Here is a 230,686-nt window from a genome sequence, read left to right as displayed (position 1 = left end):
ATGGAGTATATGATATTTATCTTGATAATAATAAGAGAGTCTGGGTTTGTACATATAGTGGAGGAGTCTCTTTTTTTGATCAGGAGAACACTTCGTTAACTAAGTTTAATCATGTAACAAATAATACTAATTCTCTGGTTAATGATGATGTGAACAGTATATTGGAAGATAAGCAAGGAAACTTGTGGTTTGCAACGAATAACGGAGTGAGTTTATTGGATAAGAAAAATAATAAATGGTATTCGTTTTTTCATAATAAACAGGAGCAATCTCAAGTCTTTCTTTCTTTATGTGAGGATAATAAAGGACGCATTTGGGCTGGGACTTATTCTTCAGGCTTATATCTAATAGATTCAAAATCAAAAAAAGTATTAGACAAGAAATGTTTTGAAGAAACAGATAGTGTTTTCTCAAATAAATTTATCTACAATATACTAAAGGATAGAAATGGTGATATTTGGTTTGGAGGTATTAGAGGAGATCTGGTTTGTTACAAAGTAAACGAGAATCGTTTTAAAAGTTATTCTGATGCGATATGCTATTTAATGGTTGAGTATGATGAGAAGTACTTACTGCTTGGAAAAACATATGGTTTATTTCTATTTAATAAAGAAACAGGAGAACAAGAAAATTTGATTAATGGTCATGTGGTTTATGATATTTACCCAAATAATAATATTATTTGGGTAGCTACATGTGGTGATGGTTTAATTAAATATGATTTAAAATCCAAGAAGAAAATATACTTTACCAAGGATTCAGGATTACCTTCTAATTTTGTAAATAGTATTGAACATTCAGGAGAATTTCTATGGATTGGAACAGAACAAGGGATGTGCAGATTAAATGTAACGACAAATGCAATCGTATCCTTCAGTTCAAAAATTGAACTAAATAATACTTCGTTTAATCAGAACTCTCATTATGCATTACAAGATGGAAGATTGATTTGGGGAACAAATAAAGGTGTTATCGTTTTTGATCCCCAACTATTAGAAGAAGAGGAAGATAATGGGAAGATTTTTTTGCAGGATATAACAATCTCAGGGAGTTCAGTAAGAGATTTGGATGATCTGAATATTACTAAATCAATTGATAGTCTGGATGAAATTACCCTAAAATATTTTCAAAACACAATTAGTGTCGAAATGATCCCTATTGTAATGAATTCTACCGGATGTAAGTTTTCATGGAAACTTGAAGGTTTAAACGAGGATTGGAGTACGCCAGGAAAAAACAATATTATATCCTATTCGAATCTTCCAAGTAATATCTATAATCTTAGGATTAGAATGTTTGATAATGCATTGTCAAATTTAATTCAGGAAAGAAGTTTAAAAATTACAATAGTTCCTCCTTATTATAGAATGTGGTGGTTTAATGTGTTGGTATTAAGTGTTATTGGGGGATTAGGTATATTTTTATTTAAATATTATATCCATAATCTAAAAAAGATACATTCCGAAGAAAAAATACGGTTTTTCGCAAATACGGCTCATGATATCAGAACTTCTCTTACATTAATAAATGGTCCTATTGAAGAGTTAAATAAAGAGGAAGGATTATCAAATAAGGCATTGAATTATCTTCATCTCGCTACAGATCAAACACATCGATTGCTTAAGGTTGTAAACCATTTAATGGATTTTCAAAAAGTTGATATAGGGAAAGAATACCTTTTATTAAAAATGCATGATGTAGTTAAGATTCTTAATAATAGAGTGATAATGTTTGAGTCATATGCGAAATCCAGGAATATAAAATTGTTTTTTAATTCAAATGTGGATGAATATATTACGGCAATTGATGAAGTTATGATTGAAAAAGTAATTGATAATTTAATTTCAAATGCAATAAAGTATTCAGAAAGTGAAAATAGTATTAGAATTAATTTTGTAGGAACGAAGTTAAAATGGCAATTGGAAGTTATTGATAATGGAATTGGAATTGATAAAAATGCACAAAAGCTTTTATTTAAAGAATACTATAGAGCTGAAAATGCCGTAAATAGTAAAATTGTAGGCTCAGGAATAGGATTGCTTTTGGTTAAAAATTATATCAGCTTACATAAGGGGAAAATAAGTTATGAAAGTCAACCGGATTCTGGATCTATATTTAGAATTGAAGTTCCTTATGTTGAGGTGGAGAACAAAGAATTGGAGGGGCAGCATGATAATAAAACACATAGTTATATTTCTAATTATAAAAAAATAGAAGAAGAAATTGATCAGACGAGTGATTTGAAAATGAAAGTTCTTGTGGTAGAGGATAATGAGTATTTGCAAGAATTTTTAGCTTCTGCAATGATAGAGGAATATGAGATACTCATAGCTAATGATGGTATGGTTGCATGGGAAATAATAATTAAAGAAATGCCAGATTTAATTGTGTCTGATATTATGATGCCAAATATGGATGGTTTTGACCTTTGTACAAAGCTTAAATCAACTTACGAAACTTCACATATTCCGATTGTTTTATTGACGGCTTTGGCTGATAAAGCACAAGAGTTAAAAGGATTAGGATTAGGCGCAGATGATTATCTTACAAAGCCATTTGATATTACTATTCTTCAACATAGAATAAAAACTATAATCCAAAATCGACAAATATCTAGAGATAAGGCGTTAAAAATTATAAAAATAAATGATGACGAAAAGCCTATATTAGAGAATAAAATAAATGATAAGTTTATTAAGCAAATGGTGAAAATTGTAAGAGAAAACATAAGTAATTCCAATTTTTCTAAAAATGATTTTGCTGCAGAGATGAATGTTAGTTCTTCATTATTATATAAAAAGGTAAAGGCTTTAACGAATCAGTCTCCAACTGATTTTATTAAGTCTATTAGACTCGATTATTCTTTAGAGTTATTGCAAACAAAAGAATATACAATTACTGAAATAAGTGAAATGTGCGGTTTTTCAAGTGTAGGTTATTTTAGTACTGTTTTTAGAAAACATTTTAATAAGTCGCCTTCTCAATTATTATAGTAATATATAAGTTGTGAATACAACAAGAGGTTTCCATATTAGGGAAACCTCTTGTTGTTTGTACATATGTTAAGCTTCATAAAATCATAGAAATCTTCCTTTAATGATCCAAAATTGGAATATCAAGATATGAAAGATTAAAAATATTTAATTAATAATTGTCTAAAATCTGAATATTGACATTGGGTAAATAAAAGATATATAGGTGATTATGGGTGTTTTATTTTTAAATATCTCAAATTGTAAATCATATATTTATATTTAAAAGTCAGAAAAGTTAAGTGAATATAAATTTGTTTAAAAATTATAAATCCAGACATGATATAGAACTGGATTTTAAATGATGTATGAAATTATTTATTCACTTAAAAAAAAAGTAAAATGAAGAAAAGTATCTCCATTTGTTCCATTTGTGGAGTTGTTCTTTTATTAAGTTTATTTGTTCCTTTTGTCTCGTGTATTAAGCAAAATGGCAAAAATAATCCAGATTTTAAATCTGATAGTTTAGTTGCCCATTTTGATTATTTTAATTACAAAGGTGATGATGACTTTTATAAATTAAATCCACTTCCTGATAAGGATTATTATTACAACCCTATTCTACCAGGATGGTATTCTGATCCAAGTCTATGTTCAAATGGAAAAGATTTTTTTCTGGTAACATCAACTTTTTCTTTTTTTCCGGGAGTTCCAATTTTTCATAGTACAGATCTGGTTAATTGGAAACAAATTGGACATGTATTAAATAGACCGGGTCAATTACCTCTTGACGGACAAAGAGTAAGTGAAGGAATTTTTGCACCTGCTATTAGTTATAATCCACATAATAAAACTTATTATATGGTTACAACTAATATTAGAAAAGGAAATTTTTTTGTTAAAACAACTGATCCATTTGGAGAATGGTCAGATCCAATTAGTTTACCAAATGTTAAAGGAATTGATCCTTCTTTCTTTTTCGATGAAGATGGGAAAGCATATATAGTTAACAATGATGTGCCAGATGGTGGTTCTCAATACGAAGGACACCGTGCTATTCGAGTTCTACAATTTGATGTAGAAAAGGAAGAAACATTTGGTCCAAGCATAATGTTGGTAAATGGAGGTGTTAATCTTGATGAGAAGCCAATCTGGATAGAAGGACCTCATATGTATAAAATCAACGGAAATTATTATTTAATGTGTGCTGAAGGTGGAACTTCAGTAAATCATAGAGAAGTGATTTTCAAAGGGGATAATCCTATAGGAAGTTTTAAACCATGGGCAAAGAATCCGATGCTAACTCAACGTCATTTAGAGCCAGATAGGGATTTACCAATTACATGTGCAGGTCATGCAGACTTGATTAAAAAAGAAAATGGAGAATGGTGGTCGGTATTTTTAGCTTGTCGACCAATTGAAAATAAATTTGAAAATCTGGGTAGAGAAACCTACTTAATGCCAGTAAAATGGAGCGAAGATGGATTTCCTTATATGACAGAAGGAGATGAACTTGTTCCTAGAATAGTTGAAATGAAAGGATTGGAAAGAGATTCAATGACAACTTTCGGAAATTTTGAAAAGTATGATGACTTCAATGCTCCTGTTTTAGGTATGGAGTGGATGACCTTGAGAGGAGATGCGTCTGATCTATATTCCTTAACAACAGATTCAGGATTTCTTACTTTAAATTGTGCAGATGTAGAATCATCAGAATTGAAAACGCCTGCATTTGTAAGTCGAAGACTACAACATCATAAATTTGAGTGTAAAACTTGTATGTATTTCAAACCTCAATCAGAAGATGAATCTGCTGGTATACTATTATTTAAAGATGAAACGCATCAGTATTTATTTTCTGTAGGTAAAAAAGGAGCTCAAAATACTATTAGCATAAAAAAGATTAAAGAGAATGGGGCTGATGTAATTGACTCAATGAATGTTGAAATTACAGATGGTCCAATAGAGATGAAAGTTATTTCAGATGGTAAGAATTTTAGCTTTTATTATGCTATTGGGCAATCGGATTGGACTTTGTTGTCAAATAGTGTAGATGCATATTACTTATCTACTGCTCAATCATATGGTTTTACAGGAACCAATATTGGTTTATATGCATCCAAAAAATCTTATTAGAAAAATATAAAAGTTGATGATTTATTTTAAATCACATTAAGTATTAATAATTTATAAATCTATGAAATTATGATTAAAAAGAAATGTAAAGATTTAAGATCTTTTAGTGAATCCTTTGATATTGATTTTAGAGGACAAGTGTGTTTGAATTTAGATAATGCAAGAAGACAAAAAAAATTTGTACAAGCTATTGAAATTAGATTACAATTGTCAATTTAAGTCTAAAATATAATGAAAGGTTTAAAAGATTTATTATTTCCAAAACTTTCCATACTTAATAAGTTAGGAAATGTCATCATAAAGAGTTTTGTTTTTATGATGGTTATATTATTATCTGCTTCTGCATATGGGCAGAATACAAAACAGATAGCTGGGATTGTACTTGATGATCAGGGGGAGCCGGTTGTTGGAGCAACTGTTGTTGTTAAAAATACAACTATTGGTATGATAACTGATTATAAAGGTGAATTTGTATTTGATGTTCCAAATGATGCAAAAACTCTTGTTATTTCGTTTATTGGAATGCAAACCCAAGAATTTGATATTACTACTGAATTTAAGGTTAATATTACATTGAAGTCAGAAACGGAATTGCTTGAAGATGTTGTTATTGTAGGATATGGACAGCAGAAAAAAGAAAGTATTGTTGGAGCCATTACCCAAACCACAGGTAAAGTACTTGAGCGTGCCGGAGGTGTTACAAATGTAGGAGCTGCACTTACCGGGCAATTACCGGGTGTTATAACGTACACATCATCTGGCCAGCCAGGAGAAGAAGATCCTAAAATTATTATTCGTTCCCAAACATCTTGGAATAGTAGTTCTCCTCTTATTCTTGTTGATGGAATAGAACGTTCTATGAGCGATGTAGATATTTCATCAGTAGAAAGAATCTCTGTGTTAAAAGATGCTTCTGCTACTGCGGTATATGGTGTTCGTGGTGCTAATGGAGTAATATTGATTACAACAAAACGTGGTAAGGAAGGAAAGGCAAATATTCAGGTACGTGCTAATGCTACTATGAAAATTCCATCAAAACTTCCTGAAAAGTATGACTCTTATAATACTTTAATGTTACGTAATCAGTCTATAGAAAATCAACTGGATATTTATAGTGATAATTGGGAGAGTTATATTCCTGTAGATATTATTAATAAATATCGTAATCCGGCAAATATTGAAGAAGCAGAAAGATATCCAAATATCGATTGGGAAGATGCATTATTAAAGAAGAATGCAAAGTCTTACAATGCAAGTGTAAATGTTGCCGGAGGAACAAAGTATGTTAAATATTTTGCTGCAGTTGATTTCCTGAATGAAGGTGATATTTTTAAAACTGTAGACAATGGGGGAGGTTATGATGCCGGGTTTGCCTACAATCGAATAAATGTTCGTAGTAACCTGGATTTCCAATTGACCAAAACAACTAAATTTAGTTCAAATCTTTTTGGTACTAATGGTACAAAAAAAACACCTTGGGATTTTGAAGGTAGTTTCCCTTGGGCAGCTATATACAGAACAGCACCCAATAGTATGTATCCTGTTTATTCTGATGGAATATGGGGGTTTTATTTTCCCAAAGATGCGGATCAACCAAATTCGGTTTATCAATTAGCAAACAGCGGAAGCGAAGAGCAAACGACTACTAAAATTACTACAGATTTTAGTCTTAAACAAGATCTTAAATTTATCACAAAAGGTTTGTCGTTTGAAGGAACATATTCGTATGATAATACCTTTGTTGAGGTAGATAGGGGGATTAATAACAAATATAAAAATCAACAGCAAAAGTGGATAAATCCAGATACTGGTGAGGTTTTATATAGATATCCGCTAGATTCTTCCACACAATTTGACTATACGAATAAAATTGAATGGACAGCACAAGCAGGAAATATACAAAAATGGTCAACATTTAGAAGACAGTATTACTCTATGCGATTAAATTTTGCTCGTGATTTTGGCAAACATACAGTTACCGGTTTGGGATTGTTCAGTCGCGAAAAGAGTGCTAGTGGTGATAGTTTTGCGCGTTTTCGTGAGGACTGGGTTTTACGTGCTACATACAGCTATGATAGTAAATACTTATTCGAGGTTAACGGAGCATATAATGGTTCTGAAAAGTTTGGTCCTGATTATCGTTTTGATTTCTTTCCTTCTGTATCTGCTGGATGGGTTATATCAGAAGAAAACTTTATGAGTTCATTATCTTTTATAGATATGTTTAAATTACGTGGATCATGGGGTATAATTGGAGATGATTCAGCCGGAGGCAGGTGGCTATATGCTGATCGATGGGAATATGATGGAGTTACAAATTTAGGAACAACGAGTGGAAATAAATCTCCTTACACTTATTACCGACAAACACAAACTGGTAATCCAAATATAGCTTGGGAGACGGTAGAAAAGAGAAATATTGGTGTAGATTACTCATTTTTAGATGGATTAGTTGCAGGATCTTTTGATTATTTTAATGATCATAGAACAGATATTATTGTCAGCGAAAATGACCGTGCAGTAGCTTCATTTTTAGGGGGATCTGTTCCTACAGCCAATTTAGGAGAGGTGAAAAGTCATGGTTATGAGTTTGAAATCAGATTAGGTAAATCAATTAATCAAGACTTTAGAGTTTGGGCAAATATCAATATGACTCATGCAACAAATGAGGTTGTGTTTGCTGATGATCCTGAATTATTGCCAGATTATCAAAAGGATGAAGGATACTCGATTGGGCAAACCAGATCCTACATAGATCATGGCTATTTATCAACTTGGGATGATGTAATTGGAAGTACTCAACGTGTATCGGATAATAATCATAAGAATATTGGAGACTATAACATTATTGATTTTAATGGAGATGGTGTTGTTGATAAATATGACAAAGTTCCTTACAAGTATTCTGGTACTCCTCAAAATACTTATAGTACTACGGTTGGTGTTGATTGGAAAGGAATTAACTTTTCAATGCAATTTTATGGAGTTTCAAATGTGACCAGGGAGGTAAACTTTCCAACTTTTGTAAAGGGTACTGATAATGCATACGTAGAAGGTACTTATTGGACTGTTAAAAATGGAGGCGATGTTCCAATGCCAAGATATAATGTTTCCCAAGGTGATGAGGTTGGTGGAACCAGATATTGGTATGATGGTTCATATCTTCGTTTAAAAACCGCCGAACTAGGTTATACATTCAGAAAAGGATGGACTGAACATTTAGGAATTAAGTCTTGTAAGTTTTATGTAAGCGGCAATAATTTATATGTTTGGACAGATATGCCCGATGACCGTGAAAGTAACTTTAGTGGTAATTCTTCAATGGGTGCATATCCTACATTTAAGCGTGTAACTTTTGGTGTTGATATAACTTTCTAATTATGTTATTATGAATTTGAAAATAAAATATTTTAAAATACCTTTTTCACTTATTCTAATTGCAGGATTTTTAGGATTAGTATCCTGTGAAGATTATTTGGATAAATCACCAGAAAGTGATATAAGTGAAACTGAACCGTTTGAGAATTTTGAGAATTTTCAAGGTTTTACTGAAGAATTGTATAATTGTATTCCTTGTTTTACTGCATCGGCATATCATAACTCATGGAATCTTGGGGATGATGAAATTTGGTGTATTTCTGGTGGTCAGTCTCAGCTAGGAGGATATATTGATCAAGGTGATTATTGGAAATGGGATTCTTATGGTTCTCCATTTTGCTCAGGTACAAAAAATTGGGATGGTAGATCGTTTACAAAATCAGATAATTCCAAAGAGCTAGGACACTTATGGGGTTTTTCCTGGTATGGTATTCGAAAAGCAAATATTGGAATTGCAAATTTAGATGGTTTAACAGATGCTACTCAGGAAGAGAAAAATTTAATTGAAGGACAGCTATATTTCTTTAGAGCATGGTTTCATTTTCAGATTATGAAATATTGGGGAGGAATACCCTATATAAATAGAGTAGTGCCTGCAAATGAGGTATTTAAGGATGGAAGATTGTCTTATCAGGAAGCAGCAGATCTTGCGGCTAGTGATTTTAGAAGAGCTGCGGAGTTATTACCTGTGGATTGGGATGATACAGCAGTCGGTAAAACTACTCTCGGCAATAATATGCAGAGGGCAAATAAAATTATGGCTTTAGCATATCTTGGTAAAAATTTGTTGTATGCAGGTAGTCCTTTAATGAATGAAGTTTCCGGAGGAAGTACAGAATACAATCCAGATTACTGTCAGCAAGCAGCAGAAGCTTTAGGCGAAGCCTTAGCTTTATCTGAATCTACAGGAAGGTATAAATTGGCAGATTTTAGCGAATATTCACAATTATTTTATGTGCAAAATAGTGATAATATTCCAGGTAAAGAAGAGACTATTTTTTGGGAGAACATCGCAGGAGGTAGAGCTAGATTTAGATGGAATCAAATTAATGACTATATAGCTGACGGTAATAGTTTTGGAGGATTTTTACTTGCACCTACGGCTAATTATGTTTTCCAGAATTATGGAATGGCCAATGGATTACCAATTAATAAGGAAGGCAATGTATCTGAAGCGGATGCAGAGTCTGGTTATGATCCTGAATATCCTTGGAGAGATAGAGACCCAAGGTTTTATAAAGATATATTAGTTGATGGAGAAAGAAGTAGTGTGAAGGAAGATAAGCCTGATTATATTGAGTTTGCCTCTCTTTATACAGGTGGTTTTTTTAGAACAACACCTTCCGAAAATAAAAAAAACCGTACTGGATTAATGGAAACAAAGTGGAAACCACGCCTGGCTGAATATGCTAATGAAAGTACAACAATGCAAAATATGACAGTATTAAGTTTAATGCGTTTGGCAGATGTATATTTAATGTATGCAGAAGCTACAGCTGCAGGTTACGGGTTAAATAAAACGGCCACATCATATTCTTTAAATCCAGCGGAGGCTATAAATGTTGTGAGAGACAGAGCTGGAGTGGGACATGTTGCTAATAAATTTTTGACTTCAGTAGATGTTTTTATGAGTGAGTTACAACGTGAACGGGCAGTAGAACTCTCTTTTGAAGGTCATCGTTTTTGCGATTTGCGTCGATGGAAATTATTAGATAAAAAGCCCTATACATTAAAGTGTTCTCTTGAATTTGAAAGAGATCCGAATGGTTTGACAGGTGCTGCCTTGGCTGAGGATTACAAAAATTCCAGAGTATTAAATCTGAGAATGGAAACTCTATTAGAGAGAAAATTCTTAGAAAAGCACTATTGGTTTCCTTTCTTAATCGAAGATGTTAATATTTATCCTGAATTTAAACAAAATCCGGGCTGGTAATATGATAATGATAATAAAAATTTTATTGAGTTATCAAAAATTTAATGTGCAATAAAATGAAGAAATTATTTATAAATATCTGCCTTGTTCTATTTACCATCTCATATTTTAATGGGGTAAATGTTCATGCGCAAGAAAAAACGGATAGTATTGCTAATGTTGCAATTGATTCTCAAGCAAAGGAGGTTATTAATGTAGCATTTGGAACTCAAAATAAGGAAGATGTACTTGGAGCAGTATCAACTGTTAATATGTCCGATTTGTTAAAGAAAAATTATCAAACCTTTCCTCTTGATGGAATTAGGAGTTTTGTGGCAGGATATAATGGAAACATTTGGGGACAAGGATTTTTAGTCCTAGTTGACGGAGTTCCCAGAAATGTTATGGATCTTAATGCTACAGAAATTGAGTCTGTTACAGTCTTAAAAGGAGCTAATGCGGTTGTTCTATACGGTAGCAAGGCTGCCAAAGGTGCTATACTTATAACTACAAAACGTGGTGAAGTTCATCCAATGACTATTGAAGCACGTGTTAACACCGGTATGTATGTCCCTAAAAGTTATCCGAAGTATTTGGGTGCAGCATCATATATGAATTTGTACAATGAAGCATGTGATAATGATGATAAAGAACATTTGTACAAAGACGAGACTATATATAATACTGCAACTGGAGTTAATCCATATAAATATCCTGATATTGACTTTTTCTCTTCTGATTATTTAAGAAAAGCATATAACAAAACAGATGCTACTGTTGAGATTGCTGGAGGAGATGAGAAAACACAGTATTATACCAACTTTGGAATGAGCTATAACAATGACCTTGTTAATTATGGCGAGCAAAGTAAAAATCACGACTTAAATTTTAATATGCGTGGTAATGTAGATATGCAACTCACCGAATGGCTATCTGCAAAAACAAACGCTCATGTTATTTATAATAATAACTATATAGGAAGAGGTAATTTCTGGGGGAGTAGTGCAACATTGCGTCCAAATTGGTTTAATCCATTGATTCCTATTGATATGATAGATCCTAATAACACAAATTTGCAAACTACTATTGCAAATAGTAATAATGTTATTGATGGAAAGTATCTATTGGGTGGTAAGAATGATTTACAAACCAATGCCTTTGCTGATATGTTAGCTGCCGGTTATATTCGTTATAAAGATCGTGTTTTTCAGTTCGACGTAAGCGCTACAGCCGATTTAAGCGGTATTACACAAGGACTGTCCTTTACTAATTCATTTAGCATTGATTATAATAGTTTCTATTCGGAAGCTTATAAACAAAGCTATAGAACATATGCACCAGTCTGGTCTAATATGAATGGCGAAGATATGATTATAGATCTTGCTAAATATGGTGATGATGGTAGTGCAACAAATGAAATGATAGGTGATTCAAGATATATGCAAACTATCACTTTTTATTCTCAACTAAATTATGCCAGAACATTTAACAACACACATAATGTAACTGGTAATATAATTGGCTGGGGCTTCCAGTATCGTAATTCTGTAGATGCAGATCATGAAGGTAGTGATTATCATAGTTTTTGTAATGCAAATTTAGGTATGCAACTGGCATATAACTATAATCACAAATATTATATTGACTTTTCTGGAGCATTTATTCATTCGGCACAATTTGCAGAAGGTAATAGAGAAGCTTTTTCTCCTACAGTAACTCTAGGTTGGAGATTAAGTGATGAAGAATTCCTGAATGATGTATCATTTATTGATAATCTTAAATTAACGGCATCTTATGCTAAGTTAAATCAGGATATTGATATTCAGGATGGTGATGATTCCTATTATTTGTATCAAGGCTACTATAGTGATAATAGTTACTTTAACTGGCGTGATGGTACTATGGGTGGAGCTATTGGTGTATTATCAAAAAGAGGTTCTAACCCGGGTTTAGATTTTGTTTCTCGTGAGGAAATTAGAGTTGGGCTTGAAGGTGCTTTACTTGAAAATAAAGTTTTATTTGATATAAACTATTTTAATCAGGTTACAGATGGTTTGTTGACTCAGGGAGCAAGTACTCTTTATCCTTCTTATTTTGAACGATGGGATTATTCTTTCCTTCCTTACGTAAATTATAACAAGGATAAAAGAACTGGTTTGGATTTTTCTGTTTCATACAATAATAATTTGGGAGACTTAAAATATCAGATTGGTTTTGTAGGAATGTTATATGATTCAGAGGCTATTAAAAGAGATGAGGTTTATGATGAAGATTATTTATACAGAGAAGGTAAACCTTTAGATGCGTCATTCGGTTATATCTGTGAAGGATTTTTTACTGATGATATGGACGTTGCCAATCATGCTACTCAGACTTTTGGAGGAGGTGATGTTAAAGCTGGTGACTTGAAGTATAAAGATGTTAATAATGATAATACTATTGACTATCGTGATCAGGTTGAACTTGGAAAATATGGATCTCCATTTACTTATGGTATCAACTTAACTTTACAGTATAAAAACTGGACACTTTTTGCAATGGGACATGGACAATCTGGTGCAATAGGTTACAAAAACTCGAATTATTATTGGGTTTATGGAAATCGAAAATATTCAGAAGAAGTTTTGGGGCGTTGGACACCTGAAACTGCATCAACAGCAACTTATCCACGATTAACAACTATGTCGAATACGAATAACTTTCAAAATTCAACATTCTGGAAATATAAAAATAATCGTTTTGATTTAGCAAAAATTCAAGTTACATATGACTTACCTAAAAAGATGTTTAATGAAAACTCATTGTTAAGTCAGTTAAGCGTATACTTTAGTGGACAAAACCTTTTGACGATTTCAAAAGAAAGAAAGTTGATGGAAATGAATGTTGGAAGTGCTCCACAATGTAGGTTCTATAACATAGGTATAAAAGCTGCTTTTTAATCTAATTTTTAAAATTTAAAAAGATGAAAAGAAATATATTATTCCTTTTAATTAGTTTGTTGGTTCTATCAAGCTGTGAAGACTTGTTTGAACCTGCAATAGAGAATATGAAGGATATTGATTTAATGTATTCAAATCCACAGTATGCTCAAGGGGTCTTGGTATCAGGTTACCGTTTTTTACCTGATGCATACGGAAATACAGAATATGCCACAGACGATGCAGTAACAAATGAAATCAATAATTCATATTTAAAGATGGCCACAGGTTCATGGACTGCTTCGAATAATCCTGTCAGTGCATGGAATAATAGTTATGGTGCTATTCAATATGTAAATACCTTCTTAGAAAATTGTGATAAAGTAGAATGGGATGAAGATGAGGAGGCTGCTGAGCTTTTTAATATGCGTTTAAAAGGTGAAGCTTATGGACTGAGAGGTTTGTATATGTATAACTTGCTAAAAAATCATGCTGGTTTTTCTTCGAATGGAGAGTTATTAGGTATTCCAATTGTAACATCTCCCCAGAATGTTAATTCAGATTTTAATCAGGAACGTGCAACCTTTCAGGCTTGTGTTGACCAAATAATTACAGATTTAAATTATGCTATTGATTATTTACCTGAAGAATATGTAAGTGTCTATTCGTTAGATGAAGTTCCTGAAAAATATAAAAGCATGGTTACTTCATATGGTACTTATAACAGAACAATGGGTGACTATTTCAGACAATTGATCGATGGACAAATAGCAAAGGCATTTCGCTCAAGAGTTGCTTTACTGGCAGCAAGCCCTGCTTTTCAGGATGGATCAAATACTACAACATGGGAGGACGCAGCAAAGTATTCTGCTGATGTATTGAATTACATAGGTGGTATTTCTGGATTAGATCCTCAAGGAGTTACCTTTTTTAATAATCAGACAGAACTAAACAATGTTAATGAAGGAATTAATCCAGATGAAATATTGTGGAGAACAAGTAAAAGTGAAACATCAGATGAGGAAGAGGATAATTATCCTCCATCCTTATTTGGTAAGGGAAAAATGAATCCTTCTCAAAACTTAGTAGATGCATTCCCTGATAAAGATGGATATCCTATTACGCACGGATCAAGTGCTTATGTTGATACAGATCCTTATGCTAACAGAGATCCACGTTTGTCTTACTATATTATTTATAATTCTAATATTGAAGGTGTCAGTGATGCAGCAATATTCACAGGCAGTGATTCAGGGACAGATGATGGTATTAATGTTTTAGAAACATCTACACGTACCGGATACTATATGAAAAAGCGTATGAGGATGGATGTGAACTATAATAATTCAAATGGTTCATGGCAGAAAAAGACCAGTTATACTCCAAGAATCAGATATACCGAAATGTTTCTTAATTATGCTGAAGCAGCAAACGAGGCTTATGGTCCAATGGGTATAGCTCCTAATGCCAGTTATTCATCTGTGGATGTCATAAGAGCTATAAGAAAAAGGGCACTAGATATATCAAGTGATCCTTATCTTGACGAATGTGCTGGTGATAAGGATAAAATGCGAGAGTTAATTCAGAATGAAAGAAGACTTGAGTTATGTTTTGAAGGTTTTCGTTTTTGGGATTTGCGTAGGTGGAAAGAGGATTTAGCGACGACAGTTAAAGGATTTGATGTAAGTACTGGCGAAGAGTTTGATGTGGAGTCGCGTTCATACAGTGATTATATGAATTATGGACCAATTCCATTTAGTGAATGTTTAAAGTATGATAAACTAGTGCAGAATAAAGGTTGGGAATAAAAATAAATAAAAACATGAAATTAAAGATAATATTATTGATCGTTTTTGTAGCAGGGGTTTTTTGCTCCTGCGAAAATAGTGATATCTCTTATCCTGATTTTGATTATACAACAGTATATTTTGCAGATCAGTACCCTTTGAGAACGTTGGAACTTGGTAAAGATCTATATGCAGATAATTCACTTGACAATGAGCATAAAGTTAGGATTAATGCTACTACAGGTGGAGGATACTCTAATACTAAGGATATAACTATTGATATCCAAGTAGATGAATCACTATGTGATGGCGTGTCGTTTGTTGATGGCTCAGATTTAGTTCCTATGCCAAGTAGTTATTATAATCTTGGAAGTAATAAGATTGTTATTGAAGCAGGTAAAATTCTTGGTGGAGTTGACGTGGAATTAACAAATGCTTTTTTTGAAGATCCTCTAACAATTGGTAATAGATATGTTATACCCCTTATAATGACAGATGTAGTAAATGCTGATAGTATATTGTCAGGTAAGGCGGCGGAAGTAGAAAATCCTAATTTACTTAATAGTAGTGATTGGTCAAAACTTCCTAAAAACTATATATTATATGCAATTAAGTATGTAAATCCTTGGCATGCAACATACTTAAGGAGAGGTGAAGATCAGATTTCGGATGGTGTTAGTACAATAACAGATGTCCGTAGTGAGGAGTATGTTGCTAATGATGAATTAGTTAATGTTTCTACTTTAGCCTATAAAGAATGTTCTTTGCCTATTACAATCTATGAAGATGATAATGAGACTACACGTGCTGAAATAGAATTAATTTTAACCTTTGATGACAACAACAATTGCACTATAGCAAGTAATTCATCTTCCTATACAGTAAGTGGTACAGGTAAATTTGTAACTGAAGGAGAAAAAAACAGTTGGGGAGGCCTAGATCGCGATGGTTTATATCTCGATTATACTGTTGAGCTCACTGATTTGGGTTATACTTATGCTACAAAAGATACTTTAGTTTGTAGAAATAGAGGAGTGTCTGTGGATTCTTATAGTATTAAGGTTGAGTAGTTTATATATTCAAATTGTTCAAGTTAACTCTTTTGATCTTAGGATTCTAAAGGGTTGATTTGAACTAAAATCAATAATTTATGAAAGTATTTGATATAAAATATTTAGTCATATTATCATCAGCACTATTTATGTTTTCTTGTGCAAAGCTTGATGAAGAAGTTGAATCAGGGATTGAAAATGAGAAACCAATTGGTGTTATTGTTGACGAAACTCTATGTAATTATGATGTGCTTAAATCATATTCGGGAGATCTTTTGATTGGAACAAATGTATCTTTAGATGATCTGTCAGGTTCAAATGCAAATGCAACCTTGTTAAAGACAAATTTTGAACAAATTACGCCAATCTCAGCGCTTAATTCTGACGTAATTATGTCCGATGAAGGTGTTTTAGATTTTACAGATATTGATTCATATATAAGCAGAGCTGAAGAGTTAGGCGTATCAGTTTATGGAGATGCTATAGTTTCAAATTTTAATCAGAACGATACTTACCTGAATACAATTGCTGCTTCACTTACATTCCAGACTCCACTTTTTCCAAATTTTGTGAAATCAGGTGTTTTTACTGATGGAACTTTTGATGGATGGACAGTAAATGGAGATGTATCTGTTGTCGATTATATGGAACAACCGTCGGTTAAAATGGTTAATGATGGATCTGTAAGTTCTAGTGATGCTACTTCACTGCAATCACCTATTTATACAGTTGAAGATGGAGCTAAATTTGAATTGACTTTCTATGTGCTTTCAACTCAAGAAGGTGAAGGAAGAGTGACTTTTACTGGTTTAAATACAAACGATCCAGAAATGGATTGGATGGGAACAGGAACCCCTAGTGCTACTTTTACTACTAAAATAGGCTGGAATAAGATTCAGATTCAAACTTCAGATTTTGATGGAAGTGGATCGTTTTCTTTTAAAATGGAGTTAGGGTATACATCTAATGTTACCTATTACATAAATATTCAGGGGATTTCTCTTATTAACTTAAATGGTTCAGTAGAAGATCCTGATCAAATATTTTTGGAGTGTGAAGATGCACAACAAATTGGTAAGTGGATGATTCCTGTTGATGACGATAATGTATCTGGTGGGGTATATTTAAATGGCATTATTGATGGTGATTCAGGAAATAGCCATACAGGAACAGGAACCCCATCTGATCTTGATAATCAAGATTATCAATTTACTTATACTTTTAATGTACATACATCTGGTACATATTATTTGTGGATACGACAAAGAGCTGAATATCCTTGGGGTGGTGATGATTCTTTCTTTATGAGTGTAGATGGTGCTGAGTATTTTTGTCCTGGATGGCCAGCTTGGGGTGCAGAAACTAATACGGATACCTGGACCTGGTTTAAATTATATAGTAGTACACAAAGTGAATTCGTTTTAGATGCTGGTGAACATACCGTTTCAATTAAAATTCGAGAAGGAGGGCATTGGTTTGATAAAATTTATCTTACGATGCTTACAAGTGCACCAACTGGTTTGGGAAGTGCCGTTATGGAACAAAAAGATGTAACCTTAGATGTTTCAGATGATGTGAAAAAGACTGCAGTAGAAAAAGTACTAAATGGTTATGTTGAAGATGTGTTGACAAATGAGGGTGAAAAAATTAATGCTTGGACTGTGGTATCTAATCCATTTGCAGAAGATGGAAGTGTGGCAGTAAGTAGTGGTTCTTCTGTTGAAGGTTCATTCTATTGGGCTGATTACATCGGTAGCGATTATATTGCCCAGGCATTTAGTACCGCAAGAGCAAATGCTGCTTCTGGAAGTAAGTTATTTATTAGTGAGAATGGTTTAAATACAAACTCTGATAAACTAAACACCATAGTTAACACAGTTAATAGTAATAATGATATTGATGGTGTAGCTGTTAGCCTTGATTTAAATCTTGAGTCTGATTTAGATGTCGTGTCGGATATGTTTGATGTTTTAGCGTCAACAGGGAAACTCATATTTATTAAAGACTTTAGAGTTTCTTCTGAAGAAACGGAAGAAGCATATGCACTTCAGTCTGAAATTTATAAAACTGTTGTAGATTTATATAAAACAAAAATCCCTGTTTCACAACAATATGGAATTTCATTGGCAAACCCAGTTAGCAATAGTTTTGGATTATGGGATTCCGGTTATAACAGAAAACAAGGATATGCTGGTTTTGTTGTTGGTTTAGGTGCGCAAGAATAAAAGATTGATTATGAAGAATATTATAACATACATTTTAATAGCATTATTGTCAGTATTTTCCTGGTCATGCTCTAAATCTGAGGATGGACCTAAGACAGTAGAGGGTGGAGGATATGCAAAGTTCTCAAAAACAGAGATAACTGTATCTGATAAAGGTGGGCAATCTAGTGCAACCATAGTGTGGGATAATGTTGAGTGGGAGATAAATACAGCAGTAGAGGAAAGCTTTATTACCAATGTTTCACCATCTTCGGGTGGTGAAATTGGTAAAAGTGGGTTAACAACTGTTTCCTTCACTGTGTCTGAAAATAATTCAACATCTAAGCGTTCTCAGAAAATTTATGTTGTTAATAAAGAAACAGGAGAACAGGACGAAGTTGTTATAGTTCAGGAAACATTGCCTTTTACTACATTAAATCCAAATACAAAGCATCAGAAGGTTGTTGGTTTTGGAGGTATGTATAATCCTGTTATTTGGACAGGAAGTAATTTGATTAATTCAGATGAAATGACCACTATGTATGATCCTGATGGTAAATTGCAGTATTCTATTTTGCGTTTAATGGTTTATCCTGATAAATCAACGTGGAATGCTGATGTTGCTGGAGCATTGCAAGCACAAAATTACGGAGCTGTAATATTTGCTTGTCCTTGGGATTGTACTGATGAACTGGCTGAATATATTGATAAAGATGGTAAATCGATTAAACATTTGCCTGCATCTAACTATGATGCATATGCCGACCATTTGATTGAATATGTTAATTATATGAAATCAAAAGGGGTAAATATCTATGCTATCTCTATCCAAAATGAACCGGATATGGATTTTACTTACTGGACACCGGAAGAGGCTGCGACATTTACAGCAAATTACGGCGCAAAAATAAGAGCAGCAGGAGTAAAATTAATGTCACCTGAAGCTTGTGGATTTTTACCAGAATACACAGATGCAGTTTTAAATTCGAATGAAGCATTTTCTAATACAGATATTCTTGTAGGGCATTTATATCAAGGCTTTACCGATTTGGCAAATAGTTATGTAAAAGCCAGACATGATTACATCTGTAATTTGTATCCAAGTTATTTGGCTCCTGCAGGTAAAACCTGGTGGATGACAGAAAAACTCTTTAATGAAGGAGAAAAAGAAGAAGATCTGGATAAACATTTATTTAGGAAGTGGTCTTATAACCTGGAGCAGCTTGGTTTAGAAATCCATATGTGTATGGAGGGATATTGCAGTGCGTATGTATATTGGTATCTTAAAAGATTTTACGGTATGATTGGAGATAATGATTCCAGAAGTACTGTTACTGAGGGAGAAGTAATGAAAAACGGATATATTTTGGGGCATTATTCTGCTTATGCAACAGGTATGACAAGGATAGGTATAGAAGTGTCTGATGAAGATGTACTTGCTACTGCCTACGTGAATGAAACCGGTGATGTTATTACGGTTGTAGCACTGAATATGGGTGAACAATCCTACGAAACTTTCATAGAAACTCCAGGTGAAATATCAGCTCATAGCGCAATTGAAACAACAGAGGATTATAATATGAAAGATGTTGGTACTAGCTTGAGTGATGATTTAAAGCATCTTGATATAATTATATCACCTAGAAGTATTTATTCTCTTAGAATTGAGTTATAAATAAATCATTTATAAGTATTAATAGGGAGGCTTTATAGGTCTCCCTTTCTTTAATGTTCTAGATTTTATAGCGGAAAGGATGAGTGATCTATCGTTAGTATAGGATGCGCCAAAATAGGATGTTAGTTGCAATGAATGTAATCAAATATATTTTGATGGAATAAATAGTTATAGGTATGATTTAATAAGAATATCAAAATGTAATTCTTTAATTAATAATTATTAGATCATATATTGACTAGTTATATATGTATAAAAAAAATCACATGAAAAGAAAATCCTTTAAAGTTGAGATAAGATTATTGTTTGTCATTCAACTCATATTAATAGGGAAAATTAGTCTATTTGCACAAAATCAAAATACTTATTTAAGTTTCGAAAATAAAGAAGGTGATTTTGTCATTAGCTCTGAAAATGAAATTACCCCAATTGTTATAGATGAACAGGATTATGAGGGTGTGGAAATAGTGTCAGAATGGTTGGTTAATGATATACAAAAAGTAACAGGAAAAACAACACAGATTTATCAAAAGGAGCTGCCTCAATCAAAAAACGTAATTTTAATTGGAACCCTTGGAAAAAATAGATGGATAGATCAATTAATCAAGAATAAAAAATTAGAGATTAAAGACATTCAGGGACAATGGGAAATGAGTTGTTTGCAAGTTGTTGAAAATCCCTTTCCAGATGTCGATAAGGCATTGGTTTTAATGGGATCTGATAAACGAGGTACTATTTATTCAATGTTAAATTTGTCTAGAGAAATGGGTGTTTCACCTTGGTATTGGTGGGCAGATGTTCCAGTTGATAAACACGAAAGTGTTTTTGTAAAAAGGGGGCGTTATGTTACACAAAGTCCAAAAGTTAAATATCGTGGAATTTTTTTAAACGATGAAGAACCTGCATTAGGTGGTTGGGTTCGCGAAAACTTTGGAGGATTTAATGCAAAGTTTTACAATCACGTATTTGAATTAATACTTCGGTTGAAAGGAAATTTTCTTTGGCCTGCCATGTGGGGAAAAGCGTTTTTTGATGATGATCCTGAAAATGGAAAGTTAGCTGATAAATTAGGAATTGTAATGAGTACCTCGCATCATGAGCCAATGGGTCGTGCACAAGCCGAATGGCATCGTTATGGTTCAGGGCCGTGGGATTATAAACAGAATGCAGAAGTACTTTCTGATTTTTGGAAAAAAGGTATGGAGCGCAATAGAGATTACGAAACGGTTGTAACAGTTGGTATGCGTGGTGATGGCGATGAAGCGATGGAGGAAGGTACAAATATCTCTTTATTGGAAAAGATTGTAAAAGATCAACGTAAAATTATAAGTGAAGTTACTCATAAGCCGGCTAAAGAAACTCCTCAGGTATGGGCTTTATATAAAGAAGTTCAAGATTATTACGATAAAGGAATGCGTGTGCCTGATGATGTAACATTATTGTTATGTGATGATAATTGGGGTGATGTTCGTAAATTACCTGAAGTAAATGCTCCGGCACGCTCAGGGGGCTATGGAATGTATTATCATGTTGATTATGTAGGGGGACCGCGTTGTTATAAATGGTTGAACGTAAGTCAAATTCAGAGAATATGGGAACAGATGAATCTGACTTATAGTCATGGAGTGGATCAAATATGGATCTTGAACGTAGGTGATTTAAAGCCAATGGAATTTCCAATCAGTTTTTTCCTTGATATGGCATGGGATCCTTCATCTTTTAATTCGCAAAATTTGTATCAATATACAATTGATTGGTGTGCAGAACAATTTGGCGAAAAATATGCAAATGAGGCAGCACGTATAATTAATTTATATACAAAGTATAACCATAGAGTAACTCCGGAATTGCTTAGCCAAGAAACTTTTAGTCTCGAAAACTATAATGAGTTTGAGAAGGTTCGTGACGAATACAGGGATCTGACATTGGATGCATTGCGTCTCTATAATTTTATTCCAAATGAATATAAGGATGCATTTGATCAGCTTGTGCTTTTCCCAACCAATGCTAGTTGTAATTTGTACGAAATGTATTATGCTGCTGCAAAAAATAATCAGCTGGCAAAAAGTAATGATCCCAAAGCAAATTATTGGGCAGATGTAATAAAAGCTTGTTTTGATCGTGATTCATTATTTACAATTCATTACAATACACAAATTGCAGGTGGTAAATGGAATCACCAAATGGATCAAATACGTATAGGATATAAATCCTGGGCAGAACCCAAACACAGAATAATGCCAAAGGTTGTTAGAGTTTTAGATAATTATGATAATTCAAATTTGGTATTTGAAGAAGCGGATGGCTATGTTTCTATAGAAGCTGCAAATTATCAGTTTGCCAAAGGTAATGATAAAATACATTGGGAAGTTATTCCTGATTTAGGCAAGACCAATTCTTCAATTACAACTTTCCCTCAAAATGAATATCCTACCAGTAAGGACTCGGTTTATCTTGAATATGCTATTGATTTTAAATCAACAGGACTGTTTGATGTGAGTGTTTTGGTTTCGCCCACTCTTAATTTTAATGCAAATAAGGGATTGAGGTATGCCATTTCTGTTGATGGTAAGAAAGAACAAATAATCAATATTAATAAAGATTATAAACCTTGGGATATGGATAGATGGCAGGCCAATAGGATCAATATTACAAAAAGTAAATTATTAATTGATACAGTAGGGTTGCATCGATTAAGGATCAGAGTTTTAGAGCCAGGAATTGTTTTGCAAAAAATTATGGTAGATACAGGAGGATTAAAGCCTAGTTTTATCGGTGCTCCTCAAAGTAAACAAATAAAATTAGTGACTAATGAAAAGAAATAAAATAGCAATAAAATTTTCATTATTATACCTTTTTATCCTTTTAACTCTGCATGTTAAAGGAGAGGTTAAGTTACCAAGATTAATAGGTAATGGAATGGTACTGCAACGAGATGTACCTCTAAATATATGGGGATGGGCAAATCCTTCCGAAAAAGTAAGGGTGAAATTTATAGGCAAATCTTATGTTACCAGGGCAGATGATAAAGGTAATTGGCAAATAAATTTACCAGCTATGGTCTCTGGCGGTCCATATGATATGGAGATAAACCAAATTAGGATTGAGAATATTTTAATTGGTGACGTTTGGCTATCTTCCGGACAATCTAATATGGAACTTCCATTACATAGAGTAATGGATTTGTATTCAGCAGAGATAAAACAAATAGATAATGATCAGATACGATTTTTTCGTTCATCGTCACGTAAAGATTTTAAAAATACACAAGTCGATTTCCCAGATGGCAATTGGAAAGCAGCTACCCAGGAGAATGTTATGGAATTCTCTGCCGTAGCTTATTTCTTTGCCAATAAACTGTACCGAAGATACCAAGTTCCAATTGGTATCATCAGTACAGCTATTGGAGGATCACCAATTGAATCATGGATTAGTACTGACAATGTAAAAGGTTATTTAGAAGAATGGAACAATAAACAAGCACATAATGATTCTGTTAGAGCTAAAATACATCAAGAATCTCCAGATAAGTTAAAATACAATTGGATTAAAGAAATAAATTCAAATGATCCTGGCGTTTCCGTGTGGTCAAAGGAAGATGTAGATGTTTCAAATTGGCCAGAAATATCTGTTCCTGGATATTGGGGTGATAAGGGCGTGGATTTAAGGCAAGGTTCTATTTGGTTTTGTAAAGAATTTGAAGTAACAGATTCTTTAGTTAATCAAGATGCAGTTCTTCGATTGGGAAGAATAATCGATAGTGACTCAGCTTTTATTAATGGCACTTTTGTAGGAACTGTTTCTTATCAATATCCTCCACGTATATATAATGTTCCAAAGGGAATACTAAAACCAGGTAAGAATAAATTAATGGTAAGAATCATCAGTAATGGATGGAAAGGTGGATTTGTTGAGGAAAAACCTTACGAATTGCGTTTTGCCAGCCAAAAAATTGATTTGACAGGAGACTGGAAATATCATGTTGGTGCAAAAGTTAGTCCTGAGCATATTCCGGGTAATCTTCAGTTTATGCCAGGTGGTTTATTTAATGGTTTAATTCATCCAATTGTTGGATTTAAACTTAAAGGGGCTATTTGGTATCAGGGCGAATCTAATACTGGCAGAGGTAAAGAATATGAAGAACTTTCAAAGAAATTAGTAACAGATTGGCGTAAGAATTTGAATCAACCAGAACTTCCATTCTTGTATGTTCAATTGGCTAATTTGGGACTACCATCAAAAGTACCGGTGGAAAGTGGTTGGGCTGAAGTAAGGGATGCTCAAAGACGTACTCTGGAGTTACCAAATACAGGTATGGCTGTTGCTTTTGATTTAGGAGAGTGGAATGATATTCATCCATTAAATAAAAAAGAAATTGGTCGTCGGCTAGCTTTGGAGGCAGCTCGGGTTGCTTATAGTAATGATACGTTAGTTAGTTCCGGGCCGTTATATGATTCTATGCAAATAGAATCCGGATACGTTATCCTGACCTTTAAATCCGTAGGAGCAGGTTTATATGCCAATAGTTTGTTAAAAGGATTTCAAATTTGTGGTGAAGATGGGCATTTTGAGTGGGCAAATGCCGTTGTTTTAACAAAGAATACAGTTAAAGTTTGGAATCATAAAATATCTAATCCTAAAACGGTGCGATATGGATGGGAGGATAATCCTGTTGAATCAAATTTAAAAAATAAGGATGGTTTGCCTGCATCACCTTTTACAACAGTAAATAAATAAGTATCAATTTTATGAAAACAAATTCTCAAAAAATTTCTGTCATAGAAAAAATAGGTTATAGTCTTGGAGACCTGGCAGCCAACCTTGTATTCCAAACTTTAATCACCTATCTGGCTTATTTTTATACCGACATTTATGGTTTAAAAAACAACCATGCATCCTTAATTATGCTCTCTGTCGGTCTTTTTGCTGCATTTTTGTTTAATCCAATTATAGGAGCCATAGCCGATAGAACACGCTCTAAATGGGGGAAATTTCGTCCATGGATTCTATATACATCCATACCGTTGGGCGTTATGGCTCTACTTGCCTTTACAACCCCTGATTTTGCTTATAAAGGAAAAGTAATTTACGCTGCATGTACATACACTTTATTGTTAATGTTATATGCAGCCAACAATTTACCTTATTCAGCGCTCAGCGGTGTAATAACTGGCGATATGGGTGAACGAAACAGTATTTCATCCTATCGTTTTGTAGCAGTTATGTTTGCGCAGTTTTTTGTCCAGGTTTTTATGTTACCTATTATTGAATTTGCAGGTGGAGGTGATAAAGCGGTTGGCATTGAAACCGTAATGACCTGGCTGGCCATTATAGGTACAGTCATGTTACTCATTACTTTTTTCACAACAAAAGAACGTATTGTACCCTCTGTTGATCAAGAGTCCGACCTAAAAGATGACTTAAAGGATTTAGTAAAAAACAGACCCTGGGTTATTGTTCTATCTGTAACCATCCTTGTATTTGTAACGCTTGCTTTAAAAGGAGGATCCTATGTTTACTATTTCAATAATTATGTAGACGAAGCTACATTAGCTACTGCCATTAGTCCAATTACAGATTTTCTTTCTTCAATTGGCATGAATTTTTTCGGTTCAGATCCAGCTTCGGCAGGTTTTGGATTATTTAATGCCGGAGGTATCATTTTTATGATGGTGGGTATTGCTTTATCTAAAAAACTAGCTGACAAATATGGTAAAAGGGATGTGTATTTATATGGTTTACTAATATCAACTTTATTTATACTAATTTTTTATTTCTTCTCTCCTAAAAATGTAACACTCATGTTTGTGTCTCAAATCCTGCATGGCTTCTTTTATGGGATTACAATTCCTCTTCTTTGGGCAATGATAGCTGATGTAGCTGATTATTCTGAATGGAAAAACAATCGTCGGGCCACAGCAATTATCTTTTCGGCTATGATGGTTGGGTTAAAATCAGGTCTTTCTGTTGGAGGGGCGTTGGTTACTTGGATATTAGGACTTTATGGTTATATAAATAAAGACGCTGTTGACGTAGGACAAAAAATAATTCAACCGGAAACTGTAGCACAAGGGGCTAAAATGTTGATTAGTATTTACGCATCAATTCCTTTTTTAATTGCAGTAGCCTTGCTGATCTTTTATGAAATTAACAAAAGTCTGGAAGTCAAGATTGAACACGATTTAAAAGAAAGAAGAAACAATATATAATTGTAAAACTAAAACTTTCATTATGAAGATAGTATCATTACAAAAAGGCCTCGTGTTTTTATTAGTAGGTTTAAATACATTAGCATGTAAAGCCCCATCAACTTACGATGTAAGTTTATCAGATGCTTTTGAAGGTAAATTTTATATTGGAACGGCATTAAGTGAAAAACAGCTATTAAATGATTCTTCGGATTTAAACGTTGTGAAGAAAAATTTCAACGCCATTGTTGCTGAGAATTGCATGAAAAGTGAAGAAATACAACCTTTGGAAGGAATATTTGATTTTGCTGCTGCTGATAAATTTGTAGAGTTTGGAAAGCAAAACAACATGTTTATAACCGGGCACACCTTAATTTGGCACTCGCAAGCACCTGATTGGTTTTTTACCGATAGCCTTGGAAACGATGTCTCACGGGAGGTTATGATTGATCGCATGCGAAAACACATTCACACGGTTGTTGGCAGATATAAAAGAATTATAAAAGGATGGGATGTGGTGAATGAAGCCATATTGGATGATGGAACCTACCGTAACAGTAAATTCTTCCAAATAATAGGAGAAGATTTTATTAAACTAGCATTTCAGTTTGCACACGAAGCAGATCCGGATGCAGAACTATATTATAATGATTACTCCATGGCTGAATCAGGTAAACGAAAAGGGGTTGTTAACATGGTAAAAAATCTTCAATCACAAGGAATCCGAATAGATGGTATTGGTATGCAATCTCATATAGGTTTGGATTTTCCAAAGGTTAGCGAATTTGAAGCAAGTATTAAAGCCTTCGAATCACTCGGGGTAAAAGTTATGATTACAGAACTGGATTTAACCGTAATTCCAACACCAGATTGGAATGCTGGTGCAGAAATATCTACCAGATTTGAATATAAAGATCAGCTAAATCCATACATAGAAGAATTGCCGGATTCAGTGCGTTTGGCTTTCGAAAATCGTTACATGGAATTCTTCCGGTTATTTTTAAAATATCAGCAATGTATATCAAGAGTTACCTTGTGGGGTGTTAATGACAATCAAACCTGGAGAAATAATTGGCCTATCCCGGGCAGAACTGATTATCCATTACTTTTTGATAGAAAAAACCAAGCCAAGCCGGTGGTCAACAAACTAATTGAACTAGCAAAAGAGAACTAATCAAAAATAATTTCAATATAATGTCAAAACCAAGATATTTAATAGATCATTTATATACGGCTGACCCGGCTGTTCATGTCTTTAACGGTAAACTTTATATTTACCCATCGCACGATGTAGAATCAGGAATTCCTGAAAACGATAACGGCGACCATTTTGACATGCGCGATTATCACATCTTCTCCATGGAAGATATAGATGGAGAAGTAACAGATCATGGAGTAGGTCTTGATGTAAAAGATATTCCATGGGCAGGCAGACAACTATGGGATTGTGACTGTGCATACAATGATGGTAAGTACTATTTATATTTTCCCTTAAAAGATAAAAACGATATATTCAGAATTGGTGTTGCCATAAGTGATAAACCAGAAGGTCCATTTATTCCTCAGGAAGATCCAATAAAAGGAAGTTATTCAATTGATCCTTGCGTCTTTTGCGATGAAGATGGACAGCAATACATGTACTTTGGAGGCCTATGGGGTGGACAATTACAACGGTACCGAGATAATAAAGCCATTGAGTGCGGACATGAACCCAAAGATGATGAAGATGCACTTCCCTCAAGAATCGTAAAACTGGATGAATCAATGCTCTCTTTTGCCGAAGAACCCAAAGCAATTGTTATTCTTGATGAAAACGGTGAAACTATTAAAGCAGGTGATCATGACAGACGGTTTTTCGAAGCTTCATGGATGCACAAGTACAATGGTAAATACTACTTTTCATATTCAACGGGCGATACGCATAAATTATGCTATGCAATAGGGGATTCTCCGTATGGCCCTTTTACTTACCAAGGGATAATTTTAACTCCTGTTGTTGGTTGGACAACACACCATTGTATAGTGGAATTTAAAGATAAGTGGTATTTGTTTTTCCATGATTGCGTCCCATCAGGAGGAAGAACCTGGCTTAGGAGTTTAAAGGTTCAAGAGTTAGAGTATACTGAAGATGGCCGCATTAATACAATGGAAGGGGTAGAATAGAAAAGTAGACTTATGTACGTGCCTTCATTTTGCATTGTTTTAGTATCAAAAACCAATGATTTTTTGTATTTTTACATACAATCAATAGACATCAAATCAATGCATTCAGAACTAATAGGTATGTGTAAGTTAAGTGTAACCTAGTAAGTTTTGATTTTGTAATTGATTGTAAATGTATAGTTTACAAGAAAAAGATTTGTTCCTGTCTGGATCACTTTTAAAGAAATAAAAGCATACAAAAGCTTGTAAATCGTATGATTTACAAGCTTTTTTGTTTTTTATCAAATCAGAATAAACTAATGTAAATCAAATTGGATGCATATTGGTTTATAAAACCATTGTTTTCTTTATTATCCTAAATAATTATTACCACACAAGTAACATACACGATATGTAGGTATCATATGTTATAATCCTTTAAAATATAGGTCTTCATGTACTATTGTTGATAGGAATTGTATCATAGTTGCAACATGAATTTTGTTTCTCATTTTACATTTGTTAAGAGTTTTTAATACTCAAAAACAATAAGGTGTAATTCTTTAAAAGTGAGAAATGAAAAATAACAGGTATTTATATTGGATAACATTTATTGCTGTATTAAGCGGATTGATCTTTGGCTTAAATATGGCTGGAATCTCAGGTGCGGTTTCTTTTATACAAGATTATTTCGTTTTAAGTGATGTTAGTTTAGGTGCTGCTGTTGGATCAATAATGATAGGATGCTTGATTGGAGCTTTAGCCATTGGTTCATTGAGTGATAAGTATGGTAGAAAGCCTATGATGATTCTTGCTGCGGTTCTTTTTATTCTATCCTCATTAGGATGTTCACTTGCTGATTCAATAGAGCTTTTTATTGCAAGTAGGTTTGTTGCTGGTTTAGGTGTTGGTGCTGTTTCTGTTTTAGCTCCTACATATATTTCTGAAATTGCACCTGCTAATATGCGGGGTATGTTAGTTGCTAATAATCAATTTGCAATTGTAATCGGAATTTTACTGGCATATGTTATTGACTTTGGTTTTGTTGATGTTGCTAATGGCTGGCGATATATGATGGCAGTTCCGGTGGTGTTTGGATTGATTTTTCTTGTATTATTGCTGACTTCTTTCCCTGAAAGTCCCCGTTGGTTAGCTAAAGAAGGAAGACCTGCAGAAGCATTGAATATATTAACCCGATTGGTGGGGAAGGAAAATGCTCAAATAGAGTTTGATAATATTAGCAGTGCTCTGAAAAAAACAGGAAATAACAATAAGGTAAAATTTAAAGAGCTATTTAAAGGAAAAGTTGCCAAAGTTGTTTTACTGGGAAGTCTGCTTGCTGCCTTTCAGCAAATAACAGGAATTAATGCTGTGATTAGTTATGCACCCACCATTTTTAGTCAGGCCAATGTAGGTAGCGACCAAGCATTATTGCAATCCGTTTTGGTAGGAGTAGTCAATTTGGTTGCTACTATTGTGGCTCTTTGGTTAGTTGATAGAAAGGGGCGAAAAGTATTGTTGTTATGGGGAACTGTTGGAATGACCATCTCATTGATGTATATGGTTTATTCATTCACTTTTGAAACAGCCGGTAGTTTTGGTATTTTGATGTCGTTGTTAGGTTATATTGCATTTTTTGCAGCTTCGTTAGCGCCTGTAATGTGGGTGGTTACTTCAGAAATTTACCCAAATAGAATCAGAGGACTTGCCATGTCTTTTTCAACAGGAATTAGCTGGGTATGCACATTTTTAACCGTGCAGTTTTTCCCTTGGATGCTGAATAACTTAGGAGGTGCCTACACCTTTGGCTTCTTTGGTCTATTCAGTCTTATCGCCTTTATTTTTATCCTCATATACATACCGGAAACAAAGGGTAAAACACTGGAGCAGCTGGAGGTGGACCTGGCCTTAAACTAATCTAATTGAAAAATTAAAATACAATAAAATGGATAAGAAATTTTATGTAATTGGAATGGGTGAGCTTTTGTGGGATATGTTACCCGATGGAAAGCAATTGGGAGGAGCACCTGCAAATTTTGCTTATCATGCGCAACAAATGGGCGCTAGAGGAGGCATTTTAAGTGCTGTAGGTAATGATTCTTTAGGAGATGAGATATGCGATAATATTGAAAAACTAAATATTGATTCTTTAATATCCAGAGTGGATTTTCCTACAGGAACTGTTGCTGTTACATTAAAAGATAATGGTATTCCTACTTATGATATTGTTGAAAATGTTGCCTGGGATATGATTGAACTTTATGATACAGCTAAAAAGGAATTGAACCTGGTTGATGCTGTTTGCTTTGGATCGTTAGCGCAACGTCATGAAGTATCGAGGAATACTATTGAACAGGCAATCAATTATACCTCTAAAGAATGTCTTAAAGTATTTGATATCAACTTAAGACAGGATTTCTATAACAAGGAGGTAATAGAAAAATCATTAGAACTTTGTAATGTGCTTAAAATTAACGATGAGGAACTGGTGATTCTTTCTGCAATGTTTGGTTGGAAAGGATCTGATGTTGAAAAATGTCAATTTCTTATTGGGCATTACCAGCTTGAGATGTTAGCACTTACTTGTGGTGAAAATGGCAGTTACTTATTTACAGCTGACGAACAATCATTTTTAGAAACACCTAAGGTAAAAGTGGCTGATACCGTTGGTGCCGGCGATTCTTTTACTGGTGTAATGATCATAGGAAAGTTGCAAAATAAACCATTATCTGAAATACATCAAATGGCTGTAAGTGTGTCAGCATTTGTGTGCACAAAAAAGGGAGCTACTCCCTCTTATAATTTGAATCAAATCTGTGATAAAATCAATTGTTAACTATAAAAAAGCATTTTGTATTCTGATAAGAGTTTGTTTGTGAAAGTTTCCATAACTTACTAATAGATGAATGATTAGGGAGGCAAGTGCGACTAAATGAAGAAAAATGAAAAAATCTGATGGTTTAATTAATTGGCTTAAGAAACTTTTTGCGGTGTTTCTAATAGCTTTTATTTCTACTCTTGCCATGGCGCAAGAGAAAAATATAACAGGAAGCGTGACTGAAGCCGGGACAAATATTGCAATTCCAGGGGTTACTGTTGTGGAAATTGGAACAACAAATGGAACAATTACTGATATTAACGGAAATTTCACTTTACAGGTGAAACCAAGTGCCCAACTCGAATTTTCATTTATTGGAATGGTTACCCAAACCATTACTGTTGGTAATGAATTAATTATCAATGTTGATATGAAAAGTGATTTAGTAGGTTTGGATGAAGTTGTTGTTACTGGATATACCTCTGAAAAAATTGCTGATTTAACAGGAGCTGTCTCAATTGTTGAGGTTGACGAAATTATGAAGCAGGGAGAGAACAACCCGATTAAAGCCATGCAAGGTAGAATCCCTGGTGTTAATATTAGTGGCGATGGCAATCCTAGTGGATCATCAACTGTTAGAATCAGGGGTATCGGTACATTAAATAATAATGATCCCTTGTATGTAATTGATGGAGTGCCTACAAAAGGTGGAATGCATGAACTGAATCCTTCTGATATTAAAAGCATACAGGTGCTTAGAGATGCTTCTGCTGCCAGTATTTATGGTTCAAGAGCCGGAAATGGTGTGATTATCATTACAACTAAACAAGGAAAAGAAGGAAAAACCAAAGTTAATTTTGACATGTTTCAAACCTTTTCTCAGTATGGAGAGATTATAGATATGCTGAATACCAAACAGTTTGGACAGGCTCAATGGCAGGCCATGATAAACAGTGGTGTTGATCCTAATAATAACCAGATTGGATATGTGTATGATTATGAGTACGATAATAGTGGTAATGCTATTTTAAATGGAATGAAGTTACCTAAGTATATTGATGCAAGAGACGGAACGAATACCATGTTGACATCTGATACAGATTGGTTTAATGAAATTACCCGTCCTGGATTTGCACAATCATACAACTTGTCGATCAGTAATGGAACTGATAAATCAAATAATTTCTTTTCATTAGGATATTACGATAATAAAGGTACCGTTAATGAGACTTACTTTAAACGTTTTTCTTCTCGTATTAATACTAGTAGAAAAATTTTAGGAGATTTAATTACCATTGGAGAAAACCTGACTATCAACAATACATCAGAGTTGCAAACTCCAGGAGGAGTACTTGATTTGGCAATATTATCACTTCCTGTGATGCCTGTAAAAACTGTTGATGGAGATTGGGGAAGTGTAACATCAGGTATGAGAGACAGGGACAATCCTGCCAGAATATTGGATGCGAATAAAGATAATCCGTATAGCTACTGGCGATTATTTGGTAATGCATACATTGATATCCAGCCGATTAAAAACCTTCATATTAAAAGTAGTTTTGGTCTTGATTATTCTAATTATTATCAACGTGTTCTTACCTATAGTTTTACCGGAAGGTTAGGATCAGACCTTACTTCTTCAAAAATGATACAAAGTCATTCAATGAAATGGAACTGGACCAATACTGTAAATTATGTAGTACAACTTAACAACAGTCGATTCTCGTTTTTACTGGGTACAGAAATGATTGATAATTCTGACATCAACTTTTCTGCAGAAAGAAGAACCTACGAAGTTGAAGATCCTGATTATATGTGGCCTGATGCTGGAGTTGGCGAAATGTATGCTACAGGTGGTTCAACAGGATATACTTTAAACTCATTTTTTGGAAAGATTGATTACGGTTTTGCTGATAAATATCTGGCTTCAGTAACCATGCGTCGTGATGGTTCTTCAAGGTTTGGTAAAGATAACCGATATGCAACTTTTCCTGCTTTTTCTGCCGGATGGCGTATTGATCAGGAAGGTTTTATGGCTGGGACACAAGGAATTATTTCAAACCTGAAACTTAGAGTGGGTTGGGGACAAACTGGTAATCAGGAAATAGATAACTATGCCAACAGAACATTGATTTATGCGAATTATATTGGCGAAACCGGAGCTGGTATTAATACAGGTACTGCTTACGATATCACTGGTTCTAACTCAGGAATATTGCCTTCAGGATATTCGCTGACTCAAAGAGCCAACGACGAAATCAAGTGGGAAACAACAACTCAAACTAACATTGGTCTTGATTTTGGATTCTATAATCAGGCTATTTACGGAAGTATTGAAGCGTATTTAAAAAACACAGAAGACATTCTTGTAAAACCTCCGTACTTAGGCGCAATTGGTGAAGGTGGTGACCATTGGGTGAATGGTGCTTCAATGGAGAATAAAGGTTTGGAACTGGCTATTGGATACAGAAGTGAAACATCGTTTGGTTTGTCATATGATATCAATGCAAACTTTTCGGGCTATAGAAATAAAATTACAAAGCTGCCGGAAAGTGTAGTGAATAGCTATGGAGGAAATGGAACTACTGATAATATCTTGGGACGACCTTTGAATTCTTTCTATGGATATGTAGCTGATGGATTATTTCAATCGCAAGATGAGGTGGATAATTATGTGACTCAAACAGGAAAAGGACTTGGCCGAATCAGATATAAAAACATGAATGACGATGAGGTTATTGATGAAAATGACAGAGCCTGGATCGGAAATCCACATCCTGATTTTGAATATGGTTTGAATATCGCATTGGGTTGGAAAGGCTTTGATATGACTGCATTTTTGCAGGGAGTTTATGGTATTGATGTTTATAATTCGGTAAAGCGTTTTACAGATTTTTGGGCTGTGGATGAATTAGGTTCAAATAAGGGAACCAGAGTATTAGACGCATGGAGTCCTACAAACACAGGTTCAGATATACCGGCACTATCGTACAGTGATTTAAATAATGAAAAGCGAACTTTTTCATATTATGTTGAGAACGGTTCTTACTTGAAATTGAGACTTATTCAGCTGGGTTATTCGTTACCTAAAGATTTATTGTCGAAAATGAAATTATCGAAAGCCAGATTGTATGTCAGCGGACAAAACTTGATGACTATTAAGAGTAAAGATTTTACCGGATTGGATCCTGAAAACCCTGCTTTGGCTTACCCAATCTCCACATCTTTTACAGTTGGTATGAACATCTCATTTTAAGAACTAAATCAAAAATCAAAAATCATGAAACGAACATATAAATTAATATTCATTTCACTAATTGCTTTAAATCTGGTGTCGTGTGATGACTTTTTAGAAGTACCATCTTACGGAACACTGACAGAAGACAACCTGACCGGTGCAGAGCAAATTGAAAATGAGGTAATATCTGCCTATGCAGCAATAGGAAATGATGAAATCAACCGTCCATTAAGTTTATGGAACTATGGTAATGTCAGATCTGATGATGCTTATAAGGGTGGTAACGATCAAAATGACGGTGACTTTTTGCACTTCCTTGAAATCAGCTCGCCTTCAATTGGTAATGAAACCTGGTATACAGATGTATTCTGGTACAGAAATTATGTGGCTATTTCAAGAGCTAATTTTGCCCTAAGTCTGCTCAATAAAATCAGTGAAGATGATATGTCTAAGAAGAAAGTCAGAACAGCAGAAATGCGTTTTCTACGTGGGCATATGCATTTTATTCAGAAGATCATATTTAAAATGGTTCCTTTTGTAGAAGAAACTATGTCAGCTGAAGATATTTCAAGCCTTTCAAATGTTGCTTATACAAATGATGAATTATGGCAAAAAATAGCTGATGACTTTGAATATGCCTACAATAATCTACCTGAAGAACAGGATGAAGTAGGCCGTGCTAACAAATATGCAGCTGCAGCATACCTTGCTAAAGTTTATCTATACAAAGCTTACAGACAGGATGAGATGCATAATGTGGTTTCAATAGATCAGGATGATTTACAAAAGGTATTGGATTTAACTGCCTTTGTGATGACTTCTCCTTATAAACTGGAAAATGATTTCGCCTACAACTTTTTACCAGGAGAATATGAAAATGGTGCTGAATCTTTATTTGCAGTTCAATATTCGCAAGATGACGGAACAACTTATGGAAGATTAAATATGGGTAATGCCCTTACCACACCTACACCTGGTGGTGATTTTAATAAGCCAAGTCAGAATTTGGTAAACGCTTTTAAGACATCAAACGGTTTACCAATGTTTAATACATTCAATGATGCAAATTACAGTGAGAGTACAGATAAAGTGGATCCAAGACTTTTCCATACTGTAGCTATTGCCGGAAAACCATATAAATATACTAATATCAATTACGAAGAAAACCAATCTCGTAATCCTAACATGTATGGTTATTTCTCTTCGTTAAAAGAAAATGTAGATCCGGCAAGTGACTATTATGTTAAAACAGGAGCATGGTATGCCAACTCTAAAAATAACATTATCATTCGTTATGCAGATGTGTTATTGATGAGGGCCGAAGCGTTGATTGAAATGGGGAATTTTGCAGATGCACTGCCTTTAATAAATCAGGTTAGAACAAGAGCAAAAGTAAGTACTTCATTAATCAGTTTTGCAACAAATATTGACATTCAAACTTATCAGGATGGAGTGAATTGTGTATGGACTGAGGATTATGCCCGTCATGCGTTGAGGTGGGAGCGTCGTCTTGAACTTGCCATGGAAGGCAGTAGATTCTTTGATCTGGTTCGTTGGGGTATCGCTGATGGAGTAATGAATGCTTACTATTTAGGAGAAGCTACTGACCATACTTATTATCAGGGAGCTGAATTTGAAAAGAATAAGAATGAGTATGTGCCTGTTCCTATTCAGCAAATAAACTACAGTAAAGGAAGTTATAAGCAAAATTATGGATTTTAATTACGAAGATTATTATGAAAACCAATATTTATAAATTTATCATTATCCTGTTATCAGTAGCTTTATTTTCTTGTGAAGAAGATGCCAAAGATAGCCTTGATTTTTCAGGAGATACAAGTATTCATTCCTTTGTTGTGAATGGAGTAGAGGGTACAATAAATGAAGAGAACTCAACAATTTCTGTAATTCTTCCTTCAGGTTCTGATCTGACAGGTTTATCTCCGGATATAACTATTGCAAGTAGTGCAGAAATAACACCAGGTAGCGGTGAAAGTATTGATTTTGCTGATGCAAATGGAAATTTATTTGATATAACATATACTGTAACAAATTCAGATTTATATCAAAAATATACGGTAAACGTTGATGTTGCCAGGGCTAAGATCTCAAGTTTTAAAATAGGATCAGTAGAGGCCACAATCGATGAGCAAAATAAAACCATTGTGATCTATTTACCAGAAGGTACTGATGTTACTTCATTAATTCCAATTGTAGAATATACAGATGGTGCGACCTTAGCCCCTGAAGCTGGTGCCTCAGTTGATTTTACCAATCCTGTAACGTATTCATTGGATTATCTTAGTTCTGTATTTAATTATGAAGTTACCGTCATTCTCGGAGATGAACCTACGCCTATTCTTGTACTTTACAATGGTGAAGATGTATCTCCAACATGGGAATCTATTGCCAGTTCAGTTAACAATGGAACCGTAAATCCTGTAACAGATGGTATTAATTCAACATCGACCTGTGTATCGCTTCTTCGAACAAACGATGGAACTGATGCAGGTGGACGACCATGGACAAGTGGTGTGCTATGGAATGCCAATCAGGTAAATGTTGATCCAGCCATTTATGGAAGTATAACAGTTATGATATTGAAAGATGTTGCTGGAGATGTACAGCTTGAAATACAAGAAGCAGGTGAACTTAACAAGGATTGGTTGCATGCCGACTATTCAGCTGATCATGTTGGTGAATGGCAAGAGCTAACCTTTGTAATTCCAGAGAACCGTACTGCTGTGATTAATAATATTCTTGTTATGCCTCATACTCCTGAAACAGGTTTTGAAACACAGACAATGTATTGGGATGAATTGAAAGCTCATCCAATAGAGTAATAATTGAAATATGCGGACGGGATTTCCCCGTTCGCTAAAAAAACAGAAATTATGAAGATTCTACCACTATTATTAATGCAGTTCATTCTATTCTTAAACACAAGTTGTTCAAAGGATGAGAAAGATGATACAGAGGAGATTCCTATAGTTGTAGACACAACAACAACATGTAGGTCAGTTGTTGAGAGTGGTGCTTATTCTACCTTTTACAAACCTCAAAGTGGGTATGTTGGAGATCCAATGCCATATTTTAATTCGGATGACAACCAATATTACTTGTTTTATTTGCAGGATTGGAGAAACGGTGCAACTACTGAACACCCAATCTATAATACTACAACAAGTGATTATAGCTCATTTACTGGTTTTGCAGAGTCAATACCTACAGAAACAGCTGATTCGCAGGAAGCGTATTTAGGAACCGGAAGTTTTATAAAAAATGCAGCGGGTAAGCTTTACGGTTTTTATACGGGGCACAATGGAAGTTTATATCCAGCAGAGAAGGTAATGCTGGCCACTTCAATTGATATGAAGACATTCACTAAAGTTCCTTCATTTACCTTTGAAGCTCCGGATGGATATGATAAAAATAATTTCCGTGATCCATGTGTGTATTACGATCCAACCAGATCGGCGTATGTAATGTTGGTTACTTCTATAAAGGATGGAAAGGGAGTGTTGATTCGATATTCATCCTCGGATCTTGAAAACTGGGATTTAATTTCTCCTTTAACTGATTTCAATTCGGATGCTGAGATTTTGGAATGCCCGGATGTTTTTAAGATGGGTGATAAATGGTATTTGGTATTTTCCAGAATTAACAGGGATGAACATCGAAAAACATTTTACAGAGTATCAGATAGTCCTGATGGTCCTTGGGTGCGTTGTGAAGATGCAAGTGGTCACCATGAAACTATTGACGGGTTGTATTTCTATGCCGGGAAAACGGCTTCAAATGGTACTGATCGTTATATCTCGGGATGGTGTTCAACAGGACAAACTGTAAATGGCAATAATGAACTGGATTGGGCCGGAAGTTTAATTACCCATAAACTGGTTCAACAACCAAGCGGAAAGTTATATCCAGTGATACCTGAGGCAGTGGATCATAAATTTAACACGCCTACTCAATACTCAATGATAAAGTCTCAGGGAGATGTAACAGGTGATGAAGGATCGTATGTTCTCAATTACCAGAATGAAAGATCGTACGCTTTATTTAATAGAAATACAGTTCCCGTGAAGATTGAATTAACCATTGATGCATCACAATCTTCAGGGTTTGGTTTTTCTTTTGGCGCCTGTGATGATTTGTCTGAAGTATATTCTGTGGCTTTCGATTTGACATCCACTAACAGGTGGTCAATGCCCTGTCTGTTTATGAATAAGGAGGCAAATTACTCAACAGGTTCATATACAACAGAATTAAATTTTACTCCCCTTATTGTTCCGGATGATAAGGTTTTCGATATAAAGATTGTCATTGAAAAGTCTATTTGTGTGGTTTATGTTAATGACAACGTTGCCTTTACCAACCGTATTTACAAAATGGATAAGAATCCATGGACCATTTTTGTAGATAATGGAACAATCGACGTTTCAAATCTCTCTGTATACGAAATTGGAGATTAGTTATAAATACATCAAAACAAATTAGCTAGCTAACATCAATATCTATGTTTAATTTTTAAAAAGTAAAAAATGAAAAATCTAATATTTACCCTTGCATTTATTGTTTTAAGTCTTGTTGTCAATGCACAACCCTATAACGTAACCATTTCAATTGATATGACATCCTACGCAGGTTCTGATTACGATGCCGTAGTTATGGGAGGTGGCATAAACGGATGGAGTGGAGCACTTACTTTAACAAATGAGTCTGGAACAAATATCTGGTCAACAACAGTACAAAAGGAAGGCTGGATTGATTACCGTTTTGAAGTAACCGGAGGAGTAGTAGGATGGAATTGCGAATTTCGCGATGAATCTACTGGAACTGAAGGAACAGGTACCGGATCGTGTTTTACAAATCCATGGGACGGTACTCAAACAAATGTGCATTGGTACGAAGTTACAAGTGATGTAGTGCTACCAACTATTAGCTGGGAATCCTGTGAATGTATCAGTTGTACACCAACAAGTGCTAAATCTATGGAGATAGATAATGTTGAGGTCTTTGTTAATCCATCAAATGTATTAATGGTAAAAGGATTGGAGACTGGAGATGTGACAGTGAGCATCTATGATATCCAGGGTAACCTGAAATTCATTAAAACTATTGAGAGTGTAGGAAGTGAATTCACAATGGATGACTTTCAATCCTTATGTAGCGGATTATATATTATTAAAGTTGAAACTGAAGATAGTAACATCGTTAAGAAAATAATGATACACTAAAAGAGGTATGATGCCCTAATGTTTTCTATTATGGAAGTTTTAGTTTTTTGATACAAGTCCCTTTAAATCTATTTTATAACCTGAATTCATATTACTGTTTTGAATTCAGGTTATATGAATAGTGTTGTTTTAAATAGTTCGTTAAACTTTAATAATGTATTGATTGGTTGATAAAAGATGAAATTATTTTGATTGCCTGTTAAGCTGTATTTAGCACCATATAAATCAGTCTATAATCTATAATCTAATGCATTGAGTTTAAGTAAAAGATAAAATTGTGATAAAATGATAAAGAGAAATAAAATAGCATATGTAATAGCTGTCTTCTTAATTGGTTTTTTACAAATGAGTTGTAAGAAAACTGAAACTTCCAATGAGACTATAGAAACGGAAAAGTTTCGCCCCCAATTTCATTTTACGCCTGAGGCTAATTGGATGAATGATCCTAACGGAATGGTTTATTATGAAGGAGAATATCATTTGTTTTATCAGCATAATCCCGATAGTGCGGTTTGGGGTCCGATGCATTGGGGGCATGCAGTAAGTAATGATTTGCTGCATTGGGAGCATCTTCCAATAGCATTATGTCCTGATTCACTTGGATATATTTTTTCAGGGAGTGCTGTAATTGACTGGGAAAATACAACCGGATTTGGATCAAAAGATAATCCTGCCATGGTGGCTATCTATACATATCATAATATAGATGGAGAAAGAGCAGGGAAAAATAATTATCAATATCAGGCACTTGCTTATAGTTTAGATAAAGGAAGAACTTGGAAGAAGTATAAAAACAATCCGGTTTTACCAAATCCTGGTATCAGAGATTTTCGGGATCCTAAAGTAATCTGGCATGAGGAATCAAAGCAATGGGTAATGATATTGGCTGCCGGGGATATAGCAAAAATATATTCCTCTAAGGATCTGAAAACATGGTCTTTTGAAAGTGACTTTGGAATGGGAATAGGAGCTCATGGAGGTGTTTGGGAATGTCCGGATTTGTTTCCACTTCAGGTTGAGGGTGCTAATGATATTAAATGGGTGATGTTGATGAGTATAAATCCTGGTGGTCCTAATGGAGGTTCTGCAACGCAGTATTTTATAGGGGAATTTGATGGCAAGACTTTTGTTCCGGAAAAGAATGAGAGCGATTGGCTGGATTATGGTAAAGATAATTATGCAGGAGTAACATGGTCTGATGTTCCTAAAGAAGATGGTCGCAGGTTGTTTATTGGATGGATGAGTAACTGGATTTATGCACAAACCGTTCCAACAGAAAAATGGAGAAGTGCCATGACATTACCCCGCGAAATAAAACTTATAAAAGATAAAAATCAATATCAACTGACAACCTTTCCTATTAAGGAATTTGAAGAATCGAAAATATTGAAAATGCAGATTAATAAGATGTTATTTTCCGGGATGTCGGATATTAATAATATTGACCTGGATTTAGGTTCCTGTGAATTAAATTTTGTTTTTAAACCGCAGAAAGGATCATTAAATGGTCATACAACAGCTTTTGGTTTGCTATTAAAAAATGATGCAGACGAGGAGTTTAAGATTGGCTATAATATGTTGTCAAAACAGGTATTTATAGACAGAACAAAAATTAATACACAATTTACAGATTCTAATTATTTAAGTGAAGATGTAGCTCCATATACGATTGGTGATGAAATTAAAATGAAAATCATTATTGATGCTTCTTCGGTAGAAGTATTTGTAGATGAAGGAAAACTAGCCATGACAAATGTTTTGTTTCCCGATTCATCTTTTAATAAGTTGTCGCTTTTTTCAAGTTTAGGATCAGTAGAGTTGGAGTCAGCTACGTTTTTTAATGTGGAGTAGAGGTCGGATATGGCGTAGGGCATAGAGCAAAGAGCTTAGAGAGTAGTGCAAAGGGTGTAGGGTGATGAGGTGTTTTAATAGGAAAAAGGAGGAGGGAACAAGGAGAAGGGAGTGTATTTTAATTTTTGTATAGGTCTACAACTACCTCCCGGTTCGTACCTCACCGTACTCCTCCTTGAAAAAAGGAGGAGAAATGTTTCCGTTGGTTGAGAAGTAGTTTAAATTGAAATAGATATAATAAACCACGCGTGGGGACACGCGCGGCAGCCATAGCATCGTTGAGAAAATATATTGCATAATTCAAAAAAGACTTGTTTCAATTAAAACATATCTCCTCTTGCAACTGGGAACCCCGGCATCAGCTGGTGAGCCAAAAAACAAGATGCTGAAGTCGATAAAAGCGGTGCTGTTTGAAGCCTTGAGGCACGAAAGGCAAGTTCAGCGCTTTCGACGTAAGCATCGTAGCTTTTTTGAGCGAGTCAGGTGCAGCCGGCGGACTTTTTGTTTACTTTTTTGACTGTAGAAAAAAGTAAAAGCCCTTGCGGCTTGAGCAAGAGTGGAATGAAACAAGCAGAAGGGATTATGGAACAAGAAAAAAGAGCATAGAGCAAAGGGCATTGTTTTGGGTTGAAAGAGATGTCATCTTACAACGAGGAGTTGTGGCTTTATTTCTACTCCTTCCGAAGGAGGAGAAATGTTTCCGTTGGTTGAGAAGTAGTTTAAATTGAAATAGATATAATAAACCACGCGTGGGGACACGCGCGGCAGCCATAGCAGCGTTGAGAAAACATGTTGCATAATTCAAAAAAGACTTGTTTTAATTAAAACATATCTCCTTTTGCAACTGGAAACCCCGGCATCAGCTGGTGAGCCAAAAAACAAGATGTTGAAGTCGATAAAAGCGGTGCTGTTTGAAGCCTTGAGGTACGAAAGGCAAGTTCAGCGCTTTCGACGTAAGCATGGTAGTTTTTTTGAGCGAGGCAGGTGCAGCCGCGGCATCTTTTGTTTACTTTTCTCTGCTGTAGGAGAAAAGTAAAAGCCCTTGCGGCTTGAGCAAAAAAGGAAAAGAGCTTAGGGTATAGAGCGTAGAGCAAAGGGCAAAGGGCATTGTTTTGAATTTAAATAATGTTTTCTTGCGAGTGTTAGTTGTGGTATTAGTTCCTTACAAAGGAGAAGATCTGATTTCCATGATGCAGAGTTCTATAAATAAAAGCAATGCTTCTTTTTGAGAATATTGTTATGAAAACAGCTTAAAAACCTAATGAACTCTTTATATCCAATGCAGTAAGTGTTTTTCTTGCTGCATTTAATTATATTTATAACATAATCTATAAATAGCTTTCTATGTGGAAAAAGTCTATCCTAGTTTTAGTGGTGATATTAATTTCATTAACGTCATTTGCTCAAAAACCACATAGAATTGGTTTTTCTCAATGTTCGGGTGGTGACTGGCGACAACAAATGGAGAAGGAGATGTATCAGGAGTTGATGTTTCATCCTGATTTAGCCTTGACAATCAAGTATGCAGGAGATAATACTTCGCTCCAAATTAAGCAAATTAAGGAGTTGCTAAATGAAGGGATTGATTTATTAATTATTGCACCCATAGAAATTGCAGCAGTTCAACCCGTTGTAGAAGATTTATATAAAAAAGGAATACCTGTTGTTCTAATTGATAGAAAGATTGAGTCGGATCAATATACTGCGTATGTTGGAGGTGATAACTTTCTGATAGGATATACCGCAGGAATGTATATTGCCGATATTTTGAATAAACATGGTGATGTCATAGAGATATTAGGTGCATTAAGTTCTTCTCCGGCAAAGGAAAGAATGAATGGTTTTGAAGATGCCTTATCTCAGCATTCAGGAATATCTATTGTTGATAGAATCCATTCAAATTGGAATAATCAAACAGTACTGGATAGTTTATCTTATTTTTTACATTCAAATCCTGATGTAGATGCGATTTTTGCACATGCTGATTTTTTAGCTGCTGCAGCAAGTGAAGTTATTAGCAAAGACTTTTCTGATCGGAAGATTAAAATTATTGGTGTGGATGGTTCTCCTAGTGCAGGCGGAGGTGTTGAATTGGTTGAAAACAGTATTATTGATGCTACATTAATTTACCCTACGGGAGGAAAGGAGGCCATAGTCATCGCATCTAAAATATTGTCAGATAGTCCGTTTAAGAAAATAAATTTGTTGCCCACAACCCTAATCAACGATCTGAATGTTAAGATAACCCGGTTGCAATACAATAACATTGAAAACCTGCAGAATGATATTGCCCGATCTAAAGGGATGCTGGATCTGCTTGGAGGAAGATTTAAAAAGCAGCAGATATTACTATTTATTACCTTATTTTCTTTAGCATTAGTCGTTATTCTGATATTTCTACTTTTTATAGCCTTCAAGAATAAAAAAATTGCAAATAAAAGTCTTGAAGACCAAAAGGAAGCCATATCCATTCAAAATAACGAACTCAAACGAATGTCTGAGCAACTTCAGGAAGCTACTCAGGCCAGAATGCAGTTCTATACGAATATTTCACATGAATTCAGAACTCCGTTAACCTTAATTGTTGGTCCTCTCGAAAATATAATCAAGACAAATAACACAGATAAAGTTTTAAAAAAAGAATTAAGTACTATCTATAGCAACTCTTTGCGCTTATTACGATTAGTAGACCAAATAATGGATTTTAGAAAAATTGAAACAGCCAAAATGAAATTAAAGGTTGGCCATTATAATTTGGATGAGTTTATGCATAGTATAAAAGAAGCATTTCTCAATTTATCTACAGAAAAACAAATTGATGTAGAGGTTGTCAATAAAAATGCAAAACTATCGCTTTGGTTTGATTGGGATAAAATGGATAAAGTGATGTTTAATTTAATGTCAAATGCTTTTAAGTATACAGCAAAAGGAGGCAGGATTGAAATTGTTTTAGACTGCCTGTGTAAAGATGAAAATGAGGAGTATGCAAAAATTGAGGTGAAAGATAATGGCGAAGGAATACCTCAGCATGAAGTAGAAAAAGTATTTGATCGTTTTTATCAGGCAGATTCCACTGTTTCTTATAAAGGAACAGGAATTGGTTTGTCCTTAACAAAAGAGCTTGTTTTATTGCATAAGGGAAAAATTACAGTTGAAAGTAAACTAGGAGAAGGAACCTGCTTTAAGATATTATTACCGTTAGGTAAAAATCATTTTACTCAAGATGATATACTGCCGGATGGTAAAATGACAGAGCATCCTGTAATGCTTGATTCTGCTGAGTTTGAGAAAATAGATGAGCCCTGGGAAGATATATCAATAGAATTAGAAACAGGTATTTCGGAGAGTGACAAACCCTTACTACTTATTGTGGAAGATGAACCTGATATCAGAAAATATATCAGATCATGTTTTTCGCCATCATTATATTCCATTTTGGAGGCCAAAAATGGAAGTGAAGGATTGAAATTAGTGGAAACAGAAGGTCCTGATATAATCATTTCTGATGTTATGATGCCTGTAATGGATGGGTTAGAACTTACCAGAAAGGTTAAGAGCGACCTCAGATATTGTCATATACCAATGATTCTGTTAACAGCAAAATCTTCATTGGAGCATTTATTGGAAGGTTTGGAAGAAGGAGCAGATAGTTATATTGCTAAACCTTTTAATAAAGAGCATCTGCAGTTAAGAGTAAAAAAACTGTTAGAGGCTCAGGCTAAAATGAGGGAAAAATATCAGGATCCTATAAAAATAGCCAAAGAGGAGAAAGGAATGAGTAGAATGGATAAAAATTTCCTTTCAAGAATAAGCAATATCATTATCGACAATAAATTTGATTCTAAAGTTAATGTTGAAGAATTAAGTAATCTTGTTGGTCTGTCAAGGGTTCATTTATACAGAAAGATAAAAAAAATAACAGGCTTATCTGTAAGCGAATTTGTTACTCAAACTAAATTGAAACAATCACTTACATTGCTTAAAAATACAGATAGCACTATTGCTGAGATTGCTTATAAAGTTGGATTTTCAACACCTTCATATTTTACCAAGTGTTTTAAAGATCATTTTGAAATATCACCAAGTGACTACAGGGAATCGATTTAGGATGGTTTTTTATTAAAACGTTTTACCTAAAGTACCATAAAGATATGATAACGTTAAATAGAATGTTTGAAAGAATTACAACTCCCTTCCTGATTTGAGTGTTTTACTACGCCTAAATAATTATATAATGTGCGATATTTACCCTTTTAGTATATTGAGGCATATAGCAATAAAATTACTGTACGTTAAATTGCTGTAATGTACATTGCGATAAAATAAATGTACGATAAATTTTATTAGTTTAGAAAATTGGGTTTCTTCATTGTAGTCCGATAAACCGGAAAATTATTAATCTTTCACAGTTAATATGCTGATATTCAATTTTAGCATCAATACTTTTCAAAAGTAAGCACCCTAAATATTGGGGAATAGCAAGTTTTTGTATTTGTTCTGTTTTATATGTAGCAGGGCGAAAACTTATGGAAAGGATGATAATTATATTGTTTAATAGTTTGAATTCAGAATGTCATATATGTAAATATAGATTTAAAAATATTTAAAGAAAAGTAAATAATCACTAACTTAAAATGTTACCTGCATGTAACATATGTCATAGTTAACACAAAACGCGTTATATGAGGTAACTAAATTAATATAACCTGTAACCTTCTTACTAGTGCAGGACTGTTTCCGACCATAAATTTGTATTAACGATTGTTAAAAAGAAATCGTTACATGAAATTTAATGATGAAACTAATTTAAGTATTCTAAATCGAAGTGTTATGAAGAAAAACAGTTTTGAAAGCAGAATTCTCAGGAATATAATTCTGTCTTTATTTATGCTTTCTTTTATTCCAATAACTGCACAAGTTAAGGAAGATGTAAGCATATCAGGTACAATAATGGATCAAACGGGAAATCCTCTCCCAGGGGTTTCAGTGGTTATTGAAGGAACAAATACAGGAACTATTAGTGATGTCAATGGTCTTTTTAGTATAAAAGCTCCTACTGGGTCAACATTAACTCTTTCTTTTATAGGAATGGAATCTGTTACCTATAATGTAACATCTCCTGTTAACGACCTTTCTATTACTATGGTTGATCAACTGACAAATTTAGATGTTATTGTTGTAACAGGTTATCAGTCACAGAAAAAAGCAGATTTAACTGGGGCTGTTGGTGTTGTCGATATGGGAGCGGTAAAAGAAACTCCAACAGGAAATGCAGTAAAAGCTCTTCAAGGACGTGTGGCAGGAGTCACAGTAACAACTGATGGTAACCCAGGAGCGTATGCTACTGTTCGAATTAGAGGGGGTAGTACAATGGGAGGAGGAAGCAATGATCCTCTTTATGTAATTGATGGAATGCCTACTACTGGAGGTATAGAACAGCTAAATCCAAATGATATTGAAACAATGCAGGTTTTGAAAGATGCATCAGCTGCAAGTATCTATGGTTCCAGGGCAAGTAACGGAGTAATTCTAATTACTACTAAGAAAGGTAAAGAAGGACAACTTAAAATTGAGTTTAATACATATGCAACAGTTCAAAAGTTCAGCACAAAACTTGATGTTTTAAATACATACGAACGAGGACTTGTAAATTGGCAGGCATCTATTAACGACGGTCTGACACCAACATCGAGTATTTATAAATACGACTGGCACACGGATGGTGATAATGCTGTGCTTGATAGAATTTTACTACCTGAGTATATTGATCCGGCACGTACCATGCGCCCGGCTGATACAAAATGGTATGATGAAGTTTCACAGAATTCATTGATCCAATCGTATAATTTAACTATTTCCAATGGAAATAAGAAAGGAAATTCGTTGATATCCTTGAATTATTATGATCATAACGGTATAATTAAAGAAACCAACTCAAACAAAATAACTGCGAGAATAAACACAGATTATAATTTCTTTGATGGGAAACTGAAAGTTGGAGAAAATTTCACTATTTCTCGTGTCGATAATGTTGATATTCCGGTTGATGATGTAATGTATCTTGCCTTAGTGCAACAACCTGTTGTGCCAGTTTATTCGGTTGATGGTGGTTGGGGAGGACCAGCGCCTGGTATGACAGACCGTCATAATCCTGTTCGTTTGATAGAACAGAATAAACAAAATCATTCAAAAACAGCAAGAGTTTTTGGAAATATTTTTGCGGATTTAGAAATTATCAAGGATCTACATTTCAGAACAAATTACGGTATTGATTATACTGAAAATTATTACCGAAAAATGGATTATAGTTATATGTCAGGTTTTCTAATCAGTGATATTAACAGAGTAGCAACTTCTCAAATGCACAATTTGTCATACACTTGGACAAATACGCTAAATTATAAATTTGAATTTGGTAAGCATGTTGCAGATATTGTTGCTGGTACTGAGGCTGTTAAAGCGGAGTATGAATCGTTTTATGGTAGTAGAGAAGGTTATATTATTGAGGATGCTGATTATATGTTCCTTGATGCTGGAACAGAAAAAATTCTGAATGGTGGTGGTGGCGCAGGAAATTCCCTGTTTTCTTATTTCGCAAAGATTAACTACGTTTTTGATTCAAAATATTTGTTCTCCGGTACTGTACGTCGTGATGGATCTTCACGTTTTGGTAAAGATAATTTGTACGGAGTTTTTCCTGCTTTCTCTGTGGGATGGAGAATGAGCGAAGAAAGTTTTATTAAGGATAACTTTGATGCAATATCTAATCTAAAGTTAAGGGCTGGATGGGGAATCACAGGAAATCAGGAAATCAGTAATGAAGCTATTTATTCTATTTATCGAACAGATTATGGCATTGATCCAACTTGGGATTTTGATTCTGGAACGGCATACGATATTACTGGATCAGATACCGGTACTTTACCTTCAGGATTTAGAAAAATACGCGAAGGAAACCCTATGCTAAAGTGGGAAGAAGCAAATCAAACGAATTTTGGAATTGACTTTGGATTTTTTAATCAAGCACTTTATGGAAGTATGGATTACTTCTTTAAGGAAACAAATGATATTTTAATTGAACCACCTTATTTAGCTGTAAAAGGAGAAGGTGGAAATCAGTGGCAAAATGGAGCAACGCTTGAAAATAAGGGATGGGAATTTGTGATAGGTTATAATAAAGCATTCTCAAATGGTATTAAGATGGATCTTTCGGCAAATATTTCGTCTTACAAAAGAGAGGTTACCTTTTTGCCAGATGAAGTATTAACAGGTTATCCAGGAGATCCTGCAACAGGTAAAACGGTACTCGGTCATTCAGATGTAGTTCACTTTGGATATATAGCTGATGGTCTTTTCCAGAATCAAGAAGAGGTAAATAACCATGCTGAACAAACAGGAAAAGGAATTGGAAGAATACGATATAAAGATATTGGAGGATTAGATGCCGATGGAAATTGGGTTAACCAGCCTGATGGTGTTGTTGATGCACTTGATCGAACTTGGATTGGAGACCCAACGCCTGAATTTGAATATGGTTTTAATGCTAGTTTTTCCTATAAAAATTTCGATTTAAATTTATTTTTTCAAGGTATTTATGGGGCAGATGTATATAATGAATATAAACATCTTACCGACTTTACTTCAATATGGCAAGGAACCAACTTTGGGAGCAGAACTTTGGATGCCTGGTCGCCTACAAATTCTGGTTCTACTATTCCAATGCTAACTTTAACAGATACTAATAATGAGAATCGCACTTCGACATATTTTATTGAAAACGGATCGTATCTGAAATTAAGAAACCTCCAAGTTGGATATACTATTCCAGAACAGTTGGCTCAGAAAATTGGACTAACTTCTGCCAGAATCTACCTTCAAGGGCAGAATCTTTTTACAATCAAAGATAATAAAGGGAAGGATAAATTTACAGGTGTTGACCCTGAATCTCCTGGATTTGCATATCCGATTCCAGCTAGTTATACAATCGGAGTTAATTTAAACTTTTAGAAAATGAAAATCATGAAGAAATTAACGATAAAAATATTGACAATTGCATTAGCAGGGTTTTTGTTCTCCTGTTCTGATTCCTTTCTTGATATGGCGCCCAAAAGTATTATCAGTGGAGATCAATTACTTACTCCAGAGAATGCAGAAGGAATGGTAATTGCTGCTTACTCCGAGTTAGGTAATGATCATTATACTGCTCCTAACTCATTGTGGCCTTACGCTGATATTACAAGTGGTGATTCTTATAAAGGTGGTGGTGGCACCGGTGATATTTGGGAGTTTAATTTTTTGGAACTGTTTGCCTTTAACACTGCCGATAATCCTCTTATTGATCAAAAATGGTATAGACTTTATGTTGGAATTGGCAGAGCTAACGAGGCGCTTAAAGTTATTAATAAACTTTCTGTAGATGAGTATGCGGAGAAGGTTAAACGCCAGGCCGAAATGCGTTTTTTAAGAGCACATTACTACTTCGTTTTGAAAACCATGTTTAAATATATTCCTTGGATAGATGAAACGATAGAAGGAAATGCTTATAGTGACGTGTCTAACCGACAATTCACCGACAGTGAGCTATGGGATAAAATTGCTACAGAGTTTGAATTTGCTGCAAACAATCTTTCGGAAACACAAAGTGATAAGGGAAGACCAAATAAATATACAGCCAAAACTTATTTGGCAAAAACAAAACTATATCAGGCTTACGAGCAAGGAGATGATAATTCTGTTACAAGTATAAATACTTCAAAACTAGAAGAAGTAGTTTCTCTTGTAGATGAAGTTATTAGCTCAGGACAGTATGGGTTATTTGCCGATTTTGGGTATAACTTTCTTTGGAGTCATGATGAAGGTAGTAGTGAGTCGGTTTTTGCGATTCAGCGTTCGGTTGATGATGGTACACCGAAAGGACGTTTGGATTGGGGAAATATGTTAAACTATCCAATGAATCCGGAGTACGGATGTTGCTGGTTTCATATTCCAAGTCAGAACCTTGTAAATTCATTTAAAACAGATGTAAATGGGTTGCCAGAATTTGACACATTTAATAATTCAGATGTTTCGGAGGGGGATGATTTTCAAAACAATTCTTTTGATGTTCGTTTAGACCATACCGTTGCAATACCTGGACATCCTTGGAAATATGATCCGAATTTTATTTATCAGAAAGACTGGGCCAGGGCAACTCAAATTTATGGACATTTTTCATCCTTAAAAGAAAATCAATCACCGGATTGCGATTGTTTTCAAAAAGTCCCTCCATTTATGGCGAGCTCGAAAAATACTGATATCATTCGTTATGCCGATGTTTTATTATGGAAAGCTGAGGCACTAATTGAATTAGGGCGTCAATATGAAGCGCTGCCAATTATTAATGAGATTCGGCAACGTGCAATCAATAGTACTGCCATGTTGAAAATGAACAATGGCAATCCAAGTTCAAACTACAACATGGACATATATAAATCAGGTATAAACTGTGACTGGACACAGGAATTTGCCCGTCAGGCTTTGCGCTGGGAAAGAAGGCTTGAATTGGCAATGGAAGGAATCCGTTTCTTCGATCTGGTACGTTGGGGAATAGCTGGAAATTATATCAATAGCTATTTTGTTGAAGAGCAAACCAAAAGGGAATACCTGAAAGATGGTCGATTTACAACAGGGAAGCATGAGTACTTTCCTATTCCTCAGAATCAGATTGATTTTAGTAAAGGTTTGTACAAGCAAAATTATGGGTGGTAACATTATTGGGAAATTTTTAAATATATAAAAATGAAAAAATATTTTATTTACATAACATTCATCTTGCTTTCAGGACTGGTATTTAATTCCTGCGAGGAAGAATATACTTCAAACCTTGAATTGAATACGGATGTTACAATATCTCAATTTTCAGTTAATGGAGTTGAAGGTGTTATTGATGAAGCAAAAAAAACAATTGTGGTTACGATGCCAGATGGAACTGACGTTTCGAATATAAGTCCTGAAATCCAGCTGACAGAAGGTGCTGTAATCACTCCGGCGATCACTTCAGGCATGGATTTTACGAATCCGATTGATTTTACCATCGTGAATGGTGATGTTTACAGCGAATACACAATTTCTGTTACAGAACAATTTTTTATTGGTTTCCTTGGAACTGCTGCTAATGTTGCCGGAATAACGGAAGACGATCAACAAGCTGCTGCACAATGGTTTTTTGCTAATTATGACAATGGTAAATATATCAGCTTCGATGCCATAAAGAATGGAGAGGTTGATTTAAATGATTTCAGGGTTCTTTGGTGGTATAATGATTCAGAACGCGATTTACCTGCAATTGCACATGATGCAACTGTTTTAAATAAAATGAAAGAATATTATCAAAACGGCGGAAATCTTTTATTTAACGGATATGCTTGTGGTTATTTCTGGACAATGGGCCGACTAACGAATACCTACAACATGGTTATTGGCGATGGTCTTGGTTTTGAGAATAGTGATGTGTGGAGCATTGGTGCCAGTATTGGTGCGCATGATATGACTGCGCATCCGATATATAAGGGTATTTCCTTTAGCACAGATGGCGACGGTTACAAATGGGTGCCAATAATAGGAGCAGGCTATAGAGAAGACCATAATTACGTAATGGTGGACCTTGCTCAATATCATGGATATGGTAACGCTGATGAAGATGCTTATACTGCATTTACAACATCCAACAAGGTTAATTACATTGGTGTTTGGGGTGGAATACGAGATTACTATATGGCTGGTGTACTCGAACTTTTACCTACTGATTTCTTCAGTGGAAAGGCTATTTATCAAGGTATTGGTGGATTTGAATTTAATCAGAATAGCGAAGGAGATATTAATCCTGATGGAGTGAATGCCTATCAAAATAATATTAATTTGATTACGAAGAATTCATTAAACTATTTATCTCAAAAAAACTAATTAAATAAAGGCAGGGATAGAATCCCTGCCTTTAAATATCATTATCTGCAATGAAATTATCTTACATTATATATTCCCTGGTCTTATTTTCCTTTATTTCTTGTTCAAAAGACGATACCGCTGATGTGGTATCAAATCCGGTTTTAAAACATCGCAATCTCAGGCCATTGTTTCATTATTCACCACAAGAAAATTGGATGAATGATCCTAACGGTATGGTATATTATGATGGAGTCTATCATCTTTTTTATCAATATTATCCCGATGGTACAAATTGGGGCCCAATGCATTGGGCGCATACCGTAAGTACCGATTTATTTCATTGGGAAGATAAGGGAATTGCGCTTTATCCCGATGATATGGGTTATATTTTTTCGGGAAGTGCAGTCGTGGATAAAAATAACACAGCAGGATTTAAATCAAACGATAATGATCCGTTGGTAGCAATTTTTACGCATCATAAAAGTAATAATGGTTTACAAACCCAGAGTCTTGCATATAGCACTGACAAGGGGGAAACGTGGACTAAATACGAAGGAAATCCTGTTTTAGAGAATCCAGGAATTGTTGACTTTCGTGATCCTAAGGTGATTTGGCATGAACCAACGCAGAAATGGATTATGACGTTGGCTGTTCTTGATCATGTAAGCTTCTATTCGTCACCTAATTTAATAGATTGGCATCTTGAAAGTGAATTTGGTGCAGGAAGAGGTGCACAGGGCGGTGTATGGGAATGTCCTGATTTATTTCCCTTACAAGTTGAAGGAAGTGATGAAATTAAGTGGGTACTCTTGGTGAGTATAAATCCAGGTGGGCCAAATGGAGGAAGTGCCACGCAGTATTTTATTGGTAGTTTCGATGGAACTACTTTCACTTCTGAAAATAATGAGATCAAATGGGTAGACAATGGTATTGATAACTACGCAGGAGTTACCTGGAGTAATATTTCTGAAAAAGATGGTAGAAGGATTTTTCTGGGATGGATGAGTAACTGGATTTATGCTGGAGCTACTCCAACAGAAGGATGGCGTGGTGAAATGACCATACCCCTTGAACTTAAATTAATTCAGAAGAATGATCAATACTTATTAGCTTTTGAAGCGGTAGCAGAATTGAATAATTTAATGAGTGATGATGATGTCCTCATTATTGATACACCGCAAAAAAGTATCGAACTGGAAAATAATTCCATTGTAGAATATGGAAGTTATTGGGCCGAAATTGAAATGGAAACAGAAAATATAAATGATTTTGAAATAAAAACCGGAAATGGACTTGAATCAATATTTATAAGGTTTGATAAAGTAAACTCAACCTTGAGTATTGATAGAAGTGAATGTGGCATTTCGGATTTCGATCAGTTATTTAAAAAGGAGATAAAATGCGATATACAACCATCGGAAGGGAAAATTGTATTGGATTTAATTGTCGATCAATCCTCGTTAGAAATATTAATTAACGGTGGTGAAAAAGTAATGACAGTTCTGTTTTTTAGTGAATACAAGTATAATTCTTTCTCTATTAGTGGAAGTTCTAATAATTCATTTATTAAGTATTTTAAAATCAATTCTATTCAAAAATCAGTAAATCATTGATTGGAATTAAATATTAAGTATTAATCAACAAAATCAATAATTCAGATGAAAAATATAATTACTGTATTTTTAATAATATTAAGTTTTGTATCATGTGTTAAAAAGCACGATCAGAAGAAGTATACTGAGCAATATCGTCCTCAGATCCATTTTTCGCTTCAATCAGGTTGGGCAAATGATCCAAATGGAATGGTCTATTATGATGGAGAATATCATTTATTTTTTCAATATAATCCTGATACAACAATTTGGGGACCAATGCACTGGGGGCATGCCATCAGCAAAGACCTTATACACTGGGAGGAGCTGCCGATAGCCCTGTATCCAGATAGCTTGGGATGGATTTTTTCAGGAAGTGCTGTTATCGACTGGGAAAATACATCGGGTTTGGGTAAAAATGGCATTCCGCCCATGGTAGCTATTTTTACCTATCATAACCGCGAGTTGGAGAGTGCCGGAACTGATAAGTTTCAGTACCAGGGAATTGCATACAGCCTTGATAAAGGACGTACCTGGACGAAATATAAAAATAATCCGGTTTTGCCTAATCCTGGAATCCGCGATTTTCGCGACCCGAAAGTGAGTTGGCACCCAGAAAGCGGGAAATGGATTATGACCCTTGCTGTACTCGACCATATCAATTTCTATTCTTCGCCTAATTTAATCGACTGGACCCTGGAAAGTGAATTCGGAGTAGGAATCGGAGCACATGGCGGCGTGTGGGAATGCCCCGATTTGTTTCCTTTGCAGATTGAAGGAACAGACGAAACAAAATGGGTATTACTGGTTAGCATCAATCCAGGAGGGCCAAACGGAGGATCTGCGACACAATACTTTATTGGTGACTTTGACGGACATGTTTTTGAACCGCATGGAGAAAAAACCAAATGGCTCGATTATGGCAAAGATAATTACGCAGGTGTGACCTGGTCGGATATCCCGGATGAGGATGGCAGAAGGATCTTAATTGGCTGGATGAATAACTGGCAATATGCAAATGAGATTCCGACATCGGGCTGGAGGGGGGTATTTACCCTTCCAAGAACTCTGGAATTGACAGAAATCTATAACGACTATCTAATGATTTCGTCGCCGGTAAAAGAATTTGAAAAACTAAAATCAGGTTCAAAAAATATCTCAGGTTCAACAATCTCAGGAATGCAGGAGATTAATATGAAACCACAATTCCCGATGGAAATAGACTTGAACTTCAATACCGAAAACAATACAGCAATGAATTTTGGTGAACGTTTTGGGATTATTTTATCAAATAAAAAAAATGAGTCGCTAAAAATTGGTTACGATAACTTAAATAAACTTTTTTTTATTGACAGGAGTAACTGTGGCTGGGACAGTCCGAACCAGGAATTTGCAGGTATTCATAACGCACCTTATATTGTGAGTTCCCCGTCGCTGGATTTAAAACTCATCATAGATGAATCCTCAGTTGAATTATTTGCTGTTGATGGTTTAGTTAGCATGACAGAACAGTTATTTACAGCAGATAAATTTACTTCGGTATGCTTATTTTCGCAAAAGGGAGAAGTTGAATTAATTGGTGGGTCAATCAGTAATCTGTCTTCAATCTGGTAAATTTTATATAGCAAATTTTTAGTATTGAATCAGGAATTATAAATATAATGACAGTGAGATAAAATCAAAAATTATCTTTTGATACTCAGTGTTAGTAATTCAAAAAGTATGAAAACAAAGAAGGGTTTATATTGGGCAATATTTATAGCAGCTTTAGGAAGTGTGTTGTTTGGAGTAAACATGGCAGCTATATCAGGTGCTGTATCATTTATTAAAGATGTGTTTATATTAAATGATACAGAGTTGGGATTAGTAGTAAGTTCTATGATTGCAGGATGTTTAATCGGAGCTTTTACAATAGGATCAATTAGTGATAAAATAGGAAGAAGAAAAGCACTGATTATTGCTGCTGTTCTTTTTACCATCTCAGCGTTAGGTAGTGGTGCTGCTCAGAGTAGTATTCATTTAATGATAGCTCGCCTAATTGGTGGTATTGCAGTTGGTGCGGTATCAGTTGTTGTTCCTACTTATATTAGTGAGTTAACCCCCCCTGCTATTCGTGGTACAATGGGAACTATGAATCAGTTAGGTATTGTGGTTGGAATTTTGATAGCCTATGTAATTGACTTTTGTGTTGTAGAAATGCATGAAGGATGGCGTTTAATGTTGTATAGCCCAATTATTTTTGCAGTGCCATTTCTATTACTGACCATTATTAGTTTTCCTGAATCACCTCGTTGGTCTGTAATGAAGGGAGATCTCATTTCAGCTAGAAAAGTTTTAAACAGGATTGTTGATATTGAAGAAGCAGAAAGTGAATTGGAAGAAATACAAAATAGTTTAAAAGTGTCAGCTACAAATACAACACGAGTTAGCTTAAGTGATCTGTTTAAGGGAAATATGGGGAAAGTATTAGTTATTGGTATTCTTTTAGCAGTATTTCAACAAATTACAGGTATTAACGCAATTATTGCCTATGCGCCAACTATTTTTGAAAAAACAGGTGTAGGTGGAGGTACTGCTTTATTACAATCGATACTGGTTGGTATTATTAATTTTATTTTTACCCTTGTTGCAGTTTGGTTAATTGATAAAGTAGGAAGAAAACAACTATTATTATGGGGAGCTGCAGGCATGATCTTGTTCTTGTCTTATATAACATTCTCTTTTTATATAGGAAATGTTGATGGCTTGGGTGTATTTATCTCTATCCTTGGTTTTATAGCTTTTTTTGCAGCCTCATTTGCTCCTGTTATGTGGGTTGTAACATCCGAAATATACCCAAATAAAATACGTGGTCTTGCTATGTCCGTATCCACTGCAATTAGTTGGGTTTGTACTTTATTAGTAGTGCAGTTCTTTCCTATTATGCTTGGAGGAATGGGCGGTGCTTTTACTTTTGGGTTCTTCCTTGTATTTAGTGTTCTTGCATTCTTATTCACCTTGATTCGAATCCCGGAAACAAAAGGTAAATCCTTAGAACAAATTCAGGAGGAGCTTGGGCTAGTAGATTAGTCTGTTATTTTAGTCAGAAATGGGGGTGTTTTAACAATGCAGAGAGGTGTCTTTATATAGTCTCTCTTCATTAAAATAAAAAAATATTATCATAAGATATGGAGGTGTAAATCAATACTCTATGCCTTTAGTTAATAAAAAATATAAAGTCATGTATACAGTAATAGGAATAGGTGAAATACTTTGGGATTTATTACCAGAAGGAAAAATATTAGGTGGTGCTCCAGCCAACTTTGCATATCACGCAATGCAATTAGGTGCTGAAGGTGTAGTTATTAGTGCAATTGGAGATGATGATCTTGGGAAAGAAATTACCAGGATTATTGAACAAGAAAATGTTGTGAATGGGCTATATGTAACTAAGAAACCGACAGGTACAGTTGGTGTACAATTAAATAACGGTATTCCAAATTATACAATTTATGAAGATGTGGCCTGGGATAATATTGAATTAACTGAAATTGCAAAAGAAAAGCTCGCAAAAGCAGATGCTATTTGTTACGGTTCTTTGGCTCAACGCAATGAGGTTTCTTGTAAAACTATTTGGAAAGCATTAGAAATGGTTCCCGAAACATGTTTAAAGGTTTTTGATATTAATTTACGACAACATTTTTATTCGAAAGATATTATTGGTAAATCTCTTCAGTTTGCTAATGTGTTTAAAATCAATGAAGAGGAAATAGTTGTTTTTAAGGATATGTTTGGAATGGAAGGAACAGAAGAGGAAATCTGTCAACAAATAGTGCATAATTATGATTTAACCCTATTAACATTAACGAAAGGCTCAGAGGGTAGTTTATTAATCACAAAGAACGAACAATCATTTATTGTTACACCCAAAGTTGAAGTTGCCGATACAATTGGTGCCGGAGATTCATTTACTGCAACCATGATAATGGGAATACTTAATAAGCAACCGTTAAAAGTATTGCATCAAAAAGCTGTAGATGTATCTGCTTTTGTTTGTACCAATAGTGGTGCTACTCCGATATTGCCTGATGAATTTAAATATCAATAGGGTTATATAGTGTGTTTTGAATAAGGTTGGACAAGGGGCATTTTATAGTGGCCCTTGTTTTTTTATGTATTGCTCCATAGTTTACATATAATATAGATCTGTACTATAGAAAATATCTTTATTGAAAGAATAAAATTAAGAGAAAAATCAGGAATCATGAAAATATTAGGAACATTCATTTTGACAATGATACTACTTCTGCAAGGATGTACATCTGATGATAAAGTTAAAATAGGCTTTTTATATTCTACTGATGCAGTAGGACGCTTTGTTCGAGAAGCGGAGTATTTTAAAGAACGAGTACAACAAGCAGGAGTGGATGTTGTTATTCGTCAGGCTGAAAATGATGAAAACCTGCAAAGAGAACGATTTCACGACATGGTTAAAGAAGGTATTGATGTGTTGGTTCTAATAGCTGTTAATGAAAATACAGCATCTGCAATAGTAAGGGATGCCCATGAAGAAGATATTCCTGTTGTTGGTTATGTCAGGTTAATTCGTAATTGTAAACTCGATTATTTTGTGGGGGGAGATAGTAAACGTGTAGGTAGTCAGATTATAAATACGGCGTTGTCTCAAAAGCCTAAAGGTAATTACGTTATTTTGGGAGGAGATATGTATGATCAGAATGCTCCTGTAATAATGAAATCTATAGAAAATGCAATTACTTCAAAGGTAAAATCAGGAGATATAAAAGTCTTGTACAAAACTTATATTGAGAAATGGAGTGAAGAAATCGCCACTTTTGAATTAGAAAAAGTGTTGAAATTGACAGGTGAAAAGCCTGATGCCATTATTAGTTGTTATGATGGATTTTCAGAAGGTGCCATATCTCTGCTTGAAAAATATAAGTATGAAGATGTATTTGTATCAGGACAGGATGCAGAGCTAAGAGCAATAAAAAACATCATAAAGGGAAAACAGAGCATGACGGTATTACATCCGTTAAAAAAACTAGCCTATCAGGTAGCAGACATAGCCTTAGGTATCCTGAACAAAAAACAGCTTCCAGATATAGATGTTAAATATGTATATAATGGTGCTTTTAATGTACCTGTAGTTTATATTGAACCAATCCTGATTACAGCAGAGAATATTCAACCTGAAATAATAGATGCCGGAGTTTATTCAGAAACACAAGTGTATGAAAAATAAAGAAAACCCTTGTATCAATAGTTTATATTCAAATTGCATTATCTGAATGTTACAAAAGTAATAGAAATAGAAACCTGTTTGATAGAAAGTCAGGGTGATAATTTTTATCTTGCATTTATTAAAGATATATTGAATAGATGATGCAAAAAATAATAAATTATATTTCCTTTTTGTTGATCTTGTTTTCATTAGGATGTAATACAAACGATAGTTATAAAGAAGCATATCGTGCACAATATCATTTTTCTCCAATGAAAAATTGGATGCATGTGCCAAGTGGTTTATTTTACTATGACGGAGAGTATCATATGTATTATCAATATAATCCTCATGGTATAGAATGGGGGCATATGAGTTGGGGGCATGCAATAAGTCCGGATTTAATACATTGGGAAGAACAACCTGTTGCCATATCAGAGACTGATGGAGAAATGGTTTTTTGCGGAAGTATTGTGGTTGATAAAGATAACACTAGTGGATTGGGAGGTGGTTTTCATCCACCGGTAGTTGCAATCTATACAGGATCCAGAATAGATAATAATAGGCAATATCAGTGTTTAGCCTATAGTAATGATAGGGCAAAGACATGGCATAAATATGAGTTTAATCCTGTTCTGGATATTGGTTCAGAGCATTTTAGAGATCCAAAAGTCTTTTGGTATAATCCTGATGAAAAATGGGTTATGGTATTAACAAATGCAGATCAACAGAAACTTTCATTTTACTCTTCTAAAGATTTAATACACTGGACGTTTATGAGCGAATTTGTTGGAGAAAAGCAAAAAGGTAGATTATGGGATAATCCAGACTTTTTTGCGATACCTGTCAACAGAGACTCAACACTTAAAAAGTGGATATTAAAGGTTGATATTGGTGATCAGTCCATTAAACAAGGTATGGGCGGTCTTTGTATTATTGGCGATTTTGATGGAGAGGAGTTTGTTCCGGAACAAATTAATTATAAAGGAAAAGAGACAGTGTGGGGAATTGATTTGGCTTTAAGAGAGAAATACATTAATGTCTGTTGGAATGATTATGGCAAAGATTTTAGGGGCGCATATAGTTGGTCTGATATTCCTGACAAAGATGGAAGAAGAATTTGGATTGGTTGGATGAATAATTGGAACTATGTAAATCAGATCCCGAACCAAAAATGGAAAGGAGTGATGTCTCTTCCTCGTGAAGTATATCTTGAAAAAAGCACTAATGGTTATGAAATTATCCAAAATCCAGTTAGGGAGACTAGTAAATTAAGAAAAGGTAAAGTTAAAATCAAATTCAGCACTTTAGATGAGTTAAATAACTCTTTAACAAGGGAAATGGAAAACTGTCATTCATTAGAGATTCATGTAGTATTTGATCTTACAAAAGAAGATCGAATGTCTCTTGTTTTGTTTGAAAGTGTTGATCAACAATTGAATCTTGATTATAGTAAAGATAAAGGATATATCGAAATTCTTCGTAAAGTAAGTGACCCAAATGTATTAGGAGATCAATTTACTTCTATATCAGATGTTCCGATTGGTAGTCAATCTCAATTAAAATTGGATATGTTTATTGACAGAACATCTGTAGAATTATTTATTAATGATGGGAAATATGTTGCTACTACTCGCTTTTTTCCTAAAGACTACAATATTAAGATAGAAAATTTAAAATCCTGTACCTCCATAAAAGAAATAGAAGTTTATAAAATGAAAAGCATCTGGAGGTAAGAACTATTGGCTTGATTTATTTCTTTTTTCGTATTCAGAAGGAGAAAAGCCATATTCATCTTTAAATTTTTTACTAAAATATGCATGAGAATTGAATCCTGTTAAAAAAGAAATATTGTTAATTGAATCAGAATGTTGTTTTATTAGTTCTGCAGCTTTCCGTAGTCTGTATTTGTTTAAGTAATCACTTGGTGACAGACCTGCAATATTCTTCATTTTTCTATATAGGTGAATTCTTGATAACCCAATTTCTTCTCCTAATTGTTCTACTCCAAATCTGGAATTATTGTAATTTTTATCAACAATAGCAATTATTTTTTGAAGGAATCTTTCTTCTAAAGAAGTATTCTCGTTTTCAGTAAATTCAGGTAGCGATAGATTTTTTTTGAAATACTTTTTTAATATTGCTCTTGATTCAATAATCTTTTGAATTTTAATAATTAGATAATCCGGGTTGAAAGGTTTTTCAATATAGGCATCTGCTCCCAACGAAACACCTTCTATTTTTTGTTCAATTTGAGTTTTTGCCGTGAGCATAATTATAGGCAAATGGTTAGTGTTTTCATTGCTTTTTATTTGTTGTGTAAGTTGTAAACCATCCATTACTGGCATCATAATGTCTGTCAAAATTAAATCAGGTTGATTTTCTTCAATTATTTCAAGTGCCTCCTGACCATTGGAAGCCAGTTGTGTTTGAAATCTTGAGCTCAATAAGTGTACTAAAAACTCCTGCAGCCCTTCATCATCTTCAACTATTAAAAGCTTGATGTCCGATTGGATACTATTGTCAAAATCAGAATGTTCATTAGTGGAGTTTATGGGTAATATATTATCAATAGATATTTGATCTTCATTTGATATGATGTCTTTTTCTTCAAAATGATCTTTTCCCTTATATAATTCAATGCAGAATGTATTGCCTGTTTCTTTACTACTGCTTAATGTTAATTTGCCTTTATGCATTTCAATAAATTCTTTTGACAGGCTTAAACCAATACCTGTACCCATATGGGAATGATGACTTTGTTGATAAAAACGGGTGAATATGTTTTTTTGTTCTTCTTCAGGTATCGGATCTCCTGAATTTGTAATGCATATTGCAACTTTTGAAATATGGGATGAGTTAATTTTAATTTTTATTACTCCATTTTTATCAGTGAATTTAAATGCATTTGATAAAATATTAAAAATTACTTTGTCAAAGAGATTAATATCAAAATATAGTTTAATGTCATTTTGGTCGGTTAACAAAGAAAAGTTTATTTGCTTTTGTCTGCTTAATGGTACGAAAACATTATATATTGATTTTAAAAATGGTACCAATTCATTTTCTGAAACAGCTAATTGTAATTTGCCGGTTTCAGTTTTTCTAAAATCAAGAAGTTGATTGATCAATCTTAATAACCTGTCCGTATTATTATTAATTAATGCCAGATCCCATTTAAATGATTCATATTCTTTAGGAATTTTCTGCATAAGGTTTGTTAAGGGCGCTTTAATTAAAGTGAGTGGAGTTCTAATCTCGTGCGAAATATTTGTAAAAAAAGTTAACTTAGCCTGAGTGGCATCTTCAATCTGTTTATGCATTTTTTTAATCTGTACATTTTGTGCTTCAATGGCATCTTTCTGTTTCTGGATGGCTACACTTTTCTCTGCGAGTTCAAGATTCTTTTTATTTTTTAATAGGTAAGAAATAAATAATGCAACGATAGATATAACAAGTAAAATTAAACTGATGACAGTTGTATTAAGCAAAGTTTTTTGATTGTTGTATTTTAATTCTTGATTCTTGATGTTTTGTATTTGTTTTTCAATCTGATCTTGAAATATGGTTAATTGTGCAGCCTGAAGATTTAAAACCTTTGCATTGCTTTCATCAACAATTGCACTTGATAAAAGATTTAATTTATGATGAGGTTGTTTTTGCAATATTTTTAAAGCTAAATTGATGGCTTCATTTCCTCCTGTAGGGTATAAAAAAGATGCGTTGATAATTCCTTTATCCACCATATCTAATCCTAAATTAGGAAGAGCGTCAATACCTATAATAAATACTTTTTTATTGATATTTTTGTTAATAATATTACTTGCACCAAGAGCCATAATATCATTGTGTGCAAATACCACGTCAAAATCAATAGAATCAATAATGTTTTTTGTAATTTCTTCTGCATTTAGTTGGTTCCATTTCCCATCCTCACTATATACTAATTTAAGTTGTGAATTGGGTTTAATGCCATTAATAAAACCATTATGACGTTCTTGTGCAGGAGATGAACCTTCTAGACCAGTTATTTCAATGATTTTTTTAGGAGTATTAAATAATGTACCTAAATATTGTGCTACATTTTTACCAATTTCATAGTTGTCGGCCCCTATATAGGCAGAATATTTATATGAGTTAATTTTTCTATCAATAATGATTGTTGGAATACCCTGTTCAAATGCAGAGACTGCTATATCTGTGATTGGATCAGATTGGTTGGGTGATATAATTAACAAATCAACTTTCTGTTCAATAAAGTTTTCAATTTGTTTTATTTGTCTCCAGTTTTCCCCCTTTGCATCTTTAATTATGAGTTCTAGCTCTGGATGAAAAGAAGCTGTTCTGAACATTTCACTATTCATTGATTGCCTCCACAGATCACTACTTGTGCACTGGCTAAAACCAATAATGATCTTATTGGTTTTTTTTTCGATACAGCTATTTAGTAGAAAAGCTAATATGAGGATAATAATCGAATTTGTATGAAACTTAAAATTGTGCATCAGATCTTTCTTTTCGTCATTGAAGATACGAAATTTAGAAGTTTGAAATAATGATTAATACTAATTTAGATAATCAAGAATGAATAAAGTTGGCAATGCAATTTTCAATTGAACATTATGAATAAACTGATGTCGATAATGTTACATTGAGGTAACATAAGTTATAAATACCTATAATATGCTTAATGACGTAAATGATCATACACTAGTTGTGTATTGTGTTGAAATACCATCAAAAGTCATGATAATATTATTGTGACTTTTTTGGCTGATAATCTATTGTTTAATAGTTGATTAAGAATTTAGATGAAATTGTCATCATGCTAAAAAACCTAAAAAAAGCACCCGTTATTCAAAAAATGCCCAAAAACGGCGAAAATTATTCAGGAAATGGCCGAAATCGGCAAGAATTATTCGAAAAAATGGCGTTTTTGAGACTTTTTCGATACGGCTTCGGGAATTGTTCGGGTAGCGGTCGGGTTTGTTCGGGTGCTGTTCGGGTTGTGTTCGGATAGGCTTCGGACAGGGTATCCGAATAATGGCCAAAACCAACCCTGAAAATATCCAAAGTCATCACGAAACTATTCGGGAGTTGTATTGTCAAAGCCGTTATTTATGGTCTATATTTTAAATATTCCCTGAATCCTACCGTATATGAAAGCTCTTTCTATAACTGGCAGGTGAAATATTCGTAATTTGTTTAAATATTCTCGAAAAATGGTACCGGTCGGCAAAACCGCAAATGCCGGCAATTGCGTCTATTGATCTATCGGAGTGATGAAGCAAAACACAGGCTTTGTCGATCCTTTTCTTTTTAACAAATTTTTGTGGGGAATAACCAATCTCCTGAGTGAATAAACGGGTAAATGCATTGGTTGCCAGGTTTGCATAGTTGGCCAAAATAGTGTTCGATAAATCTTCTGCTATGTTTTCTTCAATATAGGCCAGTGTTTTTAAAATCCGTGAATCCTCTGTAATAATACTCCAGCTTTGTTGCGGAAGAAAACTCAACAGATCCGTGATGAGCGATTGAATAGCGAGTGTTGGGTAAAAACTAAATCGGCTATGCTCATAGTTTAAGTGCTTTTTTATGATATCGAGTTTTTCTTTTATATGAGGGGTTAATTCAAAAGAAAACAGACCTGGTTCTATATTGTCGTAGGGTGTGCCAAGGTTGAAATGGATAAAAAGGTGTAATATGTAATTATTATCAGCAGGAAGTCCGGCATTAACACGATTTCCTTTTATTATAAAGCCTGTATTGGGAATTTGATGATTGTATAAGCGTGTGGCATATGAAGTATTGGGTGCAATCATTATAATTTTATCCGGGGTTAATGTATATTCTTTTCCTTTATAGATGATTACACCTCCCTGGTAATTATTATGATATATTCTCCAAAAAGGGAAAGATAACTCTCCGTATTCCCAATTTTGCAACCACCAATATCTGCAGCAGTGTAATTGTAATTCAAATCTTGGAAAATACTGAATTACTTCTGAAGGATCACCTTTTTTAGGTTTTGTAACTGGTAGCAGCATATGGTGTATGTTTAAAACAGATACAAAAATAGTAAAAATGTGCATTTTACAATTGTCTGTTAGTCTGCAAATTTGTATAAGAGAAATTACTTTAATAATCATTGAAAAAAAATAGATAAAATGGCTAACAGGTTAATTGGTGATTTGCCAAAGGTTGGTATCAGGCCCGTTATTGATGGACGGGAAAACGGCGTTAGAGAATCTTTAGAGTCCCAGGTGATGGAGCTGGCAAAAACTGCAGCTAAATTTATTGAGGAAAACTTGCGTTTCCCCAGTGGAGAAAATGTAGAGTGTGTAATTGCAGATACTTGTATTGGAGGTGTGGCAGAAGCGGCCATGTGTGCCAATAAATTTAAAAAAGAAGGTGTTGGAGTTTCATTAACGGTTACGCCATGTTGGTGTTACGGAACCGAAGTAATGGACACAGATCCGTTGGTGCCTAAAGCGGTTTGGGGTTTTAATGGAACAGAGCGTCCCGGTGCAGTATACCTTGCTGCAGCGTTAGCCGGTTATACTCAAAAAGGACTGCCAACTTTTGGTATTTATGGTCGTGATGTGCAGGATGCCGGAGATACCAATATACCTGCAGATGTACAGGAAAAGTTATTGCGATTCGTTAAATCAGCACTTGCTGTAGCTCAAATGAATGGAAAGTCGTATTTGTCTATCGGCTATAGCTCAATGGGAATTGCCGGTTCTATGGTCGATTCAAATTTCTTTCAGGATTATCTTGGAATACGAACAGAATTTGTGGAGTCAGTAGAAATTCTTCGACGCATGGATGAGGGCATTTATGATGAAGATGAATACCAAAAGGCGCTGGCCTGGACCAAAGAGAATTGTCAGGAAGGAGAGGATCCGAATGCATCGGAAGCGCAGGCAGATGCAGCACGAAAAGAGGTGGAGTGGGAAACCGTTGTAAAAATGACCTTGATTTGCCGTGATATGATGATTGGCAATCAAAAGATAATAGATAAAGGTTACAGAGAAGAAGGGTTAGGTAGAAATGCCATTTTAGGAGGCTTTCAGGGGCAACGCCAGTGGACTGACTATCAGCCAAACGCTGATTTTACCGAGGCTATCCTAAACTCTTCATTCGATTGGAATGGAATCCGTCAGGCATTTGTTTTTGCAACAGAAAATGATAGCCTAAACAGTGTATCCATGTTGTTTGGACACCTGTTAACCAATACAGCCCAAATATTCTCAGATGTGAGAACCTATTGGAGTCCGGATGCAGTAAAGCGTGTAACAGGCAAAACTTTAAGCGGTTTGGCCGAAGGCGGTGTTATTCATTTGATTAACTCTGGTTCAACCACACTGGATGCCACAGCACAGCAAAAAGATGCAGAAGGAAAGCCAGCCATGAAACCATTTTGGGATATAACAGAAGAAGAGGCGCAAAAGTGTTTAGATAAAACCCAATGGCCTCAGGCTGACAGAGGCTACTTCCGGGGAGGAGGTTATTCTTCTCTTTTTAAAACAGAAGGAGAAATGCCAGTAACCATGTGCCGTATAAATATGGTAAAAGGAATGGGGCCTGTATTGCAAATTGCTGAAGGGTGGACAGTTGAATTACCCGAAGATATTCATACCGTTTTGGATGTAAGAACAAATCCAACCTGGCCAACAACCTGGTTTGTGCCCAGAACTTCAGGCCAGGGAGCATTTAAAGATGTATATACCGTAATGGCTAACTGGGGTGCTAACCACGGTGCTATCAGTTATGGTCATATTGGTGCCGATCTGATTACGCTGGCTTCGATGTTGCGCATTCCTGTAAATATGCATAATGTTTCAGAGGATCAGGTATTTCGTCCAAGTGCCTGGTCTGCTTTTGGAGAAGATAAGGAAGGATCTGATTACAGAGCCTGTGCTACCTATGGGCCTTTATATGGGATAAAATAAATTCATATACCCATGTTTTTTAAAGCATAAAATATGCAAAAAGATATAGCTATAGTATTTGATTGTGGAGCAACAAATGTTCGTGTAATTGCCATGGATGTTTTGGGGCATATTGTTGCTTCCCATTCAATGCCTAATGAAACAGATGAGGATCCCAATTATCCGGGTGGAAGGATTTGGGATTTAGATAAATTATGGGATAAATTATGTAAGGCTGCACAAGTTGTTACTTCTCAAATTGATGTAAACCGTATTGCAGGCATCACGGTGACTACTTTTGGAGTAGATGGTGCATTTATCGATGACAAAGGAGGGTTGCTTTATCCGGTAATTTCCTGGCAATGTCCGCGTACTACCCCTATTATGGATCATATTGAAAAATATATTCCACTTGAGCAGTTATATAAAATTAGTGGAGTGTACCCATATGCCTTTAATACCATAAATAAAATGATATGGTTTAAAGAGCACAGGCAGGAAGTCATCAGGCAAGCACATCGTTTTTTATTTATTCCCTCCTTAATTATCCATAAATTATCCGGAGTAATGCAAAATGATGCTACTATGGTGGGAACCGCTATGATGGCTGATCTTGAAAAAAGAACGTTTTCTGATGAAATCCTGGGTGCGATTGATGTGGATAAGGATGTTTTCGGAACCATTGCAGAGCCTGGGGATAAGGCAGGTGAAATTACACAGGAAGCATTTGGACTTACTGGCATTCCTGCGGATGTACCTGTGTATTTTGCAGGTCATGATACGCAGTTTGCCATATTTGGTTCAGGCGCCCAATTAAACCAGCCGGTGTTGAGTTCCGGTACATGGGAAATCTTAATGTCGCGGAGTGGTTCGTTTACTGCCTCTGCCGATGAATTGAGTAAAAACTTAACAACCGAGATGGATTCCGTTGCCGGGATCTATAATATAGGACAAAACTGGTTGAGTTCAGGCGTGTTGGAGTGGTTCTCGAAGAACTTCTATTCAGAATTAAGTGGTGATGAACTTTATGATACCATGATTGGAGAGGCAGAATTAGAGTTGCCTGGCGCTCAGGGTATCATGGTTGATCCTGCCTTTTATGATGATGGATCGAGTGTGAACAGTGGAACCATAACCGGATTGACTATTGGTACCCGCCGCAGTCAACTGTACAGGGCATTTTTAGAAAGTCTGGCTTTTAGGTTACGTGAAGGTTTGGAAGCATTGGAAACGGCCGGTAATTTTAAAGCTGAAAAGATTATTTGTGTTGGGGGAGGTTCCAAAAACAGGTTGTGGAACCAGTTAAGGGCAGATGTCTGTAACGTGAGTATACAGTTGATTGATCAAAAAGAAACCACAGTTTTAGGAGCTTCAATGTTTGTGTTTGCCGGTGCAGGAGTATATAAATCGGCAAGTATAGCACGCCAAAAAATATCTTATAATCCGCAGGTTATCAATCCATCGGCCAACAGGCAGGTATATGACCAGCTCTATAAAAACTACTTAAAATTTAAAAAACAGTAATTATTTAAATTATGCTAAAAGGAATATCACCCTTGTTAAGCCCTGAATTGCTTTCTGTTTTATATAGAATGGGGCATGGAGACGAAATAATATTAGCAGATGCTCATTTTCCCGGGGAAACATTTAACACTAATGTTTTAAGGGCGGATGGCATAAAGATTCCGGATTTGTTAGCGGCTATATTGCCCTTGTTCGAATTGGATCAATATGTAGAAAACCCTTTAATTATGATGGATGCCGTTGTGGGAGATACCCTTGATCCCAAGGTTGAAGATAGTTATTTGAAAAGCATACACCTGACTAATCCGAAGGTGAACCCCATTGAAAGATTGGAGCGTTTTGCTTTTTATGAGCGTGCAAAAAGTGCTTATGCAGTTGTTATTACTGGTGAAACAGCCAAATATGGAAATATTATATTAAAGAAAGGAGTTACTCCTTTATAACCTTAAAAATCAGACAGTGAAAAATCAATCAAAAATCGTTGAAAAAAAATATCTCATACCTTTTGTTTTAATTACCAGTTTGTTTGCCTTGTGGGGTTTTGCCAATGATATTACAAATCCAATGGTGGCCGCTTTTAAAACGGTAATGGAAATATCAAATGCCAAGGCTTCTCTTATTCAGTTTGCCTTTTATGGAGGCTATGCAACCATGGCTATTCCTGCTGCGCTTTTTGTGCAAAAGTTTAGTTATAAAAAGGGCATATTGTTGGGATTGGCACTTTATGCCACCGGGGCCCTGCTGTTTTGGCCGGCTGCTCAATACCAGGCATTTGGTTTCTTTCTGATCTCGTTGTATATACTTACGTTTGGATTGGCTTTTTTAGAAACCACAGCAAATCCATTTATTCTTTCATTGGGGAGCCATGAAACTTCTACGCGAAGATTAAATCTTGCACAGGCTTTTAATCCAATGGGCTCTTTGTTGGGGATGTTTGTGGCTTCAAAAATAGTATTGGCCTCTCTGGAATCAGATAAGAGAAATGCATTGGGGGAACTAATTTTTCCTGCGTTGGATGATGCTGCCAAGGCTGCCATCCGTACTACAGACCTGATGATAATCCGGGATCCTTATGTAATATTGGGGTTGGTTGTTATTGTTATGCTGGTGGTTATTGCGTTGGTTAAAATGCCCGATACTGCCCATCAGGAGGAGATTCATCCCTGGGATTCGTTTAAAAGGTTAATCAATAATCAGGTATACAGAGAAGGGGTTATTGCCCAGGTGTTTTATGTGGCAGCTCAAATTATGTGCTGGACTTTTATTATACAATATGCTGATAATTTAGGAATAGATAAAGCAACAGCCCAGATGTATAATATTGTGGCCATGGGCATATTCTTAGGAAGCCGTTTTATCAGTACGTTCTTGATGAAATATGTAAATAGCCGTAAGTTATTGATGCTATTTGCCATTGGAGGCATTGTTACAGTGAGCGGGGTTATCCTGATAAATGGAATTGCAGGTCTTTACTGTTTGGTTGCAACATCGGCATTTATGTCGTTAATGTTTCCAACTATTTATGGAATTGCCCTGGAAAACGTAGGAAAGGACGCTACGCTTGGGGCAGCCGGTTTGGTGATGGCCATTGTGGGGGGAGCATTAATGCCGCCTTTACAGGGAACCATCATCGATTTAGGAACAGTTGGCTATTTGCCTGCAGTAAACTTCTCATTTATATTGCCTTTTATATGTTTTATCGTAATCGCCGGATATGGGTATAGATCATACAAAACACAGACTGTTGGGTTAAAATAATGTGTTGAAATTATTAATATCAAAAATAAGACGATGTCTGTTAGAAATTTAAATTTATTGCATCCTCGTGATCAGATTATCATGATCATTAACCGTATTTACAAAAAAGGATTAACCACAACATCAGGTGGAAACCTTTCAATTATGGATGAGAGCGGGGATATGTGGGTTACGCCTTCAGGGGTTGATAAAGGATCATTAAAGCCTGAAGATATTATGTGTGTTAAAGCCGATGGAACAATAGTAGGGCCTCATAAACCCTCTATGGAATATCCTTTTCATAAGGCCATATATGTAGAGCGTCCGGATATTAAATCTGTTGTACATGCACATCCGCCGGCATTGGTTGCTTTTAGTATTGTTCGTCAGATTCCGAATACCAATGTCATTCCACAGGTGAAGTATGTGTGTGGTCCCATAGGATATGCCAAATACTTTATTCCCGGAAGTAATGAACTGGGAAATTCTATCTCAGACCAGTTTAAAAAGGGTTTTGATTCTGTAATCATGGAAAATCATGGAGCGGTTGTCGGGGGTAAAGATATCATTAAAGCTTACGAGCGTTTTGAAACCTTAGAGTTTGCGTGTAGAACATTAATCAACTCCAAGATTATTGGAGAACCTAAGTTTCTTACTGAGGAACAGATTTATAGTTTTAATAATCAAATCCCTACCGATCATCCTAAAATGGCAGATGTTGAATACACCTCTGATGAAAAAGAGATCCGTCAGCAAATTAAAGGTATGGTTCGAAGGGCCTGTGACCAGGGCTTAATGATGAGTTCATATGGAACTATTTCTGTACGTTGGAAGGGGAATGATTTTTTAATTACCCCAACTGATGCCACTCGCTGGGATATACAGGCAAAAGATATCGTTCAAATTAAGGAAGGTAAATGTGAGGCTGGAAAAGTACCTAGCCGTTCCACCTGGCTGCACCAAAAAATATACGAGATGCATCCGGAAATCAATGCCATCATCCTTACGCAGCCTGAATACCTGATGGCCTATGGGGTGGTGCATAAAAAACTGGATGTAAGAACGATTCCTGAAAGCTGGATTTTCTTACAGGATATGGAGAATGTGCCATTTGGGTCGCACTTCACCGGAAATGAAACGATCCCGGGAAAAATATCAACAGCAAATCCGGGTATCATCATCGAAAACGATTCTGTATTAATGACCGGAGGTTCTTTATTGCAGGCATTTGACCGTCTTGAAGTGGCAGAATTTAGTGCTAAGTCATTGGTTATGGGGACTTCATTAGGTGATTTTGCTCCTATGAATGATGAGGAAATTGATGAATTACGAAGAGCGTTTTTTTAGATGATAAGTTGTTTCTTGATAGGGAATTGAAGTTTCCCTATCAAGATTTTTTTCGCTGAATCGCCATTAAGATATATACTCTCATTTGCAACCCAATAGCTAACGAAAATTTATGCTGTTAAAATTCATTGATGATACCACCGGTAATTCTGGCTAAATCCGTTTGCGACTCAACCACGTTATATATAGCATTTAATTTCTGGATAGCAGCATTTAAATAGTTTATCTGAATGTCCCTGAAGTCAAAAGAATCAATTGCTCCGGTCTTTAATTTTTCTTCAGCCATATCCATATTTAATTTTGCTGCATCTTCACGCTCGTTTGCCAGCAATACCAGGTCTTTTTGAACCTCATAGGTGCTGAATATTTGTAACAGCTGGTTTTGCAGACTGTGTTTCATTTGGTCTGTTTCAACAACAGCAGATTCTTCTTCAATTTTGGCAATTTGAACGCTTCTTTTTCTTTGGCCTCCATTAAAAATAGTATAGGACAGGTTTAAGCCTATATTAACATCTGAGTAATTTGATTTACTATCATTAATGGAGTTTTTGGAGTAATATACATTTCTGTTGGTATGAGAAACGCCTCCGTTTATGTTTAAAGAAGGGAGGTAATTGCTCTTAGCTAAAGCGGTTTCTTTTGCCAGTAAGCTCTGGTTTATGTATTGGTTTTTTAGTGTTGTGTTGTTTGATAATAGTTTGGTAGTCAAATCAGATAGGGTGTAGTCCGGCAAGTCGCTTTTTATCCCGGATGTAAGTTCCCACATCTTATTGTCTTTTATTCCTAGTGCATAATTGAGCGTGCGAATGGAATTTTCAAACTCAACCTTTTGTTGCAAGTAGGTTGACTTGTCTTCTAACCAGGATGTTTTTGCTAACAGAGTGTTATAGGTTGTGTTAGCGCCCAGGTCTTTTGCGTGTAGCTCTCGGTTGTACCTGTCTTCAGAAAGGTTCATCAATTCAGCGTATACCTTAACAAGTTCTTGTTGAACGATGCAGTTGTTATATGCCGACACAATTTCCTGTATGGTGTTTTCAACCAGAATGGCTGTATTACCTTTCGACAGGTTTTCGAGTTCTTCATACTTCTTTTTGGTGATTCTTGCACTAAAGCCATCAAACAAAACCCAATTCAGTCCAAGTTCAGGCGAGATCATTTCAGTCCTGTAATTTTCGGTATCATTGTAATTGAAGCCTTCGGACAAAGAAGTGCTGAAACTGATTGTTGGTAAGGCACCTGTATTTCCCCATGTGTTATTTATTGAGGATATTTTTTCGGCGTTACGTGTAATTTTTAAATCATAGTTATTTTGTAGTCCCATTTCAATGGCCTGCGAAAGGGACAATGTATTTTGAGCCTGCATACCCACAGGGAGTATGCAGAACAAAATAGCCAATATCTGAATTTTAATCATATTCATTGTTTTTATTGTAAAACCTGTAATGATTTAGTCATTAGTTGGTTTGCTATCAATTATTTTAGCCATATTCATTTCAAGAGTTTTTTCAATGTTGGCATTGATAACAGCCGTTTCGAGCGACTCTGGTGTAAATTCTTCTTTTGATGTAATTGTTTTAATGGCAACCATATTTTTATTGTTTAAAACAATTAAAACAGGCAATATTATTAAAATAAATAAGGTTCCGAATAAGATACCATATGCTAAGGCAATTGCCATAGGTATTAGCATTCTGGCGTCAGGGCTGTTTTCCAAGATCAATGGCATCAATCCACCAGTTGTGGTTACTGTTGTTAAAAAGATAGCCCTAAAGCGTGATAGTCCGGCATCCTTTACCGCAGGAATTAGCGTCATCCCTCTCTCCAGGTTCATGTTAAACTTAGAAACAAACACAATGGCATCATTGATCACAACACCCGACAGGGCTACCATACCCCAAAGACTCATCATTGAAACGGGTTGTCCATGGATTCCATGCCCCCAAATGGCACCAATTATCCCTAACGGAACCATCATTATAATTAACAAACCCTGGCGGAAGGACTTGAAGTATATCATTATAATCAGTACAATAATTAAAAAGGCCAGACCAAAATACATTCCCATACTACCGGCTTGTTCGTTACTGTCTTTTTGCTGGCCTTGCTGCATTACAGTAATGTCAGGATATTTTTTAATAATCTCGCTTAAAATATTGGTATTGATAAACTCTAAAAGATCAGGAACCGATTGTGTCTGGTCTTTTTGATAGGCATCAACCCTAACTTCTCTTCGGCCATTAAAATGGTTAATGGAGCTTAAACTTCGGGCAGTGCTGATTTCAGCAATAGTTCCCAATGGGAAATCTCCTTTAGACGTATGGATAACCATATTTTCCAGTTGACCAACAGTCTGCCGGTTGTCTCTTGGATATCTTACGTAAACCCAAATTTCATCTTTACCTTCCTGAATACGTTGAGCCAAAGCTCCGTAAAATCCCTGACGTACTTCATTCATCAAACTTTGTAGCGTTAACCCCAGTGCATAAGCTTCTGGTTTTAGGGTCAACCTTAGTTCCTGACTTCCCAACTGGCTGTTATCGGTAATGTTGAATAAAGCAGGCATTTGGGCCAATTGAATTTCCAGCTCTTCCTTAGCTTTTTCCAGTTCCTCGGCATCATAACCTAATAAACTAATGGAAACCGGTGCTCCAAAACGGTTTGATGCACCAACGGCAAACTTATAGGCTTCAGGAATTTTTCCAACTTTTTCAGCTATGGCTTTTTTAATAGTCTCATCCGAAACCTGGGTTTCTTCCAAAGGATTTAGGAACACCCGTATCATACCTGCATTGGTTCCTCTTTCTGTTCCGGAGAATGAGCTTCCCATTGAAATACTCATGGCCGAAATATAGGATATCGTGTCGCCTTGTTCCTTCATTAACTCCTTATTGGCTTCCCAGGCTTTGTCTTCAATATCAAATAAAATTTTCTTTGTGATTTGTTCATTAACACCCGGTTTTAGCGCCAGGTCAATTGAAAACATATCAGAAGGTGAACCCGGGAAAAAAGTAAACCCAATAATACCACCTGCTACTAGTCCACCTGTAATAATAAATAATCCGGTGATGGATGCCATGGCAATTCCCCGATGAGATAAAACCCAGTCTAAGAAAGGGGCATAAATTTTGTTTTTAAAGGCCTCCAGTTTTTTATCGATAAAAGCACGGAGCTTACCATATAACGAAGTTTCCCTGTTTGGTTTGAGTACTTTAGGATTTGCCAGGTGTCCGGGTAAAACAAACATTCCCTCTAAAAGAGATATGGCCAGACACACTACTACAACAAAAGCCATTTCGTACATCACCTCCATTTGGCCTTCGATGACAAATAGCGGACTAAAAGCAATCATTGTTGTGGTAACCGAAGTAAATACAGCAGGAAGCACTTCGAGAGTTCCTTCAATAGCAGCTCTTCGTGGCGATTTGCCCATCTCAAAGTGGGTAAAAATGTTTTCGCCTATTACAACACCATCATCAACCAAAATACCTACAATTAATATCATACCAAAAAGGCTGATCAGGTTCATGGTTAGGCCGAGCATATTTCCAATAATAAACATGCCTAAAAATGAAGCCGGGATACCCCATGCCACCCATAAACTTAAACGGATATTTAATAGCAAGGATAATAATAGTACCACTAAAAATACTCCTTGCAGCCCATTTTCTATTAATATATTTAATTGGCCGTCAATAATATCCAGGAAGTCCATTCTTACTTCAATACGGAAATCATCATGAGCGTCGTTGAATTCTTCAATATAGTCCTTTACAATATTTGATATGTTTTCCAGATCTTCAGAATTCAGCTTTTGCACCAACAAAGTAACACTGGGTTTTTTGTTAACATAGCCATTGCTTGGGTCCTCAGGAACCTGAAGCTTTACAGAGGCAACGTCGCCAATAGTTATGGGTTGTCCGTTTTCATTGGCTTTAATAACAATTTTTTCAATATCCGTTGGTTTGATGGATTTTTGGCGGCTGATAATCTTTATTTGTTCCCGGGGATTCCTGATTGTTCCTCCGGAAGCGTCCAGGTTATTCTGGCTTATGGCAGTTTGAACATCATTTATAGCCAGGTTATATCTGCGAAGCTGAGTTTCGTTAATCTCCACAGCTAATTCCAGGTTATTTGGAACGCCATATATGCTAATCTGAGAGATTTTTCCCGTAGCTAAAAGGTCATCCTCTACTTTGTTGGCCATCTTGTTTAAGTCCAGCACGTTATCTGATTCGGCAGATAAGGACATAAACATTGCCATATCACGGGCCCTGCTTTTTGAAACAATAGGACGTTCTGCATTGGAAGGGAAGTTGGAAATTCCGTCTACCGCATTTTTTACATCCGAAAGCAGTTCATCCATGTCGTAACCGTTTCGCGCAGTTACGGTAATGCTTGCCGAGCCTTCGCTCGAAGTGGAAGAAAACTCCTTAATGCCGGAAATTCCCCTCAGGCTGTTTTCTACCAAAGAGGTAATACCTTCATCCATTTCTTTAGGGGTAGCCCCCGGGTAGGCAACAGAAACAGTTATTGTTTTTGATTCCACCAGTGGGAACGTGGCCTTCTTCATTTGAGTCATGGAGATATAGCCAATCAACCCAAGGATGACAATCACCATTTTCCCATAAAAAGGATATTTTACAAATTGTGATAATATATTTTTCATTTGTTATGGTTCAATATTTAGTTACGTGCAATGTATTCAACATTAGAACTGATTGAAGTTAACGACTCGGTAACAATTGTTTTATCAACTGGAATGCCACTGATAATATAGGAGTCGCTTAGTGAACGTATTATATCAATACGGGTTTTTAATAGTTTTCCATCTTCTAAGGTATATACATAAGAATTGTCAATAATTGCTTCTCTTGGTATTTCAAACCCATTAACGGTTTGTCCTTTAAAAGTAATGTCAACATATTCCCCTTCCAATAACTTCATAGTGCTTGAAGGATAAATGGTCAGGTATACATTCACCGATTGGGTTTCTTCATCCACATAACCTGAGATTCGTGAAATATTGATTATAGTTTTTTCGCCATATTTATTGGTCAATGTGGCGGCAGTTCCTTTCTGTATCCATTTTAAATCGTTAGTAAATACAGGAACAGCCACTTCCAGTTTATCCGACCGGATTAAGGTTGCCAACGATGAACCTGTAGTTGCTGCAGAACCTATTTGTTTGTTTACGCTTTTTAAAGTACCGTCAAAAGGTGCAACAATAGTATGCTTTGCCAAATCAATTTCCTGGTTTTGAAGGTTGTAATACTGGGTTAGTACGTTGTTGGCAGATAAAAACACCTTTTCCTGGTTTGAGTCAATCTTAGGAAGCTCTGGCAAAGGCTTCTCCGGATCAATGGCGACAAAAAAGCTATTCCACTTTTCAAATTTGTCAGGGAAGTCAACTTTTATGTCAGGCAGGATTTGTGCCAGGGTTTGAAGAAAACTGCTGATGCCAGCTTTGTGGGTTGCCACCGCATCCTCTTTGTAAATTTTTACAATTACATCATTCTTTTTAAATGCCTCGCCTTCTTTAAAAAGAATATCACCCTGTAAAATACGACCTGAAACTTCAGCCGTTAAATCTACCGTGTTAAAAGCTGAAATCCTGCCCCTGTAATTCATGGCTGTTTCAATGTCAGAATATTTAACCTGACCTGCCTTAACATTCATGGTGTTATGTTTTTGTTTATCTTTCCTAGGGGCTGGCTTTGAATTTATTAAGTATCCAGATAGTGCTATGGAGGCAACAATGATAGCAATTCCCCCAATGATGCTAAATATCTTCTTTTTCATGTTTATTTTGTTTTATGTAAAGTCATTATAATTCAAAACAAAACTATATTAGAGAACAGGGAAACTAAAATTTTATGAACGAACATATGGATTTGATATACCAAAGACGGTTTTGCCCTATTTAGTGTTGGCAAGAAAACTGCTGAAATTTTTGTTAGTCCACCCACACCCCTCAGTCCCCTAAAGGGGAAGATGCTTCCGCACAGTGCGTTGGCGTTTTCCCCTTTAGGGGAATCAAAGGGGTGAGTGTAGGAATCATGAGTTTTCTTGCAGGAACTATTTAAATGTAAGAGCATCTTCTTGTATCGTATTTAAGGCTGTTTGAGTGAAAATCTGATGTTTTTGTATATTTTATTTATGAATTTGAAACAGGTTGAATAGATTTGTGGTTTAGTGTCAGCAAGAAAACTCCTGGAACTATTAAAAATCCAATCGCTCACCCCCTGGCCCCTAAAGGGGAAAACCCTCGCTATGTTTGGGTTGACGTTTCTCCCTTTCGAGCCTGTCCCGAACTTTTATTTGGGATAGTCAGAGGGTGTGAGGAGGAAGAAATTGGACTTTTCATGCCAACACGATATAGCATATTAAATAACATGTTGTTTGGTTTGAGTGAGTATTTAAGGAAGGTATAATCTCAATTTATAGATAATTTAAACCGGAAAAATTTTAAAAGAAGTGAGATATAAAATTAGGAAAAAACACTGGATGCAAATAATAGTGTGGGTTGCTTTATTTGTAATCTATTTTAATATGATTTATTTTTTTTCCACTGCATTAAAGGCTTTTGTTATTGGGGGATATAATGTGTTGTGTTTGGGTTTGATATATTATGCTGTAGTATATTACTTCTTTCCCAAATACTATCATCAAAAGAATAAGTACTTTTTAATCTCATTTGGTTATATTGTTTTAATCACAACAATAGTTGTTGCAGGGGAGTACCTGTCCTTTGAGTTTTTTCATGAAGAGGGTAAAGAATTACCTCCGGTTGCTTTCCTTTTTATGAGACTTTTTATGCAGTTTTACCTGGCTTTTTTTGCGGCTACCTCTGTTAGCTTAATGGAACAAACCACGCAATTAAAGGAAAATGAAAAACTACTGAATGAGGAAAAATTAAAGACCGAATTAAAGCTCTTAAAGGCACAAATTAATCCGCATTTTATATTTAATGCCCTAAATAACATATACTCATTAACCTATATGCAAAAGCAAAATGCTCCGGAAAGCGTGTTGAAGCTTTCAGAAATGCTCCGTTATGTGTTTTATGATTGCAATAAGGATAAAGTAAAGTTATTACAGGAAATAAAATATATTGAGAACTTCATGGCATTTCAACAGATGAAATCTGAACACGTACAGAATATTCAGTTTAATATGGGGGCAAATATCGATTCAATTGAAGTAGCACCTATGCTGTTTATCCCGTTTATTGAAAATGCTTTTAAATACAGTAAAATAGAAGAGGTTGAGGATGCGTATGTTCATATTGATATAAAGCATGTTCATAATGAATTGTTTTTTTCCATTGAGAATAGTGTTCCTGTAACAGGGAAAAGTATCGCAGGTAGTGGCCTTGGTATTAAAAATGTAAAACATAGGCTGGATATTATTTATCAGGATCAATACCATCTTCAGATTAATAACAATGACCAGGAATATAAAGTAGAATTAGTGCTTGAAGTATAGCCCATTTTATAGTATTATTCAGTTAGAAAAAATAATGGTCATCCGTAATTGAGTAATCAATATTCTTTTGTCTTTATTCTTTTATCTTAAATCTAATATAAAGAAAGATATGAAAATCAGATGTGCAGTAATAGATGATGAGCGATTAGCCAGAGAATACATTATTAACTACATTGCCAAAATTCCGCAACTTGAGTTAATAGGTGACTTCAACTCTCCATTAAAAGCCATGGATCTGATTAAAGAAAAGAAAGTGGATTTGTTATTTTTGGATATTCAGATGCCTGATATTACCGGGATTAACTTTATGAAAAGTCTGGATCATAAACCAGAAGTGATATTTACCACTGCTTATCAGGAATATGCAATTGAAGGATTTAATATCAATGCCACCGATTATCTATTAAAACCTTTCTCGTTTGAGCGTTTTTTTCAGGCTGTTAATAAGGTGATTGATAAATTTGAATTGAAAAATGATCCCAGAAACAGCCATATCACAGATGAGCAAACCCAAACAAAAATAGCAGATACCTATTTGACTGTCAGGGCTGATAGAAAATTGTATAAAATCAATTTCGATCATATCAAGTTCATCGAAGGACAAAGGGCTTATGTTACCTTTCATACCCACAATAAAAAGATTACGGCCCTGGCTTCGTTGAAAGATCTGGAAGATTCCTTACCGGAAAAGGACTTTATTAGAATACATAAATCCTACATCGTTTCGGTAAAAGAAATACTTTCGTTGGAGGGTAATATTATAGAAGTTGATAACGTAAAACTGCCTGTTGGGAAAAATTATAAAGAAGCTGTATTGAAAATATTTGGATAGATACATTACTTAGTCATTTGTCTCTAATGAAGTGTCTGTGGCGGTTATTATTAAAAGAGTTATGTGCAAAAAAAAACAATAAATTCACTGAGGTGAGTTTTTTATGGATTACAAAGGAAATGTAATTTATAATCCATATTTTTGCGGGGTATGACCGGGGAAAAGTTGTTTTATAGAATAAAAAGGGGTGATGTTTCGGCGTTTGAAGAATTATTTCGTCAATTTTATCCATCCATGTGCGTAGTGGCTAAATCCTATGTAAAGGATGATACTTTTTCGGAGGATATAGTTCAGGAGGCCTTTATAAAGCTATGGAATTCTAAAGAAAACTATAACGACATTAACTCTTTAAAATCCTTTTTATATGTCATGGTTAAAAATCTTAGTCTGAATCATTTAAGAAAGGATGCTCTGGGTAAAAAATATACAAAGGAGCTTGATAATTCATTTCAAAATGACATCAGTCATAAAATCGTAGAAGAAGAATCGTACCGAATTATTTATGAAGCTGTAAACAATCTTCCTAATCAAACCCGAAACGTGATGCATTTAAGTTTAAAAGGAATGCAGAACCAGGATATTGCTGACAACTTGGGTATTTCAGTAAATACAGTAAAAACACTAAAGTATAATGCACTAAAAACTTTGCGGGTGGTTCTTAAGGATTACTATGTGGTGTTGCTTTTTTTGTTAGGTGATTTGTAGTTCTTTTAATAATTTACGGTGAATAAGCTTCTTTTCAAACTTCCAAAGGGAAGCCTCTATCTGTGAAGTCAAAGGCCTTCCGCTTAAAATCTGTCATTAATAAAGATTCAATTTCAAACAATTATTATATCATTTTTTTTTAGCAGATATTTGTCAATAGCATTGATTGTGTATTAAAATGAAAGTTTATGCCATTGTTTTTTCTGTTGTCATGGGGGTGATGTGAAAAAAAGTGGATTTTTTTTGATATGCCATTCATCTTATTAAAATTTTCATGTGTTTTATAAGTAGAAAATGTTAGAAGTAATGGAAAATTTTCAGGAAGAATATAAAATTTCTCAGTTGATTTCTAAAGAGGTTCTGGATGAGCTTACTCTGGAAGAATCTGCTATTATACAAGAGTGGGTAGGTAGGTCGCAAGAGAATAAAAAGCTTTATGATGCCATTAAAAACGGTAAAAGAAGGCTGGCAAGAGATAAGTATGTAGGGGGATTAGATACAGAAGGAGCCCTGGAAAAGTTTAGGACGAAGATTGTACCTCCAAAGAGAACGGTGAAAATGTGGCCGGGATGGATCGGCCGGGTAGCTGCAGTTCTGATAATCGCATTTTTATCAGGTGGGGTTTATTTTCTTTCCCGAAATACCATCAAGCCTACTCAACAAGTGGCACAAACGTCACTTAACCCGGGTTCTTCAAAAGCTGTTCTTTTGTTAGATGGTGGCGAGGTATTTCAATTGGAATCAACAGAAAGTGATAGTATCCGTGAAAGCGATGGGACATTGATCACAAACAAAGAAGGAAAGCTGGCCTATACCGGTGTAAGGAACAAAGGCCTGGAAACTATCTATAATACAGTTAAAGTTCCCCGGGGTGGGGAATATAGTATAACCCTGTCTGATGGCACCAGGGTATGGCTCAACTCAGAATCGCAGATTAAATATCCTGTTCAGTTTGAAGATGATAAAAGAAAAGTTTGGGTGAATGGCGAAGTGTATTTTGATGTGCAGCCGGATAAAAAACGACCTTTTATGGCTATGGTAAAAGATGTTGAAATAGAAGTTTTGGGTACGGAGTTTAATGTAGAGGCCTATCCTGAAACAGATCGGGTATTAACCACTTTGGTAGAGGGAAGCGTGAAATTAACCAAGGCTTCGGAAGAAATAATTATTGCGCCCAACCAGCAGGCAGTCATTCGCAAAAGCGAGAAGCGTTTTACGGTTAAGAACGTTGATGCCAGGGTTTGGGCTTTGTGGAAAGATGGCGTTATTTATTGCGAAAGTGAAAGGTTGGAAGTAATAATGTCAAAACTGGCCAGGTGGTATGATGCCAACTTGTTTTATATGAATCCATCGGTAAAAAATAAACGCTTTAGCATTGAGGTTAAGCGTTATCAAAACATAGATAAAGTGCTTGATATATTGGCTGCCACCAATAAGGTCCGCTTTGAAGTACATGAAAATAACATAACTATTATGGAATAAAAAAAAGCAAAGGCTGCTGCCACAACCTTTGCTAAAGTCAATTTAAACAATTCCCTGCCAGGAATTGAGATGTTTAACCTAAATACAAATTTATGCATTTAATTGAAATTTTGAGTTTTCCTTCCCGGAAACTCAATAAACCTTTATTGATCATGAAATTGGTTTTCATGTTTTTGATTGTATGTTCAGTTCAAATGACAGCCAGTGTGTATTCCCAAAATACAAGGCTTAATCTCGACATACGCAACAAGTCTTTAGTAGATGTACTAAAGGATATTAGGAACAACAGCGAGTTTACCTTTGTGTACGATTTGGATGATGTTGAAGACATTCGTGTAAAAAACTCCAGGTATAAGAATGCCACTGTAGAGGAGGTTTTAGACGATTGTTTAAGCAACACCTCATTGACTTATCAGGTAATAGATAATGTTGTAATCCTGAAACAGGCTCCACCCAAAGCAGCTTTGCCCCAGCAACAAAAAATGATTACCATCAAAGGTAAAGTAACTGATGAAAACGGGTTGCCCCTTCCTTTTGTAAATATCTATATAAAAGGACAGTCAGTAGGGGTAATTACCGATGGAGAAGGTAATTATAGCATTGAAGTGGAAGATAAAGAAGGCCTGGTTTTAGTGGCGTCGTTTATTGGTTTTGTAACCAGGGAGTTTGAGGTAGCCGGGCGTACGGTAATTAACCTGATGCTTAAGGCTGATATTGCCGATCTTGAAGAAGTTGTAGTGACGGGGTTTCAAACCATAAAAAAAGAAAAATTAACAGGAGCTGTTGCAACAATTAATTCATCGCAGTTAGAAGCTAAGAATGTTACCAGTTTATCTGAAAACCTGGAAGGAATGGTGCCGGGGTTGGTTAAATACAACGACGAAATAACAATACGTGGTATTGGAACATTAAATGCAAGCAAAGATATTTTGTTGGTTGTTGATGGATTACCCGTAGAAGGATCTATTGATGATCTTAACCCTTATGACATTGCCAGTATGACTGTGTTGAAAGATGCTGCTGCAACCGCTATTTATGGAGCAAGAGCATCTAACGGAGTTGTTGTGGTGGTTACCAAAGGCACAAAAGGCAAACAGGGTGTTTCTGTTGAGGCTTCAGCTAACTTTAGTTATTTTGAGAAACCGGACTTGGGTTTTGGGTATATGAGCCCCTCGCAACAAGTTGATTTTGAAAGCGACTACTATAACTGGTATATATTTAGCGGAGATAATGGCACTGTTGATGATATAGTAGCAGGGTATGAGAGTGGTATTGAAAATGGAAATAGTGTTACTCCTGTAAATTATGCCTATTATAAATATGCAAAAGGTGAAATTTCAGAAAGCGAGCTAACAAAGGAGTTGGATTCTTATAAAAAGAATAATTTTATTAAGGATTATACCAGGCATGCTTTACAAAACCAGTTAGTTCAGCAGTATAACCTGGCAGTTCGCCATGGGGGAGAGAAAGCCGAATCTAATTTTGTTGTTAATTTCCAAACAGATAACGAAGGTATTATTGATGCAAGGAGTGATCAACTCAATATTTCTTACAAAGGAATACTTCGTCCTGTCAAGTGGTTTGATATGACCTATGGTATTAATATGCTTATAGGGAAGTCTAAATCGCATTATGATGTTAATGTGCAATCAGCCAATAATGTACCTTCCTACTATAGCTTGTTTGATGCAGATGGCAGCAGGTCGCAATATGCTTTAAGTGGTTTTAACATTTATAGTAAATATAACGAGGAGTTTGAAACAACATCAATGTTAAAGCCCTTGGGTTATAATCACCTTGATGAATTGGAGAATAATTTTAATAATACTACCAAACGCAATACCAGGTATTTTCTGCATCTGAACTTAAAACCATTTGATGGGTTGAGCATTAAACCTCAGTTTCAGTATGAGGACAATGTTAGTGATTCAAGGGTGCATTCGGAAGAAGATAGTTATATGATGCGATGGCTGCAAAATGTTTATACTACGCGTTCTGGTGCCGGTACGGCAGAAGATCCTTATTCATATGAGAATTTAATCCCTCAGGGAGGACGGTTATACACCTCGGAAAGTAAAATGCAAAGTTATACTTTCCGTACGCAAATTGATTATGAAAAGGAATTTGGTCGCCATTTTATCTCAATAATCGGAGGAACAGAATTCCGTCAAACAAAATCATTAGGGGTATCAGGTGGCTTGTTTGGTTACGACGATCAATTGCAGGTACAATCAACCTCTTCAATGGATTTTTATCAATTGAGCAATGTTGTAAATACTTTTTGGAATGCCAGTGTATGGCCATCGTATATGGAGTATCCTTTCTATGTTGATGTGTTTAATTTAAGTACTGAAACAAAGCACAGGTATGCTTCAGCTTATGCAAATTTTACTTATACATTTGATGAAAAATATAATGTATTTGGTTCAGCACGTAAGGATTATGCCGATCTGTTTGGTGGGGCACCAAAGTTTAGAGGACGCCCCTTATGGTCGGCCGGTGTGGCATGGAATATTTCCAAAGAAAGGTTTATGGAAAATGTTACGGCAATCAATTTCTTAAAGCTTAGAGCCAGTTATGGGGTTACCGGTAATATTGCCAGCAACTATACAAGCCGCTTAACAGCATCAATTACGGGAACCCAGCGCTATACAAATTTGCCTACTGCCACGATAAAAACACCTCCTAACGACAAGCTAAGGTGGGAGAGGACTGCCACAACAAATATTGGTTTTGATGTGAATATGCTTGATTATCGTTTGCGGGCCAGTGTCGATTGGTACAGGAAAGAGGGAACGGATCTGTTGGCCGAAAAACGTTTAGATGTAACGCAGGGATATACTACCTTAGTTATTAATAATGGAGACATGCTAAATAAGGGTGTTGAGTTAAGTTTGGGGTATGTATGGATTAAACCTGAAAACAAAGATGGATTTAGATGGTCAACAACCTTCAATTATAGCCACAATAAAAATGAAATAACCAAGGTGGATGATCTTGTGAGCACACCTTCTGAGTTAGCTGGTTCAGGTTCGTTTGTGGCAGGTAGACCAGTAAATTCGATGTTCTCTTATCAATATAAAGGGTTGACTGAAAATGGGATTCCGCAATTTCTTCTTTCGGATGGTACTTTAACTACAGGAAGGATTCCTTCATCGGATATTGATGCCGTAGTTTATTCCGGATCTTCAGATCCTGCAACAACTTTCTCTGTTAATAATAGCATTGAATATAAGGGCTTGAGTCTGACTGTTTTTGGGGTGTATTACGGAGGTCATTATTTTAGAGATAATGTGGTAGGCAGTTATCTTTCACCATCATACGGGCCAATGCCCGATTATTTGTTAAATAGCTGGACTCCTGACAAAACAAACACGCTTATACCCGGTTCGGGACAGTACTATCAACCAGAGCAACAGGCTACAGGAACGCAGGTACGTTTGGCTGACACCTGGGTTAAAAAGGCTAACTTTTTTAAAGTAAGGAATATTGTGTTGGGATATCAATTGCCTAAACAAATATCGGAGAAGATTAAGGCACAAAGCATGCAGTTGCGTTTTCAGGTAAATAATCCGGGAATAGAGTGGACTAAGGATAATACACATGATGATCCGGAGACAGGAGGAGCATCTTTACCAACATCTTATATTCTTGGTTTAAATATTAAATTCTAAAACAGAACTATCATGAATTATAAAATATATATAGCAGTATTGCTTGGGCTATTATTGGTTACTTCGTGTGAGGAGTATACCGACATCAAGCCCAAAGGAAAAAACCTGTTGGAAACAGCCGACGAGTTAGAGTATTTGTTAAATTATGACTTTAATTCATCAGCATCATTTAACTTTTTTAAATACGCGATTCTGGTTAATGATATGTATTCTTACGGATATGGTCAGGTTCCAACTGTTATCGCAAATGCCAATAAAGATTTAGAATATGTCCGTTTGGTATATGATGAGGAGGTTGACAGGGCAGCTTTAACGGCTTCAGACAGGAATTATGAGGGGTTGTACAGCATCATCAGTACCCGTTTGAATATGATTTTAGAACAGGCACCAAATGTAAATGATGATCCGGCTAAGGTAGAGCAATTAAGAGCAGAAGCATTGGTTTTGCGGGCTTATCTACATTATATTGTGGTAAATATTTATGCCAGGGCATATGACCCGGTATCTGCTTCTACTGATGGAGGAATAGCTTATATGCAGGAGATTGACTTTGAGAAATCACCAGTGAAAAGTACTGTGGAAGAAGTGTATAATTTTATGTTAGCCGACTTAAATGAAGCTATTGAATTAAATAGTTTACCCAACAAACCCGCAAATTCAATGCGCGTAGGTAAGGCTTTTGCTTATGCAGTAAAAGCAAAGGTTTTACTAAGTATGAGGAAATATGGGGAGGCTTTGGAAGCAGCAAATTCATCATTGTCAATTAAAAACACCTATGAAGATCACAGGGAGCAAATAGGGTCATTATCATTTGCCCGCAATGGTATGTATGCAGACGACAATTTGTTCTTTATCACAAGTCAGGATTATAACCCAACCATGTGTAATGTATCTGCCGATATTTATGATAATTATTATGAAGAAGGTAATATATTTAAAGAAGCCACTGATATATGGGGATTTCCTTTGTTGGATCAGGATTATGGTTTGATGTATTCAGGTATTAATGGTGCCGCTTTATGGTATGCCCCTGATTATTATCAAAATTCAGCCGGGATGACTACTGCTGATGTGTATCTGATTAAAGCAGAATGCTTGATCCGTACAGGGAAAATCAACGAAGGGATAGATGTCATTAACGAACTTAGGGAGTACCGCATTAATCCGGATGTATACTCTGCCCAAACGGCCACTACAGAAGAAGATGCGATGGAGGTGTTGAAGAAAGTTTCCAGGGTAGAGTTTATTTGCACCTGGAAAAATTATGTCAATATCAAGCGCTGGAATACTGAAGAATCCTATAAAGAAACTATCAGGCGTGATATTAACGGTGTAGTCTATGAACTTACACCGGAATCTTCACTTTGGGTGTCGCCATTTCCGCAGAGTGCCACAGATTTTAATGAAAATTTAACCCAAAACTATTAAATACTAATTATAATATTTCAATATTTTATGAATGCTATTAAAAGAGTAGGGCTAATAAGTTCTATAGGATTGTTATTGGCATGTTGTACAGCTCCTAAAGAAGAAGGTTTTTCTGTTAAGGGGAAAATTGATGGCTTACATGCAGTTGAAGGAAACATCAAAGGCGCTCACTTTTCAGAAGGATATATATACTTATCTGGTTTAATTAAAGATGGAAAGGAAGTGTATGATTCTGCAAAAATTGAGAATGGAACTTTTACCTTTAAAGGATTAGTTGATGAACCGAATCGGGCATATTTGTATTGGTTGCCAAAAAAAGACGGGTATTACGCCATGAGTGATTTCTATATTGAAAACTCAGATATCTGTTTTAATGCTTCATTTGATGCGGATAAAGGAAAGGTAATCAATAAAGAAGTGAAGGGATCGAAATTGGATGATGAAATTAATCAATATTTTTCAGATGCTAATAAGTATTCCGGGAGAACAGAGTTAACCATTCAATACAAAAAAGCTACAGAAGAAAAGGATAGTTTAAGGTTAACTGAACTTAAAAAAGAGCTGGATAATGTAAATAAAAAGAATATGGAGTTTAATGAGAACTACCTGAAAGAGCATCCGGAAAGCTATGTTCAGATGCTATCTGTTAGTAATCTCTTTTTTGTTCCTCAGGAAAAGGAGCGACTTGTGCAGCTTGAAAATCAAATAAAAGAACTGCATCCAAAATTTCAGTCGTATTATGTTGTTAAAAAGGTACAGGAAGCTATTGCCGACCAACGCAAAAGAAATGGTATTGTTCCTGGAATCAAGGCTTTTGATTTTAAACAGCCAGATAAAGACGGAAATATGGTGAGTTTGTCTGATTATAAAGGAAAATACGTTCTGCTTGACTTTTGGGCTAGCTGGTGTGGACCATGTAGGGCCGAAAATCCACATGTGTTGGCCGCTTATAATAAGTTTCATAAAAAGGGACTGGAAGTACTGGCAGTATCAATGGATTCAAAGAAAGAAGCATGGCTAAAGGCAGTAGAGAAAGATGGCTTGCCATGGAAACAGCTTTGTGCATTAAAAGGTTTTGACAATGAAGCAGCTAAACTGTATATGGTAAGTTCTATCCCAACTAATTTTCTGATTAATCCTGATGGAGTTATAATTGCTAAAAACCTAAGGGGAGCACAGCTTGAAGAGAAATTTTCAGAGGTGTTTAAATAGATTTCTTTAATTACTGATTGATTATAGAGAAAATAGGGCATCCTTTATGTGAAAAGGGTGTCCTGTTTTTTTTCAGGAGAGCGTATTCTAAACCTTAAGAAGAATGAGTTTCTTTTGTATGCTTGTTTGGGAAGAAATAGGTGTGTTTGATTTTGGGGTGTGAAAAGAAGATGTGGTTTTTTTAAATAATGAAGTGTAAAAAAAATGTGTATCCTCTTAAATATTTGAAGATACACATTCATAAAAGTTTGATAAATTATTTTCCTGATCATGCTGATCAGCATTTTCATTGTTATTTGTCATTACATTACAGTTGCTGGTTAAAAATAATAGCTCGCACTCTTTACATCTTCAATGGCATTTTCAATACGCATCTTTTCATAAAAAGAATCAGCATCATCCAACATAGCCAGGTCTTCATTTTTTAGTGTTGGTTCAATAGATTCTTCTGTTGCATCAGTATCGTTTTTTGCATAAACATCAATTGGAGATAATTCAATCATCATGCCATTTATGGTTAAATAAACAGTATATGCAGGAGCTTCTGCAACCTTTACCGGTTCATCGTTTTTTATTTCTTTTTTCTCTCCTTCGTTGGCAAACAAACTAGTTGTCATTGCTAAAGCAAACATGGCTACCATTCCTGCTTTTTTCATTTCTTTTTTCATTTTCATTGTTTTAAATTTTAATAATTAATATTTGTTTTTGTTTTACAATTCAAATGTAGATATAAGTGCCGGATCGGTTGCAAAATATGGCCGTTTGGACCTATACATTTAAGCTTAATTAAGAGAAGTTGATAAATTCCCTTAAAATCAATATTTGCGAAATATAGAGGTAACATTAAGTTAACATTGGAAATATTGATTAACATAAAGGCCGTTTTTTAACACTAAGTAAAGGTTAGGTAGGTTATTGTTAATAGTATTTTTGTTAATGAATGTTGCAGGCCTGTAAAATAAGGGTATGTAACTATTGGAATAAAGTTATTTTAACAGGAATAGAGGTGCTTTTGCATATTGTAATTTTATAAGAATAAGGAATATCAAAATTTAAATATAATATCACGAGAGATGGCCACTATTGATCTTAGAAAGTTAGTAGAACGCAAAATGTGAAGTATTCTGGTACAAAAGGATCAGGTTCTTTCCATGCTTTTGAGTAATTGCGTAATAATTGCGTAACAATTGCGTAAAAGGTTAAGGTTTGGCTACTAAGATTTTTAACAATGTTAGTTCTACCAATTTATAAAAGGTAGCAAAGAAATATTTATATCAAAATATGCATCCAGTGTGCTTTTGTTTTTAATAAAATAACTATCATCCCAGGTGTTGTTTTCTTTCATCTCTGAAGTTGCTGTGTACAAGGCTCCTGCGGATAGTCCTAAAACAAATTTTCTACCTAAACGACGTTCATATAATAAACCTGATTTTATTTCAGATGTACCGTAACTTGATTTCTCAGGAAAATATCGGTTGTCGATATTAAAAAATGCTTTAGATCCACTCATTTCATTTATAAAAGAAAGTGAATTTTTAGTGTTTAACTCTTGTCGTAGTGCCAAACGATAGGGGAGATTTGCAGATAACTCCAGGTTTTTATTAAACTGGTGAGTATAACTTACCATCATAAAGCCTGGTATTTTTACTCCCGGACTAATAAGCACAACTCCTCCTAAAGATAATGTTGTGGTTTGGGTTCTTTTTAATGTAAACATCATAACTCCGGTAAACGAGTAATCATATTCAGAAAAAGAAGGATCTGTAACTCCGGTTATTGATGTATTATACATAACCGGTTTGTTAAATAGCTTTCCGCGAACATTATAATTCAAAGAAAGACCCAGCGTTGTTTTTGAAAAATCAAGATCGTAAGTTGTGTTTGGATCATCATAATGGGTCATGTTATGCATTGAAAACTTTTGATTTAACACAGAAGCAGATGAGCTTAGTGAACTGTTTTTCCAATCTTTTACTGGCATTTTAAATAGCATTGAGTTTCTATAAATAGTTGCATCGCCTTTTATAAAATCTTTTCCATACAGTTTTGAAGATATATTTCTGTGCGGAATTAATTCACTGGTCATGGAAAACTGACGTATCATTGGATTTTTTAGTGCCAGTTTTTCCATATATGCCATCTTGATTGAATCTGAAATATTTTTTTCTGATTTTACGCCTTGACTGCTTATTGATGTGAAGAAGAAAAAGGAGAAAACAACAGAACAAGCTAATAATCGTAATAAATTGTAATACATGTTGATTGATGAATTTGAAAATGAAAAGGTTGCCCTAAAAAACAGAGCAACCTTTAAGTTAATACACACAATATTAGAGAATACTATTTTTCTATAAAGTCTAATTTAGGTTTATTTGCCAACCCCATTTTTTCCTGTAGTCTTTTGATTCCATAGTAAACAATCGGAACAATAATCATAGATAAGAACATGGATACAGTTAATCCACCAATCAGAGTCCAACCAATTCCGTTTTTCCATTCGGCACCTTCACTTTGTGAAAAAGCAAGAGGGAATAGACCAATGATCATGGATACGTTAGTCATCAGGATGGGTCGGAAACGAAGTTTCACAGAAGTTTCAACGGCTTCAACCAGGTTTTTGCCTTGTTCGATTAGTTCGTTGGCAAAGTCCACAATTAAGATGGCATTTTTGGCAACCAAACCTGCTAACATCACGATACCTAATATAGAGAAGATGTTTAATGTTTGATTGGCCAGAGCCAATGCCCAAATTGCACCAATTATCGACAGAGGAATTGAGAACATAACCACAAACGGATCAGCCCAACTGTTGTATAGTAATACCATAATCAGGTATACCGAAATAATAGCAGCAAGGAACGCTAAGCCCAGAGAAGCAAAAGATTCTGCCATCATCTTGGTTTGTTTTGAAGAAGCTAATTTAGTTCCTTCCGGGGCTTCTATTTTAGCCAGTTTATTGGTGAATTCTGATTGAACCGTATTTTGAGATACGCCGATAATCTGGCTCGACAGCATAACCGATGGATTACGGTTGTAGCGTTCCAAACGGGATGGTCCATTACTTTCTGAGATGTCAGCAAATTGTGATAATTTGATAAGTTCATTGGTGGTCATAGAAGCAAAGGTGATATCTTCCAGATCATCCTTGGTTCTGCGATCTGCTTCATTTAACAGGATATTAATATCATATTCTTTACCTTCTTCCCTGAATTTGTTATCCGTATTTCCGGCAAACGATGTTCTTAATACCCCACCTACCGACATCAGGTTTAGTCCTAACTTACTCATTTTATCACGGTCAACCTTTATGTTGTATTCCGGATTGTTTTTGTCCACACTGAGTTCTGATTCAACAGCCCCTTCAATCGATTTCATTGCAGCCAATGCTTTTTCTGCATAAGGAATAACGCTATCCACATCATAACCTACAATGTAGTACTTTAAAGGAACATCCTCATTACCCATAATATTTACAGCGACAGCCTTAATTTTGGCACCAATCACCTGTTCTTCCAGTTTAGCCCTGATCTGGCGGGCGTAAACACTTGTGGTCATGTCCCGTTGGTCTTTGGGAACCATATTTACCATAATCTCACTAAAGTAGGGAGTAGAAGTAGTGGAAACCGTACCCGATTTTTTACCTACAGTGGCATATACCATTTCTACTTCGGGCTGTTCCATTAGAAATTGCTCTACCTGACGGGTTGAACTATTGTTTTCAGCTAAGCTGATGTCATGTTGAAACTCTAATCGTAACATAAATGATCCCCTGTCGCCCGATGATGCAAATTCACCTCCGATGTAACCAGCCGGGAAGAGCATAAACGTTCCTATAAAGAAGAAGAAGGTAGCAAGCAGAGTAATTGTTTTATGGCGTAATGACCAGTGCATAGCCGACAAAACATTTTCATTTACAATATCAATGGATCTTTCAAAACCATCCAGTATTTTTCCAATAAAGTTGTTCTTTTTTACAGCAAGCACTGCCCATCTTGAAGTCATCCATGGCACTAAAGTAAAAGATACCAATAAACTAAACATCATGGATACTACAATCGTTACCGCATATTCACGAAGGATATCACCTACCACACCAGTTACAAAAGCAATAGGCAAGAACACCGCTACCAGTACAAGCGTAATAGCAGTTACTGTCATTCCTAATTCTTTAACAGCATCAAAAGAGGCCTGAACCCTGTTTTTACCCATTTCCATATGACGATAGATGTTCTCAATAACCACAATGGCATCATCAACAAGAGAACCAACAACAAGAGATAATGATGTTAAACTGATCAGGTCAAAAGAGAAATCAAGCAGGTACATGGCCGTAAAAGTTGAAACCAACGAGGTTGGGATGGCCACCAATACAAAGATAGAGTTACGTAAGCTGTGTAAGAATAGTACCATGATAACCGATACCAGGATAATGGCCAATATCAAATCATGGGTAACTGCATCCGCAGCCTGTATGGTAAAACGTGACTGGTCATCGGCAATACGGAATTTCACATTATCCTGTGCATAAGTTTTTTCTAGTTCGGCAAACTTTTGTTTTACCAGCTCAATAACTTCTACAGAGTTGGCATCCTTTTGTTTGCTGACTTCAATACCAATGGTTTCCATGCCATCGATACGGGTGATTTTTTCCGGGTCGGAAATACCGTCATAAATATCGGCAATGTCGCCAAGTTTTATTATTGATCCATCTTTATGTCCTCCAACAATGATGTTTTTTAACTGTTCCAAAGTCCTGATTTTACCGGACAGGCGGATGGTCATTTCATTGGTAGGTGTTTCTAATTTACCCGTTGGCAATTCCATATTGGCATATTGAATCATCTGTGTAACATTCAACAGGTTCAATTTGTTGGATTTCAATTTTAACGGATCAATCATAATTTTAATTTCCCGTTGTAAACCTCCCAAAAGGTCAACGCTTGAAACGCCCTGTATACTTGCCAGTTCAGGTTTTATCCTGTCATCTACGAACTTATAAAAGTCTTTATCCGGCAAATCGGAATTTACCCCTGCAATAAAAATAGGTAGCGCACCTAAATCAAATTTTTTGACAGATGGTGTTTTTATCTGTTTGGGTAAATTGGCAACGATACTGTTTATTTTTTGAGTTGCTTCCTGAACAGCCAGGTTTATATCAGTATTAAATGATAACGATACCTGAACCAAGGATAAATTTTCAATGGATGAGGAACTTACTTCTTCAATCCCTTCTAACGAAGCAATGGCATCCTCTATGGGAATAGTAACAGATTGTTCTACCTCATCCGGTCCGGCTCCCGGGTATATGGTACTAATCATTACCATAGGGGAATTAATTTCCGGAATAAGGGCATATTTAATTTTTGAAGCAGAAAACAGCCCTATGATAATGAGTATGGTAAACATTACAATAGGTACAGTGCTCCTTCTTATGGATAAACTTAGTATTTTCATGTGTTAAAAATTAGTATCAAGACACAAGTATCAAGTATCAGGATTGATGAATTTATATCGAAAGAAAAGAGAATTCAATACTCTTTATTCATCATCCTGTGCATTTAATACTTAATCATGATTGTTTCTTATTTTTGATAATAGCTTAACGCAAGCTGTAATTCAGTCTTGTGTCTCATATCTTGTGTCTAAATGTCTGTGATTAGAGATTCATTACTTTTACATCGGCTTGATCGTAGATGTTGTAGTTACCTTCAACGATCACTGAATCACCATCTTTTAATCCTTCCACAATTTGTACTTGTCCATCAATTGTGTTTCCTGTAATTACTTTTTTTAGTATTGATTTGTTATCGTTAATTACATAAACAGAAGCATCTTTTAATGAACCTACAATGGCTCTACGTGGTACAAAAATTCCTGTGGTTTCTGATTGAAGTGAAATACTTGCTGTAACAAACATCCCTGCTTTTAACAGGTTATCGTTGGTGTTGGCTAATTTAATCTCAGCACTAAAGCTATTACCATATCCTGCTTTTTTGCCGATGTAAGAAATTGTGCCCCGGAAGGTCTGATTAGGAAACACAGATGAGGTAATATCTACAGTTTGTCCCAGTTTGATATTGGCATAGTCTTGCTCAGATATGTCGAGCTTAAGTGTTAAGTTTTTAGCATCGATTATATTGCATATTACAGCACCTCCTCCTATAAACTGGCCAACTTCAATATTGTCACTTTCAATAAAACCGTTGATTGGCGCCTTGATGTTAGTGTCTTCTAATTGCTTTTTAGCAGAAACGTATTTTGCTTTTGTTGTTTCCAGATTCAGTTGGATTTCTTCTAATTTTTGACTGGTAACAGCATTTTCTTCAACCAGTTTTGTAAAGCGGGCTACCTCTTTTTCAAGTTGTTCATAGGCAGCTTTTGTTGCATTTAATTGTGCTCTCAGTAATTCATCATCAACTTTGGCAATTATGTCTCCTTTGTTAACGTAATCACCTTTTTCTTTGTATACTGCAATTATTCTACCCTGAGTTTCTGAGATCAGATTCAAATCAGTTTCTGATTGTAGAAATCCGGTAGTTGTTATTTTTGCGTTAGGATTTGTGGGTTCAATGATTAAAGCTTTTACAGGATAATACTGTCCTTTAATATTAGCCAGTTCTGCAATTTTTTTTGTTTCTTCTTTGTTACTTTTCAACTGCATAAATATTAGTCCGCAGCAAGCAGCTATAATAACGAGCGACAGTACACGTCTGATATTTTTCTTCTTTTTCATAACTGTAATATTTTTAATTTAATAATTTAAAATGGATAAAGCAGGGGGTTATGGATGGGATACCAGGTAGTCTTTTAGTAATCCTTTTGATTTTAACAGATCTACTTCTGCCTGTTTCATGGTAATAAAGTTTTGTGCATAGTTTATTTCTGCTGTTCTCAGGTCTTTTTCTGAGATTAACAAATCAGTTAAGGTCGACATCCCTTCGTTGTATTTCATCTCTTCCTGATGTCGAACGTCTTTAGCTAGCTGGATATTATCAATTTGAATCTGGCAGTTTCGAACACTGGCATTGTACTGCATCAATGCGTTTGAGTATTGAAGCTGAAGGCCGGATAGTGCTTTCTGCATTTTATTTTGGGTTACACAGTAGTCGTATTTAGCCTGCTTAATTTTGGCATTGTTCGAGAATCCGGTAAATATTGGTATAGAAGCTTTAAATCCAACAACCTGTACAGGATACCACTTTTCATTCGTATCAAAAAAGTTGAATTCATTTCTCATCCCCTGATACATAAAACTTCCATATAATGCAACGTTGGGGTATTTTTCTGCTTGTTCAGTTTTAACCTTCAAATTGTATAGGTCAAGCGACTTGTTAAGCATTTGAACCTCAGTGAGGTTGTCGAAAGTTAAGTTTTCCTGAGTATTTTCAGTTATAAGAGAGGCTTTAAACAAGTTGTGGAAACCTGTTGTGTCAATAGCAAGTTCATCGTTTGGCTCAATGCCGATAATGTATTTTAGATTATTGGACTGAACATTAATAGCAGCCAACACCTGCTCTTTATTTGCCTGAAGGTTTGCGTAGTTCACTGTGATCTTATCCAGATCGGTTTTTAGTGCCACCCCATTGGTAACAAGTGAACTGATTTTATGCTTCATTTGAGCCAGGGATTCCATATTGCTTTCTATAATATTTAAGTTAGCATAGATTGCCAATAGGTTGTAATATTCATTCAAAAGCAACTGGATCATCTCTTCTTCTGCTTTATCAACTTCAAGATCCCTGATTTCCGTAACTTTTTTTGCCGTTTTTACTCCATTGATGTATTTAAGCGAAAACAATAGTTGAGAAAATTGAACCGAAGCATCTACATTATCAATTCGGCCAACAGGAAGAAGAATATCCCCGGATCGACCCAGTGTTGCCCCATCCAGAACTGTTACCGGTCTTTCGATATAATGCTTGTAATCAACTTCAGATTTGATCTGGGGTAATCCATTTCCTTTTACTTCCTTTACTTTTGCCTGGCTTTGCATTTTGTAAAGGTTTGCCTCTTTAATCTCGTAGTTGTTTTGACGGGCAAATTCCAACATCTGGTTTAAATCCATAATATGCTTTTCCTGGGCAGAAAGTGCCGCGGAAAAAATAAGCCACATGAAGCATGCTAATTTGTATTTCTTTAATCTCATTATAATTTGATTTTTATTTTTGGATAATCTTGATTGTAATTAGAAGCAATGTTATTTAATGTTGAATGTATTTTGGTGTTGCCTTACAAAAAGGTTTAAAAAAGACGTCTATGTTATAAAGTTGTACTCTTAACAGGCAGTGTGTCAGTGTTATGGGGGTATGTATATTCGCCCGGAGAAGTAGTGATATTTCAGTTTTTTTGTTTGAAAATTCCCGGTTTGAATATGTGCAGGTTATTGGTTTGGTGAAAATATGCTTTATATTTGTATTCTATCCAATTTGAATATGGGCTAAAGTTAGTTTTTAAGATGGAAATGATTTTTCTATATGGTCTTGTATTTTCCCTTATAGGTTCTGTGTTTATTTATATGTTGAAAGACAGGTCGCAGGCAGGGAATATTATACTTTTATCTTTTTTCTTGTTGTCAACAATAAAATATGTAATTGAGTTGGTAAACCAGAAATATAATAACCTGCTTCTGCATAATGTTTGTACAGTAATCAGTATTGAAAAGTATATATTTTTCTTTCTGTACTTAAAATATATGACCTCAGACTTAAAGAGGATCAAGAATAAGGATATACTTTATTTTCTTCCTGCTGTTGTTTTGTTGATTTATATGGTAGTATCCCGCTATGATTATATAAATAGCGCATACTCAAGTATTCATTACGATATCATAAATACCTTGTTTTTTGCGTTTATGATCTGCTTTTTATTTCTTTCTTTCCGTATTTTAAAATGGCATCATGAAGACTTAAAAAGTTATTATTCCTATGAATCAGCAAAAATTAACTTATACTGGGTTGTAGCGATTTTAAGTTATGATGTTTTAATTCATATAGGAGGGATGGGATGGATCCTGTTAAGTAAAGAGAACCCGGTAGAGTTGTATGATGAAATAAGTGTTTATTATAACTTTAACCATAGCATAAGTATATTTATAATACTGATTTTAGGTGTGTGGCAGAGGAATATTACCAAAACACAAATAGTTAAGGCTCAGGACAAGAAAGAAGAAAAAGAGCGCAATGAAGACTATGTAGAAGTGCTCAAGCAGTATATGGACCTAAAGAAACCATTTCTTAATGGGGATTTGTCTTTAGAAAAACTGGCAGAGCAACTGGATGTTAAAAAGCAGTATTTATCAGAAGTGATCAATACAAACCTGAATACCAATTTCTTTAATTTTATAAAAGAGTACCGGGTAAACCATATGATTGATTTATTGAAAAAGGAAGACTCTTCGAACATTAAGTTACTCTATCTGGCCTATGAATGTGGGTTTAATAGCAAGTCGGCCTTTAACAAAGCATTTAAAGAGATTACGGGTAATACACCTTCGGAGTATTTAAATAAACTGAAGGATAAGAGGAGTTAAATTATTTCGTTATTACAGACTTGAAAGTTATTAGTAGAAAATGTACTTTTGAAATGCCAAAGTTCAATAAAACTATTGATGAACTTGATTCGCATTATGACAAGTGGTTATATGTGTTGAAAAATCTCCATAAATTGGATCGGTTGCCAGATAAGTTAAAAGAGAAAGTGTTTGAGCGAGTATTTGAGGTTGCAGAGATTGCAAAATTTTCTCATGAAGAATATTTGTCGTATGAAGATAGTTTAAAATACTACAGAGATCTTAAAAACTCCTTGGATACCGCAAAAGAGGAGGGGCATGAAGAAGGATGGAAAAAGGGTTTAGAGAAAGGCAAAGAGGAGCGTACTTCAGAGTTAGTAAAAAGCCTTCTTGAAAATGGCGTGTCTATTGAAATTATATCTAAATCTACCGGTTTAACCGTTGAACAAATTGAGAAGATGCTACAAGGTCGATAGGTATCAATATCAATTATCAATTTCCTTGCTTATTAGAGTCAATAGTCATTAGTCAATATGCTCATTGTTCATTGTTGATTGCTCATTGCTCATTGTTCATTGTTCCCTCTATCCTTCCAACTCACCCAACTTCCTTATTCTTATATTCAGTAGGCGTCATGCCCGTATGTTTCTTAAAAAATGAATTAAACACCGATTTTGAATTAAAACCACTCTCAAAGGCAATAGCTACAAACGACCAGTTTTTATGTTCCGGTGATTTAATGAGCTTCATGGCATATTCAATGCGGTACTCATTAATAAAAGTGTAGAAATTCTTTTGAACCTTCTCGTTTAATACCTGTGATATATAGTATTTTGGTATGCCTGTTTGAGCAGATATTTTATCTATAGAGAGCTCATTATCTTTCCAGATGGCTGAGGCATTTATATAATCTATAATTTTTTGCATGTACGCATTTGCCTGGGCTTCCTTTAAGCTGGAGTGCTTGTATTTATCCGAAACCTCTTCTTCAGTTTTTGCAGGTGCTTTAATTTGAGGAGCTGATATTTTAGGTGAGTTAGTAACAGATGTCAACTGGTTTTGCCTAAACCCAAATATGCCCAATACAAATACAAATACAAGTAACACACCGCTTGATAAATGTTCAAGGCTATGAATTGGTTTATCAAGAAACTTAAAAATGCTTATTAAGATTCCTGCATTATGTAGCAATAAGTAGGCTATAACGATAATAAATAGCCAGTTTAGGTTTATTTTTCCTGAATTATAAGAATAGGCATTTATCATCTGTTTATGGTGATTTTTCATTTTTAATAAAGAAAGAATACCATAAGCCCACAAATTGATGATATAGATATTGCCTAGTATCATTCGTAGTAATACTTGATCGCTGTAATGATCGGCTAAAGATTTAATGTTGTTTGAATCAGGTGTTTTAAAAATAAATAAAAGGAGTAGGCTAATAAATGTAGGTATATAGTGTAAGTAGTCCTTTTTATCAAATCTTTTATATTCGGTAGTAATATATTTTGTATATAAAAATATAAATGGGGGAAATGCTAAGTATAGAATAAGAGAAAATGCCCAAGATTCTTCTATTTGATGGTTAAGCTTGATAATATTTACAACAAAAGTCAACGATAATATCATAAACCAGCAACTGAGTAATTTATCAGCAATATTTACTGGTCTTTTAAAAAATAGTATGATTGAGATTAGAATAGTTTCAACTATACCTATATAAAATAAAGTTGTATTCATGAAGATTATAATATAAAGTTAATTGAGTCTAGAAAATATAAATTTTTAACATTTCATCTTAACTGCAAATGTTAATTACTTTAAATTTATAGTGGCAAATATACATAAAATAGATCATTGAATGGATCAGGAAGTAAAGTTTTTTCTGAGTTGTAATTCACAGTAATATAGGTATATAAGAAATTAGTACGATAGTTTACAATCCATTAGGACGTATAAATAAATTGTGAGCAGAAATGTGAATGATTGTTAAAATGTTTATAAATATGTTTGTATTGAAAGAAAAAAGTAAAGTTAAAATCAGATTGAAATGAAACTAAAATTTATACATGTTTTTGACCTTATTTTTAAGTTTTGTAAACAATTTAAACAATTCACTATGAAAAAGAAATCTATCGGAATGTTATTATTCGTGTTGTCATTGTTTGTTACCAATGGATGGGCACAGGATGATGAATCATCAGCAGATTCAACACAGGTAAAAAAAGGTATTCAAAAGGAAGAAAAGAACCGTAATGTAATGCTAAATGCCGAAAATTCTACAGGTCCACGAACCGTAAATATTGGTTTACCATTTAAGGGTGATTTAATAATAGGGGAGAATGGAGTGCCATCTGTATATTATTTTTATCCTACTAATCCTTTGGCAGCATGGCGTAAAGACAATAGTTTAACTCGTTTGGGGTTATTATCCTTTGAGGAAGGTGCGCTATTATATGGAAAAGTAGGTAATCCGGTAAGATCATTTACCAGAGATGCATCCAGAAAATTTAAAGGATATGCTTCTATTAATTTAACAAGTAATGGTACATCTCGTTATGATGCAACCTTTACAGGATCTTTAAATAAAAATGGACTGGGTTATATTTTAAGTGCCTATAAAAACTTTGACAGGGGAAATGGTATTAATTATCAGTTTACTCCATGGTATGATAATACTACTATGACAAAAGTAGGTATTCAGCAAAAGTATAAGAATGGTAATGTAAAGTTGTTGTATAAAATGGTGGATGCCAGTATTATCATGTCCAATTATGTGCCTTTAATGTATAAGGGAGATGGAGAATTTAAAGAACTGGATAACTTTGATTTAGGAAGGGATTCTTATATACCAGGTAATGGTTTAATCCCATATAAAGATCCATATGGTAATATAGGAACAGCAGATATTTCAAAAGATAAGTATAGTCGTTCGATATCTCATAATCTATATTTAACAGGTGAGCATAAGTTTAGCAATGGATACAATTTATCTTATACCACTTTATATCAGGATATGAATAGCCCAATGGCTGTTATTTTTCCACTAAGTACATCTATTGATGTAAACGCAAATGGGGGCATTGGGAAGCAAAGTGTACTCAACCAACTTATTCCCCAGTCAGAATGTGAAATGTTTAATACAAGAATCCAGTTAACCAAAGAAGCAGGCAAGCACCGTTTACGATTAGGCTTGCATAATCAATATTATAAACGCGAGTACGAAATATATACAGGTATGTACAGTATGACTGTTGAAGCAAATCCTAGAATCTATGCTCAAGATCGTGCTACAGGTTCAATTACATATTTCGATGGCTCAAATCCTGAAAACTTTGTTTCTTCTTCATGGGGAAATGTAGCTAGTAATACATGGAATAAAACAGCGTTATATTTGTCTGATGATTTTTCAATAGGAAGCAGGATTGATCTTGGATTAGGAGTTCGTATTGAGCATCAGAATTATAAGGATGTTCATAACCAGTTCAATGTATCCTATGAAACAGTGCCAGAGGATGAATCGGAATTGATGACTTATGAAATGAATAATAAATGGAACAAGGTGGGTATAGGTAACCTTGTATTTAAAGTGACCAATAATTTTGGTTTTCTGGCTGATGGTTGTTACAATTCTTCATGGGAACTGGATTGGGATTATGATAGAGATGCAACAGGTAGTATAATAAATGCCGATGGTTTATCGTATGGACGTAAAGTAAATCCAATAGAAAAAGAAACTGTAGTTACAAAGTATGGAGCAGGGCTTTATTATAACATTGGGAGCAAATTAAATATTGTTTCAAAAATTACAGGAATTACAAAAACCAATGTTAGGTGTACTGAAACGGGACTGTATAATCAAAAAGCTGAAGCCATTTATGGACAGTTAGCACAGGCAGTAAGAAGTGATTTTGGTCCTGAATATTACGATATTGAAACTATTGGGTGGACTACGGATATTACTGCAAATCCTATTAAGAACTTTAATATTCACTTTTTAGTGACTTTGCAAAATCCAAAATATAAAAATTACTCTTTAACTTATCAGTTTGATGATATTAACTTGTATGGAATGACCATACCAGGAGCAACAGATACTTACAATTATTCAGACAAGCAGGTAGTTGGATTGTCGAAGATCTTATTAGAGATAGATCCTAGTTATAAGTTCTATAAAAACAAGATGAAAGCATGGTTTAGCTTGCGTTATTTTGGAAAACAATATGGTACAGCTTTAAATACAATTAAATATAATCCTTGGTGGGAAAGCTTTGGAGGTTTAGACTATATGTTGAGTCGTAATGTAAAACTAGGCTTAAAAGTTACCAATTTCCTTGATCAACGTGGTATCAAAGGAGATTTGGTTAACTCAATGCAAATGACAGAGGAACCTGCTGCAGGTACAGGTGTAGTTGCTTCGGCTATACGACCACGTCAATTTGAATTATCAGTGGACTTTAAATTTTAATTAATACATAACTTTTAAATATTTATATTATGAAAACGATTAGTAAGATTATTGTAGGGATGATGTTTTTATTTTCTGCTTTTGCAGTAAACGCACAAGCTGAAGAAAAAAGTTTAGTGGATACCTGGACTGTATTGGTTGAAGGTACCCCAAGTGGAGATGCTACTATTATTATAACTTTGGAAGAAAAAGAGGGTAAAGTTGTAGGTGTGGTTAAGCAGGAAGGAAAGCCGGATACACAGGCGACTCGTGTAGAACTTAAAGAGGATGAGGTAACTGTATATTGGGTTTCAGGAGGATATGATGTGTATTGTTATCTTGAAAAAGTAGAAGAGGATAAATTAGAAGGTTCGTTAATGGACATGTTTGATGCCTATGCAACAAGAGGCGTTAAAGAAGAATAGTTGTTAATACCAATGTTATGTCGGGGAGTTATATACTTCCCGGCATACTTCAAGTTGTTATTGGCATTATATATTGTAATAGATCGTTAGATTTTAGATAATAGATTTTAGACTTATTTACAAGATTATTAAAATCAATTATTTATGTATTTAATGCAGCGAAATGTAAAAGCCAAGGTATCTGAAAGTTATATAAAACCACCGAGCTATTGACCTGTTAATTATGTAGCAATATATGTTTTTGAGTATTTATTTTAGTAAGCGAATCGGTTAATAGTATAAAAACGCAAAAATATTGAATGAGAATTGTTGCGCATACACTAATATAGTTAGGTGTAATATTTCAAGGGTATTAAACCACTAACGAATATTCCAAAATAACAGATTGATTGAATAACTAATAGCGATCAGGAAACAAAATGGCTATTTGCCAATATCTATATCAATAGATCGTTAGATTTTAGATAATAGATTATAGACATATTTACAAGGCGCTTAAAATTAATTGTTTATGTGTTTTGCGCTACAAATTGTAGACGCTTGTAAATATGACAGTTATAAATATTTGCCGAACTATTGTATCTAAAAACAAAAGCAACATATTTTATCCATAATAAATAATTATATCAATATCATGTACCATAAATTATACCATAATAACAAATGGGTATTGTTCATTATGCTTACCTGTTTGGTTAGTTCACTGCCGCTTTATGCAGGTGATTTTAGTATAGCAAAGCCTAAGGATATAGCTTTGTCTCCAATACAAAATAGTTACAGAGATAAGATTTGCCTTAATGGAATTTGGAATTTCAAAAAAGACTCTGCGAATCAAGGGGAAAGTCAGCAGTGGTATAATGGTTTAAATCATTTCAGGCAAATAGCTGTACCAGGTAGCTGGAATGAACAGTTTACTGATATGAGAGATTACATGGCATGGGGCTGGTATGAAACAGAAACCTATATACCCCGATCCTGGAAAAACGATAAGATATATATTCGTGTTAATGATGCTACTTACGCTGCAAAAATCTGGGTGAATGGTAAGGCAGTTGGTGAACATGAAGGCTGTCATGTACCTTTTGCTTTTGAGTTAAATAATTATATTAATTGGGAGGCATCCAACAGAATCACCATTAAAGTTGAAAATATATTAAAGCCGGAACGTGTTCCAACCGGAGAAGTGCCAGGGAGTGCGTTCGGTAATTTTCCGAATGCAAATTACGATTTTTTTCCTTACGCAGGTTTGAACAGAAGCGTTGAGCTTTATTCTGTGCCGTCCGTAGCATCTATCCATGATATTACAGTACGTCCCGATTTTGAAGGGACAACAGGTTTTATGAATGTAGAGATAGAGCAAAAAGGTGCTTTATCATCAGGTAAAATCATTGTTGAAGGATTTGGAAAAAAAATAGAGAAATCAGTTTCTTTTACAGAAGGAAAAGCAAAAACTAAAGTTGATATTCCTGATGTTCACTTATGGTCGCCTGAAACACCTGACTTATATGATGTAACTGTACAATTAAGCCAAAATGGTAAAGTGGTTGATTCATACACATTGAAAACAGGAGTGCGTACTGTGGGAGTTACGGAGAATGAAATATTACTAAACGGTAAACCTGTATTTTTAAATGGATTTGGAAAGCATGAGGATTTCCCAATAAACGGCAGGGGAAGTGCATATCCGGTAATGGTAAAAGATTTTGAGTTGATGAAATGGACAGGTGCTAACTCCTTTAGAACAACGCATTACCCTTATGATGAGGAATATTATCATATGGCCGATAGGGAAGGGATTATGGTAATAGGTGAAACACCTGCTGTAGGTTTGTATTTTGCAGGGGATTCTGTACAACTATCAAAACGTCAAAAGACCTGTAAACAATATATCCAGGAAATGATTTATCGAGATAAAAATCACCCTTCCATCATCATGTGGTGTGTGGCTAATGAGCCCAGCGATAAGGCAACTTTGGGCTTTTCAGTGATGCGCAAAACCAAGGAAGAGAAAGAGAGAATGAAAAATATGTTTGCAGAAAGCTTTTCATTGGCAAAGTCTCTTGATCCTACCCGTTTGGTAATGTATGTAGGTGTTATGATGGGTCCTAAAGAGTGGTTTGAGTTAACGGATGTAATTGCCATAAACCGTTATTATGGTTGGTATACAGCCCCGGGAGATGCTGAAACCGGAGGTTATGTTGTGGGCAAGGAAATAGATAAACTACATAAGCAGTTTAAAAAACCTTGTATGATTACGGAGTTTGGTGCAGATACCTATCCAGGATGTCATGATGAACAGGCAGAAATGTTTTCGGAAGAATATCAGGTTGAGTTTATCAAAGCTTATCTGGATGTTGCTGATGAGCGTCCCTATGTTACAGGTATGCATGTATGGAATTTTGCAGATTTTAAAACCTCGCAGGCCATATTCCGGTTTGGAGGCTTCAATTATAAAGGCGTGTTTACCAGGGACAGAAAACCTAAAATGGCAGCCCATTATCTTAGAGAGAGATGGATGAATAGCAATCAAAACAAATAGACAGAAGGTTATGGTACTTAGAACAACAATATATATACTGCTTTTTGCAATATCAATGGGTTTAAATGCTCAGGAATTCAGCAAGGCAAATCCTAAAGACATTGCACTATTCCCACAAAGAAACGAAGTAAGGGAGTTGAAAAAAATATCAGGCATCTGGAAATTTAAAAAGGATGCGGAAGATAAGGGCGTTGAAGAACAGTGGTTTAACGGATTAAAAGATTTCAGATCTATAGCTGTACCGGGAAGCTGGAATGAACAGTTTACTGATATGAAGAATTACAGGGACTGGGTTTGGTACGAAACAACTTCATTTATTCCCGAAAGATGGAAGGATGAGAAAGTTTATATACGAATTGGCGAGGCATCTTATGCAGCCAAGGTGTGGATTAATGGGAAAACGGTTGGGGAACATGCAGGTGGGCATGTACCGTTTTCCTTTAATATCAGTCCTATGCTAAATTTTGGTGCAGAAAACAGAATTACCATACAGGTTGAAAATATTTTTGAATTTGGCAGAATGCCGGAGGGTGGTTTTAGCAGTCAGGCTATTGCCGATCTGGATTATTTCCCATATGGTGGTATTAATCGAGATGTTTACCTGTATACAGTACCTCAAAAGGCACACATTAAGGATATTACCGTTGTTCCTTCGTTTAAAGGGACAAAAGGGTTAATGGAAGTTATTGTTGAGCAGGAAGGAGATGTTGAGCAAGGAAGCATTACAGTTAGTGGTAATGGACATGAAATAGACAAAAATATTCAGTTTGTGGATGGTCTTGCGAAAATCAGCATTAAAATACCCGATGTGAGGTTGTGGTCGCCGGAAGATCCTTATTTGTATAATGTTAAAGTAGTGCTAGGGGAAAAAGAAGAAATTGATAGTTATAGTTTACAAACCGGGGTTAGAACTGTCTCAGTTAATGAAAATCAGATTTTATTGAATGATAAGCCTATATTTTTAAAGGGTTTTGGAAAGCAGGAAGATTTTCCTTTGTTTGGCAGGGGAACTAATAATCCTGTTATTGTGACTGATATGGAATTAATGGACTGGGTGGGAGCCAATTCGTTCCGCACAGCATACTATCCCTTTGATGAGGAGTATTATAACCTGGCCGATAAAAAAGGATTTTTAGTAATTGCAGAATCGCCTGCTGTTGGTTTGTTTGGGTTAAATGATACTGCACAAATTAAAAGTATTGAGGGACTATGTAATCAGTATATGGAAGAGATGATATTAAGGGACAAGAATCATCCATCCATCATCATGTGGGGATTGGCTAATGAGCCCATGGAGAATACAAGACGAAAAGAAGGAGATACCAGCAAAGAGGAAGCCTATAAAATGTTTGCAGACTATATGCAAAGAGCAAAAGATTTAGATCCAACCAGATTAGTGATGTATTTGGGAGATTCAAACGGACCTTCTGACTGGTATGATGTGGCAGATGTGATTTGCCTAAACAGATATGAAGGCTGGTATAAAACTAACGGCAGAATCAATGAGGGGGTTCAGAATATATCAAATGAATTGGATCAACTCCATACCAAGTTTAAAAAGCCTTGCATATTAATAGAATTTGGTGCCGCAGCCTTACCTGGCGCACATGCGATTAATCCTGAAATGTTTACAGAGGATTATCAGGTGGAATTAATAAGAGCTTATATGCAAATGGCAAAACATAAGGATTTTATTTCCGGAGTTATGTTGTGGAATTTTGCAGATTTTAAAACCACATCATCCATTATCCGAATGGGAGGCTACAATTATAAAGGGGTATTTACAAGAGATAGAAGGCCTAAAGCTGCTGCAAGGTATTTAAAGGCGGAATGGAAGTCGGATAAGGAGTAGGGAACAAGTAGAAAGGAACAAGTAGAAGGGAGAAGGGATTGGCAGAGTGCATTGAGCGTAGTGCGAAGAGCAAAGAGCATAGAGTATAGAGTATGGAGCAAAGAGCAAAGAGTTTGTATTTAACAGTTATGTTGTGCTTTTTATGTTGAAAATATATAGTTAATTGGGACAGATATTTTAAGTGCCTGCGTATGGACGGAGCAGACTTAGTAAATCAACCTTGCTCCTCCGCTAAAGCTTCGGCGGCGCACGGAATGTCTTTTATCTCTTATCTATCCATCTATTAAGTAAAAAATAATACTTAAATTAATAAACCTATGAAGAATATCTACAGATTAATATTTGTAATTGTTTGTTTCTTTTTTATTGCATGTAGTAATAATCAAGTCAAGGGTAAACAGGCTGCAGATACAGAAAAGAACGAACTTGTTCAGGTAATAGATTCATTGTATAATGAACCTTATATTGATATTGATGAATGGAGGGAAGAACCAGTAAAGCATCGTTACGTTCATGGGGGATTTAAAGGTCGTGATACTCGTTTTTCATTTTACTTTCCTGAAAAAGAACAGTACCAGGGGCGTTTCTTTCAATATATAACTCCGGTGCCGGATAGTGAAAATCTATCACAAGGAGCATCGGGTGAAGAAGATAAAATTGGTTTCTCGATAGAGAGTGGAGCCTACTTTATTGAAACCAATGGAGGTGGAAAAGATGGTAATCCTATGGCTGGAGGCGATAAAATCCTGGGTGCTTATGGAGCCAATGCCATTTGTGCTATGTATTCACGAAAGGTTGCAGCCGAAATGTATGGTGATCACCGTCCGTATGGTTATGCCTTTGGCGGTAGTGGAGGAGCCTATCGTACAATTGGAGGTTTTGAAAATACTAAAGATGTTTGGGATGGAGTGGTGCCGTTTGTAATAGGATCTCCAATGGCTATTCCAAACGTATTTACTGTGCGTATGCATGCCATGCGAGTACTTCAAAACAAACTCCCTCAAATTGTTGATGCATTGGAGCCTGGAGGAAGCGGTAATATGTATGAAGGGTTAACACTGGAAGAAAGAGAAGCTCTTGCAGAAGTGACAAAAATGGGATTTCCTCCCAAAGCCTGGGTGGCATTTAAAACCATGGGGATTCATGCTTTTAGTGCACTTTACGGTGGTATGCGTATGGCCGACAAAAGTTATTTTAAGGATTTTTGGGAGAAAGAAGGCTATTTAGGATATAATGCTCCACAATCATTAGTTGAAGGAAGGTTACAACATAAATCAAAGATAAAGAGGTTAATATATGCCCATAATGCTGCGGAGGCAGGCTTAAAGGCAGAATTTGCACCCGGTACAGCTCGTGGTTCTGCTGATGCAGCATGGAAAGCGCTTGATGATAAAGGGGAAGAATTGCCTATTGCTTTCCAATTAGAAGATGCACCAAAGAAAGTTCAGTTTTTGGGTGGAGATATAGTCATGCTAAACGGTAGGGCTAAAAGAAAGGAGTTTGCTGCAAGAAAAATTCAAGATGATATTGTGATACTGGGAGAGATTGCTGCAAAGAGAAAATTGGCCAGAGTAAAAGTAGGCGATGAGGTGTTGTTGGATAATTCCAATTTTCTGGCAGCTCAGACCTATCACCGTCATCAGGTACCAGGACCGGAATATAAAGTTTGGGATATGTTTCGTGACTTTAACGGAACACCTATTTATCCGCAACGTAATATAATTCTTGGACCAATTTTTACATCAGGAGCCGCAGGAGCCGTTCCAACTGGGCAGTTTGAAGGAAAAATGATTGTGTTGGAAAATCTTTGGGATACAGAAGCTTTTGCATGGCAGGCTGATTGGTACAGAGATAGAGTTAAGGAATATCTGGGAGATGATATAGATAATCATTTTGTATTGTGGTTTACTGATCGAGCTAATCATGGCGACTTTTCAAATCAGGAGTATCCTACCCACATGGTAAGTTATTTGGGAGTCTTGCAACAGGCTTTAAGAGATTTGAGTGCCTGGGTAGAAAAGGGTATTCACCCTCCACAATCATCAGATTATGTTATTAAGGATGGTCAGGTAGTAGTACCTGAATTAGCTAATGATAGAAAGGGTATTCAACCAACCTTATCGCTATTGGCTAACGATACCGTAAAGGCTGTAGTTAAGGTTAATGAAGAAGTTGAGTTTACTTCGCATATACAAGTTCCTGCCAGTACCGGAAAGATTGTTTCTGTAGAATGGGATTTTGAGGGTAAAGGAGAATATCCGGTTAAGGAAGATTTGGGAGAAGAATTAAAAGCAGAAACAACCCTTAAAAGAAGTTATCAGTTTAAATCACCCGGAACTTATTTTGTTACTGTTCGTGTTGCTTCACAGCGAGAAGGAAATACATCCAGTCCGTTTGCAAGAATTCAGAATTTGGAAAGGGTAAGGGTTGTAGTTACAAAATAGATTAGGACTAAGTTTATAAAGTTAAAAGCTTAAAAGGAACGAGGAAAAGGGAATAAGGGAGATAGAATCAAGAAGTTATTTTAAAAAATAACCACTAAGTCTCCAAGAACACTAAGTGACACAGAGATCATTTTCTTAGGGATTCTTTGTGCCTTTTGTGTCTTCGTGGTGAAATTTTGACGAAACGGCTTTGCAAGAAAAAAAGAAAATTTTAAAAAATCACATAATAATGAAGGGTAGTATAATTAAAATAGGAATGTTGTTTTGGATTGGGGTTAGTATCTTAACTACTTCATGTTCTGAACAAGACAAAAAAAACCAGGTTATAGACGCATTAATGGGGCAAATGACCCTGGAAGAGAAAATAGCCCAAATGAACTTAGTGACCCCAACTTCTAAAACCGGGCCTTTTGCTACCAAAAATGTATATGAAAAATTAAAAGATGGTACGGCCGGAAATGTATATTCTGTGATGGGAGAGGCTGCTTTAATACACAAAAAAGCTACCATTGCAGATAGTACACGATTGAAAATTCCTTTTTTAAACGGCCTGGATATTATTCATGGTTATAAAACGATTTTTCCTATTCCATTAGCGTTATCGTGTACATGGGATACTGCCTTAGTTGAAAAAACAGCCAGGGTTGCTGCTATTGAAGGAACTGCTGTGGGCTATAACTGGACTTTTTCTCCCATGGTGGATATTACGCGTGACCCGCGTTGGGGGCGTGTAATGGAAGGTGCAGGAGAAGACCCTTACTTGGGAAGTCTGGTAGCTAAAGCCATGGTAAAAGGTTATCAAGGTGACGGACTTTCTGATTCAACAGCATTGCTATCATGTGTGAAGCATTTCGCTTTATATGGAGCATCTGAAGCCGGACGTGATTATAATACTACTGATATGAGTCGTCAAACCATGTACCAGTATTACTTGCCTCCTTATAAAGCTGCCATTGATGCAGGTGCAAAAAGTATTATGACTTCATTTAATGATGTGGAAGGCATTCCTGCCACGGCTAATAAATGGTTGTTAACTGATTTGTTACGTAAAGAGTGGGGTTTTAATGGATTTGTTGTAAGCGATTATAACTGTATACAGGAGTTAATTGCACATGGATTAGCATCTGATTATAAAGAAGCTGCGGAGCTGGTTGTTAATGCAGGATTGGATATGGATATGGCCAGCGAAAGTATTGCCGGAGCTATTAAACAATCTGTAGAAGAAGGCAAAGTGCATCCGTCAAAGATTGATGATGCTTGCCGTAGAATTCTGGAAGCTAAATATGATCTGGGATTATTTGAAAAACCATACCGTAGTTTCAATCCGGAAAGAGAGAATACAGATATCCTTACAAACGAGCATAAACAGGTGGCTAAAGAAGCAGCTTGTAAGGCAATGGTATTGTTGAAGAATGATAAACAAACATTACCCTTGAAAAGAGAAGCAAAAATTGCCTTGGTTGGACCTTTTGCAAATATCCAAAATCAGATGTTTAGTATGTGGGCTTTTAGGGGAGAAGCAGATAGTGTGGTAACCATTTATAAAGGATTGCAAGAGGAATTTGATAATGTAAAATATGCCGAAGGATCTTTAATTACGGATGAGCCAGTATTTTTGAAAAAGAGCCGAGGTTATTACAATATAGATGAACAAGAAAGACTACAAGAAGAAGCCATAGAGCTTGCTAAGGAAAGTGATGTGGTTGTAGCAGTATTGGGAGAGGCCATGAATATGACGGGCGAGGCCAAAAGTAAAACCGATATTTCCATACCCGCTTGTCAACGTAATTTATTGAAGAAACTTAAAGCTACAGGAAAACCGGTTGTATTAGTACTGATAAATGGTCGACCATTAACATTGGTAGATGATTTGCAATATGCCGATGCTATTGTTGAGGCATGGCGTCCTGGTACCATGGCCGGTAGTGCACTGGCCGATGTGTTATCCGGTGATTATAATCCATCAGGAAAACTAACCATGACTTTTCCTCGGTCTGTAGGGCAAATCCCTATTTATTATAACCATAAAAATACCGGAAGGCCTTATGTTGATGGACAACGTGGCGGTATTATGAAATTTAAATCCTATTACCTGGATGAGTTAAATGCACCACTCTTTCCGTTTGGATACGGACTGAGTTATACCACCTTTGAGTATGGCGATATAGAATTGAGTGATACATTATTAGTTGGCAATAACAGTCTTTTAAAAGCTAAAATAAAAATCACAAATACAGGAGCTTATGCGGGTGAAGAAACTGTACAGGTTTATTTAAATGATCCGGTGGCATCGCTTGTAAGACCTGTAAAAGAACTGAAGAAATTTAAGAAAGTATTTTTAAAATCAGGTGAATCAAAAGAAGTAGTGTTTGAATTGTCAACTGAAGATTTGAGATTTTTCAACCATGATTTACAATGGCAATGGGAGCCAGGCGAGTTTAACCTGTATATAGGGACAAACTCAGAGGAAATTAAGAAGGTTAGTTTTAATTGGGTAAAATAATAGTCATGATTTGTAGCAAGTTAATCATACCAGTAAAGAGAATTGCATTTGTTGGTTTAATTATATCAATGTTTGGTTGTAGTAAACCCAAGCATCAGTCCTTTTGTAATCCGGTGAATCTTAGATATCGTTTTCAATTAGATCATCCATCCCGAAGAGAAGCAGCTGATCCCTCTGTGGTTTTTTACAAGGGAGCATATTATATGTTCCTGTCTAAATCAGGAGGATATTATACGTCAGAAAACTTAATTGACTGGAAATTAATAACAACTGAAGATCTTCCAATAGAGGAATATGCTCCGACGGCTGTAGTAATGAGGGATTCTATATTTTTTATGGCAATCAATCAAAAAGTCTATAAAACAGCTTTGCCTGAAAGCGGACAATGGGAAGTGGCACAGGATTCCGTTGGTATGCGATCGCTTGATCCAATGTTGTTTCATGATACAAATGGGCGTGTGTATTTATATCATGGCTTATCTCCACGCTTGCCTATTCGGGGAATTGAATTGGATGCTCAAACATTTAAACCCATTGGAGATGAAGTGGAGATATTAAATACAGATAATAAGCTTCATGGATGGGAAAGAACCGGTGATTATAATTTTGGTTTAAAGAAAAGGCCATATCTCGAAGGGGCTTTTGTAACCAGTCACAACGATAAGTATTACATGCAATATTCCGTACCTGGTACGCAGTTTAAAAGTTATGCTGATGGAATGTATGTAAGCGAAAATCCACTTGGCCCATATCAATTAGCGCAACACAACCCATTTTCATATAAACCAGAGGGTTTTATTGCCGGGGCAGGACATGGCTCAACTTTTCAGGATGAATATGGTAACTATTGGTATGCTGGAACCATGACTATATCCGTAAAAAACAGTTTGGAAAGGCGTGTTGGCATCTTTCCTGCGTTTTTTGATGAAGATGGTGTGTTTTATGCTTATACCGGATTTGGTGATTATCCACACCAAATGCCTGCAAAAAAAATGAAGGATTATAAAGATTATCAACCCAAATGGATGTTGCTTTCTTATAATAAGCCTGTTGAAGTGTCTTCCGAAGTTGATGGACATGCAAAAGAACTAGCCGTTAATGAAGATGTACGCACCTACTGGAGTGCAGCATCAGGGAATAGAGAAGAATGGTTATTGGTTGATCTGGAAGAAACGTACGATGTAGGAGCTCTTCAAGTAAATTTTGCTGAACAAGGAACTTCTCTTGTAGGAAGGGCAGAAGATATTTATTATCAATACAAGGTTGAATATTCTAATGATAAAAAGATTTGGGAAGTCTTAGTTGATAAATCAGAGAATACGATAGATGCCCCTCATGATTATATAGAACTGGGGAAAACAGTAAAAGCAAGGTATGTTCGAATTACAAATTTAAAAGTTCCGGATGGAAAGTTTGCCATTTCAGGTTTACGTGTATTTGGAAAGGGAACTGGGGCTGTACCTCCAGCTGTAGAGAATTTCTCTGTTGTTCGCGATTCTGTGGATGGCTGTCATGTTAAACTGAATTGGGAAAAAGCAGAAGAGGCAATTGGTTATAATGTTCGATATGGAATTTCGCCTGATAAATTATACCACAACTATCAGGTTTACAATGTTGATTCACTTGATGTTTATAGCTTAAACAGTGAATTGGATTACTATTTTACTATTGATGCTTTTAATGAGAATGGCATCTTTGAGGGGGATAAAGTGATCAAAATTCAAAAGATTAAAAAATAGAAGTCTTTTTTAGTTTCTATATAGTTTGATGTAATTTTTAGATATGAGAACCTTAAAAACTTTTTTTGTAGTCGTTGTGGTATTAATGAGTTTTACTTTTAAATCTCAGGCACAGATGTTAGATTCTGCTTTTTTATATAATAAATGGAAAGCTAACTGGATTAAAGTGCCAGGTACTGAACCAAATGGATATGGGGTATATTATTTTCGTAAAAAGGTTGAATTTAATTCAATACCTAAAGAGTGCCCTATATATGTTTCTGGAGATAATCGTTATAAACTTTACGTAAATGAAAAGTTAGTTTCTGTTGGACCTGCACGAGGAGATAAGAGACATTGGAATTTTGAGATTATTGATATTGTTCCATATTTAATTAAAGGCAATAATATAATTGCTGCTGTTGTGTGGAATGATGGAGAATATCGCCCAACTGCAAATATATCAAACGAGACGGGTTTTATTTTACAAAGTGGAGTAAGTGTAGCAAGGAGTTTAAATACAGGTTCTTCATGGTTGTGCATTCAAGACAAAGGGTATTCACCAATTAAAATAAATTTGCCAACAACGTCGTATAGAACCGGACCCGGAGAAAAAGTAGATATGGAGAAGTCAATTAGAGACTTTAACAAATTTTCTTGTGATGAAACAGATTGGGTTGTACCAGAAAAAATAGGTAAAGGAAATGATGATAGATATGGAGTGATTAATGGTTGGAATTTAATGCCATCTTACCTACCTGCTATGGAATTGAAAAACGAAAGACTAAAGAAGTTAAGGAAAGTTGATGGTTTTAATATTCCTGAAAAATTTCCAGATGAAAGGAGTCCCTTCACTATTCCCAAGAATACTAAAGGAAAGTTTATTTTGGATCAGACTTATCTGACAAATGCTTATTTAAATTTAGAATTTAGTCAGGGTAAAGGTGCCAATATTTCAATATGTTATGCAGAAACTCTATATGATGATTTTCCATTATATAAGGGAAATAGAAATATTGTAGAGGGGAAACAATTTATTGGAAGAGAAGATAAAATTCATTCTGATGGAACAATTAACCAGATGTTTTCGACGCTGTTTTGGAGGACTTACCGTTACATTCAAATTGAGATAGAAACAAAAGATGATCCATTGATTATTGAAGATGTTTATGGAACTTTTACTGGTTACCCTTTTGAAAAAAGATCTAAATTAGAAACTTCTGATTACGAACTATTACAAATTGAAAATATAGGGTGGAGGACTGCCAGATTGTGTGCATTCGATACTTATTTTGATTGTCCTTACTATGAGCAATTACAGTACATAGGAGATACTCGTATTCAAGCTTTAATTTCTGTTTATAATAGCGGTGATGACAGATTGTTTAAAAGAGCAATTAATTTATTAGATCAATCCAGAATACCAGAGGGATTAACTTTAAGCCGGTATCCTGCAAATGAAGATATGTTAATCTCTCCTTTCTCAGTTTATTACATTGGGATGTTGCATGATTATATGATGTATAGACCTGAGTTAAAGTTTGTGCAAGATAAGTTGCCGGGAGCAAGACAAATTCTACATTATTACAAACAGCATCAGCAATTAGATGGATCTGTTAAAAACCTTTCTGGTTGGCTTTTTACTGATTGGGTGAATGCACAAGGATGGAATTCCACAGGTGAATGTAAATTAGGAGATGACGGATGTTCTTCAATTCTTGATTTGCAGTTATTATATGCCTATGAAATGATGTCCGAATTGGAAGAGAATGTGGGTATGAAAGCTTATGTTGCGCTTTATAAAAAGGAAATAGAGGCTCTAAAAAACACAATTAGGCACAAGTATTGGGATAAAGAGAAAGGTTTGTTTGCCGATCGATATGAAAAAGATGGTTTTTCACAACATGCAAATATTCTTGCAATAATCACAGAAGTAGTTGATGGCGAAGAAGCAACAAATATTGCACAAAAAATACTTACAGACAAAACATTAGCTAAAGCTTCAGTGTACTTTAAATATTATCTGCATCAGGCATTAATTAAGGCAGGGTTAGGAAATGATTATTTGAATTGGTTAGATGTTTGGAATGATAATATTGACTGGGGACTAACTACATGGGCCGAAATCTCTGATTTAAATGACAGTCGTTCCGATTGTCATGCTTGGGGAGCGAGTCCAAATATTGAATTTTTTAGAACTGTTTTAGGAATAGATAGCGATGCCCCAGAGTTTGCAAAGATCAAAATAGAACCTCACCTTGGAGATATCAGAGAAATTGGTGGAGAAATGCCTCACCCTAAAGGGAAAATCAAAGTTCATTATACTGTCATTAAAAATAAGTTGAAAGCCAGCGTTGTATTGCCGATTGGTACAACAGGTCGCATTATATGGAACGGTAAGGAATATGAGTTAAAAGGCGGTGACAATATTTTAAAACTTTAAACGAGCAATCATGAGGTGTTTAGCTTTTCTAATATGTTTTTGTGCAATATTATTTTCTGCCAGCGTTGGGGCTGCCCAAGCATATCATGTGTTTGGGAAAAATGAAAAGCCTCGCGTCATAGTGTTAACCGATATCAGCAGCAGTTCAGGAGATCCTGATGATAAACAATCTTTGGTTAGATTTTTACTATATGCTAATGAATTTGATATTGAAGGGTTAATTGCTTCATCAGCTTGTATTAGACGAAAATCGAATGAAACTGGTGAACCTTCACCTATCGAAATTGAAAACAGGGTTAGGGCTTATGGAAAAGTTCTGCCAAATCTTAGGCTGCATTCAAAAGAATATCCATCGGAGGAATATTTATTAAGTATCATAAAAAAAGGAATGTTGACCGGGCGAAAACCAGGTAGCTCTTCTAATGCAAATGGTTGGCCAATTGAAGAAACCATAGGTAAAAATAAAGATACTGAGGCTTCAAATCTGATTATTCAGTCAATAGATAAAGATGATGATCGTCCGCTGTGGATTTGCGTATGGGGAGGCCCTATGGATTTAGCACAAGCACTTTGGCGAATTCGAAAAGATCGCTCTAAGAAAGAGCTTGCCAAGGCAATTGCTAAATTGCGTGTTTATGCATGGGGACATCAGGATTTAGGTGGCCAATGGATTCGTGATAATTTTCCAGACTTGTTTTATATCAATTCAACAGCAGGTATTATATATAATGCAAACCCTTATTTAAGGAGTGTGAGTTGGCTTGAAACCCATGTGCGTAAAGAGCATGGAGCATTAGGGGAATTGTATCCAATTCGTGACCCCGGTATTGGTGAGGGTGATACAGAGACATATCTTGGCTTAATACCTAATGGCTTGAGTTTTATGGAACACCCGGATTGGGGTGGCTGGGGTGGACGTATGAAGCCCGATATTGATGACCCTAATATGTGGGTGGATCTGACATTAGAAAAATCATTTAAAGATGCTAATACATTTGAACGGTTAGAAGCGGAAGAGCATTCAAAGATTGATCGTTGGGCTCCTGAATTTCAAAATGATTTTCAGGCACGTATGGATTGGTGTGTGAAAGATTTTGAAAAGGCAAATCATCCCCCGCAAGTTGTGGTCAATGGAGATTCAACATTAGCCCCCATCTATTGTACAGAAAAAGCAGGAGAAAAAATGGTGTTTGATGCGGGCTTATCCAGAGATCCGGATGGCGATCTACTTTTCTACCACTGGTTTGTATATGACGAAGTGTCGACGGTAAAAGGTGTACAAGTTACACATGAAAAGAAGAGTTCAACCCAGCAAGACGGGTATGCTAGTAAAACTCCGGAATGGGAAAAAGCAGTTGTTACGCTTCCCGAGGGGGAGACAGGCGTCTTGCATCTTATTTTGGCCTGTACCGATTACGGCTATCCGGCACTTACCCGATACCGGCGCATTGTAATTAAAGTTGAATAACGTTTTCATACAATCATAAATCAAAGAAAATGAAATTAATTAGCTTATATGTTCTGTTTTTTAACCTAATCGCAATTGTTGCAACGGGGCAAAATCCCTTTTTACCACCAACTGCATTTATTCCTGATGGCGAACCTCATGTCTTCACTTATAAAGGTGAAGAACGGTTGTTTGTATATGGCTCTCGAGACGAAATAGTTACTGATTACTGTGGTTATGGACACGATGTTTGGTCTGCCCCGGTTGATGATCTAACCAAGTGGACTAACCATGGGGAAATATTCAATATTCAGCAAATCAAAGATATTGGATATGGAAAAATTGAAGGTGCTAATTTGGGTGCACCTGATTGTGTATATAATCCACAGACAAGAAAATATTATCTATATACTTTCATGCTGAAACGATACAGAATGGATGGAATTCAAGGTCCAGCTTCTGATGATGAAGATTTTATACCTGGATATGCTGATTATGGTCCTGCTTGTATTGTAGCAGAGAGCGAAAGTCCAATCGGGCCATTTACAAATCCAATAATCTGTGATTGGCCTTCCGCAACAGAAGACGGAACATTTGATCCTTCTATATTAGTTGATGAACATTCCAATGGAAATATAGATGTTTATGCTTATTGGGGTAATTGTTATGGAGATCGATGGACAAAAATTAATGTAAAGGATATGCATAGCATAATACATCCTTATACAGGGAAATCAATGGTTAATAGGCAAACTCGCCACGTATGGCAAGCTTCTCCTTATAAAACATTGAATAATCCTAGCCTAAATGGAAAGTATACTTTATTTGAGGCATCATCAATTAAAAAGGTTGCAACTGGAAAATATGTATTTATCTTTTCACCAAATGAAAATCATAGCAGTTTGGTTTATTGTTACAGTAAGAGTCCAGAAGGTCCATGGAATTATGGAGGAACAATTGTTAATAATAGAAATGGTTGGGAATTTGGTAATAATCATGGCAGTATTGTCAAGGTTAAGGATCAGTGGTATGTGATATATCATAGGAAAACCGATAATTCTTATAATCGTCAAGCAATGATTGAACCTATAGACCTTAAAATTGAGGGAGATAAAGTTATTATCTCTCAAGTTGAAATGACTTCTCAGGGAATATTTACAAATGGTCTTAATGCTTTTCGTCGATATAATGCTAATACAATTTGTTACAAAACAGCCAGAATAAAAATTGCAGGTTCACAAAGGTGTAGTGATGGTTTAAATCCTTTGATTGGAATACAAAGTGAAAATGATTCTGTTGGAATTAAATATTTGAATTTTGGTGATAAAAAGATACAAGATAAGGATCATTTAAACCTTAGGCTTAATCTAAAGCTTATTTCACCAGAAGCATCTCTTACATTATGGGTAGTTCCTGAAGTTGATTTTAATGATGAAACTAAAAGAATAAAGCTAGGATCATTTAAACTTTCTAACTATGTAAGTGCAGATGGTAATTATCATGAAATTAGTTTACAAGTTGAAGATTTAGATCATAATCAATCATTAAACCATATAGGAGGATTAAAAGGAAAACTTGGCGTTATGATGTCGTTCAATGGATGTGTTGAAGGTATGGAAATATGCAGGATAAAAGAATATGAGTTTGCAAAAGGAAATGATCCTACTCCAAATCCATTGCATTCTATTGTAATAAAAAATACCAATAAATACGCACAGGTGTCAGTTATACCAACAAAAGCAAGGTTGGGAGAATCAGTAAAAGTAGTAATTGAACCAGACGAAGGGTATCAATACAGTAATGTTAAAGTAAGTACTACAAATGGTAGAAAAGATGTTCTGGTTAATCCAAATAATAAGTCGCAATATGCTCCACAAAATTTCAATTTTGTCATGCCGGATGAGGAGGTTGTCATAAGTGTAAAATGTATTAAACAAAAATAGTAACACCATGAATAGATATAAGAATTATAAAGGAAAGAAAGTTTGTTTTTTGATTGCAAATATTATTATAGGAACATTTTTATTTGCAGTAAGGGCACAAGAAGTATCTAAAAATAGCACACCCCAATTAAGTGAGTATAACGTAATAGAAGTAATTGCTTCAATGACCCTTGAAGAAAAAGCATCTATCGTTATCGGAGGTGGGAGAATGGTTGGTGAAGAATTTGAAAATGGTATGATTGGTGAAATGGACGGCATTGTTCCCGGAGCTGCCGGATCAATCAACAGTATCCCTCACTTGGGAATTCCGATAACCATATTGGCTGATGGTCCTACCGGGGTACGTATTCACCCCATACGCAACAATGACAGTACAAAAACCTATTACGGGACTTCATTTCCTGTGCCAACTATGATGGCTTCGTCGTGGGATGTTAACCTTATGCAGGAAGTGGGAACTGCATTGGGTAGCGAGTTTAAACATTATGGAGTTGATGTTGCTTTAGCTCCGGCTTTTAACATCATCCGTAATCCACTTAATGGACGTAATGGAGAGTACTATTCCGAGGATCCATATTTATCAGGGAAACTTGCGGCTTCCATGGTGCATGGTATTCAATCAACAGGTGTTGGTGCTACCGTAAAGCATTTTGTGGCAAATAACCAGGAAACCAACCGAAGAAAGGTTGATGCAGTTATAAGCGAAAGGGCATTGAGAGAAATTTACCTCAAGACTTTTAGAATTGCCATTAAGGAATCTAACCCATGGGCAGTTATGACAGCTTACAATAAAGTAAATGGTGTATATACACCGGAAAGTTACGATTTAAACACAAAAATATTACGTGAAGATTGGGGATATAATGGTTTCGTTATGACCGACTGGCGTGCAGGGAAAGATATTATTGCTCAACTGAAAGCCGGTAACGACCTGATTGAACCAGGTTTTGAAAAGCAAAAAGCAGAAGTTGTAGAAGCTGTAAAATCAGGTGAGCTTGATGAGGAAATTTTAAACCAGAATGTAGAACGAATATTAAAAGGGATAACAAAAACGCTTCGTTTTAATGGTTATAAAAATGATGATAATCCTGACTTGGAAGCACATGCTAAACTTTGTAAAAGGGCTGCTGAAGAAAGTATTGTTTTATTAAAAAACAACACACAAACCTTACCTCTTCAAAAGGGGAAAAAAATAGCATTATTTGGCAATACATCTTACGATACCTTTATTAATAATAATGGGAGCAGTGATGTTAGTTTTGCATACAATATTTCTATATATGAAGGTTTGGTTAATTCTGGTTTTACTGTACATCAGGAATTGAAGGCAGAATACGATACTTATATCGAAAATGACCGTATCGCGTTTCCTGCCAAAAACTCATTTGGTAAAGTTCGTTTAAGGCCTGAGTTTATAGCTCCAAAAGAGTTAATAGAGAAATGTGCTCTTGAAACTGATGTGGCTATAGTATCTATTGGCCGTAATTCAGGCGAAGCAGCCGATCGTGAACTGGAAGGAGATTATAAGTTGACTGAGGCAGAATTGTCCCAACTGAAGAATATTACTAATATATTCCATCAACAAGGAAAAAAGGTGATCTTTTTAATGAACGTAGGTGGAGTTATTGAAACGGCTTCTTGGAAAGATTTACCAGATGCTATTTTAATGGTATGGCAACCCGGGCAGGAAGGTGGAAATGCCATAGCTAACGTAATCAGCGGCAAAGTTAATCCATCAGGAAAGTTACCAGTTACATTTCCCGTGAAATATGAAGATGTGGCATCATCAAAGAACTTTCCGGGAACTCCGGCTCGCAGACCAAAACAGGTGATACACGAGGAAGGAATTTATGTGGGATATCGTTACTTTAATTCATTTAATGTTAAGCCATCTTATGAGTTCGGTTATGGATTATCCTATACTAATTTTGAATATAGTGCATTGAAGCTTTCTAAAAGTAAATTCAAAGACAGTATTGATTTGGAATTTACGATCACCAATATCGGTGAGAAAGCCGGTAGAGAGGTGGCTCAACTCTATTTATCCACACCTTCCGGGAAATTGGATAAACCTTCAGAAGAATTAAGAAAGTTTGCAAAAACGAGACTACTTCAACCGGGAGAGAAACAGATTGTCAAGTTTACCTTGAATAAAATGGATTTGGCATCATTTGATTCTCAGAATTCACAATGGATAGCAGAATCTGGTGAATATAAAGTAAATATTGGTGCCTCAAGTATGGATTTTCGTTTAAGTGAAATCTTTAAAGTTAAAAAGGAGATTGAAGTGGAGAAGGTGAATAAAGTTTTAGAGCCTCTAATTGAAATTGAAGAGTTGACTCGTTAATGAGAATTATAAAATGTTCTGTTTGTTGAATAAGGGAAATGCAAATAAAATATAAGAACTATGGATAGGTTAAATACTAATATGTGGTTAGTTGTTGTTGTACTGTTATTAGGAATAATACCATTTAAGGCACTTGGACAGAAAGAGCAAGTAAATTATCAACCTCAATTAAATACAACGAACATCAAAGAAGTTGTTGCAGCAATGTCTTTGGAAGAAAAAATAGATATAGTCGTTGGGCCTGGGATGGGTAACCGGAGGAGTACCGCTGTAATTGGACGAATCGGTGGTGCTGTCCCCGGCGCAGCAGGGAGAACAAATGCCATTCCTCGTTTAGGTATTCCTTCCACAATTTTGGCTGATGGGCCAGCCGGGCTTCGGATAGATCCTAAAAGAAAGAATGATGATGCAACTTATTATGCCACCGCATGGCCAACAGGTGCACTATTAGCCTCTTCCTGGGATACAGATTTGGTTCAAAAAGTAGGAGCATCAATGGGGAATGAAGTGCTTGAGTATGGGGTAGATATTTTATTGGCACCGGGAGTAAATATTCAAAGAAATCCATTGAACGGTAGAAACTATGAATACTATAGTGAGGATCCATACCTTACAGGGCATATAGGAAGTGCAATGATTAATGGCATTCAATCAAATGGTGTAGGAACTTCTATTAAGCATTTTGTTGCCAATAATCAGGAAACAAACCGACAGGAGGTAGATGCAATAGTTGGCGAAAGAGCTTTGCGCGAGATTTATCTTAAAGGTTTTAAGATAGCTATAAAAAATAGTAATCCATGGACTGTTATGACTGCATATAATCAGGTTAACGGAAAATATGCATCAGAAAATGATGACCTATTGATAAAGATTTTAAGAGAAGATTGGGGATTTGATGGTTATACAGTAACAGACTGGTTTGGTGGCAAAAATAGGGTTGCTCAAATGTGGGCCGGTAATAACATGCTGCAACCCGGAGGGCGTAGCCAGAAAAGTCAATTAATGGAAGCGGTTGAAAATGGAACTTTAAAAGTTGAAGATTTAGATAGAAATGTCGAGTGTATTCTAAATATAATTGTTAAAACTCCATCGTTTAAGCAATTTAAGTTTTCGAATAAGCCCGATTTAAAAGCACATGCTGACTTGGCAAGAAGTGCTGCAGCTGAAAGTATGGTGATGCTAAAAAATAATGGAGCTTTGCCCTTAAAAAAGGAAACTAAGGTTGCTTTGTTCGGTGTTACATCTTATAATATTTACATAGGAGGTACGGGTAGTGGAGATGTTAACGAAGCCTATAGTGTTTCTATTGCAGAAGGCCTAGAAAAAGGAGGTTTTATTGTTGATGAAAGTCTTAAGGCCATATATACCTCGCATATTGAAAACGACTTGGTAGAAAATCCAAAATTAAAAAAGGCATCATTTGGTGTTACCCGTTTAATACCGGAGTTAGAACTTGAACAGTTGGTAGATAAGTATGCCTCAGTAACAGATGTGGCTATTTATACCATTGGGCGAAACGCTGGCGAACATTCAGACAGGAGAATTGATAACGATTTTAATTTGTCTGACATCGAAAAAGAGAATATTCGACAAATTAGTGATGCATTTCATCGTTTAGGTAAAAAGCTTATCGTATTGATAAATAGTGGAGGGGTAATTGAAACTACTTCATGGAAGAATAATACTGATGCAATATTATTATGTTGGCAACCGGGACAAGAAGCAGGTAATGCTGTTGCTGACATTATAAATGGAACTGATAATCCTTCAGGAAAACTTACGATTACTTTTCCTGAAAAGTATGAAGATACTCCATCTGCTAAAAGTTTTCCGGGAATACCGGTAGAAAAGCCAGATCAAGCGTTCTATGAAGAAGGAATTTATGTGGGATACCGTTACTTTAATTCATTTAACGTTACGCCATCTTATGAGTTTGGGTACGGTTTGTCATATACTACTTTTGAATATAGTGGGTTAAGCCTTTCCAAAAGCAAATTTAAGGACAGTATTGATTTGGAATTTACTATTACCAATATAGGCGAGAGGGCTGGTAAAGAAGTGGCTCAACTCTATTTATCTGCACCTTCCGGTAAGTTGGATAAACCTTCAGCCGAATTAAGAAAGTTTGCAAAAACGAGACTACTCCAACCGGGAGAATCACAAACAATTTCTTTTACCTTGAAAGGGAAAGATTTGGCATCATTTGATACAGAAAGGTCAATGTGGATAGCAGAACCTGGAGAATATAAGGTAAATATTGGTGCTTCAAGTGTAGATTTTCGTTTAAGTGAAATCTTTAAAGTTAAAAAGGAGATTGAAGTGGAAAAGGTTAATAAGGCATTGGTGCCACTTGTGGATATTCAAGAACTAAGTAAATAGAAATCCAGATAAGGTAAAACAATAAAAAAGACCTAAGATGAGGAAGCATATAAATAAGATGATGGGCAGAAAAGTGTTTTTCTGCCTGTTCGTAGTAATGCTAACAGGAGTAAGTCAAGCACAAGAAGTGAGCGATAAAATCCTTCAGAAAAACTGGCGTGCCAGATGGATTACTGTCCCAGAGTCAAACCCTAATGGGTATGGCATTTACTATTTTAGAAAAAGTTTTGAATTGTCAGAACTGCCGGAATCTTTTCCTGTACATGTTTCTGCTGATAACAGGTATAAACTTTATGTGAATGAGAAATTGGTGTCAATGGGGCCGGCACGAGGTGATTTATTACACTGGAATTTTGAAACCATTGATTTGATACCCTATTTACAAAAAGGAAATAATATAATTGCAGTGCAGGTATGGAATGAAGGTGAGGATAGACCTTTGGCCAATATTTCGGCTCAAACAGCTTTTGTAATAAATGGAGGAAATTCAGAAGCCATAAAAGTTAAGTCGGACAAAAGTTGGAAGTGTATTTTTGATGATGCTTATTCGCCTATACCTGTAAAAATGAATACTGCTTTTTTTGCAGGACCCGGTGAGTTTGTTGATATGCATAAAACTGTAAATGGATGGAATAAATTATCATTTGATGATAGTACATGGGCAGCCGCTGAAGAATTAAGTAATGGGATGCCAAAGAATAAAATCGGTTATGGTAGACCAAACAGTTGGATGTTGGTGCCATCATCATTACCTCAAATGGAATTAAGCTATCAGCGCCTTAAAGCCGTACGTAAATCAGAAGGCGTTAAAGTCCCTGCAGTGTTTCCAAAAGAAAAAGCTCAGTTTACTATTCCTGCAAATACCCAATGTTCAATCATATTGGATCAGGAGGAGTTGACTAATGCTTACTTAACTCTAAACTTTAGTAAGGGAAACAATAGCGCTGTTAGTATTGATTATGCAGAATCTCTTTTTACCAAATATCCTCACAAAGGCAATCGCAATGAAATTGAAGGAAAGATGTTTCTTGGAAAAAAAGATAGCATCATCTCAAATGGGGCTGATGGGCAGGAGTTTACTACTTTGGCATTCAGAACGTACCGATACATTCAATTAAAAGTTCAAACACAGGATGAACCGCTTATAATAAACGATATCTATGGCACATATACAGCCTACCCTTTTCAGTTAAAAGCAAAGCTTGATACTGACAATAAGGAGTTGAAACAGATTTTTGATATAGGATGGCGAACAGCCCGTTTATGCGCATACGAAACTTATATGGATTGTCCTTACTATGAGTTGCTGCAATATATTGGTGATACCCGCATACAAGCCATGGTTTCTTTGTATAACAGTGGCGATGACCGATTGGTGAAAAACTTTATCAATCAAATCGATTACTCTCGTCAGCCCGAAGGCATAACCATGAGTAGATATCCTTCTTCAATGCCGCAATATATTACTCCCTTTTCATTGTGGTATATAGGTTCTGTATACGATTACATGATGTATGGTAGCGACTTGGATTTTGTAAAAGGGAAGTTAAGTGGGATAAGGCAAATATTAGAATATTTTGAGCAGTTTCAGCAAGAAGATGGCAGGGTGAAAGATTTACCATGGTGGAATTTTACGGATTGGGTTAATGTAAAAGGATGGTCGTTGGGAGCCAGAAAGGCCGGTAAAGACGGTTGTTCTGCATTAATTGATTTACAATTATTAATGGCATACCAAGCTGCTGCTGATTTAGAAAAGGAATTGGGATTAAAAGAACTTGCAACTATCTATACACAAAAAGTAGATCAATTAAAAGAATCTATTAAAGAGCAATATTGGGACGAAACAAAGCAATTGTATGCTGATGAATCACGTAAGAAACTTTTCTCGCAACATGCCAATGCAATGGCTATCTTAACAGGAGTTGCAACTAAAGAAGAGTCTGTTCACCTGGGAAAACAGTTATTAACAGATTCTACCCTGGCTCCGGCATCGATATATTTTAAGTATTATCTGCATCAGGCACTGACAAAAGCCGGATATGGCGACCAATACACTGAGTGGTTAGATATATGGCGTGAAAATATAAAGTTAGGATTAACTACATGGGCAGAAGATTCTGGTGTGGAAAGAGCCAGATCTGACTGTCATGCATGGGGAGCCAGTCCTAATATTGAGTTCTTCAGGACAATTTTGGGCATTGATAGTGATGCTCCGGGATTTTCGAAAGTAAAGATTGAACCACACTTAGGTGATATCAAAGAAATTGGAGGAGAAATGCCTCACCCTAATGGTATCATTAAAGTGCATTATTCTAAAGGCAGAGATAAGCTGAAAACAGTTATATCTCTTCCTGAAAATACTACCGGAAGATTAATATGGCATGGAAAAGAATATAATCTTAAGGAAGGCGAAAATAGTTTGGTTGTAAAATAAGAACATAAAGGAGGTGTGTTTTTATAATTATGAATCATTTAAATTTAAAAGATAGGGTTGCCGTTATCACTTGTGGTAGTATATTATGTTCTACTATTGTATGAGATGTGGCATCTCAGAGAATGAAACTGTTGATTTGGATTTTATTTTGTATGGTGCAGAAAATCAACGCTATAGGGGTATCTGTAAATAATAAGGACGTCTTCAAAAATTAAAATTCAAACTCAGGACGCCTATTTGGAACCATAAGGTTAATCTTGTAGTGGATTTTTTCTTAGTTATAAAGCACGAGGTTGATAAACAAGAATTATTGCGTAATTATTCCCGGATTGTATTAGTTTTATTGTAGACATTGCTCTTGATTTATCAACCTCTATTTTATTTATCATTATTGACGGGCTTACACTTCCTAAATGGTGCGTGCAAGAAAACTCCTGTTTTGTAGTTAACCCCATCGCTCACCCCATGTCCTCCCGAATACAAGTTCGGGACAGGCTATGAAGGGGAAGCCTCTTGCGCACTGTGGGTTGAGACTCTCCCTTTAGGGAGTTGGAGGGTGCGGGTTGGGAAAAAAACGAGTTTTCTTGCAAGTATTAAATGGAAAAGAGAATGTATTGTTAACAAATCTTAGATATGAAAAAACTGATTTTGATATTCACTTTTATTTCAGGAGTTATTGCTTCTTCCAATAGCCTGGCTCAAAAAGATTCAACGCATATTGGGTTTATATTGGCCAACCTATATTCTGAAAGGTGGCACAAGGATATGAGTTACTTTAAGGAAAAAGCCAATGAACTTGGGGCTAAAGTAACCTTTATAGATTGTTTTGATAGTGAAGAGGAGCAGGCTAATGCGGCCCGCAAGTTAGTTCAGCTTGATGTGGATTGTATTGTGTTTGTTCCTATAGCCATTAGTGATAAATCAGTTGTAGCTATTGCCAGGCAGGCAGCTATTCCGGTTATTTCATACGACAGGTTTGTGAATTCAGAAGACCTGGATCTGTATATAAGTTTTGATAGCGAGCATGTGGGAGAGATGATGGCAAAGCAGGTAACTGAACGTTTGCCTGCTGGTAATATTTTATTCGTGGGAGGTCCTTCATCCGATTTTAACAGTGCCTTAGTGCGAAAAGGTGTGTTTTCTGTACTGAAAAGAGAGAGAGAAAAGTATGAGATTAAGAAGGTGAATACCAGCGACTGGAGTGAGCTGAGTGCTTTTATGACAGTACAAAAGTATCTGGAGGAAACCAAATTTAAACCGGATGCTATTATTTGCTCTTCAGATTTGTTAACCACCGGGGTAATGTATGTATTAGAAGAAATGGGATTGATGGGCGATGTGTTGTTGACAGGACAAGATGGAAACCTTAATATATGTCGGCAGATTATAAAAGGGAATGTGCTGATGACAGTATATAAATCGAATCGCAAATTAGCCTATACTGCCGCAGAAGCAGCTGTAGATATTGCAAAAGAAGGGAGTTTAAATAAGGTTGATGCCGGAAATTACTTTATGAAAGTACCCGCCATTTTAAAAAGCACTACTGTTCTGAATAAAGAAAATATAGATCAGATGATGACAATGCTGAATATTTATTCTAAAGAAGAATTGTATGGAGCTGAATAAATAATAAACAAAATAGCCCCGTTGTGGTTATGAATTTAGGTATCGTTTGGTGGCATGATTATCAACCGATACACCTGATTATAGTGTGGAATATGCAGCAGGATATATGATGTTTGTTTAATGGGGTTACCTTAGTGGTTAGGGTATTAAACAATCAGTATTCCTGCTGTGTTTTTATTATAAAGGAAAAAAATAGAAATATTGAAAATATCATGATGAAGTAATCGCTGCAGGAAAACTACTGAAATTTTTGTTAGCCCACTCACACCCCTCAGTCCTCCCGAATACAAGTTCGGGACAGGCTCTTAAGGGGAAGTCGCTTTCGCACTGTGCGTTAGAGTTTTCCCCTTTAGGGGAATCAAAGGGGTGAGCGTAGGAATCTTGAGTTTTCTTGATAAGTACTAATAATAATTTTAAACAGATGAAAAAGAAAAAGTTAATAGCCTTAGTAGCCCATGATAACAGAAAACAGGATTTAATTGACTGGGTTGAATATAACTGGAAAGAGTTAATCATGCACGACCTGGTTTGTACGGGAACAACAGGATCGTTAGTTACCAATGCATTGGAAAAAAAGTGTGAAGAAAACAATATGGTTGTGCCATCAATTACCCGCCTGAAATCCGGTCCTTTGGGTGGTGATCAGCAGTTGGGAGCGTTAATATCCGAACAAAAGGTAGGCATGCTTATTTTCTTTTGGGATCCAATGCAGCCACAACCCCATGATGTAGATGTAAAAGCTCTTTTGAGGATTTGTGCATTGTACAATGTAGTTACTGCCACTAATAGGGCTACAGCTGATTTTGTTGTTTCCAGCTCTTTATTCCATCAGGATTATAAGCCTATTATAAAGGACTATAGCTCTTATGTAAACCGAATTGTATAAGTGAAGAATAAAACATGTTTTTTAATAACTTTTTACCAAAAAAGTACTTTGTATAAAGAGGGTGTCTATATAACAGGCATCCTTTTTTTATTCTTTCTGATATATTTTTGGCGAAATGCCTACATGTCTTTTAAAGTATTTTCCAAATAAAATTTGGGTGTTATCAGCTTGTATAGTTTGGTTTTGTTGTATTTGTAAGATTCATAAAATGAGTATGATGGGAGTGTTATTTTAAAAAGGAGGACGTCTCATTAAATAATATATTTAAAACAGGACTTTGAGCCTAACTTCTTTTGATAATTTTGAAAGTACCGATTGAAAACATCTTATAATCGGGCAGTGAAACAATATTAAAAGTTATATTTTAAATAAAGTAAAAATGAAAAAAACAGGAATAATTAAAATAAGTATTTTGCTATTTACGGTTCTTTTTGTCGGATGCTCTTTGGGGCCATCACATGGAGAAGGGATAGATTCAAAATATATTGGTGAATGGCAGATGGAGATTAAGAAATTACCCCAGGTAGGTAATGTAAACTTCATTATGAATATCACTGAAAAGGATTCAGTATTTAAAGGTTATTTTGTTGAGCTCAATGGCGATACGGTTGATTTTACTAAAATAATAATTGATGAAGGATATTTGTCTACCAGATATAATTGGAAAGGGCACGATGTTGGTTTTAAGGTAAAAGTAAACGATCAGGATGATCAACTGCTAGAGGGAACCTTTATGAGGTTTTTTGATATGGAAGGGAAAAAGAAATCGTAGCGTAAATTATTATGGATGTGAAGTTGAGGGGGATAAAAGATAATATATACTCATTAATAGACATAGATGAGGGTGATGCAGATAGGAAAGTAGGTTATTATACACTTTTTGCATGTAATGGGAATTGCATCTTAAAAGGGGGTTCTGATCATATCTCAATTGAGTTACTTCAAATGGGTATATATTATCTGATAGTAAATTATATTAGTGGAGGTGTAGGCTGTTTCAAGCTCATCAAAGAAACAGATGCATTGTATGCTCATGAAATCAAAAGAAACCGGACGAAGAGTTGTTCCAATTAATAATAATTATTCCTATAATCCATACTAGCAGGATGCTATTGCTTTAGAATTGATTCTTTCACCCATCACCCTTTTACCCTTTTACCCTTCCACCCTTTCTCCTTTTTCCCTCTTTCTTTTCAGCTAAAATAGTGTGCAGAGAAATGCAAAAAAATTACTGTAATTTTATAGTAACTTTTTTCGTCTGTAACCTGTTGTTTATGAGTTAGAATGATTTTTGGGTAAAATCAGGTTTTAGCCATAAAAACGTAAAAAAAGGCCGATATTCACGAAAATCGCTAAAAACGACAAAAATATTCATCAAAATTGCGTTTTTGGCCAAAAATATTCACGGGTTTGTCGTTTTTCAGTGTTTTTATGACATTTCTATGCTATGGCTTTGCATTTCTATGCTATGGCTTTGCTATTTCTATGCATAGTCATTGCTAATCCTATGCATATTTGTTGCTATTTCTTTGTATTGTGGTTGTATTGTGGTTGTGTTGACTATGCACATTCTTTGATTGTTCTTTGCTTCGGTATTGCTTCTAAGGGAGCGAAGAAAGACCATAAAACAGGCATAGTAAAACCATAGTAAGTACGACGACATATGCTTGTCAAACCATAGGAGGACAGAACAAACAGAAATAAAAACAGAAACGATTCCTATCCCTATCCCCATGTTTGCTGCATGATAGCTTTGGGGTTTATCAAGGATAGGTGTCATTGTTTTGGTTTATATCAATGGAAAATTCCTTTTTTTTTGTTTAATTTGATGTTGGTTTATAGGGTTGGGTTTTATATAAAATTAATATTCAGATGCTTAGGGATACATCAAGAGATGCGCAATTAGTTGAAGGGTTAAAAAAAGGGGATATATCTAGTTTTGATGAATTATTTAATCTGTATTCAAAAAAAATATTTGTTTTCGTTATAAACTATTTGAAATCAGAAGCAGATTCTGAAGAAATAGTTCAGACTGTGTTTGTTAAAATATGGGAGAACAGGCAGCAGTTAAAAGCCGAACTATCTTTTAAAGCCTTTATATTTAAAATTGCCCATAATGAAATATTAAAATTTTTCAGAAAAAAAGCCTGCCATCAATCCTTTATAAACGACCAGCTTCTTGACTCCGAAATGTCGTTTGATGATGAAAAGAGGATTGAATACAAATCAGTACTTCTTGAAGTAAATAAGCTGATTAATCTATTGCCTGAAAAAAGGAGAATTATTTTTATCAAAAGCCGTATTGATGGCATGACTTCTACAGAAATTGCCGAGCAAATGAGCATTGCCAAAAGTACAGTTGACAATAACCTGACAGAGGCATTGAAGTTTTTAAAATCTAAAGCCAGTAACCTTTCATTTGGCGTATTGCTGTTTTTGTACCTGTTCTACTAATAACAGATCGTTAGATTTTAGATAAGAGATAAGAGATTAGAGATAAGAGACTTATTTGCAAGATGCTTAAAATTAAGTCTTTACCCAATTTAAGTTAATTTTTTTTAAAAAAAAGTAAAAAATAGCGGTAAAAATTTACTTCTTGTGGATATTATATATAAACGCATCATATAAATGTGTTTTAAACTAAGATGAAATGAAGCAAGAAATAAAAGACATATTATCAAAATACATTACTTCAGATAAAAACTGCTCTGACGAGCAAGTCAATAATATATTGGGTGGGACCAAATATCAAAGTGAGGTCAAGGATTTTATGGTTAATAATTGGACTGAAGTTTTAGAAGAAGAAACTGAACTGGAAAAGGATTTTAGGCCAATATTACATAAAGTTCACCATATACTAAGAGTAAAGGAACATCATGATAAAAACAGGTTTCAAACCCGAATTTTTAAATGGTATAAGTTAGCTGCAGCCATTCTGCTCATCCCCATAGTGGTTAGTTCGGTTGTGTATTTTTTAGCGGATGCAAAGAATGATAAGTTACTCGCGTCTCAATATTCTTCCATATCAATAGAATCGCATCAGGGACAGGTAATTAATTTTGATTTACCAGATGGAACCAAAGGGGTACTGAATGCCGGATCAAAACTGACTTACTCGTTGCCGTTTAGCAATAACAGGAGTTTAACTTTATCAGGAAGTGCATTTTTCGAAGTTACGCATGATGAAAAGCATCCGTTTGTTGTAAGCACCGCAAAAGTTAATGTAAAAGTTTTGGGTACTAAGTTTGGAATAGAGGCTTACGAGGATGACGATTTTACAAATGTGTTATTAGAGGAAGGAAAGGTGATGTGCGGGATTCCTATGCATGGAAAACAAGTTATTATGAAACCTAATGAAAAACTGCATATCGAGGATAAAAAAATACTTTTAAGCAATGTTAATGCCAGCGATATGTTGGGATGGAAAGATGGGTTGCTCATATTCAGGGATGAAGAGATGCCTGTTGTTATAAAGAAATTGATGCGCTGGTATAATGTTGATATATCGTTGGAAGATATGGATCTGGAGAAGTATTCGTTTAGGGCAACCTTTGAAAATGAACCTCTTGAAGAGGTGTTAAAGCTTTTATCGCGAACTTCGCCAATAGGATATAAAATAGAAAAAAGAACAACCGATAAAACAGGGAAATTCACAAAAAAATCAGTTAAAATCTACAAAAGAGAGAAATAATTCAGTGTTAAATTCAATGCGCCTTAGCGATAAGCAAATAGCCGGCTGCTTATGTATTGAGGTGGGTTAAAATCAAAAAAAAATCTATGAAAATAAAAACAAAAGATAATCAGAAATCTCCTTAGATAAAAAAAACAGGGAACTGCGCCAACAGCTCCCTGAAAAATAAAATTTTTATTCGTTCACGTAAAACATTACAAATTTATGAAAAAAATCCATTTATTAAGGGTATGGGATTCTTATGCCCTTAAAAAAACCTTTAGAATTATGCGAATTGTTGTTTTGCTTTTAGTTTTGGGAGTCGCAAATATATTTGCAGAAACATCCTATGCTCAAAAAACAAAAGTGTCATTGGAAATGTCCAATTCTTCGGTGGCAGAGGTTTTAGAAGAGATAGAGAGTAAGAGTGAGTTCTATTTTTTATATAATTCAAAACTGATTAATGTAGACAAAAAAGTAAGTGTTAATGCACAAAATGAGGCTATACATAATATTCTGGATGAATTATTTGAAGGAACCAATATAGGGTACGAGGTTTATGATAATAAAATTATTCTGGCCCCAAATACTTTAAACCAACAGGTGCTTTCTGTAACAGGCGTTGTAAAGGATGAGGCAGGTGAAATCATCCCCGGAGTGTCAGTCATTGTTAAAGGGACAACCAACGGAACTATTACTGATATTGATGGGAATTATTCCATAGCTAATGTGCCTGAAGGGGCTACTTTGGTATTTTCTTTTATTGGTATGAAAAGCCAGGAAATTATTGTGGGTAACAAAATGGTTATCAATATCACCATGGCTCAGGAAAATATTGGTTTGGATGAGGTGATTGCTGTTGGTTATGGTAAATTATCTAAAAGAAATGTAACTGGTGCGGTACAAAGTCTGGAAACGGAAGAACTGGATGATATTCCAACAGCTCAGTTAACGCAGAAAGTGCAAGGTAAATTAGCCGGAGTTGTGATAAATCAAACTACAGGTATACCCGGACAAGGAATGTCTATCAGAGTTCGAGGCCAGGCTTCTATCAATGCAGGTAATGACCCGTTGTATGTTGTTGATGGATTTCCAATTACAGGAGATATTGCCAATATAAATCCTGATGAAATTGAAAGTATTTCAGTTTTAAAGGATGCATCATCTACAGCTTTGTATGGATCTCGTGCAGCAAATGGTGTAGTAATGATTACTACAAAACAGGCAAAACATGGTCAGGCACAACTTACAGTAAATATGTATCGTGGGGTTCAGATTATTCCTGAGGAAACCAAGCCTGATATGATGAATGCCACAGAGTTTGCTCAGTTTAAAAAGGAAATTGCAGAAGAAAATGGTTGGGCTGTTCCTGAAGCATTCCAGAATCCTGAACAATATGGAAAAGGAACTGATTGGTTTGATGTAGTAACACGAAATGCTGTAATTGAGAATTATTCAGTATCCTATAGTGTCAGTAAGGATAAATTTAAATCATCTGTTGTTGGTGGATTCTTTAACCAGGAAGGGGTGCTGTTAAATTCTGATTATAAGCGTTATTCATTGAGAATCAATTCGGAATATAAGTTTAATGATAAAATGAGAGTGGGTGTAAATGTAGCCAATACAATTTCAACCAATAAGTCACCTCAAAGTGATGGTACCTGGTACGATACGCCTAGTGTGATACAGGGAGCATTGCTAACATCTCCTTTAGCGCCGTACAAAAATGAGGATGGTACACTTCCTATTGATGCAGGTAATTGGGGATATAATCCATATGGTGCTTCTGCAGGGCCAAACTGGTACCGCCAGGTAAAAGAGGTTGAAAACAAAGGGAAGAATATTGGCTTAATGTCTACTGCCTTTTTCGAGTATGAACCTATTGAGGGCTTAACATTTAAAACATCCGGGGGTATCGATTTAGCGAACAGTACTTCCGATTTCTGGAACCCATCTACTGCAGGGGGGATTTTTAATCCGCCTAACGAAAGTGATGCTAACAGAATATATGCTACTCATGGAAATAATTTTGGATATTCATGGTTATGGGAAAATACCGCAACTTATAAAAAGACATTAGCCGGTGGACATAACTTTGAAATCTTGGCAGGTACTTCAGCACAAAGTGCTTATGGAGAAAGTGGATCGTTTACTGCCAGAGGATATGCCAATAATGATGTAAAAACATTTAATGCAGCAACTACAATCACAGGGTCTACCGACATTGAAGAATGGTCGTTAATGTCAGTATTAGGACGTGTTAATTACGATTACAATGGAAAATATATTGTATCAGCTGCTTTTCGTAGAGATGGATCATCTCGTTTTGGATCAGATAATCGCTGGGGAACTTTCCCTTCTGCTTCAGTAGGTTGGGTTGTGACTGAAGAAAATTTTATGAAAAACTTTGATAAAGTATCTTTCTTAAAACTACGTGCCAGTTATGGTGTTACAGGTAATAATAATATTGGTAACTATACACAGTATGCTAATATGACAGAAACAAACAATCCTGTAAATGGTATCTATACCAATGGTAAAAGTATGGAAGGTTTGAATAACACCGAATTAGGCTGGGAAAAAACTACTGAATATGATTTAGGTGCCGATATTGGTTTATATAACGACAGAGTATATTTAAGCTATGATTACTATAAGCGAAATACAGAAGATTTACTGTATGCGGTAGATATTCCTATCTCTTCAGGTTTTTATAGTTATATAACTAATATTGGAGAATTTGAGTCATGGGGACATGAATTTGCATTGACAACTAAAAATATGGTTGGTAAGTTTAATTGGACCACAAACTTTAACATTGCTTTTACTCGTAATAATGCAGTTAAGCTAGGAACTGCTAATTCAGATATACAACGAGGATCATCAATTACTAGAGTAGGTCACCCAATCGGTCAGTTATATGGATTAAAATGGGAAGGTGTATATATGGATCAGGAGGACTTTGATAATTCTCCTCATCATGACGGAGCCGAAGTTGGAACTGTAAAATATGCCGATATTAATGGGGATGGAAAGGTAACTAATGATAGTCGGGATCAAACAATAATAGGTCAGGCATCTCCTGATTTTACACTTGGTTTTACAAATAACTTCTCTTATAAAAATTTCGACCTGTCTATTGTTTGCTCTGGTGCTTTTGGTCACGATATTATTAATTATCAGGAGCGTTTTACTACAAACTTAGACGGTTCTTTTAATGTATATAAAGCTGTAGATAGACGTTGGAGGTCAGAAGATAACCCGGGAGACGGAAGATATGGTAAAGTAATTGCCGGAACAACAGGCCAGGAACGTGACTGGATGAGTTCGAAGTTTGTATATGATGGAAGTTATTTTACAATTAAAAATATTACACTGGGATATAAATTACCTATTCGAGGTAAAGTTGTTAAGAACTTGAGAGTATACGGAAGTGTTCAGCAGGCTTATGTATTTACTGATTACCCGGGAAATAACCCGGAAGTTTCTTCTGCAGGAGGAATTGAATCAGGTGTGGATTATACCACTTATCCTGTGCCAAGAACTTTTACTGTTGGACTAAATGTTACTTTATAAATGATTCAAAAATATAAACACATGAAACAATATATATTAACATCATTAATCATTGGTTTACTTTGTTTTTCGTCATGTAACGATGATTATTTAACAAATCTGGATGTAACTAAAGTATCAGCAGAAAGTTTTTATCAAACAGAGTCTGATTTTGAGTTAGCTAATGTAGGAATGTATGTTCCTTTGAGGAGCATATATGGTAATGGATTAGCTGATTATGGAGCTTGGGCCATGGGTGAAATGCGGTCAGATAACACCTGTTTTATGTATAATATGAACAACAGGGGGTATGCAGATCGTGAGTATATCGATCAATTTATAGATGACGCTAATGGTGGCGCAATTTCTACAAAATACGATAATAATTATATCATCATTGGTAGAGCGAATCAGATTTTAGCTCGTGTTGACGATGCTGATATCAGTGAAAGTGCCCGAAATAATTACAAGGGACAAGCCTTATTTTTAAGAGCTTTTGCCTATTTTGATTTGGTTCAATATTTTGGAGATGTGCCCTTGGTAATTGAAGCACCTACTACCTATGATGAAACAATTGTGGGAAGAACAAGTGCCACTGCAGTTTATGAGCAAATCATTAAAGATGCCAAAGAAGCTGCCAGTATCTTACCTTCAGTTAGTGAACAAGCAGCAGGCTATGTGACTAATGGAGCAGCTTATACCTTATTGGGAAATGTATACCTGGTATTGGAAGAGTGGTCAAATGCTGAGGATGCTTTGTTAAATGTAACTGGTTATTCATTATTAGATGATTATGCTTCGGTTTTTAATCCTTCAAACAAGAATAATAATGAGATGATCTTTGAGGTTCAGTATGCAGCAGATGATACCAAAGGTACATCCAGTTATTTTGGTGTAAACTTTTTACCATCGCTAAGTAGCCCGGGAGTTCTTGATGGTTATCCAGATAATAGCGGTAACAATCAATATGCAGGATGGAATGCTCCAACACCAGATTTAGTTGCTTTATTTGATGAAAACGACTTACGATTTGAAGCTTCAATTGCATTTTTTACAGGAGAGATTTATGAAAATCAACCTTATGTAAAGAAGTTTTCTCATGGATGTGAAATATTCCCACATTGTGATGAAGACTGGCCAGTTTACCGATATGCAGAAGTATTATTAATGTTAGCAGAAGCTGTTAATGAACAAGGTGGCAGATCAAGTGAAGCTCTGGCATATTTAAATGCAGTACATGCACATTCCAGAACCGGATTATCGGAACTAGCTATTGCAGATCAGAGTGAGTTACGAGATGCGATTATGTTAGAAAGACAATTTGAACTGGCATTTGAAAACAAACGTTGGTTAGATTTAGTTAGAACAGGAAAAGCTTTAGAAGTAATGCAGGCGCACTGTGCTAAAGTATTAGCGAATCCTCAGGCATACTATTACCCTGCAGGAGTATCTCCTACAGCTGATTCATATCAGATAGATGCACATCGACTTTTATTCCCAATACCTGATGGACAAATCAGAATTAATCCATTGTTAACACAAAATGATGACTACTAACAGATAAGTTATGTAATCCTGGTATCTACTATGATTACCAGGATTACAATTACAATGTTTTTTACTGATTTAATATAAACTGCTTATTCTCACATAAGTGGTAATGGGGTAGATACATCCTTTATTCTTCAGATTTTAATTGAAAATATAAATTATTGAGATGAGATTTTTAAGCCGACAAAATATCACATTAATACTTGGGGCATTTGTGATTGCCAGTTGTACGCCAAAGAAAATTGAGCTGGGTAAAAGTTCAAACCAGGAAGTTATTGCAGCAATGACTTTAGAAGAAAAAGCACAGGTGCTGGTGGGTAATGACCCGGGATTTCCCCGGGGATACCCGTCAGGTTTTGGCGGTGCAGATACATTGTTTAATACCCAACCTCCTGTTGTGGGGCACACCGAAAAAATTGTACCCGGAGCTGCAGGAACTACCTATGGGGTGCCCCGTTTAGGGATTCCGGCAATTGTTTTAGCCGATGGCCCGGCAGGGGTGCGTATTGATCCGTTGCGACCAGATACTGCAAAGACCTATTATGCTACAGCATTCCCAATTGAAACATTATTAGCCTGTTCATGGGATACAGCTACTGTTCGGCGCGTGGGTGAATGTATGGGTAAAGAAGCCCTGGAGTATGGTGTGGATATTCTTTTAGCTCCGGCGCTGAACATACATCGTAATCCTCTTGGCGGTAGAAATTTTGAGTATTATTCAGAGGATCCGCTGATTTCAGGTGAGATGGCTGCTGCTATGGTGAATGGTGTGCAATCAATGGGTGTTGGTACTTCCATCAAACACTTTGCTGCAAATAATAATGAAACCAACCGCATGTCTATTGATGCTAAAATAGATGAAAAAACATTACATGAAACTTATTTAAAGGGATTTGAAATAGCAGTTAAAAAATCACATCCATGGACGGTTATGTCGGCTTATAACAAAATTAACGGTGTGTATTGTTCCGAAAATCCTGTTTTACTGGATTCCATACTTAGAAAGTCGTGGGGATTTGATGGTTTGGTAATGACAGACTGGTTTGCCGGAAGAGATAGAATTCAACAAGTGATTGCGGGTAATGATCTACTGATGCCCGGAAGCTTCTATATCGCTGAAAAAATTGTTAAAGCCGTAAGAAATGGCGAGTTGGATGAGAAATTTGTGGATAGAAATGTAGATAGAATCCTGGATGTAATTAAAAAAACACCCCGGTTTAAAAAATATGCATATTCGGAAACACCGGACTTAAAAGCTCATGCTAAAATAGCTGAACAGATTGCATTGGAAGGTATGGTTTTGCTAAAAAATGAAAAAGGTGCATTGCCATTTACACAAAAAATAAAAAATATCGCAGCTTTTGGAATGGGAACATACCAAACAATTGCTGTTGGAACAGGTAGTGGTAATGTTAACCGGGCATATACCATTTCTTTAAATGAAGGTTTGTTAGCCCAGGGGTATGCCATACCTAAAGAGTTAGAAGGGATATACGAAGCACATGTTGAAAGCGAGAAGAAGAGGGTGGGAGAGAAATCATCTTATTTTCAGCCGGACATCATGTTAAAAGAAAAAGAATGGTCGGTTAACGAACTGAATAAATATGCTTCTTCCTGCGACCTGGGATTATTTACAATCTCCAGAACCTCGGGAGAGTTTGCAGATAGAAAAATTGAAGATGATTTTGCTTTAACGCAGGAAGAGCAACAGATGCTTAAAAAGCTATCCAGAGTCTTTCATGCCAAAAACAAAAAATTAATAGTTGTTCTAAACATTGGCGGAGTGATTGAAACAGCATCATGGAAAAACTATGCAGATGCTATTTTATTGGTCTGGCAACCTGGTCAGGAAGCCGGTACCGCTATTGCTCAGATATTATCAGGTCAGGTTTCCCCTTCCGGTAAACTGAGCATGACCTTCCCAAATAAATATACAGATGTTCCTTCTGCAACATATTTTCCCGATCCCGCAAATGATCCCAAAGAAGTTGCATATACAGAGGGTGGTTATGTAGGTTACAAACACTACCTGGCAAAAGGGGTTAAGCCTTCTTATGAATTCGGATACGGACTTTCTTACACTTCGTTTGATGCTAAAGATATTTCAATCGCACACAATAAAAATGGTGAAGTTGAATGTGATCTTACGATTACTAATGTTGGCGATTTTGCAGGTAAGGAAGTGGTTCAGGTATATGTAAAAGATCCTCAGGGTTTAGTGAAACTTAAAAAGTTTGCAAAAACCAGGAACCTAAAAGTGGACGAATCATCTGTAATAAAAATGACATTGACCCATGACGATTTGGAGAGCTACAATGCAAAGCAATCTAAATGGGAAGTGATACCAGGAATTTATCAGGTTATGATAGGTAATTCATCTGAAAATATCTGGTTATCAAAAGATATTGAGCTTTAAAGAAATGTAAATCATAAAACTTTATTATATGCGAACTCTATTAAAAAGAACTATAGCATTAGGAGCTTTAACGTTGTTACTAAGTTCAGTAAATGCACAAAACTATTATGAAAAAGGGAAACAGTGGGTTAAAAAAGCAGAGGAACTAAAACCTGTTTTAAAAGAAACTATTGTTGAACCTGCAGGTATTGTTGAAATTGTAAAAAATAAGGATGCTTTTCAAGGTTGGGAAGCTAAAACAGTGGCGCCAATTGATTCATTATATGGACAATCTATTCGAAAACTAAAGAGTGTAATCGTTGACTTAGGAGATCATTATACCGGATATTTTTCTTTCGGTTTGGAAACCATCTGGGGATCTCCTGATTCACCGGTTCGTTTTCGCTTTACCTTTGGCGAGGTACCCTCAGAGCTGGTAACCCCTTTTGACCCGTTTGAGGGTGGTATTAGTCGTGCCTGGCTTCAGGATCATGAATTTAATATTATGCACCTGCCGGGCTCTTATAATATTGAGCGTCGTATGGCGTGCCGGTATGTGAAAATTGATTTGATTGGTAGTTCTCCATACTTCGATTTTAAGATCAGTGATGTGAAGTTTAAGGCTGTTACTTCTGCCGACAAAGCTCCTGAAGAATTAGCCTCTTCAACATCGGAGATGATCAAGAAAATTGATGCCATCAGTATAAAAACACTAAAAGAATGTATGCAAACGGTTTATGAGGATGGTCCTAAACGCGACCGCCGTTTATGGGTAGGAGATATGTACCTGGAATCATTAGCCAATGTTTATTCTTTTCAAAACCACCAGTTAACGCAAAGATGTTTATATCTGCTGGCCGGATTAAGCGATGATGAAGGGTATGTATTGGGAACCGTGTTTGAAGAGCCGGAGCCACACGCCCAGGCCGGTCAGCGCTTAATGGATTATTCCTTGCTTTATAATGTAACCTTAAAGGAGTATATGGCAGCGACTAAAGATAAAGAAACAGCTATGGATTTATGGCCGGTTGCTAAACGTCAGCTCAATATTATTTCACAATATGTTTCAAAGGATGGTTTAGTGGATTATGAAAGAGCAAACAAAGAATGGTGGTTGTTTTTTGACTGGAAAGATGGTTTAAATAAAGCGGCCGGTATTCAGGGACTTATGATTTTTGCACTTAACGAAACCTACGAGTTAGCCAAGCTTTTAAACGTTGAGAGTGAAGTAAAATACATCCCCGGTTTGGTTAAAAAAATGAAGCGTGCTGCTCTGAAAAATATGTACAATTCAAAAACAGGACTGTTTGAATGTGGTGATGATGCGCAGGTTTCTTATGCATCACAGGCATGGATGATAATGGGTGGTGTGCTTTCTGAAAAAGCCAGCCAAAGAGCATTAAACAATGTAATGAAACATCAGGGCGCTTTAAAGCCTGGAGGTCCGTATATGTGCCACTATTTTACACAGGCTTTAATGAAGTCGAAAATGTATGATGAGGCCAAAGCATTGTTAATCGATTTCTGGGGTGGAATGGTGGATAAAGGTGCTGATACATTTTGGGAAGTCTATGACCCGACGAATGATTTTCTTTCTCCCTATGGGTTTTTCCCAATCAACAGCTACTGTCATGCTTGGAGCTGTACGCCCGTGTATTTTATCAGAAAGTATCCTGAAATATTTCAAAAATAGTTGATCCGGTATGAAGTTATTTAGATTTAAGGTTCTTGGGTTTGCACTGATTTTTGCCTGTCTGTGGAGTTGTTCATCGTCAGATACAACTACGAAAACAGATGAGGCAATGGATCAGTATGTTACAGAATTGGTGGACAAAATGACCCTGGATGAAAAATTGGGGCAATTAAATTTGCTGGCGTGGGACGGTAGTTTAACCACCGGGGCAGCTGCCAATACCGGGGTTAGCCAGAAAGTAGAAAAAGGATTAGTAGGCGGATTATTTAATATTGAGTCTCAACAAGAGCGAAGAAAAATTCAGGAGTTAGTGATAAAGCAATCCCGGTTGGGTATTCCACTTATGTTTGGTCAGGATGTGATACACGGACATCATACTGTTTTTCCAATACCCTTGGCCTTGTCCTGCTCCTGGGATATGGATTTAATTGAAAAAACAGCCCGGGCAGCAGCCTATGAAGCAAGTGCCGATGGTATCGATTGGGTTTTTTCTCCTATGGTGGATATTTCAAAAGATCCGCGATGGGGCCGGGTAGCGGAAGGCGCCGGTGAAGATGTTTATCTGGGTTCTATGGTAGCTAAAGCTATGGTTAAGGGATACCAGGGAGCTGATATGGCCAGTGATGAGTCGGTTATGGCTTGTGTTAAGCATTATGCTTTGTATGGAGCCGCAGAGGCGGGTAGAGATTACAATACCGTGGATATGAGTGTGCTTAGGATGTTTCAGGATTACCTCCCTCCATATCAGGCAGCTGTTGATGCAGGTGTGGGATCCGTAATGACATCATTTAATGATATCAATGGTGTTCCTGCTACATCCAATAAATGGTTGATTGAAGATATTCTTCGTAACTACTGGGGATTCAATGGTTTTGTTGTAACAGATTATACGGCTATCCGGGAGATGGGATTCCACGGGGTTGGCGATTTAAAAACTTCATCAGCATTGGCCATAGATGCTGGCATTGATATGGATATGGTGAGCGAAGGCTTTGTACATACTTTGCAGTCCTCTTTGGAAGAAGGTAAGGTCTCCATGGAGACCATTGATAAGGCCTGTAAAAGAGTATTGGAAGCCAAATACAAGCTGGGCTTGTTTAAAGATCCTTATATCCGTTTGAAAAAAGATAAGGTGGATTCCCAAAAGCAAAAGGAGCTTATGGATCTGGCATTGCTGGCTGCGCAAAAATCATGTGTTCTTTTAAAGAATAAAGACAATATACTTCCCTTTAAATCAGACCAGAGTGTAGCCGTTATCGGCCCTCTGGCTGATTGTAAAAAGGATTTGTTGGGAACCTGGGTGTTAAGTGGAGAATTGGATCAGGTTCAGTCGATAAAAGAAGCTGTCCAACAAAAAGGAAACATCCTGTATGCAGAAGGGGCTAAGCTTACAGATAATGAGGATATCGCTAAGCTGATTAATTATAATACTAAGGGTGAAGATGACGAAGCATTGTTGAAGAAAGCTGTGCTTACAGCAAAGAAAGCAGATGTTGTAGTGGCTGTTTTAGGGGAGTCTGCCGCCATGTCGGGCGAAGCTTCCAGTATGGCTGATATATCGTTACAGGCAACCCAGCAAAAGTTATTAAAGGCTTTAGTGAAAACTGGAAAACCAGTGGTGCTGGTTCTGGTAAGTGGACGACCAATGACCCTGGAGTGGGAAGCTGAAAACTGTGCGGCTATTTTGCAATGCTGGGCAGGGGGTACACAAACAGCTCCGGCTGTATCCGGTATTTTATGGGGAGATTATAATCCATCCGGCAAGTTGACCATGTCTTTCCCTCGCAAGGTAGGCCAAATCCCTGTGTATTATAACATGAAAAATACGGGGCGTCCTTTTTATCCAGGGATTAAATATACTTCCAGATATCTAGATGTTTCCAATAAGCCTTTATTTCCGTTTGGGTATGGGTTAAGCTATACATCGTTTGAATATGGAGATTTAGTTATAAAAGATAATATAATGGACCAGGGCGACACAATAACGGTTTCTGTAACCATGAAAAACACAGGGGAATATGCAGGAGAGGAAACGGCTCAGCTGTATATCAGAGATATGGAGGCAAGTATTACCCGCCCGTTAAAGGAGTTGAAAGGCTTTAAAAAGGTTTACCTGCAACCGGGAGAAGAAAAAACGATTGAATTTGAAATCACAGAGGACGATTTAAAATTCTATAACAAGAATCTTGAATACAAAGTGGAACCAGGAGAATTTCAAATTGAAGTGGGTTCTGATTCTGAAAATATAAAAGCCAGTAAAATACATTACCAATTATAAAAACAACTGCCTATGTAACATGCAAATAAACTATAGAGAATCAGGCAACATAACCGCCAAGTCTGTTGCCTGATTCAGATTGTTTGAACTCAATAAAATATTGAATTATAAGTAATGCAAATATGAGAAAAATACTTTTTATCTTATTCGCTTTTTGCTCTCTTATTGGTTCATCGCAAATAACAGAACAGGATTTTCTTTCTGCTAACGGACAGGTTTTGTGCAATGCAAAAGGAGATACAGTTGTGCTTCGGGGAACTAATTTGGGTGCATGGCTTTCGTTTGAAAACTGGATGGGGCCTTCAGGTTATGGAGCCATCGGACGTTCAAACTGGACTGTAACAGCGCAATATACACAGGTAGGGAGCAGTGCTGTTAACATGATAGATGGGGATTTAAACACCACATGGAATAGTGGGCGTTCTCAATATTCAAATAACCAATGGGTGATCATTGACATGGGGCAGACAGAGATTTGTAACCGTGTTGAATTTAAAACAACCCCAAACACTTCTGAGTTTCCCAGGGCTTTCGAAATATACCAATCAGCTGATGGTTCTCAATGGAGTTTGTTAGGGAGTTTTACCAGTGACAATGGCGATGTTAAGGCCTACACAGATATTGCTGTTTGCAGGTATATTAAAATTGTACAAACAGAAAAGGTCATTGAAAACTGGTCTGTTTCAGAGCTTAACGTAAGCATGAACGATGATATTCATGTACGCAGATCGCTGATAAACCGGTTTGGAGAAGAGGATGCCGATGCATTAATAGACTACTATTGCAGCATGTGGGTCACCGAAACAGATCTGGATCAGATTAAAAGCATGGGCATGAATGTAGTGCGGGTGCCTTTCTTTTGGATGGAAATCATGCGTGAAGATGGTACAATAAAACCAAATGCTTTTCGTCACCTCGATTGGTTGGTAGAACAATGTACTGAACGTGGCATCTATGTTATTCTTGACCTGCACTGTTCTCCCGGGGGTAATGATGGTTATTTTACCAGCGGCATGGCCGTGTCAAATGATTTGTGGTCAAGTAGCTATTATCAGGAGCTTACAGTCAAAATATGGGAGGAAGTGGCCCGGCATTATGTGTCTAATCCTGCCATTGCCTGTTACGATGTGTTAAACGAATCGTGGAGTAACTCCGATCTAATGACAGTAGATCAGTTTTATGATGTTTTGTATAGCGCAATACGGGCAGTAGATACTGATCATACTATTTGTGTTCAGGCCTTTCCAAACTTTGATTATGTGACCTCCCCATCCAATCATGGATGGTCAAACGTAATGTACCAGGCACATTATTATAATACCGATTACCACAATTATGCATCCCAGGATGGTTTTGCCGAGGCGGCCATATCAGATATGCTCCGGCATCAGCAAAACTGGAATGTTCCGGTCATAGCCGGTGAATTTGCCTTTTGGGAACATACAGATGTGTGGAAGAAGTTTTTGAGAGGATTAAATTCAGCAAACATATCATGGACAAACTGGTCGTATAAATGTAAAGAAAGCGTTTCCAGCCGCGATAATTTCTCGTTTTACACAGATAATTTTAATGCTGATCCTGATTTGATTTATGATGATATTGCCACCATCAAAGCAAAGTGGGATGAGTTTGGTTCTGAGTGGTTTGTGAAGAATAATACTCTTATTGATTTGGTAAAGACCGCCATTTCAACCCAACCGCAGGTACCTTTGGAGAAACAGGTTTATATACAGCAGTATGATGAGCAATATTTAGTATTGCTGGATAATGCGCAAATGAGCTTTTCATCATATGATAAAGTGTCGGCAAATACATTTACAATAAAAAAAGTAGATAATAACCAGGTCGTTATTCTGGGATCTAATAATAAATACCTCAGCACGGAAGGAGGCGGTGAACCCATGACCTGTTCAAGGGACAGTTATGATGGTTGGGAACGATTTACATGGATAGACTTAGGGAATAATGAATTTGGACTGTTTGGCCATTCCGGTTTCGTGAGTGGGCAGGGAGGTAATGAGGCAAGCTTAATATGCGACAGGTCTGCATTGAGTGGATGGGAGCGGTTTTTATGGACAGAAGGAACGGCAAATGCTATACCTGCGGATAATAGACCCCAGGGAATTGTGTTTTTTGACAGAACTTTAAAAAATACGGAAGGCATACCCAAAGATGTCAGCATATATAGCTATATGGGGCAGCTAGTTTCAGAACTAAAACTGGGTGGTAATGCTACTACTACCTTGAACCTGTCAAAAGGGTGCTATATACTAAGTGTTAAACATGGTGATTTTATTGATAATAAGAAAGTTTTACTCCAATAACTATCAGTCAGTGTAGCCAACTGTTGTACGCAACAGGCTATTTTTTATTCGAATATAACAGTAAATAATAATTACAAATATGAAGCGAAAATATAGTATTAATAATCAGTTGTTTAATAATATAACATGGCGTTTGATTATGTTTATATTATTGGGCGCTGGAATTTTTATTCCGGCGTATGGCCAGGATAATATTAAGATTTCCGGGCAGGTTTTAGATGCAGGGAACGATGAAACACTCATAGGAGTTACCATTCAGGTTGTTGGAACCAACAACGGAACAATAACCGATGTGAACGGTAATTTTACCCTGTATAATATTGAAAGTTCTGATGCAAAAATTAAGTTCAGCTACGTAGGTTATAAAGCTGTAGAGGTTGACATCCCCCAAAGTAAAGTCATCAATATCAAACTTGAAGAAGACAAGATGAATATGGAGGAGGTTGTTGTGGTTGGTTATGGTAGCCAAAAGCGTGAGAGTGTTATTGGTGCTATTGCCACCATGAAGCCTAAAATACTTACTCAAAACACTACCCGATCAATGACCAATGGTTTGGCAGGACAGATTACCGGTGTTATTGCAGTTCAAAAATCCGGGGAGCCGGGTAGCGATGCTGCTGACTTCTGGATTCGAGGTATCAATACCTTTGGAACTAACGCAACACCTTTAGTTTTGGTGGATGGAATTGAACGTAACCTGGCAGATATTAACAGTGAAGAAGTGGAATCTTTTTCAATACTAAAAGATGCATCAGCTACTGCAGTATATGGTGTGAGAGGTGCAAATGGTGTAATACTAATTAAAACCAAAAAAGGAAAGATCGGACGTCCTGTGATAACTTTTAAAGCGAATCACGGTATTTCTAATCCTACACAACTTCCTGAATTTGTGAATGGAGCAAAATATATGGAAGTGATGAATGATGCAATGACACTTTCCGGATTAGCACCTACTTATACTCAGGAAGATATTGATATTACCAGAAATGGTAGTGATCCGGATTTATATCCAGATGTGGATTGGTTAAATGAACTAACCACAAGTAATGTTCCTCAGTCACAGTATTCTGTTGATATTAACGGAGGTACAGAGCGTTTACGTTATAGTTTGATTTTAGGATATTTTGATGAAGAAGGTATTTATGCCACAGCTCCAAATGTGGGTTACAATTCTGCCATTTCATTAAACAGAGTAAACGTTAGATCTAACGTGGATGTGAATTTAACGCCATCTACTCTAATGACTGTTAGTATTGGAGGATACAGGAACCAAAAAAACTCTCCGGCCACTTCTACGGATGATATTATGGATGCTATTTTTAAAGCAACGCCAATACTACACCCAACCGTATATTCAAACGGGCAAATTCCCAAATACGGTGATCGTAGAAACCCTTATGCTTTGGTTACACAAACAGGGTATGCCAAAACGCAAAGTTACACTGTACAAACATTGCTTTCTGTAAATCAGGATATGGGCGCTATTTGGTCTGGACTTGAAGGATTAAATGTGAAATTCACTTATTCCTTTGATAACTATAACTGGAACAGTCTTACCCGATCAAAAAGCCCTTCTTATTATTGGGCATCATCCAGAGATGAAAATGGAAACCTGCTTACTTCATTGATCTCAGAGGGAAGTGAGTTTCTTGGATATGGCAGAAATTCAGGAGGTAATAACAACCAGTATTTAGAAGCTCAGGCAAATTATCACAAGTTAATCAATGATAAACACACAATCGATGCACTTTTGTTATTTAACCGTCGTGAATATGTAAACTCAGAAGCAGCTAATGCTATTATGGCAATTCCATATCGAAATCAAGGATTAGCCGGACGTATTGGTTATGATTATGCAAGCCGATATTTTGCTGAGTTTAACTTCGGTTATAATGGTTCCGAAAACTTTAAGAAGGGTCAGCGTTATGGATTCTTTCCTTCAGCTGCCATTGGTTGGTTAGCTTCTGGTGAAAAATTCATGCAGGGTATTTCAAATACCATATCAAAATTAAAAATACGTGGTTCATTAGGTTTAGTAGGTAATGATCAGATTTCAGATACCCGAAGGTTTGGATATATTGCCACGGTTAATGAAATAGGTGGTTATAACCTGGGATATACTGCCCAGTATTATAAAAATGGATATCAGGAAGGAGATGCAGCAGTTGATAATTTAACTTGGGAAGAATCTTTAAAGGCTAACATTGGAATTGAGTTAGGTTTATTTAACGACATCAATATGCAGGTTGATCTTTTTAAAGAATGGCGTAGTGATATTTTTATGCAACGTAAAACCATACCGGAAACTGCCGGATATACCCAATTGCCATACGCTAACTTTGGTAAAGTTGAAAACAAAGGTTTTGAAGTTAGTGTGGATTATAATAAAGCAATTAATAAAGATTGGTTTGTATCTGCTCGTGCTAATTATAGTTATGCACACAATACCATTACAGAGTTTGATGAACCTGCAGCTTTAAAAAATACCACCTTAGCTCAAACTGGTCATCCTATCAATCAGCATTTTGGATTAATTGCAACAGGTCTTTATACAAACGATGATTTCGCATCAATCGATGAAGAAAATAATGAATATATTCTGTCAGAATCTTTACCTGAAGTTGGCTATGGTATTGTACGCCCTGGAGACATAAAATACCAGGATTTAAATAACGATGGTACAATAGACGATAATGATAAAACAGCTATTGGTAAACCCTGGGTACCGGAAGTAATTTACGGATTTGGAGCATCAATAAGATATAAATCAGTGGACTTTGGCTTTTTCTTCCAGGGAGCTGCTAACATGACTAATATGTTAACCGGTTCATACCTGATACCTGGTAGTGGAGGTGGTGGTGTTGGTAATATCTATGATAATGTAGATGACCGATGGACACCTGAATCTGCAAATCAGGATGTATTTTGGCCAAGACTTTCAGCCACAGAAAGCTCAAATAATAGTCAGGCCTCAACCTGGTGGTTAAAAGACTCTAAATATTTAAGATTAAAAAATCTTGAGTTAGGGTACACTATTCCTAAAAAATGGAGAGACAAAGCATTTATTTCAAATGCCCGCATTTATTATCGAGGTACTAATCTATTAACATTTGCTGCTTTTGATTTATGGGATCCTGAATTAGGATCAAGCAATGGTTTTGCCTATCCAACTTCAAAAACTCATACAATAGGTGTTGAACTAACATTTTAAAAATTAAGAAGAAATGAACAAGATTATATATTTATTAGGATTCATGGTTTTAACCCTTGTGATGTCTTCTTGTGAAGACTACCTGGATAATGAGCCGGATAATATTCTGACTATGGATATGGTTTTTGAAAACAAAAACCAGACCGAACAGTGGTTGTTAGGGGTTTATAGTTATGTACGCGACCCTATGTGGGGATTATTTTATAATGATGGTAACGGAGCTTTATCTGATGATGTTCAAATTCCACTTGCACAGGCAGAATGGGGAGGTTGGGCTGTAAAAGCACAACAAGGAAACTGGACTTCAAACTCAGATTATGGTACTGATGTTTGGGGAAATACTTACAAGGCCGTTCGATCAGCAAACTTGTTTATAGCGCATGCCAAAGAACTGCCAGTACAGGGCTTATCCGCTGATAGTTTGCAGGATATGAAACTTCAGGCTCGTTTTCTTAAAGCCTATTTTTACACAAAAATGCTGAAAATGTATGGCCCGTTTCCTTTGATTAAGGACCTGGTGGAAACTGATGCTTCCATACAGGATTTAATGGCGGAAAGAACTCCATTGGAAGAAATAGTTGATTATTTAGATGTTGAGTTATTAGAAATTGCAGAAGAGTTGCCTTTTGTAAGAGGTGAGGAAGCAACCAACTACGGTAAACCTACAAAGGGGGCTTGTTTAGCAATCCGTGCAGATATGTTATTATTTGCTGCCAGTCCGTTATTTAATGGTGCTGATTATTATAAAGATGTAGAGAATACTGATGGAACTAAATTATTTCCTCAGCAATATGATGCCACAAAATGGCAAAAAGCGGCAGATGCATTTAAGCTATTCTTTGATGAAGCAGGTAGCACTTATGAATTATATAAGGAATACAATAGTCAGGGAGGAATAGATCCATTACTATCATTGATGCATATGTTTACTGCTTCATCTGAATCTAATCCAGAAGTAGTTTGGGCACGTCCTTCTGCAACAATATCAGACTGGATGATGGCTACCGCTCCACGAAGTAGTGGTGGTTATGGATTCTGTGGTGCAACACAGGAGATTGTTGATGCTTTCTACGATAAAAATGGTTTGGCAATTGATGATCCTAATTCGGTTTATACCGAAATTGGTAAATCTGTTGCCAATGATATCCGTCCCGAAACGGAGTATAACAGAGGAAACAGTAGTGCTACTCCGGGTTTGGTTGCTGCGCGAGGAACTTACAATATGTATGTAAACAGAGAACCTCGATTTTATGCGAGTATCATGTTTAATGGAAGATACTACCCATTTACAAGAACCAGAGTTAATTATAAATATAACGGTGCAGATGGTTTACCAAGTTTAGATATGCCGGTTTGTGGGTATCTGATCTCTAAAATGACGCATGATGATGCTCAACCAAGAAATGGTTATGTGCCATATTATCAGGGTATCATGATTCGTTTAGCAGAAATGTATTTAGGTTATGCAGAAGCTTTAAATGAATCAGATCCTACCAACACCGACATTGTTACATACATTAATATAATCCACGAGCGTGCCGGAATTCCTTCAATTGAAGAAACATATCCTGAAATTATTGGAAACCAGGATGCCATGAGAGAATATATCCGCAAAGAACGACGAATTGAATTTGCCTTTGAACGTGATATCAGATACAATGATTTACGTCGTTGGATGATTGCAGATGACGTGTTTAGTCAAACTCCAACAGGCATGAATGTTTATGGTAGAACTGATGATGATTTTTACCAAAGAACAGAGGCCTATACCGGTAAAAAAGTATTCCTGGAAAAAGAATACCTATGGCCTATCAGATTAACATATATCAACAATAATCCTCAATTAGTTCAAAATAAGGATTGGTAAAATGAAGCATAGCATTATATTTTTAATAGCATTTTGTCTGTTGAGCTTTTCGCTCAACGGACAAACGGTTAGTCCCAAACGTGGAGTAGGTTATAATTTAAGTAATAGCCGTGACGCAAGGGAATTAGCAACCGGTATTTCCTGGTTTTATAACTGGGGTGTTCAACCGTCAGGATTAATCAGTGGATCTTATGAAAGCTATGGATTGGATTATGCTCCAATGACATGGGGTGGTAATTTTGATGAAACAACGCTGCGTAACTTTTTGACCACGCATCCCAATGTAAAGTATTTATTGGGATTTAACGAACCTAATTTTTTATCGCAGTCTAATTTAACGCCTTCACAGGTGGCTGATTTATGGCCAACATTAGAACAAATAGCTGAAGATTTTGATTTGGAACTTGTAGGGCCCGCATTGAATTATTCAGGAGATGCAGTGTCAGAAAATGGCATAACCTATTATGATCCTGTTGATTTTTACGATGATTTTTTTGCTTTGTATCCCGAAGCTAAAGTGGATTATATTGGTATTCATTACTATATGAGTAATGAAAGTCAATTGGATGAGCACATTCAAAGGCTATATAAATACGGAAAGAAAATATGGCTTACCGAGTTTAATATGGATAATGGAACAGATGAAACAGCTGACCAGCAAAGAGATTATGCTGTTAAAGCGGTTCATTATCTTGAAAATAATTCAAATATTTTTCGCTATGCCTGGTTTTTAGGTAGAGCCGATGGTTATCCTTCCATTTCGTTGCTGGATGAGACTTACGGTCAGTTAACAGCTCTGGGGTATGTTTATACTAAGATGTCTTCTTACGATGCGTCCTATTTTCATCAGGTAAATACTGATATTCCTGCAGAACAGTACTTAAATATGAGTGGTATTTCTGTTTGCAATTTATCAACAGATGTTTCTGATGTGTATGTGGGTTATATTGATGGTGAGGATTGGATCGATTATAATATTGATGTACCGCAGGGTGGGGAATATGAAATAGAAATTAAAGCTGCAGCAACGCAAGTGGCATCATTTAGAGTAACAGCAGAAGATGGTGCAACTACATTAATTGAAGTACCTAATACCGGAGGGTGGGAAACCTGGACTTCGGTTTCTAATACAATTACCTTACAGGCAGGACAATCAACTCTTCGATTAAAAGCCAGAACAGGCGGTGTTAATCTCGATAATATCGTAATAAAAACCACCGTTAATACGGCTATTTCACCCATTGATAGTACGGAAGAGAAGCCTTATAAGCTGTGTCAGTCCCATCATAAAATTGCCCTGGATTCAGATGACTTGCTACAAGTTGAAGTTTATGATTTAGGAGGGAATCTGGTAGATTATCAGGAGGGTAGTTCTGTTATGTGCCAGTTGAAAAGTTCAGGTTTATTTCTATTAAAAGTGCGCTGTAATGGGGAAACCTTTGTTGAGAAGGTTGTAAGCAGGCTATAACTTTTAGTTAAATCAAAATAGCTAATAACCAACAGCTAATAAAATCAAACTATTATCTACAACAAATATTGTTACACTTAAATTAAATTATTATGAAGAAAATTATTTTTACTTTGTTTGCGATTGTATTAGTAAGCCTAAGCATTCATGCACAAACCATTGGTATTATGGTTCAAAAGGATGTTGAATTGTGTACCGGTACGGAACAAACAGGAGGGGATGCAAGTAGCCCTACCGGAGAAACTGTTACATGCAGAATCATAGATATTGATGGTAAAATTTTTGCCAAGGCTACATCTTCCATGGCTAGTATGTCCGAAACTTATGCCGGTCAGATCAGGCAATTAAAAGAGGATGCCAGTTATGCAGAATGCTGGCTGGAAGGTTTTGATAGTTATGTTACTACACGCTGGACAAACAATGGTTTAGCTTACGAAGATCAAAATGCGGATGGTGAAGTAGATCTGTTTTTAATGTATGTTTTACCCGATTGGGCGGCAATGTATTTCACAGTACCAGCAACTTATGCTATAGGTCAGGTTCAGCCTGAAGATCCAACAGATACTGAGGCTCCTACTCTTTACGAGGTATATGTGGATGGTAGTGATTTAGTATTTGATTGTGATGATACAAACTGCTTTTTCTACTTTGTTGATAACACCGGTACAATCAGGGTGTCTTTCGAAAATCGTTATAGCTTAAGCTCCTTGGCAGGTGTTACTTCATTAATAGCCTATGCCGTTGATTTCTCTGGAAATAAAAGTGCAGCAGAAACATATAGTTTTGGAACAACTGTTGGTTCTATGAAAATAGACAATTCGCAAGTGTATAATACCGATGGAGAATACGCCAATGGCTCGTCTCCTGTTGATGGCTATACGCTTTCAACCAGAGTAGTAGATTTAAATGGTGTAGTATACGCCAAAACAGTTGCTAATAGTGGTAGCTTTGATGGCAATGCCTATGGTTGTCAGCTTAGAAATAACGCAGGGGAGGGTAGTATAACACAACATTGGTTATCAAATGGAAATGATGAGCAAACAACCAGGTGGAATAAAGCAGGAGATGCGTGGGATGGTGCTGAAATGAACTTTGCTATTGGTACTTTGATGTACCCTGATGAAAATACTACTGAACTTTACACCCTATGTTTATTAAATGGTATTGAAGGAGCTTGTGCAACGCAAACCGTTGAATATACTGTAGGGATTGCTAACAGTGCTGATGGATCTGATATTACTGCCCCTGTTATAACAGCAGTATCACACACTATGTCAGGAGAACAAACTATTGTAACTGTTGCAGCTTCAGACGAAGATGAAGTATTCTATTTGATAGAAAGTGAAGAAAATGGAATGCGTGTTTCTCTTATGCCTGAATTTGAGGTGTCTTCAGAAGCTGCCTCCGTTGATATAACAGCCTATGATTTTAGTGGTAATATTTCATCTACTGAGACTTATGATTTTACTAACTATGTACCAACAGGTATTAATCGTGCTAAATTAAAGCTACCTTTAAATGCATTTGCAACAGAAGGGGGCATACAAATTAAATCGGATATAGATTGTGAGCTTGATGTATACTCTATTACAGGAGCAATTGTTTGTAAATCGTCAATCTCAGTTGGCGAAACATTTATCCCGTTGAATAAAGGTTTTTATATAGTGAACTCTACCAAAGTATTAGTTAAGTAATACTATTATCACAGTTTTAATTTGTAGAGAGTGTTCTTTTTCAATAAGAAGGGCACTCTCTTCTATTTCATCACTTCGGGTTTCGTATATTTTGTTTCCGGAATTCTGCCGGAGACAAATGTATTATCTGTTGAAAAGTGTAGCTGTAGGCTGAAAGACTGTTGTAGCCACTTTTGTAGGCAATTTCGGTTATGGAGAGATCTGTTTGTATAAGTTGTTCCATACTTCTGATAATTCGCGTAAGCTTTACATATTGCAAAAAGGAAGTATCTATATTTTTCTGAAATAAACGTGATAATGTTCTGGAACTATATCCAAAATTGGCAGCCACCTGATCTAAACATAATGCCTGATCAAGATTGTTGTGGATATATATAAGTACGGCCCTTAAATTTTCATTGTTGGTTGTGGGTAGTACAATAGGTAAAGGGTTACTGGCAACATCCAGCACAATATTCTTTAAGGCAATTAAAAATTCGTATTTCAAAGTGTCTTTGCAAGAGATCTCCCCATGCCACTTTTCCGTATAATAAATCATCTCCATTAACAAATTGGTTACCGGGTAAATGCCTTCCCGTTCTCTTACTTTGTGATCTTCAGGAAATAAGGTGGTTGGAAAAAAGATGTTGTGAACTTTTTTTGCCGAGGTTCTTGAAATAACATTATGCTCTATGCCAGCAGGAATCCAAAGAAAATGACGGGCAGGTAAAAAGTAAGATTTATTTGTAGTATTTAAAAATGCTACGCCACCTTCCACATAACACAGTTGGTGCTTGTTATGACTGTGCATGGGTATGTTCTCTTCAACTTTGCTATGCAGTACATAAAATACATCTTCGTTATTATTTACATTCTTAAGATATGAGCTCATGATACAAAAGTACTTATATATGGCTTAAATCATAAATAATTTGTCGTATTATAAAAAAGCAGACTTGTCAATAAACAGGATCTTTGCGGAATGAAATTTTGTAAGGTAGATATGAAGTACTGGGTATTGGTATTTGTTGCACTGTTACTGGGGAGTAGCTCTGTTTTGAACGCCCAGGAAGCAGTTAGGGATAGTATATTATTGAGTTTACATGATGCCTGGGAAAGGGCTAATACTTATAGTAAAGAGTTGCGATTAAATAAAATAGACCTAAAAGTTAGTGAAGAAAATGTATTGGATGCCAAACGGAAAAAAATTGCCTCGTGTTGATGTAGATGCCAGTTATGGAAAGTTAACTAATATTCCTGTTTTTAAAAATGGAATATTAGAAGATCCGGAGTATATTCCCATAAAAGATCATAGTACCTATGGTGCTGGTATTGAGGCTTATTTTAATTTGTACAATGGAAATAAAAACAATCTCCAATTAAAACAAGAAGAATCAAAACAGGTTTTACAGCAGTATTTAATGGAAGAAACAGCCTCTAATGTATTTTACAAAGTGGCAGAAAACTATTTGGATGTGCAACGGTGTTTAGCCCTTAAAATGCTGATAGAACAAAATATCCGTAGAAATAAAAAACGGCTTGACCAGATTACAAAACTGTATAGCAATGGAGTTGTATTAAAAAGTGATTTATTAAGAGCTCAGTTGCAACTGTCTAAAGAACAGGTAAACCTATTGAAAATGAGCAATAATGTAGAGTTGTCTACGCAACAATTAAACATTCTGATAGGTTATGATGATGAAGATATCATTAATCCCACCGATAGTTTAGGATTAGATTGTATAAAAGGAGACCTTTTATACCGGGATTATCTGGATCAGGCCATGCGCTCATCACCTCATGAAAAAATTGCTCAAACGCAAATTGTAATGTCTCAACTTAAAGAGAAAGAACAAAGGGCGGATAAACTACCGCAAATAGGGATGTTTGGGGAATATACGTATTCTTATCCACAAAATAAGTTATATCCCTATGCTACTTCGCCCTATTTATTAGGTGTGGCAGGAGTAAAAGTATCCTATAATATTTCGGCTTTATATCGTGACGTACATAAAGAAAAGGCAGCTTCAATTATGATTGAAAAGCAAAAGCTAATTAAAGAAAAAATGGAAGATAACCTTCGAAATAGTATACAAATTGCTTTTAAAAGGTTTCATGAGTCATTAGAGGAAATAGATGTGGCTAAAATGAATATTAAACAGGCAGAGGAAAACTATCGGATCGTAAATGAAACCTATTTTAACCAACTCGCTTTGCTGACTGATTTATTATCTGCAGATACACAGTTGATTCAAGCTAAATGTGATTTGGTTAATAGCCAGATTTCAGCAAGGTTATATTACTATCAATTATTAAAAATATCAGGACAATTATAATGAGTGCTAAATTAAAAAAATACGAAAAGATAGATCATATTGCAGTTAGGATAACCTATGGAGTGGCTTTGTCTATATTGGTGGTATTAGTAGTTTGGGGATCTTTCTTGATGGTGAATTTTTTTAGATATGAAGAAACCAACGATGCCCAGGTAAAAGAATATATAAATCCTATTTTGAGCCGCACAAATGGCTATGTGCAAACTATTAAGTATAAGGATCATCAAAAAATACATAAAGGAGACACGTTGGTAGTGTTGGATATTGAAGAGGCAAAAGTACAACTTCTTGAAGCAAAGGCCGGATTGGCAGCTGCTGAGGCCAGGTTAAATGTGCTTCGCAGCAATTTAAAAACTGCATTTAGCAGTACGCAGATAAGCCAGGCAAAAATTGGTTCTGCAAAAGCTCAAATGTGGCAACAGCAAAAGGAATTTAATCGCTATCAGAAACTTTGGGAAGGAGAAGCCATAACACAGCAACAATTTGAAGATATACAAACTAAGCTTGAAGTAGCCAAAGCCAACTATGAAGCCATGACGAGTTCATTGCAGGTTTCACAAGCTAAAACTTCAGATGTTAATGCCCGGATTGCAGTTGCAGAAGCAGATATAGAGCAGAAGAAAGCCGTTTTGGAACGTGCTAGGTTAGATATCAAATATGCCGTTATCACAGCTCCGGCTGATGGCTATATGGGAAATAAAACCATACAACAGGGGCAGTATATTCCCAAGGGACAGATTATTGGATTTATGGTGGATGAAAATCAGGGAAAATGGATTGTAGCAAATTTTGAGGAAACCCAAATTGCTAAAATGCAAAAGGGGCAAGAAGCCAGGATTACTATAGATGCATTTCCTGATGAAACATTTCACGGAAAAATAGAGTCGTTATCACCAGCTACCGGATCCCAGTTTTCATTATTGCCACCGGATAATGCTACTGGTAATTTTGTAAAAATAACACAGCGTTTTCCGGTTCGCATACAATTTACGGATGACAATGTTGTACTTGACAAATTACGTGCAGGGATGAATGCTGAGGTATACATACCAAAACTATAAACTCATGCCGGGTAAAAATAATAAACAAATTTTTAAAGATTGGGTGCCTACCTGGGTAATACTGGTAACCATGTTCCTTTTTCTGGTTCCTTTTGCTGCTGTATTGGGGATTTATATGGGAGGGGTATCAACAGCAGCAAGCTATTACGGAGTGGATCCCACTGACATCCGATATTCAGTAGTGATTTATTATATAGCCTTGGCCAGCTTTTTCCCAATGGAGGTGCGCTTTTTTAATTTCTTTGCTTCAAAACCATATTTAGTGGGCTGTGTATCAATTTACATTCTCATAAATATAGTATTATACAACAGTCATAGTTTTGCATTGTTTTTGGTCTCGCGTTTTGTAGGAGCAGCAATTACTCATGGAATTATTGGGATTATGTTTACGCTGGTTTTTAAACAATTTCATGAACAGCGTAGCAGGGTTATGGGATATGCCACTATGTATGCTATTCTTTTTGGCACCGGTCCGCTGGCTTATGTGATTGACGCATACCTTTTTTCAAACTTTAACTTTAACAGTATCTTTCTTTTTAAAATATTTAGCGTTATTCCTGGATTTTTATTGATGTTATGTATATTAAAAAGTCATATAGATTTAAGGCGCAATGGTAAAGTGCCGTTTAAATCTGTTGATTGGGTTAGTTTTGTTTTATATGCTTCAGCCTTATTGTTAATGGCTTATTTTCTGTTGTATGGTCAATACTATCATTGGTTTAGAAGTATGCGTATTACTCTGTTTTTTATATTGTTCGTGTTTTTAATAACCCTGTTCCTTTTAAGGCAATTCATACTAAAGGAACCATATATAAACCTACGAATTTTTAAAACAAGGAATTTTAGAATAGGAATGCTCTTGTTAATCTTTTTTTATCTCGCTAAGGGGGATCTGAATTTGCTGTCTGATTTTATGAGGAATAGTGTGAACCTCGATGTATATCATAATTCGTACGTTATGATAATTAATGCAGTAGGAATTGCTGCCGGATCACTTATATCAGCACGTTTTATTTTGGCCGGGCGCAGAATAAGATTGATATGGATGACAGGTTTTGGGGCTCTTTTGGTTTACCATATATATGCAATATATATATTAAGTTATCAGGCTGAGATTACTGATTTGATAATTCCTTTGTTTTTACAGGGTTTTGGGAATGGAGTGCTGATAATTTCAATCGTCATTTTCTATGTCACCTCAATTCCACCTGAGATAGGTTTTTCAGGTTCGGTTACAGGAGTCGCATTTCGTGCAACTACTTTTACGGCAAGCATGGCCATTACAAGTTATATGGGATTGCACCTGCAAAAAATACATTATCAAAGTTTTAGCCATGGAATTACCAAGCTAAACCCTTTGGCCATTCAACGATTGGATCAATATAAACAGGCCTTAGTGCATAGTGGGGTCAGTCTTCAGAAAAGTAATGAAGGAGCCATGAAATTACTGGGCAAAGCCGTGGCTAACCAGAATAATTTGCTTTTTGTTAGAGACTATTATATATACATGAGCGTAGTTATTGGATTAGTTATAATGGGGATAGCGCTTATTCCTAATTTTTCATATCATATAAGGAAAATAAAGGCAAAATTAGTCCCTATGTAGTTGTTGTATTAAACAGTTCCTTTTTTATAAAAATTACTCCATTTTATAAATGATTCTTATATTTGGCTGAGAAGAAAACAATCCATATTGGTAATTGATGTGTCGTTTTTGTTAATATGCCTGAATTAATTGATTGGAGAAAAATAAAGAACGGGAATAAAACCGAATTTGACAGGATGTTTGATTATTATTATCATCCTTTATGTTCGTTTGCGTATACCTATTTAAAAAATACTCAGATTGTAGAGGATGTTGTTATAGAGTTGTTTAGTAGTATATGGGAAACCCGTGGAGCCTTAAATATTAAATCTTCACTAAAAAATTACCTGCTCACTTTAACTAAAAACCATTCTATCGACCTGATACGTAAAAATAAAATCCATCATGTTGGTATCGAACATGCCACAGGCCTGATTTCTGAAGAGGAGGATGTTTTATTTGATGATGTTGATATTGTTAATAAATTACATGACTTAATAAATAAATTACCAGATCAAAGAAGGAAAATTCTCAAGTTAGCAGTATATGAAGGTAAATCGTATGCACAGATCGCAGAAGAACTGGATATTTCTATAAATACTGTAAAAACACAAATGTCAAGGGCTTACAAATACCTGAAGGAGAAACTCAATGTTTCTGAAAACAGATTGGTTGTAATGCTGTTTTTAATGTAATCACCATATAATTTGTAGCGCTTTTTTAGTAGCTATATGTATCATTCTGTTTAAGTTTAGCTAATTCACTAAGTGAATTTTTTAGTATAGGTTTTACATCTGTATCCTAAGAGTATTTAATCTGCTTATTGAGTTTATTTCATTGCGATATCCTATTGAAGGGGAATTTTTTTGTATTGTGTATGTGGCAATAAATAAGGGTGTTATGATGTTAGATTAAAAATAAATAAAAAAAACTTAAAAAATGTGTCACCCTGATTTATGGTTTTTACGACAATAAGTAAAAGACAAAACTAAGGATAGGTGATTAATAAAGATAAATATTGGGAAGATCTGGTTGCAAAAGCTCATGAAGGAGATAAAGAATCCCCTTTTGATTTTGATGGTGCAGGTGGGCTAGGTGAAAAAGATTACAATTGGATTCTATATATAAAAAGGAAACTGTTTACAGCATTTTCATATGATGCTTTTGATAAAAATGAAGCCAGATTGAGGTTGGAACACCGGATGGCCTCCAATAAATCCCGTATCTATAAATTATATACAAGCGTGTTGTTACGTGCTGCTGTTATAGTAATGGCATTAGCTTCGGGGGCAACTATCCATATGCTTGTTTCAGATTATTCAACCGAAATTTCATATAATGAGATTGAGGTACCTTATGGACAAATGAGCCAGGTTCGTCTTGCTGATGGTTCGAGTGTCTGGTTAAATTCAGGTTCTACTTTAAAGTACCCTTCCTCTTTTAATAAGAAAAAACGTGAAGTATTTATTAATGGAGAAGCTTATTTTGAAGTGGAAAAAGATAAATCATGTCCTTTTGTTGTTAATTCAAATAAATTTTCAATTCAGGTATTGGGTACATCTTTTAATGTTACATCTTATGCTCAGGATAAGTCATCCAACGTAACATTGGTTGAGGGTAAAATTAAACTGTTTTCCGAAGAAAAGAACTGGTCTGCCATTTTAAAACCCGGGCAGAGCGCAGATTTAGATCAAGGAAGGATTTCAGGAATAAGCAATGTGGAAACAGATTTTTATACATCATGGAAGAACGGAAAAATTACTTTTAGACAGGAAGCACTTGGTGATATTGCGTTAAAATTGGAACGATGGTATAATACCGAAATACAGTTTAAAGAAGAAAGTATCAAAAAACTTAAATTTTCAGGAACTCTTATTAAAAATAAACCGGTTGATCAGGTTTTAAAGTCTATCTGTATTATCGATAACAGGATAGAGTATAAAATAGAGAATAGAGTGGATAATCAGGATATAATCTGGATTTCGAAGAAGAAAAGACCAACAAAAAAATAAAAAAATACGGGGATAATGCAACTATCCCCATATATAAACAATGAAAATTAAAAACCGTTGGCGCGGTTAATAATTAACTAAAAGCAAAACAAAATTATGAAAAAAAATCAAATTTTTCATGGTCTCAAAAGGCCATGGGCTAAATTCTTACTGGTTATGCGGCTGTGTATTATTATGTCTGTTGTATTTACCCTTACAATTCAGGCAAAATCATTTTCTCAAAATTCACGGGTAACGTTAAAGATGAATAATGTTAGTTTAGGTGAAGTGATTAAAGAGATAGAGGAAAAAACTGACTTCTACTTTTATTTCAATGTTGATTTAGACCAATTTATGGTTGACAATATTGACTTAACCGATAAGGAAATCAATCAAGTACTTAGCGATTTGTTGCCCGGCCTTGGGTTGGAGCATAAAATTGTTGATCAGTATATTGTAATTAAACAGGCTGAAGAAGGGGCTGGTATTAATGCTCAAAATCAGATAACAGTGTCTGGTACTATTACAGATGCCAAAGGGGAACAAATAGTAGGGGCCACAATTATGGTAAAAGGAACTACAAATGGTACCATTACTGATGTTACTGGTAGTTACACTTTAGCCAATGTTCCAGCATATGCTATTCTTAGTTTCTCTTTTATCGGGATGAAAACCAAAGAAATTCCTGTAATGGGCAAAAGTAAGATTGATGTCCAGATGGAAGACGAATCTATTGGCCTGGATGAGGTTGTGGCAATAGGTTATGGCGTTGTAAAAAAGAGCGACCTTACAGGGGCTGTCGGGTCTGTTAAATCAGAAGATTTGGCAGAAAGTGCCACCTCTTCAGTAATGCATATGCTTTCTGGTAAAGTGGCAGGATTGCAAATTAGTCAAACAAGTTCCCAGCCCGGAGGAGGTGTAAGTGTTTTAATTAGGGGTGCAGCTTCAACCGGAGCAGGTAACTCTCCTCTTTATGTAATTGACGGTTTCCCTGTTGGCGATACGGATGTAGAGCCGGGAGGTAGTTATGATTATGGATCACGTAACCCTTTGAATACGATAAATCCTAATGATATTGAATCTATCGAAGTTTTGAAAGATGCATCTGCATCAGCTATTTATGGTGCCCGTGCAGCTAATGGCGTAATATTAATTACTACCAAAAGTGCCAAAGAAGGATCTTTTGATGTGGAGTACAATGTTTCGTATGGATTACAGAAACCTAAGAATAATTTTGACTTATTGAGTGGATCAGAATTAATGGAAGTATGGAATCATGCCTATCGTGAATATTATCGATACGAAAATAACTATTATCCTTATGGTGATAATGGTGAGGCACCAGCTGATGTATTTCCGGAGCAATTCTCTGCAGAGGATATTGCAAATGCTGAGACTTATGATTATGAAGATATGATTACCCGTACTGGTCAGTTGCAGGAACATAACCTGGTAATCAAATCGGGTACTAAAAAAGCAAAAGTTTATTCATCTTTTAATTATTACGATCAGGAAGGGATGTTGACTAATCTTGATTTTAAGAGATATACCGGTCGTATAAACCTTGATTATAATCTGTCAGATAAGTTTACTGTTGGTACCAGGATGACAGCTGCCTTCATTAAAAATTCCAACTCACAAATGGGGGGTACTAATGATAATTCAGGTATGATATCTTCAGCATATCAATTCCCGAGTTTTATTGCACCGATGGATGAAAGTGGGGAGTATAACCTGAACCTTAACCGCCCTAATATTCCAAATCCATTATCTTTTACTGAAATTACAGATAAAACAAATACATATAAGTTTTTAACCAGTGTATATGCTGATTATCAGTTTACATCATGGTTAGGAGCAAAGGTTAAATATGGCGTTGATTACAATAAGGGTAAGCGAAAAATGTATTTGCCTACTTCATTTTTGTATGGTGCCAGTGTAAATGGTGATGCCAGTATTAACCAAAAGGAAAAAACAAATGAGTTGTTTGAGGTAACTACTACGTTTAACAAGTCAATAGATAAGTTGAATTTAAGTGGAGTGTTGGGTTTTTCCAAAGAAAACTATACTTCTGAAGGTTTTTATGCGCAAAACAACAACTTCTTAACAGACTTGTTTTTATATAACAATTTAGAGGCAGGTACTGCAGACAGACCATCCGTGAGTAGTGGGTATGGAACCACAAAGTTTAAATCATATTTTTCGAGGGTTAGTTTAAATTGGGATAGTAAATATCTGTTAACTGCAACAATCAGGGGAGATGGATCTGATAAATTTGGTGAAAATAACAAGTGGGGATACTTTCCTTCAGCAGCCCTTGCTTGGAGAGTTACGGAAGAATCATTTATGGATGGGTTTGATAAATTATCTGATTTAAAATTCAGGGTCAGCTATGGTCAGATCGGTAATGCCAATATTGGAGGTAGCGCATTTGCATACTATAATGTAGGCAGCAACTATTCATTTGGAAATTCTATTGTTACAGGTATTGAACAATCGTCGTTAGCTAATCCTGATTTAAAATGGGAGACAACAACGGAGGTTAATTTTGGGTTGGATTTCGGATTTTTCAATAACCGCATCCACGGTACCGCTGAGGTGTTCCAGAAAACGGTTGAAGACTTGCTTTCATACAGGGCATTGGCTTCCTATTTTCCAATAAGTAGCATTGCGGCTAATGTGGGTTCTACTCAAAGTAAAGGATGGGAAATGACCCTAAGTACACGTAATGTGGATAATGGTACTTTTTCATGGGATACTAACATTTCGCTAGGACATTATGAAGATCGCTGGAAAAAGCGTAATCCTGAGGTTATTCTGCCGGTTTACAAAAAAGAAGATGATCCAATATATGCTATTTATGGTTATTTAAGTGATGGTATACTTCAGGTAGGAGAGGAATATCCTGAGAATGAAAGTATTATTCCCGGAGAAATTAAGGTGAAGGATATAAATGGATTAGATGAAGAAGGTAATTTAACCGGAAAACCAGATGGTAAAATTAATGATGCTGATAGAGTTTTATTGGGAACAAGTCAGCCAAAATTGAACTTTGGTATTTCTAATACTTTTAAATATAAAAATGTTGATTTATCCATTAATATTTATGGAATGTTGGATAGGGATATTTTTGACTATAACAAAAGGAATTTAGGTGTGCTGGAGCGAGTTAATAATACAACCTCGTTAACCTATAAGGCGTGGAGCTCAGAAAATCAGGATGGAACATTGCCAAGTGGTATTAAAACTACCTATTCAGGAAACTCAGACTTTTACAGAACCAATGTTGATTTTGCCAGAATCAAAAACATTACACTGGGGTATACCTTTAATCCGGAATTGCTAAAACTTACTAATGTTATTAAAAAAGCACGTTTGTTCGTTGATTTTAGTAATGTAGCAGTGTTCTCAAATTATGATGGAGGTGATCCGGAAACTGATTCATGGGCAGCATATCCATTCCCGTTTTCAGTAACATTTGGTGCTAATTTGAACTTTTAAAAGCGAGTAATTGATTATTCACTAATTTTTTTAAACAGATTAAACATGAAAAAATATATAATTAAACCGTTTTTATTCATTTCAATACTGGTTTTTACATTAACTGGTTGTGAAGGATTAGATCCGGAAGTATACGATAAATTAACACCGGAAAATTTTCCGGGTTCGGATAGTGATATTGAAGCAGCAGTAACTGCAGTGTATAATGATATGGGCGAAACTTGGATGCATGTTTGGCTTGATGATGATCATATTGCCATTAATGAATTATGTACCGATGAATTGATCTCTGCCTGGGGTGGAGACTGGCAAACTAAAGATAGATTTCTTTGGACTGCAAATGATGGTTTTGTTAAAACAATTTATTTTAGGTATGCTAAGGGTATAACTAAAGCTACATTGTTGATAGATCTTTTGAATAATACCTCAATTTCAAATGAAGATTTACAAAAGAGATATATTGCAGAGGTTCGGGCTTTGAGAGCATATTTTGGGTTGCAATTGTACGATTTATATGGCCCGGTTCCAATGGTTACAGATCCCGAAATTGCTAAAGATGTATATACTATCCATACTCCTGTACGTCCTTCAAGTGAAGAGGTAGTTTCTTTTTTGGAAGAAGAGTTACTTGCTGCAGCAGAAGATTTGCCATCTAAATATACTACCAATGCAGATTATGGAAGAATTACAAAAGGTGCAGCTTTAACAATGCTGATGAAGCTTTATTTAATGGAAAAGAATTGGACAAAGGTTCAGGACGTTACGGAAACAATTATGGGCTTAGGTTATGCTTTGCTTGACGATTATAATGATGTTTTTAGTGTTGATACGGAGAATAATGCTAATACTGAAGTGATTTTGGCATTACCTAAGATAGCCGATGGTTATGCAACTACTTGGTATGCAGTAGTTCTTCCGCAAACTCCGGCTTATCAGTCTTTAACAGGAATTAGTCTTAGCTTGTGGGGAGGTTTGAAATCACCATGGTCGTTTTATGACACTTTTGAGGAAGGAAATGATGATCGTCTGGGTGAAGCTATGGTGCGCTATTATTATGATACAGATGGTAATTGGGTTGATTTTAGAGAAGTGTCAAACTCAAAGGCAGTTGGTGCCAGTCCTAAAAAATATCAGGAAGATCCTGATCAATTGAAATATTATCAAGGTAATGATATTGTCCGTTATCGTTATGCAGATGTTTTATTAGCAAGGGCAGAAGCGTTAAATGAATTAAACGGGCCTATTTCTGAAGTGGTTGGTTTGGTGAATCAAATTAGAGGAAGAGTACATACTTCGCTCATTGAAGAGTCTGGTTGGTCAAAAACTGATATGAGAGATTATATTTTAGATGAAAGAGGAAGAGAGTTGTTCTGTGAAGGACATAGACGCCAGGATTTAATTCGTCACGGAAAGCTTATTGAAAAAGCTCATGAATTGGGCCGTATGGATGCTGCAGCTCATCATGTATTGTATCCATTACCGCAAAGTTTGTTGGATGAAAACAGCAATATCAAGCAAAATGATGGTTATTAATTGGGAATAATCTGCAAAATAGGCCAGTTCCTGATTTTTAGGGGACTGGCTTTTTTGTGCAAGCATTATATAATAATACTTCATAAAGTTTTCATACAGTATAGATTTTATACAAGTTGCCAAAATTGATGGTTGTTTGTCAAAATGTTGATATTGAATTATTTGTAGGTAAGTGTAATGTCTGCTGCCTATAGTCTATCTATCCTAGGATATTACAAAATTCCATGTTTTCAGTCTTATTTTACTTGTTACCATGGTGCTTAAATTTCGATTTTTGTAAATAAATTATGCTCAATTTAATTTCTATGAAATACACAACTTTTTATTTAATAATAATGTTTTTTGTAGTATTTGCCTCGTGTGCAGATACCAAACAAGCCATAACAATGGAAACCGTTCAGGCTGAAGCTCCTTTTGAAATGCCGGTTATTACTATTCCTAACTTTGAGAACTGTAAAAAATATGATATTACCGAGTTTGGTGCAGTTGAGGGTAATAAAGATAAAATTTGTGAGGCAATTAAAAAGGCTATTTCTGTGGCCAGTAAATATGGAGGGGGTACTGTTGTTGTGCCAAAAGGCGAATGGTTAACCAAAGCGGTTCACTTAAAAAGTAATGTGAACCTGCATTTGGAAAAGGATGCAGTTTTGTTGTTCTCTGAAAAACCAGAAGATTATTTGCCGGCAGTTCATACTACCTGGGAAGGGATGGAGTGTTATAACTACTCGCCTCTTGTATATGCCTACGAATGTAAAAATGTCGCCATAACAGGAGAAGGGAAATTAAAAGCAAGGCTGGATGTATGGAAAAAGTGGTATAAGCGTCCCCCGGCGCATATGAACAGCTTAAAGTGGTTATATATGAAAGCTGCAGAGTATGCTCCCGTTGAAGATAGGGTGATGGTAAACGACTCTTCAAATTTGCGCCCGCAATTTATTCAGTTTAACCGTTGTGAAAATGTTTTGGTAGAGGGTGTTTCCATAAGGAATAGTCCTTTCTGGACCATACACCCCTATTTGTGTAAGAATGTGGTGTTGCGTAAGCTGGATGTATATGCACACGGGCATAATAATGACGGTGTTGATCCTGAAATGACACAAAATATTTTAATTGAGGATTGTTTGTTTGATCAAGGCGATGATGCCATTGCTATTAAAGCTGGTCGCAATCAGGATGCCTGGCGATTGAAAACACCTACAAAAAACCTGGTGATGCGTAATTGTTACGTTAAAAACGGTCACCAGTTAGTGGCTGTGGGCAGTGAACTTTCAGGAGGTATCGAAAACGTATTTGTGGATAGTTGTACTGTGGCTGATGGAGCCAGTATGTTTCACCTGGTGTTTATTAAAACCAATGAGCGCAGGGGCGGATATGTAAAAAATATACATGTGAGCAACATCAAAGGAGATATAATGAGAGAAGGTGTATTTGGTATTGAAACTGATGTATTGTACCAATGGCGAGATTTGGTTCCAACAATTGAAAGAAAGCTGACCCCGATTGAAAATATTTATTTAACAAATATTCAAGCCAATAAAGGTAAGTTTGTAGTCCGGATACTAGGACAGGAAGAGCTGCCTGTTAATAATGTGGTTTTAAACCATGTTACTTGCGATTCTGTTAGCACCGCTTTTGAAATATTAGAAAATGTAGAAGGTTTTGTTAAAAATTAAACGGTTGGATCAAATTCCATTTGTTTTTTAGATATGGATAAAATACGTATTTTGTACGTCAATAATAAAGCGTACAAAATACGTAAAAATACATTAGGCAGATTATGTTTTCCTTGAACAAAAAAAAGAATATATGAAGAATATTATTTTAATCCCCATACTATTCATGTTGTTGATTCCCATAAAAGGGTGGTCGGGCATCACATTTAATAAAGGGAAAATACAAAAAGTTGTTGTCAGTAGTAATGAAGAAGATGTAGTATATACCGCATTGCAAATGTTTCAACAGGACTATGTTAAGGTGTTTGATACTGATTTTAAATTCTCCGATAAAAAGGGAAACATTCTGATCGGAACATTGGGATTAAAAACAAAGGCCGAGTCCTTGCTTAGTCAACGGGATATAGCAGAGCTAAGTGCACATGATGAGGCTTTTGTAATTATAGTGGTTGGTGATAAACTGGTAATTGCCGGAAGTGATAAACGAGGAACTGCTTATGGCATCTTAGAACTATCCAGGTTAATTGGTGTTTCCCCCTGGGAATGGTGGGCCGACTCTCCCAAAGAGAAAAAAGAACAGTTTTCGTTGCCAGAGGATTACCGCAATTTGCAATATCCATCGGTTGCCAGAAGGGGGATTTTCCTTAATGATGAAGATTGGGGGTTGACTCCTTGGAGTAATAAAACCTATGAACCTTCAGAAGTAAAAGGTAGGATAGGACCCCAAACACACGCACGTATATTTGAGTTGCTGTTGCGTTTAAGAGCCAATACATTTTGGCCTGCTATGCATAAATGTTCAGAGGCCTTCTATCTTACTCCCGGAAATAAGGAAATTGCCGATAAATATGGCATCTATGTTGGTACATCGCATTGTGAACCCATGGTGAGGAATACCAATGCTGAATGGAAAAAGTACGGAGAAGGAGATTATAACTATATAACAAACCGAGAAAATGTTTTAAAGTTTTGGGAACAACGTGTAAAAGAACTGGAGAAATCTGACAATATTTTCACCCTTGGGATCAGGGGAGTTCACGATGGAAAGATGGAAGGGGCTAAAACAGCCGAACAGCAGAAAGAGGCTTTGGCTAATGTTTTAAAAGATCAGCGAGAAATGCTGGCCCGCGTTGTTAATCCTGATGTTACAAAGATTTCACAGGTGTTTATTCCTTACAAAGAGGTTTTATATGCCTATAAGTTAGGTCTTGAGGTTCCGGAAGATGTTACTTTGATGTGGACGGATGATAACTATGGCTACATTCGTCATTTCCCGGATAGTGTTGAAAGGTCAAGAAAAGGAGGGAATGGTATGTATTATCACATCTCTTACTGGGGGCGTCCACACGATTATCTTTGGCTGGCATCAACGCATCCGGCACAAGTATACACTCAAATGAAACTGGCTTATGATAAAGGTGTTCAGGATATGTGGGTACTCAATGTTGGGGATATTAAACCTGCCGAATATTTAATTGAGTTGTTTTTGGATATGGCTTGGGATATTAAGGCAATACCTAATAATAAGGAAGGTTTGAATCAACATCTGAAAGCATGGTTATCCCGCGAATTTGGTATGAATATGGCTAATCAGTTACTTCCTGTGATGAATGAGTATTATCGTTTGGCATATATCCGAAAGCCAGAATTTATGGGTAATACAAGAACAGAAGAAAGGGATCCTAAATATAAAGTAGTTTCCGATCTGCCTTGGAGTGAATCTTATATCAGGTCGAGATTAAATGATTATGAAGCAATTGAAGAGAAAGTGAAAGCATTATCAAATGGTATTGTACCAGATAAAAAGTATTCGTGGTTTCAATTGGTAGAATATCCTGTATTATGTGCAGCTGAGATGAATAAAAAACACTTATTTGCCCAACTGGCTCGACATGGAAAGTCTAACTGGGAATTAAGTGAAGAAGCTTATGAGCAAATTCAATTGCTGACAGAGAGATATAATTCAGAAAATAATGGGAAGTGGAACAGGATGATGAGTTCTCATCCGCGAAACTTACCTGTTTACCAACAAGTTTCGCGCATTAACGCTGAAAATTCTATGGAAGAGGAAGTGTTGCCACTTTATAAATTTAATGGGGAAGAGTATCATTCCTTTAACGGAACCAAACCCATAGAAACTGGAATGGGCTATGAGAATGGTGCGATACAGATTTCCAAAGGAAGTTCGGTTATATTTGAAATTGAAGTGGAAGGTACGGACTCTTTATTGATTGAGATGGCTTTGGCTCCAAACCATCCGGTTAATGGGGAACAGATAAGGTATGCCATTTCTGTGAATGAGGAGCCTCTGCAGGTAATTGATTACAGTACCAAAGGCAGAAGTGAAGAGTGGAAGTTAAATGTGCTGGGAAATCAGGCCAAAAGAAAAACAAAACATATGATTCAGAAGCCGGGTATGCAAAGGGTTGAAATTAAGGCAATTGATGAGGGGGTTATTTTAGATCAGATACTAATATTTAACTAAAGGAAATTATGCGATTTTTATTGATAGTTGTTTTTTGCAGCTTTTTTATTAGTGTTTATAGTCAGCAAGATATAGCAAAGCTATATCCTGTCAAAGATGTTGTGTCGCGTTATCATAATGATTGGACACAGAAACACTATAAACAGCGTATCAAAGTATTTAAAAACGATCCGTTGAAAATGGGAGATATTGTTTTTATAGGGAATAGTATCACCGAAAAAGGCAGGGACTGGAGTGAAAAATTTAATATTGCTAATGTTAGTAACCGGGGAATTGCCGGCGATGTGACAGATGGAGTATTAAAACGGTTAACAGAAATAGTATATTTCAAACCCAAAGCAGTATTTATCCTTATCGGAATCAACGATCTCTTTAATAAGCACTATAAAGAAGGCAATGGAAGATTTAAATATGATAAAATTGTACCTTCAGCAGAATATGTGGCAAAGAATATCTTAAAGATGTCTCGTTATATAAAAAGGAAATCTCCGGAAACAAAGGTATATGTTCGCACTATTTTACCTACTCGCCGGGGGTATGTTGATAAGGATATTTTGCAGGTAAATGAAATTATCAGGATTAACGAAAGTAAAGGTTTTTATACAATGATCGATTTGTATAAGGAGTTTGTTGATGAAAAAGGTGAATTGATGAAGGAAATGACTGTGGATGGTGTTCACCTAAGCCCCCAAGGCTATGCCAAATGGGTTGCTTTTGAAAAGCCTGTTATCAAAAAAATAGTTGATGAAGATTGATTTAATACAGAAGGTTTCTGTTGATATATTAAATATTGCAAATTAGTCCTTTGGCTATAATTTAACGATCTATTATATTTGAGTATTATTTCAATTTAATTTCACCATTAGTCATGCAAAAAATCTACATAATTCTACTGATCCTTTTTGTTGGGTTAAATTCAAATGCACAAAATAACAAGGAATATTTCTCATCAAAAGATTTAACCTCTGTTGGGGCTTATTATTATCCTGAACATTGGGATGAATTGCAGTGGGACAGGGATTTAAAAAAGATGGCTGAAATGGGATTTGAGTTTACGCATTTTGCTGAATTTGCCTGGGCTCAGCTTGAACCGGAAGAAGGCGTTTATGATTTTAAATGGCTGGATAAGGCTGTTAATATTGCTGCCAAATACAATTTAAAAGTAATCATGTGTACATCAACAGCTACTCCACCGGTTTGGTTAGTGCGCAAGTATCCTGATATACTGATTCAGCATGAAGATGGTACTAAAGATGATCATGGTTCTCGTCAACATGCTTCTTTTTCAAATAATTATTATCGTGAATATTCACAAAAAATGATTGCAGAACTGGCAAAGCACTATGGAAATGATGACAGGATTATAGGTTGGCAGGTTGATAATGAACCCAGGGGAATGCGCGACTATGGTAAGGACGCGCAACAGAGGTTCAGGGATTGGTTAAAGAATAAATACAAAACGGTGGATGTGCTGAATAAAGCCTGGGGAACAAACTTTTGGAGCGGGACTTATTCCTCGTTTTCAGAAATCAATATTCCCCAATATAGTCAGTGGGGAATGAATTTATATCAAAAGCTTGACCATAGCCGGTTTGTTGATGAGGAAACAGCTTCTTTTTTAGATGATCAGGCTCTTACCATTAAAAAATATGCCAAACCGGAACAATGGGTCACTACCAATTATATTCCCATGTATGAATCTCGTTGCATTGGGGGTAATAAAGAGTTGGATTTTATATCATATACCCGCTATATGGTTTATGGAGAGCATAAAGGCATTGGATCAAAAGGTTATAGGGTTGGTGAGTATTCCAGGATTGCCATGGCAAATGATTATTTCAGGCCACTAACTCCTTTATATGGTGTGATGGAGTTACAGCCCGGTCAGGTTAACTGGGGATCCATTAACTCACAACCTTTACCTGGAGCTGTTCATTTGTGGTTATGGCACGTTTTTGCTGGTGGAAGCCAGTTTACATGCACTTATCGTTTCCGGGCACCTATATATGGTTATGAGCAGTATCATTACGGCATAGTAGGGCCTGATGGAGTTACTCCAACACCAGGAGGTTTGGAATATCAGCAATTTATTGAAGAGATTAAAACACTTAGAAAAGAGTCTTCTTTGGGATTAATGCCAAAAGAGTATGTGAACCGTAAAACAGCCATTTTGTATGATCCCGATAATACAGTGGCTATCAATCAGAACAAACAAAACAGCGTTTGGGATACAGAGCAACATGTGCTGAAATATTATAAAGCTTTAAAGTCATTTGGTGCTCCTGTTGATTTTATCCGGGAGAATATGAATTTTGACAAGTATCCTGTTGTTGTGGTTCCGGCTTATCAGCAGATGAGTTTGGAGTTGATTGATAAGCTAGAAACCTATGTTGAGAATGGTGGAAACCTTGTTATGTCGTGCAGGACAGGGCATCAGGATGAACAGGGGCATTTGTGGGAGGCAAAACATGCTCAGCCAATTTATAAATTGATTGGGGCAGAAATTGAGTTTTACGATTTGTTGAGACCTTATGCTGCAGACACAGTGGTAATGGATAACAATCGTTATGCATGGACTAGCTGGGGTGACATACTAAAACCTAATAAAAACACTGAAGTCTGGGCATCTTATTCTGGTGATTTTTATTCAGGGAAACCCTCTGTAATATTTAATTCCTTAGGAAAAGGAACCGTTACTTATGTTGGTGCAGATAGTAATGATGGCGTGTTTGAACACGATGTGTTGCGAAAGCTTTATGATAAGTTAAATATTGATATCGAGAAATATCCTAAAGGTATTATTGTTGAGTATCGAGATGGTTTTGGTATTGCCATGAACTATTCCGATAAGCCATATGATATGGTGTTGCCTGAGAAAACAGATGTATTGATCGGAACAAAAAAAATACCTACAGCAGGAGTATTGGTATGGAAGATTAAATAATTAAACCTTTGATATTTTATTTTTGTAGTTCCAGAAAATTTCTACATTTGTTTAAAAATGTTAAAGGCCTATGAATGTTGATGAGCAATTATTGCTTGATATAAAGAATGGTAATATATCTGCTTTTGAAAATTTTTTTCAGAATTCACATAACAGATTGCTTAATTATGCCAGGTTGTTTATAAAGGAAGATTTTATAGCATCGGATCTGGTACAGGAAGCCTTTGTTCATTTTTGGGAGAAGCGCAAAGAGTTACGGACAGGAAAATCAATAGAGGCCTTGATATTTAAGTCGGTTAGAAACCGGTGTCTGAACTATTTGCGTGAAAATAAAACCTATCAAAAGCATCTTGATCAATATACTATAGAAGAAACTTCTGTTCAACATTTATCTCAATATGATTTTTTAGGGAAGGAAGAAGAGTCCATCGAAGAAATGTTAATAAATGAAATAGAACGCTCGATCGAAAAACTTCCGGAGAAATGTAGGCAAGTGTTTGTCATGAACAAATATGAAGGCAAAAAACAACATGAAATAGCTGAAGAGCTTGGTATATCTGTTAAGGCTGTAGAAAAACATATCTCCACTGCTAAAGGAAAATTAAAAAAACATCTCGAACTTAAGTTCCCGGCTTTAAGCATGATAGCTTTATTTTTTATAGAATTTTAATAATAATTAATATTTAAGGTAGGGTTTTTTTTGTGTTTCGTGTATTTTATATAGAAACGCAGAAAAATGGACAGATTTTTATTTATAAAATACTTTGAGGGGAGAGCAACAAAGGGCGAACAGAAACAGGTGTTGGCATTTGTTCGTAAGTCGCAATCAAATTTAAAATATTTTGAACAGGCGAAGGAAGAATGGAAAAGAGATCAGGAAAAATCTATTTCTTTAAATACTTTCTATGATTGGAAGCAAGTTGAAAGTAAAATTAATCCTCAAATTTCATTTGGTAAAAAAACGTTATTAAAAATAACATCAGCAGCTGCTAGTATTGTCATTTTGTTAGGCGTATCCTTGTCCTTACTTATGAGTAAAGTTGACCAATCACAATTTTATATCAAAACAGAGGCAGGGCAGTTAACCGAAGTATACCTTCCTGATTCAACCAGGGTGTTTATCAATTCTGCATCAGTATTAAGATATAGTACGAGCTTTTTAGGTCTTAAAAGAAAAGTAAATCTTGAGGGTGAAGCTTATTTTGAAGTAAACAAGAAAGAATTTAGTGAATTTGATGTGTACGCAAATCAGGTTAAAGTTCATGTTACAGGTACTCAGTTTAATGTAAAAGCCTATAAAAATGAGGATGTTAGTGTTACTTTGGAAGAAGGAAGGGTAGAGTTATCCCATAGCTCCAATCCTGGTTATATTGCATTTATGAAGCCAGGGGAGCAAATAGTGTATAATGCGAATTCCAACAAGTTTAGGAGGAGTACTGTCAAGATAGAGGACTATACCTCGTGGACGCAGGGCGTATTGTATTTTGAAAATAATAAGCTCCCGGATTTGTTGAAAGTTTTGGAGCGTAGGTATGGGATTAAATTTGAGGAGGTTACGGATCCTGTATTAAAAGAGTTTACATTAACTTTTACAATAAGAAACGAGCGTGTTGAATCAATTATGAATTTAATAAGCTCAGCGTTACCGGTAAAAATTATTACGAATAGTGAAATTATTAAAATCCAACTCGACAATGAGAAGTATAAGAGAATGAATAACTAGTTAAGGTTATGAGCCAACTTTTTAAGTGAACTAAAAACAGGGAAGTGTCGTTACCACTTCCCCGTCTAAAAACAAAGTTTTTAATTTATTATTTAGCGTTACAAATTTATGAAAAAAAAATGTATTAACACGTCATGTCTTATTTCAGGCAGGACCAGACTTTTTCGTATTATGAAAATTTTGTCAGTTTTTTTGCTGTTTTGTAGTCTTACTTATGCGACCAGTATTAATGGACAAAAAGTAGATGTGTCTATAAATGGGGGAGATGTATTGGATGTATTGGAAGAGATAGAAAAACAGTGCGATTTCAGGTTTGCCTATAGTCCTAAGTTCGTAGACATGGACAAAAAGGTGAGTATAAATGTAAACCAGATGGAGGTTACAGATGTACTTGATAAGGTATTGGAAAATACAAATTTAACGTATGTAGTTGAAGGAGATGTTGTTGTATTGAGACCTTCAAGCATGGTGGCATCACAGCAACAAGTAAACAGACGAATTGCAGGTAAAGTTACCGACGAAAATGGGGAGCCTATTCCTGGTGTATCCATTTTATTAAAAGGAACAACAACGGGTACAATTTCCGATATTGATGGTAATTATATGTTTAGCAGTGTACCTGAAAACGGAATTTTAATTTTCTCGTTTGTTGGTATGGTAAACCAGGAAGTTTCTGTTGCCGGACAATCTACAATTAACGTGGTAATGGTGCAGGATGCTATTGGTCTTGACGAGGTGGTAGCCATTGGTTATGGTACTATTAAAAAGGCTGATTTAACCGGAGCTGTTTCTGTTGTTAAATCTGATGATTTTAAGAATGTAACAGCGCTTAATGTGGCAGATGCAATCCAGGGATTGGTTTCTGGTGTTAATATTCGCTCAAGTGGAGGTATTGGTAGCGAACCAACTGTAGAAATTCGTGGATTAGGTAATTTTACTAATAATGATCCACTTTATATAATTGATGGTTTGCCAACTTCCGGAAACAGGGATTTTAATACCAATGATATTGAATCTATTCAGGTGTTAAAAGATGCTTCTGCCGCCGCAATTTATGGTTCTCGTGCTGCAAACGGGGTTATCATTATTGAAACCAAAAAAGGTAAAGCCGGTGAAATGAAAGTTAACTATTCAGGTAAACTTAGTATTGATAACCTTCCTATGATGGACTTAATGGGCAGGGAAGAATGGATTGATATTACAACCCAGGCTTATAAAAATGCTATTGCTGATGGAGTGCCTGACGTTTATGAAGTGCCAAACTGGATGGATGGAAATACAGACTGGAATGAAGAAGTATTCAGGACTGCAGTGGTACAAGATCACAACCTTTCATTCTCAGGTGGTGGTGAAGACAATAAATACCTGGTTTCGGCCAACTTCTATGATAATCCGGGTACTGTTTATGGTACTTCTATGGATAGATATAGTTTCAGGGTAAATACTGAAGGAAAGAAAGGTATTTTCACTATCGGTGAAAACCTGGCTATTACCAATACTTTCGTTGAGAACCAAAACTCTGTGTTTTCAAAGCATATTGATGTGTTACGTATGTTGCCAATTATTCCGGTGTACGACGAAAATAATTTTGGTGGTTACGGATATGGAAATGAAGCCACAGCCCGTACTTTTGGATCTAATCCTATTGGAACTGAAGATATAATGTATAATAGTGATGAAAATCTAAGAATTAGAGGAAACCTTTATACTACTATCGATATTTTGGATGGGTTACAATATAAATTGAATGTAGGGTTTGAAACAAGTCAGGATAATCATAAATGGTTACGAAAAGAAGGTAATTTTACTTTGAATCAGCCTTATGAACCATCTACCAGATATGAAAATAAAGCTAAGTATTTGAATAAGCTTATAGAAAATACTTTAACTTATCAAAAGCAGTTTGGAAATCATGATGTTAATGTTGTAGTTGGTTACTCTTATCAGAGTACGTATCGTGAAATGATCGCTGCCCAAAAGAAAAACCTGGTAACAATTGGAGACAATTACTTTGATGTAATAGATGCCGGTACAACAGATCCAAATGCTTGGGGTAACATAGGTGAATCATCCTTAATTTCATATTTTGGACGTCTTAATTATACTTTTGCCGAAAAATATTTATTGAGTGCTACGTTTAGGAATGATGGTTCTTCAAAGTTTGCTCCAGGAAATAAATGGGGATTTTTCCCTTCGGTTTCTGCAGGATGGAGAATTAGCAAAGAGAATTTCTTTAATGTGCCTTGGATTAGTGATTTGAAATTAAGGTATAGTCACGGTACTTTAGGTAATGTAAATATTGGAAACTGGGATTATGTAGCCGTTCTAAATTCGTTCCCTATTGCTGTTTTTGGTAATGATCAGCATTTGGAAACAGGAATGACACAAATTAAATTGGTAAACCGTGATCTGAAGTGGGAAGAACAAACTCAGGATAACTATGGAATGGATGTGGCTTTCCTTGATAACAGGTTGCAAATGAGTGCTGAGTACTTTATTTCAACAACCAAGGATGTGCTAACTCCGATGCCTATCCTAATGACAACAGGTAATGATGGAGGAAATCCTTATGTAAATGCTGCCAGTTTAAGAAATAAAGGTATTGAGGTTACTGCAAACTGGAGAGATAAAATTGGCGATTTTAACTATTCGGTAGGAGCTACTTTTTCAAGATTGAGAAATGAAGTATTGGAATTTGGATATGGAAAGGTAGAGCAATATACATGGATAACTAAAACAGAAATTGGTGAGCCATTAGGTATGTTCTATACTATTAAAACTGATGGTATTTTCCAAAATGAGAGTGAAGTGTTATCTCACACAAGTTCTTCAGGTACAGTAATTCAGCCTAATGCAAAACCTGGCGATATTCGTTACGTTGATGTGAATGATGATGGACAAATCAATAATGAAGATAGAACAATTACAGGTAATCCATGGCCTAAATTTGAACTAGGTATAAATGGTAAAGTGAGTTATAAAAACCTGGATTTTAGTTTTGCTGGTTTTGGTTCATTTGGTCAGGATGTATTTAACGGAGCAGCAAGCTGGATGGGTGGATTTTCAGATAATACAAACCACTTATCAGGATATAAGCCATGGACAGCTGAAGATCCTAATACAAAAAATCCTAGGGTGATCTATGCAGATAACAGGAATGCCAGAGGTGATCAGGATCGTTGGATTGAAAAGGGATCATATTTTAAAATAAGACAAATGACCCTTGGATATACCTTTAAAAAAGCTCAACTGTTCAATGTTTTGGATAATATGAGAATGTCAGTGACAGGTCAAAACCTGATTACTTTTACTAATTATTCGGGATTAGACCCTGAATTTAAGTCTCCTGACATTTGGGTTAAAGGACAGGATGATGCGTCTTATCCTTCGCCAAAATCAGTTGTTTTCTCGCTTTCGTTTCAATTCTAATTAAGAAATACAATGAAAAAAATATTAATATATAGTTTATTAGCAATAGTCTTCACTATAGTATCTTGTTCTGAAGACCAAATTGATATTAAGAATCCAAACTTTCCAACTACTGATACTTTTTGGAAAAGTCCGGAAGATGCACAGACTGGTTTGAATGCCGTTTATACTATGTTTTATAAACCAGGTAGCTGGACACGTTGGATCTACTTTAGGTTTGACTTAACATCTGACGAGGGGTATAGTGCCAGTCCTTGGAACGAGCTAAAAGAGTGGACTCGATTCATCTATTTTAACTATAATTTTTGGGAAGGTAATGCGTGGATGTGGCGCGACCATTATAAAGCTATTTTCCGTTGCAACCAGGTGTTGGATTTTGTTCCGGATATTGAGTTCGAAAACCAGGCTGATAAGGATCGGATATTAGGACAGGCAAAGTTTTTAAGGGCTTTTTATTACTATCATTTGGCGTTAATGTTTGATAATGTTCCTTTGGTTCTTAATGCCTCTAGTCCTGATGATGTACCAGAACAGAAATCAGAGAGTGAAGTATATGCGCAAATAAAGCTTGACCTGGATGATGCAGTAAATAGTTTACCTGAGCAGTGGGATGATAGCAATTTGGGAAGACCAACAAAAGGTTCTGCCTTAGCATTGTTAGGTAAAGTTCATATGCAATTGCACGAGTGGCAAGAAGCAAAAGATGCATTGAACTGGTTGGTAGAAGGTAACGGAGCTCAATATTATGGTTTGGTTTCAAATTATAAGGATAACTTTATGCATACTACTGAAAACAATATTGAATCAGTGTTTGAAATACAGTTTTCAGATATAAATCCAAGTGGAGATGGTGATGAGCCAAATCAGAATGTGGGATCAAACAGGGCACAATTTTTCGCTCCCCGTGGTATTGGTTGGTGTGATGGTCAGCCTCGCAGATGGTTGGTTGATGAATACAAAAAAGAAGCTACCGTTGATGGTCAGATCGATCCACGTCTACGTGCCAGCATATTTTACCCTGAGATTCAAACAGATTATCCTGGCGAGAAAATATATGGTCGTGATTGGGAAGCCGGCTGGGGAACTGATTGCTTCTTCAGAAAGTATCAGGGTGATTATTACCGCGATCACGAAGATTATTACTCGCCAATTAACTATAGGGTTATCCGTTATGCTGATGTGTTGCTACTGTATGCAGAGTGTTTAGCAGAATTGGGTGGAGGAACTCCTCCTGCATTAGCGGTGGAGTTAGTAGACCGTGTTCGTGAGCGTGCTGGTTTGGCAAAATTGGAGAATAGTACCTTATATTCGTCGGTTGTTGGATCAAAGGATGCATTCTTAAAGCGTCTTCAAACAGAGCGTTCTCTAGAACTTTGTTTGGAAGGTGTTCGCTGGGCTGACTTAAAGCGATGGAATTTATGGGAAACTAGCGAAGGGTTAAATGAGTTGATTAGTCGCGATCCTGACTTTGGTAATTTTGTAGTGGGTAAATCAAGCAGATTGCCTATCCCTCAAACAGAAGTGGATAACAATCCAAATCTTGATCAAAACCCAATGTATTAATAAATTAGGTAAGTGTTAGAGAGAAGGCTGTGAAAGCAGTCTTCTCCACTTATTACCAACAATGTGTATGGTCTGATTATAATTCGGATTATTACTTGTCTTCTTATAAATATCCATAGCAATATATTGGTTTGGATATGTATCCTATTTTTTAAAGCCTTGGTTTTGTATTTCTTTATTTATCTGGGCTCTCATTCTACATTTCAATGCAACAATTATGAGATATTTGAGTTTTTCATTTAGGTTGGTATGCTTGAAAGCTGTTCTGGCAACTTCAATTCTTCTATTTTTCGCTGGTAATTTAAGAGCACAGCAACCAGATCCTCCCGGTCAGGTTAACAATCCTGATGAAGCAGTAAACCAGGCTTACTTATTTGCCCATATGACTCATGAAGATTACGGGAGACTATATTATTCTGTTAGCTTAGACGGATTACATTGGCATTCTTTAAATAATAAGCAAAGGGTTTTTAATGAATATAAAGGACATCCGGATATTTGTAAGGGTCATGATGGCAGATATTACATTGCAGGAAATACCAGTGATGCCTCGCCCGTGATAAACTTCTGGGTTTCCGATGATTTAATTAAATGGGAAAAGCACAGTACTTATACGCCTGATTTAAAAAGTACACCAGATTATTCATATGCACTGCAACGCATAGGGGCACCCAAAATTTTCTTCGATCAGGACTCAAAACAGTATGTGGTAACATGGCATACCCCTCATAAAGAAGGTGGCGAAGTTTATTGGGCAAGTCAGCGCACTTTATATGTGCTTTCTAAAGATTTAAAAACATTCTCAAACCATCCAAGTCGTTTGTTTGATTGGGATATGGGAACAATTGATGTGTTTATAAGGAAGATTGGTGATGACTATTATGCTGTTTTAAAAGATGAAACATATCCTACACTTTATTGGACAACCGGAAAAACCATTCGTGTTTCAAAGGCTCCCTCTTTGTTAGGTCCCTATTCGGAACCAGCTGCGCCAATAAGCCCAAATTTCAGGGAAGCTCCAATGTTGATCCCATCTCCGGATAACAAAATCTGGTATATGTATTACGAACAGTACCCGGGTGTATCTTATGGACTTTCGATAGCGGATAATATGAATGGCCCTTGGTATCAGGCTTCTGGATATACATTTTATCACGATTGGGATAAATACAGTTTGCCTGAAAGTGTACGGCACGGTTGTATGATAACCATTACAAAACAGGAATATGAAAATTTAACATCGCATTTTGGAATTGATAAATAATAAAATGCAGGTCTAATATATAAATTGGTTAAACGTAATAAATTTAACAAAACGTGAAAAGAATAATATTTACACTATTTGTTGCTTTAATTTTGGCAAATACGTCGTCGTGTTCAAAAGATGATAAAGACGAAACAGAGAACAACACGGAAACAAAAGCAATAAAAGTTCCATTGGGCGATCCTTTTATTATGCTTTATGAAGATACTTACTATGCATATGGAACTTATTCGGCTAATGGAATTGCGGTTTATGCATCAGACGACTTATTGACATGGAAAGTTCCTGAAGAAGCAAAATATGGATTGGCATTAAATAAAAACGATGTGTGGGCAGACAGGTGGTTTTGGGCACCGGAGGTATATCATGTAAATGGTAAGTTTTATATGTACTATTCTGCAGATGAACATATTTGTGTGGCTACCAGTGATAGCCCATGTGGGCCTTTTAAACAAGATGTTTTAAAACCGATGATTGAGGGAGAAAAGTGTATTGATAATTCATTGTTTATTGATGATGATGGTACCCCATATCTTACGTTTGTTCGATTTAATGATGGCAATAATATCTGGATTGCAGAAATGGAAAATGATCTGAAAACCATTAAAATGGGAACCATGACCAAATGCCTTAATGTGTCGCAACAATGGGAGCAGGTTTGGCCAAGGGTGAACGAAGGATCATTTATTACAAAGCACAACGGAATTTATTATATGACTTATTCGGCCAATAGCTATGAGAGTCAGTTTTATGGTGTTGGTTTTGCTACTGCCACTAATATAATGGGACCTTGGGTAAAATATGAAAACAACCCTGTTTTTCAAATGCCCGGCGAGCTTGTAGGTGTTGGTCATAGTGCCATGTTTACAGATAAAGAAGGAAATCTTTGTAAGGTATTTCATGCCCATAATAGCAAAACAGCCATACATCCACGCCAGATGTATGTCACCACTGTTGGTTTTGAAAATATGGGAGGGACAGATGTGATGACTATCGATTCGGATTATATCACGCCTTTATTAAAATAAGATAGGATTTAAACCTGGTGTATGAAAGCAATAAAATTCAATATGCAAAAACAAAGGGTTTTCCTGATGCCGTTTTTGTTTTTATGTGCAAGTGTTTTGCTGGCATGTAATAAGGAGGATGGTGTTATTGATCCTCAAGAGGTTCCTGATAAGAACCAAAATATTGATGGAACAAGAATTGCCTGGGACTATAGCAGTAAGGTAAAGGTGGCTCCGGCAGCCGGGCGAACAGAGGCTTATTGCGGTTATTCGCGTTTGGTACAACTTTATGATGGTCGATTAGCATGTGTATATGAAACCTCTTCTGGAAATGTGGAATTAGTGTTCAGTGAGGATATAGGAGCAACCTGGAGCTATCCAAAAACTATTTTTGCTACACGGAATAGTATCAACATGGCCGTTCCCGATATTATAGAACTTAATGACCATTCGATTCTTATTGCGTGTAACCCCCGTCCAAGAGAACCTTATACCGATGACAGGAAGTTCGGTATTATGGTTAGAAAAAGTATAGATGGAGGTGAAAGCTGGCACGATGAGCAACTGGTTTATGAGGCGCAATCAACTTTTAACAATGGGTGTTGGGAGCCATCATTCGTTCAGCTTCCTAATGGTGAATTACAGTTGTTTTTTGCAAATGAAGGTACATTTATATCTTCTGATGAGCAAAATATATCAATGTTACGGTCAGTTGATAATGGTGAAACATGGTCTGATGCACCAATTGTTGCAGGATTCAGGCCGGGGCGCCGGGATGGGATGCCTGTTCCTTTGCTACTCGAAGATAAAGGAGAGATATTGGTTGCCGTAGAGGATAACAAGAAAGGGGAATTTAAGCCCAGTATTTATCATGAGAAAATAACTGATAATTGGGTAAATGGATATATATCAGAAAACGATAGCCGAAGAGATTATCATCCATTGGTTGATGTGCTGTCGGATGATATTTATGCCGGGGCGCCCTATTTGGCTCGTTTAAAAAGTGGTGAGGTTCTGCTTTCGTACCAGTCCACCTGGAACAGAAGTGATATTTGGGATCGTTCGTGCATGGTTGTTGAAGTGGGCAATAGTAATGGTGAAAATTTTAAAAACAGGAGCATGCCGTTTAATATTCCCATAACAAAATGGGGATTATGGAATTCAGTTTCCGTAATAGAAAACGGGACTATTCCGGTTGCAGTTACATCAACAAATGCATATTCATATGGCTCAACCGAAGTCTGGATGGTTAAGGGGCATGTGATTCCTGAATATTCAGTAAAAAATGGCACTGCTACCATTGATGGTGAATTACATGACGACTGCTGGCAACATGAATGGCCTTATTTTGTGGGGCATAAAGGTGCATCAAATATGAAATCATCATTATGTATGGATGAGAACTATTTATATGTGGGAGTTGAAGTCAATAATCTTCCATCAGGATTTGAGAATGGTGGGACTGTAACTTTTCAGCTGGATATAGAAAGGAAAGGCTATGAAAAACCTCATGAAAGAATCTATTCGTTTATTTGCGGTTTTGATAAGAATTTGAGCATGAAAGTAGGGAGTTTTGGTACGTGGATCGATTATGAGCTTCCGGAAGGAATTAAATATCAGTTAATAAATAATAGTAATACAAGTAAGATTGAAATGGCTATTCCGGTGCAGGTGATAGGTGGAAATTTTGAAAATGAATTGGGACTGAACTTTGAATTATCTTACCCGACCCAAAGTAGTGTTATCAGTGAATCGTTACCAAATTGCGATTCTGATAGTCCATATACATGGTGTCCGGTATTTATTAAATAAACACAATCATTTAAATATTGTACTATGAAAAAGGGAATAATTATAATATTAATGGCTGTTGTGGCATTTACAGCTTGTCAGAATAAGACAAAAAATGCCGAAAAAATATCCGCTGAAAACAAGCCGGCTTCTAAAATATGGACCATGGAGCAAGCCAGTCAATGGGGAGCTGAAAATGGCTGGCTTCGCGGGTGTAATTTTAACCCAAGTACTGCAATAAATCAATTGGAAACATGGCAGGCAGAATCTTTTGATACAGAAACAATTGATCGTGAATTGGGCTGGGCCGAAGAAATTGGGATGAACTGTATGCGTGTTTATCTTCACCATGTTGCCTGGCAAGTGGATAAGGATGGTTTTAAAGATAGAATGAAACAGTATTTGAATATTGCCGAAAAACATGGCATTAAAACCATTTTTGTGTTTTTTGACGATTGTTGGAATGCAACTTATAAAGCAGGAAAACAACCTGAACCAAAACCAGGTGTTCACAATTCAGGATGGGTTCGGGATCCGGGTGATTTATTATATGAGGATTCCACGTTGGTTGATACCTTAGAAATTTATGTTAAAGATATCCTGACAGCTTTTAAAGATGATAAAAGGATTGTTATTTGGGATTTATATAATGAACCTGGTAATTCGGGTTATGGCAACAGGTCGATGCCTTTATTAAAGAAAGTATTTGCATGGGGATGGGAAGTTCGTCCAGCGCAACCGTTATCTGCAGGTGTTTGGAATTTGTCTTTGTCCGATTTGAACAAGTTTCAGGTTGAAAATTCTGATATCATCACTTACCATAATTATGAAGGACCTGAAAAACACCAGGCAACAATTGATAGCCTGAAAACAATTGGTCGCCCTATGGTTTGTACTGAGTATATGGCAAGGAGGAATAACAGTTATTTCCAGAATATCATGCCTATCTTGAAAAAGGAAAATGTGGGTGCCATTAACTGGGGATTGGTAGCCGGTAAGTCAAACACCAAGTATGCCTGGGATGAACCTATTGCAGATGGATCAGAGCCTCCTTTGTGGTTCCATGAAATTTTCCATCCTGATGGCAAACCATATAGCCAGGAAGAGGTTGACCTGATTAAAAGTTTGACAAAGGAATAGCAGTTTATGATGATAAAAAAAAATCTATTATTAAGATATTCTGTAGTCGTCGTGTTATTTGCTCTTGCCGAACTTTCTGTAATGGCAAAAACACGGCTTTCGGAATTGGTGTGCGAATATCTCCAAAACCCTATTGGTATTGCAAATCAGCATCCCCGGTTAAGCTGGAAGATTGTTTCTGATGAAGAGAACGTGATGCAAAAAGCATACGAGATAAAAGTTGTTGACAATACGGGAGGAATTTTATGGAACTCCGGGAAAGTTACTTCTGACCAGTCAGTAAATGTTGAATACCAGGGAAAAGCATTGAAATCAATGCAAAAAGTAGAGTGGCAGGTACGTATCTGGGATCAAAAGGGGAAAGTATCTAAATGGAGTGACCGGGCCACATGGGAAATGGGAATATTAGATGAAGATACATGGACGGCCAATTGGATTTCAGTAAAGGAGGAGAAAGGCGGGGAAACTCGTCCCTGTCAATATTTCAGGAAGGAATTTGATACATCTAAAAAGGTTAGTTCTGCCCGAGTTTATGTAACATCTTTGGGTTTGTATCAATTGTTTATTAATGGAAAAAAAGTAAGTAAGGATTTATTTACTCCAGGTTGGACCAGCTATAATAAACGTCTTCAGTATCAAGTTTACGATGTGACTTCCATGATTGGTAACCAAAATGCGGTGGGTGCTATTTTAGGAGATGGTTGGTATAGGGGAGAGATTGGTTGGGCAAAACAAAATAATTACTATGGAGAAAAATTGGCTTTGTTGCTGCAATTGGAAATCAATTATACAGATGGAACAAGTGAGACAATTATTAGTGATGATAATTGGAAAGCAACCACTGGTCCTATTCTGGGCTCTAGTATCTATCATGGTGAATCGTATGATGCCCGGTTGGAATTAGGGGATTGGTCAAGTCAGGGTTTTGATGATGTTGATTGGCAATCCGTTGCATCAATAGACCATTCTAAAAAAATATTGGTATCCTCGCAGAGTGATCCGGTTCAGGGTGTAAAAGAACTCAAGCCAATTAAACTGATTACTACTCCAAAAGGTGAAACAGTTCTGGATATGGGGCAAAATATGACTGGCTGGGTACGTATGGTAGTAAATGGAAAGAGCGGTGACAAAGTAGTGCTTTCTTTTGCCGAGGTTTTAGATAAACATGGGAATTTTTATACCGAGAACCTTAGGCGTGCTAAAGCAACAGATACTTATGTGCTTAAAGGCGGTAGTGATGAAACGTTTGAACCACACTTTACTTTTCATGGATTTCGGTATGTAAAGCTGGAAGGTTATCCGGGAACCCCCGAACTGGATGATTTCACAGGGGTGGCCATCTATTCTGCAATGAAGCCAACTGGTGAATTTTCTTGTTCAGATTCTTTGATAAACCAATTACAGCATAATATCCAATGGGGACAATGCGATAATTTTTTGGATGTGCCTACTGATTGTCCGCAACGTGATGAGCGTTTGGGGTGGACAGGTGATGCGCAGGTATTTTGTCCAACAGCAGCCTATAATTATAATGTAGCCCCATTTTTTACAAAATGGATGAAGGATGTTGCTGTGGATCAATTTGCCAATGGGGTAGTTCCTCATGTGGTACCGGATGTGATGTTAGGAAGAGACGGCGGGTCAACAGCCTGGGCTGATGTGTCAGTAATTATACCATGGACAATTTACCAGGTTTATGGAGATACCCGTATTTTGGAAGATCAATACCAAAGTATGCAGGCCTGGGTTGATTATATGAAAACCAATGCCGGTGATAATTATTTATGGACCAACGGAAATCATTTTGGCGATTGGTTGGCTTTTGCCACAACAAATTCAGATTATCCGGGAGCAACTACCGAGAAAGACCTGATTGCAACAGCCTATTTTTACCATTCAACCAACTTGCTTAGTAAAATTGCAGGTGTTATCGGTAAAAAGGATGATGAAGAAAGCTACCGTGGTTTATGTGATAAGATAAAAAAAGCGTTTGTTTCAGAATATGTGACTCCTAATGGAAGATTGGTTTCACATACACAAACAGCATATGTGCTGGCCATTTCGTTTGGTATATTACCGGATGCATTGAAAAGCCAGGCGGCTGAATATTTAGCTGGAGATGTGGAAAAATTCCGACACCTTACCACGGGGTTTGTTGGAACACCACTACTTTGTAGTACCCTGTCTGCTATAGGGAGAGATGATTTGGCCTTTATGTTGTTAATGCGAAAAGAATACCCCTCGTGGTTGTATCCTGTTACGCAAGGAGCCACAACCATATGGGAGCGTTGGGACGGTCAAAAGACAGATGGATCATTTCAGGATGTTAGTATGAATAGTTTTAACCATTATGCTTATGGGGCCATTGGTGAGTGGTTGTATACTTATGTTGCCGGAATAAAAATGGATGCGCAATTTCCAGGATATAAGCATTTTATATTATCACCTCATGTTGGCGGAGGATTAACACAAGTCAGTAGTACTTATGATTCTATGTATGGCGAAATTAGGTCGGAATGGGTATTGGAAGGAAAAGAATTTGTTTATAATATTTCAATTCCGGCAAATACATCTGCAAGGATTATTTTACCAGGTTCAAAACTAGAAGAGGTTAGCATAAATTCAATCCCGGCAAATAGCTATTCAGGAGTAGAAACACATAAGGAACAAGAGGGGTTTGTGTTGGGATCTGGTAATTATCAGATCAAGTATGCCATGGGTAATATTAATAATTAGTAAAGAAAAGAAGAGAATGAAAAATTGGAGATTAGTATTAATTATTTTATGTGCTGTACAGTTTACTGCATTTGCTAAAAAAGGCATCAGTTGTGAAAAAAAAGATAACTGTGTCAGTACAGTAAATACTCCGGGACAAGATGGAGACAGCAAGGAGATTTTTTATGCAGATCCTACTATTTACGAAAAGGATGGAAAGTACTATTTGACGGGTACACGAAACAGGGAGCCGTTGGGTTTTGCTGTTCTTGAATCAGATGATCTAAAGGAATGGCATTCTCCTTCAAAAAATGAACGTCATATGATTTTGGAAAAGGGGAATAAAACATTTGGTGATAATGGTTTTTGGGCACCCCAGATACTTGAATATAACAAGATGTTTCTATTTGCTTATACCGCCAATGAGCAAGTTGTGTTGGCCAAATCAAAAAAACTATTGGGACCATATACGCAAAAAACGATAGAGCCTATTGATGGTTCTCAAAAGAATATAGATCCTTATATTTTTAAAGACGATGACGGAAAATATTACTTGTACCATGTGAGGTTTAACCATGGAAACTACTTGTGGGTAGCAGAGTATGATATTAATACTGGGAAAATTAAATCAGAAACCTTGAAACAGTGCTTTGGCCAGACAAAGGCATGGGAAGCAACAGATAATTATCCTTCAGATCCTATAATGGAGGGGCCAACAGTAATAAAACTTAAGAACAAATACTATATGTTTTATTCTGCCAATCATTTTATGAATATTGACTATTCTGTTGGATATGCAACCGCTGACTCACCTTATGGACCATGGGAAAAAAGTGATAATAGCCCGATTATACATCGTTCAATAGTTGGTGAAAATGGAGCTGGACATGGAGATGTTTTTAAAGGTAAGGATGGCAGATTATATTATGTGTACCATGTTCATTTTTCAAAATCTCAAGTGTCACCAAGAAGAACCCGAATTGTACCTGTTGAAATGAAATGGGATGAAAAGGGTAGTGTTTATACCTTTTCGGTAAAAGGTGATAATGTGATTGTCCCGGTAACTAAATCAATAGAATAAGGATGATCTATATGTAAGTTTTGGAAAAGAAAATAGCATATTAAGAAAAAATAATTGATAATGCAGCTGGCTTTATTGTTCGGCTGCATTTTTTTGTTTTTATCTCATTCAATAGTTCGTTAGTTTTTTATAAGTGTAAGATTATGAGATATTTAATAAAATTAACTTAGGTAGGGTAAAAATCTGATTTTAAGCATCTTGTAAATGAGTCTCTTATCTCTTATCCCTTATCTCTTATCTAAAATCTAACGATCTAGTGTATGAAGATGTAAATATTTTATTCAAAAAAAGTAAATTTTTGTGAGTAAATTATGTGCGCAAGTTGTAATAGGGCAGTAAAGGGGTGTTATATCCACTAAAAACTTATGTAATTTGCAATGGTTTATGAAAAAGGTTTAAACGATGAATAAAATTATTTATGCTATTGTCTTTGTTGTAGTGTTGTTAAATGGGCTATCAGGCTGTTGGATAAAAGATAATAGTAAGGGGATGATATATAACCCTGTTTTACCGGGCGATTATCCCAATCCAACAGTTATTAAGATAAAGGATTGTTATTACGCGTCTGCAACAAGTAATGAATGGTCTCCCTTGTTTCCGATTTTTAAGTCAAAGGATTTAATTAACTGGAAACTGATTTCGTATGTTTTTCCGGGGGGAGCTCCGGATTGGGCAGATAAAAACTTTTGGTCGCCCGAACTGGCCTACGATAAGGAGCAGGATCGGGTTTATGTGTATTATTCTGCCAGGGATAAGAAAACAAACAGAATGACCATTGGTGTTGCAAGTGCTGAATCTCCCGAAAAGCCATTTGTAGACCATGGACCCTTTGTGTCTCAGGAAATGGGCTCCATTGATGCATTTGAAATGAGGGATAGGGATGGGAAAATATATTTGATATGGAAAGAAGATGGCAGTAGTATAGGATTACCAACTCCAATATATGCCCAGGAAGTATCAAACGACAGGAGTCGTCTTCTGGGCGAAAAAGTTGAATTAATAAGGAATGATAAGGACTGGGAAGGTGGCTTGGTTGAAGGTGTTTGCCTGTTTGCCAAAGGCGATTATTTTTATATGTTCTACTCTTCGGGGAATTGTTGTGACAAAGAGTGTAATTATAAAGTTGGGGTTGCAAGGGCAAAGAGTTTACTGGGGCCCTGGGAAAAATTTGAAGATAATCCCATATTACGGACCAATGTTGAATGGAAATGCCCAGGTCAGGGAGCCGTAGTTCCAAAAGATGATGACCTGTTCTTATTATACCATGCCTATAGCCGTCAGGGAAGTGTTTATATAGGTAGGCAAGGGGTGTTGGAAAAGCTGTTTTGGAGGAAAGACAATTGGCCTTACTTTAAAAATGCACAAATATTAAACAGTCCGAAAGAGAAATTGAATTTTGAAGATCATTTTACTGATGCGCTGAACCTGATCTGGCAATGGAGGGTCACCCATGATTTAAGTTATGCAACAGGCGAAGATGGCTTGATGTTGGAGGCTTCCAACGAAAACCTTGAGTTGGGTAGTTTGCTTGTACAATCAGTTCGGTCTACCGATTATCAGTTTGTTGCAACCGTGGATTTAGGCAATACAGGAATGAATTCGGAGGGAGGTATTGCTTTGATAGGAGCAGCAAGTAATGAGTTTTATGCCCCATTGGCAGGATTGGGTATTTCTGTAGACCATAATTTAATTAAGGCATGGAGAACGGTTAACCATGAAACATCTATATTAGGTGAAGTCCTGGTAAGTGAACTCCAGGATGATATGGTTAATTTAAAAATGGAAGTAAACGATGGGTATCTAATTAACTTTTTTGTAAAGGTGGAAGATAGATGGGAAAAAGTAGCAGGCAATATTGATGCTTCGGCTTACGTGCCCTGGGGAATGGGATTTAGGTTAGGCCTAGTTGCAAAAGGTAAAGCCGAAGAATTTGTTAATATAAAAAGTGTAAAGCTAACAAGCTTAGATACCAAGGAATCAGGATTAAATTAAAAAAAATGAATAGAGGGAGGATGATGAAAGATTAAGTAACTATAACCAACCAAAGAAAAATCGAAGTTGTAAAATCAATGTGTTAATCTAAATTGGAGAAGTTGGAAGCTAAAAAATCTACAAATATAAGTATACAATTAATTCAAAGATTAAAGGAAGGGGATATTAAGGCGTATGAGCATATATACAATTATTATAGTGAAAGCTTGTATCATTTTGCTTATTCATACCTGAAAAACCCTTCAGAATCAGAAGAAATTGTTCAGGAAGTATTCGTTAGAATATGGGAAATTAGAGAGGGGATTGATGAAAACAAGTCATTTAAGAGTTTTTTATATAAAATGACTGTAAATAAAGTGTATAACCAAATGAAGCATCAGGTTGTGGAGCAAAAATATGAGAAATATTTGATGAACTATTACCAGGCTTCAGCAAATTTGCCTGAAGAAAGCTTGCAGTATAAAGAGTTGAACCAGAAAATTCAGGTTTTGTTGGAAAAACTGCCTGATCAACAAAGAAATATATTTAACCTTAGCCGGATTGAAGGGTTGACAAATCCCAAGATCTCGGAAAAATTGGGATTGTCGATAAGGACAGTGGAAAATCAAATTTATAGGGCCACCAAATATCTTAAACAGCATTTAAAAGAAGAATATCATTTAGCGGTATTTTGTCTGTTATATTTTATAAAATGAAAAAATGCTGAAAAACAAGATTGATGTGAGTAATAAAGAGTTTGAGATTGTATTATAAACAGAGATGAGAAATAAAGAAGAAATACAAGGTAGATTTAAGGAACTTCAGGACAGGTTTGGCCGTGGGGAATGTTCTGTTAGCGAACTCGAAGAGCTGGAGTTGCTAATGGAAGATGAAAGAAGTGCGGATCATATCCAACAACATATGTATGCAGAACTGGAAGAAGCTCAATATCCAACGGTACATACCTTTAATAAAAGTAAACTGTTTGATAAAATTAAGGGAGAGATTGTTGTTGATAAAAAAGAAGGAAAACTAAGGAGTTTGTACCTTAAATTAGTGCAGGCAGCTGCTATCCTGATAGTTTTTGTGTTAGGGGCAGGTTCTCTTTTTGTATATGAAAGGGTAACAGCTGAAAAGCCACAGCCAACCTCCTATTGTGAAATATATGCTCCATTGGGTTCTAAGTCTAAAGTGGTGCTTCCAGATAATTCAATAGTGTGGTTAAATGCAGGCAGTAGGTTGAAATATTCCAACTTGTTTAATCAGGTTGACCGTAACCTGACCCTTGAAGGTGAAGGCTATTTTAAAGTGGCCAAGAACAAAAAGATACCTTTCAGGGTAGATGCAGACCACTTTATTGTAGAAGCTGTTGGAACGGAATTTAACGTTAGGGCCTATAAAGAAGATGAAGCAATTGTTACCTCTCTGGTGGAAGGAAAGGTTAAACTGGAACATGCCTCCGAAAAAATTGCAGATAACATATATTTAAACCCAAACCACAAAGCAACTTTTTATAAAAACAAAAGCAAGGGAAATAATAGGCCAAGATTGATTATTAGGCCCAATGTGGATTTATCTCCAAATATTGCATGGAAGAATAACCAGCTTATTTTGAACAAGGAAAGATTAGAAGATCTGTCCGTTGATTTGGAAAGGATGTATGATTGTAAAATCCATTTTAATTCAGAGGAAATTAAGTCGTATATGTTTTCGGGTACTATTACAGATATGGGATTGAATGAAATTTTAGATGTAATAAAATTGTCTACTCCGGTTAATTACGAAGTAAAAGGGAAAGATGTATATATCGGAAGGGACAACAAACGTATCGGGAAATTTAAAAAATATTAGAATAGTATTTACTTATTCGGGAAAATAGAACCGGTGAACCAAATAAATATTTGGTAAATTTAAAGGATCATCAGAGTCAATGAACAAGAGGTTGATAATTCTATAAATAGGGGTGAATGAAGGAAATGCTATCAGGAATTTGTTTTTTATTGAGCAAGAGGAATATTAATGTTCAGGAAATGCGGCGTACTGTAATATTGTTATTCATGTTGGTTGGGGTAAACCTTGCTTTTGCACAAACAAAGCTAAGTGGTACATATAAAAATAAAACATTAAAAGAGGTATTTTCTGAGATTGAAAAACATAGTAGTTATCATTTTTTCATCAGTGATAATTACATCAATACCGACAAGGTTGTTAATATTAGTTTTAAAAATAAGACCATTACAGAGGTTTTAACAGAGTTGTTTTCAGGAACAAACATAAAGTTTGAAATAAAGGATAATAATTTAATTGTACTAAATACTGAATTACAGGGCAGAACAAGGAAACGAAAGATAACAGGGATAGTTTCTAATAGTTCCGGTGAAGTTATACCTGGAGTAACTGTTATTGTGGAAGGAAAAATGAAAGGTTCAATAACTGACATAAATGGTTTTTACTCGCTGGAATTTGAAGACGATTCTAAATTTTTGATTTTCTCTTTCATCGGGATGGAGAAGAAAATAATTGAGGTGGGTGATCAGTTAAGGATTGATGTTGTTCTTGTTGATTCCTCTTTCGATATTGATGAAGTGATTGCCGTGGGATATGGCAAGATGAAAAAAAAGTCCATTACCGGATCCATTTCCGATATAGCATCAGGTGATATTGAAATGGTGCATTCCTCCACACTAAGTTCAACTCTGGCAGGAAAGATTGCTGGTGTAAGTTACCGGATGGCAGATGGCCGCCCTGGAAGTTCCGCTTCTATACAAATCAGGAATATGGGAGCCCCGTTGTATGTAATAGATGGGTTTCAAAAAGATGTGGGGCAGTTTAATAATATATCACCTAACGATATAGAGAGTATTTCCTTCTTAAAAGATGCCTCAGCAGCAATTTATGGTGTAAGGGCCGCTAATGGCGTTATTGTTGTTACAACCAAAAGAGGTAACCGCGACTCCTCCAATGAGATTAATGTAAATGCCTATACCGGCTGGCAGAACTGGTCGCGTTTTCCGGAAACAGTAAATGCTTATGAATGGATGCTGGGGAAAGCGGATGCAGAAATGAATTCGTATGGCAGCACCAGTATAACACCCGATGAGCTGCAAAAATGGAATGAGGGTAACAAAAACGGATACAAAAGCTTTGATTGGTATGATTTTATTATAGCCAAAAACTCTCCGCAAACATCGGTAAATGTCAGTACTTCCGGAGGATCCGGTAATATCAATTATTATCTGTCACTAACTCAGTTAAACCAAAATTCAGTGTTGGGCGATGAGTTTAGCTTTGGAAGAACAAATATACAATCTAACCTGGATTCCCAAATAGGGGAGCGTATAAAACTTGGTATTCAGATTAATGGCCGGGTTGAAACCAGAGACAATCCCGGAATTCCGGGTAGTGACGATTACTGGGCTCCGGTATATGCCTTATTGCGCAACAGACCTACAGAGAGACCTTATGCCAACGATAACCCTGATTATATAAACGATATTGGACACAATTCTGAAAACTGGGCAATTTTAAATAAAAAAAGCTCCGGTTACTGGACCGAAAATTGGCGTGTAGTTCAGTTAAACCTCGATGGAGAATATGATTTGCCAATTGAAGGATTAAAAGCAAGTGCCAGATATTCGTATTATTTGGCCGACCGTGTAATGGATGGCCATGAATATACTTATGATGCATATACTTATTTTCCTAACAATCCGGAAGGGGAACAATACCAGGTTACATTCACCATGCAAAACCCCTGGCGGGAAAGGGGTACCCGTAAAGTCATTGAAAATGCCTCGCAGTTTCAGTTGGATTATGCCAAAAAAATTGGAATGCATGATCTGAAGGTAACATTTGTAAACGAACGTATCGAAAGAAAAGATAAATCAGAATGGGTTCATGCCATACCTGAAACAAATGCCTTTTCTCTGATTCAGTTTAGTGATATGGATACCTATGATGATAGTGATTATGAAGAGGCAAGAATTGGATATATAGGACGGATCAATTATAATTATAATAATAAGTACTATTTAGAGTTTGCCGGCAGAAAGGATGCTTCCTGGAAATTCTCGCCTGATGACAGATGGGGCTTGTTTTATTCAGCATCAGCCGGATGGAGAATAACGGAAGAAAAATTTGTAAAGACTTTATTGGGGAATTCACTGGTTGACCTTAAACTAAGGGCCTCGTATGGAAAACTGGGAGATGATAATATTTCTAATTTAGGTGCATTTGATTATCTGGAAGGGTACAATTATGGCACATCCACAGTTATTATTGATGGCACAGTAGTTACAGGAGCCAGGGACAAAGGGGTACCGGTGACAAATATTTCATGGTATACCAGTAAAATTACCGATATAGGAATTGACTACTCCATTTTAAATGGAAAAATCAGTGGTGAAATAGACTATTTCTACCGAAAAAGGGATGGGCTAAAAGGCAGTAAGGATGATGTGATAGTACCTGACGAGATAGGCTATGATCTTCCCGATGAAAATATTAATACTGACGCCATATCCGGATATGATTTTTCAATTGTGTATGGAGGCAAAATCGGAGAATTATCCTTTTCAGTTGGTGGAAGTTTTTCATATGCCAGGGAAAAATATTTACAATCATATAAGCCCAAATTTTCTAATTCGTACGATTACTTTACCCACTCCAGTGAAGGAAGGTATACAGGTGTTTTTTGGGGATATGAGGCAATAGGCCAGTTTCAATCTGTCGATCAGATAAACAGTTATCCTGTTAATATTGATGGAGAGGGAAACCAGACTTTATTGCCAGGTGATATTATCTATAAGGATATGAATAAAGATGGCTTGATTGATTATAGGGATGAAAGGCCTATCGGGTATTCTACAGGTAATAATCCGGTAATTAATTATGGATTTAATATTGAGGCCAACTATAAGCGAATCGATTTTAAAGCAAACCTGTCCGGAGGGGCTATGTATTCATATAATCAAAGTGGCGAAATGCGCACTCCTTATCTTAATGGAGGTAACTTGCTTAAAATATTTTATGAAGACCGATGGCACCGGGAAGATCCGTTTGACGTAAATAGTGCTTGGATACATGGCAAATATCCGGCTTTAAGATATAATACGGATTGGCATAGCAATTACAATAAGAATTCTACTTTTTGGTTAACCAATGTGAGGTATTTAAGGTTGCGTACTTTAGAAATCGGGTATTCGCTGCCAACAGAAATTATATCAAAAGTAGGTGTTGAAAAATTCAGGTTTTATGTAAATACATATAATCTGTTTTCATTCGACAATTTAAAGGAGATAGGTGTAGATCCGGAAATTCAAAACCAGAACGGATTACAGTATCCTCAAAGTAAGTTTATTAATTTGGGTGTTAATGTGTCATTTTAACCAGAAGATGTAGGATTTGATGAATAGGTTTGCTTGTATAATATTCGTTTTGTTTCTGTTCTCAACAATGGGGTGTAACGATGATCGTTTTCTGGATCGTGAACCCACAGATGTTTTGTCAGATGATCAGTTGTGGAGCGATAATTCATTAATATTATCCTTGCTGGCTGATTTGTACGATAGGATACCGGAATATCAAAGTACCCAAAACTGGTGGAACTTTGCCGATTTTGACCAGGCTTTTGGATCGAGTTATAGTGATTACTGGAGGCATAAAAACAATAAATGGGATTATAGCGAATGGACTGTGGCCTGGTACGACTATTATACATTAATAAGGGAAGTAAATTTGTTTATACAAAAGGCCGGATTCTATCTTAATGATAACACGATAAAAGCAAGGTATATTGCTGAAGGACGCTTTATAAGGGCTGCAATTTACTTTGAGATGGTTAAACGTGTAGGTGGTGTTCCTTTAATTACAGAGCCTTTGTCATATGATTTTAGTGGCGACCCATCGTATCTGCGCACCCCTCGTTCAAAAGAGCATGAAATTTATGATTTTGTTTTAAACGAGCTGGATGATATTTTGGATGACTTGCCAAACGATATTGAGATCAAAAGCCGGGCTACCCAGGGATTGGTGTTGGCAATGGGTTGTAGGGTTGCCTTATACGCTGGTTCAATTGCCAGGTATGGGGTAAATACGCCTGAGGTTACACTTGTCGGTGGGGAAGTAGGTATTGAGGTATCAAAAGCGGATACCTATTATCAAAAGGCATTGTTGCTGGCAGAAACCTTATTGGATGCTTCTAAATATGGGTATAGCCTTTATCAGGAAAATCAGGAAGATTTGTCAGCAAACTTTGCAGATGTATTTCTTAAGAAAGCCAATAACAGGGAGGTTCTTTTTGTTAAGGACTTTAAATTGCAAAGTGGTAAAACAGTAAATTTCACTGTGGAAAATCAACCATGGTCGGGTGCTGAAGATCTGGAAGGTGGAAGGATGAATCCGTCTTTAAATCTGGTTCAGTCGTTTGAATTGCTGGATAATTCATTTCAAACATTTCAAACCAAAGATGCTGCCGGAGGATATTTGTTTTTTGATAGTCCTGAAAAAATGTTTGAAGGCAGGGATGCCCGTTTAAAAGGAACGGTTTTGGTTCCGGGTACAAAATTTAAAGGTAAAGACCTTGATATTTGGGCAGGATATGTGCTGGCAGATGGCTCAGTTATCACCGGTGATACATATGGTCAACGAAAAGTGTTGCCGGGCAGGGATGTGGAAGAACAGGTTGTAGGCATTGACGGCCCAATTAATGGCCTTGAATTTTCGGCACAAACAGGTTTCTATTGTCGAAAGTATCTTGATCCGGCAACAGGTTCAGGGCAGCGTGGATTAAAAAGTGAAGTATGGTGGATACGATACCGCCTGGCAGAAGTGTACTTAAATGCAGCCGAGGCAGCTTTTGAATTGGGAAAAGTGTCAATAGCAGCTGAATATATAAATGTAGTCAGGCGCCGTGCTGGTTTTACAATTGATTTAAGCGAAAGTGATATGTCTTTTGATAGGATTGTACATGAAAGAAAGGTAGAGCTTGCCTTTGAAGGGCATTTGTTATGGGATATGAAGCGTTGGCGACTGGCACATAAAGTATGGAATGGTGAAACGGTGCCATTGACCAATAAACCCTGGAAAGCTGATGAAGTGAGTAATAGGGTGTATGGATTGTGGCCATACAAATACTATAATCCAGGTGATGAAAATGATGGAAAATACTTGTTTAAGCAGGTTTTGCCTAATGAAGTCACGGGCTGCGATTATTTTAGATTAGGAAATTATTATTCAAATATTTCTGATGATGTTTTAAGCAAAAACCCTCTTTTGGTTAAAAACCCAAATCAATTATAAAGTAAAGATGATGAAAGTATTTCAATCGATAATATGGTCTGGAATCCTCGCTTTACTATTTGTGTGTTGTGAGTATGATAATTATTCTGAACCGGGTTCTCTTCTTCAAGGAAACCTTGTGTTTAATGGAGAGCCAATTCATATTAGTAATAATAGTGTGGAGTTTGAATTGTGGGAGCCGGGCTGGCAAAAGAGTGCGCCCATTTATGTGTCCGTAAATCAGGATGGAGCGTATTCCGCAAGTTTATTTGATGCTACCTATAAACTAATTATCCCGGAACATCAGGGGCCATTTAGGTGTGTGAACAATGCAGTAACAAATTCGGATACCATAATTGTAGAGGTAAATGGTAACAAGAATTTTAATATTGAAGTGGAGCCTTACTATATGATTAGAAATGTAGGTTTTGATGTTATTGGCAGAGAAGTGACAGCAACATTTGGCTTGGAGCAGGTGATAACTGACGAGGATGCCCGCTCTGTTGAAAAAGTCAGTTTCTATATGAATAAAACCAGGTTCGTGGATTTTCAGTGGAAGGTGGCAGATGTTTCAATTGATGGGGAAGATATAGAAGATATGACTTCCATATCAATGACTTTAACGGTGCCTGATATTGTTCCATCCCAAAACTATGTTTTTACACGGATAGGTGTTAAAATAGAAGGAAGAGAAGATATGCTTTTTTCGGGCGTAGAGAAAATCAGTCTGTAAATATTTTTGGTGAATATTTAGATTAACTGGCCATCCGGGATATGCTTCGGTGAACCTTGATGGCCATTTTTATGCCCGGTTGGTAAGGAATTGATTGTTGAATAAATGCTTATATATAAATGTTTTAAGAAGAAAATGATGAAGAAAAGTAATTTTTTGTGTGCTTTGCTTGTTTTGTTTGTGACAGGAATTGGTTTGTCTTCTTGTCAGGGAATAGGTAATGAAAAAACGGTGGCAACAGAGTTAAGAGCTCCGGCCTACCCATTGATAACTATTGACCCGTACACTTGTGCATGGTCTAAAACCGATAAATTGTACGATGATGCGGTTCGTCACTGGACAGGGCGTATTCATTCACTAATTGGTGCAGTAAGGGTTGATGGTAAAGTCTACCGCTTTTTAGGAAAAGAAGAGATCAGGTTGCAACCTGTTATCCCAATGGCTAAAGTTGAACCCTGGGAAGGAAAATATTCCTTTGAAAAACCATCGGGAAAATGGGAAAAACCAGGCTATAAAGCTAAAAACTGGAAAACCGGTATGGGAGCTTTTGGTACCAGGGATATGCCTGCCTTATCAACCCCTTGGGAAACTGCAGATATTTGGGTTCGCAGGGAATTTGTAATGCCTGATAATTTGTCGGATAGGGATTTGTATCTGGTTTATTCTCATGATGATACCTTTGAGCTGTATTTAAATGGCAAGCAACTGGTAAAAACAGGTTACGAATGGCATAATGATGTGCAACTGAAACTGGATAAATCGCTATTGAATCCTGGGGCTAAAAATGTAATAGCTGCCTACTGTAAAAACAAAATGGGTGGGGCTTATGTCGATTTCGGTATTTATCAGGAGAGTGAAAATAAAGAGCAGTTTGTTCAGACAGCTGTGCAAAACAGTGTTAAACTTACGGCAACCCAAACCCAGTATAACTTTACTTGCGGACCGGTTGATTTGGATGTGCAGTTTGTTTCTCCATTGCTTTTAGATGATCTTGACCTGATGTCTCGTCCTATAAATTACATCGATTATCAGGTGGTATCAAACGATGGACAGGAACATGATGTTCAGATTTATATTGAAAAGACTCCGGAATGGGCTGTTAACGAACTTCATCAGGTTGTTGAGGTTAGTAAGGGCGAAACGGGTAACGTAAGCTTTGCCAGAGCAGGTACAGTTGAACAGCCTGTTTTAAAGAAAAAGGGAGATGATTTAAGAATAGACTGGGGATATGCCTACCTGGCTTCAGATAAGGCGCCATCTAATGTGGTTGCCATTGGCGACTACCATGATTTGAAAAAAGAATTTGTTCAAAAAGGTGTTATTTCCGGTTCTGAAACAGCTATTGCCGATAACCTGGTTAGGAACATGCCGGCTCTTGCCATAACCAATAACCTGGGTAAAGTGGGTGCTGCTCCTGAAAGTGGTTATGCTATGGTTGGATATGATGATAAGGAATCTATTCAGTATTTTGGAGATAACCTAAAAGCCTGGTGGACTCAAGAGGGCAAAATTCAAATGGATGATATTCTTGTGTCGGCTGTTAAAGGGCATGATGATATTATTGAAAGATGCAAAAGTTTTGATGTTGATATGTGGGAGGAATGTTTGAGTGCCGGAGGGCAAAATTATGCAGATCTATGTGTTTTGGCGTACCGACAAGCTATTGCAGCGCATAAATTGGTTAAGGATCAGCAAGGCAATATATTGTTTTTATCCAAAGAGAACTTTAGTAACGGATCAATTGGTACTGTTGATGTTACTTATCCTTCTGCACCTTTGTTTTTAAGATATAACCCGGATTTATTAAAGGGGATGTTAAACCCGATCTTTTATTATTCTGAGAGCGGGAAATGGAATAAACCCTTTGCTGCTCATGATGTGGGGACTTATCCGTTGGCTAACGGACAAACTTATGGTGGAGATATGCCTGTTGAGGAATGTGGAAACATGTTGGTGTTAACAGCAGCTATTGCCAATCGTGAAGGAAATGCAGATTATGCTCAAAAACACTGGGATGTGTTGACTACCTGGGTAAATTACCTGCTCGAAAATGGCCTGGATCCGGAAAATCAGCTTTGTACCGATGATTTTGCAGGGCACTTTGCTCACAATGCAAACCTTTCTGTTAAAGCCATCATGGGGGTTGCGTGTTATGCGCAACTGGCCGACATGTTAGGAAAAGATGGGCTTGCCAATCAGTACCAGAGTGCTGCCAGGGATATGGCTGCCCAATGGTGCCAAAAGGCTGAGGATGGTGATCACTATAAACTAACATTTGATAAGCCGGGAACCTGGAGCCAAAAGTATAATCTGGTTTGGGATAAATTGTTGGATCTTGGTATTTTCCCATCTGAAGTGGTTGAAAAGGAACTGGCCTATTATTTAACCATGCAAAATAGCTTTGGCTTGCCTTTGGACAACCGTCGTACTTATACCAAGTCCGACTGGATTATATGGACCGCTACTTTAGCTAACGATATGGAAACATTTGGTAAGTTCATTGATCCGGTTCACCGGTTTGTAACCAAAACAGAAGACAGGGTTCCAATGTCTGACTGGTATGAAACTACAGATGGGAGCAAAGTTGGCTTCCAGGCCCGTTCTGTTGTAGGAGGATATTTTATTAAACTTTTAGAATAGGTATTACATTTTTTAGTATTTCTGTGGGTAACATTAGTCCTGTAATTACGGGTCTGGTGTTACCTTTTTTTAGTTCCTGTCAATTTTTGCTCCCAAGTATCAATGTACTTTAGAATCCCGTTTGTTACATTTGAAAAATCCATTGTTATCTAATTTTTATTTGTAGTACAGTGGCGTCTAGTATGTGGCACAAAGTGTAAAATATGATGCGTATGGCACTTTGAAAAGCTAATCCTTCTGACCTCTACTTAGCCGAAGTTTTTGTTTTGGTTATACCTTTATTCAATTATAGCCGAAGCAAAAGCTTCGGCGGTGTTCAAACACCATACAAACTATCAAATAACAACAATCCTCACTATGTGATATATTTGATGTTAGAGTTTTGTGCTTTTTATAAATATCGGTCAGTCAAATAATTTATATAATTCTCATTGCCAATATAAAATTCCTTTTTCAGTTTCATCGTTAAATATTACCAATTCAATATTTGGATCAAACAGAAACTTATCGCTTACCTTGAACTTCCTTTCAAAATGAATCTTTTTTGCATAAACGTTAAGTTGAGTGTATGGTGTCGTAATGGTCTTTCTTTATAATTAAAACCAACAGTCTTTTCCCCATGATGTAAAGAACCGTCGTATACTGCCTGTCCCGATATTGTTGGGAAGACACGTACGTACTTTTTATGAAGTAAAAAGTCGTGGTGTGAGAGGTCCTCTTGTAGACTTTTAGCCTATCGTCGATCTACTCCTTTAGGTGCTGGTGTTTATAGGTTATCTCCCTTTAAATAAGATTGATAAAGATATTCAGGACTTTCATAATAGACACTACTGTTAAAGTCTTCAATTTTCCTTGATAACCACGAGTTGTATACTTCTATTAGATTTTCAATCAATGATTTCTCATTGTTTTTATTCAGCATGATAATTAGACGCTTGTAAACTTTTCCAATATCCCAATGAGTCGGAATTGAGTATTTTGCGCTTAATACATTATCATATCGGCCTTTTACAATACTATACTTTTCAATAATATTGAAGGCTAATTTATCTATATTCTCATTATGGTAAATATCTGCTAAATCAAGAATGGTTGAAATTTATCTTGTTTAATCGTTGTAAAAACGAAACCTAAACTACCAAAAAATGGTTTGAATCCAAGCGTTAGTTATAAATATATGATTATCATCAAAGTTGTCGTTGACACAGTTTATTGCATACTCCCGGCATTCGTACTTTTCAACCATTATTTGCCCAATCGGAAAGAATCGGACACCCTTTTTATCCATCCAAATGCTAGATTTTGCACAAGAATCGGTCTTTTAAACCATCAAAAACAAACAGTTCAATTAACAATCGACCTTTTAAATCATCAAAATCATATACAGCCATTGAAAATCGATGTGTCAAATGGTTAATTCCTTATAGTTCAATTAACAATGTACTATTTAAGCAAAAAAAAACGTATGTTTTTTGTGAAAATGGATGATTTTAACGGTCAAAAAGATGCATTTCCATTGACGAGATTCATATTTTACGGATTTTATAGAGTATTTGCATGGTTGTGCATAAAAATACAAATATTCTTGAGAAACTATCAATTTGAAAGCATAACTCCTTTTTGTACACCGCTATATCCAGGAGGGGACTTTTCCTCTTCATGGAACCAAAACATGTACACCACATAATAACAAAGCTGTAAATCAGAAGCCTCTTCATGGGTTTTGCTATACTTTATTAATAAAAATGTAAAAAAGATTAAAAAAAACAAAAAAACGTGTGAGTAAATAGTTTTTGGTAATTGTAATAGTAGCAGTTAACGGCCATTTAATAAAATGATGGATTGTCGTTAGCTGTATTTAATCTATTAATAATTAAAATTTTAACTATGAAAAAAAGAAGTTTACTTTCAAAATTTATTTTAACTTCTGCTTTAAGCGGTCTTTTGGGTATTACAACCATGAATGCCCAAACTCTAAAACACTCATACACATTTGAAGATGGCACTGCCAATGATGTTGTAGGTAATGTAAACGGTACAGTATCTGGAGGTGTGTTTGAGAATGGTGGTTACGTAATGTTTGCCGGAGATGAGTTTATTGAATTTGATGCTGCAGCTATAGCTTTAAATGAATATGAATCCATAACAGTAGAAACCTATGTAAAGAGGGGTGAGAATGCTGATGGTGAGTACAATGCAGTATGGTCTTTTAATGGATATAGGGCTAGTAATGATTATTTGTTATCAATAGTGCGTGGTAGTAATACCTGTCAAACAGAAGTTAACGGTTTGGGTGCTGCTGGTCCGGAACCTGTAAATGGTGAAACACATCATTATGTGTCTATTTTAACCAAACAAGCATTAAAATTATATATTGATGGGGTTTTAGTTAGCGAAAAAGCCACATCAGGTGATTTAATTTCAAACATAGGTACTCATCCTGATCATCCTGCTACCGCGTATATTGGTAAAAGTACCTGGCCGGATAAAAGTTTTAAAGGCACCATTTATGAATGGAATATTTATGAAGGCGAATTAGATAACTCTACTATTTATACTCATGCAAAAGATTTTGGGGTTGTTACCGATGATTCAAAATTAAAAAGCCTTTCGGTTACAAATGGATCACTTTACCCATCATTTAACCCATCTGTAACAGAATATACTGCCGTTTTAAATCCCGGAACAACTTCAATGGACGTGTTAGCTGTGGCCTTTGAAGAAGGCGCACTTGTTATGGACGGCAATAGTAATATGGATTTAAGTGGTATTGATGTATCTGATGAATCCGGAGATATTACTATTTCAGTTATTACTGACAATGGTCAGACTGACTATTCAATTCATTACCTTGTGAACACTGATCTTACATTAAAGCATTCGTACGATTTTGAAGATGCTTTTGCTGTAAATGATGTAGTTGGAGGAGCGAATGGTACAACAACAGATGTAATGACAGTATTTGATGGAGCATGGCATGCAGATGGTGATCAATCAGCTAAAATCGTTTTAGATCCTGCAGCAATTGCTATAAATACTTATCCATCAATTACATTTGAGGGCCATGTTACATTGGGCGAAAATGGGGGGTACACCATATTGTATTATTTTGGAGGTAATGGTAATGATAATGCTACACTGTTACGTTTAACAGATGGTTCTGATGCTAATGAAAGCTGGGCACAAATTAGTGCAAACAACGATGTTAAGGCCTACGCAGCTTGTCCGGAACAAGAACCATTTACAACGCACCACTATGTAGTTGTTATGAGTTATGGATATGTTAAGTATTATTTAGATGGAGCTTTAGTTAGTGAATCGCAAATTTCTGACGCCGCAAACTTTATTTCAAATGTTGGAACAGAAGTAGCTTATTTAGGTGTTGGAACCTGGGATGATCCTTTATTGGTTGCAACAGTTGAAGAGTTTAATATTTACAGTGGTGAAATGGATGCAGCAACAGTAGCTCAAAGGTGTGAAGCTTACGGAATTACTCCTACAGGTGTTGAAAAAACAGTAGCTAAAATTTCTACTTTATATCCAACTGTATCCAATGATGTATTTAATGTTGAATTTAAAGATCAGTCAGGAACCATTACTGTTTACGATTTAAGCGGTAACGTGATTAAGCAAATACAACCAGATGGATTATCAGCAACTTTTACAGTTGATAACCCAGGTATTTATCTTGTTCAGGTTGTAAGTGAAGGTGTTACCAATACTTACAAAGTTGTTAAAAAATAAGTTTTAAATAGTTTCCGCAAGAAAATTTATGATTCCTACGCTCACCCCTTTGATTCCTCCCGTTTGATCGGGACAAGCTCTAAAGGGGAAAACTCCAACGCACTGTGCGGAAGCTACTTCCCCTTTAGGGGACTGAGGGGTGTGGGTGGGCTAACAAAATTTTAGCAGTTTTCTTGCAAGCACTAAATATACTCATAAAAAGAGGCCTCCAATGGGGGCCTTTTTTTATGAGTATATTTATGATTGATCTTGTATTAAGAATATCGTATTAAAACAAAACTCTATTATAAAATGACAACCAGAAGAGATTTTTTGAAAAAAGGAGGTTTGGCAGTTGCAGGGCTATCGCTGTTAGGACCGGCAAAAGCACTAATGACAAACCCTGTATCATATGTTACCAACCGACCTGCCGAAGGGGATAGGCATTTTGTTTCAGCGGCTGTGGAAAAAACAATCAAACGTATTAAAAAGGAAATAGCTGACGATAAACTAGCCTGGATGTTTGAAAACTGTTTTCCCAATACCCTGGATACAACTGTGGAATATACAATTGAAAACGGAAAGCCCGATACATTTGTAATTACAGGTGATATCCATGCCATGTGGCTTCGCGATTCAACAGCCCAGGTTTGGCCTTACCTGCCTTTGGCTAAAAAGGATAAAAATCTTCAGTCGTTGCTGGCAGGTGTTGTACATCGACAAACAAAATGTATTTTGCTCGATTCTTATGCCAATGCCTTTAATAAAGATGTTCATGAAAAAGGCGAGTGGATGACGGATAAAACAGATATGAAAGCCGGGGTTCATGAACGTAAATGGGAAATAGATTCGCTTTGTTATGCAGTAAGGCTAGCATATCATTACTGGAAAACAACCGGCGATAAATCCATTTTTGATGCGGATTGGCAAAAGGCTGCCGGATTAATTGTTAAAACGTTTAAAGAGCAGCAACGCAAAAACGGTGTTGGTCCTTATGTTTTTGAGCGCAAAACAGAGCGTCAGCTCGATACGTTATCAAACAGGGGCTTTGGTAGGCCATTAAAGCCTGTGGGTTTAATAAACTCATCTTTCCGTCCATCGGATGATGCCTCTACTTATGGTTTTTTAGTTCCGTCTAATTTGTTTGCTGTTACTTCGCTTCATCAACTTGCAGAAATAAGTGAAGAGATTTTAAATAATAAGGATTTTGCCCGTCAGTGTACTACAATGGCTGATGAAGTAGATGCTGCCATTAAAAAATATGCGGTGGTTGAGCATAAAAAATATGGTAAAGTATATGCTTTTGAAGTAGATGGTTTTGGAAACGCTACTTTTATGGATGATGCCAATGTACCAAGTTTATTGGCATTGCCTTACCTTGGATGCGTAAAAAAGGATGACCCGGTTTATAAGAATACCCGTCAGTTGGTATGGAGCGAAGACAATCCTTATTTCTTTAAAGGAAAAGCTGCTGAGGGAATTGGTGGACCGCATGTTGGGTATGATATGGTTTGGCCTATGAGTATTATCATGAAGGCAATGACAAGCAGTAGTGACAGTGAAATCAAGTCTTGTATCAAAACTTTGCGAAATACGGATGCAGATACAGGTTTTATGCATGAAACTTTCCATAAGGATGATCCTTCCAACTTCTCCAGATCATGGTTTGCCTGGGCAAATACCTTATTTGGTGAATTAATCATGAAGGTAGTAGATGAAGGGAAGTCAGATCTTTTAAAAATTTAAATTATAAACAGAAACCATCATGATTAAGTAGTGTTTTCTTGCAGAAACTATTTAATACTTAATACTTGGTACTTGATACTTGTGTCTTGCTACTTGCTACTTGTATCTGGTGTCATAATAATAATTTAGGTCTATGAAAAAAATCCATAATGTTTTACTCGCAGCGATGTTCAGTCCTTTGCTCTCAATGGCTCAGGCTCCTGCCGATAAAACAGAATATGATATAAATAAAGATAAGGTACTCTATACGGTTGGTTATAGTCATCTGGATACAGAATGGAACTGGGACTACAAAACAACCATTGATGAGTGCATTAAAAATGTAATGACTGAGAATTTTTACCTGCTTGAGAAATACCCCGAATATGTTTTCAACTTTACCGGTTCGCGCCGGTATCAGATGATGAAAGAATATTATCCGGAGCTCTATGCTCAGGTAAAAGAATATATCTCCAAAGGGAGATGGTTTGTTTCGGGTTCGTCCGTTGACGAGGGGGAGGTTAATGTTTCTTCATCAGAATCCTTGATTCGCCAGGTTTTGTATGGCAATCAATATTTTAAAAAGGAGTTTGGTGTGGAGAGTGTAGATTATATGTTGCCGGATTGTTTTGGCTTTTTGGCCAACCTGCCTACCATATGGAACCACTGTGGCTTATTAGGTTTTTCTACACAAAAGTTAACCTGGCATTCGGCAGCAGGTGTGCCTTTTAATGTAGGTGTTTGGAATGGCCCTGACGGAAAAGGGATTATTGCAGCCCTAAATGCTACTTCATATACCAGCAGCGTTGAGCTACGGCTTGATAAGAGTGATTATTGGTCTAAACGTATTGATGAAAACCAAAAGGATCATGGCTTTCAATTCGATTATAAATATTATGGTGTTGGCGATATGGGCGGTGCTCCTCGCGAAAGAGATGTGAAAAATGCGATAGGAAGCCTCAGTAATGCTGATGCCGACCTTAAGGTAGTGTTAAGCTCTTCAGACCAGATGTATAAGGATATTACGCCTGAAATCAGGTCAAAGCTTCCTGTTTATTCCGGAGATTTGTTGTTGATAGAACATAGTGCCGGGTCGTTAACCTCGCAGGCTTTTATGAAGCGGATGAACCGTAAAAATGAACTGCTTGCCAAATCGGCTGAACAATTGGCCGTAACAGCAAACTGGCTAAATGGAACATCGTACCCGGCTGAAAAAATCAATAAGTCGTGGGATTTGGTATTGGGTTCTCAGTTTCATGATATTTTACCGGGAACCAGTATACCCAAAGCTTATGAGTATGCCTGGAATGACGAGTTTATTGCAGCCAATGGATTTGGCGAAGTGCTAAAACACAGTGTTAGTGAAGTGGTGGGTGAGATGAATACAGAGACTAAAGGAAAGGCGGTTGTAGTATACAATCCCGTTGCTTCTGAACGCGAAGATGTTGTGTCTGTAGAGCTTACTTTTGATAAAGTGCCCGAAAATATTGTGGTTTACGATGCAAATAATAAACCGTTGAAATCGCAGATTATTGGCAGGGCAGGAAATAAAGTGAAATTTATTTTTGTGGCAAAAGTTCCTTCCTTAAGCTTAAATGTGTTTGATGTTAGATCAGGTAACAGTGCCGTAAGCAAAAGCAGTTCTTTAAAAGTTACCTCACGTTCTCTTGAAAATGAATATTACAAGGTGATTTTTGCCGATAATGGTGATATGCTAAGCATAAGGGATAAAGTAAATAATAAAGAGCTTTTAGCTGAACCCGCCAGATTAGAGTTTCAGCATGAGTCGCCTAAGGAATGGCCTGCGTGGAATATGGATTGGGACGACCGTCAGAACCCGGCCATTGATTTTATGGACGATGATTGTGAAATAAGTATCCTGGAAAACGGTCCTGCCAGGGTGGCTTTAAAAATTACCCGCGGCGGACGAAACTCTGCCATTACCCAGGTAGTCAGTCTTTGTGCCGGTAAGTCAGGCAAGCGAATTGAAGTATCAAATGATTTGAACTGGCAGAGCAGGGGCGTTAGCTTAAAAGCTGCATTTCCTTTAACGGTAAATAATAAGAATGCTACCTATAATTTGGGGGTAGGAACCCTGGAAAGGGGAAATAATGAAAGCAATAAGTTTGAAGTTCCGGCCAAGCAATGGTTCGATTTAACAGATCAATCAGGCAAGTACGGAGTAACCATTCTCGAAGATTGTAAGTATGGTTCGGATAAACCGGAGGATAATAAATTAAGGCTGACCCTGATGTATACCCCTGAAACCCATAATTGGTATAAGGTTCAGAATTCGCAGGATTGGGGACGCCATCAATTCAGGTACGGTATTTACGGGCATAGCAAAAGCTGGAAAGAAGCAAATGCTGCTATTCAGGGAGAATTTTTCAATCAACCGCTAATGGCTTTTGAAGCCTCAAACCATAAGGGTAGTCTTGGAAAATCCTTTTCATTTATGTCGGCTAGTTCACCTGCAGTTGGCCTAATGGCCATCAAAAAAATGGAGGATTCGGATTATTACCTGATACGAGTAAAAGAAGTATTAGGGAAAGATCATAAAGTGGCTTCATTAAACTTTGCTGCTGAAATTGAAGATGCCTTTGAAGTAAACGGACAGGAAAACAAGGTTGGGGCAGCTAGCTTTAGTAAGAATAAATTATCATTTGATTTAGGGCATTATACCATTAAAAGTTATGCCGTTAAGCTAAAGTCTGCTCAAACAAAAGAGAATGAGTCTCAAAAAACAATTGACTTGCCATATAACCAGGATGTAATGACCTTTGATCATAACCGTCATGATGGTGATATGACCTGGGGATGGTCTTATCCTTCTGAGTTGATCCCGGAGACTATAATTAGCGAGGGAGTTGAGTTCAGAATGGGAAGCCGGGCTGATGAAAAGGCGAATGTTGTAAACTGCAGGGGACAGGAAATAGCTTTGCCCGAAGGATATAACAAGGTTTATTTATTGGCAGCCGCAGATGATGTATCGGATGCCACATTTAAGATAGGTAACCGGGAAACAACATTGAGTATTCAAAACTGGACAGGGTATATTGGGCAGCATTATAACAGACGGTTTGCGCAGGATGGATTAACGGTTACGGGCATATCAGATGCCTATGTTAAAACCGATAATATTGCATGGTTTGCTTCTCATTGTCATCAGGGGTATCCGGGTAAAAACCAGTCGTACCAGTATTGTTATTTATATAAATACGAACTTAACGTACCCAAGGGGGCAAAGTCTATCGTGCTTCCAGACAACTCCAGGATAAAAATCATGGCTATAACAGCAACCAAAGGAGGTACTGAAAAGGCAAATCCATTACAACCCCTTTACGATGATTTTAAAACAGATGCAGCCTATGTATTCAAGAAATAAATAATTGTCAGTTTTTTTTCATATTTAGTTTAATATTAGAAGTGCAGATTTGTTAATCAGAAAGCTGTTCGGGATACCGGACAGCTTTTTTTATTCTGCACATATTGTTTAGCGTTAGGAGTTGTGCTTTTAGATTGAGAGTTTCTCAAGAATATCTATTTATAGTTAACGGATATGCTATCTTTTACGTGCAGAAAGCACAGTTGACCACAGCCTCTGGTAAAACTCCAGTTGCCGCGTACATTCTCCCGTATGGTTGATTTAAAAGGTTAATGAAAACCACATTCAATCATGTGGTAGCAAGAGAAAAATACACTTTTCTTTCTATCATTAATGAAGTAAAAACCCTCCTGTAATAATTTGAATTACTGTAAGCTATGCAACCATCTGTTATAATATGTATAGAAAAATTTAAAAAAAGTTAATAATCCTGTGAGTAGTACAAAAAGGGTAGTTGTATTAGTTAAAAGAATCTAAATAATTTTTAAAGTTTTTTATAGAATGAAAGATCTATTAACGCAAAGTCACAAGGTTGTATGTTGGATAACCGTGGCATTAACATTTTGTTTAGGCAGTTGTAAAGATGATACAATTGAAACTCCTGAACAATCATACGATCCTTCACGAGCGGTGGAGGTTACTGATTTTATACCAAAATCAGGGGGCGCAAATGAGCAAATGGTGATTTATGGAAATAATTTTGGTAGTGATGCTTCAATTGTTCATGTTTCTATTGGTGGAGAAGAGGCTACGATAATTGGCGTAAAAAATGATGTGCTTTATTGTTTGATACCAAGGCAGGCTGACGAAGGTAGTATTAAAATACAGGTTGGTGAGGGAGATAACCTATCTGCTGTGGCAACACTGGATGAAAAACTCGATTATATTAAAAGAACACTTGTTTCTACTCTTTGTGGTGAGGTTGATGAAGAAGGGGAATATGATGTTAAAGATGGTACTTTTGATGATTGTGGAGGTTTCTTTAATCCAAGCTGGTTTACTTTTGATCCTAAAAGGCCCAACCTATTATATATGGCCCAGGATGGAAATGACGGAGGTGATGTGCGTTTGCTTGACCTGGAAGCGGAAACAGTTACCACTCCTATTACCAGGGCAATGGGGAACTGGGGTAGGATGAGAAGTATTAACTGGACAATGGATGGTGAATACATGATTATTTCTAACGACCAGGGAAATGAAAATGGTATTAGTACATCTATTCTTTCCAGAACTAACTATTTCCAGGATCCTCAGATATTGACTTCGTATAAACAATGTAACGGGGCCGCTATCCATCCGGTAAACGGAGAATTGTATTTTAATAGCTATGAAAAAGGACAGTTCTACCGTTTTGATATGGAAACTTATTTTGACAGGGGATTAGGCATTAAGGATTATGAAGAATTGTTTAAGATACAGGATAACGCATGGGAATTTAATATCCGTATCCACCCAAGTGGTGATTATGCCTATATCGTGGTAATTAATCAACATTATATCCTTCGTACCGATTATAACTGGGAAACAAAAAGATTTACATCTCCTTTTGTAGTATGTGGAGAGGCCAGGAGTGCAGCATGGGTTGATGGAGCCGGAACCAGTGCCCGTTTAAATAATCCTTACCAGGGAGTTTTTGTTAAAAATGACAATTACGTAGCGCAAGGAAAAGAGGATGTTTATGATTTCTACTTTACAGAACGGGGTAATCATGATATCAGGATTTTATCACCGGAAGGCAGGGTAACAACCTATGCAGGAAGGGGTAGCGAAAATGTTAACTCTGATGCATTCGGATATATCGATGGAGGCCTAAGGGATGAGGCTCGTTTTAATCGACCTGAAGCACTGGCTTATGATGAGACAAATAAGATTTTTTATATTGGCGATTGCAATAATCATGTAATCCGTACAATAGTTGTTGATTAATAAATACTTGAAATACGAAATACATGAAGAATTTATTATATACAATGGTCCTGATGTTTGGCTTTGTATTTAATGCCATAGCACAGGAAAAAGTTGTAGTAACAGGAAATGTAACCGACGGGAAAAATGAACCGTTGGTTGGTGTAAACATTACCATAAGTGATATGCCTGGTTTAGGTACGATTACTGATGTTGACGGAAATTTTAAAATTTCAATGGAACCCTACCATAAACTGGTTTTTTCTTTTATTGGGTTTGATACACAGGAGATTCTGATCAAAGAACAAAGGGTTCTTAATATACAAATGAAGGAATCAGAAGGAAGTGAGCTGGAAGAAGTGGTTGTAACTGGTACCGGGGCAAAAAAGAAGGTTACGGTAACCGGAGCTATCACTACCGTAAAACTTGAAGAGATGAAGTCTAATCCTTCGGCAAGTATTACGAATAGTCTGGCTGGTAATGTGGCAGGTGTAATGACCATGCAATCGTCAGGACAACCTGGTAGAAACGTATCTGAATTCTGGATCCGTGGTATTTCTACTTTTGGTGCAGGAAACAGTGCCTATGTGTTGGTTGATGGATTTGAACGTGATTTGAATGATATCAATATTGAGGATATCGAATCGTTTTCAGTATTGAAGGATGCTTCGGCAACTGCGATTTACGGATCAAAGGGTGCGAATGGGGTTATATTAATTACAACTAAGCATGGTAAGGCCGGTAAAGTTAAGATTAATGCAAAAGTAGAGAGTACCTACAATACCAGAACAATAACGCCTGAGTTTGTGGATGGTAATACTTATGCATCATTGCTTAATGAAGCTCGTGTAACCCGGAATATGATACCCAAATATTCTAATGAAGAGTTAGCAATTATCCAGCATGGACTTGACCCTGATCTTTATCCAAATGTGGATTGGTGGGATAAAGTAATTAAAGACGGGGCTTATAATTATCGTGCAAACCTTAATATCAGTGGGGGTAGTAACAAAGCCCGTTATTTTGTTTCTGCCAGTTATATTGAAGAGCAAGGTATGTACAAAACAGATAAGGCAATAAAAAATGAGTACAATACCAATGCAAACTACAAACAGTGGAACTACCGTTTAAATACAGATATTGATATTACACAAACAACACTTTTAAAAGTGGGTGTTTCCGGTTCTTTATCAAAGGAAAATACACCTGGTTTGGGTGATGATCTTTGGGGTGTGTTATTTGGATATACTCCTTTGCTTTCTCCTATTACCTATTCAGATGGTCGTATTCCTGCTTATGGACAAGGAATTTTAACAAACCCATGGGTGGTTTCAACTCAAACAGGTTTTAATGAAAACTGGGATAATAAAATTCAAACCAACGTTACCCTTGAGCAAAATCTGAATTTTGTAACAGAAGGTCTTCGTTTTATCGGTCATTTTGGATATGATACCAATAACAGCAATAATATACAAAGAAGAAAATGGCCTGAGCAATGGTATGCCCAAAGAAGAAAGCCAGATGGAACATTGGATTATAAAAGAGTCACAGAATCTTCACCTATGTTTCAGGCGAGTAGTTCAAATGGTAACAGAAGAGAATTCCTTGACCTGACCATGAAGTACGATCGTGCATATGGCAACCATCACATTGGAGGTACTTTTAAATATACCCAGGATGCCTTTATTAATACACAGAATTTAGGAGATGATCTTAAAACCGGAGTGGCCAGACGTAACCAGGGTATAGCCGGACAAGCTACCTATAACTGGAATCTACGTTATTTTGCAGATTTTAATTTTGGTTATAATGGTTCCGAAAACTTTGCTCCGGGGCATCAGTTTGGTTTCTTTCCTGCGTTTTCTGTAGGTTGGAATATGGCTGAAGAAGGGTTTATTAAAAACAACCTTCCCTGGATGAATATGTTTAAGGTACGTTATTCTTATGGAAAAATTGGTAATGATAATTTAGGTGATAACCGTTTCCCATACTTGTATACCGTTCAAATAGCAGATTTACTTCCGGAGGAACATCGAGGTGGATTGGGCTATCAATGGGCTGAGTATGGAAATGACCGATCATACAGTGGTGCTTTTTACAGACAGGTTGCTTCGCCTTATGTAACCTGGGAAATTGCCACCAAAAAAGACCTTGGGGTTGATTTTTCTATCTTTAATGATAAACTATCTGCAAACGTCGATTATTTTGAAGAAAGACGTGATGGTATTTATATGGATAGGAACTATTTGCCGGATATGGTTGGGTTAGAAAATTATGATTACTATGATGATGGTGATAAAGGGGTTCTGATTCCAAGTGCCAATGTGGGTATAGTTGAAACCAAAGGTTTTGATGGCCGCTTTGACTACAAACAAAAAGTTGGTGCTGTTGATTTAACGGTTCGTGGTACTATTACTTATAGTAAAAACGAAATATTGGAAAAGGATGAAAGAAATACTATTTATCATTATCAACAGGAAAAAGGATACCGCGTAGATCAGAATAAAGGATTAATTGCTCTTGGCCTTTTTAAAGATTATGATGATATCAGAAACAGTCCGACACAAGAGTTCGGGACTTACCAGCCTGGTGATATCAAGTATAAAGATGTAAATGGAGATGGTGTGGTTAATGGTGGTGATGAAGTTGCCATTGGATCAACAAGAAGACCTAGTTTAATTTATGGTATGGGTACCACAGCCAGATGGAAGAACCTGGATGTAAATGTTCATTTTCAGGGTGCTGGTAAAAGCGATTTCCCTATTTATGGTAAATGTGTATATGCATTTAGCGAAGGGATGTGGGGTAACGTATTGTCAGGAATGGTTACTTCTGATCGTTGGATTTCTTCTGAAATATCAGGAGATCCATCCACAGAAAACCCGAATGCGAAATATCCAAGGTTAAGTTATGGAGGAAATGACAATAATTACCGCAATTCAACTTACTGGTTACGCGATGGATCATATCTAAGATTGAAAACAGTGGATTTAGGTTTTACTATTCCAAAGAGGATTGTTAACAAGCTACATATAAGCAATGCCCGTATATCTTTGGTAGGAACAAATTTGATAACATGGTCTAAATTTAAATTGTGGGATCCGGAAATGGGTAGTCCGCGAGGAGAGAAATATCCTCCTTCAAGGTCAATAACATTTGGATTAAGCGTAAACTTATAATACTAATGGCGATGATAAATAAAATAAAAATATTTTCAATACTATCCATTTTAGCAGGCATCTTTGGTTCCTGCGGAGATTATCTGGATTCAGACGAGTATTTTAAAGATCGGGTTACCGATGAAAAAATATTTTCGAGTAAGTTGTATTCTGAAGAATGGCTGGCTCATACCTATTCATTCTTGAAAAATGAATGTGCAGATGTTAGCAGTAAGGGGTATACTCCTCATTGTTTTGCTGATGATATGTATTATGGTGACAGGGATATAGAGTATGATAATAAGGAAACAAATTCTTTGTCGTATAACCAGTTTCATATGGGTAGTTATGATGAAAATACCAAGCAGGATACCTGGACTCAATGTTATAAAGGGATACGTAACGCATCTATATTTATCAAGAATATAGATATCAATGAAGATCTTGATGCGGAAGGGATAGCCGATTATAAGGCTCAGGCACGTTTTGTAAGGGCATATTATTATTGGTTGTTGCTTCGTAAATATGGTCCTATTCCTTTATTACCTGATGAAGGTATTGATTATACGGATAGCTATGAGGATATTGCCTTGCCTCGTAATTCGTATGAGGAATGTGCAGCATATATCAGTAGTGAGATGGTTCTTGCTGCCAGGGATCTGAAAACATACCGCGATGAGCAATCCATAGGAAGGCCTACCAGGGGGGCTGCTTTGGCAACCAGGGCTATGGTGCTTCTTTATGCTGCCAGTCCTTTGGCAAACGGTAATACTGATGGTTATGCACAACAGCTTACAGATGATGAAGGAAGGTTATTGTTGTCTACAGAGTACAACGAAGAAAAATGGGCAAAAGCAGCGGCTGCAGCTAAAGATGTTATTGAACTGGGGGTTTATGATTTGTACGTGGCCAGTTACAGAACAGCAGGTACTTCTTCTTTTCCGGCTACTATAACACCACCTGAAAACGCTGAGTTTTCTAATAAGGATTGGCCTGAAGGATGGGCTAATATCGATCCTTTTGAATCGTACCGTGCTGTGTTTAACGGAACGGTGAGTGCTTCGGATAACCCTGAGTTAATATTTACAAGGGGTAACAACGGAGGAGAAACTCCGGATGCAATGGTGGCTCACCAGTTGCCTCGAATTGCTTCAGGCTGGAACACCCATGGTCTTACACAAAAACAGTGTGATGCTTATTATATGAATGATGGTACTGATTGTCCCGGAAAAGATAAGGAAATTGGTCGTGGAGACGGTAGTGAAAGGGTTACCGGGTATGTTACTGCGTATGATGCCTATTATGGTAATTATAAGCCGCTTGCTAAAGGTGTTTCGCTTCAGTATGCCAACAGGGAACCCCGTTTTTATGCCTCAGTAGCCTATAACGGAAGTGTTTGGCATTTAGAAAACGAATCGGAAGAAGTTAACAGGGAACAGCAAGTATTCTACTATCGTGGCGATAAAGATGGTAACGGCTATACCAATACCATGTTCTGGCTTCGTACTGGTATTGGTGTGATGAAGTTTGTGCACCCAAGGGATACCTACGAAAATGGTGATATTAATAATGTGGTGGACAAAACAGAACCTGCCATACGTTATGCTGATGTGTTGCTGATGTATGCCGAGGCACTAAACGAATTGAGCGGATCATACTCTATCCAATCGTGGGATGGTTCTCAAACTTATGCCATTAGCAGGGATGTAAACGAAATGGCAAAGGGAATTAAGCCGGTACGTATTAGGGCAGGGGTTCCTGACTATTCTGCGGATGTGTATTCTGATCAGGATTTATTCAGGAAAAAGCTGAAGCGTGAAAGACAAATTGAATTGATGGGCGAAGGAAAACGTTATTATGATTTGCGCCGTTGGAAAGATGCTCCTGTTGAAGAGTCTATTCAGATTTATGGATGTAATGTTTTAATGACTTCCGGAGAAAAAGACTTGTTCCACACGCCTGTTGCTGCATTTGCGCTCCAGTCAACGTTCTCTGAAAAAATGTGGTTTTGGCCAATCAAACATGAGGAGCTAAGACGAAACGAGCGTTTGACTCAAAACCCGGGATGGACATATTATAATTAAGAGTAAAAATATCATGATTAAGTATTACTCACACAGGATAATGATTAAAAGCTCAGAGTTTTCTTATCTCTGCATGTGTGCTAATCAGTCTTGATACTTGATACTTGCGTCTTGATACTAATTTTTAAACAGATGAAAAATATATATCAAATACTATTTTTACTGACTATACTGGTAATGTATAGTTCATGTAACGATGAATGGGAAGATGAGCAGTTCGAGCACTATGTTTCGTTTAAGGCTCCTCTTGATGATAATGGGGTAACTCCTGTATATGTACGATATAAAGCAGATGGGGCAGTTACCTATAAGCTTCCGCTAATTGTTAGCGGCTCTAAAAATAACATGGAAAACCTGCAGGTTCATATAGGTGTGGATTCAGATACCTTAACAACTCATAATTATGCACGTTTCCAAAGTCGCGAAGAGTTATATTATAGAGAACTGGGAAGCTCGTATTATGAAATGGCTCCTACCATAGATATTGCAAGTGGTGAAAATACCGCTTTATTGGATATCAATTACTCTTTAAAAGATATTGATTTGGTGGATAAATGGGTTTTGCCTTTGACCATACTTAATGATGATTCATATAATTATGTGGCAAATCCTAACAAGAACTATAAAAAAGCATTGCTCAGGGTTATGCCTTTTAATGATTATTCAGGTTCATACAGTAGTACGGCTTTAAGCATTTATTTAAAAGGTTATGAGGATGATGCAGCAATTGTTCGTAGTACAACAATGCTTTATGTGGTGGATGAAAGCACTGCATTCTTTTATGCCGGTACAGTGGATGAAGATAATACCGATCGTCGTAGCTATAAGATTAATGCAAAATTTAATGAAGACAATACCGTAACGCTTACTGCAGAGGATCCTAATATTAAATTTGTATCAAACAGTACACCTGTGTTTTCAATTGAAGAAGAGGTGAATTATGAGCATCCTTACATATTGGATCGTTATGTGACTATTAGTAATATTGATTACGACTTTACAGATTATACTTCGGTAGAAGGGTATGAGATTAACTATACCGTTCAGGGTACCATTATGCTTCATAGAAGTATAAACACCCAGATTCCGGATGAAGATCAGGCTATTCAATGGTAAATATTGTTTGTCAAGGTTTGAAAGTACGACTTCCCCTCTGTAAAAGACAGGCAGAGGAGTCGAACGATTATTTCAATTCTTGATTAGCATAATTTGCCAGCTTGTACAGGCTAAAACTTTTTTACAGGGTGTTATTTAATTTGATAACACCCTATGTTTTTTTATTTCAAATACCATGTCAGGGATGATAATAGCTTTAATTACACAGAAAATTTTACCCTCAATCTTATTGGTGTTTTTCTTTTCACCGGTAATTTTTCAAATAGTTGCAGGATTAAAGGCTCTTAGGCATAAGATTAAACTTAAATTTTGGATTGTTTGTACTATTAACCTGAGTTCGACATAAAATTTTGGATTCAGATCGCTTATAAATAGTGAGTTTCAACTGGAAATTATGAAAGAATAGCGGGCTATTTTGAATAATTTTCAGGAAGAAAATCGCTGTTTATAAGCGAAACTTATATGCTTTGTCATAAAAAACTAATCTCCTGCGTTAAATTTTTCGAGCTAGCTCGCTAGCCCTGCAAAATTTGCCTTGTATATCAGCTTTTTATGACAATCTGAATTCTAAAATTTTAATCGAACTCAGGTTATTAGTATAGTGAGTCAGTTTTTAGCAACTCATTTTATGTTATTACATATGGCTCATAATATGAAAAAATCAGGGATTAATGATGGGCTTGGTTCTTTTGGAGTTAGCGTTTTGGGGATGTTATTGGTTATTATAATACTTATATTGATAGGTGTTCAATTGTTGATAAATCGAAGGCGTGTTAAATCAATTGATCGTTAGATTTTAGATAATAGAAATTAGACTGATTTACAATTCGCTTAAAATCAATAAGATAATAATTTTGTTCTATACTTCCCAAACATAACAAAGGAGTCTTTAAACTTTAAACTTTATACTTTTCACTTGATACTTGATACTTGTGTTATAAAATAAATAATCATGAAATACATATCCGCCATACTCTTGTTATTTACTTTTTTACATGCTAATTGCGACAGGAGAAAAAACAATGAAAAAAGCAAAACAAACTTTACCCCACATGAGGCAACAGTTTGCATCGATGCCTTTAACAAAGCCTTTTATAATACCTCTACAAAAGTTTATAACATATCCACCGAAAAAAAACAGCGTGCAGCCATTTGGACCCAGGCTATTTACTGGGATATGATTATGAATGCCTACAGTCGTACCAAGGATCAAAAATATTTTAAGCTGATACATGAGATATACGAAGGCGCCTGTGGCCAGTACGATAATTTTAACTGGAACAACACAACAGAATGGTTTATTTATGATGACATTATGTGGTGGGTTATATCACTCTGCCGTGCATACGAGATAACAGGAGAAGATAAATACCTTGAATTGGCTGTTTCCGGTTTTGATCGGGTATGGTATGGTTCGGAAGGGATTGATGAACGTGGATCGTATGATAAAGAAAAAGGCGGTATGCGATGGGGATGGAAACGTGACGAGTGGAAAGGTAAAATGTCATGTATCAATTACCCTACAGTTGTTGGTTCGGCTTTATTGTATCAGCTTACCGGAAAAGAGGATTATTTAAACAAGGCAAAAGAAATATACGATTGGTCTGGTGATAATTTGTTTAATAAATCCACCGGAGCCGTTGCCGATTCCAAACATGGTGATGGGGAACCGCATTGGAAAATGCACTTGTATAATCAGGGAAGCTGTATAGGGGCTGGAGTTGCCTTGTATCAAATTACACATGAATCAAAATATTTAGCGGATGCTGTTTTGGCTGCTGATTATGTAAAAAACGAAATGTGCGATGCAAAAGGAATGTTCCCATTCGAAAATGGAATAGAACAAGGCGTTTATGCCGCAATTTTTGCCCAATACATTGTTGAACTAATAGATTGTGATCAGCCTCAATATCATAAGTGGTTGCTAAAAAATATCAACAACTCCTGGAAAAACAGGGATCAGATGAGAAAATTGACTTTCAAAGATTTTGCTATTCCATGCCCCGAAGGGGATATTGAAGTTTATGATGCCAGTGGTTGTCCTGCCCTGATGCAGCTTGTTCCTCCAAAATTGAAGTAAACAGTGTTTGAAAGAAAACTCGATTTTATCCTGGCCCCATGCAACGCATGGGGTTATGTTTTTACTCCATATCCCGATGTCAATCAACAGTCCGTTGAAAAATTTACCCCGTGACTAAACAGTCAAACCCGACTTTTGAATTAAATGGGGCGTAACTATATAGTCAAGGCCCATTTTTTTTTTAAAATGCCCTTTAACCATTTAGTCACGGGCCAAAAAAGCAAAAAAATGGCCATGACTGTTTAGTTAAAGGCTCCAAAACCATTTTTTTGCCCCATGACCGTTTAGTCACGGCCAAAATTTTGATATTTCCGGGAATAACCATTTAGTCACAGCTACTCTGCGGAGGCGATGCCCTTGTGCGTTCGGAGTGAAAGTTATCTCTCACCAATTTTCATGAAATATCTTAACTGACCGTCACAAAAATATAAGAGTATGCATATTGTTAATACTAATAAAGGTTATATGATAATGAGCGATATGTTAGGGTATCTAAACCGCCTTCATGTAAAAGCGTTAAAAAAATCAGTAAACGAAGCGTTAAGAAAGAAAATCCCGTTCAAGAACATTGTGGGATTTGAATTTCAAATCCCTACAAATTCTAAAACGGGAGAGTTCTTTTCTTTTAGCGAAGAGCGGTGATTTTTTAGCTTTTTCATGTCAGCGGCGGCTTTCTTTGTTTACTTTCTTCAGCTGAAGGAAGAATTGGAGCAAAGCGGAAATCACGAACACCTATATTATAATTCGTGAGCTAAAGTAAAAGCCCGTCGGCTTGAGACAAAAGTAATGTAAGTCTGAAGATTAATATTTTAGTTGGACACTAGTGATAAAATATCATGCCAATTATGATTATTACAAATAATACAAAAAAGCAGTAATCTAATGAGTAATAAACTTACCCTGGTTGTATTTAAATATGGATGGTAATGAATAGAAAATTAATATTTAAATAATGTAATTGTAATGAAATTAAAGAAATTAATTAAACATGGTTTAAATGGGGTGGTTGTGTTTTGCACTATATTGTCTTCATGTACAATGAGTTCAAATAAGCAAGCTTCATATACAGCGGAGATGCGTGCTCCTGCTTATCCTTTAATAACAATTGATCCTTATACCAGTGCATGGTCTATGTCAGACCAGCTTTTTGATATCCCTGTCCGTCACTGGACAGGGAAAACTCAATCCTTAATTGGTGCAATCAGGGTTGATGGCGAAGTATATCGTTTTTTGGGTAAAGAAGATATCCCGTTAAAAGCAATTGTGCCTATGGCCAGTGAAGGAGCATGGAAGGCAAAATACACTACCAGCAAGCCATCAAAAAACTGGTTCAAATCTGATTTTAATGATAAATCATGGAAAGAAGGTAATGGAGCCTTTGGAAACAACGGCAACCAAAATGCACAAACAATCTGGGAAACAGAACATATCTGGGTGCGCCGCGAGGTTTCAGGTGTTGATTTATCTGGTGTATCAAAGGTATATTTAAGATACTCGCATGATGATGATTTTGTGTTGTTTTTAAATGGGGAAGAAGTGTTGAATACTGGTAACAGTGCCAGAGATAACCGTATTGTTGAGTTTGATGCTTCCTTGTTAAAAAAGGATGGAAACAATGTATTTGCTGCTTATTGCCAAGACAGGGGTGGTTTGGCTTACCTTGATTTTGGTATTTATGTGGAGAATGACAGGGAGCAGGCTTTTTCAAAAACTGCGGTTCAAAACAAGGTAGCTTTGTCTGCAACTCAAACGCACTATAACTTTACGTGTGGTCCGGTTGATTTGGATGTAAGGTTTATTTCTCCATTGCTGCCTGGCGACCTGGATATTCTTTCACGTCCGGTAAATTATGTGGATTATGATGTGGTATCCAATGATGGCAAAGAGCATGAGGTTCAGGTTTTCTTTGAAATGACTCCGGAGTGGGCAGTAAATAGCCCTTCGCAAGAGGCAGAAGTAACCAGGGGTACTATTAACAACCTGGCCTATGTTAAAGCAGGTACCACCAAGCAGGAAATATTAAAGCGTAAAGGTGATAATGTGCGTATTGATTGGGGATATGCTTATTTAGTGGCAGCAGCTGATCAGGATAAAACAGTTGGGTTAGGTGACTATAATGGCGTGAAAAACGACTTTAAGCAAAAAGGTATGATTAGCTCACAGCTGGCTTCAAAAGTAACCCGTCCGAGTCAGGAAATGGTTTCAATGTTTGTATGCGATAACCTGGGGTCTGTTGGATTAAAACCAGCCCAAAGCACAGTTATGGTGGCTTATGATGATGTGGAGTCTATTCAGTATTTTGGCGATAACCTAAAGGCCTGGTGGGCTCATGATGGAGAAGTGTCGTTTGATGAGGTTTTAACCTTGGCAGCAAACGATTATGTATCGGTTGTTGAAGCATGTAATAAACTGGATAACCAGGTTTGGAACGAAGCCCTGAATGCCGGTGGTAAAAACTATGCTGAATTATGTGTGTTGGCTTTCCGTCAATCCATTGCAGCCCATAAGCTCGTAAAAGATAAGCAAGGAAATATCCTGTTCTTGTCGAAAGAAAACTTTAGTAACGGATCTATCGGAACGGTTGATGTGACTTACCCTTCGGCTCCTTTGTATTTAAAGTATAATCCTGAATTATTAAAAGGAATGCTGAACCCAATTTTTTATTATTCAGAAAGCGGAAAATGGACAAAGCCTTTTGCTGCACACGATGTTGGTACTTATCCATTGGCTAACGGACAAACATACGGTGGCGATATGCCTGTTGAGGAATGTGGAAATATGTTGGTATTAACCGCAGCCATTGCGCATCAGGAGAGAAATGCTGACTATGCAGCAAAACATTGGGAAGTGTTGACTGTTTGGGCTGATTACCTGTTGGAAAACGGATTGGATCCGGAAAATCAGTTATGTACTGATGATTTTGCAGGACATTTTGCTCATAATGTTAACCTTTCGGCTAAGGCAATTATGGGAGTAGCCAGTTTCGGGCGTTTAGCTTCTATGCTTAACAAAAATGAAATTGCAGATAAATATATGTCGGCTGCAAAGGATATGGCAGCAAAATGGATAGAGATGGCTAAAGATGGCGATCACTATAAGCTGACTTTTGATAAACCGGGTACCTGGAGTCAGAAGTATAACCTGGTTTGGGATAAACTTCTAGGGTTTAATATCTTTCCAAAGGATGTGATACAAACAGAGATTGATTATTACCTGACCAAACAAAACAAATATGGTTTGCCATTGGATAATCGTCGTACCTATACAAAATCCGATTGGGTAGTATGGACAGCAACCATGGCTAATAGTAATGAAGAATTCCAACAGTTTATTGATCCTTTACACCTGTTTGTAACAGAAACCGAAGACCGTGTTCCTATGACAGACTGGTATGAAACTCCGAATGCACGTCAGGTAGGATTTCAAGCCCGTTCAGTGGTTGGTGGTTACTTTATCAAACTTTTAGAGTAGTAGTATGATGCCTTGATAGGGGGCTGTTATTAAAAATATGAAGTATTTTTATAACAGCCCCTTTGTTGTTTCTATTATACCACAAGCCTGGCCCGTGTTGCCCGATTTATGTAGTATCAATCGGGTTTAATTCATGAAATATTTAAATTACATGCCATGATGAAGTTTAGTGTATTAGTTTTTAGTTTGCTTATAAGTTTATTTTCAGTTTGTGGCCAAAGCTTTACAAATCCTATATATGAACTGGAAGACCCTCATATTGTAGTTTATAACGGGAATTATTATGCAACGGGGACTACAGGCGGGAACATTGTTCTTAAAAAGTCGGCTACCCTGGAAGGGTTAAAATCAGCTCCGGCTATTGAGGTATTTTCCCCGGCAAAAGGAGGTCCGTGTTGTGCTTATTGGGCGCCGGAATTACACCGTTTAAACAATAAATGGTATATCTACTATACAGCCAATGATATAGATAATTTAAGCGGACAAAGAACATATGTGATCGAAAATTCATCCGATAATCCCCAAACGCAATCCTGGGTTAGTAAGGGTAGGATATATGATTCATCGGCTGACTATTGGGCTATTGATGGAACAATACTGTCGTTAAATGGAAAGAATTATTTTGTTTGGTCAGGAGTTGCCCATCCTTCTGATGGGGATAAGCCACAACGGATATATATCGCTGAAATGAGCAATCCATGGACCTTGGTGCCGGGAAGAACCCTGCTCAGCAGTCCCGATCAATCATGGGAAAATAACGGGAGTGTGAATGAAGGTCCCGAGATCCTTAAAAGAAATGGTAAAGTATTTTTGGTGTATTCAGCCAATGGTTGCTGGACACCGGATTATATTTTAGGGATGTTGTCAATGGATGAAACGGCAGATCCTTTGAATCTGCAGGCGTGGTATAAATATCCGGATCCTGTATTTGTTAAAAAGCCGGAGTTTCAGGTTTATGGACCCGGACACCATTGTTTTTTTACCTCAATTGATGGCACTGAAGATTGGTTTGCCTATCATGCCACAACAGAATCGGGAGGTGCTTGTGATCATACCCGTAGTGTAAGGGCACAGAAGCTATTTTGGAATACCGATGGAACACCAGACTTTAGAGAAGCCTTACCTACCGGAGTCCGCTATAAAGCCCCTTCCGGAGAGACTCTTTTGCCATCTCAGTTACCTGTTGAAAATGGCGTATATAAAATATTGGCTCGCCACAGCAGTAAGGCTCTTGATGTTGCTGCATGTTCGCAGGCAGCAGGAACCAATGTGCACCAGTGGGACGATAATGGTTTGGATTGCCAAAAATGGGTGATTCAGGCTACTTCGGATGGGTATTATACGATAACAGCTGTAGCTGGCGGACTGGCTTTAGATGTGTCAAATTGTTCGGTGGCAAATGGTGCCAATGTGGGATTGTGGTTGCCCAATTCAGCAGATTGCCAGATGTGGGAAATTATAGAGAGTTCAGAGGGATACTATAATATTGTATCTAAAAGAAGTAATAAGGCACTTGAAATTGCCCTGAGTTCCGCAGAGAGTGGCGCCAATTTGCAGCAGTATGAGCTGTTAAATACTACAAATCAGCAATTCGATCTTGTTTTTGCCGGTGAATATGTGAACCCGGACCCGGGGTATGTTTCATGGGAAAGCTACAATATGCCGGGAAAATTTATCCGTCATCAAAATGGGAGGGGACGCATGGACAGTTATATGACAGATGCCCGGGATGCTTATTGGAAAATAGTTCCGGGATTAGCAGGTCAGGGAGTTTCATTACAATCCATGAACTATCCATCCAATTATTTGTGTTATAATAATGGGGATTTAGTATTGAGTGAAAACGAAAGTACCCAGGATTTTTATAATCAGGCCACGTTTATTGAGAGCCCCGGTCTGGCCCATGATAAATTGGTTTCTTTTCAATGCTATTTGTATCCGGATAAATATATCAGGCATAGAAACAACCTCCTATATGTGGAGACTATTTCTTCAGACCTGGATAAAAAGGATGCTACTTTTGCCCAAATAGGCGATAGGGGTATTAATACCAATAATGATGAAATAGAAAGGAAGCAAAATATCCGTTTGTTCCCAAACCCAACCAAGGGGATATTACATATCAGGGGATTGGATCAGGGAGAAAAAGAAATTAAAGTTTATGATATTTCCGGCAAGCAGGTACTGGCAATTTTATCCGATTGCGAAACCCTTGATATATCCACGTTTTCCAAAGGCATTTACTTCATTGAAATATCTACAGGAAAGGAAACTTATATCAGTAAAGTGATTCTTATTTAGGGATAGCAAGGAAAGTTTTTGAAGATTAATTGAAATCCCCTAATAGGTTTGATGCTTGTTTGGGGATTTTATTATTTGGAGTGGGTTTAAAATTTGTAGTTAAAAAAAAGAAATAGGAGGAATGAGTAATCTTTGCTTTGTTCTTTTATAGGTATATGAACCTTTATAAAAACTCCTCTCGAATGAATATATTTATCAGAAAAGCAATCATATTTTTGAGCCTGGCACTTTCGTTAAACTTTCAATTCACTTTTGCTCAATCAGAAACCTGGACTGCAAACTGGATCTGGACCAATGAAACTGGACTGGATAACACCTGGGTGAATATCCGAAAGAAAGTAACCCTCGATTCAAAACCAACCACAGCCTTAACCCGAATAGCTGCTGAAAATAAATATTGGTTGTTTGTAAACGATTCGTTAGTGGTGAACGATGGTGGTTTGGATACCCGACCTGATTTACAAAATACCTACTATGATGAAATTGATCTGGCACCATATTTAACAAGTGGTGAAAACATTATAAGTGCGTTGGTTTGGCATAAGGGTGGGCCCGATTGCTATACGCAACGAACCATAGAAAATGGAGGATTTCTTTTTGAATCTCATCTAACAGGATCAACTCTAACGGAAATTCTTACAGACAGAACCTGGAAGATAAAAGTTGATTCAGCGTTTTTACGTGGTGTGCTAAAGTACAAATATGGAGTGAGTGGAACCGTAACTTTTAGTAATGATAACTTTGGTGGTGATCCTCTTGAAGGTATGCCAAAGTTTGGATATTACAGACCTGCCGGCAGCACACAACCTTTTAAACAATGTGCCAACGAAAACGAATCATTCACCTTACCTGAAAAATGCGATATTGCTTATGGTAATACAGAATCTCCCTTGCGCATTTGGAATTCTTTTAAATGGTTGGCTTACCCCGTTACTTATGATGCAAGACTTGAAATTAAAGGCTGGCACACTTACGATTATGATGATTCATCATGGACATATGCTACAGAGAAAGGTATACCTCCGGTTTCTCCATGGAATAAACTGGTTAATCGTACCATTCCGATGTGGAAAGATAATGGCTATTTAGAGTTTACCAACCAGTCAGAGCTGCTGACAACAATTTCAGGGAACGATACTATTGAGGCGATTCTTGATAATAATATCCAAGGCATGCCCTACTTTAAAATAAATGCCCCCGCAGGTGTTCGTTTACGCATGGTGTTAAACGACTATTATTACCAGGATTATATTACCAAAGAAGGAGAACAGGAGTTTGAATGTTTTGCATGGCAAAATTCAAGTAGTCACAAGGTACAATTACAGTTTAACAATGTAAGCGGATCAATTGAAATACTTGATTTAAAGTTTCATCAAACTTCATATAATACAGAGATTATAGGTTCTTTTAATTCAAATGATACGCTGTTGAATACATTGTGGGAAAAGTGCAAAAACACATCACTGGTATGTATGCGTGATTATTTCTTTGATTGTCCTGATCGTGAACGCGGGCAATGGTGGGGAGATGTTTCTGAACAGATCCTTTATGCCTTTTATATTTATGGTCAGCAGAGTACCCTGCTTTCTAAAAAGGCTTATCGGGAACTAATGTATACCCAAAAAGAAGATGGTTCGCTTTATACCACTGCACCAGGCACAGAATTCCATCTGCCAGACCAAAACCTTGCTGCAGTATCCATGCTTTGGAATTATTACTTGTATACTGGTGATAAAGAATTACTAGTGGAACTTTATCCTTATATAAAGAAATACATCAACTATTTGGTTTCTACTTCAAATGCTGATGGACTGTTGATACTTCAGCCTGATGTTTGGAACTGGATAGATTGGGGCGGTAACATGGATAATGAGACAGGTAGTGTAAATGCCGTAAGTAATGCTATTTATAGTGTTTTGCTATCCAATATGATACATATTGCAGAAACACTTAACAAGACTGATGATATACTCTTTTACAAAGGCTTGCAAGAAAAAGTGAAAGTTCATTTTAACGATTATTTCTGGAATGGAGAAGCATACGCCTATCATAAAAAGGATGGTGTGCAATCAAAAGTGGTAGATGATCGTACCAATGCCTGGGCTGTACTTGCCGGATTTGCTGATGAGGACAAGAAAGATAAAATTCTGGAAATTTTAAAGACCCGATACGATGCCAGTCCTTATCAGGAGATGTACATCGATATGGCCATGTTACAGCTTGATCCTGTTGCTACATTAAACCGTATCAGAACCAGGTATAAAGCCATGGTTGATAGTTGGTCATCAACTTTATGGGAAGAGTTCCCGGCAAAGGGTAGTACAAACCACGCATGGTCAGCAGGTCCACTTTATAATTTGAGTGCATTCTATTTGGGGATTAGGCCACTAAAGCCAGCTTATTCTCTATACGAATTTTTACCCATAACAGCTGATTTAACTCATATTTCAGGAACAGTTCCTACGCCGCATGGAACAATATCAGCATCATTTAATCTTGATAACGAAGCAAAATGTTTTACACAAGAAATATCATCGCCGGATCATACAGTCTGTCTTGTTTGTATTCCTAAAAAAGTATTTGGGGGCAGTAAAAAAGTGAAAATTACAGTTAATTCCGTTACAATTTGGCGCAATAATAAACCAGGTTTCCTTATGGATGGTGTAGAATTCGATAGCGAGGACGAAGCGTATATAAAGTTTAAAGTGAATCCCGGAAATTATACCTTTGTAAGCACAAGTAAACGTTAGAAAGTCGATTTTTTTATATCGAAAATCATTACTGACCGAGAAAAAATATAAGAGTATAGATATTGTTAATATTAACAAAGGCTATATGATATTGAGCGATATGTTAAGGTATCTAAACCGCCTTCATGTAAAAGCGTTAAAAAAATCAGTAAACGAAGCGTTAAGAAAGAAAAGCTGTTTGAACGCAGTGAGTTCTTTTCTTTTAGCGAAGAGCGATGATTTTTAGCTTTTTCATGTCAGCGGCGGCTTTCTTTGTTTACTTTCTTCAGCTGAAGGAAGAAAGTAAAAGCCCGTCGGCTTGAGACAAAAGT

The 230,686-nt window shown here is 36.3% G+C and carries 130 protein-coding genes (1 of these 130 cut by a window edge); 117 read left to right on the top strand and 13 right to left on the bottom strand.

Going from position 1 to position 230,686, the window contains the following annotated elements; all coding sequences use genetic code 11:
* The 33 genes from OM074_RS03040 to OM074_RS02880 form a co-directional block, all read left to right on the top strand.
* Positions 1-2,993, top strand: the 3' portion of a protein-coding gene (locus OM074_RS03040; protein WP_301197805.1) for a hybrid sensor histidine kinase/response regulator transcription factor. 907 nt of this gene lie to the left of the window's left edge; only the last 2,993 of its 3,900 coding nucleotides appear in the window; its start codon lies off the left edge, out of view; it ends in the stop codon at positions 2,991-2,993.
* A gap of 381 nt (positions 2,994-3,374) precedes the next feature.
* Entirely contained in the window at positions 3,375-5,108 is a 1,734-nt protein-coding gene (locus OM074_RS03035) for a glycoside hydrolase family 43 protein (protein ID WP_301197804.1), read from the top strand.
* Between the two features lie 69 nt (positions 5,109-5,177).
* The gene (locus tag OM074_RS03030) at positions 5,178-5,327 is read left to right on the top strand and encodes a hypothetical protein (RefSeq protein ID WP_301197803.1); all 150 of its coding nucleotides are present in this window, start codon (positions 5,178-5,180) and stop codon (positions 5,325-5,327) included.
* A gap of 12 nt (positions 5,328-5,339) precedes the next feature.
* Positions 5,340-8,486, top strand: a complete 3,147-nt coding sequence (locus OM074_RS03025) for a SusC/RagA family TonB-linked outer membrane protein (RefSeq protein WP_301197802.1) — start codon at positions 5,340-5,342, stop codon at positions 8,484-8,486.
* 10 nt (positions 8,487-8,496) lie between these two features.
* Positions 8,497-10,419, top strand: a complete 1,923-nt coding sequence (locus tag OM074_RS03020; protein WP_301197801.1) for a RagB/SusD family nutrient uptake outer membrane protein — start codon at positions 8,497-8,499, stop codon at positions 10,417-10,419.
* Positions 10,420-10,475: 56 nt separating this feature from the next.
* A complete protein-coding gene (locus tag OM074_RS03015) occupies positions 10,476-13,337 on the top strand; it encodes a SusC/RagA family TonB-linked outer membrane protein (protein ID WP_301197800.1) in 2,862 nt (953 codons plus the stop codon).
* A 23-nt stretch (positions 13,338-13,360) separates the two neighbouring features.
* Positions 13,361-15,124 carry a RagB/SusD family nutrient uptake outer membrane protein gene (locus OM074_RS21620; protein ID WP_301197799.1) on the top strand — a complete coding sequence of 588 codons (1,764 nt, stop codon included), beginning with the start codon at positions 13,361-13,363 and terminating at the stop codon, positions 15,122-15,124.
* 14 nt (positions 15,125-15,138) lie between these two features.
* Positions 15,139-16,173 (top strand): DUF5627 domain-containing protein, encoded by a 1,035-nt coding sequence (locus OM074_RS03005; protein ID WP_301197798.1) that lies wholly within the window; start codon positions 15,139-15,141, stop codon positions 16,171-16,173.
* Positions 16,174-16,253: 80 nt separating this feature from the next.
* Positions 16,254-18,380 (top strand): endo-1,4-beta-xylanase, encoded by a 2,127-nt coding sequence (locus OM074_RS03000; RefSeq protein ID WP_301197797.1) that lies wholly within the window; start codon positions 16,254-16,256, stop codon positions 18,378-18,380.
* A 10-nt stretch (positions 18,381-18,390) separates the two neighbouring features.
* Positions 18,391-20,034, top strand: a complete 1,644-nt coding sequence (locus tag OM074_RS02995; protein WP_301197796.1) for a hypothetical protein — start codon at positions 18,391-18,393, stop codon at positions 20,032-20,034.
* A 266-nt stretch (positions 20,035-20,300) separates the two neighbouring features.
* Positions 20,301-22,859: a glycosyl hydrolase 115 family protein gene (locus OM074_RS02990; protein ID WP_301197795.1), complete on the top strand. Its 2,559-nt coding sequence runs from the start codon at positions 20,301-20,303 to the stop codon at positions 22,857-22,859.
* A complete protein-coding gene (locus tag OM074_RS02985) occupies positions 22,846-24,771 on the top strand; it encodes a sialate O-acetylesterase (protein WP_301197794.1) in 1,926 nt (641 codons plus the stop codon). Before OM074_RS02990 ends, OM074_RS02985 begins: the two co-directional genes overlap by 14 nt.
* 11 nt (positions 24,772-24,782) lie before the next feature.
* Complete coding sequence (locus OM074_RS02980) at positions 24,783-26,243, top strand: MFS transporter (RefSeq protein WP_301197793.1); 1,461 nt, start codon at positions 24,783-24,785, stop codon at positions 26,241-26,243.
* Positions 26,244-26,265: 22 nt separating this feature from the next.
* Complete coding sequence (locus OM074_RS02975; RefSeq protein WP_301197792.1) at positions 26,266-27,396, top strand: endo-1,4-beta-xylanase; 1,131 nt, start codon at positions 26,266-26,268, stop codon at positions 27,394-27,396.
* Positions 27,397-27,416: 20 nt separating this feature from the next.
* Positions 27,417-28,385: a glycoside hydrolase family 43 protein gene (locus OM074_RS02970; RefSeq protein ID WP_301197791.1), complete on the top strand. Its 969-nt coding sequence runs from the start codon at positions 27,417-27,419 to the stop codon at positions 28,383-28,385.
* Between the two features lie 555 nt (positions 28,386-28,940).
* The gene (locus OM074_RS02965) at positions 28,941-30,281 is read left to right on the top strand and encodes a sugar porter family MFS transporter (RefSeq protein WP_301197790.1); all 1,341 of its coding nucleotides are present in this window, start codon (positions 28,941-28,943) and stop codon (positions 30,279-30,281) included.
* A 28-nt stretch (positions 30,282-30,309) separates the two neighbouring features.
* Positions 30,310-31,200, top strand: coding sequence for a carbohydrate kinase family protein (locus OM074_RS02960; RefSeq protein WP_301197789.1), 891 nt, complete (start codon positions 30,310-30,312; stop codon positions 31,198-31,200).
* 106 nt (positions 31,201-31,306) lie between these two features.
* Complete coding sequence (locus tag OM074_RS02955) at positions 31,307-34,438, top strand: SusC/RagA family TonB-linked outer membrane protein (protein ID WP_301197788.1); 3,132 nt, start codon at positions 31,307-31,309, stop codon at positions 34,436-34,438.
* A gap of 24 nt (positions 34,439-34,462) precedes the next feature.
* The gene (locus tag OM074_RS02950) at positions 34,463-36,142 is read left to right on the top strand and encodes a RagB/SusD family nutrient uptake outer membrane protein (RefSeq protein WP_301197787.1); all 1,680 of its coding nucleotides are present in this window, start codon (positions 34,463-34,465) and stop codon (positions 36,140-36,142) included.
* Between the two features lie 14 nt (positions 36,143-36,156).
* The gene (locus tag OM074_RS02945; RefSeq protein WP_301197786.1) at positions 36,157-37,263 is read left to right on the top strand and encodes an SGBP N-terminal domain-containing protein; all 1,107 of its coding nucleotides are present in this window, start codon (positions 36,157-36,159) and stop codon (positions 37,261-37,263) included.
* Positions 37,264-37,314: 51 nt separating this feature from the next.
* Positions 37,315-38,895, top strand: coding sequence for a glycoside hydrolase family 32 protein (locus OM074_RS02940; protein ID WP_301197785.1), 1,581 nt, complete (start codon positions 37,315-37,317; stop codon positions 38,893-38,895).
* Positions 38,896-38,964: 69 nt separating this feature from the next.
* Positions 38,965-39,660 carry a T9SS type A sorting domain-containing protein gene (locus tag OM074_RS02935; protein ID WP_301197784.1) on the top strand — a complete coding sequence of 232 codons (696 nt, stop codon included), beginning with the start codon at positions 38,965-38,967 and terminating at the stop codon, positions 39,658-39,660.
* Between the two features lie 285 nt (positions 39,661-39,945).
* Positions 39,946-41,511 carry a glycoside hydrolase family 32 protein gene (locus tag OM074_RS02930; RefSeq protein WP_301197783.1) on the top strand — a complete coding sequence of 522 codons (1,566 nt, stop codon included), beginning with the start codon at positions 39,946-39,948 and terminating at the stop codon, positions 41,509-41,511.
* A 1,344-nt stretch (positions 41,512-42,855) separates the two neighbouring features.
* Positions 42,856-45,618 (top strand): substrate-binding domain-containing protein, encoded by a 2,763-nt coding sequence (locus tag OM074_RS02925; RefSeq protein ID WP_301197782.1) that lies wholly within the window; start codon positions 42,856-42,858, stop codon positions 45,616-45,618.
* A 723-nt stretch (positions 45,619-46,341) separates the two neighbouring features.
* Entirely contained in the window at positions 46,342-49,518 is a 3,177-nt protein-coding gene (locus OM074_RS02920; protein WP_301197781.1) for a SusC/RagA family TonB-linked outer membrane protein, read from the top strand.
* A gap of 12 nt (positions 49,519-49,530) precedes the next feature.
* The gene (locus OM074_RS02915; RefSeq protein WP_301197780.1) at positions 49,531-51,258 is read left to right on the top strand and encodes a RagB/SusD family nutrient uptake outer membrane protein; all 1,728 of its coding nucleotides are present in this window, start codon (positions 49,531-49,533) and stop codon (positions 51,256-51,258) included.
* 30 nt (positions 51,259-51,288) lie between these two features.
* A complete protein-coding gene (locus OM074_RS02910) occupies positions 51,289-52,452 on the top strand; it encodes a DUF4960 domain-containing protein (protein WP_301197779.1) in 1,164 nt (387 codons plus the stop codon).
* A 50-nt stretch (positions 52,453-52,502) separates the two neighbouring features.
* Positions 52,503-54,047, top strand: coding sequence for a glycoside hydrolase family 32 protein (locus OM074_RS02905; protein WP_301197778.1), 1,545 nt, complete (start codon positions 52,503-52,505; stop codon positions 54,045-54,047).
* A 45-nt stretch (positions 54,048-54,092) separates the two neighbouring features.
* Entirely contained in the window at positions 54,093-55,640 is a 1,548-nt protein-coding gene (locus OM074_RS02900) for a glycoside hydrolase family 32 protein (RefSeq protein ID WP_301197777.1), read from the top strand.
* Between the two features lie 108 nt (positions 55,641-55,748).
* On the top strand, positions 55,749-57,095 hold the full coding sequence (locus tag OM074_RS02895; RefSeq protein WP_301197776.1) for a sugar porter family MFS transporter: 1,347 nt from the start codon (positions 55,749-55,751) through the stop codon (positions 57,093-57,095).
* A gap of 151 nt (positions 57,096-57,246) precedes the next feature.
* On the top strand, positions 57,247-58,113 hold the full coding sequence (locus OM074_RS02890; protein WP_301197775.1) for a carbohydrate kinase family protein: 867 nt from the start codon (positions 57,247-57,249) through the stop codon (positions 58,111-58,113).
* Between the two features lie 156 nt (positions 58,114-58,269).
* Positions 58,270-59,268: a sugar ABC transporter substrate-binding protein gene (locus tag OM074_RS02885; RefSeq protein ID WP_301197774.1), complete on the top strand. Its 999-nt coding sequence runs from the start codon at positions 58,270-58,272 to the stop codon at positions 59,266-59,268.
* 137 nt (positions 59,269-59,405) lie between these two features.
* Positions 59,406-60,983, top strand: a complete 1,578-nt coding sequence (locus OM074_RS02880) for a glycoside hydrolase family 32 protein (protein ID WP_301197773.1) — start codon at positions 59,406-59,408, stop codon at positions 60,981-60,983.
* A 3-nt stretch (positions 60,984-60,986) separates the two neighbouring features.
* Here the strand turns inward: OM074_RS02880 and OM074_RS02875 are convergent, their stop codons facing one another.
* Both OM074_RS02875 and OM074_RS02870 read right to left on the bottom strand, forming a co-directional pair.
* Positions 60,987-63,752, bottom strand: coding sequence for a hybrid sensor histidine kinase/response regulator transcription factor (locus tag OM074_RS02875; RefSeq protein WP_301197772.1), 2,766 nt, complete (start codon positions 63,750-63,752; stop codon positions 60,987-60,989).
* Positions 63,753-64,397: 645 nt separating this feature from the next.
* Positions 64,398-65,294 carry a helix-turn-helix domain-containing protein gene (locus tag OM074_RS02870; RefSeq protein ID WP_301197771.1) on the bottom strand — a complete coding sequence of 299 codons (897 nt, stop codon included), beginning with the start codon at positions 65,292-65,294 and terminating at the stop codon, positions 64,398-64,400.
* Positions 65,295-65,414: 120 nt separating this feature from the next.
* Between OM074_RS02870 and OM074_RS02865 the strand changes: the two genes are divergently transcribed.
* Genes OM074_RS02865 through OM074_RS02845 form a run of 5 tightly spaced genes read left to right on the top strand, consistent with a single transcriptional unit; the run spans position 65,415 to position 71,789 of the window.
* Positions 65,415-67,202 (top strand): L-fucose isomerase, encoded by a 1,788-nt coding sequence (locus OM074_RS02865; RefSeq protein WP_301197770.1) that lies wholly within the window; start codon positions 65,415-65,417, stop codon positions 67,200-67,202.
* Positions 67,203-67,235: 33 nt separating this feature from the next.
* Complete coding sequence (fucK, locus tag OM074_RS02860) at positions 67,236-68,705, top strand: L-fuculokinase (RefSeq protein ID WP_301197769.1); 1,470 nt, start codon at positions 67,236-67,238, stop codon at positions 68,703-68,705.
* Positions 68,706-68,716: 11 nt separating this feature from the next.
* Positions 68,717-69,148: an L-fucose mutarotase gene (fucU, locus tag OM074_RS02855; protein ID WP_301197768.1), complete on the top strand. Its 432-nt coding sequence runs from the start codon at positions 68,717-68,719 to the stop codon at positions 69,146-69,148.
* A gap of 16 nt (positions 69,149-69,164) precedes the next feature.
* On the top strand, positions 69,165-70,463 hold the full coding sequence (fucP, locus tag OM074_RS02850) for an L-fucose:H+ symporter permease (protein WP_301197767.1): 1,299 nt from the start codon (positions 69,165-69,167) through the stop codon (positions 70,461-70,463).
* A 33-nt stretch (positions 70,464-70,496) separates the two neighbouring features.
* Entirely contained in the window at positions 70,497-71,789 is a 1,293-nt protein-coding gene (locus tag OM074_RS02845) for a class II aldolase/adducin family protein (protein WP_301197766.1), read from the top strand.
* A 118-nt stretch (positions 71,790-71,907) separates the two neighbouring features.
* Here the strand turns inward: OM074_RS02845 and OM074_RS02840 are convergent, their stop codons facing one another.
* Genes OM074_RS02840 through OM074_RS02830 form a run of 3 tightly spaced genes read right to left on the bottom strand, consistent with a single transcriptional unit; the run spans position 71,908 to position 77,588 of the window.
* The gene (locus OM074_RS02840; RefSeq protein ID WP_301197765.1) at positions 71,908-73,203 is read right to left on the bottom strand and encodes a TolC family protein; all 1,296 of its coding nucleotides are present in this window, start codon (positions 73,201-73,203) and stop codon (positions 71,908-71,910) included.
* A 33-nt stretch (positions 73,204-73,236) separates the two neighbouring features.
* Complete coding sequence (locus OM074_RS02835) at positions 73,237-76,455, bottom strand: efflux RND transporter permease subunit (RefSeq protein WP_301197764.1); 3,219 nt, start codon at positions 76,453-76,455, stop codon at positions 73,237-73,239.
* A gap of 17 nt (positions 76,456-76,472) precedes the next feature.
* The gene (locus OM074_RS02830) at positions 76,473-77,588 is read right to left on the bottom strand and encodes an efflux RND transporter periplasmic adaptor subunit (RefSeq protein ID WP_301197763.1); all 1,116 of its coding nucleotides are present in this window, start codon (positions 77,586-77,588) and stop codon (positions 76,473-76,475) included.
* A gap of 750 nt (positions 77,589-78,338) precedes the next feature.
* Here OM074_RS02830 and OM074_RS02825 point away from each other — a divergent pair.
* The 7 genes from OM074_RS02825 to OM074_RS02795 all read left to right on the top strand — a co-directional run bounded on the left by OM074_RS02825 (position 78,339) and on the right by OM074_RS02795 (position 88,607).
* The gene (locus tag OM074_RS02825) at positions 78,339-79,274 is read left to right on the top strand and encodes a sensor histidine kinase (RefSeq protein WP_301197762.1); all 936 of its coding nucleotides are present in this window, start codon (positions 78,339-78,341) and stop codon (positions 79,272-79,274) included.
* Positions 79,275-79,383: 109 nt separating this feature from the next.
* Complete coding sequence (locus OM074_RS02820; RefSeq protein WP_301197761.1) at positions 79,384-80,106, top strand: LytR/AlgR family response regulator transcription factor; 723 nt, start codon at positions 79,384-79,386, stop codon at positions 80,104-80,106.
* A gap of 150 nt (positions 80,107-80,256) precedes the next feature.
* The gene (locus tag OM074_RS02815; protein WP_301197760.1) at positions 80,257-80,811 is read left to right on the top strand and encodes an RNA polymerase sigma-70 factor; all 555 of its coding nucleotides are present in this window, start codon (positions 80,257-80,259) and stop codon (positions 80,809-80,811) included.
* Positions 80,812-81,117: 306 nt separating this feature from the next.
* Complete coding sequence (locus OM074_RS02810; protein ID WP_301197759.1) at positions 81,118-82,293, top strand: FecR family protein; 1,176 nt, start codon at positions 81,118-81,120, stop codon at positions 82,291-82,293.
* A gap of 152 nt (positions 82,294-82,445) precedes the next feature.
* Entirely contained in the window at positions 82,446-85,967 is a 3,522-nt protein-coding gene (locus OM074_RS02805) for a SusC/RagA family TonB-linked outer membrane protein (RefSeq protein ID WP_301197758.1), read from the top strand.
* 12 nt (positions 85,968-85,979) lie between these two features.
* Entirely contained in the window at positions 85,980-87,395 is a 1,416-nt protein-coding gene (locus OM074_RS02800; protein ID WP_301197757.1) for a RagB/SusD family nutrient uptake outer membrane protein, read from the top strand.
* Positions 87,396-87,422: 27 nt separating this feature from the next.
* The gene (locus tag OM074_RS02795) at positions 87,423-88,607 is read left to right on the top strand and encodes a TlpA disulfide reductase family protein (RefSeq protein ID WP_301197756.1); all 1,185 of its coding nucleotides are present in this window, start codon (positions 87,423-87,425) and stop codon (positions 88,605-88,607) included.
* 320 nt (positions 88,608-88,927) lie between these two features.
* Here OM074_RS02795 and OM074_RS02790 read toward each other — a convergent pair whose 3' ends face one another.
* The 5 genes from OM074_RS02790 to OM074_RS02770 form a co-directional block, all read right to left on the bottom strand.
* Positions 88,928-89,281, bottom strand: coding sequence for a hypothetical protein (locus OM074_RS02790; protein WP_301197755.1), 354 nt, complete (start codon positions 89,279-89,281; stop codon positions 88,928-88,930).
* Positions 89,282-89,844: 563 nt separating this feature from the next.
* The gene (locus OM074_RS02785; RefSeq protein ID WP_301197754.1) at positions 89,845-90,864 is read right to left on the bottom strand and encodes a hypothetical protein; all 1,020 of its coding nucleotides are present in this window, start codon (positions 90,862-90,864) and stop codon (positions 89,845-89,847) included.
* Between the two features lie 83 nt (positions 90,865-90,947).
* Entirely contained in the window at positions 90,948-94,061 is a 3,114-nt protein-coding gene (locus tag OM074_RS02780) for an efflux RND transporter permease subunit (RefSeq protein WP_301197753.1), read from the bottom strand.
* Positions 94,062-94,263: 202 nt separating this feature from the next.
* A complete protein-coding gene (locus OM074_RS02775) occupies positions 94,264-95,340 on the bottom strand; it encodes an efflux RND transporter periplasmic adaptor subunit (protein WP_301197752.1) in 1,077 nt (358 codons plus the stop codon).
* 48 nt (positions 95,341-95,388) lie between these two features.
* Complete coding sequence (locus OM074_RS02770) at positions 95,389-96,753, bottom strand: TolC family protein (RefSeq protein ID WP_301197751.1); 1,365 nt, start codon at positions 96,751-96,753, stop codon at positions 95,389-95,391.
* Positions 96,754-97,062: 309 nt separating this feature from the next.
* Between OM074_RS02770 and OM074_RS02765 the strand changes: the two genes are divergently transcribed.
* Both OM074_RS02765 and OM074_RS02760 read left to right on the top strand, forming a co-directional pair.
* Entirely contained in the window at positions 97,063-98,136 is a 1,074-nt protein-coding gene (locus OM074_RS02765) for a helix-turn-helix domain-containing protein (protein ID WP_301197750.1), read from the top strand.
* A 20-nt stretch (positions 98,137-98,156) separates the two neighbouring features.
* Entirely contained in the window at positions 98,157-98,591 is a 435-nt protein-coding gene (locus OM074_RS02760; protein WP_301197749.1) for an Rpn family recombination-promoting nuclease/putative transposase, read from the top strand.
* A 121-nt stretch (positions 98,592-98,712) separates the two neighbouring features.
* Here the strand turns inward: OM074_RS02760 and OM074_RS02755 are convergent, their stop codons facing one another.
* Entirely contained in the window at positions 98,713-99,402 is a 690-nt protein-coding gene (locus OM074_RS02755) for a helix-turn-helix domain-containing protein (RefSeq protein ID WP_301197748.1), read from the bottom strand.
* A gap of 832 nt (positions 99,403-100,234) precedes the next feature.
* Between OM074_RS02755 and OM074_RS02750 the strand changes: the two genes are divergently transcribed.
* From OM074_RS02750 to OM074_RS02670, 17 genes are all read left to right on the top strand, one after another.
* Positions 100,235-102,583, top strand: a complete 2,349-nt coding sequence (locus tag OM074_RS02750; protein WP_301197747.1) for a TonB-dependent receptor — start codon at positions 100,235-100,237, stop codon at positions 102,581-102,583.
* 29 nt (positions 102,584-102,612) lie between these two features.
* Complete coding sequence (locus OM074_RS02745) at positions 102,613-102,987, top strand: hypothetical protein (protein ID WP_301197746.1); 375 nt, start codon at positions 102,613-102,615, stop codon at positions 102,985-102,987.
* A gap of 634 nt (positions 102,988-103,621) precedes the next feature.
* On the top strand, positions 103,622-105,526 hold the full coding sequence (gene uidA, locus OM074_RS02740; RefSeq protein ID WP_301197745.1) for a beta-glucuronidase: 1,905 nt from the start codon (positions 103,622-103,624) through the stop codon (positions 105,524-105,526).
* 10 nt (positions 105,527-105,536) lie between these two features.
* On the top strand, positions 105,537-107,378 hold the full coding sequence (locus OM074_RS02735; RefSeq protein WP_301197744.1) for a glycoside hydrolase family 2 TIM barrel-domain containing protein: 1,842 nt from the start codon (positions 105,537-105,539) through the stop codon (positions 107,376-107,378).
* 317 nt (positions 107,379-107,695) lie between these two features.
* Entirely contained in the window at positions 107,696-109,822 is a 2,127-nt protein-coding gene (locus tag OM074_RS02730; protein ID WP_301197743.1) for a PKD domain-containing protein, read from the top strand.
* Positions 109,823-110,051: 229 nt separating this feature from the next.
* Positions 110,052-112,325: a beta-glucosidase BglX gene (bglX, locus tag OM074_RS02725; protein WP_301197742.1), complete on the top strand. Its 2,274-nt coding sequence runs from the start codon at positions 110,052-110,054 to the stop codon at positions 112,323-112,325.
* 5 nt (positions 112,326-112,330) lie between these two features.
* The gene (locus OM074_RS02720; protein ID WP_301197741.1) at positions 112,331-114,064 is read left to right on the top strand and encodes a family 43 glycosylhydrolase; all 1,734 of its coding nucleotides are present in this window, start codon (positions 112,331-112,333) and stop codon (positions 114,062-114,064) included.
* A gap of 43 nt (positions 114,065-114,107) precedes the next feature.
* A complete protein-coding gene (locus tag OM074_RS02715) occupies positions 114,108-116,486 on the top strand; it encodes an alpha-L-rhamnosidase-related protein (RefSeq protein WP_301197740.1) in 2,379 nt (792 codons plus the stop codon).
* Positions 116,487-116,496: 10 nt separating this feature from the next.
* Entirely contained in the window at positions 116,497-117,954 is a 1,458-nt protein-coding gene (locus OM074_RS02710) for a nucleoside hydrolase-like domain-containing protein (protein WP_301197739.1), read from the top strand.
* A gap of 29 nt (positions 117,955-117,983) precedes the next feature.
* The gene (locus OM074_RS02705; protein WP_301197738.1) at positions 117,984-119,876 is read left to right on the top strand and encodes a glycoside hydrolase family protein; all 1,893 of its coding nucleotides are present in this window, start codon (positions 117,984-117,986) and stop codon (positions 119,874-119,876) included.
* A gap of 7 nt (positions 119,877-119,883) precedes the next feature.
* Entirely contained in the window at positions 119,884-122,223 is a 2,340-nt protein-coding gene (locus tag OM074_RS02700) for a beta-glucosidase (RefSeq protein ID WP_301197737.1), read from the top strand.
* A gap of 60 nt (positions 122,224-122,283) precedes the next feature.
* A complete protein-coding gene (locus OM074_RS02695; RefSeq protein ID WP_301197736.1) occupies positions 122,284-124,602 on the top strand; it encodes a glycoside hydrolase family 3 C-terminal domain-containing protein in 2,319 nt (772 codons plus the stop codon).
* 37 nt (positions 124,603-124,639) lie between these two features.
* The gene (locus OM074_RS02690) at positions 124,640-127,036 is read left to right on the top strand and encodes an alpha-L-rhamnosidase-related protein (protein WP_301197735.1); all 2,397 of its coding nucleotides are present in this window, start codon (positions 124,640-124,642) and stop codon (positions 127,034-127,036) included.
* A gap of 633 nt (positions 127,037-127,669) precedes the next feature.
* On the top strand, positions 127,670-128,662 hold the full coding sequence (locus tag OM074_RS02685) for a substrate-binding domain-containing protein (protein ID WP_301197734.1): 993 nt from the start codon (positions 127,670-127,672) through the stop codon (positions 128,660-128,662).
* 421 nt (positions 128,663-129,083) lie between these two features.
* Positions 129,084-129,548 (top strand): methylglyoxal synthase, encoded by a 465-nt coding sequence (locus tag OM074_RS02680; RefSeq protein WP_301197733.1) that lies wholly within the window; start codon positions 129,084-129,086, stop codon positions 129,546-129,548.
* A gap of 379 nt (positions 129,549-129,927) precedes the next feature.
* On the top strand, positions 129,928-130,320 hold the full coding sequence (locus OM074_RS02675; RefSeq protein WP_301197732.1) for a hypothetical protein: 393 nt from the start codon (positions 129,928-129,930) through the stop codon (positions 130,318-130,320).
* 11 nt (positions 130,321-130,331) lie between these two features.
* Positions 130,332-130,622: a hypothetical protein gene (locus tag OM074_RS02670; RefSeq protein WP_301197731.1), complete on the top strand. Its 291-nt coding sequence runs from the start codon at positions 130,332-130,334 to the stop codon at positions 130,620-130,622.
* Between the two features lie 409 nt (positions 130,623-131,031).
* Here the strand turns inward: OM074_RS02670 and OM074_RS02665 are convergent, their stop codons facing one another.
* A complete protein-coding gene (locus OM074_RS02665) occupies positions 131,032-131,328 on the bottom strand; it encodes a hypothetical protein (protein ID WP_301197730.1) in 297 nt (98 codons plus the stop codon).
* 92 nt (positions 131,329-131,420) lie between these two features.
* On the opposite strand from OM074_RS02665, the gene OM074_RS02660 reads away from it, so the two are divergent.
* The 12 genes from OM074_RS02660 (at position 131,421) to OM074_RS02605 (ending at position 155,254) form a co-directional block, all read left to right on the top strand.
* Complete coding sequence (locus OM074_RS02660) at positions 131,421-132,002, top strand: RNA polymerase sigma factor (protein WP_301197729.1); 582 nt, start codon at positions 131,421-131,423, stop codon at positions 132,000-132,002.
* 196 nt (positions 132,003-132,198) lie between these two features.
* Entirely contained in the window at positions 132,199-133,239 is a 1,041-nt protein-coding gene (locus OM074_RS02655; RefSeq protein ID WP_301197728.1) for a FecR family protein, read from the top strand.
* Positions 133,240-133,443: 204 nt separating this feature from the next.
* Positions 133,444-136,794, top strand: coding sequence for a TonB-dependent receptor (locus OM074_RS02650; protein WP_301197727.1), 3,351 nt, complete (start codon positions 133,444-133,446; stop codon positions 136,792-136,794).
* A 21-nt stretch (positions 136,795-136,815) separates the two neighbouring features.
* A complete protein-coding gene (locus OM074_RS02645) occupies positions 136,816-138,330 on the top strand; it encodes a RagB/SusD family nutrient uptake outer membrane protein (protein ID WP_301197726.1) in 1,515 nt (504 codons plus the stop codon).
* A 160-nt stretch (positions 138,331-138,490) separates the two neighbouring features.
* Positions 138,491-140,740, top strand: coding sequence for a beta-glucosidase (locus OM074_RS02640; protein ID WP_301197725.1), 2,250 nt, complete (start codon positions 138,491-138,493; stop codon positions 140,738-140,740).
* 28 nt (positions 140,741-140,768) lie between these two features.
* On the top strand, positions 140,769-142,412 hold the full coding sequence (locus OM074_RS02635; protein WP_301197724.1) for an alpha-L-rhamnosidase-related protein: 1,644 nt from the start codon (positions 140,769-140,771) through the stop codon (positions 142,410-142,412).
* 10 nt (positions 142,413-142,422) lie between these two features.
* Positions 142,423-144,690 carry a beta-glucosidase BglX gene (gene bglX, locus OM074_RS02630; RefSeq protein ID WP_301197723.1) on the top strand — a complete coding sequence of 756 codons (2,268 nt, stop codon included), beginning with the start codon at positions 142,423-142,425 and terminating at the stop codon, positions 144,688-144,690.
* Positions 144,691-144,812: 122 nt separating this feature from the next.
* Complete coding sequence (locus tag OM074_RS02625) at positions 144,813-147,014, top strand: cellulase family glycosylhydrolase (protein ID WP_301197722.1); 2,202 nt, start codon at positions 144,813-144,815, stop codon at positions 147,012-147,014.
* Positions 147,015-147,093: 79 nt separating this feature from the next.
* The gene (locus OM074_RS02620; RefSeq protein WP_301197721.1) at positions 147,094-150,225 is read left to right on the top strand and encodes a SusC/RagA family TonB-linked outer membrane protein; all 3,132 of its coding nucleotides are present in this window, start codon (positions 147,094-147,096) and stop codon (positions 150,223-150,225) included.
* Between the two features lie 13 nt (positions 150,226-150,238).
* The gene (locus tag OM074_RS02615) at positions 150,239-152,092 is read left to right on the top strand and encodes a RagB/SusD family nutrient uptake outer membrane protein (RefSeq protein ID WP_301197720.1); all 1,854 of its coding nucleotides are present in this window, start codon (positions 150,239-150,241) and stop codon (positions 152,090-152,092) included.
* Position 152,093: 1 nt separating this feature from the next.
* Positions 152,094-153,560 carry a glycosyl hydrolase gene (locus tag OM074_RS02610; RefSeq protein ID WP_301197719.1) on the top strand — a complete coding sequence of 489 codons (1,467 nt, stop codon included), beginning with the start codon at positions 152,094-152,096 and terminating at the stop codon, positions 153,558-153,560.
* Positions 153,561-153,652: 92 nt separating this feature from the next.
* Entirely contained in the window at positions 153,653-155,254 is a 1,602-nt protein-coding gene (locus OM074_RS02605) for a hypothetical protein (RefSeq protein WP_301197718.1), read from the top strand.
* A 70-nt stretch (positions 155,255-155,324) separates the two neighbouring features.
* On the opposite strand, the gene OM074_RS02600 is transcribed toward OM074_RS02605, so the two are convergent.
* On the bottom strand, positions 155,325-156,125 hold the full coding sequence (locus OM074_RS02600) for a helix-turn-helix domain-containing protein (protein ID WP_301197717.1): 801 nt from the start codon (positions 156,123-156,125) through the stop codon (positions 155,325-155,327).
* 90 nt (positions 156,126-156,215) lie between these two features.
* Here OM074_RS02600 and OM074_RS02595 point away from each other — a divergent pair, with 90 nt between their 5' ends.
* From OM074_RS02595 to OM074_RS02395, 41 genes are all read left to right on the top strand, one after another.
* A complete protein-coding gene (locus OM074_RS02595; RefSeq protein WP_301197716.1) occupies positions 156,216-156,455 on the top strand; it encodes a hypothetical protein in 240 nt (79 codons plus the stop codon).
* A complete protein-coding gene (locus OM074_RS02590) occupies positions 156,424-157,569 on the top strand; it encodes a TolC family protein (RefSeq protein ID WP_301197715.1) in 1,146 nt (381 codons plus the stop codon). The genes OM074_RS02595 and OM074_RS02590 overlap by 32 nt, the downstream gene beginning before the upstream one ends.
* Positions 157,569-158,630 (top strand): HlyD family secretion protein, encoded by a 1,062-nt coding sequence (locus OM074_RS02585; protein WP_301197714.1) that lies wholly within the window; start codon positions 157,569-157,571, stop codon positions 158,628-158,630. Before OM074_RS02590 ends, OM074_RS02585 begins: the two co-directional genes overlap by 1 nt.
* A 4-nt stretch (positions 158,631-158,634) precedes the next feature.
* Positions 158,635-160,236 carry an efflux MFS transporter permease gene (locus OM074_RS02580; protein ID WP_301197713.1) on the top strand — a complete coding sequence of 534 codons (1,602 nt, stop codon included), beginning with the start codon at positions 158,635-158,637 and terminating at the stop codon, positions 160,234-160,236.
* A gap of 116 nt (positions 160,237-160,352) precedes the next feature.
* Positions 160,353-160,910: an RNA polymerase sigma factor gene (locus tag OM074_RS02575; protein ID WP_301197712.1), complete on the top strand. Its 558-nt coding sequence runs from the start codon at positions 160,353-160,355 to the stop codon at positions 160,908-160,910.
* Positions 160,911-161,213: 303 nt separating this feature from the next.
* Complete coding sequence (locus OM074_RS02570; RefSeq protein ID WP_301197711.1) at positions 161,214-162,227, top strand: FecR family protein; 1,014 nt, start codon at positions 161,214-161,216, stop codon at positions 162,225-162,227.
* A gap of 96 nt (positions 162,228-162,323) precedes the next feature.
* Entirely contained in the window at positions 162,324-165,707 is a 3,384-nt protein-coding gene (locus tag OM074_RS02565) for a SusC/RagA family TonB-linked outer membrane protein (RefSeq protein WP_301197710.1), read from the top strand.
* A gap of 45 nt (positions 165,708-165,752) precedes the next feature.
* Positions 165,753-167,240 carry a RagB/SusD family nutrient uptake outer membrane protein gene (locus OM074_RS02560; RefSeq protein ID WP_301197709.1) on the top strand — a complete coding sequence of 496 codons (1,488 nt, stop codon included), beginning with the start codon at positions 165,753-165,755 and terminating at the stop codon, positions 167,238-167,240.
* Between the two features lie 335 nt (positions 167,241-167,575).
* Positions 167,576-168,913 (top strand): glycoside hydrolase family 28 protein, encoded by a 1,338-nt coding sequence (locus tag OM074_RS02555; protein WP_301197708.1) that lies wholly within the window; start codon positions 167,576-167,578, stop codon positions 168,911-168,913.
* A 133-nt stretch (positions 168,914-169,046) separates the two neighbouring features.
* The gene (locus OM074_RS02550; RefSeq protein ID WP_301197707.1) at positions 169,047-171,398 is read left to right on the top strand and encodes a glycosyl hydrolase 115 family protein; all 2,352 of its coding nucleotides are present in this window, start codon (positions 169,047-169,049) and stop codon (positions 171,396-171,398) included.
* An 8-nt stretch (positions 171,399-171,406) separates the two neighbouring features.
* Positions 171,407-172,153 (top strand): GDSL-type esterase/lipase family protein, encoded by a 747-nt coding sequence (locus tag OM074_RS02545; protein ID WP_301197706.1) that lies wholly within the window; start codon positions 171,407-171,409, stop codon positions 172,151-172,153.
* A 113-nt stretch (positions 172,154-172,266) separates the two neighbouring features.
* On the top strand, positions 172,267-174,342 hold the full coding sequence (locus tag OM074_RS02540; RefSeq protein ID WP_301197705.1) for a beta-galactosidase: 2,076 nt from the start codon (positions 172,267-172,269) through the stop codon (positions 174,340-174,342).
* Positions 174,343-174,412: 70 nt separating this feature from the next.
* On the top strand, positions 174,413-175,012 hold the full coding sequence (locus OM074_RS02535) for an RNA polymerase sigma factor (RefSeq protein WP_301197704.1): 600 nt from the start codon (positions 174,413-174,415) through the stop codon (positions 175,010-175,012).
* A 66-nt stretch (positions 175,013-175,078) separates the two neighbouring features.
* Positions 175,079-176,065 (top strand): FecR family protein, encoded by a 987-nt coding sequence (locus tag OM074_RS02530; protein ID WP_301197703.1) that lies wholly within the window; start codon positions 175,079-175,081, stop codon positions 176,063-176,065.
* 171 nt (positions 176,066-176,236) lie between these two features.
* A complete protein-coding gene (locus OM074_RS02525; RefSeq protein WP_301197702.1) occupies positions 176,237-179,494 on the top strand; it encodes a TonB-dependent receptor in 3,258 nt (1,085 codons plus the stop codon).
* A gap of 12 nt (positions 179,495-179,506) precedes the next feature.
* Complete coding sequence (locus OM074_RS02520; protein WP_301197701.1) at positions 179,507-181,057, top strand: RagB/SusD family nutrient uptake outer membrane protein; 1,551 nt, start codon at positions 179,507-179,509, stop codon at positions 181,055-181,057.
* Positions 181,058-181,274: 217 nt separating this feature from the next.
* Entirely contained in the window at positions 181,275-182,321 is a 1,047-nt protein-coding gene (locus OM074_RS02515; protein ID WP_301197700.1) for a glycoside hydrolase family 43 protein, read from the top strand.
* 53 nt (positions 182,322-182,374) lie between these two features.
* Positions 182,375-183,349: a glycoside hydrolase family 43 protein gene (locus tag OM074_RS02510; RefSeq protein ID WP_301197699.1), complete on the top strand. Its 975-nt coding sequence runs from the start codon at positions 182,375-182,377 to the stop codon at positions 183,347-183,349.
* Positions 183,350-183,370: 21 nt separating this feature from the next.
* Complete coding sequence (locus OM074_RS02505; RefSeq protein ID WP_301197698.1) at positions 183,371-185,140, top strand: sialidase family protein; 1,770 nt, start codon at positions 183,371-183,373, stop codon at positions 185,138-185,140.
* A gap of 24 nt (positions 185,141-185,164) precedes the next feature.
* Complete coding sequence (locus OM074_RS02500) at positions 185,165-186,259, top strand: cellulase family glycosylhydrolase (RefSeq protein ID WP_301197697.1); 1,095 nt, start codon at positions 185,165-185,167, stop codon at positions 186,257-186,259.
* 6 nt (positions 186,260-186,265) lie between these two features.
* Positions 186,266-188,995: an alpha-L-rhamnosidase gene (locus OM074_RS02495; protein ID WP_301197696.1), complete on the top strand. Its 2,730-nt coding sequence runs from the start codon at positions 186,266-186,268 to the stop codon at positions 188,993-188,995.
* A 16-nt stretch (positions 188,996-189,011) separates the two neighbouring features.
* A complete protein-coding gene (locus tag OM074_RS02490) occupies positions 189,012-190,055 on the top strand; it encodes a glycoside hydrolase family 43 protein (protein WP_301197695.1) in 1,044 nt (347 codons plus the stop codon).
* Positions 190,056-190,457: 402 nt separating this feature from the next.
* Positions 190,458-192,047 (top strand): glycoside hydrolase family 43 protein, encoded by a 1,590-nt coding sequence (locus tag OM074_RS02485; RefSeq protein WP_301197694.1) that lies wholly within the window; start codon positions 190,458-190,460, stop codon positions 192,045-192,047.
* A 101-nt stretch (positions 192,048-192,148) separates the two neighbouring features.
* Positions 192,149-192,742, top strand: a complete 594-nt coding sequence (locus tag OM074_RS02480) for an RNA polymerase sigma factor (protein ID WP_301197693.1) — start codon at positions 192,149-192,151, stop codon at positions 192,740-192,742.
* A gap of 64 nt (positions 192,743-192,806) precedes the next feature.
* Positions 192,807-193,877 carry a FecR family protein gene (locus OM074_RS02475; protein ID WP_301197692.1) on the top strand — a complete coding sequence of 357 codons (1,071 nt, stop codon included), beginning with the start codon at positions 192,807-192,809 and terminating at the stop codon, positions 193,875-193,877.
* Between the two features lie 116 nt (positions 193,878-193,993).
* On the top strand, positions 193,994-197,413 hold the full coding sequence (locus OM074_RS02470; RefSeq protein ID WP_301197691.1) for a SusC/RagA family TonB-linked outer membrane protein: 3,420 nt from the start codon (positions 193,994-193,996) through the stop codon (positions 197,411-197,413).
* Between the two features lie 19 nt (positions 197,414-197,432).
* A complete protein-coding gene (locus OM074_RS02465) occupies positions 197,433-199,325 on the top strand; it encodes a RagB/SusD family nutrient uptake outer membrane protein (RefSeq protein WP_301197690.1) in 1,893 nt (630 codons plus the stop codon).
* Positions 199,326-199,332: 7 nt separating this feature from the next.
* Positions 199,333-200,037, top strand: a complete 705-nt coding sequence (locus OM074_RS02460) for a DUF3823 domain-containing protein (RefSeq protein ID WP_301197689.1) — start codon at positions 199,333-199,335, stop codon at positions 200,035-200,037.
* 135 nt (positions 200,038-200,172) lie between these two features.
* Entirely contained in the window at positions 200,173-202,677 is a 2,505-nt protein-coding gene (locus OM074_RS02455) for a glutaminase family protein (RefSeq protein WP_301197688.1), read from the top strand.
* A gap of 1,887 nt (positions 202,678-204,564) precedes the next feature.
* Positions 204,565-206,421: a LamG-like jellyroll fold domain-containing protein gene (locus tag OM074_RS02450; RefSeq protein WP_301197687.1), complete on the top strand. Its 1,857-nt coding sequence runs from the start codon at positions 204,565-204,567 to the stop codon at positions 206,419-206,421.
* A gap of 291 nt (positions 206,422-206,712) precedes the next feature.
* Positions 206,713-208,146, top strand: a complete 1,434-nt coding sequence (locus OM074_RS02445; RefSeq protein WP_301197686.1) for a glycoside hydrolase family 125 protein — start codon at positions 206,713-206,715, stop codon at positions 208,144-208,146.
* 133 nt (positions 208,147-208,279) lie between these two features.
* Entirely contained in the window at positions 208,280-211,510 is a 3,231-nt protein-coding gene (locus OM074_RS02440; protein WP_301197685.1) for an alpha-mannosidase, read from the top strand.
* 501 nt (positions 211,511-212,011) lie between these two features.
* Positions 212,012-213,436, top strand: a complete 1,425-nt coding sequence (locus OM074_RS02435; RefSeq protein WP_301197684.1) for an IPT/TIG domain-containing protein — start codon at positions 212,012-212,014, stop codon at positions 213,434-213,436.
* A 23-nt stretch (positions 213,437-213,459) separates the two neighbouring features.
* Positions 213,460-216,594 (top strand): SusC/RagA family TonB-linked outer membrane protein, encoded by a 3,135-nt coding sequence (locus OM074_RS02430; protein ID WP_301197683.1) that lies wholly within the window; start codon positions 213,460-213,462, stop codon positions 216,592-216,594.
* A gap of 11 nt (positions 216,595-216,605) precedes the next feature.
* Positions 216,606-218,657, top strand: a complete 2,052-nt coding sequence (locus tag OM074_RS02425) for a RagB/SusD family nutrient uptake outer membrane protein (RefSeq protein WP_301197682.1) — start codon at positions 216,606-216,608, stop codon at positions 218,655-218,657.
* 132 nt (positions 218,658-218,789) lie between these two features.
* Positions 218,790-219,773, top strand: coding sequence for a DUF4973 domain-containing protein (locus OM074_RS02420; RefSeq protein WP_301197681.1), 984 nt, complete (start codon positions 218,790-218,792; stop codon positions 219,771-219,773).
* Between the two features lie 952 nt (positions 219,774-220,725).
* On the top strand, positions 220,726-221,853 hold the full coding sequence (locus OM074_RS02415) for a glycoside hydrolase family 76 protein (RefSeq protein WP_301197680.1): 1,128 nt from the start codon (positions 220,726-220,728) through the stop codon (positions 221,851-221,853).
* Positions 221,854-222,288: 435 nt separating this feature from the next.
* Positions 222,289-222,495, top strand: a complete 207-nt coding sequence (locus OM074_RS02410) for a hypothetical protein (protein ID WP_301197679.1) — start codon at positions 222,289-222,291, stop codon at positions 222,493-222,495.
* Positions 222,496-222,816: 321 nt separating this feature from the next.
* A complete protein-coding gene (locus OM074_RS02405; protein ID WP_301197678.1) occupies positions 222,817-225,324 on the top strand; it encodes a glutaminase family protein in 2,508 nt (835 codons plus the stop codon).
* A gap of 156 nt (positions 225,325-225,480) precedes the next feature.
* On the top strand, positions 225,481-227,625 hold the full coding sequence (locus OM074_RS02400; protein WP_301197677.1) for a family 43 glycosylhydrolase: 2,145 nt from the start codon (positions 225,481-225,483) through the stop codon (positions 227,623-227,625).
* A 182-nt stretch (positions 227,626-227,807) separates the two neighbouring features.
* A complete protein-coding gene (locus tag OM074_RS02395; protein ID WP_301197676.1) occupies positions 227,808-230,375 on the top strand; it encodes an alpha-L-rhamnosidase-related protein in 2,568 nt (855 codons plus the stop codon).
* Positions 230,376-230,686 lie beyond the last annotated feature (311 nt).

The sequence above is a fragment of the Plebeiibacterium marinum genome (assembly GCF_026013615.1).
GTDB classification, from domain to species: domain Bacteria; phylum Bacteroidota; class Bacteroidia; order Bacteroidales; family Marinilabiliaceae; genus Saccharicrinis; species Saccharicrinis marinus_A.
This window is presented reverse-complemented; position numbering and strand designations above follow the sequence as displayed.

Coding starts and splice junctions, on each gene's coding strand:
- OM074_RS03035 (WP_301197804.1), top strand. CDS start 3,375: ATGAAGAAAAGTATCTCCATTTGTTCCATTTGTGGAGTTGTTCTTTTA.
- OM074_RS03030 (WP_301197803.1), top strand. CDS start 5,178: ATGATTAAAAAGAAATGTAAAGATTTAAGATCTTTTAGTGAATCCTTT.
- OM074_RS03025 (WP_301197802.1), top strand. CDS start 5,340: ATGAAAGGTTTAAAAGATTTATTATTTCCAAAACTTTCCATACTTAAT.
- OM074_RS03020 (WP_301197801.1), top strand. CDS start 8,497: ATGAATTTGAAAATAAAATATTTTAAAATACCTTTTTCACTTATTCTA.
- OM074_RS03015 (WP_301197800.1), top strand. CDS start 10,476: ATGAAGAAATTATTTATAAATATCTGCCTTGTTCTATTTACCATCTCA.
- OM074_RS21620 (WP_301197799.1), top strand. CDS start 13,361: ATGAAAAGAAATATATTATTCCTTTTAATTAGTTTGTTGGTTCTATCA.
- OM074_RS03005 (WP_301197798.1), top strand. CDS start 15,139: ATGAAATTAAAGATAATATTATTGATCGTTTTTGTAGCAGGGGTTTTT.
- OM074_RS03000 (WP_301197797.1), top strand. CDS start 16,254: ATGAAAGTATTTGATATAAAATATTTAGTCATATTATCATCAGCACTA.
- OM074_RS02995 (WP_301197796.1), top strand. CDS start 18,391: ATGAAGAATATTATAACATACATTTTAATAGCATTATTGTCAGTATTT.
- OM074_RS02990 (WP_301197795.1), top strand. CDS start 20,301: ATGAAAAGAAAATCCTTTAAAGTTGAGATAAGATTATTGTTTGTCATT.
- OM074_RS02985 (WP_301197794.1), top strand. CDS start 22,846: ATGAAAAGAAATAAAATAGCAATAAAATTTTCATTATTATACCTTTTT.
- OM074_RS02980 (WP_301197793.1), top strand. CDS start 24,783: ATGAAAACAAATTCTCAAAAAATTTCTGTCATAGAAAAAATAGGTTAT.
- OM074_RS02975 (WP_301197792.1), top strand. CDS start 26,266: ATGAAGATAGTATCATTACAAAAAGGCCTCGTGTTTTTATTAGTAGGT.
- OM074_RS02970 (WP_301197791.1), top strand. CDS start 27,417: ATGTCAAAACCAAGATATTTAATAGATCATTTATATACGGCTGACCCG.
- OM074_RS02965 (WP_301197790.1), top strand. CDS start 28,941: ATGAAAAATAACAGGTATTTATATTGGATAACATTTATTGCTGTATTA.
- OM074_RS02960 (WP_301197789.1), top strand. CDS start 30,310: ATGGATAAGAAATTTTATGTAATTGGAATGGGTGAGCTTTTGTGGGAT.
- OM074_RS02955 (WP_301197788.1), top strand. CDS start 31,307: ATGAAAAAATCTGATGGTTTAATTAATTGGCTTAAGAAACTTTTTGCG.
- OM074_RS02950 (WP_301197787.1), top strand. CDS start 34,463: ATGAAACGAACATATAAATTAATATTCATTTCACTAATTGCTTTAAAT.
- OM074_RS02945 (WP_301197786.1), top strand. CDS start 36,157: ATGAAAACCAATATTTATAAATTTATCATTATCCTGTTATCAGTAGCT.
- OM074_RS02940 (WP_301197785.1), top strand. CDS start 37,315: ATGAAGATTCTACCACTATTATTAATGCAGTTCATTCTATTCTTAAAC.
- OM074_RS02935 (WP_301197784.1), top strand. CDS start 38,965: ATGAAAAATCTAATATTTACCCTTGCATTTATTGTTTTAAGTCTTGTT.
- OM074_RS02930 (WP_301197783.1), top strand. CDS start 39,946: ATGATAAAGAGAAATAAAATAGCATATGTAATAGCTGTCTTCTTAATT.
- OM074_RS02925 (WP_301197782.1), top strand. CDS start 42,856: ATGTGGAAAAAGTCTATCCTAGTTTTAGTGGTGATATTAATTTCATTA.
- OM074_RS02920 (WP_301197781.1), top strand. CDS start 46,342: ATGAAGAAAAACAGTTTTGAAAGCAGAATTCTCAGGAATATAATTCTG.
- OM074_RS02915 (WP_301197780.1), top strand. CDS start 49,531: ATGAAGAAATTAACGATAAAAATATTGACAATTGCATTAGCAGGGTTT.
- OM074_RS02910 (WP_301197779.1), top strand. CDS start 51,289: ATGAAAAAATATTTTATTTACATAACATTCATCTTGCTTTCAGGACTG.
- OM074_RS02905 (WP_301197778.1), top strand. CDS start 52,503: ATGAAATTATCTTACATTATATATTCCCTGGTCTTATTTTCCTTTATT.
- OM074_RS02900 (WP_301197777.1), top strand. CDS start 54,093: ATGAAAAATATAATTACTGTATTTTTAATAATATTAAGTTTTGTATCA.
- OM074_RS02895 (WP_301197776.1), top strand. CDS start 55,749: ATGAAAACAAAGAAGGGTTTATATTGGGCAATATTTATAGCAGCTTTA.
- OM074_RS02890 (WP_301197775.1), top strand. CDS start 57,247: ATGTATACAGTAATAGGAATAGGTGAAATACTTTGGGATTTATTACCA.
- OM074_RS02885 (WP_301197774.1), top strand. CDS start 58,270: ATGAAAATATTAGGAACATTCATTTTGACAATGATACTACTTCTGCAA.
- OM074_RS02880 (WP_301197773.1), top strand. CDS start 59,406: ATGATGCAAAAAATAATAAATTATATTTCCTTTTTGTTGATCTTGTTT.
- OM074_RS02875 (WP_301197772.1), bottom strand. CDS start 63,752: ATGCACAATTTTAAGTTTCATACAAATTCGATTATTATCCTCATATTA.
- OM074_RS02870 (WP_301197771.1), bottom strand. CDS start 65,294: ATGCTGCTACCAGTTACAAAACCTAAAAAAGGTGATCCTTCAGAAGTA.
- OM074_RS02865 (WP_301197770.1), top strand. CDS start 65,415: ATGGCTAACAGGTTAATTGGTGATTTGCCAAAGGTTGGTATCAGGCCC.
- fucK (WP_301197769.1), top strand. CDS start 67,236: ATGCAAAAAGATATAGCTATAGTATTTGATTGTGGAGCAACAAATGTT.
- fucU (WP_301197768.1), top strand. CDS start 68,717: ATGCTAAAAGGAATATCACCCTTGTTAAGCCCTGAATTGCTTTCTGTT.
- OM074_RS02845 (WP_301197766.1), top strand. CDS start 70,497: ATGTCTGTTAGAAATTTAAATTTATTGCATCCTCGTGATCAGATTATC.
- OM074_RS02840 (WP_301197765.1), bottom strand. CDS start 73,203: ATGATTAAAATTCAGATATTGGCTATTTTGTTCTGCATACTCCCTGTG.
- OM074_RS02835 (WP_301197764.1), bottom strand. CDS start 76,455: ATGAAAAATATATTATCACAATTTGTAAAATATCCTTTTTATGGGAAA.
- OM074_RS02830 (WP_301197763.1), bottom strand. CDS start 77,588: ATGAAAAAGAAGATATTTAGCATCATTGGGGGAATTGCTATCATTGTT.
- OM074_RS02825 (WP_301197762.1), top strand. CDS start 78,339: ATGATTTATTTTTTTTCCACTGCATTAAAGGCTTTTGTTATTGGGGGA.
- OM074_RS02820 (WP_301197761.1), top strand. CDS start 79,384: ATGAAAATCAGATGTGCAGTAATAGATGATGAGCGATTAGCCAGAGAA.
- OM074_RS02815 (WP_301197760.1), top strand. CDS start 80,257: ATGACCGGGGAAAAGTTGTTTTATAGAATAAAAAGGGGTGATGTTTCG.
- OM074_RS02810 (WP_301197759.1), top strand. CDS start 81,118: ATGGAAAATTTTCAGGAAGAATATAAAATTTCTCAGTTGATTTCTAAA.
- OM074_RS02805 (WP_301197758.1), top strand. CDS start 82,446: ATGAAATTGGTTTTCATGTTTTTGATTGTATGTTCAGTTCAAATGACA.
- OM074_RS02800 (WP_301197757.1), top strand. CDS start 85,980: ATGAATTATAAAATATATATAGCAGTATTGCTTGGGCTATTATTGGTT.
- OM074_RS02795 (WP_301197756.1), top strand. CDS start 87,423: ATGAATGCTATTAAAAGAGTAGGGCTAATAAGTTCTATAGGATTGTTA.
- OM074_RS02790 (WP_301197755.1), bottom strand. CDS start 89,281: ATGAAAATGAAAAAAGAAATGAAAAAAGCAGGAATGGTAGCCATGTTT.
- OM074_RS02785 (WP_301197754.1), bottom strand. CDS start 90,864: ATGTATTACAATTTATTACGATTATTAGCTTGTTCTGTTGTTTTCTCC.
- OM074_RS02780 (WP_301197753.1), bottom strand. CDS start 94,061: ATGAAAATACTAAGTTTATCCATAAGAAGGAGCACTGTACCTATTGTA.
- OM074_RS02775 (WP_301197752.1), bottom strand. CDS start 95,340: ATGAAAAAGAAGAAAAATATCAGACGTGTACTGTCGCTCGTTATTATA.
- OM074_RS02770 (WP_301197751.1), bottom strand. CDS start 96,753: ATGAGATTAAAGAAATACAAATTAGCATGCTTCATGTGGCTTATTTTT.
- OM074_RS02765 (WP_301197750.1), top strand. CDS start 97,063: ATGGAAATGATTTTTCTATATGGTCTTGTATTTTCCCTTATAGGTTCT.
- OM074_RS02755 (WP_301197748.1), bottom strand. CDS start 99,402: ATGAAAAATCACCATAAACAGATGATAAATGCCTATTCTTATAATTCA.
- OM074_RS02750 (WP_301197747.1), top strand. CDS start 100,235: ATGAAAAAGAAATCTATCGGAATGTTATTATTCGTGTTGTCATTGTTT.
- OM074_RS02745 (WP_301197746.1), top strand. CDS start 102,613: ATGAAAACGATTAGTAAGATTATTGTAGGGATGATGTTTTTATTTTCT.
- uidA (WP_301197745.1), top strand. CDS start 103,622: ATGTACCATAAATTATACCATAATAACAAATGGGTATTGTTCATTATG.
- OM074_RS02735 (WP_301197744.1), top strand. CDS start 105,537: ATGGTACTTAGAACAACAATATATATACTGCTTTTTGCAATATCAATG.
- OM074_RS02730 (WP_301197743.1), top strand. CDS start 107,696: ATGAAGAATATCTACAGATTAATATTTGTAATTGTTTGTTTCTTTTTT.
- bglX (WP_301197742.1), top strand. CDS start 110,052: ATGAAGGGTAGTATAATTAAAATAGGAATGTTGTTTTGGATTGGGGTT.
- OM074_RS02720 (WP_301197741.1), top strand. CDS start 112,331: ATGATTTGTAGCAAGTTAATCATACCAGTAAAGAGAATTGCATTTGTT.
- OM074_RS02715 (WP_301197740.1), top strand. CDS start 114,108: ATGAGAACCTTAAAAACTTTTTTTGTAGTCGTTGTGGTATTAATGAGT.
- OM074_RS02710 (WP_301197739.1), top strand. CDS start 116,497: ATGAGGTGTTTAGCTTTTCTAATATGTTTTTGTGCAATATTATTTTCT.
- OM074_RS02705 (WP_301197738.1), top strand. CDS start 117,984: ATGAAATTAATTAGCTTATATGTTCTGTTTTTTAACCTAATCGCAATT.
- OM074_RS02700 (WP_301197737.1), top strand. CDS start 119,884: ATGAATAGATATAAGAATTATAAAGGAAAGAAAGTTTGTTTTTTGATT.
- OM074_RS02695 (WP_301197736.1), top strand. CDS start 122,284: ATGGATAGGTTAAATACTAATATGTGGTTAGTTGTTGTTGTACTGTTA.
- OM074_RS02690 (WP_301197735.1), top strand. CDS start 124,640: ATGAGGAAGCATATAAATAAGATGATGGGCAGAAAAGTGTTTTTCTGC.
- OM074_RS02685 (WP_301197734.1), top strand. CDS start 127,670: ATGAAAAAACTGATTTTGATATTCACTTTTATTTCAGGAGTTATTGCT.
- OM074_RS02680 (WP_301197733.1), top strand. CDS start 129,084: ATGAAAAAGAAAAAGTTAATAGCCTTAGTAGCCCATGATAACAGAAAA.
- OM074_RS02675 (WP_301197732.1), top strand. CDS start 129,928: ATGAAAAAAACAGGAATAATTAAAATAAGTATTTTGCTATTTACGGTT.
- OM074_RS02670 (WP_301197731.1), top strand. CDS start 130,332: ATGGATGTGAAGTTGAGGGGGATAAAAGATAATATATACTCATTAATA.
- OM074_RS02665 (WP_301197730.1), bottom strand. CDS start 131,328: ATGACACCTATCCTTGATAAACCCCAAAGCTATCATGCAGCAAACATG.
- OM074_RS02660 (WP_301197729.1), top strand. CDS start 131,421: ATGCTTAGGGATACATCAAGAGATGCGCAATTAGTTGAAGGGTTAAAA.
- OM074_RS02655 (WP_301197728.1), top strand. CDS start 132,199: ATGAAGCAAGAAATAAAAGACATATTATCAAAATACATTACTTCAGAT.
- OM074_RS02650 (WP_301197727.1), top strand. CDS start 133,444: ATGAAAAAAATCCATTTATTAAGGGTATGGGATTCTTATGCCCTTAAA.
- OM074_RS02645 (WP_301197726.1), top strand. CDS start 136,816: ATGAAACAATATATATTAACATCATTAATCATTGGTTTACTTTGTTTT.
- OM074_RS02640 (WP_301197725.1), top strand. CDS start 138,491: ATGAGATTTTTAAGCCGACAAAATATCACATTAATACTTGGGGCATTT.
- OM074_RS02635 (WP_301197724.1), top strand. CDS start 140,769: ATGCGAACTCTATTAAAAAGAACTATAGCATTAGGAGCTTTAACGTTG.
- bglX (WP_301197723.1), top strand. CDS start 142,423: ATGAAGTTATTTAGATTTAAGGTTCTTGGGTTTGCACTGATTTTTGCC.
- OM074_RS02625 (WP_301197722.1), top strand. CDS start 144,813: ATGAGAAAAATACTTTTTATCTTATTCGCTTTTTGCTCTCTTATTGGT.
- OM074_RS02620 (WP_301197721.1), top strand. CDS start 147,094: ATGAAGCGAAAATATAGTATTAATAATCAGTTGTTTAATAATATAACA.
- OM074_RS02615 (WP_301197720.1), top strand. CDS start 150,239: ATGAACAAGATTATATATTTATTAGGATTCATGGTTTTAACCCTTGTG.
- OM074_RS02610 (WP_301197719.1), top strand. CDS start 152,094: ATGAAGCATAGCATTATATTTTTAATAGCATTTTGTCTGTTGAGCTTT.
- OM074_RS02605 (WP_301197718.1), top strand. CDS start 153,653: ATGAAGAAAATTATTTTTACTTTGTTTGCGATTGTATTAGTAAGCCTA.
- OM074_RS02600 (WP_301197717.1), bottom strand. CDS start 156,125: ATGAGCTCATATCTTAAGAATGTAAATAATAACGAAGATGTATTTTAT.
- OM074_RS02595 (WP_301197716.1), top strand. CDS start 156,216: ATGAAATTTTGTAAGGTAGATATGAAGTACTGGGTATTGGTATTTGTT.
- OM074_RS02590 (WP_301197715.1), top strand. CDS start 156,424: ATGCCAAACGGAAAAAAATTGCCTCGTGTTGATGTAGATGCCAGTTAT.
- OM074_RS02585 (WP_301197714.1), top strand. CDS start 157,569: ATGAGTGCTAAATTAAAAAAATACGAAAAGATAGATCATATTGCAGTT.
- OM074_RS02580 (WP_301197713.1), top strand. CDS start 158,635: ATGCCGGGTAAAAATAATAAACAAATTTTTAAAGATTGGGTGCCTACC.
- OM074_RS02575 (WP_301197712.1), top strand. CDS start 160,353: ATGCCTGAATTAATTGATTGGAGAAAAATAAAGAACGGGAATAAAACC.
- OM074_RS02565 (WP_301197710.1), top strand. CDS start 162,324: ATGAAAAAAAATCAAATTTTTCATGGTCTCAAAAGGCCATGGGCTAAA.
- OM074_RS02560 (WP_301197709.1), top strand. CDS start 165,753: ATGAAAAAATATATAATTAAACCGTTTTTATTCATTTCAATACTGGTT.
- OM074_RS02555 (WP_301197708.1), top strand. CDS start 167,576: ATGTTTTTTGTAGTATTTGCCTCGTGTGCAGATACCAAACAAGCCATA.
- OM074_RS02550 (WP_301197707.1), top strand. CDS start 169,047: ATGAAGAATATTATTTTAATCCCCATACTATTCATGTTGTTGATTCCC.
- OM074_RS02545 (WP_301197706.1), top strand. CDS start 171,407: ATGCGATTTTTATTGATAGTTGTTTTTTGCAGCTTTTTTATTAGTGTT.
- OM074_RS02540 (WP_301197705.1), top strand. CDS start 172,267: ATGCAAAAAATCTACATAATTCTACTGATCCTTTTTGTTGGGTTAAAT.
- OM074_RS02535 (WP_301197704.1), top strand. CDS start 174,413: ATGAATGTTGATGAGCAATTATTGCTTGATATAAAGAATGGTAATATA.
- OM074_RS02530 (WP_301197703.1), top strand. CDS start 175,079: ATGGACAGATTTTTATTTATAAAATACTTTGAGGGGAGAGCAACAAAG.
- OM074_RS02525 (WP_301197702.1), top strand. CDS start 176,237: ATGAAAATTTTGTCAGTTTTTTTGCTGTTTTGTAGTCTTACTTATGCG.
- OM074_RS02520 (WP_301197701.1), top strand. CDS start 179,507: ATGAAAAAAATATTAATATATAGTTTATTAGCAATAGTCTTCACTATA.
- OM074_RS02515 (WP_301197700.1), top strand. CDS start 181,275: ATGAGATATTTGAGTTTTTCATTTAGGTTGGTATGCTTGAAAGCTGTT.
- OM074_RS02505 (WP_301197698.1), top strand. CDS start 183,371: ATGAAAGCAATAAAATTCAATATGCAAAAACAAAGGGTTTTCCTGATG.
- OM074_RS02500 (WP_301197697.1), top strand. CDS start 185,165: ATGAAAAAGGGAATAATTATAATATTAATGGCTGTTGTGGCATTTACA.
- OM074_RS02495 (WP_301197696.1), top strand. CDS start 186,266: ATGATGATAAAAAAAAATCTATTATTAAGATATTCTGTAGTCGTCGTG.
- OM074_RS02490 (WP_301197695.1), top strand. CDS start 189,012: ATGAAAAATTGGAGATTAGTATTAATTATTTTATGTGCTGTACAGTTT.
- OM074_RS02485 (WP_301197694.1), top strand. CDS start 190,458: ATGAATAAAATTATTTATGCTATTGTCTTTGTTGTAGTGTTGTTAAAT.
- OM074_RS02475 (WP_301197692.1), top strand. CDS start 192,807: ATGAGAAATAAAGAAGAAATACAAGGTAGATTTAAGGAACTTCAGGAC.
- OM074_RS02470 (WP_301197691.1), top strand. CDS start 193,994: ATGAAGGAAATGCTATCAGGAATTTGTTTTTTATTGAGCAAGAGGAAT.
- OM074_RS02465 (WP_301197690.1), top strand. CDS start 197,433: ATGAATAGGTTTGCTTGTATAATATTCGTTTTGTTTCTGTTCTCAACA.
- OM074_RS02460 (WP_301197689.1), top strand. CDS start 199,333: ATGATGAAAGTATTTCAATCGATAATATGGTCTGGAATCCTCGCTTTA.
- OM074_RS02455 (WP_301197688.1), top strand. CDS start 200,173: ATGATGAAGAAAAGTAATTTTTTGTGTGCTTTGCTTGTTTTGTTTGTG.
- OM074_RS02450 (WP_301197687.1), top strand. CDS start 204,565: ATGAAAAAAAGAAGTTTACTTTCAAAATTTATTTTAACTTCTGCTTTA.
- OM074_RS02445 (WP_301197686.1), top strand. CDS start 206,713: ATGACAACCAGAAGAGATTTTTTGAAAAAAGGAGGTTTGGCAGTTGCA.
- OM074_RS02440 (WP_301197685.1), top strand. CDS start 208,280: ATGAAAAAAATCCATAATGTTTTACTCGCAGCGATGTTCAGTCCTTTG.
- OM074_RS02435 (WP_301197684.1), top strand. CDS start 212,012: ATGAAAGATCTATTAACGCAAAGTCACAAGGTTGTATGTTGGATAACC.
- OM074_RS02430 (WP_301197683.1), top strand. CDS start 213,460: ATGAAGAATTTATTATATACAATGGTCCTGATGTTTGGCTTTGTATTT.
- OM074_RS02425 (WP_301197682.1), top strand. CDS start 216,606: ATGATAAATAAAATAAAAATATTTTCAATACTATCCATTTTAGCAGGC.
- OM074_RS02420 (WP_301197681.1), top strand. CDS start 218,790: ATGAAAAATATATATCAAATACTATTTTTACTGACTATACTGGTAATG.
- OM074_RS02415 (WP_301197680.1), top strand. CDS start 220,726: ATGAAATACATATCCGCCATACTCTTGTTATTTACTTTTTTACATGCT.
- OM074_RS02410 (WP_301197679.1), top strand. CDS start 222,289: ATGCATATTGTTAATACTAATAAAGGTTATATGATAATGAGCGATATG.
- OM074_RS02405 (WP_301197678.1), top strand. CDS start 222,817: ATGAAATTAAAGAAATTAATTAAACATGGTTTAAATGGGGTGGTTGTG.
- OM074_RS02400 (WP_301197677.1), top strand. CDS start 225,481: ATGATGAAGTTTAGTGTATTAGTTTTTAGTTTGCTTATAAGTTTATTT.
- OM074_RS02395 (WP_301197676.1), top strand. CDS start 227,808: ATGAATATATTTATCAGAAAAGCAATCATATTTTTGAGCCTGGCACTT.